We start from the raw sequence: 227,391 nt of genomic DNA on the forward strand, positions 1-227,391 counted from the left end.
GACCTTCACCCGCGCCAATCTGGAAAAGGCCTTTGGCGGGGTGCTGCGGCATTTCACCCTGGGCGGCGATGCGCTGCATGACGATGACGATCCGCGTCGTATCACCATCCTGACCGATGATGAACGCCCGCTGGTGCAATATGGCGACCGCACCCATCTGGCGGATCGCAGCCCGGAAAGGCGCGAGGAATGAGCCTGCTGCTGGAACCCTTCACCTATGGCTATATGACCAATGCCATGTGGGTCTCGGCCTTGGTCGGCGGGGTCTGCGCCTTTCTGTCGGCCTATCTGATGCTGCGGGGCTGGTCGCTGATCGGGGATGCGCTGTCCCATTCGGTCGTGCCGGGCGTCGCCGGGGCCTATATGCTGGGGCTGCCCTTCGCGCTTGGCGCCTTCCTGTCGGGCGGGCTGGCGGCGGCGGCGATGCTGTTTCTGTCAGATCGTTCGGGGTTGAAGGTCGATGTGGTGATCGGGCTGATCTTCAGCGCCTTTTTCGGGCTTGGGCTGTTCATGATCTCGATCAATCCGGTCTCTGTCTCGATCCAGACCATCGTGATGGGCAATATCCTGGCGATCACCCCGGAAGATACGCTGCAACTGGTCATTATCAGCTTCGTGTCCCTGACGATCCTGCTGCTGAAATGGAAGGATCTGATGGTGGTCTTCTTCGATGAAAGCCACGCCCGCACCATCGGGTTAAGGCCGCAATGGCTGAAGGCGGTGTTCTTCGTGCTGCTGTCGGCCTGCGTCGTCGCCGCGATGCAGACGGTTGGCGCGTTTCTGGTCATCGCCATGGTCGTGACGCCGGGTGCGACGGCCTATCTGCTGTGCGATCGCTTTCCGCGCCTGATCATGCTGTCGGTGCTGATCGGGACGGTGACCAGCTTCGTGGGCGCCTATCTGAGCTATTTCCTGAACGGCGCGACCGGCGGCATCATCGTCTGCCTGCAAACGCTGCTGTTCCTGATCGTCTTTGTCTTTGCCCCGAAATACGGGCTGCTGGCCGCGCGCGCCCGTGCCGCCGCCGCCCTGCGTGAAGGAGCCACGGAATGATCGAGACCCTGCTGATGCCGTTCCAGTTCCCCTTCATGCAGAACGCCTTTCTGATCTCGGTGCTGGTGGCGGTGCCCACGGCGCTGCTGTCCTGCTTTCTGGTGCTGAAAGGATGGGCGCTGATGGGCGATGCGGTCAGCCATGCGGTGCTGCCGGGGGTCGTGCTGGCCTATATCCTGAATTTCCCGCTGGTTTTCGGCGCATTTCTGGCGGGCATGTTCACCGCCGTGGCAACCGGGTTTCTGTCCGAAAACAGTCGGCTGAAACAGGACACGGTGATGGGTGTCGTCTTTTCGGGCATGTTCGGACTGGGCATCGTGATATATACGGCGATCACGACCGATGTGGATCTGGATCACATCCTCTTTGGCAATATGCTGGGCGTGGGGACCGAGGATCTGCTGACGGCAGGCTCGATCTCGGTCGTCGTCTCGGCGCTGCTGCTGATCTCTTGGAAGGATCTGATGCTGTTCGCCTTTGATCCGATTCAGGCGCGGGCATCGGGGCTGCGGATCGGGTTGCTGCATTACGGCATGCTGACAGTCTTGTCGCTGACCATCGTCGCCACGCTTAGCGCAACGGGGCTGATCCTGGCCGTGGGCCTGCTGATCGCGCCCGGCGCCATCGCCTTTCTGGTGGTGCGCAGCTTTGGCTGGATGCTGGCCGTGTCGGTGGCGGTCTGCCTGCTGTCGATGCTGGGCGGAACCTATCTCAGCTTCTTTCTGGACAGCGCGCCGGCCTCGACCATCATTCTGGTGCTGACGGTGATTTTCATCGTCGTCTTCGTGCTGCGTCTGGCGCGCAACCGTCGCGCGACGCAAAGCTGAACCGCCCCCTCTGGTCGTCCGGCCCGTTTCGTCTTAGGTACGGGTCCAAGCACAGGCCGAAAGCGGCCAAGGAAAGGCGACGCGATGCTGAAAACCCGCATCATCCCCTGTCTGGACGTGGCCGATGGCCGGGTCGTGAAGGGCGTGAACTTTGTCGATCTGGTCGATGCCGGTGACCCGGTCGAGGCCGCGCGTGCCTATGACGCGGCGGGCGCGGATGAGATCTGTTTTCTGGACATTCACGCCACCCATGAAAATCGCGGCACCATGTTCGATCTGGTCACCCGCACGGCCGAGCAATGTTTCGTGCCGCTGACGGTGGGCGGGGGCGTGCGCAGCCATGTGGATGTGCGCAACCTGCTGCTGGCCGGCGCGGACAAGGTCAGCTTCAATTCCGCCGCCGTGGCCGATCCCGATGTGGTGGCCCATGCCGCCGACCGCTTTGGCAGCCAATGCATCGTGGTGGCGATCGACGCCAAGTCGGTCGGTCCCGACGAATGGCAGATATTCACCCATGGCGGGCGCAAGGCCACGGGCATCGATGCCGTCGAATTCGCCCGCACGGTCGAGGCCAAAGGCGCCGGAGAGATCCTGCTGACCTCGATGGATCGCGACGGTACGCGGTCGGGCTTCAATCTGCCGCTGACGCGCGCGATTGCCGATGCGGTCAATATCCCGGTCATCGCCTCGGGCGGGGTCGGCACGCTGGATCACCTGGTCGAGGGGGTGACCGAAGGCCATGCCTCGGCCGTTCTGGCGGCCTCGATCTTCCATTTCGGCACCTTCACCATTGCCGAGGCCAAGGCGCATATGGCGCAGGCCGGCATCCCCATGAGGTTGACATGAGCGATATGCTGCACCGATTGGCCGCCACCATCCAATCCCGCAAGGGGGCCGATCCCGAAACAAGCTGGACCGCCAAGCTGCTGTCCAAAGGCCCCGAAAAATGCGCCGAAAAATTCGGCGAGGAATCGGTCGAGGCCATCATCGAGGCCGTCAAGGGCGACCGCGCCCGCCTGACCTCGGAGGCGGCGGATGTGATGTTTCATCTGCTGGTCATGCTGGCGGCGCGCGATGTGACGCTGGCCGATGTCGAGGCAGAACTGGCGCGCCGGGACGGTCAGTCCGGTCTGGCCGAAAAGGCCAACAGACCCGCATGACGGGCAGAAAGGCCCGCTCGCGCGTCCATTTGCGCGAATCCCTTCCCCTTGGGCAGCATCCAAGGCTATAAGCAGGCAAACGCTGCTGTCAGAAACAAGGCGGCGGTAACAGAGCATGGCAGAGGACGGCATGAGCAACGACCCCAAGAACGACAAACACCATGACGGCGATGTGGCCTTTATTCAGTCGCTGGCAGAGCTGCTGAATGCCAGCAATCTTGCCGAACTTTCGGTCAAGCGCGAATATGGCGAACATAACCGGCTGACGGTCAGCCTGTCGAAAGAGGGAAAGCAAGTCACCTATGCCGCGGCACCCGCTGCCGCAGCCCCGGCACCTGCTGCCGCCGCCGCTCCCGCCCCGGCCCCGGCTGCCGCCCCCGCCGCCGCGTCGGACGATCCGGCCAGCCTGCCCGGCGCCGTGACCTCGCCCATGGTCGGCACCGCCTATCTGTCGGCCGAGCCGGGCGCCGCGCCCTTCGTCCAGATCGGTCAGGCCGTCTCTGAAGGCGACACGCTGATGATTGTCGAGGCGATGAAGACCATGAACCACATCCCTGCCCCGCGCGCAGGCACCGTGAAGCGCATCCTGATCGATGACGGCGCGCCGGTCGAATTCGGATCGCCCCTGATGATCGTCGAGTGAGGCGGTCATGTTTGATAAAATCCTGATCGCCAACCGGGGCGAGATCGCGCTGCGCGTGATCCGTGCCTGCCGTGAAATGGGCATCCAGACGGTCGCGGTGCATTCCGTCGCTGATGCCGATGCCATGCATGTGCGCATGGCCGATGAATCCGTCTGCATCGGGCCGAACCCGTCTTCCGACAGCTATCTGAACCCCGCCGCCGTGATCGCCGCCTGTGAAATCACCGGTGCGCAGGCCGTGCATCCGGGCTATGGCTTCCTGTCCGAAAACGCCAATTTCGTGCAGATGCTGGAGGATCACGACATCACCTTCATCGGCCCGCGCGCCGAGCATATCCGCATCATGGGCGACAAGATCACCGCCAAGGACACGATGAAGGCGCTTGGCGTGCCCTGCGTGCCGGGCAGCGAAGGCGGCGTCGATGATGTCGAAGAGGCCAAGCGCGTCGCGGCCGAGATCGGCTATCCGGTCATCATCAAGGCCACCGCTGGCGGTGGCGGGCGCGGCATGAAGGTGGCGCAGAATGAAAAAGGTCTGGAGGTCGCCTTCCGCACCGCGCGCTCCGAGGCCAAGGCCGCCTTTGGCAATCCCGATGTCTATATCGAGAAATATCTGCAAAAGCCGCGCCATATCGAAATTCAGGTCTTTGGCGATGGCAAGGGCCGCGCCGTCCATCTGGGCGAGCGTGACTGTTCGCTGCAGCGCCGCCATCAGAAGGTTCTGGAAGAGGCGCCCGGCCCCGCGATCTCACCAGAGGAGCGCGCCCGGATCGGGGCGATCTGCGCCGATGCCGTGGCCAAGATCCAATATGCCGGCGCCGGGACGATCGAATTCCTCTATGAGGATGGCGAGTTCTATTTCATCGAAATGAACACCCGCCTTCAGGTCGAGCATCCGGTGACCGAGGCCATTTTCGGCGTCGATCTGGTGCGGCAGCAGATCCTGGTCGCATCGGGTCAGGAAATGGAGTTCCAGCAGGAAGACCTGTCAATCCGTGGCCATGCCATCGAGGTGCGGATCAATGCCGAAAAGCTGCCCGGCTTCACCCCCTGCCCGGGCCGGATCAATCAGTATCACGCGCCCGGCGGTCTGGGCGTGCGGATGGATTCCGCGCTTTATGACGGCTATTCGATCCCGCCCTATTACGACAGTCTGATCGGCAAGCTGATCGTGCATGGCCGCGACCGGGACGAGGCGCTGGCCCGTCTGAACCGCGCCTTGGGAGAGCTGATCATCGACGGCGTGGACACCACGATTCCGCTGTTCCGCGCATTGCTGCAAGAGCCTGACATCCAGCAGGGCAACTACTCGATCCATTGGCTGGAACGCTGGCTGGAACAGCACGCAAACTGAGGTGCGCGGGCTGACCCCCGGTCAGCTGCTGACCGCCTATGCGCATGGCGTTTTCCCGATGGCGGAAAGCGCCGACAGCCCTGAATTGCACTGGTTCGACCCGCATCGGCGCGGCGTTTTTCCCGTGGGCGCGGTGCGGGCCTCGCGCTCATTGCGGCGCGATCTGCGGCGGGGCGGATGGTCCGCCTATCTGAACCGCGATTTTGACGCCGTGGTGGCCGCCTGCGCGGATCGCGACGTGACCTGGATCAACGCGCCGCTGTCGGCGCTGTATCACACGCTGCACAAGGCGGGCCATGCCCATGCGATCGAGGTGCATCGCGACGGCCAGTTCGCAGGCGGCATCTTTGGCGTCACGCTGGGCGGTGCATTCTTCGGGGAATCCATGGTCTCGGCGCAGACCAACGGATCCAAGATGGCGCTGCTCTGGACGTCAAGCCATCTGGCGCGCAGAGGTTTCGTGCTGTTCGACACGCAATTTCTGACGCCGCATCTTCGCAGCATGGGCGGGGTCGAGATTACCCGCCAAGCCTATCACCAGCAGCTGAGAAAGGCTGTCCGTTTGAGGGCCGATTTCGGCGTGGGGACGTTGCCAGGCGCCGATCAGCTTTGGCAGGAAATCACCCAGACATCGTAACGGGCATCGTCCAGCGCCGATAATGCGGGCGATGAGGCGATCATCCAGCCCGCGAAAACGGTCGTGTTCTGCGTGACATCACGGATCGTCAGCTGCGCATAGGCATCCGAACTGGGGTTGCCCGCCGGATAGCGGCATTCGCCCAGGCTGACCTCAAGCCGGCCATAGGTCTTGGTCTCGCCCACGGCCATGTTGATATCGATCGTGCGGCCCGAGACCTTATCCAGCCCGCGCAGCATCGCGCCATTGGCCCGCGCCACCTGCTGCGCCGTGACGGGCAAAGCAAGCCCGATCAGCAGCATGATCGCCAGAAGACGCGTCATCGCGACAGCTGAAAAACCGAAAAGACCGGATCGGCGCGCCATCATTTATTCCGGCTGCCAGGCGTCGTAATCGCGGCGTTCTGCCGGTTCGGCCCGATGCAACGAACCCGGCGGGTGATAGGCCGCCGCCGTCCCCGTCAGGTTCGGCAAATGCGGCTTTTCCCAGGGGCGGTGCTGCAGGGGTGCCTTGGTCGGCGGCTCGGCCCAGGTATGGTGCAGCCAGCCATGCCATTCCGGCGTGATGCGGCTGGCCTCGGATTCGCCGTTATAGATCACCCACCGGCGCTTGCCGTCCTTGGTCTGGTAAAAGATGTTGCCCTGCTCATCCTCGCCGACCTTCTGGCCATGCCGCCAAGTCCAGAACTGGGTGTTCCAGGTCTCGCTGTTCCACCAGGTGAAAAAGCGCAGGACAAGGGATTTGACGGACATGGGTAAGACCTCCTGAGGACGTGCTGTCCTTGGATATGCCGCAATCTGCGCCCAAGGTCCAGACTGACGGCGATCGCGGGCGATGAATTTGGCGCATCCTGTCGGCATAGAAAAAGCCGCCAGTCGCGAAACCGGCGGCCGGATGTCCTGCAGCGCGGCTTAGCCGACCGAGGCGCTTTCCTTTTTCTGATCCGAATAGATCAGCAGAGGCTTCACGGCGGCATTATCCACCGCCTCATCATTCACGACGACCTCCTTGACACTTTCCATGCCGGGCAGATCGAACATGGTATCCAGCAGGATATCCTCCATGATCGAGCGCAGCCCGCGCGCGCCGGTCTTGCGCTGGATGGCCCGCTTGGCGATGGCGTTCAGGGCATCGTCGGTAAAGGTCAGTTCGACCCCTTCCAGATCGAACAGGCGCTGATATTGCTTGACCAGCGCGTTCTTGGGCTTGGTCAGAATGATGATCAGCGCTTCCTCATCCAGATCCGTCAGCGTCGCGATCACCGGCAGACGGCCGACGAATTCCGGGATCAGGCCGAATTTCAGCAGATCTTCGGGCTCAAGCTCCTTGAAGGTTTCGCCCACGCCGCGATCATCGTTTTCCTTGACGCTGGCGCCAAAGCCCATCGCGGTGCCCTTGTTGCGCTGAGAGATGATCCGGTCCAGACCGGCGAAGGCGCCGCCGCAGATAAAGAGGATATTCGTGGTATCCACCTGCAGGAATTCCTGCTGCGGATGCTTGCGCCCGCCCTGCGGGGGGACGCTGGCCACGGTGCCTTCCATGATCTTCAGCAATGCCTGCTGCACGCCTTCGCCCGAGACATCGCGCGTGATCGACGGGTTGTCGGACTTGCGGGTGATCTTGTCGACCTCGTCGATATAGACGATGCCGCGCTGCGCACGCTCGACATTATATTCCGACGCCTGCAGCAGCTTCAGAATGATATTCTCGACATCCTCACCGACATAGCCGGCCTCGGTCAGGGTCGTCGCGTCGGCCATGGTGAAGGGCACATCCAGAATCCGCGCCAGCGTCTGCGCCAGCAGGGTCTTGCCGCAGCCGGTCGGGCCGATCAGCAGGATGTTCGATTTCGCCAGTTCGATATCCGATTTCGCGCCGTGGTTCAGGCGCTTGTAATGGTTATGGACCGCGACCGAGAGCACGCGCTTGGCATGTTCCTGTCCGATCACATAATCATCCAGAACGCCGCAGATTTCCTTGGGCGTCGGAACACCCTCGCCCGACTTGAGGCCGGTCGATTTGGTTTCCTCGCGGATGATGTCCATGCACAGTTCGACACATTCATCGCAGATGAAGACGGTCGGGCCTGCAATCAGTTTGCGCACCTCATGCTGGCTCTTGCCGCAAAAGCTGCAATAGAGCGTGTTCTTGCTGTCGCCGCCGGACTGGTTCGCCATACGTCCAATTCCTTCGTTGCTGTCCGCCTTATGTAAGGTCGGACAGGCGGTCTGGCCAGACCAGCACCGCTTTGTCCATGTGCCGCAATGATATCGTCACGGCGACCGTTTTCTCTATTTTAAGGATGACGGCCCTCCGTCACAATCCCTAATGAACCTATTTGTTCTCGGGCTCTGCCTTGCCACGAGGCGCCAGCACCTCATCGATCAGACCCCAATCCTTAGCCTCTTCGGGCGACATATAGCTGTCGCGGTCCAGTGCGGCCTCTACCTCTTCCAGGGTGCGACCGGTATGGTGCACATAGATCTCGTTCAGCCGACGCTTGAGGCTTTCCGTCTCACGCGCCTGAATCAGCAGATCGCTGGCCGTCCCGCGGAACCCGCCCGAGGGCTGATGCACCATGATCCGGCTGTTGGGCAGCGAATAGCGGAGCCCCTTTTCGCCCGCCGCCAACAGCAGCGACCCCATGGACGAGGCCTGCCCCACCACCAGCGTCGAGACGCGCGGCCGAATATATTGCATCGTGTCATAGATCGACAGGCCAGAGGTCACGATACCGCCGGGGCTGTTGATATACATGCTGATATCCTTGGACGGGTTCTCCGCCTCAAGAAACAGCAATTGCGCCGAGATCAGCGTCGACATGCCGTCATGGACCGGCCCCGACACGAAGATGATCCGTTCCTTCAGCAGCCGCGAAAAGATATCATAGGCCCGTTCCCCGCGAGAGGTCTGCTCAACCACCATGGGAACGAGGGTGTTCATGTAAATTTCTGCCGGATCGCTCATCTTCAGTCCTTGCCTGTTAGCCCTGTCCCCGCGATTCGACCGGGAGCTTGTCCCGTTTGATATCCGCGAAAGGTTGACAGAGTCTTAGTAACCGGCAAGGTCCACCGCAAGGGATGGCGCGAAAATCACCTGTCGCAGAACGGAAATTCGGAAAGGGGTGCAGATGAAACTGATTGTCGGGCTGGGAAATCCGGGCAGCAAATACGCGGATAACCGCCACAATATCGGCTTCATGGCGCTGGACCGCATCGCCGCCGATCATGGGTTCGGGCCGTGGAAAACGCGCTTTCAGGGCCTTGTCGCCGAGGGTCGGCTGGGCGATCTGCGTGTCACGCTTCTCAAGCCCGGGACGTTCATGAACCTGTCGGGGCAATCGGTCGGCGAGGCGATGCGCTATCTGAAGCTGACCCCTGCCGATGTGATCGTGCTGCATGACGAGCTTGATCTTGCGCCCGGAAAATGCCGCGTGAAGACCGGCGGCGGGCATGCCGGGCATAACGGCCTGCGCTCGATTCACCAGCATATCGGCGCGGATTACGAACGTGTTCGCCTGGGCATCGGGCATCCCGGTCACAAGGATCGCGTGGCGGGATATGTGCTGTCGGATTTCGCCAAGGCGGATCAGGAATGGCTGGACGATCTGCTGCGCGGCATTTCGGATGGCGCGCCCCATCTGGCCGCGGGCGATGGCGGGCGGTTTCAGAATGCGGTGGCCGCGCGGACGGCGCCGCCGCGGAACGGAAGCCCCCAGCCATCGGCCAAGCGCCTGCCGCCGGAACCCCGGCAGGCACCGCCAGCCGAACCCGCTTCCGAAGGGCCGCAAAGCCTTGCCGATAAGCTGAAAGGCCTTGCTGACAGGTTCAGATAGTCTGGCCAGTTTCAGATATCTTGTGAGGTCTTTTATTTAAGGTTTTGATAAAAATCTTATTATTTAGACGCCGTGGGGTGCGGATAGCTTTCGCATCAGCCCGTCAGAACATGTCCGGGCGGTGGTCGTTGGCGATCGCAGGCGACCTGATGGCAGACAGGAGACTTGGCCAATCACGAATGCCGCTGTAGCCTTGGGGAAGATGCAGGAGAGTGGAATGGATCCATCGCTGAACGTTCTGGGGACCGAGTTGCAGGCCTGCTCGACCGATCCGATGACCGGGTTCTACCGCAATGGCTGTTGCGACACGAGCAGCGAAGACAGGGGCAGCCATACCGTCTGCGTGATCGTCACGGCAGAGTTTCTGGCCATGTCGAAATATCTGGGCAATGATCTGTCGACGCCCCGCCCCGAATTTCGCTTTGAGGGGCTGAAGCCGGGGGACCGCTGGTGTCTCTGCGCCGCGCGCTTTCTGCAGGCCGCGCATGAATTCGCCGCGCCGCGCGTCGTGCTGGAATCGACCCATGCGCGTGCGCTGGATATCGTGCCGATGGAACTTCTGCGCGCCCATGCGCTGGACGCGCCAGAGACGTAAGGCCCCGCGCTGGCGACAGGCGGGGCCGCATGGGTCGGTCAGGTCCGGATATCGACGCCCAGATGCTTGGCCACGGTAAAGATGTCCTTGTCGCCCCGACCGCACATATTCATCACGATCAGATGGTCTTTCGGCAGATCCGGGGCGATCTTGATGACATGGGCCAGCGCGTGGCTGGGCTCCAGCGCGGGAATGATGCCTTCCGTCTCGCAGCACAGCTGGAAGGCGGCCAGCGCCTCTTTATCCGTGATGCTGACATATTCGGCGCGGCCGATATCGTTCAGCCAGGCATGTTCCGGCCCGATGCCGGGATAGTCCAGGCCGGCGCTGATCGAATGGCCTTCCAGGATCTGGCCGTCATCATCCTGCAGCAGATAGGTGCGGTTGCCGTGCAGCACGCCCGGACGCCCGCCCGAGAGGCTGGCGCAATGTTCCATCCTGTCGTCAACGCCGTGACCGCCGGCCTCTACCCCGATGATGCGGACGCTCTTGTCGTCGAGGAAGGGATAGAACAGGCCCATCGCATTCGATCCACCGCCAATGGCCGCGATGATCGTATCGGGCAGACGCCCTTCGCGCGGCAGGATCTGTTCCTTGACCTCTTTGCCGATGATCGACTGGAAATCGCGGACCATGGCCGGATAGGGATGCGGGCCCGCCACGGTGCCGATGCAATAGAAGGTGTCGCGGACATTGGTGACCCAGTCCCGAAGCGCATCGTTCATCGCATCCTTCAACGTGCCGCGACCGCTGGTGACGGGCACGACCTCGGCCCCCAACAGACGCATGCGGAAGACGTTCGGCGCCTGACGTTCGACATCGGTGGCGCCCATATAAACGACGCATTTCAGGCCGAAACGGGCGCAGACGGTGGCCGTGGCCACGCCATGCTGCCCGGCCCCGGTCTCGGCGATGATCCGGGTCTTGCCCATGCGCATGGCCAGCAGGATCTGACCCAGCACATTGTTGATCTTATGCGCGCCGGTATGGTTCAGCTCATCGCGCTTCATATAGATCTTGGCCCCGCCCAGCCGTTCGGTCAGCCGCTCGGCGAAGTAAAGCGGGCTGGGCCTGCCGACATAATGGGTCCACAGATCGTCCATCTGCGCCCAGAATTCGGGATCGTCTTTCGCGCGCTCATATTCGGCTTCCAGATCCAGGATCAGCGGCATCAGCGTTTCGCTGACAAAGCGACCGCCATAGATGCCGAAACGGCCCTGCTCATCCGGTCCGGTCATGAAGCTGTTTACCAGATCGTCGGCCATGGAACTTGCCCTTTGCAGAATAAGAGATGTGGGTCACGGACCCTAGAGCGTCTTCTTATAACCGATATGGCTTGGGGTGAAGCCCAGCCGGTCATAGAAGCGATGTGCGTCTTTGCGTTCCTTGCCGGTGGTGAATTGCAGCAGGCTGCATCCGGCGTCCCGCGCGCGGGTTTCGGCATCGGCGATCAGCGCGGCGCCCAGGTTTTGCCCGCGCAGATCGGTGGCGACGCGCACGCCCTCGATCTGGGCGCGGCGCGCGGCGCGGCGCGACAAGCCGCTGATATAGGTGATCTGATAGCAGCCGACCACACGGCCCGCCGCTTCTGCGACGACCAGATGGCTGTTGCCCTCGGCCTGCATCTGGTCGAAGGCGTGCAGATAGGTCTGCAAGTCGTCGCCCTCGCGGTTCCGGCCCAGCATGTCATCGGCCAGAAGCGCGATGACCGCGGCGACATCATCGCGCCGACCGTCGCGGATCAGAACGCTGTCGCTCATGCCGTTACCCCGCGGCCTTGATGAAACTGCGGATCAGTGCCGGATCCTTGACCCCGGGCTGGCTTTCCACGCCGGACGAGACATCGACCGCCCGCGCGCCGGTCAGCCGGATCGCCTCGGCCACATTATACGGGGTCAGCCCGCCGGCCAGCAGCCAGGGGCGCAGCCATTTGCGCCCCACCAGCAACCGCCAGTCAAAGGCGATGCCATTGCCCCCGGGCAGATCCGCATCCTTGGGGGCCTTGGCATCGACCAGCAGCATATCGGCAACCAGCCCGTAATCGATCAGCGCACCCAGATCCTGCGGGCCAGAGACGCCGATGGCCTTCATCACCGGCAGGCCTGTCAGATCCTTGACCTGCGCGACACGCTCGGGGCTTTCCTGACCGTGAAGCTGGATGATGTCCAGCGGTGCATGGGCCAATGTGCCGGTCAGCTGCGCATCGTCGGGATTGACGAACAGCCCGACACGCGCGGTTCCGGCCGGGATATCCTGCACCAGCGCGCCCGCCTGTTCGGGCGTCACTGCGCGCGGCGATTTCGGAAAGAACACAAAGCCCAGATATTGCGCGCCCGCCCTGATCGCGGCATCGACATTATCGGCATCGCGAAGCCCGCAGATCTTGACCTGGGCCATGTCTCAGCGGGTCGAGGGCAGGGTCGTGCCCGGTGCCGGTTCAGGCGATGCAATGGCGCGGGGCGCGGGTGTGCGCGGGCCTTTCTTGGGATTGTCGACAATGGCCAGAACCTCATCGCGCGGGGCGGAATGTTCCTGACGCAGATTGCCGACCTCGTTTTGCAGCCGCGCGGCCTTTTCGGCCTGTTCCCGGGCATTGCGGCGGATATGCGCCTCGCGCAGCCATTCGCCGACAAGGCCAAAGACCATGCCCAGACCGAAAGACACGAAGATCACCAGGAACAGCGGAACCGCGATGTTCCAGTCCCCATCCAGATATTGCCCGAAATTCGCCGGAAAGGCCGAGATCGTGACCATCTGACGGTTGGCCAAAGCCAGCCCGACCAGGATCAGGGCGACCAGAGTGATGAAAATCAGACGAATAAGGCGCATCGGCATTCCCCAGCAATTCCAAGATGGCGGTCACGGCTGAACCGCCATATCCCTGATCTTTTAGGCCAGTCAGGCTTCGCCGTTCAACCGATCACGAAGCAATTTTCCGGTTTTGAAGAAGGGGACGTGTTTTTCCTCGACCTCGACGGATTCGCCGGTGCGCGGGTTGCGCCCCGTGCGCGAGTCGCGCTTCTTGACCGAAAAGGCGCCGAAACCGCGCAATTCGACCCGGTCGCCCCGCGCCATGGCGTCGATCACCTCTTCGAATACGGTATTCACGATGCGCTCTACATCGCGGCGGAACAGATGCGGATTTTCATCCGAGATTTTCTGGATCAATTCAGAGCGGATCATGGCATCTCCAAAACTTCCAAAAGAGGTCAACGCAGACAAAGCCTCGGCACTGTCCATTCCCTGAGCCAACGCCAAGACACTTTATTAGTTGCACAGCGTTGCAGTTTTACCGTGACCGCGCAAGGTCAGAGTTCGGGCCAACTATCGCAATCGGCACAAAAAAAACCACCCGGCACATCCGTCCGGGTGGGTTTCGTTTTCAGTCAGCGGGTGGCGATCAGCCGTTGCGGTTCAGCGCCGCGCCAAGGATATCGCCCAGCGACGCGCCCGAATCCGAGCTGCCATACTGGTCGATCGCCTCTTTCTCTTCGGCGATCTCGCGGGCCTTGATCGACAGACCCAGACGGCGGGTCTTGGTGTCGACATTGGTCACGCGCGCATCGACTTTGTCACCGACCTGGAAGCGCTCGGGGCGCTGGTCCTGACGGTCACGGGCCAGATCGCTGCGGCGGATGAACGACTTGACGCCGTTATATTCCACCTCGACGCCACCATCTTCGATGGCGGTGACTTCGACGGTCACGATCGAGCCACGCTTCACGCCGTCAACGGCTTCGGCCATATGCTCGTTTTCCAGCGCCTTGATCGACAGCGAGATACGCTCTTTCTCGACATCCACATCCTGGACGACGGCCTTGACCATGTCGCCCTTGCGGAAGTCCTGAATGGCGTCTTCGCCACGGGCATCCCAGCTGATATCCGACAGGTGAACCATGCCGTCGATATCGCCTTCCAGGCCGACGAACAGACCGAATTCGGTGATGTTCTTGACTTCGCCCTCGATGACGGTGCCCGACGGGTGGGTTTCTGCAAAGACTTCCCACGGGTTACGCTGCGTCTGCTTGAGGCCCAGCGACACGCGGCGCTTGGCTTCGTCGATCTCCAGCACCATGACTTCGACTTCCTGCGAGGTCGAGACGATCTTGCCGGGATGGACGTTCTTCTTGGTCCAGCTCATTTCCGAGACGTGGACCAGACCTTCGACACCGGCTTCCAGCTCAACGAATGCGCCGTAATCGGTGATGTTGGTCACGCGGCCCTGATGGACCGAACCGATCGGGAACTTGTCGCCGACGGTATCCCACGGATCGGCCTGCAGCTGCTTCATGCCCAGGCTGATGCGGTGGCTGTCCTTGTTGATCTTGATGACCTGAACCTTGACGGTTTCGCCGATCGACAGGATCTCGGACGGGTGGTTGACGCGGCGCCATGCCATGTCGGTGACGTGCAGCAGGCCGTCAACACCGCCCAGATCGACAAAGGCGCCGTATTCGGTGATGTTCTTGACGACACCATCGACGGTCTGGCCTTCGGTCAGGTTGGCGATCACTTCGGCACGCTGTTCGGCGCGGCTTTCTTCCAGGATGGCGCGGCGCGAGACAACGATATTGCCACGGCGACGGTCCATTTTCAGGATCTGGAACGGCTGCTTCAGACCCATCAGCGGGCCTGCGTCGCGCACGGGGCGCACATCGACCTGGCTGCCCGGCAGGAAGGCCACGGCACCGCCCAGATCGACGGTAAAGCCGCCCTTGACGCGACCAAAGATGGCGCCTTCGACGCGCTCTTCATCGGCATAGGCTTTTTCCAGACGATCCCAGGCTTCCTCGCGGCGGGCCTTTTCACGGCTGATCGAGGCTTCGCCACGGGCGTTCTCGACGCGGTCCAGATAGACCTCGACTTCGTCGCCGACAGCCAGCTGAGCTTCTTCACCGGGATTTGCGAATTCTTTCAGATCGACGCGGCCTTCCATCTTGTAGCCGACATCGATGATGGCCTGGCCTGCCTCGATGGCGATGACCTTGCCTTTGACAACCGAACCCTCGTCCGGGGTGTCCATATCGAAGCTTTCGTTCAGGAGGGCTTCGAATTCCTCCATGGTTGCTTTAGCGCACATACAGTAACGGTTTCCTTTACAACGGTTTTATCTGGCCTGACGGTTGGCTCCGCCGGTCTTATTATGGCCTTTTCTGGAACGACAAAGGGTCGCGGCTATTCGCCCGACCCGGATCTGCAGCGGCCTGTTATGACCATTTCGCCCAAAAGACTGCCGCCCATATACGCCCCGATAGCGGGAAACTCAACGGCAAAACCGCCAATATGCGCGGGTCTTCGCCACTAAACCGCACGGAAATGGGGCTTGTTCTGCGGATCGCCTTTGTGGTTATGTTCCGCTGGATATATCGCACCTCTCCGCAAGAAGGATGACCCGATGCGCCTGCCCCCTGCCCTTGTGATCGCGGCCCTTGCCCTGACCGCCCTGCCCGCCCGGGCCGAAGATGGGGCCGTCACCGTCTTTGCCGCCGCCTCGCTGAAAACCGCGCTGGATCAGATCGCGGCAGAGTTCGGCGCAAAGACCGGTGGTCAGGTGACGATTTCCTATGCGGGCTCAAACCAGCTGGCGCGTCAGATCATCCAGGGCGCGCCCGCCGATATCTACCTGTCCGCGAATGCGCGATGGATGGATGAGGTCGAAAACGCCGGGCTGGTCGCGGATGGCACGCGCCAGGATCTGCTGGGCAACCGGCTGGTCCTGATCGCGCATGGCAAGGCCAATGTACTGAACGACGATCAGATGCGCGATCTGGATCTGCCCGCGATGCTGGGCGATGAAAAGCTGGCCATGGCGCTGGTCGATGCCGTGCCCGCCGGTCAATATGGCAAGGCGGCGCTGGAAAGCCTTGGCCTCTGGGACGATGTCGCCCCCCATGTCGCGCAGGCCGATAATGTGCGCGCGGCGCTGGCGCTGGTCGCCACGGGCGAGGCGCCCCTTGGCATCGTCTATGCCACGGATGCCGCTGCCGAGGATGATGTCAGCGTCATCGGCGAATTCCCCGCCGACAGCCATCCGCCCATCACCTATCCGGTCGCGCTGACCCGCATGGCGCAGGATCCGGCGGATCGCGCATTCTATGATCTGTTGTCATCGCCGCAGGCCGCGACGATCTTCGAGGCGGCGGGATTTACCGTGCTGACGCCACCCCGTGACTGACTGGCTGACGACACAGGAATGGCAGGCGGTGGCGCTGTCGCTGAAGGTCTCGGTCGTGGCGGTGCTGGCCAGCCTGCCGCTGGGCGTGGTCGTGGCCTATGCGCTGGCGCGGGGGCGTTTCTGGGGGCATGGCATCCTGAACGGGCTGGTGCATCTGCCGCTGGTGCTGCCGCCGGTGGTGACGGGCTATCTGCTGCTGCTGACCTTTGGACGGCGGGGCAGCATCGGGCAATTTCTGGACCAGTGGTTCGGCATCGTCTTTGCCTTTCGCTGGACGGGTGCGGCGCTGGCAGCGGCGGTGATGGCCTTCCCGCTGCTGGTGCGCGCCATCCGGCTGGCGATCGAGGCCGTGGACCCAAGGCTGGAAGCCGCCGCATCGACGCTGGGCGCGCCACGGATCTGGGTCTTTCTGACGGTCACGCTGCCGCTGATCCTGCCGGGCATCCTTGCGGGGATGGTGCTGGCCTTCGCCAAGGCGATGGGCGAATTCGGCGCCACCATCACCTTCGTGTCGAACATTCCGGGCCAGACGCAGACCCTGCCCTCGGCCATCTACAGCTTTCTGCAGGTTCCCGGTGGTGAAAGCGCGGCGGCGCGGCTGGTGCTGATCGCCATTGCCATCGCCATCACCGCGCTGATCCTGTCGGAATGGGTGTCCCGCGCCGTCGCGCGCCGGATCCGGGCAAGCTGATGCTGTCGGTCGATCTGCAGCATCATATGCCGGGCTTCGATCTGGACCTGACCTTCACCGCCCCGGCCGGTGTGACCGCGCTTTTCGGGCCTTCGGGGTCGGGCAAGACCACGATCATCAATGCAATCGCCGGTCTGACATCGCCTCAATCGGGTCGGATCGAGGCCGATGGGCAGGTCTTTTTCGACAGCGCGCGCGGTGTGAACCTGCCGCCGCATCGGCGTCAATTGGGCTATCTGTTTCAGGATGCGCGGCTGTTTCCGCATCTGACCGTGCGGCAAAATCTGCTTTACGGCAGCTGGTTCGCCCGCAAACGCCCGGCCCGCGCCGAATTTGGCCAGATCGTCGAGATGTTGGGCATCGGCCATTTGCTGACCCGCCGCCCCGCAGGCCTGTCGGGCGGCGAACGCCAGCGCGTCGCCTTCGGACGCGCGATCCTGTCGCGTCCGCGCATGCTGCTGATGGATGAGCCCTTGGCCGCGCTGGATGAGGCCCGCAAGGCCGAAATCCTGCCCTATCTGGAACGGCTGCGCGACGAAACCGGCCTGCCCATTCTCTACGTGACCCATTCGGTCAGCGAACTGGCGCGCATGGCGACCACCGTCGTCATGCTGGACCAGGGCCGCATCGCGGCATCGGGGCCTGCGGATCAGATATTTGCCGATCCTGCCACCGCCCCCCTGCTTGGGATCCGTGAGGCGGGATCGATCCTGAATGCGCGGGTTGTCAGCACCGACGGCGACGGGCTGTCGCGGTTGCAGTCGGGCGCGGGGCCGCTGTGGCTGTCGCAGCCGGGGCTGGTTCCGGGGCGCGATCTGCGGGTGCGGATCATGGCGCGCGATGTGATGTTGTCGCTGCAGGCGCCAGAGGGGATCTCGGCCCTGAACATCATTCCGGCCAGGGTGGAGTCGCTGACGCAGACGGGACGGGACATTCTGGTGCGGCTGGAGGCAGGGCCCGAAACCATCCTGTCGCAGATCACCCGCAGATCCGCGCAGCTTCTGGATCTGCGTCCGGGCATGCCGGTTCATGCGGTGCTGAAAACGCTGTCCGTCGCGCCGGGCAGCGTCGCTCAGTCGCTGTCAAGCGCGGCCCAGACGCCCGAAGCACGCGAATAGCGCTGGCGGACCGGCGGCAGAAAGCCCGGCTGGTCCATCGGCGCGATGTGACGCTCGACCGTCAGATGGGGGCCGTCGATCTGCAGCATTGCGACCTCATTCTGCAGATCCCCGGTCCGCGCGCACAGTGCCGTGCCGGTCTGGATCTGCAAGACGCCGGGATGCGCGGTCAGGGCCATCAGCTGATCGGTGTCCCACCGATGCAGATGCCCGCTCAGCACGATCTGCACGCCAGCCTCTGCCAGCGTCGCAAGGCCGCGCCGCGCATGCCGGGCCAATTCCTTATCCACCACCGGCAGCTGTTCCAGCGGGTGATGAACGGCAACGATATTCATTGACAGCGGATCGATCCCGGCTGTGACGGCGGCAAGATCCCGGTCCCGCAACAGGCCGCGCTGGATCGCGAAGCGATCGACGCTGTTCAGGCCAAAGACCCTTATCCGATCCGATTGCCGGACCGGCGTCAGATCCCGGCTGATGGCGCGCCGATATCCGCGATAGGGCCACAGAAGCCGCGCCGGAAGGTTGAACAGCGGAATGTCGTGATTGCCCGGAATGGCCATGACGGGCGCGACGATCCGGGCCAGAAAATCCGCCGCGGGCCGATATTGCCCCGCCCGCCCGCGATGCGTCAGATCGCCGCTGACCACCACCAGATCGGCGGATGAGCGGTTGATCAGATCCAGCAGCGGCTCGACCAGATCGTGCCGCTCGAACCCGAAATGCAGGTCGGACAGGTGCAGGATCCGGGTCACGGGCCTAGTCACCGTCACCGCGCGCAGCGCCAGAAGGAACAAGGACCGTCAGCGCATCGGGCCAGACCTTCAGGTGAAACGGGCTGGCCAGCCGGGTCTTTTCGCCGTCATGGGCGACAAGCTGCTGCGATTTCCGGGTTTCGATGCTGAGTTCATCGGTGACGATCAGATCGAAATCGCTGTCCTGCGCGCTGAGCCCGATGGCCAGCCGAAAGGCCGAGCGCAGCAGCGGAACCGGCTTGCGCGCCCGCGCGATCAGCACCGCGAAATGCCCGGCGCGGACCTGATCTGCCCCCTCCAGACCGAAGCTTTCCAGTTGAAAGGCGTTCCGCGCCACGAAGGCCAGCGCGGTCGAGAATGTCTGGCTTTGCCCATCGACCCGCGCGGTCAGCCGCATCGGATGGCGCAGGCGGCGCAGGGCAATCAGCACCGACCAATAGGCCGCAAGCCGTGACCGGCCCCAGCGGCGATAGACGCTTTCCCGCGTCTTCAGGATATGGGGATAAATTCCCAGACTGACATTATTCAGGAAGACCAGATTTTCGATCTTGGCCACATCCGCCCGCCGCGGGACACCGCTGCGCAGCGTCTCGATGGCCTCTTCCATGGTTTCCCCGACACCAAGATCGCGGGCGAAATAGTTGAAGGTGCCGCCGGGCAGGACACCCATGATCGCGTCACTGCCCGCCAGCACGCCGGCAACGGCGGATTGCGTGCCATCCCCGCCCGCCGCAACGATGATGTCGAAGCCGTCATCCACCGCCTGTCGCGCCAGTTCCGGCAGGCTGCTGCCATCATCGGTCTGCCACAGGGTGAATTCCCTGACGAAAGGCTTCAGCCCATCGGTGATCTGGCCGATGATCCGGTCATCCTCTTTCCCAGAGCCGCGATTGCGGATCACGCAGAGCCGCGCCTGCGAAAGATCTGGGGGTTCAAGAGGTTTCTGCATGATGACCGGTTCCGTCTCTGGCTGGCAGCAAATCAACCCGTCACATGCGCTGCGGTTTCACAGTCTTTGCGCAGCTTTCGTCACCAATTCGTCAAGTCCCTGGCCACCTTGCGCGATATAGGCCTGCAATTGCGCCCGCATCCGGGGTTCCCAGAAATCGCGCAGATGATCGGCGATCTTTTCGGGCGCATCGCCCGGCTGGCTTCTGAAAAAGGTGGCGATCTGATTGGCCATCCGGATCATCTTGTCAGGCGACATCGGAAATCCTGCTGGAAAGTCGTTGCGGGTGGGTGAACAGCTCGAATCCGTCGCTGCGGGCGAAGGCGGCAAGGGTGATGCCCGCAGCCTCGGCCAGTCGCAAGGCATGCAATGTGGGGGCCGAGACCGCGACCAGCGCGGCACAGCCCGCCATCGCGCATTTCTGCACCATCTCGACCGAGACGCGGCTGGTCAGTACCAGAATGCCCTGCGCCGGATCGATCCCTGCCCGGGCCAGCGCGCCGATCAGCTTGTCCAGCGCATTGTGACGGCCGACATCCTCGCGCGCCATGACGATCCCCTGCCCCGGCCGCAGGAACCCGGCGGCATGGACGGCGCGGCTGCGATCATGCAGGGGCTGCCAGTCGCGCAGCGCCTCGGTCGCACCGGCAAGATCATCGGCGGACAGGGCGACGCGGGTGCCGCGCAGGTCGGGCAGGTCGCGCACCGCCTGATCCAGACTGTCGATGCCGCACAGGCCGCAGCCCACCGGCCCCGTCATCGCGCGCCTGCGCGCAGCGATGGCATCGGCCCGATCCTCGGTCAGCCACATCTGCACCTCCATCCCCTTGGGATGGGACAGCACCTCGCAGGCCGAGATCTGGTCGGGGTGATCCACGATGCCTTCGGTCAGCGAAAAGCCATAGGCGAAATCTTCCAGATCGCCCGGCGTCGCCATCATCACCGCCTGCGTGGTGCCGTGATAGACCATCGCCACGGCCGTTTCCTCGGGCAGGTCGCGGCGGACCGTGCTGACACGGCCCTGCCGGTGATGATCGGCCCTGACGCTGGCTGTCGGATCGGGACGCGCCATCTATCCCGCCGCAGGCAGGATCCGGCGCGCCTGCTCGGCCTGCGCGTGATAGCGTTCCTGCCAGTCCGATGGGCCGTTCGAGGGGCTGACCTGCACTGCCGTCACCTTGTATTCCGGGCAGTTCGTCGCCCAATCCGAGAAATCCGTGGTGACGACGTTAGCCTGAGTGGTCGGGTGATGGAAGGTCGTATAGACCACCCCGGCAGCCACGCGGTCGGTCAAAGTCGCCCGCAGCGTCGTTTCCCCTGCGCGAGAGGCCAGCCGCACCCAATCCCCTTCCTTGATGCCGCGCTGTTCGGCGTCATGGGGATGGATCTCCAGCAGATCCTCGGGGTGCCAGACGGTGTTTTCGGTCCGTCTTGTCTGGGCGCCGACATTGTAATGCGACAGGATCCGGCCCGTGGTCAGCAGCAGCGGAAAGCGCGGGCCGCTGCGTTCATCCGTGGCCACATATTCGGTGACCATGAAATGCCCCTTGCCCGCCACGAAACCGTCGACATGCATCAGCGGCGTGCCCTCGGGCGCGGCGCCGTTGCAGGGCCACTGGACCGAGCCCTTCTCTTCCAGCAGTTCATAGCTGACATTGGCAAAGCTGGGCGTCGTCGCGGCGATTTCATCCATGATCTGCGACGGATGGGTATAGGACCAGTTGCCGCCCATCGCATTGGCCAGCATCTGGGTGATTTCCCAATCCTCGTAACCGTTGCGCGGCGCCATGACGCGGCGCACGCGATTGATGCGGCGTTCGGCATTGGTGAAGGTCCCGTCCTTTTCCAGAAAGCTGGAGCCGGGCAGAAAGACATGGGCGTAATTCGCCGTCTCGTTCAGGAACAGGTCATGGACGATGACGCAATCCATCGCCCGCAGACCGGCGGCGACGTGATGGGTGTCGGGATCCGATTGCAGGATATCCTCGCCCTGACAATACAGCCCGCGGAACGTGCCCTCGACCGCCGCATCCAGCATATTGGGGATACGCAATCCGGGCTCGGGGTCGATCTGGACGCCCCAGGCCTGTTCATAGATCGCCCGCACCTCGGGCAGTTTCACATGGCGATAGCCGGGAAGCTCATGCGGGAAGCTGCCCATATCGCAGGAGCCCTGCACGTTGTTCTGCCCCCGCAACGGGTTCACGCCCACGCCGGGACGCCCGATATTTCCGGTCAGCATCGCCAGATTCGCAATGCCGATCACGGTGGTAGAGCCCTGGCTGTGTTCGGTCACGCCAAGCCCGTAATAGATCGCGCCGTTGCCACCCGTGGCGTAAAGACGGGCCGCCGCGCGCAGATCCTCGGCCGGCACGCCGGTCATGGCCTGCGTGGCTTCCGGGGCGTGGCGCGGGTCGCTGACGAATTCGACATAGTGCTGAAATTCGTCCCAGTCACAGCGGGCGCGGATAAAGGCTTCGTCATAAAGCCCCTCGGTGACGATCACATGCGCCATGGCGGTGACGACCGCGACATTGGTGCCCGGCGTCAGCGGCAGGTGCCAGGCGGCCTCGACATGGGCCGAGCGCACGATATCCGTGCGGCGCGGGTCGATCACGATCAGTTTCGCGCCCTGACGCAGACGGTGTTTCAGGCGCGAGGCAAAGACCGGGTGGCCGTCGGTCGGGTTGGCACCGATGATCACCACCACATCGGTCTGGGCCACGCTGTCGAAATCCTGCGTCCCGGCCGAGGTGCCATAGGTCTTGCCCAACCCGTATCCCGTGGGCGAATGACAGACCCGTGCGCAGGTATCGGTATTGTTATTGCCAAAGACCGCGCGGGTCAGTTTCTGCACCAGATAGGTTTCCTCATTGGTGCAGCGGCTTGAGGTGATGACCCCGATCGACTGGCGACCATGATCCTGCTGGATCCGGCGCAGGCGGCTGGCGGCAAAGGCCAGCGCCTCGTCCCAATCCACCTCGCGCCAGGGTTCGTCGATGCTGTCGCGGATCATCGGATTCAGGATGCGGTCCTGATGCTGGGCATAGCCATAGGCAAAGCGGCCCTTGACGCAGCTATGGCCGCGATTGGCCTTGCCATGCTTATAGGGCACCATGCGCACCAGCTGATCGCCGTTCAGTTCCGCCTTGAAGGAACAGCCCACCCCGCAATAGGCGCAGGTCGTGATCACGGATCGCTGCGGCGTGCCCAGTTCGATCACCGATTTTTCCTGCAAGGTGGCCGTCGGGCAGGCCTGCACGCAGGCGCCGCAGCTGACGCAATCCGAGGACAGGAAATCGTCGCCCACCGCACCCGCAGCGACGCGGCTGTCAAAGCCACGCCCCTCGATGGTCAGGGCGAAGGTACCCTGCACCTCTTCACAGGCGCGCACGCAGCGGGAACAGACGATGCATTTCGCCGGGTCATAGGTGAAATAGGGATTGCTGTCATCCTTGGGGATGTACAGCGGATTGGCCTCGCCACCCTCTCGCCGGGCGAAATGGTTGTCCAGACGGCCACCCTCGGGCGCCTCATAGCGGACATCGCGCAGGCCCACGGCCCCGGCCATGTCCTGCAATTCGCAATCGCCATTGGCCGAACAGGTCAGGCAATCCAGCGGGTGATCGCTGATATAAAGCTCCATCACGCCGCGACGCAGCTTGCGCAGCTTTTCGGATTGCGTGTGGACCACCATGCCCTGGGCCACCGGCGTGGTGCAGGATGCGGGCGTGCCGCGCCGCCCGTCGATCTGGACCACGCAGAGACGGCAGGACCCGAAAGCCTCAAGACTGTCGCTGGCGCACAGCTTTGGCACCTCGACCCCGGCTTCGGCGGCGGCGCGCATCACAGATGTGCCTTCGGGCACCGTCACACCGATGCCGTCGATGATCAGCGAGACCGGCGCGCCCTGGCCGATCTTGGTCCCCATGTCGCGATCATCGCCGGGCGGAAATTCGGGGATGATGAAATCCTTCATTCGGCTGCCTCTTTCTGGGTCGCGAAGTCATCGGGAAAATGGCGCAGGGCGGACATGACCGGATAGGGCGTGAACCCGCCAAGCGCGCAAAGCGATCCGTCCCGCATTGTATCACATAAATCGGTCAACAGCTCGATCGCGCCAGGATCGCCCTGGGCGATGCGGTCGATGGTTTCCACGCCGCGCACCGCGCCGATCCGGCAGGGCGTGCATTTGCCGCAGCTTTCGACGGCGCAGAATTCCATCGCGAAACGGGCCATGCGCAGCATATCGGCGCTGTCGTCAAAGACCACCAGCCCGGCATGGCCGATCAGCCCGCCCTTCTGGTCCAGTTCCTCATAGCCCAGCGGCGTATCAAACTGCTCGACGGGGATATAGGCGCCCAGCGGACCGCCCACCTGCACCGCCTTCACCGGCCGGCCCGAGGCCGTGCCGCCGCCGATCTGGTTCACGACCTGATCCAGCGTGGCCCCGAAGGCCGTCTCGAACAGCCCGCCATGCCGCACATTGCCCGCGATCTGCAGCGTCACCGTGCCGCGCGAACGGCCAAGACCGAAATCGGCGTAATGTGCCGCGCCTTTTTCAAAGATCACCGGCACGGTCGCCAGTGAAATGACGTTATTGACGACGGTGGGCCTGCCCAGAAACCCTTCCAGCGCGGGCAAGGGCGGCTTGGCGCGGACCACGCCGCGCTTGCCCTCCAGCGAATTCAGAAGCGAGGTTTCTTCGCCGCAGACATAGGCGCCCGCGCCCACCCGCACCTCGATATCGAAGGCATGGCCCGAGCCCAGAACCTGCGGCCCCAGAAGCCCGTTTTCACGCGCGATCTGAACGGCGCGGTTCAGGATGTCGATGGCCACCGGATATTCCGAGCGCAGATAGACATAGCCGCGCGTCGCGCCGACGCCGATCCCGGCAATCGCCATGCCCTCGATCAGGCTGAAAGGATCGCCTTCGATGATCATGCGGTCGGCAAAGGTGCCGCTGTCGCCCTCATCCGCGTTGCAGACGATATATTTCTGCGCCGCCTGCGCCTCGGCCACGGTTTTCCACTTGATGCCGGTCGGAAAGCCCGCGCCGCCGCGCCCGCGCAACCCGCTATCGGCGACCTCTTGCACGATCTGTGCGCTGCCCATGCCGATGGCGCGGTGCAAGCCCGCCAGCCCGCCATGCGCCTGATAGGCGGTCAGATCCAGCGGGTCGATCACGCCGCAACGGGCAAAGGTCAGACGGGTCTGGCGGGCGAAGAAGGGGATTTCCTCGACCGGGCCAAGGCTGGACAGCTTGCCATCCAGCAGCGCAGGCACATCGGCAGGACTGACCGGGCCATAGGCCTGACGCCCCTGCCCAAGATCAACCTCGACCAGCGGTTCCAGCCAGATCATCCCGCGCGATCCGTTGCGGATGATCTGCACCGTCAGCCCACGGTTCCGCGCCTCGGCGGCGATGACCTGGGCGACCTGATCGGCGCCGAGCGCCCTGGCGGCGCTGTCCAGCGGGACATAGATCTTCATGCGCCGACCTCATCCAGCAATTGCCCCATGCGGTCCCGATCGACGCGCCCGATCACCTGCCCGTCCAGCATCGCCGCCGGACCGCAGGCGCAAAGACCCAGGCAATAGACCGGCTCGACCGTCACGGCGCCGTCGCGGGTGGTGCCGTGCCAATCGACGCCAAGCCGCTGCAAGGCGGTCTCGGCAACGGCATCGCAGCCCATCGCCTGACAGGCCTCGGCCCGGCAGATCTTCAGCACATGCCGCCCGGCAGGCGCATCGCGGAAATCGTGGTAGAAGCTGATGACGCCATGCACCTCGGCCCGGCCCAGATTCAGCAGATCGGCCAGAACCGGCACTGCATCCTGCGGCACGAAGCCATATTCGCGCTGCAGCGCGTGCAGCATCGGAAGCAATGGCCCTTCAAGCGCGGTCAGCGGCGCGACAAGGGCGCGGATCTCATCGGGTGCCGGGGCTGGCGCATTTGCATGCATGGCTGGCCTTTCCTTCATCTTTCGACGCAGAAAACACCCGGAACGATACGAAATCAATATCGCTATTTCGTGGATTGATAGAAATTATCTATCGGACACCATCCGCCGCGCCTCGGTCAGCAGGGCCTCCAGCACCGGGGTATGCGGCTCGCGCCAAGGCGCGACAAGGCCGACGCTGTGCCCGCTGCCGCCGCCTTGCAGCGGGATCAGGCGCAGATCCTTGCCCTCGGTCAGAAAGCGGGCGATGTCTTCGGGCAGGATGGTCAGCCAACCACCCTCCAGCACATGCGCGACCAGCACCACGGTCGAGGCCGATTCCACCGTGACCAGCGGCGTCACCCCGGCATCGGTCAGGTTGCGGTTGATGATCCGGCGGTTCTGCATATTGCCCGACAGCAGGCACAGCCGCTGCCCGCTCAGTTCCGCCCAGCCGACACTGTCGCGCGCCGCAAAGCCCGATTCCGGATCGCAGACCAGCATGTAACGCTCTTCATACAGCGAGACGGTGCTGACCTTGCCCAAAGGTTCGTTATCCAGATAGGACAGCCCGGCATCGACCTCCAGATCGTCCAGCATCTGCAGGATCTCGACCGAGGTCTTGGACAGGATGGTAAAGCCGACATTCGGATGGCGCTGGCCAAACCGGGCCGACAACCGGGCCGCCCAGGTCAGCGCGGTAGGGATCACCGCAATGCGCAACTGCCCGGTCAGCCCGTGCCGCGTCGCGCGCATCTCTTCGCGCAATTGCCGGCTGTCGCCGACGATCCGGCGCGCCCATGTCAGGGCGGTCTTGCCCTCGGGCGTCAGGCCGCCAAAGCGCGAGCCGCGAAAGATCAGCAGCACGCCCAGCTGATCCTCCAATTGCTTGATCCCCGCAGACAGCGTGGGCTGGGTGATGCCCAGACTGGCCGCCGCCCGGCCGAAATGCTGTTCCTTGGCCACGGCCAGAAACATTTCCAGCTTGTCGATCATCGCCCGGCCCTTGTCACACGGGCGGGCGATGGATCAGGTCGAGGCTGCGGCTTCCGGTTCATCGTCGAATTTGTCCTTGCGTCCCAGCAACCGCCGCATCAGCACATAGAACAGCGGCGCGAAGAGGATGCCGAAGGCCGTCGCCGCCAGCGTCCCGCCCAGCACGGTCGCGCCAATCGCATTGCGGCCATTCGCGCCCGCACCGGTGGACAGCACCAGCGGCAGCACGCCCAGCGAGAAAGCGATCGAGGTCATGATGATCGGGCGGAAACGCTGCCGTGCGGCCTCGACCACGGCGCGGTACAAGGGCACCCCGGCTTCGGATTGTTCGCGCGCGAATTCGACGATCAGGATGGCGTTCTTGCCGGTCAGGCCAATCACGGTCAGCAGGCCGACCTGGAAAAAGACGCCATTGTCGAACTTGCCCAGAAACGCTCCGATCAGCGCGCCCAGAATACCGATGGGCATGACCAGAATCACCGCCAGCGGGATCGACCAGCTTTCGTAAAGCGCGGCAAGGCACAGGAACACCGCCGCCAGCGACAGCGTGTAAAGCAGCGTCGTCTGATCGCCCGAGGACTGTTCCTCCAGCGACAGGCCGGTCCAGGCGATATCGAAGCCCGGCGGCAATTGCGCGGCCAGGTTTTCCATCTCGGCCATGCCCTCGCCCGAGCTGACACCCGGCACCGGGCTGCCCTGAATCTGCATCGCGGGAATGCCGTTATAGCGGTTCAGACCCTGCGGCCCATAGGTCCAGTCGCCCTCGGCGAAATTCGAGAAGGGGACCAGCTCGCCCCGCGCGTTCCGCACGCGCCATTTGTCGAAATCGCTGGGCCCGGCGCGGGAATCGGCCTGACCCTGGACATAGACCTTCTTGATCCGGCCGCGGTCGATGAAATCGTTGATATAGGCGCCGGTCCAGGCGATCTGCAGCAGGTTGGCGACATCGGTGGCGGTCACATCCATCGCCCCTGCCTTGCGCCAGTCGATATCCAGCCGATATTGCGCCGCATCCTCCAGCCCCGAGGGACGGACCTGCGCGATCTTCGGATTTTGTGAGGCCATGCCCAGCAACTGGCTGCGCGCCTCCAGCAATTGCGCATGGGACTGTCCGCCCCGCGCCTGCAGATAGAAGTCGAAGCCCGACACGTTGCCCAGTTCGATGACCGAGGGCGGCACGATGGGAAAGACCAGCGCGTCGCGGATACCGCTGAGCGCGGGGAAGGCGCGTCCCGCGATGGCCTGCACCGATTGCGCGGCATCGGGGCGTTCCTTCCAGTCCTTCAGCCGGATGAAGGCCATGCCGACATTCTGCCCGGCGCCGGAAAAGCTGAAACCCGCGACGCCAAAGACGGATTCGACGTTATCGGCCTCTTGCGTCAGGAAGTAATCCTCGATCTGGTCCATGACGGCTGTGGTCCGCTCGGTCGTGGCGCCGGTCGGCCCCTGGACCAGCACGAACATGATGCCCTGATCCTCATCCGGCAGAAAGCCTTCCGGCGTGCGCAGGAACAGCAGCACCATCACAAGGCCCATCGCGCCATAGACCATCAGCGAGCGCAGCGGACGCCGCACCAGCCAGCCGACCAGCCCGGTATAGCCATTCGAGAGATGATCGAAATTGCGGTTGAACAGCCCGAAGAAGCCGCGCTTTTCGCCATGCTGCTTGGGTTTCAGCATCGAGGCGCAAAGCGCCGGTGTCAGCGTCAGCGCCACCACCACCGACAGCGCCATGGCCGAGACGATGGTGATCGCGAATTGCTGATAGATCACCCCGGTCGAGCCGGGGAAGAAGGCCATCGGCACGAAAACCGCCGACAGCACCAAAGCGATCCCGACCAGCGCGCCGGTGATCTGGCCCATGGATTTGCGCGTCGCCTCGCGCGGCTCCAGCCCCTCATCCTCCATGATCCGCTCGACGTTTTCGACCACCACGATGGCGTCATCGACCAGCAGACCGATGGCCAGCACCATGGCCAGCATGGTCAGCGTATTGATGGTAAATCCGAACAGCGCCATGATCCCGAAGGTGCCCAGCAGAACGATCGGCACGGCCAGCGTCGGGATCAGCGTCGCGCGCCAGTTCTGCAGGAACAGATACATCACCAGAAAGACCAGAACGATGGCCTCCAGCAGCGTCTTGACCACCTCTTCAATCGAGATTTCCACGAAGGGAGAGGTGTCGAAGGGGATCACGTAATCGATGCCTTCGGGGAAGAATTCGGCGAATTCCTCCATCCGCTCCTTGACGATTTCTGCCGTGTCCAGCGCATTGGCACCCGGTGCCAGGCTCAGCGCCATGCCGGTGGCCGGGCGGCCATTATAGGTGGCATCGGTGGCATAGCTTTCGGCACCGATTTCGACGCGCGCCACGTCCTGAAGCAGCACCAGCCCGCCATCCTCTTCGGCGCGCAGCACGATCTGGCGGAAGTCGTCCGGCGTGGACAGCAGCGATTGCGCCGTCACGGTGGCGTTCAGCTGCTGGCCCTCAAGCGCCGGCCGCGTGCCGAACGCGCCTGCCGAAATCTGCGTATTCTGGGCCGACACCGCGCCCACCACATCCGAGGGCGCGATCTCATAGGCGGCCAGCTTCGAGGGATCCAGCCAGATGCGCATGGCATATTGCGCGCCAAAGACCTCGACGCTGCCGATGCCTTCGACGCGGCTGATATCATCGACCAGATTCGAGACCATGTAATCGGCCAGATCCGTCTGATCGTAGTTTTCATCGCCGATCAGGCCGATCACCATCAGGAAGCTGGACGATGATTTTTCGACCGTTATCCCCTGCCGCTGAACCTCTTCCGGCAGCAAGGCTGTGGCCTGGGACAGCTTGTTCTGCACCTGCACCTGCGCGATATCGGGATCCGTGCCGGTCTCGAAAGTCAGCGAGGTCGAGGAGGTCCCCGCCGAGGTAGAGCTTGACGACATGTAGCGCAAGCCATCCAGCCCGGTCATTTCCTGCTCGATGATCTGCGTCACCGTATTCGAGACGGTTTCGGCGGAAGCCCCCGGATACACCGCACTGACCGAGACCGCCGGCGGCGCGATCTGCGGATATTGCGCAATCGGCAGCGTCAGGATCGACAGGACGCCGACCCCCATGATCAGGATCGAGATCACCCAGGCGAAAACGGGTCGGTCAATAAAGAAACGTGCCATGGTGGCTCTCTTGCTGCTCGCGCGTCAGATCGTGTCGGATCGCGTCGGTGAAATCGGCTTGGGCGGTGGCCGCGGAATATGCTGCGGATTATTCGGCGGGCGCGGTTTCTGTCTCGGCTGTCTCTGCTGCGTCGGCCGTCTCGGCGGTGTCGGCATCGGCGGCTTCCGGTGCGGCGTCGCTATGGGCCGTCTCTGCCGAAACATCCTCTGCCGGGCGCTCTTCCGGGGTCACGGGCATGCCCGGGCCGATCCGCTGGACGCCCTCGACGATCAGCCGGTCGCCATCCGACAGACCATCGGTCACGACCCAGTCGTCGCCGCGATCCTGAACGATCTCCAGCTCGCGCTGCTCGACGATATTGTCGGCATTGACCACCAGCGCGACCGGACGCCCGCGACGATCACGCGAGACCCCCTCTTGCGGGGCAAGGATCACGTCTTTCAGCTGTGCCTGCGGGATCTCGGCCTGCACATACATGCCGGGCAGCAACAGACCTTCGGGATTGTCGAACTGCATCCGCAGCGTCACCACGCCCGTGGTTTCATTCACATGCGGCTCTGCCCCGGTCAGCGATCCGGTATGTTCATAGGTGCTGCCATCGGCAAGGCGCAGGCTGACCGTGCGATCCAGATCGGGCGGCAGGGCCGCATCCGGGCCGCGCCGTTGCCAGCGGATGATATCCGCCGCCGACTGGGTCACATCGACGCGCACCGGATCGATGCTGCGGATGACGGCCAGAGGCTCGGCCTGACCGGCGGTGACAAGCGCGCCCGCGCTGACCTGCGCCAGACCGATTTCCCCGTCAATCGGCGCGGTGATCGTGGCGCGGTCCAGATCGATATTGGCCGCCAGCAATTGCGCCTTGGCGGATTGCACGGCGGCATCGGCCGCATCGCGCGCGGCAATCGCGGTGTCCTCGGTCTGCTCGCTGGCCACGCGGCGGTCGCGCAAGGTGGCAACGCGGTCTGCCTCGCGCCGGGCGGCGGCGGCGGCGGCCTCGGCCTGCGCAAGGGCGGCTTCGGCCTGCGCCACGCCGGCCTCATAGGTGCGCGGGTCGATGCGGTAAAGCGCGTCGCCCTTGGACACTTTCTTGCCCTCATCGAACAGCCTTTCGATGATCAGCCCGCCGACCTGAGGGCGCAGCTCGGCCTCGGATTGTGCGACGACGCGGCCCGGCAGGCTGGTCGTCAGGGTGACATCCTGCGCCGTCAGCGTCACCACCGTCACCGGCGGCGGCGGCGCGTCCTGACCCTGTTGCTGCGCCAAAACCTGCCCGGCGGGCAAGACTGCCGAGATCAAACCGGCAAAAACAAAAATCCGAGTCAGCGAGGTCATGCTGTCCGCCCGTATGGATGAAAGGTCATGCGCCGCAGACCGTCCCGGTTGCGGCAAGAATTGTCCGGCCAAGTTATCGCCAACAAATGCCAAGGACAACCGCATAAACCCAAGATAAACCAATGGGTTCACTCTGCGGTCTACCCGATTCTAAAGCGCGGTTTCATCCGCAGCCCCGCCCGGCGTGACCAGCCCCAGGACATCCAGCGTGCGGCGTACCGCCTGTACGAAAATCTGCGAGGCGACCGAGTCGGCGGCATCCGACCGCCGCATCAGGCCGATCGGACCCTGCGTCAGTTCTGTGGCGATGGGCAGGCGGACCAGCACCCCCTCGGCCACTTCGCGCGCGACCACCCCGGCCGAGATGAACCAGATCGCATCGCTGCGCCGCGTATGCACCCTGCCAAAAGCGCCCGAGACCGTCTCGATCCGCCGCGGCGGCAATGTCACCCCATGCATGATCAGCAACCGTTCGACGAAAGGCCGGATGGCGGCCGAGGGCGCGGGATAGATCACCGGCCAGTCCGCGATCCGGCGCAGGTCGGGATCGTCCAGAATCGGATGGCCGGGGCGGACGACGACGACGACCTCTTCCAGATACAGCTGGGTAAAGCTGAGATCGCGCATCGTCTCTGGCTCTCCCATACGGCCGATCACCAGATCAAGCTGACCTGCGCGCAGCATCCCCGTCAGATGGCCATGCGGGCCATCGGCGATGGTCAGCCGCAATTCGGGCGCGATCCGCGCAACCTCCGACACCACCTCGGGCATCAGCCGCGCCGCGACCGAGGGCAGCGCACCGACGCGCATCTGCATCGCGCCTTCGCGTCCTGCCTGTTCGATCCCGTCCAGCCCCTGCTCCAGCGCCGACAGGCTGGTCTGGGCATAGGTCAGAAAGAACTCTCCCTGCGGCGTCAGCGCGATCCCGCCCCGGTCGCGCGTCAGCAGCACCGCGCCCAGGATCTCTTCCAGCTCGGACAGGGTGCGCGAAATGGCAGGCTGTGTCAGGAACAGGCGCTTGGCGGCCTCCTTCATGCTGTTCTGGCGGACGATCTCGGTAAAGGCCTGCAGATGTCGGATTTTGATACGCCGGTGCATAGTTACCACTTTTGCTAACTATCTTCGCTTATATCTCATTTTACTGTTTCATTTCCATATGCAAGATTGCCCGGGAGGGAGGATCAAGCATATGCGTCATCAAGTGGTTATCATCGGCGGCGGTCCGTCGGGACTTTTGCTGGGACAGTTGCTGCACCGTCAGGGCATCGATGCCGTGGTGCTGGAGCGCAAGACCCGCGATTATGTGCTGGGGCGCATCCGGGCGGGCGTATTGGAAACCGGTCTGGTCTCGCTGATGGAAGAGGCGGGCGTCGCCGACCGCCTGCATCGCGAAGGCTATGTCCATGACGGCACCCAGATCGCCTTTGGCGGAGAGATGTTCCACCTGGACCTGAAGGCGCTGACCGGCAAGCCGGTGATCGTCTATGGCCAGACCGAGGTGACGCGCGATCTTTACGATGCCCGCGAGGCCGCAGGCGCCCGCACGGAATTCGAGGTCGATCACGTCGTGATCCATGACGCCGACAGCGACAAGCCCTATGTCACCTATGACCAGAATGGCGAAAGCCACCGGATCGATTGCGATTTCATCGCGGGCTGCGACGGCTTTCACGGCGTCAGCCGCCAGGCCATCCCGCTGAGCGTCCGTCGCGAATATGAAAAGACCTATCCTTTCGGCTGGCTGGGGATCCTGTCGCATACGCCTCCGGTCAGCGATGAACTGATCTATGCCAATTCGGATCGCGGCTTTGCGCTATGTTCGATGCGCAATGAGAACCTGTCGCGCTATTACATCCAATGCGCCCTGTCCGATCACCCCGAGGATTGGACCGATACCGCCTTCTGGTCCGAATTGAAGCGCCGCCTGCCCGACGAGGTCGCCGATGATCTGGTCACCGGGCCGACCATCGAAAAATCCATTGCCCCCTTGCGCAGCTTCGTGACCGAGCCGATGCGGTGGGGTCGGCTGTTCCTCTGCGGCGACGCGGCCCATATCGTGCCGCCCACCGGGGCCAAGGGCCTGAACACGGCGGCCAGTGACGTCCATTACCTGTATCACGCGCTGGTCCAGCATTATCACGACAGCGATGACGAGGGCATCGACCGCTATTCCGAACGCGCCCTGCTGCGTGTCTGGAAGGCCGAGCGGTTCAGCTGGTGGTTCAGCAGCCTGCTGCACCGCTATCCCGATCAAAGCCCCTTCGACCTGAAGATGCAGCGCGCCGAAATCGCCTTCCTGCGCGACAATCACGCCCAGCAGCAGGCCTTTGCGGAAAACTATATCGGATTGCCCTACTGATGCAGCATGTCACCATCAACGATACCGGTCTGCATTACGCGGATCAGGGCCCCCGCGATGGCGCGGCGCTGGTCTTTGCCAATTCGCTGGGCACCGATCTGCGGGTCTGGGACGCGGTTCTGCCGCATCTGCCGGACGGATTGCGCATCATCCGATATGACAAGCGCGGCCACGGTCTGTCGCAGGAAACGCCGGGCCCCTATTCGATCGGGCAACTGGCCGATGATGCGGCCGGGCTGATCCGGTATCTGGGGCTGCGCGACGTGGTTTTCGTCGGGCTGTCTATCGGCGGGCTGATCGGGCAATCGCTGGCATCGCGTCATGGCGATCTGCTGCGCGGGCTGGTGATTTCCAACAGCGCCGCAAAGATCGGCGAGGCCGACATGTGGCGCGACCGGATCGCCGCGATCCGCGCCGATGGCCTGCCCAGCATCGGCGCCGCGACGATGGAGCGCTGGTTTTCACCCGAGTTCCGCGCCTCGGGCAACGCTGCACCGTGGCAGCGGATGCTGGAGCGTCAGCCGCTGGGTGGCTATGCCGCCTGCTGCGAGGCGATTGCCAGCGCCGATCTGCGCGCCGAGACCGCCCGCCTGGAACTGCCCGTGCAACTGATCGCGGGCGAATTGGACGGCGCCACCCCGCCGCAGATCGTGCAGGACACCGCCGATCTGATCGCGGGCTCGCGCATGGAGGTCATCAAGGGCGCGGGCCATATCCCCTGCGTCGAGACCCCGCAGACCTATACCGCCATCCTGTCCCGCTTTTTAAAGGAGATTGGCCATGTCTGATCGTTACCAGCGTGGAATGACCGTCCGCCGAGAGGTGCTTGGCGATACCCATGTGGATCGCGCCGAATTTCTGAAGACCGAATTTGACGAACCCTTTCAGGACCTGATTACCAACGCCGCCTGGGGCACGGTCTGGGCCAGCGACGGGATCAGCCGCCGCGAACGCTCCATGCTGACGCTTGCACTTCTGGCGGCGACCGGGAATTTCGAGGAAATTCCCATGCATATCCGTGCCACATCGCGCACCGGCGCGTCGAAACAGGACGTGCAAGAAGCGTTTCAGCACGTCGCAATCTATGCCGGCGTGCCCAAGGCCAATCACGCATTGAAACTGGCACGGCAGACCTATGCCGAGATGGAAGCCGAGGAAAAACCTTATGAAACAAGCTGAATTCTATCAACGTGACCGCCGATTGCAGCCCCCGGCCCTGACGCCGGATTACAAGACCTCGGTCGCGCGCAGCCCGCGCTATTCGATGATCTCGCTGCAGAACTCGGTCAGCGAAATCACCGGGCCGGTCTTTGGCCATAACGATATCGATCCGATCGATAACGATCTGATCCTGAACTATGCCAAATCCGGCGATCCGATCGGTGAACGCATCATCGTGCATGGCCGGGTGCTGGACGAAAATGCCCGCCCCGTGCCCAATACGCTGGTCGAGATCTGGCAGGCCAATGCAGGCGGGCGCTATCGCCACAAGAAGGACAGCTATCTGGCGCCCATCGACCCGAATTTCGGCGGTTGCGGACGCACGATCACCGATGAGAACGGGCATTACTTCTTTCGCACGGTGAAGCCCGGCGCCTATCCGTGGCGCAACTGGGTCAATAACTGGCGGCCCGCGCATATCCATGTCTCGGTCTTCGGTTCGGGCTTTGCGCAACGCCTGATCACACAGCTTTATTTCGAGGGCGACCCGCTGATTCCGCATTGTCCCATCGTCAAGACCATCCCCGATCCCGATGCCATCGAACAATTGATCGCGAAGCTGGATCTGAATGCGACGATACCGCTGGATTCCATCGCCTATAAATTCGACATTGTCCTGCGGGGACGCCGCTCGACCATGTTCGAGAACCGTCTGGAGGGGAACTGAGATGCCGCAGAAACTGGATTACCTTCGCGAAAGCGCCTCGCAGACGGCGGGCCCCTATGTGCATATCGGTCTCGCCCCCGGTGCCGCGGGCTTTGACATCTACCGTCAGGAACTGGGCCATGACATCGCCGGGCCGAATGCCGCAGGAGAGCGGATCCGGGTCGAGGGTCTTGTCATCGACGGCATGGGCAGCCCGGTCAAGGATGTGCTGCTGGAGGTCTGGCAGGCCAATGCGGCGGGCATCTATGCCCATCCCGAAGGCGGCGGCGAGGTCGAAGAGGGCTTTCGTGGCTGGGGCCGCGTCATCACCGATTTCGAGACCGGCGAATGGGGGTTCGACACCGTCAAGCCGGGCGCGGCCATGGGTCGTAATGGCCGCCTGATGGCGCCGCATCTGAACCTGTGGATCGTCGCGCGCGGCATCAATATCGGGCTGAACACGCGGGTCTATTTCGACGATGAGGCCGAGGCCAATGCCGCCGATCCGGTGATCAACATGATCGAATGGGAAAAGCGTCGCGCAAGCCTGATCGCCACCCGTTCCATGCGGGATGGAAAACCCGTATATCGCTTTGATATTCGCCTGCAAGGCGATGACGAAACAGTGTTTTTTGATATTTGAGGGCGCGATGACGACACCTTGCATCATCTGTGTGGCAATCACCGGTTCCCTGCCCACGAAGGAAAATAACCCCGCCGTTCCGATCACCGTCACCGAACAGATCGAATCGACCCATGAGGCGTTCGAGGCCGGGGCCAGCATCGCCCATTGCCATGTCCGCGACGATGCGGGCAAGCCGACCAGCGATCCCGAGCGTTTTGCCGCGCTGAAAGAGGGGCTGGAAAAGCACTGTCCGGGCCTGATCGTGCAGCTTTCGACCGGCGGACGGTCCGGCGCGGGCTCAGAGCGCGGCGGCATGCTGTCGCTGCGCCCGGATATGGCCTCGCTCTCGGTCGGGTCGAACAACTTCCCGACCCGCGTTTACGAAAATCCGCCCGATCTGGTCGATTGGCTGGCCAGCGAAATGATCACGCATGACGTGAAGCCTGAAATCGAAGCCTTTGATCTGTCGCATATTTTGCAGGCCGCCAAGATGCATCAGGATGGCCGCATCAAGGACCGGCCCTATGTGCAATTCGTGATGGGCGTCAAGAATGCCATGCCTGCGGATCGCGAGGTCTTCGACTATTACATCACCACGGTGAAGCGCCTGTTTGGCGAGGACACGCCCTGGTGTGCCGCAGGGATCGGCCCGAACCAGATCCTTCTGAACGAATGGGCTGTCTCTTCGGGCGGTCATGCGCGCACTGGGCTGGAAGATAACGTCCGCATCGATCGCGACACGCTGGCCCCGTCCAATGCGGCGCTGGTCCGGCGCGTTGTCGATCTGTGCGAGACATATCAGCGCCCGGTCGCCACCTGGCAGCAGGCGCGCGAGATGCTGGGATTGCGCGCCGCATGAATCTGACGGACGGATTGTTCAGCGACAGCGAATTGGCGGATGTGATGGGCCCACGGGCGCAGCTCTCTGCCATGCTGACGGTCGAGGCGGCGCTGGCACGGGTGCAGGCGCGGATAGGGATCATTCCCGATGCCGCAGCGACCCGCATTGCCGATACCGCCCGCAGTCTGGCCCCGGAGCCCTTCGATCTTCTGGCCGCCACGGCCAAGGCCGGCATTGCCGCACAGGCGCTGGTCGGTGCGCTGAAGAAAGCCTGTGGCGATAGCGGCCAATGGGCGCATTTCGGCGCGACCTCGCAGGATATTCAGGATACCGGGCTGGTGCTGCAACTGCGGGACGCGCTGCTGATCCTTGAGGCGCGGTTAGAGCGGTTGCAGGCGACGCTGGGCAGCAAGGCCCGCGACTTCGCCGAAACCGCGATTCCCGCGCGGACGCGCTTTCAGATGGCGGCGCCGACGACGCTTGGCGCGAAAATCGCTGTCTGGCGCGCGCCCCTGCAGCGCGATCAGGAACGGCTGCAGCAGTTGCGCCCGCGCCTTTTCAACGTCTCGCTTTACGGTGCGGCGGGTACGGGCGCGGCGCTGAACCCGGACATGGCGGGGATTCGCGCCGCGCTTGCCGCCGATCTGGGTCTGGGCGCCCCGGTGGTGCCCTGGCACGCCGCCCGCGATGCGATTGCCGAACTGGGCGGCTGGTTGTCCCTGCTGACCGGCACGCTGGGCAAGATCGGCGTCGATCTGATCCTGCTGTCGCAATCCGAAATTTCCGAGGTTTCAGCGGGCTCTGGCGGCGGTTCCTCGACCATGCCGCAGAAATCCAACCCGGTGATGGCCGAGGCGCTGGTGACACTGGCGCGGCTGAATGCGGGCGCGGTTGGCACGTTGCATCAGGCGATGGTTCATGCGCAGGAACGTGACGGCAGCGCGCTGGCGCTGGAATGGCAGGTGCTGCCCGATATGATCATCCGCACCGGCGCGGCGCTGCGTCTGGCGCAGGATCTGGCCGACAGCCTGACCGCCCGGACAGACCGCATCGGTGCCAGCTTCACCGCCGACAAGGGCGCCATGCTGGCCGAAGCGGCGGGCTTTTACCTCAGCCGCCAGATGCCCCGGGAAGATGCTTTGGCTATTGTCTCCAAGGCGCTGAAAATGCTGAATGAAGGCACGTATGCGACCTTGGCCGACGCGCTGACAGAACTGGAACCGGGACATAACTGGCCGCAGATCCTGGCGCCGCAGAACAATCTTGGCGATGCCCCCGGGCAGGCCAAATACTGACATTTCAAGGGAGGAGTAAAGATGAAGAAAATCCTGATCGCCACGGTCGCCAGCATGGTGCTGACCGGTGCCGCCGCCGCGCAAGAGGTGACCTTGCGCGTGCATCATTTCCTGTCGGCCGATGCACCGATCCAGGTCGGCGTGCTTGAGCCCTGGGAAAAGATGGTCGAGGAGCAATCCGGCGGTCGCATCGATGTGCAGCTGTTCCCCTCGATGCAGCTTGGCGGCAAGCCGCCGCAGCTTTTCGATCAGGCGCGTGACGGCATCGTCGATATCAGCTGGACGATTCTGGGCTACACGCCGGGCCGTTTCCCGATTTCCGAAGTGTTCGAACTGCCCTTCATGTCGGGAACCGCCACCGAGACCACGGCCGCGCTGCAGGAATTTCAGGCGAAATACCTGACCGAGGAGTTGCGAGAGGTCAAACCGCTGCTGCTGCACGCCCCGGCCAGCTACAAGGTGCATGTCAAGGGTGGCCCCGTGGCCAAGATGGCGGATCTGAGCGGGCTGAAAATCCGCACCCCGTCGCGCACCATGACCGATGGGCTTTCCGCCCTTGGCGCGACCCCCGTCGGCATGCCGGTCCCCGAAGTGACCCAGGCAATCAGCACCGGCGTCATCGACGGCACCGTGATCCCGTGGGAGGTGTTCGGATCGCTGCGCCTGGAAGAGGTGACCAAGCAGCATACCGAATTCGGCACGGAAAACGGCGGCATGTCCACCTCGATCATGGCGCTGGTGATGAACAAGGCGAAATATGACGCCCTGCCCGATGATCTGAAAAAGGTGATCGACGACAATTCCGGTCAGGCGCTGGCCGCGCTGGCGGGACAGGCTATGGATGACGAGGAAACCGCGCAGCGCCAGAAGGCGATTGATGCCGGCGCCACCATCACCGTGATCCCCGAGGATCAGCTGACCGAGTGGAAAGACGCCTCGCAGCCGGTTATCGACAACTGGGTCGCGACGATGACCGATGCGGGTCATGACGGTCAGGCGATTGTCGATGATGCAAAGGCCATGCTGGCCAAGGCGCAAGGCCAGTAATCATGGCCGATGCCGATATGATGACTGAACATGGTAAAGCTGTCCCGGTTCCGGGATGGCTTTACAAGCTTTGCGGCCTGTTCGCGGGGATCGGCGGCGTCACCTTGCTGGCGCTGATGCTGATGACGGTGGCCAGCGTGACCTTGCGCGCGGTGATCGGAAAACCGATTCCGGGCGATTACGAGATGGTCGAATTGTGCAGCGCGATTGCCATTTTCTGCTTTCTGCCCTGGTGTCAGGTGAATGCGGGCAATGTGCTGGTCGATTTCTTCACCCAGAAGACCTCGGCGCGCACCAACCACCTGCTGGAGGCTGTCGGAGATCTGCTTTACCTGCTGATCGCGGCGCTGCTGCTGTGGCGCATGATCCACGGCGCCAGCGAGATGCGCAGCTATGCCGAACAGACGATGGTGCTGCGACTGCCCGTCTGGACCAGCTTTATCGTCATCCTGCCCGCCACGGCGCTGCTGGTTGCCACCTGCACGGCCACGATGATGGGACATTTGCGGATGGCACGCACATGACCGGGATTGCCGCCGGGCTGACGGGTTTTGGCGTCTTGCTGGTGATGATGTTCCTGCGCATTCCGATTGGCGTGGCCATGCTGGCCGTGGGGATCGGAGGATACGGGCTTTACACAGGCGTGACGCCGCTTCTGGCCTTTCTGAAAACATCGGCCTTCTATCAATTCTCGACCTATTCGCTGTCGGTCATTCCGCTTTTCGTGCTGATGGGTGAATTCGCCACCCATGCCGGGATGAGCCGCGCGCTGTATCGGACCGCAGCGGCCTTTCTGGGCCATCGCCGGGGCGGGCTTGCCATGGCCTCGATCGGGGGCTGCGCGGCTTTTGGCGCGATCTGCGGCAGTTCGCTGGCCACAGCCGCCACCATGGGTCAGGTCGCCCTGCCCGAGATGCGCCGCTATAACTACAGCGGCGCGCTGGCCACGGGGTCGCTTGCGGCGGGGGGCACGCTGGGCATCCTGATCCCGCCTTCGGTCATTCTGGTGCTTTATGCGCTGATGGCGGAACAGAGCATTCCGAAAATGTTCGTCGCCGCGATGGTGCCGGGCATCCTTGCCGCGCTTGGCTATATGATCGCCATCTCGATCTTCGTGCGCCGCAACCCTGATGAAGGCCCCGCCGGCCCGCGCGTCGACTGGGCCGGGCGACTGGCCGCCCTGCGCGAGACCTGGAGCATCCTTCTGATCTTCGCGCTGGTCATCATCGGCATGTATCGCGGCTGGTTCACCCCCACCGAGGCCGCCGCCGTCGGCGCCTTCGGCGCGGGACTGCTGGCCATGATCCACGGCGGGATGCGGCTGAAAGGCCTGATGGCCTGTCTGCGCGGCACGGCCACGACCTCGGCCATGATCTTCCTGATCATGCTGGGGGCCGAGACCTTCAACGCCTTTCTGGCCCAGACACAGACGCCCATGCTGGCGGCCCGTGCCATCCAGAATTCGGGCATGGCGCCGATGCTGATCCTGATCGCGATCCTGCTGCTGTATATGGCGCTTGGCTGTGTCATGGATTCCATGTCCATGCTGCTGCTGACCATTCCGATCTTCTACCCGATCATCGGCGGGCTGGATTTCGGGATGCCGCGCGAAGATACGCTGATCTGGTTCGGCATTCTGGCCGTGGTCGTGGTCGAGGTCGGTCTGATCACGCCGCCTGTCGGGATGAATGTCTTTGTCATCAACGGCATGGCGCGGGATGTGCCGATGTGGGAAAGCTTCCGGGGCGTGCTGCCCTTCCTGATCAGCGACCTGATCCGGATTGCGCTGCTGATCCTGCTGCCCGTGCTGTCGCTTGGGCTGGTCAGGCTCTTCGGCTAGGCATTTTACCGCATCGAAGGAAAGGCCTGCCTGTTGCCCGGGCAGGCCTTTCTGTTACAGAGTTCCCGGCCGGTATGATCGGCCATAGTGCATTTGCAGAATGGGGCGCGGCGCGACATGAATTTCAGCTTTGACGGCAAATCCATCACCGTGAACATGCCCGACCAGCCCGGTCTGATGGCCGAGATCCGCCGCCGGTTCCGCGAAGGCGAAGGCTTTGCGCTGGCGACGATCAATCTGGACCATCTGGTCAAGCTGCGCAGCGACGCGGCCTTTCTGGATGCCTATGCCCGTCAGGATCTGGTCGTGGCCGATGGCAATCCCATCGTCTGGCTGTCGAAGCTGGCGGGCAAGCCGGTGGATCTGCTGCCCGGCTCGGACCTGGTGCTACCGCTGACGCGGCTTGCCGCGGATGAAACCGTGCCCGTCGCGCTGCTGGGCACGACCGATGCCGCGCTGGAGGCTGCGGCGGCCAGCCTTGCGGCGCAGGTTCCCAATCTGCAGATCACCTGCAAGATCGCGCCGCCCATGGGCTTTGACCCCGATAGCGAAGAAGCGCGCCGGATCCTGCATCAGGTCAGGGACAGCGGCGCGCGGCTGTGCTTTCTGGCCCTTGGCGCGCCCAAACAGGAACGGCTGGCGGCACGCGGCCGGGCCGAGGCACCCTCGGTCGGTTTCGCGTCGATCGGGGCGGGTCTGGACTTTCTGGCGGGCAATCAGAACCGCGCGCCGGAATGGGTGCGCAGGATCGCGATGGAATGGGCATGGCGGATGCTGTCCGCGCCGGGACGTCTGGTGCCGCGCTATGCAAAATGCTTTGCCATCCTGCCCGCCGAAACCATCTCGGCAATAAAACAGCGGCGCTGAACGCGCCGCTGAAAGCAGTCTGGCAAGGGAGATGTGATCAGCAGCCGGTGCGCGCGATCACGACCTTGATCGTCTGGGTCAGAATTCCGACGTCGCGGAAGAAGCTCAGCTCGCGCTCGTAATGATCGTCATACCAGGCGCGGGCCGCGAAAGAGGTGCTGTTGCGGCCAGCGATCTGCCAATAGCCGGTAATGCCCGGGCGCAGCTTGTAATAACCGTCGCCGCCATACATGCCTTCCTGCTCGGGCAGCATCGGGCGCGGTCCGATCAGGCTCATATCGCCCTTCATCACGTTCCACAGCTGCGGCAGCTCGTCCAGCGAACAGGCGCGCAGGATGCGACCGACAACGGTCACGCGCGGGTCCTGACGCAGCTTCTGGGTCCGTTCCCACTCGTCGCGGGCCTCGGGATTGGTTTCAAGATATTCCTGCAGATGCGCATCCGCATTCACCACCATCGTGCGCAGCTTCCACATCCGGTAGCTGCTGCCGCCACGTCCGATGCGCAATTGCGAATAGAACGGGTTGCGACGGTCACGAACCCAGACCATCAGCGCCAGGATCATGACAACGGGAACCACGACCGGCGAAGCAAGCAACACGAGTGCCATCTCCAGCGGGCGCTTGAACAGTCGGCGGTAAAGCCGGGGGTGGGTTACATTCTGGGAATTTCCATCCGCCGCACGAACCAGCGCACCGGTATGAGTCTCAAAAGCCATAATCGCCTACTTCATCACTACTAAACACACACACCGCAGCATGACAGGGGCCGGTTCTAGCCCGCGGTCCAGACGTCAACAGGAAGACGTTTCAAGGGCCGCTCTCCAAGCCAAACTGCGAAGTTCATCCACGCCAGTCACACTACCACCGACCGGCTGGCACGAGATAGCTAAAATTTTATGAATGGGAATATTAAACCTGTATTTTTGGATAATTTCGGTCCGATGAACGACATTTTGGGAACTAGGTTGCGGCACTAACAACTTTTAGTTGTGAGCAAGCTGGATTGGACAAATCCGTGCTTATTGACGATCCGAATCACGCCCGCGCCGAGGCCCTTCGACATCAGTTACGGGTTTTTCCGTGGCAACGGCTTGAACATGTCCGCAAACTCGGGGGTGCCGGGTCGAATTGCCGGATGTTTACTTCGACAGCCAGATAATATGCGTTTTTATTTTCGCAAGCTCAGGCGGCGCAAAGGATCCATGCGCTGGAAAAGAAAAAACCCGCCGACATCTGCGGCGGGTTTTCGGGTTGGACTTAAATCAGCGATCAGCCCAGACGATAATTCGGGCTTTCGCGCGTAATTTGCACATCATGCACATGGCTTTCCTTCAGACCCGCGCCGGTAATGCGGACGAATTGGCAATTGCGACGCATTTCATCGACGGTGGCGCATCCGGTATAGCCCATGGCGGCGCGCAGACCGCCGACCAGTTGGTGGACCACCGTTCCCGCCGGCCCCTTATAGGGGACCTGCCCCTCGATCCCTTCCGGCACCAGCTTGTCGGTCGCCGCATCCTTCTGGAAATAACGGTCGGCCGAGCCGCGCGCCATGGCCCCAAGGCTGCCCATGCCGCGATAGGATTTGAAGCTGCGGCCCTGATACAGGATGACCTCGCCCGGGCTTTCATCCGTGCCCGCAATGGCACTGCCCACCATGGCGCAGCTTGCGCCCGCCGCGATGGCCTTGGCGAAATCGCCCGAGAATTTGATCCCGCCATCGGCGATCACCGGCGTGTCGCCCGCCGCGCTGGCGGCATCCATGATCGCGGTCAGCTGCGGCACGCCGACGCCGGCCACGATCCGCGTGGTGCAGATGCTGCCCGGGCCGATGCCGACCTTGACCGCATCCGCCCCCGCATCGATCAGCGCACGGGCGCCTGACGCCGTGGCGACATTGCCGGCCACGACCTGCACCTCGTTCGAGAAGGCCTTGACCCGCTCCACCGCCTTGGCGACGCCGGCCGAATGCCCATGCGCCGTGTCGATCACCACCATATCGACGCCGGCCTCGATCAGCGCCTGACTGCGTTCATAGCCTTCATCGCCAACGGTCGAGGCCGCCGCCACGCGCAGCCGCCCCAGATCGTCCTTGCAGGCCAGCGGGTTCAGCACCGCCTTTTCCGTATCCTTCAGCGTCAGCAGACCCGTCAGCTTGCCCTGCCCGTCCGTCACCAGCAGCTTTTCGATCCGCCGCTCTTTCATCAGGCTGATCGCTTGCTGACGGTCCGCGGGTTCGACCAGCATGGCCAGATTGTCGCTGCTCATCATCATGCTGACCGGGGTCTTGTCATCGCTGGCAAAACGCATGTCGCGATTGGTCACGATCCCGACCACGCGGCCCGAGGCATCGACGACCGGAAAGCCGGTCACATTATATCTGTCCTGCAGCGCCTTTGCATCGGCCAGGGTCTGTTCGGGGCGCAAGGTGATCGGGTCATAGACGATCCCCGATTCGAAACGCTTCACGCGGCGGACCTCATCGGCCTGCTGATCGGTTGTCAGGTTGCGATGGATCACGCCGATGCCACCCGCCTGCGCCATGGCAATCGCCATCCGGCTTTCGGTGACCGTATCCATGGCTGACGACAGAAGCGGGATGTTCATCCGGATGGATCTGGTGACATGCGTGGTCACATCTGCGGTGGACGGCATGACCGTCGAGGCAGCGGGGACCAGAAGCACATCGTCGAATGTGAGGGCCTCACGAATCTGCATGGGGGGTTTCCTTGCGGCAATTTCGTTTGGCAGTTTCCCCTTTCACGGGCAGCGAATTTTGTCCAGAGCCGCGCGCCGCTTTCGGCATAAATCTTGCAGGCTGAAAACGCGGCGACAGATCGTTGCGCAGAAACCACGATGACCCGGCGTAAAGTTTCTTGCGACGTTAGGTCATATTAGAGTTTCATTTGATTTGACCTGCGATCACGATATTCTGAATATCAGGTCATCTGGCCTCATGAGGGAGGAATTCATGAAAATCACGATCACAGGTGCCGCCGCACTGCTTCTTGGCGCATCTCCGCTGCTGGCTGGCGGGATCGAACGCGCACCGCAATCTCTCGATGTTCTGTTCGAGAATGGCAACTATGCGGAGCTGACCTTCGGGGGTGTCGATCCCGAAATCGAAGGCAGGGACTTTGCCACCTTTGGCGGGTCGAAGACGGGCGATGTCGCCAAGGGCTATGGCTTCGTGGGTCTGGCCTACAAGCATCAGTTCAATGACAATGTCTCGGCTGCCATCATCATGGAACAGCCGTTTGGCAGCGACGTCCGCTATCCGACCATCGCGATGCCCGGCGACGAAGGCTCTGTCATGCTGGGCGGCACCGAAGCCGTGGTCGATTCGACCACCTTCACGGCGATCGGGCGCTACAAGTTCGACAATAACTTCTCGCTTCATGGCGGTCTGCGTGCATCCAAGGCCGAAGGTGACGTGACGCTGAACGGCGCGGCCTATGCGAACCGGGCGGTTCCGGCGGGCGATCCGCGCGCCATCGGACTGCAGGGCTATAACGCCAAGCTGGATTCGTCCTGGGGCTTTGGCTATGTCATCGGTGCAGCCTACGAAATTCCCGACCTCGCGGCTCGCGTCTCGCTGACCTATAACTCGTCGATCGAGCATGATTTCGACACCACCGAAAGCAGCCCCCTGTTCCCCACGGGCGAGGACAGCGAAACCAAGGTCAAGACCCCGCAATCGCTGACGCTGGAAGGCCGGACCGGCATTGCCGCCGACACGCTGCTGTTCGGTTCGATCCGCTGGGTGAAGTGGTCGGAGTTCAAGGTGAAGCCGGATGTTCTGGTCCGCGCACCGACGGCCGCGAATCCGCTGGGCTTCGGCGTCAGCCGCGGTCTGGTCGATCTTGAGGATACGACCACCTACACCATCGGCATAGGCCGCAGGTTCACGGAAAACTGGTCCGGCTCTGCCGCATTCATCTATGAGCCCACCACCGACGACAATGTGTCGCCGCTGGCGCCCTATGATGGCCGCAAGGGCATCCAGCTTGCCGCGATCTACACCAGGGACAATATGAAGATCACCACCGGCATCAGCTATTCCAAGCTGGGCGAAGCGAAAGCCTCGCCGGGTGGCACCCCGGTCGCGGATATGGGCGACGGCGATGCCCTGGGCATCGGCATCCGGGTCGGCTACAGCTTCTGATCCGATCTGAAATCCGGCGAAACCCCGCTTCTGCAAGCGGGGTTTTTCTTTTGGCTGTCGTGATTTGCCCCGAAGACTTCCCTAAATCGGCGCTGCGTTCTACCTATGCACCGACGGCAAGGGGATTCTGATGATTTACAGCAGCGGCAGCGAATGGCTTCGGGCAGCGAACAAGCGGATCGTGCTGTTCGGCATGTCGGGCCTGGGCAAGACCCATCTTTCGAACATGCTGCGCGAGGCCGGCGACTGGTTCCACTATTCGGTCGATTACCGCATCGGCACCCGATATATGGGCGAATTCATCGCCGATAACTTCAAGCGCGAGGCGATGAAGGTGCCCTTTCTGCGCGATCTGCTGCTGTCCGACAGCGTCTATATCGCCAGCAATATCACCTTTGACAATCTGGCGCCGCTTTCGACCTATCTGGGCAAGCCGGGCAGTCCCAGCCGGGGCGGGCTGCCCTTTGACGACTATTGCCTGCGCCAGAACCAGCATCGGCAGGCCGAGATCGCGGCGCTTCTGGACACCCGGCATTTCATCGGCCGCGGGCGCGACATCTATAATATCCCGAATTTCGTCTGTGACAGTGGCGGCTCGATCTGCGAAGTGGTCGATCCCGAAGATCCCAAGGATCCCGTGCTGACGGCGCTGGAACAGGATCTGCTGATGATCTGGATCAAGGGGTCAGAGGCGCATACGGCGGAACTGGTCCGCCGCTTCGACCGTGCGCCGAAGCCGATGTATTACCAGCCCGAGTTTCTGGAAAAGGCCTGGATCGCCTACCGGGTTGAAAAAGGCCTGCAAGAGGACGAAGTAAATCCCGACGACTTCATCCGCTGGACCTATGCCCGCGCGCTGGCCCATCGTCAGCCGCGCTATCAGGCGATGGCCCGGCGCGGAGTCACCGTCACCGCCGAAGAAGTGTCCGAGATCAATACCGTCACCGATTTCAATACGCTGATCGCCCACGCGATCGATCGCAAGGATAGCTGAAATGCCCATCACCCTGAACGAAAGCCTTCCCGCCTATCGCATCCTGTCGGATGAGGGCGTGATGGTCATGTCGCCGGGGCGCGCGGCCACGCAGGACATCAGACCCTTGCGGATCGGGTTGCTGAACCTGATGCCCAAGAAGATCCAGACCGAAAACCAGTTTGCCCGGCTGATCGGCGCGACACCGCTGCAGATCGATTTTCAGCTGATCCGCATGTCCGACCATGAAAGCCGGAACACCGCCGCCGATCACATGGCCAGCTTCTATCGTCCCTTCCGCGAGGTGCAGCAGACGGGCGAAAAATTCGACGGTCTGGTCATTACCGGCGCCCCGATCGAGCATCTGCCCTTCGAGGATGTCACCTATTGGCAGGAACTGACCCAGGTCTTCGACTGGACGCGCACCCATGTGCATTCGACCTTCGGGGTCTGCTGGGGCGGCATGGCCATGGCCTGGTATTTTCACGGCCTCGGCAAATATATGCTGGACCACAAGGCCTTTGGCTGTTTCCGGCATCATAATTTCGCCCCGGCCTCGCCTTTCCTGCGGGGCTTTTCGGATGATGTGCTGGTGCCTGTCAGCCGCTGGACCGAGGTCCGCCAGGAAGAGGTCGATGCCCGACCCGGATTGAAAACTCTGCTGGCAAGTCAGGAGGTTGGCCCCTGCCTGCTGGAAGATGCATCCAATCGCGCGCTGTATATCTTTAACCATCTGGAATATGACAGCACCACGCTGAAGGAAGAATATGACCGCGATATCAGCGCCGGAAAACCCGTCGATGTGCCGCGCAACTATTATCCCGACGACGATCCCGGCAAGCCGCCCTCGAACCGCTGGCGCAGCCATGCCCATCTGCTTTACGGTAACTGGATCAACGAGATCTATCAGACCACCTGGTACGACATGGACCGCATTGGAGGATAGGACGTCATGAGCGCGCTGCCGGAACTGCCATATGTGGGTGAAATCACCAAAGCCCTGAAAGACGCGCCCAAAGAGATCCAGCAAGCGATCAGGGATGCGGATAAGGACGACATCCTCGACGCCAGCTATCCCTATCGCGAAGAGATGCCCAAGAAAGAGTACGAGCGTCATATGGAGCGGTTGCAGCTGCAACTGGTGCGCATGATGCATGACGTCGTTCACAGCGAAAAGCGTCTGGTCGTGCTGTTCGAGGGGCGCGATGCCGCAGGCAAGGGCGGCACCATCGAACGCATGCGCGAGAATCTGAACCCGCGATCCGCCTATATCGTGGCTCTGCCCAAACCGAACGAGCGTGAGGCCGGGCAATGGTATTTTCAGCGTTACGTGGACTGGCTGCCGGGCGCGGGGGAAATCGCGCTGTTCGACCGCAGCTGGTACAATCGCGGCGTGGTCGAGCGGGTCTTTGGCTTTTCGACCGAAAAGCAGCGCGATGCGTTTTTCCGGCAATTGCCCGAATTCGAACAGATGCTGGTCGATGACGGGATCATTCTGGTCAAGCTGTGGCTGAATGTCGGCCGCGAGGAACAGTTCCGCCGCTTTCTGGCGCGGGAAGAGGATCCGCTGAAACAGTGGAAGCTGTCGCGGATCGATGTCGAGGGTCTGGGCAAATGGGACGATTACACCACGGCCATTCGCGACACGCTCAGCCTGTCGCATTCCCCGATTGCGCCCTGGACCGTGATCCTGTCCGATGACAAGCGCCGCGCGCGGATCGCCGCGATCCAGACCGTCCTGAACGCGGTAGATTACGCCGGCAAGGACGACAAGGCAATCGGCCAGATCGACCACCAGATCTGCGGCGGCCCGGAATTGCTGCGCGGATGATCCGCGCGGCGCTGATCTGGCTTCTGCTGGCGCTGCCGCTTGCGGCGCAGGATCTGCCCGCCTGGCAGCATACCAGCATCAATGACTTTGCCCGCGTTTTGCAGGGCGACGATATCCGGGTGCTGGATCAGGCCCTGATCCGGCTGTTCGATGAGACGGATATCGAAGGCACCGTGGTCACGCTGGACAATCGCGCGGCATTCGGCGGTCAGGACGGGCTGGAACCCTTTGCCACGCGGCTTTTCAACCATTGGGGCGTGGGCGATGCGCAGCGCAATGACGGCTTCATGGTGCTGGTTCTGGTGGGCGACCGCGAAGTCAGGATCGAACTGGGCGCGGGCTACCGGCGCGAGGCCGATCTGATCGCGCAGGATATCGTGAACAACCTGATGCTGCCGGAATTCCGCTCGGACCGCCTGTCTGCGGGGATCCGCAAGGGCACGCTGGCCGTGATCGACGAAATCGCCCGACCCACGGCCGCTGGCGATGAATTGCGCAAGGTGCCCGGAAAATCGCGCCTGCCAGAGGTGATCGGGCTTGGCATGTTCGGTTTCATCATCTTTCAGATCATCCGCAACCGGGTCAAGAAGGCAAAGCGGCGCAGATGCCCGGACTGCGGCGGCCATGGCGTGATCGAGGAACGCGGCCCGGAACCCGTCGGGCTTGACGCGCAGGGCAACCAGATCCGGCAAAGCTATTGGCGGGCCTGCCCAAGCTGCGGCTGGCGCGGGCCGGTTTATTTCGGCAGCAATCGCGACAGCAGGCGCGGCAATCGCCGTTCAAGCGGCGGGTTCGGCGGCGGAAGATCCTCGGGCGGCGGGGCCTCGGGGCGCTGGTGACGCGCGGGTCAAAATCCCGCTATTGACATTTGCGTCACGAATGGGCGGCGGGCGCCAAGTCTCTTGCGTGGTTTGCGGGTGGCGGCTAGCGTTGTGGGGAAACCGCTCAACGGAAGGCCAATTTATGCGCTTACTGACCACCACATCCCTTGTCGCCATGATCGCCCTGCCCGCCTTTGCGGCCGATGGCGAATTGACCGTCTTTGACTGGGCCGGCTTTGAAGAGCCAGAGATCTTTCAGGGCTATGTCGATCAGCATGGCGAAAATCCGACCTTCGCCTTTTTCGGCGACGATGATGAGGCCTTCCAGAAAATGGCCTCGGGCTTCAAGGCCGATGTCGTCCATCCCTGCAGCCAGATGGTCAGCAAATACCGCGATGCCGGGCTGATCGAACCCTGGGACACCACGAAGATCCCGAATTTCGACAAGATCGACGCCAAATTCCTGGATTCCGAGGTGTTCAAGGATGATCAGGGCGTCTGGTATATCCCCACCGATTGGGGCGCGACGGCCATCGCCTATAATTCGGAAACCGTCCCGGCCGAGGATGTCTCGACCCTGCAGGTTTTCGTCGATCCGAAATATCAGGGCCGTGTCTCTTTGCCCGATAGTTCGGACGATGTCTGGGCGCTGGCCTATCTGGCGACCGGCACGACGGACTGGACCGATGTCAGCGACGAACAATTCGCCGCCGCCGCCGACTGGCTGCGCAAGGCGCATCAGAATGTCACCGCCTATTGGGCCGATCCCTCGGAACAGGCGCAGCTGATGGCCTCGGGCGCGGTGGATATCGCCTGGTCCTGGAACGATGGGGTCGTCTATCTGCAAGAGGATGATTATCCCGTGGGCTTCCAGCGTTCGCCGGTCGAGGGGTCCTCGACCTTTTTCTGCGGCTTCGTGAATGTGAAGGACGGACCCGGCGTCGAGCAGAAAGCCTATGATTTCATCAATGCTTGGCTGGAGCCCTCGGCCGGGAAGGGCCTGCTGGACGCGATCGGCTATGGCCATACCTCGACCGAGGCGATGGCGACGATTGCCGATGAGCCTGCTGTCAAGGCGGGGCTGAGCGAGCTGGACGTGCCGGTGCTGGCGCAGACGCCGAATGATCCGGCGCAGCGTGAACGGCAGCTGGCCGAGTTCGAGAAGATCAAGGCCGGCTTCTGATCCGGCACAGGCGGGGGCTGTCTGCCCCCGCACCCCCGAGGATATTTGCACAAAGAAGAACGTCATTCCGCGGGATTATGGGTGCGGCTCATAATCTTCTGGAAAACTATGAATTTGCCGATGGCGGCCGGAACGCTTATGTAGCGGTCTTGCTGTATTGAGGCTGAACATGACCGGACTTGCCAGATCCCCCGTATTCGAGGCGCTGAACCGCGCTGCCGCAGAGCGTATCCTGATCCTTGACGGGGCGATGGGCACGCAGATCCAGCAGCTTGGGCTGGGCGAGGATGATTATACCGGGCATGGGTCGGGTCATGTTTGTCGCCATCATTCGGACCATCCGCAGCAGGGCAATAACGATCTGCTGATCCTGACCCAGCCTGAGGCGATCGAAGAGATCCATTATCGCTATGCCATGGCCGGTGCCGATATTGTCGAGACGAATACGTTTTCGGCAACCACCATTGCCCAGGCCGATTACGGCATGCAGGACGCGGTGCATGATCTGAATGTCGAGGGCGCGCGGGTGGTGCGCCGGGCGCTGGACCGGGCGACCGCAGAGGATGGCAGGCCGCGTTTCGTAGCAGGCGCGATCGGGCCGACGAACCGGACCGCCTCGATCAGTCCGGATGTGAACAATCCCGGCTACCGTGCGGTCAGTTTTGACGATCTGCGGCTGGCCTATCTGCAGCAGGCCCGGGGGCTGATTGCGGGCGGCGCCGATATTCTGCTGATCGAGACCATTTTCGACACGCTGAACGCCAAGGCCGCGATCTTTGCCTGTATCGAGGCGATGGAAGCGCATGGGCAGGCCTTGCCGCTGATGATTTCGGGCACGATCACCGATGCCTCGGGGCGGACATTGTCGGGGCAGACGCCCACGGCCTTCTGGTATTCGGTGCGCCATGCCCGCCCGTGGAGCGTCGGGCTGAACTGTGCGCTTGGGGCTGCGGCGATGCGGCCGCATCTGGCCGAACTGTCGGGCGTGGCCGAAACGCAGATCTGCGCCTATCCCAATGCCGGGCTGCCCAATGCGTTTGGCCAATATGACGAGGGTCCGCAGGATACCGCGCCTCAGGTCGCGGAATTCGCCCGCGAAGGTCTGGTCAATATCGTTGGCGGCTGCTGTGGCACGACGCCGGATCATATCCGCGCCATTGCCGAGGCCGTGGCCTCTTACGCGCCAAGAAAGGTGCCTGAATATGCATGAACGCCTGCTGCGCCTTTCGGGGCTGGAACCCTTTACGCTGACCGCTGACATTCCCTTCGTGAATGTCGGAGAGCGTACCAACGTCACAGGCAGCGCCCGGTTTCGCAAGCTGATCACCAATCGCGATTACGCCACCGCGCTGGAGGTGGCCCGCGATCAGGTGGAAAACGGCGCCCAGATCATCGATGTGAACATGGATGAGGGGCTGATCGACAGCCGCGCCGCGATGGTCGAATTTCTGAACCTGCTGGCGGCAGAGCCCGATATTGCCCGCGTGCCGATCATGATCGACAGTTCCAAATGGGAGGTGATCGAGGCCGGGTTGCAATGCGTGCAGGGCAAGCCGGTGGTGAACTCGATCAGTCTCAAGGAGGGGGAAGAGCAGTTCATTCATCACGCCCGGCTGTGTCTGGCCTATGGTGCGGCGGTCGTGGTCATGGCCTTTGACGAGGATGGGCAGGCCGACAGCTTCCAGCGCAAGACCCAGATCTGCGCCCGCGCCTATAAGGTGCTCACCGAGGACGTGGGCTTTCCGCCTGAGGATATCATCTTCGATCCCAATATCTTTGCCGTCGCCACCGGCATCGAGGAGCATAACAATTACGGCGTCGATTTCATCGAGGCCACCCGCTGGATCCGCCAGAACCTGCCGCATGCCCATGTCTCGGGCGGGGTGTCGAACCTGTCCTTCAGCTTTCGCGGCAATGAGCCCGTGCGCGAGGCGATGCATGCCGTCTTTCTGTATCACGCCATTCAGGCGGGCATGGATATGGGCATCGTCAATGCCGGTCAGTTGGCCGTTTACGATCAGATCGACCCGGACCTGCGCGAGGCCTGCGAGGATGTGGTTCTGAACCGCCGCGACGATGCGACCGAGCGGCTGTTGGAGATTGCCGAGCGTTTCCGTGGCGAAGGCGGCGGCAAGAAGCGCGAGAAAGACCTGTCCTGGCGCGAATGGTCGGTGGAAAAGCGGCTGGAACATGCGCTGGTCAATGGCATCACCGATTATATCGAGGCGGACACGGAAGAGGCGCGGCAGCAGGCCGAACGCCCGCTGCATGTGATCGAAGGCCCGCTGATGGCCGGGATGAACGTGGTCGGCGATCTGTTCGGCGCGGGCAAGATGTTCCTGCCACAGGTGGTGAAATCGGCCCGGGTGATGAAGCAGGCCGTGGCCGTGCTGCTGCCCTATATGGAGGCCGAAAAGGCCGCGAATGGCGGTGGCGGGCGGGAAAGCGCCGGCAAGATCCTGATGGCCACGGTCAAGGGCGACGTCCACGACATCGGCAAGAATATCGTCGGTGTCGTGCTGGCCTGCAACAATTACGAGGTGATCGATTTGGGGGTGATGGTGCCCGCGCAGAAGATCCTCGAAGTGGCGCGCGACGAAAATGTCGATGTGATCGGCCTGTCGGGTCTGATCACCCCGTCGCTGGATGAAATGGTCCATGTCGCGGCCGAGATGGAGCGCGAGGATTTCCATGTGCCGCTGCTGATCGGCGGGGCGACGACCTCGAAGATCCACACGGCGGTGAAGATCGCGCCCCGCTATCACAAGGGCGCAGCGGTCTATGTCACCGATGCCAGCCGGGCCGTGGGCGTCGTCTCATCCCTGCTGAGCCCGTCGCAGCAGCAAAGCTATATCGAGGGCATCCGCGCCGAATATACCGATGTGGCCGAACGGCATGAGCGGTCGGAAGCGGCCAAGCAGCGCCTGCCGCTGCAGGCCGCGCGCGACAATGCCTATCGGATCGACTGGACGGATTACCGCGCCACCGCGCCCTCTTTCATCGGAACGCGGGTCATTGACGACTGGGATCTGGCCGAGATCGCGCGCTATATCGACTGGACCCCCTTCTTCCAGACATGGGAGCTGAAGGGCGTCTATCCGCGTATTCTGGAGGATGAGAAACAGGGCGAAGCCGCGCGTACCCTTTTCGCCGAGGCGCAGGAGATGCTGGCCCGGATCATCGAGGGCAAGTGGTTCCGGCCGCGCGCCGTGGTCGGTTTCTGGCCCGCCAATACGGTGGGCGACGATATCCGCCTGTTCACCGATGAGAACCGCTCGGACGAGTTGGCCACGCTGCACACCCTGCGTCAGCAGGTGACGAAGCGTGGCGGGCGGCCGAATGTGGCGCTGTCCGATTTCGTCGCGCCCGAAGGCACCGCGCCCGATTATGTCGGCGGTTTCGTCGTCACCGCAGGCCCCGAGGAAAGCGAAATCGCCGCCCGCTATGAACGCGCGAATGACGATTACGGCGCCATCATGGTCAAGGCGCTGGCCGACCGCTTTGCCGAGGCCATGGCCGAGATGCTGCATGAACGTGTGCGCAAGGAGTATTGGGGCTATGCGGCGGATGAGGATCTTTCGAATGCCGAGCTGATCGCGGAAGCCTATCACGGCATTCGCCCGGCGCCGGGCTATCCGGCACAGCCCGATCACACCGAAAAGCTGACCTTGTTCCGGCTGCTGGATGCCGAGGCGACGACGGGTGTCGAACTGACCGAAAGCATGGCGATGTGGCCGGGATCCTCGGTCTCGGGCCTCTATATCGGCCATCCCGAGGCTTATTATTTCGGTGTCGCCAAGATCGAGCAGGATCAGGCCCGCGATTATGCCGCCCGCAAGGGCATGTCGCTGGAAGAGGCCGAACGCTGGCTGGCCCCGGTGCTGAACTACACGCCGCGCAAGACGGCATCCGACGCGGCTTGAACCGGAACCTTTCACTGTGGCGGGTACAGCGGCCCGACAAAAAAGCCCCGCAGAGATTGCGGGGCTTTTTGCGTTCAGTCCGAACTGTCGCGGGAATAGACATCCTCGTACCGGATAATGTCATCTTCGCCCAGATAGCTGCCGGTCTGCACCTCGATCAGGACCATCGGCACCTTGCCGGGATTCTCCATCCGGTGGACCGCGCCCAGCGGCACATAGATCGACTGGTTTTCCGTCACCAGCGTCACCGTTTCATCCACCGTCACGCGGGCCGTGCCCGACACCACGATCCAATGTTCCGAGCGGTGGACATGGCTTTGCAGCGACAGCGCGGCGCCCGGCTTGACCACGATCCGCTTGACCTGAAAGCGGTCGGCCAGGGCCAGCGTCTCGAACCAGCCCCAGGGGCGGTGATCGCGGGGAAAGGCCTCTGCCTGTTTGCGGCCCCTGGATTTCAGCACCTGAACCGCCTGCCGCACATCCTGCGCGCGGGATTTATCGGCCACCAGCACCGCATCCGAGGTCGCAACGACCATCGTGTCCTTCAGCCCGATCCCGACCACCTCGATATCGTCGCTATCCGATCGTAGCAGCACATCTTCGCAATCGATGGCGGTGGAGTGATCATCGGTGACCACGCCCGCATCGGAAGGGGTCGAGATCAGTTCCTCGCGCCACAGCGCATCCCATCCGCCCAGATCGGACCAGCGGTCCGAAAAGCGCACGACGGTCAGGTTGTCGGCCTTTTCCATCACCGCATAGTCGATGGACAGATCGGGCAGCCCTTCCCACGGGTCGCGGGCCAGACGCAGAAAGCCGATATCGTCGCGCGCCTGATCGATGGCGGCCTGCACCGGCTCCAGATATTCGGGGGCATGGGCGCGGAACGCGTCGATCATGGTCTGGGCGCTGAACAGGAAAATCCCCGCATTCCACAGGAAATTACCGGCGGCCAGCATCTGGGCCGCGCGGTCGGCATCGGGTTTTTCGACAAAGCGCGCCAGCGGCTGCGGGCCGTCGCCCTGCCCGGCCAGTTCCAGATAGCCATAGCCGGTTTCGGGCCGGTCGGGGGTGATGCCGAAGGTGACGATGCGCCCCGTGGTCGCGGGGGCGATGCCCTGCTGAACCGCGGCGGCAAAGGCATCGGCATCCGGGATCACGTGATCCGACGGCGCCACCAGCAGCAATTGCGCCGGATCCTGCCGCGCCACCATCAGCGCCGCCGCAAGCACCGCCGGCGCGGTGTTGCGCCCCGCCGGTTCGATGGCGATGGCGCCGGGCGCGATCTGGATCTGGTCCAACTGCTCGGCCACGATGAAGCGGAAATCGGCATTGGTCATCACGATGGGATCGGCATAGCCCGGACCCGACAGGCGCCGGGCCGAGGCCTGAAACAGCGTCTCTTTCCCGGTCAGCGGCGCGAATTGCTTGGGAAAGCTTTTGCGCGATACCGGCCACAGCCGCGTTCCCGATCCCCCTGCCATCAAAACAGGCGTGATTTTAACCATGACCAACTTCCTTACAGACGCAAATTTTCCGGCACATTACCCAGAAGCGATCCCGACGGGAAGTGACCGGATCAAAATGGTGCTATTCCGCCTTCATCGGCTGCCCCGCGACATAGGTTTGCGCAATCGCGCGGTCGTCGCCCATGATCTGCAGGATGAACAATTCCTCGGCCAGGGTCTGTGCGCGTTGCATCCGCAGCGCCATGGCCGGGGTCGCCTGCGCGTCCAGAACGACCAGATCGGCATCCGATCCGGGTGCCAGCGTGCCGATCCGGTCCTGCATCCCAAGCGCCAGCGCATTGCCGCGCGTGGCCCAGTGAAAGGCTGACAGCGGGTGCAGCTTCTGCCCGCGCAATTGCAGGATCTTGTAGCCTTCGTTCAGCGTCTGCAGCATGGAATAGCTGGTGCCGCCGCCGACATCGGTGGCCACGCCGCTGACCACGCCCGCGGCGCGCAGCCCGGCCTCATCGAACAGACCCGATCCCAGAAACAGGTTCGAGGTCGGGCAGAACACCGCCCGGCTGCCGGTTTCGGCCATGCGCCGGATTTCGCGGTCGCGCAGGTGGATCGAATGGCCCAGAAGCAGCCTGTCCGAAAGCAGGCCGTATGTTTCGTAGATGTCCAGATAATCGCGCGCCTTTGGATAAAGGCTGAGGGTGTAGTCGATTTCCTCAAGATTTTCGGACAGGTGGGTCTGGATATGGCAATCGGGATATTCCCGCGCCAGTTGGCCCGTCATCTCCAGCTGTTCGGGGGTCGATGTGATGGCGAAGCGCGGCGTGATGGCATAGCGCTGACGCCCGCGCCCGTGCCATTTTTCCAGCAGAGCCTTGCTGTCGTCATAGCCCGATTGCGGCGTGTCCAGCACGGCTTCGGGGGCATTGCGGTCCATCATCACCTTGCCCGCGATCATCGCCATATTCCGGGCCTCGGCGGCAGAGAACAACGCCTCGGCGCTTTCGGGATGGACAGAGCAGAAGGCGACTGCCGTGGTCGTGCCATGTGCCGTCAGCAGGTCCAGAAAAGCCCCGGCCATCGCGCCCGCGTGACCCTGCTGGCCAAAGCGCGCCTCTTCGGGGAAGGTATAGGTGTTCAGCCAGTCCAGAAGCTGCGCGCCCCAGGATCCGATCACCTGAACCTGCGGGAAATGGATATGGGTATCGATGAAGCCCGGCAGGATCAGGTTCGGGTGATGGTCGATTTCGGGCAGGTCGGGCCGGGCCAGATCGGCGTGATCGCCCACGGCGCGGATGCGTCCATCCTCGATCAGGATCGCACCGTCTTCGAGGTAGCGGTGATTTTCGTCCGTTTCGGCCGGATCGGCATGAAAGTCGAGGACACGGCCCCGGATCAGCTGTTGCATGGATATTTTTTCACAAAAGATGTGGCAGTCAGCCGCGCGGTCAATTCGGCGGCGGTGAAGGCGGCGATGACGGCGGGGCGCTTGTCGGGGCTGAAACCTGCGCCGATGGGGCAGATCAGCTGTGACGGATCAAGCTGGCGCTGGCGGGCAAAGCGGGTGAATTGCGCGCGTTTCGTGGCGCTGCCGATCATGCCGATATAGCTGAGATGGGGATGTTGCAGCGCCTCGGCCGCCAGCAGGAAATCCAGCGCGTGGTCATGGGTCAGGATGATCACCGCACTGCCCGGGCGGGCGCTGCGGATCAGCGATTCCGGCAGCGGGGTCAGATGGGCGGGAATGGCGGGATCGGCCAAGGCCAGTTCGTCCGCGCGGCTGTCGATCAGCAGCGGTTTTACCGGCAGCGGCAGCAGGGCGCGGGCCAGAGCGCGGCCGACATGGCCCGCGCCGAAGATCAGCGCATCGGGCAGGTCCTCGGCCTTGGGCGTGCCGCGATCCAGTTCCAGCAGCACCCGCCCGCCGCAGCATTGGCCGATTTCGGGGCCAAGCGGGATGTCCATCTGCACCCGATCCTCGGCCCGCCGCAGCATCTGGCGGGCGCGGTCGATGGCCATATATTCCATCTGCCCGCCGCCGATCGTGCCGCTGACGCGATCGGCGGTCACGATCATCTCGGCCCCCGCCTCACGCGGGGTCGAGCCGCGCGCGCTGATGACCCGGACACGGATCATGGGCGCAGCTTTTCGATGGCCATCAGCACGCGTTCGGGCGTGGCAGGCGCATCGAGCCGGGCAGGTTCGCGGTAATCGGTGAAGGAGGCCACAGCCATGTTCAGCGCCTCGAAGACCGAGATGCCCAGCATGAAGGGCGGCTCGCCCACGGCCTTGCTGCGCTTGATGGTGCGTTCGCTGTTTTCCGACCAGTCGGCCAGCCGGACATTGAAGATACGCGGCTTGTCCGAGGCCAGCGGGATCTTGTAGGTCGAGGGGGCATGGGTGCGCAGCTGCCCCTTGTCGTCCCACCACAGTTCCTCGCAGGTCAGCCAGCCGGTGCCCTGCACGAAGGCGCCTTCGACCTGGCCACGGTCAATCGCCGGGTTCAGGCTGCGGCCGACATCGTGGATGACATCGCTGCGGTCGATCACATATTCACCGGTCAGCGTATCGACTGACACTTCGGAGACCGCGGCGCCATAGGCGTAGTAATAGAAGGGTCGCCCCTTGCCCGTGGCGCGGTCCCAATGGATCTGCGGCGTCTTGTAAAAGCCCGCAGCCGACAGGTGGATCCGCGCCATATAGGCGGCCTTGATCGCCTCATCGAAGGGCACGCGATGATCGCCCGCGACGATGTGACCCGGCACGAATGTCACCAGATCGGGCGCGACCTGCCAGCGTTCGGCGACGAATTCGACCAACCGCGCCTTGATCTGATTGGCCGCATCCAGCGCCGCCATGCCGTTGAGGTCCGTGCCGGAAGAGGCGGCCGTGGCCGAGGTATTGGGCACCTTTTCGGTCGTGGTGCGGGTGATCTTGATGCGGCTGATATCGCATTGGAAGGCCTCGGCCACGACCTGCGCGACCTTGGTGTTCAGGCCCTGCCCCATCTCGGTCCCGCCATGGTTCAGCGCGATGGAGCCGTCATTATAGATATGGATCAGGGCGCCTGCCTGATTGAACCAGGTGGCGGTAAAGCTGATGCCGAATTTCACCGGTGTCAGCGCGATCCCCTTGCGGATGGTGCCGCCCTTTGCGTTCCAGTCCAGCACCGCCTGCCGCCGGGCCTGATAATCGCTGCTGGCTTCCAGTTCCTGAAAGATGCGCGGCAGGATCTGATCGGTGACCTCTTGATGGTAGGGGGTCAGCTGGCCGTTCTGATAGAGGTTCAGCTTGCGGATCTCCAACGGATCGCGGCCAAGCGCATAGGCGATTTCCTCGATCATCCGTTCGGCCACGATCACCCCTTGCGGGCCGCCAAAGCCGCGAAAGGCGGTGTTGCTGACGGTGTTGGTGCGCATCGGATGGCTGCTGACCCGGACATCGGGATAGTAATAGGCATTATCGGCGTGAAACAGCGCGCGATCCGTCACCGGGCCGGACAGATCGGCCGAAAAGCCGCAGCGCGCGTACCAGTCGCCCTGCACCGCCAGGATCCTGCCCTGATCGTCAAAGCCGACCTCGTAATCGACGACGAAATCGTGGCGTTTGCCGGTGGCGGTCATGTCGTCATCGCGGTCGGGCCGGATTTTCACCGCCCGCTTCCATTTCTTCGCGGCAATCGCGGCAATGCAGGCGAACAGGTTCATCTGCGTTTCCTTGCCACCGAAACCGCCCCCCATGCGGCGCACATTCACCACCACGGAATGCGAGGGCACCTGCAGCGCATGGGCGACCATATGCTGCACTTCGGAGGGGTGCTGGGTCGAGACATTGATCGTGACCTCGTCATCCTCGCCGGGGACGGCCATCGCGATCTGGCCTTCCAGATAGAAGTGATCCTGCCCGCCAATGGCAAAGCGCCCCTTGATGCGGCGCGGTGCGGCGGCCATGCCCCGATCGGCATCGCCGCGCCGCAGGGTCAGCGGTTCGGTGACATAGCCCATATCCGCCTCAAGCGCGGCCATCGGATCCAGCGCATGGGGCAGTTCCTCATATTCGATCTTTGCCTTGGCGGCGGCGCGGCGGGCCTGATCGCGGGTTTCGGCGATCACCGCAAAGACCGGCTGGCCCCAGAACAGCACCTTGCCATCCGCCAGGATCGGATCGTCATGCTTGCCATTGGGCGAGACGTCATTTTCGCCCGGAATATCGGCGGCGGTCATCACGTCGATCACGCCGGGGCTGCGGCGCACCGCGTCCAGATCCAGCGAGGCGATCCGGCCATGTGCGCAGCTGGACAGGCCCAGATAGGCGTGCAGCAGGCCCGCAGGCTCGTTCAGGTCATCGGTGTAATCGGCCAGACCCTGCACCTGCTTGATGGCGGAATCGTGGATCGTGTCGCTATGGGCCAGACCGCGAATGGTGGTGTCGTCTTTCATGCTCACTCTCCCACGGCATATTGCAGGCGGACCGGCAGATCCGGTTCGCTATGTTCCAGCCAGAAGCGGCGGAACAGGTTGGCGGCGACGCTGCTGCGATATTCGGCACTGGCGCGCCAGTCGCTGAGCGGCTGGAAATCCTGCGCCACGGCGCTTGCGGCGGCGTTGAAGCTGTCAGCGGCAAAGGGCTGGCCGGTCAGGGCAGCCTCGGCTGCGGTGGCGCGTTTGGGGATCCCGGCCATGCCGCCAAAGGCGACCCGGGCCTCGGTGATGACATCACCTTCGACGCGCAGGCAGAAGGCCGCGGCGACGGCGGTGATATCGCTGTCGCGGCGTTTCGAGATCTTGTAGGCGGCGATCAGGGCGCCCGGCTGTCGCGGAATGATCACCTCTTCGACGAATTCGCCGGGGGCGCGGTCCTGTTTGCCATAGTCGATGAAGTAATCCTCCAGCGCGAGTTCGCGCCGGTCATCGCCCTTGCGCAGCACGATCCGCGCGCCAAGCGCGATCAGCAGCGGCGGGCTGTCCCCGATGGGAGAGCCATTGGCGATATTGCCGCCGATGGTGCCCATGTTGCGCACCTGCCAGCCGCCGATGCGCAGCAGGTAATCATGGGCCTGCAGCAGATAATCGCGAAAGACCGGGACGGCCTCGCTATAGGTCACGCCCGCGCCCAGCCGGATCTGGTCATCGCTGACCGTGATCCCCTTCATCAGATGGCCAATGAAAATCGCGGGAGAGATATCGCGCAGGAATTTCGTCACCCACAGGCCCACATCGGTGGCGCCCGACACCAGCGTCGCCCCGGGCTCGGCCAGCAGCAGCCCGGCCAGATCGTCGTCATTGGCGGGGATGATGGCGCGTTCGCCGTCGCGCGTCAGCTCGATCCGCTGGCCCTGCATCGCCTGCAGGCGCGCCCGCACGCTGTCGCGTTCGGCGCTCAGTGCGTCCTGCGCCTGACCGCCCGCGCGACCTGCCTGCAAGGCGGCCTTGATGATCGGCTCATATCCGGTGCAGCGGCACAGATTGCCCTGCAGGGCGGTCTCGATCTCGGTCACGCCGGCGTCGGGATTGCTCATCCACAGCCCGTAAAGCGACATCACGATGCCCGGCGTGCAGAAACCGCATTGGCTGCCGTGATTTTCAACCATCGCCGCCTGAACCGGGTGCAGCCCGCCTTCGGGCGATTTCAAATGCTCGATCGTGACGACATGGGTGCCGTGGCACGAGGCCAGAAAGCGGATGCAGGCATTGATCGGTTCATAGACCAGCCCGGTCCCGGTCAGCCGTCCCAGAAGCACGGTGCAGGCGCCGCAATCGCCCTCGGCGCAGCCTTCCTTGGTTCCGGTCAGGCGGCGGGCAATGCGCAAATGATCCAGCAACGTATCGGAGGGCCCGACATCGGTCAGGACAATCTCTTGATCATTCAGCAGAAAACGCATCTGGGGCGTCATGGCATTCCTCTTGGCTGTGAACCCGGCAGTCAGCTTAGGACGGAAAAAACCATTGCGAAATCTGTCGCAACACGGAAGACTTTACACGAATCCTTGAAAGCGACCCATCAAAATGTCCTATTTAGAAAGCCTCCGCGTTTTTGTTCGCGTTGTCGAGCTTGGCTCGATCACCTCTGGCGGGCGCGATCTGCGCCTGTCGCCGGCCGTGGCCTCGAACCGAATCAAGGATCTTGAAAATCGCTTTGGTGTCCGGCTGCTGAACCGTACCACGCGCAAGCTGACCCCGACCGAGATCGGGCGCGCCTTCTATGACCATGCCCGCCGCGTCATCGACACGCTGGAAGAGGCAGAGGCGATGGTCTCGACCTTTTCCAGCCGCCCGCAGGGGGTGATCCGGCTGACCGCGCCGCTGGGCCTTGGACGGCGGCTGATCGCGCCGCTGATCCCCGGTTTCTGCGCGGAAAATCCGGGTGTCGAGTTCCGCCTGCGGCTGTCGGATCGCAATGTGAATATCGTCGAGGATGCGATCGATCTGGCGTTTTTTCTGGGCGAGCCTGCCGATTCCGCGCTGAAATGGCGCAAGATCGCCGAGGCGCCGCGCGTGCTGGTCGCCTCGCCCGATTATCTGCGCGCACATGGCACCCCGCGCACCCCCGAGGATCTGACCGGGCATAACTGCCTGTTGCTGCGCTATCCGCGCAGCCCAGAATTCTACTGGTCGCTGCAGACCGAGGACGGGCCGCGCAAGATGATGGTGACGGGCAAGTTCGACACGGATGACGGCGATGTGCTGACCGGCTGGGCGCTGAGCGGAGAGGGTATTGCCAATCGCCCCCGCTACGAGGTCGCCCCGGATCTGAAATCGGGCAGGCTGGTCGAGATCCTGCCCGACACCCCGCCCGTTCCGGCCCAGTTCGGCTGTCTGACACCGCATCGGCGCCTGCAGGATCCCAAGGTCCGCATGTTCGCCGATTACGCCGTGCGAGAGCTGAAGAAAGTCTTTTGACCCGGCGATCCCGCCCGGAGAAAGGGCGGGATCACCGGGCCGGACCGGATCGGAGGGTGACCGGGCATTCCGGTCGATCCGGGTTCAGTTGGCGGCAACCTGCGTGCCGCCGACACCGCGAAACCAGCGGATGACCTTGCTGCGTTCCTCGGGCTCCATGAAGCTGACATTGGCGGGCGGCATGGCATCGGTCAGGCCCGCCTGCACATAGATCTCTTTGGCATAGCGGGCGACATCCTTGGGCGTCTCAAGAAAGACACCCTTGGGGGCATGGTAGATGCCTTCATAGACCGGTTCGCGCGCGTGGCACATCGAACAGCGGCCCATGACGATATCGGCGACATCCTCGAAACCCGCCGCCTGGGCAAAGCGGGTTTCGGTTGCGGTCATCGGCCGGGCCTGCGCCTCGTCATAGCTGTCCTGGTTCAGCCCCAGAGAGCTGATCCACATGATCGCGACAAACAGGATCGCGGTGACGGCCCAGGTCCACCACAGGTCTCCCTTGCGGGCATGCATGGTGTTGAAGAAATGCCGGATGGTCACGCCCATCAGAAAGATCAGCGCCGCGATCAACCAGTTATAGTCGCTGGCGAAGGCAAGCGGGTAATGGTTCGACAGCATCAGGAAGATGACCGGCAGCGTCAGGTAGTTGTTATGGGTCGACCGCAGCTTGGCGATCTTGCCATATTTCGGGTCCGGCGCGCGCCCGGCCTTCAGATCGGCCACCACGATACGCTGGTTCGGCATGATCACCAGAAACACATTCGCGGTCATGATCGTCGCCGTGAAGGCGCCCAGATGCAGCAGCGCGGCGCGCCCTGTAAAGACCTGGTCATAGCCCCATCCCATGATGACCAGCGCCACGAACAGCAGCAGCATCAGCACCGTGGGACGCTCCCCCAGCGGGGATTTGCACAGCGTGTCATAGATCAGCCAGCCGACCGCCAGCGAGCCGCCGGAAATCAGGATCGCCTGCCAGATCGCCAGATCCATCTTGGCCGGATCGACCAGATACAGGTTCGCCCCCGCCCAATAGGTGACCATCAGCAGCGCCGCGCCGCTGATCCAGGTCATGTAGCTTTCCCATTTGAACCAGGTCAGATGCTCGGGCATGCGTTCGGGCGCGACCAGATATTTCTGGATGTGATAGAAGCCGCCGCCATGGACCTGCCATTCCTCGCCATGGGCGCCCTTGGGCAGGCCGGGCACCTTCAGCAGACCCAGATCCAGCGCCACGAAATAGAACGAGGATCCGATCCAGGCGATGGCGGTGATCACATGGGTCCAGCGGATGGCAAAGGACAGCCATTCCCAGATGACGATATAATCGGGGATCATCGCTCAGCTCCCCCGATAGGTTGAAAATCCGAAGGGGGAAATCAGCAGCGGCACATGGTAATGGTCCTGCTGCGACATGCCAAAGCGGATCGGGATCACGTCCAGAAAACGCGGCTCCTCGGCCGCGACGCCGGTGGCGTCCATCCAGGCGCCGGCGTGGAATTCCAATTCGTAAATGCCGGTTTTGAAATCCGCTTCCGGCAGGATCTGGCTGTCCGTGCGGCCATCGTTATTGGTGCGCATCCGTGCAAGCTCGGTCCGCTGATCGCCCTGCAGGCGGAACAGCACGATCTCCATTCCCTGTGCCGGACGTCCGCGGGCCGTGTCCAGAACATGGGTTGTCAGATAACCTGGCATCAAGGCCTCCCCTTCTATCTCTCTCACTTCTTGATAGCCAAGTTTTCGGGCTATGCGAGAGGGGGTGTCGGCAAGGCAGTCTAAAGATTTCGTTTATAATCGATGCGCGATTGGCGGGGAATCAGCCCGCCAGCCGCGCCACCGCCTGCCCGGCCCTGATACGCAGATCGCGCGGATCGGCGGTCGTCAGGCGGTGATCGCGGACCACCGCCCTGCCCCCGACATAGACCGCACGCGGACGCAGAGGCGCGCAGAAGATCAGCGCGGCAACCGGATCCCACTGCCCGGCAGTCGGCAGTTCGCTGACGTCCCACAACACCAGATCCGCCTGCATGCCGGGTTTCAGCGCGCCGATATCGCGCCGACCCAGAACCCGCGCCCCGCCCAGCGTCGCGATCTCCAGCGCCTCGCGCGCGCCAAGCGCCGCCGGACCATCGCGCAGCCGCGCAACCAGCATGGCCTGTCGCGCCTCCAGCCCCAGATGGCTGCTGTCATTCGAGGCCGAGCCATCCACCCCAAGCCCCACCGGCACGCCCGCATCGCGCATCTGCCGCACCGGGGCGATGCCGCTGGCCAGACGGGCATTGGAACAGGGGCAATGGGCGACACCCGTTCCGGTTCGCGCGAAAAGGTCGATCTCATCGCCCGACAGCTTGACGCAATGGGCATGCCAGACATCATCCCCCGTCCAGCCAAGGCTTTCCGCATAATCGCCGGGCAACATGCCGAAATTTTCCAGCGAATAGCGGATATCCTCGTCATTTTCGGCAAGATGGGTGTGCAGCCGGACGCCCTTGTCACGCGCCAGGATCGCGGCATCGCGCATCAGCTCTCGGCTGACGGAAAAGGGCGAACAGGGCGCCAGCGCGACCTGCACCATCGCCCCCTCGCGCGGATCGTGGAAGGCCTCGACGACGCGGGCGCTGTCTTTCAGGATCGCGGCCTCATCCTCGACCAGCGCATCGGGCGGCAGGCCGCCCTTGCTTTCGCCAATCGACATCGCCCCGCGCGTCGCTGTGAAGCGGATGCCGATCCTCTGCGCGGCCTCGATGCTGTCATCAAGCCGCGCGCCGTTCGGAAACATATACAAATGGTCCGAGGAACAGGTGCAGCCTGACATTGCCAGCTCTGCCAGCCCGATTTCGGCAGAGAGGCGGATATCCTCGGGCCGCATCCGCGCCCAGATTGGATAGAGCGTTTTCAGCCAGCCGAAGAGCGCCGCATCCTGCGCCGCCGGAACGGCGCGGGTCAGGGTCTGGAACAGGTGGTGATGGGTGTTGACCAGACCGGGCGTGACGACGCAGCCGGTGGCATCCACCACCTCAACAGCATCGCGCGGCAGGCCCTGGCCCACCGCGACGATTTTTCCGTTCTCGATCAGGATATCCCCGTTCGGCAGCTCTTGCCGGTCGTCATCCATGGTGACGACCACCTCCGCATTGCGGATCAGCAGCCGGTCAGTGGGTATCGGCGACATGGCCTGCCTCGCGCACCTCGGCTTCGTCGATATCGGGCGCGCCGTTATAGTAGTAGTTCAGCAGCACCGCCGACACCGCCGCCAGAAGGATGCCCGAATGGATCAGCGGGTGGATGGCATGGGGCATCCACTGGTTGAAATTCGGCGCCACCATCGGGATCATGCCGATGCCCACCGAAATCGCGACGATGAACATATTGTGCCGGTTGGACGCGAAATCGACGCGCGACAGGATCCGGATGCCCGTCGCCGCCACCATCCCGAACATCACCAGACCCGCACCGCCCAGAACCGTGGTGGGCAGGCTTTCGACCAGCGCACCCATCTTCGGGATCAGGCCCAGCACGATCATGATCACCCCACCCGCCACGCAGACAAAGCGAGAGCGGATGCCGGTGACGCCGACCAGCCCGACATTCTGGCTGAACGAGGTATAGGGAAAGGTGTTGAAAAGCCCCCCGATCATGGTGCCCAGACCATCCGCGCGCAGCCCCGCCGCCAAGGATTTCTGATCCAGCGGACGTTTGCAGATATCGCTGAGCGCCAGGAACATGCCCGTCGATTCGATCAGGGTCACGATCATCACCAGAACCATGGTCAGGATCATGATCGGGTCAAAGGTGGGCATGCCGAAATGCAGCGGCTTGATGACGGCGAACCAGCTTGCCTCGCTGATCTTGTCGAAATGCATCATGCCCAGAACCGCAGCGGTGACGCCCCCCACGGCGATGCCGACAAGCACCGCGATATTGGCCAGAAAGCCCGTCGCGAAACGGGACACCAGCAGGATCGTCCCCAAGACCAGAATGGCGATGACGATATTGTTCCACGAGGCATAGGCCGGGTTATTCACCGTCGCGGCAAGCTGCACACTGTCGGGCACCTCGCCGGCCAGACGCGCGGCATCCAGCCATGCCGCCGCTTCCGGGGCGACGATCTGCGGCGCGGTCGGGCCGACGGGCAGACCGAAGATCCAGTTGATGCCGATGGGCATCAGGCTGATCCCGATGGTCAGGATCAGCGTTCCCGTCACCACCGGCGGGAAAAAGCGCAGCATCTTGCTGATCAGCGGTGCGATCAGAATGCCGATCAGGCCCGCGGCAATGATGGATCCGAACAGCGCGCGCGCCCCCTCATGCCCCGGGCTGGCCTGGGCAATGGCGACCATCGGCCCCACCGAGGCAAAGGTCACCCCCATCATCACCGGCAGCTTGATGCCGAAATATTGCGTGGCGCCAAAGCTTTGGATGATCGACACGATGCCGCAGACAAAGAGGTCGGCCGAGATCAGAAAGGCCACCTCCTCGGGCGACAGTTGCAGCGCGCGCCCGACGATCAGCGGAACCGCAACGGCCCCCGCATACATCACCAGAACATGCTGAAAACCCAATGTGAATAATTTGCCGGTGGGCAAAATCTCGTCCACCGGATGAACGGTTTGTGAAATGCTCGCATGGTTGCTTGCATCAGACATTGCGGACCTCCCTTTCCACGGATGTCAGATCTTGATCAAATCTCGACTTCGATTGCCTTGCCTTGTTGTTTCGCCAGTTCGACCACGGCCGCCGCGACCGCAAGATCCTGCAGACCGACCCCGGTGCCATCGAAAATCGTGACCTCGGCATCGCCACGCCCGGGGTGATCCCCGTTGATGACTTTGCCCAATGCGGTCACGTCCTCCTCGGAAATGGCCTTCTGCGCGGCGGCGTGCTGAAACTCTCCGATGCTCAGCGATTGGGCGATTTCGTCGGTGAACAACGCCGCCCGCGCGACCAGCGCCGGATCAAGTTCCTGCTTGCCCTTGGTGTCAGTGCCCATCGCCGCAATATGGGTCGGGCCGCTGACATGGGCATCCATCAGGATCGGATCGAAAGAGGACGTGATCGAGATGATCACATCCGCCTGCTGACCCAGTTGATCCAGTTCCACGGCCTCGAAGGGCACGCCCATTTCCGATGCGACATCGGCAAGACGCGACAGCATCTCGGGATGGATGTTCCAGCCGATCACCCTGTCGAAGCTGCCAAAGCGCAGCGCCGTGCGCATCTGGAAGGCGGCCTGATGGCCCGCCCCGATCATGCCCAGTACGCTGGCCCCTTCCGGGGCCAGGTATTTGATCGACACCGCACTGGCCGCCGCCGTGCGCAGCGCGGTCAGCAGATTGCCACCCACGGCTGCGCTGACGCGCCCGGTATCGGGATCGAACAGGAACACGGTGGACTGGTGATTGATCAGCCCCTGTTCGTGGTTATGCGGCCAATAGCCCCCGGCTTTCAGGCCCAACGACAGGCCGCTGGCATCAAAACCGCCCTTGAAGCCGTAAAGCGCGTCCTTGTGGCCAATCGCCTCGCGCACGACGGGGAAGTTATAGGCATCCCCGCGTGCCATGGCTGCAAAGACCGATTCCACCGCGTCGAAAGCCGCCTCGGGCGTCATCAGCCCCGCGATTTCCTTCTCAGGAACGATCCACATCAATAGGCCTTTCCGCGTGCGCTGACCGGCCAGACGGTTTCCACCTTGCCGTTGCGGACGCCGACATACCAGTCATGGACGTTGCAGGTCGGATCGCAATGGCCCGGAACAAGGCGCAGCTTGTCATTGACCTTCAGCACGCCGTCCTTGTCCTCGATCACGCCATGTTCGTCGCTGCATTTGATGTATTTCACATCGTCGCGGCCATAGATGAAGGGCAAGCCGCTATCCACGGATTGCGCTTTCAGGCCGGCATCGCAAACCGCCAGATCGGGCTTTGCATGGCTCATGACCGAGGTCAGGATGAACAGCGAGTTTTCCCATTCGCCCTGATCGATCCGGTTGCCGTCCTTGTCGTGGATCCGGCCATAATCGGCATCCATGAAGGCGTAAGAACCGCATTGCAATTCGTTGTAAACGCCCGAATTGCTTTCGAAATAATAAGAGCCCGTGCCACCGCCCGAGACGAATTCAGGCTCCAGCCCCTCGGCCTTCAGCGCATCGACGGCCTCTTGCACCTGGGCAACGGCGGCATCCAGCTTGGCCTTGCGGTCGGCGTAGCTGTCCAGATGCTGCATCGCGCCCTGATAGGCCTGAATGCCCTTGAAGGTCAGGTTCGGCGCGGCTTCGGCCGCCTTGGCGATCTCGACCACGGCATCGGCGGTCTTGACCCCACAGCGCCCGGCGCCGCAGTCGATTTCCACGAAGATGCCCAGCTCGGTCCCATGCTTTTCAGCCGCAGCCGACAGGTCGGCGATATTGCTGACATCATCGACGCAGACGGTCACGGTCGATCCCAGCTTGGGCAGACGCGCCAGACGGTCGATCTTCAGCGGATCGCGGACCTCATTGGTAACCAGCACATCCTTGATCCCGCCACGGGCAAAGACCTCGGCCTCGCTGACCTTCTGGCAGCAGACGCCGACCGACCCGCCCAGGCTTTCCTGCAGCTTCTGCACATCGACGGATTTGTGCATCTTGCCGTGACTGCGATGGCGCATGCCATGCGCCTTGGCGTAATCGCCCATCTTGCGGATATTGTTTTCCAGCGCGTCCAGATCGAGGATCAGGCAGGGTGTCTGGATCTCGGATTCGTCCATGCCCGGCAGCGCGGGAACGTCATAACCAACTTCCAGATCTTTGAAATTCGCAGGTGCGTTCATCGACTTTCTCCTCAGTTCCAGGGCAGCTTGTCCAGGTCGACATTGCCGCCGGTGATGATGACGCCGACACGTTTGCCGGCAAAAACGTCAGGGTTCTTCAGGATGGTCGCCAGCGGCACGGCGCTGGACGGCTCCATCACGATCTTCATGCGCTTCCAGATCAGCTTCATCGCATCGACGATCTCTTCCTCCGAGGCCGTCAGGATATCGGTGACGTGATTACTGACGAAATGCCAGGTCAGATCCTTCAGCGGCACTTTCAGACCATCCGCGATGGTCTGGGGCGCGTCATCGGCGATGATATGGCCCGCCTTGAAGCTGCGATAGGCATCATCTGCCTGTTCCGGCTCGGCCGCGTATATCTTGATGCCGGGGGCAAGGTTCGACAGCGTCAGGCAGGTGCCCGAGACCATGCCACCGCCACCGATGGGGGCAATCACCGCGTCCAGATCCGTAACCTGTTCGATCAGTTCGGCAGAGCAGGTGCCCTGCCCCGCGATCACGCGCGGATCGTTATAGGGATGGACGAATTCGGCGCCGGTTTCGGCCACGACCTCGGCAAAGACGGCCTCGCGGCTGCTGGTCGAGGGTTCGCTTTCCACCACCCGCGCGCCATAGCCGCGCACCGCGTCCTTTTTGGCCTGCGGCGCGGTATGGGGCATGACGACGGTACAGGGCACGCCGCGACGTCCGGCGGCATAGGCCAGGCAGGTGCCGTGATTGCCACTGGAATGGGTGGCGACGCCCTTGGCCGCCTGCTCATCCGACAGGCCGAAGACCGCATTGCTGGCGCCGCGCGCCTTGAAGGCGCCGGCCTTTTGCAGGTTTTCGCATTTGAAGAACAGTTCCGCGCCGCTGAGTTCGTTCAGCATACGCGAGGTCAGCACCGGGGTGCGGTGCACATGGGGCTCGATCCGCTGGCGCGCGGCCAGCATGTCGTCCAGCGTCGGAATATACATGGGCTGATCCTTCATCACGCCGCTGCCTTCTGTGCGGCTTGCGTGCTGTTGCGGTAATGCTCTTGCGCGGCGGCGACGCCGCTGCCCAGCGTGATCGGCAAGCCCAGATCGGCCATGACCATCTCGGCGGTGGCGATCCCAGACAGGGCCATCACATCGGTCAGGCTGCCCAGATGGCCGATGCGGAACACCTTGCCCGCGACATCGCCCAGACCGGTGCCGAACGCGACATCATAGGTGTTCAGCGCATGGCTGACGATGCGGTTGGCGTCAAAGCCCTCGGGCGTTCTGATCGCGGTGATGCTGTCGGAATAAAGTTCGGGACGAACAGCGCACAGTTCCAGCCCCCAGGCCCGGACCGCCTGACGCACGCCCTCGGCAATGCGGTGATGGCGGGCAAAGACATTCTCCAACCCCTCATCCAGCAGCATCTCGGTCGAGAGTTTCAGCCCGTTCAGCAGGCCGACAGGCGGCGTATAGGGGAAGCCGTTATTGGCATAGGTCTTGGCCATATCGCGAATGTCAAAGAAGGTCCGGGGCAGCTTCGCGCCCTTCACCGCATCCATCGCCTTGGGCGAAAAGCCGATGATGGCCAGGCCCGGTGGCAGCATGAAGCCCTTTTGAGAGCCGGTGATGGCGACATCGACGCCCCATTCATCCATGCGGAAATCCATCGACCCGATCGAACTGACCCCGTCGACAAACAGCATCGCGGGGTGGTTCGCTGCATCCAGCGCACGGCGCACCGCCGCGATATCGGATTTCACGCCCGTGGCGGTCTCGTTATGCGTCGCCAGAACCACCTTGATTTCGTGATTCTTGTCGGCGGTCAGGATTTCCTCGAACCGGTCGGCGGGAACGCCCTCGCCCCATTCCTGCATGACGACCTGAACGTCCAGCCCGTGCCGCTGGCACATGTCGATCCAGCGATGGCTGAACATGCCGTTGCGGGTGGCCAGCACCTTGTCGCCCGGCGACAGCGTATTGGTAATGGCGGTTTCCCAGCCACCTGTGCCGGTCGAGGGAAAGACGAAAACCTGCCCCTCGGTGGTTTTCAGGACCTGCTTTACCCCGTCAAGGGCGGGATGCAGGATCTTGCCGAAGACCGGGCTGCGATGGTCGATGGTGGGCATGTCCACCGCCTTGCGCAGCACTTCGGGAATATTGGTCGGGCCGGGAATAAAGATAGGGTTCTGGCTAGTCATGGCGCATCCTCCTTTGCTATCTCAACGATAGCGGGTGCAAGCCTTCGGCACAATTTTTCTGGAAAAGTTTTCCATTTTGGGTAAAAGGCGAAAATACCGTCCCTGAACAGGGGCTTGGCTTTTTCCAAGGCAAATGGCGATTTTCGTCGTTTCTGCTATTCTTTCTATACCGGAGGTATAAAATGGCTGAACCGTCCCGAAAAAGAGGCCGCCCGCGCAGCGCCAAGGACAATGTCGGCACCGTGCAGGTGTTGGACCGGGCGCTGGACATGCTGGACCTGCTGGCCGCCAACAAGGGGCTGACGCTGAGCGAGGTGGCAGAGCAGATGGAGCAGTCGCCCTCGACGGTGCATCGTCTGCTGCATTCGCTGGCGGCACGCGGCATGGTCGAAAGCGACCCGGCCACGCAGGCCTGGACCATCGGGCCTGCCACCTTCCGGCTGGGATCGGCCTTCATGCGGCGGTCCGGCATCGTCGAACGCGCCCGCCCGATCCTGCGCGGGCTGATGGAGCATACCGGCGAAACCGCCAATCTGGGCATCCTCAACGGCGATTCGGTCATGTTCCTCAGCCAGGTCGAGACGCAGGAAACCATTCGTGCCTTCTTTCCGCCGGGAACGCGCTCGCCCTTGCATGCCTCGGGGATCGGCAAGGCGCTGCTGGCCTTTGGCGCGCCCGAGATGCGCGCGACGCTGCTGCAGGGGCAAGGGCTGACGAAATTCACCGACAAGACCCTGACCACGGCCGAGATGCTGGATGCCGATATCGCCCGCACCCGCGCCCGCGGTTTCTCCTTTGACGATGAGGAGCGCACCCGTGGTATGCGCTGCATCGCGGCACCGGTCTTTGATCTGTCGGGGGCGGCGGTTGCCGGGATCTCGGTCAGCGGGCCGTCGCATCGGATCGGATCCGAGCATATCAAGACATTGGGCGCGGCGGTCTCGGCGGCGGCGCAGGAACTGTCGCAGACGCTGGGCGCCGCATAAGGTGCATTCGCGCCCCGGCAGCACCGGGGCGCGATTTCATCAGTGGCCACCGAAGAAGGCGAATTTGATCACGAACAGCCCGGCGATGATCCAGGTCGCGGCATGGACCTGCGAGGCCCGGCCCGTCAGCAGCTTGATCAGCGCATAGCTGATAAAGCCGAAGGCCAGACCCGTCGCGATGGAATAGGTCAGCGGCATGGCCAGCGCGGTCAGCGCGGCCGGCGCGGCCTCGGTCACGTCATCCCAGTTCACCTCGACCAGTTCGCGCATCATCAGCGTCGCCACGAAAAGCAGCGCCGGCGCGGTGGCATAGGGCGGCACCGACCCGGCCAGCGGCGCAAAGAAGGTCGCCAGCAGGAACAGCGCGGCCACGACCAGCGCGGTCAGCCCGGTGCGTCCGCCCGCCTGCACGCCCGAGGCGCTTTCGACATAGGCGGTGGTCGATGAGGTGCCCAGGATCGAGCCCACCGTGATCGCGGTCGAATCCGCCATCAGCGCGCGGCCCAGATTGGGGTTCTGATGGGTCGGCCCCTCGGCCAGCAGCCCGGCCCGCTTGGCCACCCCGATCAGGGTGCCGGTGGCATCGAAGATCTCGACCAGCACCATCACCAGCACGACGTTGAAAATGCCATAGGACAGCGCCCCCATCACATCCAGCTGCATGAAGGTCGGCGCAATCGAGGGCGGCGCCGAGATAATGCCGCCGAACTCGCTGACGCCCAGCAGGATCGAGGCGATGGTGATGACCAGAATCCCGATCAGGATCGCGCCCTTCACCTGCAGCGCGTCCAGCGCGACGATGATGAAAAAGCCCGCAATGGTCAGCAAGGTGCCGGGTGCGGTCAGATCGCCCAGGCCCACCAGCGTGGCCGGGTTGTCCACCACCAGCCCCGAGGATTGCATCGCGATGATGGCCAGGAACATCCCGATCCCCGCTGCCACGCCGCTGCGCATCGAGGTGGGAATCCCCGCGATCAGCCAGCGGCGGATGCCCGTCACCGACAGAAACAGGAAGATCACCCCCGAGATGAAGACCGCGCCAAGCGCCTGTTGCCAGGTAAAGCCCATCGCGCCCACGACGGTAAAGGCAAAGAAGGCGTTCAGCCCCATGCCCGGCGCCATGCCGATCGGCCAGTTCGCCCAAAGCCCCATCACTGCGGACCCGATGGCCGCCGCCAGACAGGTGGCGATAAAGACCGCATCGCGATCCATGCCGGTGCTGGACAGGATGTCCGGGTTCACGAAGATGATATAGGCCATGGTCAGGAAGGTGGTGATGCCTGCGATCACCTCGGTCCTGACATTGCTGCCATGCTGGGACAGCTTGAAGTAATTTTCCATATTCCTCCCTCCGCGCGGTATGTGCCGCTGATAGGGAAGCTTATGGTCCGGCTTTTGGCGATCACAATGACCCCAGGCCCGCAAGTCTTTCAACGATCCCTTGAAACCGGCGCGATCTTATTTGATTCGTAGATACAGCATTTCGATCTGGCGACTTGTGCGCGGGAACGGTTGCGGGCTTTCTTTAAGATGAAGCTGGAATAAGGGACATGATGATGCGCTACAGCCGCGATATGCGAGGATATGGCGAAAAGACTCCAGATCCGCAATGGCCCGGCGGCGCGAAGATCGCGGTCCAGATCGTGATGAATTACGAGGAAGGCGGCGAGAACAGCATCGAACATGGTGATGCGGCCTCGGAAGCCTTCCTGTCCGAGATCATCGGCGCCCAGCCCTGGCCCGGCCAGCGGCACTGGAACATGGAATCCATCTATGACTATGGCGCGCGGGCCGGATTCTGGCGCCTGCACCGGATGCTGAAGGATCTGCCCATCACCGTCTACGGCGTCGCCACCGCGCTGGAGCGCGCGCCCGAGCAGGTCGCCGCCATGCAGGAAGCAGGTTGGGAAATCGCCACCCACGGGCTGAAATGGATCGATTACCGCGACGTCCCGCGCGAGGTCGAGGCCCGGCATATCGCCGAGGCCATCCGGTTGCATGAGGCGGTGACCGGCGAGCGGCCCCATGGCTTCTATCAGGGCCGCACCTCGATGAACACGGTGGCGCTTGGCTGCGAGGAAGGCGGCTTTGCCTATCTGGCCGATACGATTGCCGATGACCTGCCCTATTGGCATGTGCATGAGGGCAAGCCGCAGCTGATGGTGCCCTATACGATGGATGCCAATGACATGCGCTTTTCCAGCGGTCAGGGCTTTGGCACCGGGGTCGAGTTCTTCGACTATCTGCGCGACAGTTTCGACCTGCTTTATGCCGAGGGTCAGGCCGGGGCGCCGAAGATGATGTCGATCGGGCTGCATTGCCGCCTTGCGGGTCGCCCGGGCCGGGCCATGGCGATCCAGCGTTTCCTTGACCACGCCCGCGCGCATGAGGGGGTCTGGTTCGCGAGCCGTCTGGATATTGCCCGGCATTGGGCAAAGGTCCATCCGTTCAGGCCGCAAGAACTGCAGCCTTCACGAATGGAGCGGGATGACTTCGTCACCCGCTTTGGCGGCATCTACGAACATTCGCCCTGGATTGCGGAACGGGTCTGGGACGGGGAAATGGGCGCGGTGCATGACAGCGCCGCCGGGCTGGCCGCGCGGATGGCGCAGGTGTTTCGCAGCGCCTCGGATCAGGAGCGGCTGGATGTGCTGATTGCCCATCCCGATCTGGCCGGAAAGCTGGCACAGGCCAAGCGGCTGACCGCGGACAGCACCGCCGAACAGGCCAGCGCCGGGCTGGACAGCCTGACCGATCAGGAACGCGCCGATTTCACCCGGTTGAATGACGACTATACCGCCAAGCACGGTTTCCCCTTCATCATCGCCGTGCGCGACCATGACAAGGCGGGCATCCACGATGCCATGCGCCGCCGCGTCGCCAATGATACCCGAACCGAGCGCAGCGAGGCCGAGAAGCAGGTCATGCGCATTGCCGAATTGCGTCTGAAGGAGGCCATGAAATGAATGATCAACCACCCAAGGGGGCACCCACCGGCGATGTCGCCACGATCCCCGAAGAACAGGCCGGGCGCGTGCCCTATGCCGGTCCCGTCGCGGGCCTGCCGCCGCAGACCGGGCTGACCACGGATACGGCGGTCTTTACCGACGCCTATGCGGTGATCCCGCGCACGGTGATGCGCGATATCGTGACCTCTTTCCTGCCCGGCTGGGACGGCATGCGGATGTGGATGCTGGCGCGACCGCTGAGCGGTTTTGCCGAAACCTTCAGCCAGTATATCGTGGAACTGGCCGAGGGTGGCGGCAGCGACCGGCCCGATGACGACCCCGAGGTGCAGCATGCCATTTTCGTCACCGGCGGCGATATGCAGGTCACCATCGATGGCACCGATCATCTGCTGAAACCGGGCGGCTTTGCCTATATCCCGCCCGGCATGCCCTGGACCGTGCGCAATGTGACGGCGGGCCCGGCCGGTTTCCACTGGTGGCGCAAGCGCTGGCAGCCCTGCAACGGGGTCGATAAACCCGATCCCATCGTCCTGCAGGAACAGGATATCCCGCCCTCGCCCATGCCCGATACGGATGGCGCCTGGGCCACGACGCGCTTCATGGACCCCGCCGATCTGCGTCACGACATGCATATCACCGTGGTGACCTTCAAACCCGGCGGCTCGATCCCCTTTGCCGAAACCCATGTGATGGAGCATGGGCTTTTCGTGATCGAGGGCAAGGCCGTCTATCGCCTGAACCGCGACTGGGTCGAGGTCGGCCCGGGCGATTACATGTGGCTGCGCGCCTTCTGCCCGCAGGCCTGTTATGCCGGCGGTCCGGGGCCGTTCCGCTATCTGCTTTACAAGGATGTGAACCGGCACGCGCCGCTGTGGCCGAACCGCTGATCGCCGGGGGCTGAGTATTTCTGCCGCATGAGCGTGTCAGGGCTGACTTGACGCGCTCATGCGTGACGCCCGCCTTGCGTGCAACGCAGGCGGGCGCCGGTCGTTCTTCGGGCGCGCAGACCACCGCGCCATAATCATGGGATCGCCCGTCAGGCAAAAGTAATCTCCGGCGCCGTCACCGCGCTGATCTCTCTGCCCGCGTTCACAGCGCAGTAAACCGATCTGGGAGGGCGCGCGCGTTCGTCAATACTGCGATGAACCCAGCTTCGCGCCTCCATCGATTTCAAGGATTGCGACAAGGCACGATCCGTGATCGTGCCCAGCCCGCGCTTGATATCATTGAAATGGCTTGGCCTGTGAACCGCCGTCAACACCGGCAGGGTCCACGAGCGGCGCAGCAGATCCCAGGCATCGTTACCCGAGACGTCCCGGATCCGCGCCGCGACCGCCGCTGCGGCGATGCCCTGCTGTGTCAGGCGAAACTCTGGGCGCAGCGGATGGCCGTGGCCGGGATTACGCTCCATCAGGCCGATTGCGATCAGATGGTCCATGCTTTGCGCAAAAGCCGTCCTGCTTGCGCCGGTCGCCGCCAAAAGCACGGCCTGACGCCCGGCAGCCCCGCTGTGGAGGCTTGCGAGGATGGGGATAGCCCATGCCCTTGATGTGATGTTGACAAGCAGCTTTATGTCCATAAAGTATAGTTACTATCATTTAAATTAAAAGGAAACAGCATGTCCCTGATTTCTCTGGATACCAACATCACATTTTCGATGTCGGTCACGGATCGGCATGCCAGCGCCGATTGGTATGCGGCCATGCTTGGCTTTGACCTGATCTACCACGCGGATGATGTGGGATGGTCCGAACTCGGGACCAACACGGCGGGCGTGACCATCGGACTTGGTGAACATACGGAACCCGCGCCGGGAAATTGCGTGCCCGTCTTTGGCATCGCGGATCTGGATTCGGCACGGCAGAAGCTGGAACAGGCACATGTCAGATTTGATGGCGAGACAATCGTCGTTGACGGCATGGTGAAAACCGCGACGTTTTATGACCCGGACGGAAATGCGCTGATGCTGGCCGAGGATCTGACGACAAAGGCTGACTGACACGCAGGATGGGTGTGGTGCGTCACCGCGTCGGGCCGGGCCAATGCTCCGGCGGACGCAGCAGACCCGTTTTCCTGCGCACTCCCGCGCCCAGTGCCGGTTTTTGCCAGAAGCCGCGACCTCTGGACCGGCCGGAAAACTCCGGGCGGCTTATTCCTTCGTCGCCGCCACGGGCGGCGTCTTGGTCCGCGCCCGGATCCGCGCCTCGCGCCAGGTGATATAGCTGATCGCCCCGATCATCAGCCCGCCGCCCAGGATCACCCAGCCATCCAGAGGCTCGTGAAACAGCACCACGCCGATCAGGCTGGCCCAGATCAGTTGCAGAAAGGTAACCGGCTGCGTCACCGTCAGCGGCGCGGCCGCAAAGGCGCGGGTCATGGTGTAATGCCCAAGCGTCGCAAAGACCGCGACCAGCCCCAGCCAGATCACCTGCTCGACCGTCGGCGGCACCCAGACCGCATAGGCGATCGGCGCCAGCCCGATGGTCACCGTCAGCGACATCATCGCCACCACGAGGGCTGCGGGCACCTCGGCCGAGATACGCTTGGCCAACAGATAGGACAGCCCGAAGCAGATCGAGGCCAGCACCTGCGACAGATGCCCCGGATCCAGCGGCCGGATCCCAGGGCGCAGCACGATCAGCGCGCCCAGAACCGCGACGCAGACCGCGATGATCCGGCGCGAGGCCAGCCGCTCTCCCATGAAGATCGCGGCGCCGACCGTGACGACGATGGGGTTGAGAAATCCGATGGCCGTCACCTCGGCAATGGTGATGCGCGACATGGCATAGAACCAGCCGATCACCGCCACCACATGCAACGCCCCGCGCCCGGCAAACAGCCGCCAGATCCGCGGGCTGAACCCCTGCCGCAGCGCGGGCAGCAGCACGGGGCCCAGAAAGATGATGCCATAGCAAAAGCGGATAAAGGCCGATTGCGGCGCGGGCAATGCGCCGTCAAGGCCGCGCACGATGGCGTTCACGGTGACGAAACAGAACCCCGTCACCAGCATCCAGCCAATGCCAATCAGATCCTGCCGCGTCTCGCGATCCATGGTTAACTACCTGTCCGGGGGTTGCCTGCCCTTGGCCTAGCCGATGATCAGCTTCAGCGCAATCGACCACATGACAATCCCCACGCAGATCTCCAGCACGGTCCAGGCGCGCGGCCGGGCAAAGACCGGCGCCAGCAATCGCGCGCCATAGCCAAGGGCAAAGAAGAACAGCACGGACCCGCTCATGGCGCCAAGGGCGAAATCCAGCTTGTTCGGCCATTGCGAGGCAACCGCCCCCAGCAGCACCACCGTATCCAGCCAGACATGCGGGTTCAGCCAGGTGATCGCGGCGACCGTCAGCATGGTGGTGGCCAGCCCCGCGCGCCGCCCCTCGGGCCGCAGCGCATCACCGCCACTCAGCGCCGCGCGAAAGGATTTGGCCCCGTACCACAGCAGGAAGGCCACCCCGCCCCATTTCAACGCCTGCGCAAACCAGGGCATGCTCTCGGCCAAAATTGACATGCCCGCGACGCCGAAGGCGACCAGAATGGCGTCCGACAGCGCACAGAACAGGCAGACCCAGAACACATGCTGCCGCAGGATCCCCTGTTTCAGCACAAAGGCATTCTGCGCCCCGATGGCGACGATCAGCGAAAGCCCGGTCCCCAGACCGGCAAAGAAAGATATCATGGCTACACCTCTTGTTGCCTTGCTGATGCCATGATCTGTAGTTTAATGAAAATGAATTGATCTTAATCTGATGTAGTACAACTAATGCTCGACTATCCCGCCCTGACAGCCCTGGCCGAGGTGATCCGCCGCGGCTCCTTCGATGCCGCGGCAGCGGCGCTGCATGTGACACCCTCTGCCATCTCGCAACGCATCCGCGCGCTGGAAGACCGGATGGGCGCGGTGCTGGTCGATCGCGGCCCGCCGGTCACCGGCACGGAAACCGGGCACAGGCTTGCCGCGCATCTGGATCAGGTGGGGCTGCTGGAAAGCGCGCTGGATCACCACGTCGCGGTCACCCCGGTCCTGCGCATCGCGGTCAATGCCGACAGCCTGGCCAGCTGGGTCATGCCCGCGATGACGGCGGCGGCGGGCATGATCGACCTGACCATCGACGATCAGGACCACGCGCTTGACCTGTTGCGCAGCGGCCTGGTCATCGGCGCCATCACCAGCGACAGCCGCGCGGTCGCCGGCTGCGACAGCATCGCGCTCGGCACCATGCGCTACCGCGCCACGGCCAGCCCGGCTTTCGCCCGGCAGCATTTCGCAGACGGGCTCGGCCCCGAAAACCTGCAATCCGCCCCCATGCTCAGCTTCAACAGCAAGGATATGCTGCAAACCCGCTGGGCCGAGGCGGTAACCGGCCAGCGCATCACCGCCCCGATCCACCGCGTCCCCTCCACCCAGGCCTTTGCCCAGGCGACGCGTCTTGGCCTTGGCTGGGGGATGAACCCCGAATGCCTGATCCGGGACGACCTGCAACAGGGCAGGCTGATCGACCTCGCCCCCGAAAGCCCCATGGATATCCCGCTTTACTGGCAAAGCAGCCGCATCATGGCCCCGGCCCTGACCGCCCTCACCCGGGCAATCAGAAAAACCGCCAGCGACGCCCTGCGCCCCTGACGGCTTTCTTCTTTGTCCAAACATCCCGGGGGTCCGGGGGCAGCGCCCCCGGCCTTGCCGATCAGGCGCTACAACTGCGCCGCAACCTCGTCCGACAGATCGAAATTGCCGGTGACATTCTGAACGTCATCGTCATCTTCCAGCGTCTCGATCAGCCGCATCAGCTTCTGCGCCGTCTCCAGATCCGTCACCTCGGTCGGGGCCTGCGGCTTCCAGATCAGCTTCGCCGTCTCGGATTCGCCCAGGCTGCCCTCCAAAGCGGTGGAAACCTCGTTCAGCGCGGTATCGGCGCAATAGATCCAATGCCCCTCATCGTCGCTGTCCACATCATCGGCGCCGGCCTCGATGGCGGCCATCATCACCGTATCCGCATCGCCCGCTTCAGGCCCGTATTTGATCTCTCCCACGCGGTCGAACATGAAAGACACCGAGCCGGTCTGGCCCAGATCGCCACCCGATTTGGTGAAATAGCTGCGCACATTCGACGCGGTGCGGTTGCGGTTATCGGTCATTGCCTCGACCACCAGCGCGATCCCGTTGGGGCCATAGCCCTCATAGCGGATCTCGTCGTAATTCTCGGCATCCCCGCCGATCGCCTTCTTGATGGCGCGGTCGATCACGTCCTTGGGGACAGAGTTCGACTTGGCCTCTTTCACCGCCAGGCGCAGGCGCGGGTTCTTTTCAGGGTCCGGGTCGCCCATCTTGGCGGCCACGGTGATTTCCTTGGCGAGTTTCGAAAACAGCTTCGAGCGGATCGCATCCTGGCGACCCTTGCGATGCTGAATGTTGGCCCATTTGGAATGGCCTGCCATGCTCGTTCCTTCGCATATCATACAGTCTGGATTCGGCTGCTTTTAGTCCAGCCACCCCCGCCGTCGCAAGACGAAGGGGGCAAGAATATCCGCCGCTCTGCCCGGTTTTCAGGGATAGAGCGGCCAGAAGACCGGGATCACCAGCGACGCAACCACCGCCATCAGGACATTCAGCGGCAGGCCGACCCGGATGAAATCCGAAAAGCGATAGCCGCCGGGCCCGTATACCAGCGTATTGGTCTGATAGCCGATGGGCGTCGCGAAACTGGCCGAGGCGCCCATCATCACCGCCACCACCAGCGGGCGGGGATCGACACCCAGTTGCAGCCCCATCGAGATCGCCACCGGCGTCACGATCACCGCGACGGCGTTATTCGTGACCGTCTCGGTCAGGGCCGTGGCCAGCAGATAGACGGCCAGGATCAGCCCCCAGGACGGCGCATCCGCCAGATGCGGCGCGATCTTGTTGACCAGCAGTTCCACAGCGCCGGAATTTTCCAGCCCCGCCCCGACAGCCAGCATCGCAAAGATCAGCGCCATCAGCTGCCCGTCGACAAAGCTCAGCGCCTCATCCGCATCGATACAGCGCGTGCCCAGCACCACCGCGACACCCACGAAGGCCAGAAGCAGGATCGGCGCGACATTGAAGGCCGACAGGATCACCACCGCGGCCAGCGTCGCCACCACGATCGGCGCATGGCTGCGCCGATAGGCGCGGTCCGAGGGCGTGTTCACCTCGACCATCTGCATGTCGGTGGCCAGGCGCTGGACATCCTCGGGCGTGCCCTCCAGCAGCAGCGTATCGCCGACCCGCACGACCAGATCGTCCAGCTGCCGCCCGATATTCTGGTTCTTGCGATGCGCCGCCAGCACATAGACGCCATAGCGGCGGCGCAGACGCATCGATCCCAGACGACGCCCGACCATATGGCAGCCGGGTGTGATCAGCACCTCGACCGTCGAGGTCTGGACCGAACTCAGCTTGTCGACCAGCCGCACCGCCTTGTTGCTTTGCAGGCCCAGAACCTCGGACATGGCGGTGCGCATCACGACGCGGTCCCCGGCCTCAAGCCGCACCGCCGCCAGATCGCGCCGCAGCGAGGCATCGCCGCGCAGCACGTCGATCACCCGCGATCCGTCGCGAGAGAAGATATCCACCTGATCCAGCGCCTTGCCGATCAGTTCCGACCCTTCCGGCACGGCGACTTCGGTAAAGAATTTCATGCTGCTGCGCTGCGACACAAGCTGCGAGACGGAATCGCGATCGGGCAGCAGCTTTGGCGCGAAAATCAGCAGATAGATGATCCCCACCACCGCCATGGGCAGCCCCACCGGCGTCACCTCGAAGATCGAGAAAGGCTCCATCCCCGAGCGCCGGGCGACACCATCGACCAGCAGGTTGGTCGAGGTGCCGATCATCGACATGGTGCCGCCAAGGATCGACAGATAGGACAGCGGGATCAGCAGTTTCGAGGGCGATTTTCCCAGCTCTTTCGCCAATTGCATGAAGATCGGCATCATCACCACGACCAGCGGCGTGTTGTTCACAAAGGCCGACAGCCCGCAGACCAGCAGCGCCATGCTGCCCAGGGTCAGGGTGGGATGGGTCGCGGCATGTTTCGCCGCCTTCTGGCCGATCCAGTCCAGCGCGCCGGTCCGCACCAGCCCGCCGACGATGATGAACATGAAGGCAATGGTCCAGGGGGCCGGGTTGGCCAGCACATCGACGACCATATCGGGCGTCAGGATACCAAGCACCAGCAAGGCCACGGCGCCAAGGATCGCGGTGACCTCTGGCGGGTAGGTTTCGCGGATAAACAGGGTCAGCATTCCCGCGATGATGAAAATCGTCGTGATTGCCGAGGCCGTGCCAGTCAGTTCAAATCCGAGCATTCAGAACCCATCAAAATATCACGCATGGTCGGCAAGAGGACCTGCGTGATTCTCATTACCCGCTGTCATGGGTGCCCCACAACTGGTCTGATCAAGTTAGCTCATCGGGCGTGGCGGCCAGACGTCCGCCCTGACGGACCGGAATTGCCGATCTGGCCAGCCCGGTCCGGTCGTCGGTTTCGACGAAAATGCCGGATAATGTCGCCTCTCCCTCGGCCGGGGTAAAGCGGTCGCGGGTCATGCCGGTGATGAAGCGGCGCAGGGGCTCGGTCTTGTCCATGCCGATGATGCTGTCATAATCGCCACACATGCCCGCATCCGATTGAAAGGCCGTGCCGCGCGGCAGGATCTGGATATCGGCGGTGGGCACATGGGTATGGGTGCCCACGACGATGCTGGCCCGCCCGTCGCAGAAATGGCCCGAGGCCATCTTTTCGCTGGTCGCCTCGGCATGGAAATCGACCAGCGCGGCCTGAACCAGCCCGCCGGGCGGATGCGCGCGCAAGACGCCATCCAGCGCCGAGAACGGATCGTCATAGGGCCGCGACATGAACACCTGCCCAAGCGCCTGCGTCACCAGCAGCTTGCGCCCGCGCGCATCGCTGATCACCGTATGCCCCCGGCCCGGCGCGTCCTTGGCAAAGTTCAGCGGCCGCACGATCCGGCTTTCCTTGTCGATAAAAGCCAGCATGTCCTTTTGATCGAAGGCATGATCGCCCAGCGTCAGGCAATCGGCGCCCGACTCCAGCAACAGCTGGGCATGTCCCGCCGTGCAGCCCCGCCCGCCGCTGGTGTTTTCGGCATTCACCACCACAAGATCGGCCTTCAGCCTTTCGCGCAGCGGCTGTAGCCGTTCCACTATCGCGCGGCGGCCCGCGCGGCCCATGACATCACCAAGAAATAATATCTTCATGATTGCTGGTTATGCGAAAGATTTGGGCGGCTCAAGCGGCAAGCGCGGCTGGACAGGCCGGGGGCGGTTGGACATATGCTGCGCGAGGGAAGGCAAAGACAAGGCGGCAGAATGTCCGATGCGATGAGAACCGATTGGCTGGGTGCGGAATTCGATGGGGTGAAGCTGCGGCTATGGGTCGATGGCGCGCTGTCGCAGCGGATCGTCGCCGGATCGCCCGAGCAGGTCTTGCAGACCATGCTGGCCGATCTGCCCGTGACGGACCGGCCCCTGCTGCGCAGCGGATGGCCGGATGCGGCGCTGACGCCCGTGCCCTCGGCCGTTGCTGTCGCGGCGGATCAGGGGCGCATGCCCGGCCTGTCGCAGGCCGCGCCCGCCGATCTGATGCGCCATCAGCCGGGCCGGATTCGCGGCTTTCTGACCACGCGGCCCGATTTCGATGGCGTCTTGTGCCTGATCGGGCACAGCACGGTCTGGGCGCATCTCAGCGCCGGAGAGGTCGTCAGCTTTCGCAGCTTCATCAGCGCGGAACTGTTCAGCATGATCCGGTCCTTCGACGCCCTGCCCGCACCAGCCGACCCGGCGGATGACGGGTTTGCGCAGGCCCTGAACCACGCCATGTCGCGCCCTGCGGGTCTGGCCGCCGATCTGGCCGGGCTGCGGGCGCAGGTGACGCTGGGCCAGTCGGACAAGGCGCAGGCGGCGTCGCGACTGGCGGGGTTGCTGATCGGTGCGGAACTGGCCGCCGCCCGCCCCTATTGGCTGGGACAAGAGGTCGTGGTGATCGGCGACGGGCAATGGGATGCGCATTACCTTGCCGCGCTGGCATCGCAGGGGCTGTCTGCGGCGCAGGCTGACGGGGTAGAGATGGCACGGGCCGGGTTGCAGGATCTGTGGCAGATGATGCAGGCCAAAGGTTAGAAGCGGATCAGCTGCCGGATGGCGGATCCGTCTGCCAGCCGCTCGAACCCCTCATTGATCTGATCCAGCGTCAGTTCATGCGTGACCAGCTTTTCGATGGGCAGCTTGCCGGCCATCATCATCTCGGCAAAGCGAGGAATGTCGCGCATCGGCACGCAGGATCCCATATAGCTGCCTTTCAGGCTTTTTTCGCCCGCCGTCAGCGTGACCGGGGCAAGGCTCATCCGCGCATCGGGATTGGGCAGGCCCGCGGTGACGACAGTGCCGCCGCGCCGCGCGGCCTCATAGGCGAATTCCAGCGCCGGAACGACGCCCGCCAGTTCAACCGCCAGATCGACCCCGCCGCCCGAGATCTGCCGCAATTGCGCCAGCGCATCGGGATCGCGCGAATTGACCGTATGGGTCGCGCCCAGATCGCGGGCGACCTGCAGCTTCTGGTCCGAGATATCGACCGCAATCACCTGCCGCGCCCCCGCCGCCACCGCACCCAGAAGCGCCGCCAGCCCGACCCCGCCAAGCCCCACGATCGCACAGCTTTGACCGGCCTTCAGCGCGCCGGTATTGATCACCGCACCGACGCCGGTCAACACCGCGCAGCCCAGCAGGGCCGCCCGGTCCAGCGGGATCGAAGGGTCGATCCTGACGCAGGAAGCCTCGGCCACGACGGCATGTTCGGCAAATGCCGAGACGCCGATATGGTGGTCGATCACCTGCCCGCCTTCGCGGATGCGCTTGGCCCCGGTGATCAGGCTGCCCTGCCCCGCCGCCACCGCCGCCGGTTCGCACAGCGCCGGGCGCCCCTCGGCACAGGGCAGGCAATGCCCGCAGGAGGGCGCGAAGACCAGCACCACGTGATCGCCGGGCGCAAAGCGGCTGACATGCGGGCCGACCGCCTGCACCACGCCGGACGCTTCGTGCCCCAGCAACAGCGGCATCGCGCGCGGGCGGTCGCCATTGATGCTGGACAGGTCGGAATGGCACAGACCCGCGGCCACCATCCGCACCAGCAATTCGCCGGGGCCGGGATCGTCCAGTTCGACCTCGGCAATCCGCAAGGGTCTGCTGTCGCCATAGGGACGGGGCAGCCCCATCCGTTCCAGCACCGCACCGCGTGTCCGCATCTTCTCTCCTCTCCCCATAACGGGCCGAGATTTCCGCCGGGGCTTTCCCCTGTCAAGCCTTCACCCTAGGCTGAACCCGTCAGATGAGGGGACAGGATGACCACGCGGGAACCACCAAGAGAGCGCAGCGCCTATGCCGAGTTTCAAACATTGCAGACCCGATGGAGCGATAACGACCAGTTCGGCCATATCTATAACGCGACCTATTTCGAACTGTTCGACGAGGCGATGAACCTGTCGCTGATCCGGCGCGGCTTTTTGGATCTGGCGAAGGACGGGCCGATTCAGGTCGTGGTCGAAAACGGCTGCAAGTATTTTTCCGAGGTGTCTTATCCCGACCGGATCGAGATCGGGGTGGTGCTGTCGCAGATGGGCACATCCTCGTTCCGGCTGGACATGGGGATGTTCCGCAATGGCGAGCCACGCGAATCCGCGCGCAGCCATTTCATCATGGTGACGGTGGACAATGCCACCCGCCGCCCCATGCCCACGCCAGAGGCGCAGCGGCAGGCGCTGGCGACGCTGATGCTGCCGCCAGCCTGAGGCGTCAACCGGCCAGATCGGGCAGAACGTGATCCTTGAACCGCTGGCGCAGGGACAGCTTGCTGACCTTGCCCGTGGCGGTCAAAGGCAGCTCGTCGACCAGCACCAGATCGTCGGGCAACTGCCAGCGGGCCAGCGCCTTTGACAGCATCTCGTTCACCTCGTTCAGCGTCGGCGGATCGGCCGGATCGGCGGGCTTGACCACCAGCAGCGGACGTTCGTCCCATTTCGGATGCGGCAGCGCGATAATGGCGCATTGCGCGATCTTGGGATGCATCAGGGCCATGTTCTCGACATCGATCGAACTGATCCACTCGCCACCGGACTTGATCAGATCCTTGGCCCGGTCGCGCAGCACCAGCCGCCCGCTGGCCGAGATCGAGGCCACATCGCCGGTGCCGAACCAGCCATCGGCATCGATGGCCTGACGGGTCGCGGCCTCGTTCTTGTAATAGCTGCCCATGATCGTGTTGCCGCGCACGTAAAGTTCGCCCATGGCCTCGCCATCCTGCGGCATTTCCTTGCCGTCCTCGTCCACGATCTTCATATCGACGCCAAAGACGCGCTTGCCCTGCGTGGATTTCAGCGCCATCCGTTCCTCGAAGGGCGCATCCAGCTTGTTCACGGGCAGCGCCCCCTGAGAGCCAAGCGGAGAGGTTTCGGTCATGCCCCAGGCGTGGTTCACATCGACGCCGATCTTTTCGTAATTCTCGATCAGGCTGCGCGGCATGGCACTGCCGCCGACGACCATATGGCGCAGCGCGTCGGGCTTGTGCCCGCGCTTGCCGATCTCGGCATACAGACCCTGCCAGATGGTCGGCACGCCCCAGGCGGTTTCCACGCGCTCGGCCTGGCACAGATCCCACAGGCTGGCCCCGTCCAGAAACGGCCCCGGCATGATCAGGCTGCCGCCGATCAGCGGCGCGGTAAAGGGAAGCCCCCAGGCGTTGACATGGAACAGCGGCACGACCGGCAGGATGCGCGGCTCGTAGTGCAGGTCCGGACCCAGCACCGTGGCCACCGACAGCGCATGCAGCATGTTCGAGCGGTGCGAATACAGCACGCCCTTGGGATCGCCCGTCGTGCCCGACGTATAGCACAGCCCCGAGGCCGTGGTTTCCGCGAATTCCGGCCAGTCGCGGCGCGTCGGATGCCCCTGCAACAGATCCTCATAGCACAGCGCATCCAGCGAGGTTTGCGGCATATGGGCGCGGTCGGTCATGATCACGTAATGCAGCGGCGGCAGATGCTCTTGCAGCTTTTCCAGCATCGGCACGAAGGTCAGATCGGTGAAGATGACCTTATCTTCCGCATGTCGGATGATATAGATCATCTGTTCGGGCGACAGGCGCGGATTGATGGTGTGACAGACCGCACCGATCCCCGGTATCGCGTAATAAAGCTCGAAATGGCGATAACCGTTCCAGGCCAGGGTGGCGACGCGGTCGCCCATTTCGACGCCCAGATGTTCCAGCGCGAAGGACAGCTGCGTCACCCGCTCGCGCGCCTCGGCATAGCTTTCGCGATGCGTATCCCCCTCGACACGGCGAGAGACGATTTCCGCATCGGGAAAGCTGTCCGCCGCGAAATCCAGAAGCCCGCCTTGCAGCAGCGGGCGATGCATCATCAAACCTTCCATCTTCTCCTCCCGATTATCCCCGGGGTAGAGGTTTCAGGAAAGCGGATCGGCAATCAAGCGTGACGTTGGGGCCGCCTCAGCCGCTGGCACCAGCCTGCCCAAAAACCGGGTCCCGGTCCCAGACCAGCAACGGGCAGGCCACCCCCTGCCCGCGCTGCATGTCCGGGCTGGCGCCACCCGGATAGGCGCCGACCACCGCGAAATCCGCCGAGGCCTCCAGCCGCTTATGCGCGCAACCAGCCGGGATGATGACCACATCGCCCGCCGTGATCCGCTGCGGCTGCCCCGTCTCTCCGCCAAGCTGGATCACGGCCCAGCCTGCGTAGCAGCCCAGAACCTCATGCGTGGTCATGTGAAAGTGGTGCCAGTCGAAAACGCCGTTGCGCCAGGACCCGGTCCAGCCATTTTCGGCAAAGCGCGTCTCGAACCATTCGGGACGCGGCGCGGGGCAGACGGCGCGGTGCAGGACCGGGTTCACCTGTCCAGCCGCGCGATCAGGGAAGAGGTATCCCACCGGCTGCCGCCCATTTTCTGCACATCCTTGTAGAACTGATCGACCAGCGCCGTGACCGGCAGCGAGGCCCCGATCTCATCCGCGGCGGCCAGGCAGATGCCCAGATCCTTGCGCATCCAGTCCACCGCGAAGCCGTGCTCGAATTCGCGCGCGGCCATGGTCTTGTGACGATTGACCATCTGCCAGCTGCCCGCGGCGCCCTGGCTGATCACCTCGACCACCTTTTCGACATCCAGCCCGGCCTTTTCTGCGAATGCCAGCGATTCGGACAGGCCCTGAACCAGCCCGGCAATGGCGATCTGGTTGCACATCTTGGTCATCTGCCCCGACCCGACCGGCCCCATCAGGCGACAGATCTTGGCATAGCTGTCGATCACCGGCTGCGCCTTGTCGAAATCTGATTGTTCCCCACCACACATCACCGAAAGCTGGCCATTCTCGGCCCCCGCCTGCCCGCCCGAGATCGGCGCATCAATATAGCCGATGCCTGCCTCGGCCGCGATCTGGGCCAGATCGCGTGTCACGGCGGCGGATACCGTGGTGTGATCGACAAAGATCGCGCCTTGGCCCATGCCTGCGAAGGCGCCGTCCTGCCCGGTGCAGACCTGCCGCAGATCGTCGTCATTGCCGACGCAGGCCATCACAAACTCCGCACCCTCTGCCGCCTCACGCGGCGTCTCGGCCATCTGGCCTCCGTGGCGCGACACCCAGTCCTTCGCGCGCGCAGCGGTGCGGTTATAGACCGTGACCTCATGCCCGGCGGCCTGCAGATGCCCCGCCATCGGCCCGCCCATCACGCCCAGCCCCAGAAATGCCAGTTTCGCCATCGCCACTTTCCTTCATGCTGTTCTGCCGCCGAAATTTTCTGGTCGGCAATTTCCCCCGGGCCAGCAGCCGCGTTGTCAAGCGGCGGCGCCTGCCTTATGCATCACCCCATCACCCTGTCACGCCGTGGTCAAGCACCGGCGGGATGCTTTTGAAAGAACCGACCGGCGAATGGATCCTGTCCTGATATGCTGACACTTTTCCGCTGGCTTCTGAGGGCGACGGTCGCGCTGATCGTTCTGCTGGTTCTGGCAATGGTGCTGACCTGGTATTTCGCCACGCGCTCGATCCCCGATTACAATGCCACCTACCGGGTGCAGGGCATCGCCGGCCCGGTCGAGATCGTGCGCTCGACCGAAAACGTTCCGCATATCTTCGGGTCCAGCGATGCGGATGTCTATTTCGCGCTTGGGTTGGCCCATGCGCAGGACCGGCTGTTCCAGATGACACTGCTGCGCCGCGCCGCACAGGGCCGCCTGTCAGAGATTTATGGTCGCAAGGCCTTCCCCTCGGACGATCTGGCACGGCGGCTTGAATTGTACCGCAATGCCGTGGCCTCGGTCGAGGATCAGGATCAGGCGACGCTGGCCGCGTTGCGCGCCTATGCCGCCGGCGTGAATGAATGGATCGGGCAGGTGAATGCGCAGGCGCTTGGCCGTGGCGCGCCCGAATTCTTCCTGCGGCCGCAGGATATTTCCTATTGGCAGCCCGCCGACTCGCTGGCGATCCTGAAACTGCTGGCCGCCGCCAGCAGCCATTCCGCCGCCAAGGAAGTGCTGCGCGCCCGCCTGTCGCTGGCCTGGCCCGATCGCGGGACCGAGCTGCTGCGCGGCGAGGGCGGACCGGCTGCGCTGCCTGATTACGCAGAACTGTTCCCGAATGCCCGCTTTCCAGCGCCCGAAAGCAGGGCGCGCAATGACGGCCACCGCTCGGTCGAGGATTTCCTGCGTCCCGGCGACGGTCTGGGCGCGAACGGATTTGCCGCCATGCCCGACCGCACGGCGGCGCATGGCACCTTGCTGGCCAATGATCCGCAAGCGCCACTGGTGGCGCCCTCGCTGTATTATCTGGCGCGGATGCAATTATCCTCGGGCGGGGTGATCGGGGCGACGATTCCCGGCATGCCGGTGATCCTGTCGGGCCGCAATCCGCAACTGGCCTGGGGACTGACCCCGGCCCCGCTGGACGATGCCGATATCGCGATGGAGGAGATCCAGCCCGGCAGCCCCGACCGCTATCGCGCGCCCACCGGCTGGGCCGACCTGCAATCCCGCCGCGAGGTGATCCGCGTGCTGGATGAACCCGATCGCAACATCACCCTGCGGTTCAGCCGCAATGGACCGCTGGTGCCGGGTCTGGATCCGGGGCTGGCCGATATCACGCCTGCGGGTTTTGTGCCCGCGCTGCGCTGGACAGGTTCCTCGGGCGATGACACCACCATGTCGGCGCTGGTCGGGCTGATGGGCGCGACGGATGCCAACAGCGCGGCTCGTATCGTCGAAGGCGTCGTCGCCCCGGCTTTTGCCGTCACGCTGGCCGATAACAGGAACATCCGGCAATTAACGGTCGGGGCCGCGCCGGAACGCGCGGCCAATCACCCGACCGGCGGCGCCCTGCCCGTGCCCGGCTGGCAGACCGAGGCCGACTGGACCGACATCGTCGCGCTGGACGGCAGTTCGCAAGCCACCGATAACGGCATCGTTCTGGCCACGGAAGAGATGGGACCGGTCGCGCTGCGGCGCGGTCGCCTTGGCTGGCTGCTGCAGGATCGAGAGATCCATTCCCGCGACAGCTTCATCGCCGCGCAGCTTGATATCGTCAGCCCGGCCGCGCGCACGCTGCTGCCCATTGTCGGGGCGGAACTGTGGTTTACCGGCGAACCCGCCGCCTCGGGCACGCCCGAACGCCAGCGTCAGGACGCGCTGAACCTGCTGGCCGAATGGGATGGCGCGATGAGCGAGCATCTGCCCGAGCCGCTGATCTATTCCGCCTGGATGTCGGCCCTGCAGGACCGGCTGATCCGGGACGAGCTTGGCCCCGTGGCCGATGATATCCACGACCTGCATCCGGGCTTTATCGACGCCGTGTTCCGCAATCGCGACGGCGCGGCCGCCTGGTGCGATATCGTCCAGAGCGCGCCGACCGAGGATTGCACCACCATCGCCCGTCAGGCGCTGGACCGCGCGATCCTGACCCTGTCGGAAAAATATGGCCCCGATGTCACCAGTTGGAGATGGGGCGACGCGCATCAGGTGCGGCAGGCCCATCCGGTTCTGGGTCAGATCGCGGGGCTTCGTTGGGTCGTGAACCTGACGCAATCGCTGTCGGGCGGGCCATTCTCGGTCGCGCGCACGCCGCTGATGGGACATGGCACCGCGCCCTTCGAGGCGACGACCGGGCCGGGCTATCGCGGCGTCTATGATCTGGCCGATCCCGACAGTTCGGTCTTCATCATCTCGACCGGGCAATCCGGCCACCCCTTGTCACGTCATTACGACGACCTTGCCGATCTGTGGCGCCGCGGCGAATATATCGGCATGTCCCTGGACCCCGGGCTGGCGCGCGCCGCCGCGACCGGGATCACCCGGCTGGAACCCGCGACGAACTGAACCGTCGCGGCCTGTTCTGCCAAACCTGTACCCTGCGTAAATGAGGACTTCATGAATTTACAGACAATCCAACACAGCTTCGATCCCGGCACTCCGATTGGCGCAGCGGCGCTGGCGGCGTTTCTTTTCCTTGCCGGTCTGCTGCTGTCCTGGATCGTCCGACGTCTGCTGAAAGAGGCGCTTCTGCACGATCAATCGGAACAGATCGACCAGATCACGCTGTCCTTTCTCAGCCAGCTTTCGATCCTGATGATCTGGCTGCTGATGTTCACGCTCTATGCGCATATGGTGCCGGTGCTGCATCGTCTGGGCACGGCCTTGCTGGCGGGTGTCAGCCTGATGTCGGTGGTCATCGGCTTTGCCGCACAGACCACGCTGGGCAATCTTGTCGCCGGGATCAGCCTTGTGCTGTACAAGCCCTTCCGGCGCGGCGACCGCCTGCAGATCGCGGCACCGACGGCGAATTTTTTTGAAACCGGCACCGTGGACAAGATGTCCCTGGGCTTTACCGTCCTGCGCACCGACGATGGCCGGGACGTGATCGTCGCCAATGGCTCGATGGCGCAGCAGACCATGATCAAGCTGCCGCCGCTGGACGAAAAAACCGCGCCGGAAAGCTGAGCAACCGACGGGTGGTCGCCCCGGCAATCTGCAGCGACCACCGCCCTGTCGGGCATCAGGCCATCAATGCGAAATCATCCAGGGCCGCTTGGCCGGAAATGATTTCGCGCCGCCGGGATGATGCAGCGTGCCAGATTGGCGCGCCTTGCCTCCGCCCCCGCAACAGCCGCATCCCGGGCCATGGCTGCTGCGCCTTGGGCTGTCGGCGCTGCGTTCATTCGTCGTGATGGCGTGCCGACGCGCGCCATCCATCTGCGCAATGACCGGCGCAGACAGCAGCGCCCGCGCGCTGGTGCCGCCGCAATCCGGGCACTCTTTCGGCTTGTCGAAATCGGCCATTGCGGCGCGGGCCTGAAACGGGCCACAGCTTTGACAAAGATAATCATAGGTCGGCATGGCAAAGCCTCATCAGATGCTGTTCCCGGGCCGGGCGGCACCCGGCCCGCGCGCGTTACAGATCGGGCGCAAGCGGCACATCGACCGACCCGTCCAGCGCCTTCACAGGACCGCCCGGATTCGGTTTCAGATCGAAGTCGAAGATATCCGTGGGCAGCCACAGCGTCGCGCAGGCATTCGGGATATCGACCACGCCCGAGATATGCCCCTGCACCGGCGCCGTCCCCAGAATGGCATAGGCCTGCGCGCCGGAATAGCCGAATTTCTTCAGATATTCGATGGCGTTCAGACAGGCCTGACGATAGGCGATATGCACATCCAGATAGTGCTGCTTGCCCGCCTCATCGACCGAGATCCCCTCGAAGATCAGGTAATCGTCGTATTTCGGCGCAATGGGCGAGGGTTTGAAGATCGGATTCCTGATCCCGTATTTCGCGCAGCCCTCCTTGATCAGCCCGACGCGCAGATGCAGCCAGCCGGCCATTTCGATGGCGCCGCAAAAGGTGATCTCGCCATCGCCCTGGCTGAAATGCAGATCCCCCATCGAAAGGCCGCCGCCCTCGACATAGACCGGGAAATAGATGGTCGAGCCGCGCGACAGGTCCTTGATGTCGCAATTGCCGCCATGCTCGCGCGGAGGCACGGTGCGCGCGCCCTCGGCCGCGGCCTTGTCACGCTCTTCTCCGCGCATCGCGCCCATATGCGCGGATTGCGTATTGGGCAGCGCCGCCAGCGCGGGCACCCGGTCGGGATCGGTGTCGAACAGCGCCTTTTCGCGCGCGTTCCACATGTCCAGCATCTTGCGATCCGGCAGGCAGCCGATCAGGCCCGGATGGATCAGCCCGGCATAGCGCACGCCCGGCACATGGCGCGAGGTCGTGAACATGCCGTGGAAATCCCAGATCGACTTCTGCGCCTGCGGGAAATGATCGGTCAGAAAGCCACCGCCATTCTGTTTCGAAAAGAAGCCGTTGAAGCCCCAGTTCATCTCTTCCTTTGCCCCGATATCCAGAATCTCGACAATCAGCAGATCGCCCGGCTCGGCGCCTTTGACGCCGATGGGCCCCGAGAGATAATGCACCTGTTCCAGTTCGACATCGCGCACATCTGCGGCGTCATCGTCATTCTTGATCTGACCGCCGGTCCAGTCATAGGTCTCGATCTTGAACTCGTCCCCCGGTTCGACCCAGACCGCGATCGGAATGTCAGGATGCCAACGGTTATGCACCTTGTCATTGCCATGCGGGCTTTCTGAAAGATCAACGGAAATCAGCGTATCGGCCACGATCGTCTCCTTTTTCAGTTGTCGAGCAGTAAAAATGGGTCGGTGAGGTCTTCCTTCATCTGGCCCGGCGCGCTTCGGGACGGGCGATTTGCGGGCAGCATAGCATGATGGCGCTGAAGTCTATCAGAAATTGCAATTTCACCGATCCGTCGCCCGCTGTGGCAGAGATGCGCCGACAGAAGCGGCGATCAAGACGCGGCGATCAAGACGGGGCCGTGACAATGAAAAAAGCCGACCCGCGAGGGGTCGGCTTTCGAAGCGTCACAGCGTCTGCCGATCAGAAATGAAGCGCGCGGCCATAGGCGTCCAGAACGGATTCGTGCATCATTTCGGACAGGGTCGGGTGCGGGAAAACGGTTTCCATCAGCTCGGCCTCGGTCGTCTCCAGCGTGCGGCCGACGATATAGCCCTGAATCAGTTCCGTCACCTCGGCGCCGACCATATGCGCGCCCAGAAGCTCGCCCGTCTTGGCATCGAAGATGGTCTTGATCATGCCTTCGGGTTCGCCAAGCGCGATGGCCTTGCCATTGCCGATAAAGGGGAAGCGGCCGACCTTGATCTCATAACCCTCTTCCTTGGCCTTGGCTTCGGTCAGACCGACGCTGGCAACCTGCGGGTTGCAATAGGTGCAGCCCGCGATGCTGTTCGGCTTGATCGGATGCGGTTTTTCGCCCGCGATCAGTTCCGCCACCATGACGCCTTCATGGCTGGCCTTATGCGCCAGCCAGGGTGCGCCCGCGACGTCGCCGATGGCAAAGATGCCGTCCACGCCGGTGCGGCAATATTCGTCGGTCACGACATGGGTGCGGTCGACCTTGATGCCCAGCTCCTCAAGCCCGATGCCCTCGACATTGCCGACAATGCCGACCGCCGAAATCACCGTGTCGAATTCCACCTTCTCGGTCTTGCCGCCAGCTTCGATGGTGGCGATGACCTTGTCGGCCTTGCGGTCCAGCGATTTGACCGCCGCCTTTTCCATGATCTTCATGCCCTGCTTGGTGAATTGCTTCTTGGCAAAGGCGCTGATCTCGGCATCTTCGACCGGCAGGACGCGATCCATCACCTCGACCACCGTGGTATCGGCGCCCAAGGTGTTGAAGAAGCTGGCGAATTCGATGCCGATGGCGCCCGAGCCGATGACCAACAGCTTTTTCGGCATATGCGGCGGCACCAGCGCATGCCGGTAGTTCCAGACGCGCTTGCCATCGGGCTCCAACCCCGGAAGCTCGCGGGCGCGGGCGCCGGTGGCGATGATGATGTTCTTGGCCGTGACCTCTTCCGTGCCCTTGTCGGTCTTCACGGTGATCTTGCCCGGCGCGGTGATTTTCGCCTCGCCCATGATCGGGGTGATCTTGTTCTTCTTGAACAGATGGCCGATGCCGCCCGACAGCTGTTTCGCCACGCCGCGCGACCGCTGCACGACCTTTTCAAGGTCATAGCCGATCTTGTCCGCAGTCAGGCCGAAATCCTTGGCCCGCTCCATCAGGTGAAACACCTCGGCCGAGCGCAGCAGTGCCTTGGTCGGGATACAGCCCCAGTTCAGGCAGATGCCGCCCAGGTTCTCGCGCTCGATACAGGCCACTTTCAGGCCAAGCTGCGACGCCCGGATCGCGGCAACATAACCGCCAGGCCCCGCGCCAATAACTACCACATCAAAATTCTGGGCCATATGCTCCCCCGATCGCTGAAGATAGTTCAGCGTTAAACCATTCGGGACAGGTCAGCAAGCAGATGGCCGGGGATGCGCAAGAACCGCCTATCCCGCGCTGCGGCCATCCGGATTTTCGACCGCCTGGGGAATGTCGTCATGGGGATCCGCGTCCAGATCCTCATCCGCCGGATCGCTTGCCACGCTGTCGCTTTGGGCTTCGTCCAGCGCCTCGGACACGGCCAAAGTCGTCGCACTGGGCGTGATGACGGCATAGCTGCCCTGATCCTCGACCGAGATCGAAGCGCGGCGCGTCATCCGCCAGCCGGCATAGATCGCCAGCGCGGCCAGCAGGATCCCCATATAGACCCAGAACCCGTCCGGGCCGATCAGACCCATCAGCCAGCCGGTGATCAGCGGACCCGTCATCGAGCCAAGGCCGTTGATGAACAGAAGGCCGGCCGAGGCTGCCGCCATATCGGACTGATCCAGGTAGTCGTTCGTATAGGCCAGCAGAAGCGCATAGACCGGATTGGCGACGCCGCCGATCAGCGCCCCGACGATCATCAGCCACCAGATATTCGGCTGCAGCGCGATTGTCGCCGCGATCACCACCGACCCGAAGACCGACAGCCCCAGGATCAGCTTGCGCCGGTCCATTCGGTCCGACAGCCAGCCGATAGGAAATTGCAGCATCAGCCCGCCGATATAGATCGCCGCCACAAAGACCGAGATATCGCGCACCGTCATGCCCGTCGACGCGCCCCAGACCGAGGACATGCCAAACAGCGCCGAGAATACGCCCCCCATCAGGAACACGCCGATACAGCCCAGCGGAGAGGCCCGGTAGAGGCGGCCAAAGGACATGCGCTTGATGGTCGAAAATGCCGGGGCGGGCTGCGCCGACAGCAGAATCGGCGTGAAGGACAGCGACACCAGCACCGAGGGGATGATGAACAGCAGGAACCCCGCCGGATCGCCCGTGTTCAGCAGGAATTGCGCGATGATGATCCCCGCCATCTGCACGATCATGTATGCCGACAGCGCTTGGCCCCGCGTCTCATTCGTGGCGCCGGCATTCAGCCAGCTTTCGGCGGTGATATAGACGCCGCAGAAGGAGAAGCCGATGATGAAGCGCAGCACGGACCAGACGATCCAGTCGGGCGCCGTGGCATAAAGCACCAGCACCGCCGAAATCAACGAGCCCAGGGCCGCAAAGACGCGCACATGGCCGACGGTCTGGATCATCCGTGGCGCGGCCAGACTGCCCAGCAGGAAGCCACCGAAATAGGCCGACATGACGACCGACATCTGGAAGGTCGGGATCCCCTCGATCCCGCCGCGAATACCCAGCAATGTGCCCTGCATGCCGTTGCCGACCATCAGCAACAGGATGCCCAACAAAAGGGGCCAGGTTGAACGCACTACCGATGCCATGGCGCGTCTCTTCTTTCTAGATGTCGTCGTGTGATTCACGGGGTCGAGGCCCCTGACGCGCCCGTAAAGCGGAATGGCGTGCGACGCCAGACAAAAAACGCCTTAGGGAATCAGCAGGGACGAGTCACCATAGCTGAAGAACCTATACGAATTTTTAACTGCGTGATCATATATTTGCCGGATGCGCTGCGGCCCCATCAGGGCGGAAACCAACATCAGCAATGTCGATTTTGGCAGATGAAAGTTCGTCATCAGACCATCGGTCACCCGGAAGTGATAACCGGGATAGATGAAAATATCCGTCGTGCCCCGAAACGGCTGCATCAGGCCCTGCTCTGTCGCGGCGGATTCGATCAGCCGCAGCGCCGTGGTGCCGACGGGAATCACCCGGCGACCCTCGGCCCTGGCGCGGTTGATCCGCTGGGCAGCCTCGGCCGTGACCTCGCCCCATTCGGCATGCATCCTGTGGGTGGTGACATCCTCGACCTTGACCGGCAGGAACGTCCCTGCCCCGACATGCAAGGTGACATGCACGAATTCGACGCCGCGCTGACGCAGCGCCTCTAGCAGCGGTTCATCGAAATGCAGGCTGGCCGTGGGGGCGGCCACGGCGCCCTGATGCTGCGCCCAGACGGTCTGGTAATCCTGATGATCCTGCCGGTCGGGCGCCCGCAGCGCGGCGATATAGGGCGGCAGCGGCATCGCCCCCACCTGCGCCAGCGCTGCATCAAAGGCGTCGCCCTGCGCATCGAAGACCAGCCGCAGCCCGTCGGGCCCGATCTCGGCCACGGTGGCCGACAGCTGATCGCCGAAGCGGATCACCTCACCCCGCTTCAGCTTGCGCATCGGCTTGGCCAGCGCGGTCCAGCCCTCGGCCGCGGGCTCCAGCAGGGTCACTTCGATCCGGGCCACGGCCTCGCCCTGCGGGGTGGCGCGGCTGCGGGTGCCCGACAGCCGCGCGGGAATGACCTTGGTATCGTTCAGCACCAGCACATCGCCGGGCTGCAAAATCTGCGGCAGATCGTGGACATGGCGGTCGGCAATGTCACCCCCTTGCGCCAGCAACAGCCGTGCGGAGCTGCGTGGCTTGGCGGGGCGGGTCGCGATCAGCTCTCGCGGCAGGTCGAAATCGAAATCATCCAGTTTCATGGCGCGCTTCTGCGTCCGGGCGCGGGCCTCGTCAAGCGCCGCTGACCAGGACGTGATCGCCAAGTAAAAAACTTGGTCTTTACTTGTCCGACATTTTTGCTAAGTCTTGCCCAACAGGAGCCCGCCATGATTGTCTGTCACTGCACCCAGATCACCGATACAGAGATCCACTCTGCCATCGAATGGATGCGTGCCGCCGATCCGCAGACGATCATCACGCCGGGAAAGATCTATCATGCCCTTGGAAAGCGTGCAGATTGCGGTGGTTGCATGCCGCTCTTTCTGGACACCATGCGTCATTCAGCTAGTCTGGGCGTAGCCCCGCCGATTTTGCGGGACAAGACAGACAGTATGAAGGGGTATGAACATGAAGGGCGACGCAAAGGTCATAGAGTACCTAAACGCAGCTCTGCGGTCTGAACTGACGGCAGTTAGCCAATATTGGCTGCATTATCGGCTGCAGGAAGATTGGGGATACGGGCGCATTGCCGACAAGTCCCGCGCCGAATCAATCGAGGAAATGAACCACGCGGATCGTTTGATCCAGCGAATCATTTTCCTGGAAGGCCACCCGAATCTGCAAAAGCTGGATCCGCTGCGCATTGGCCAGAACCTGAAAGAAACGCTTGAGGCCGATCTGGCCGGTGAGCATGACGCGCGCTCGCTGTATATCGAGGCACGCGATCATTGCGAAAGCGTCGGCGATTATGTCAGCAAGCAATTGTTCGAGGATCTGATCGCGGATGAGGAAGGTCATATCGACTTCCTGGAAACGCAGATCGAGCTTTACGATACGATCGGCGTCCAGAATTACGGCCTGCTGAACGCAAAGCCCGCGAACGAAGCCGAATAAGCATCAAGCCCCGCCCTTCCGGTGGGGCTTTTTTCTGTCTGCCCCGATGGGACGGATCAGCGCGCGGCGCCGCGTTTCTGTCCGCGCCACAGGATCACCAGCCCCGAGGCGACGATCAGCCCCGAGCCGATCAGCATGGGCATGGTCAGGCTTTCACCGAACAGCGCGATCCCCAATCCGATCCCGAACAGCAGGCGCGTATAGCGGAACGGCGTCACGGCCGAGACCTCGCCCGTGCGCATGGCCTTCATCAGGAAGCTGTAGGCGGTCACCCCTGCCCCGACGGCCGCCGCCATGAACAGGGTCGCGCGCGCATCGGGGATGACGAAAGTTTCGCCCCGCCACAGCGCATAAAGCACGCCCGCAACGATCACCGCAACAAAGCCATAGAAGCCCAGAATCAAGGTGTTAAGCGATTTCGGGGCGGCCCGGCTGGCCAGATCGCGACCGGCAAAGCCGATCATGCCGATCACCGCCAGCAGCGACAGCGCGGAAAAGCTGTCAGTGCCCGGCTGCACGATGATGATCACACCGATCAGGCCGATGACAATCGCGCTCCACCTGCGCCAGCCGACCTTTTCGCCAAAGACCAGCGTGGCGCCCGCCACCACCACAAGCGGCGTCGCCTGCAGGATCACGGTCGCGGCAGAAAGCGGGATCACGGCGATGGCCAGCACATAGAACAGTCGCCCGATGATTTCGAAGACCATGCGAATCCGCATCGCGGGCGACAGCACATCGCGCACGAAAAGCGGCGTCCGTCGCATCGCCGCCAGAAGCGCGAAAACGACCGCGCCGCCAAGCCCGAACATGATCAGGATCTGCCCCACCGGCAGGCTGGTCGAGGCCGCCTTCACAAAGGCATCCTCGACCGCGAACAGCCCCATCGAGGCAATCATCCACATGCTGCCCAGCAGGTTGGCGCGGGCGTCGGTTATCGGGGCTGCGGTCACGTCAGGTCAGCTTTGCAATTGTCGAAGCGGGGACAGGCTGCGGGAAACCGGCGCTGCCTTTCGACCTTCGATGGCGCAGTTTCCACCGCCCGTCAATTGCGCGAAAGCTGAAACAGCTTATCGCAATGACGCAGTTAAATCATGCAAAACGGCGCCTTGCCGCCGATTAACAATGATCTGTTCAATGCCCCTCGCAAAGGCTTTTCCGCTGCGTTATACAGAGACTGCATTCTATGTTTCGGACCTGTTCCTTTCGGCTCAGCTTTCGATCTTCAGCTTTGCCAGGCCGCTGCGTACTGTGGGCGGCACCTATTTTGTAAGGAATGACACGATGGCTAACGGCACCGTGAAATGGTTTAACGCAACCAAAGGCTACGGCTTCATCGCACCGGAAGGCGGCTCGAAAGACGTCTTCGTGCATATCTCGGCGGTCGAGCGCGCTGGCCTGCGCGGTCTGAACGACGGTCAGGCCGTCAGCTTCGACATCGAGACCGACCGCAACGGTCGTGAATCGGCAAGCAATCTGACGCTGGCCTAAGCCTTAACCGGGCTGACAAGACAGGAACGGGGTCGACTTCATGTCGGCCCCGTTTTTTCATGCCGTTTTTCCTGCCGGTGTCGCGCCCGTCAGCCCAGCCAGCGGCGCGCCAGTTCGGGCAGATCGGCAAAGCGGTCCAGCATCGCATCGGGATCCAGCCGCGATATCCCCTGCCCTTCGGGTCCGAAACTGACCAGCGCGATGCGCACGCCGGCCGCGCGGGCCGTCTTGCGGTCGGTATCGGTATCGCCCAGCAGAAAAGACTGCGCGACCTCGCCGCCCGCGGCCTCGACCGCGGCGCGATAGGGGCGCGGATCGGGTTTGCGCACCGGCAGCGTATCGGCGCCGATCAGACCGCCGAACATCCCCCGGATGCCCAGTTCCCGCAGCAGCATCTCGGCCAGGCCCTCGGGCTTGTTGGTGCAGACGGTCAGCAGAAAGCCATCGTCCTGCAATTGCTGCAAGGCCTCGGTCACGCCGGGATACAGCCGGGTGTGAACCGCGATGTGATCGGCATAGTGATCCAGCAGGCGCTGGTAATCCTTATCCTCGGCACCGGGCGGCAAAAGCACATCCGGCCCGATCCGGCCATAGCCAAGCCGCAGCATCGCCCGCCCGCCATGAAAGGCCGTCAGCGCATCGGCCACCGGATCCAGCAGATCGCCCAAACCGCGCGCGCGAAAACAGCCATTGGCCGCCGCGATCAAATCGCCCGAGGTATCGGCCAGCGTGCCGTCCAGATCGAATACAACCGTGCCTGCCATTTGCCACTCCGCAATGATGTGTAAATAAAGGTGAACGCCGACCCCTTTCATGCCCGCGCAAGCCCGATTAGAACGCCGGGCAACAAGAGTGAACAGGCAATGAGGCGGGCATGTCGGATAAATCCATCGCAGTGGTCATTCTGGCCGCAGGGCAAGGCAGCAGGATGCAATCCGATCTGCCCAAGGTGCTGCACCGTCTGGGCGGGGTGCCGCTGGTCGGACATGCGCTGAACGCGGCCCACAGCCTGCAGCCGGAACAGGTCATTGTCGTCGCGGGTCACGGGGCGCAGATGGTCAGCAAGGCCGTGACCAAGCTGGACCCAGAAGCACGGATCGTGCTGCAGCGCGAACAGCTGGGCACCGGCCATGCCGTGCAGCAAACGCTGAACGATCTGGAAGGTTTCGAGGGCAAGGTGATCGTGCTTTATGGCGATACGCCCTTCATCGGTCAGGACACGCTGGCGGCGCTGGCCTCGCATCCCGCCGATGTGGTGGTGCTGGGTTTCGAGGCCGAGGATCCGGGCCGCTATGGCCGCCTTGTCGTGACCGATCGCGGGCTGGAAAAAATCGTCGAATACAAGGACGCGGATGAGGCTACGCGCCAGATCGCCCTGTGCAATTCCGGCGTCATGGCGCTGGATGCCGGGTTGCTGCGGCAACTGATTTCGCGGCTGTCGAATAACAATGCCTCGGGCGAATATTACCTGACCGATCTGGTGGCGCTGGCCCGGGCCGAGGGGCGCCGCGCCGATGTCGTGACCTGCGACGAAGAGGAAACGCTGGGCATCAACACCCGCGCCGAACTGGCCGGGGCCGAGGCCGCCTTTCAGACCCGCGCCCGTCAGAATGCGCTGGAAAACGGGGTGACGCTGTCCGATCCCTCGACGGTCTGGTTTTCGCTGGACACCGCCATCGGGCGCGATGCGGTGATCGGGCAGAATGTCGTTTTCGGACCCGGTGTCACGGTAGAATCGGGGGCAGAGATCCTGCCCTTCTGCCATCTGGAAGGCTGTCATATCTCGGCCGGGGCAACGGTCGGCCCCTTCGCGCGGCTGCGTCCGGGCGCGGAACTGGGCGGCGACGTTCATGTGGGCAATTTCGTCGAGATCAAGAATTCGGTGCTGGATGAGGGCGTCAAGGTCGGCCACCTGACCTATCTGGGCGACGCCCATATCGGCGAGGCCACGAATATCGGCGCGGGCACGATCACCTGCAATTACGATGGCGTTTCCAAGCACAAGACCCGGATCGGGGCGCGCGCCTTTATCGGCAGCGATACGATGCTGGTCGCGCCGGTGCAGGTCGGTGCGGATGCGGTGACGGGTTCCGGCTCGGTCATCACGGAAGATATCCCCGATGGCGCGCTGGCCATCGGACGGTCGCGACAGGCGACCAAACCCGGACTTGGCCTGCGCCTGATGCAGGCCCTGCGCGCAAAGAAAACGGAGAAACGCTGATGTGCGGCATTATTGGCATTCTGGGCAAGCACGAGGTCTCGCCCCAACTGGTCGATGCGCTGCGCAGGCTGGAATATCGCGGCTATGACAGCGCGGGCGTGGCGACGGTCGATGCGGAAGGTCAGTTGGATCGCCGCCGCGCGGTCGGCAAGCTGGTCAACCTGTCGGACCTGCTGGTGCATCAGCCCCTGCCCGGCCATTCCGGCATCGGCCACACCCGCTGGGCCACCCATGGCGCCGCGACCGAGGTGAATGCCCATCCGCATCGCTCTGGTCCCGTGGCCGTGGTCCATAACGGCATTATCGAGAATTTCCGCGAATTGCGTCAGGAACTGACCGGCTATGGCATTCAGGCGGAATCGCAGACCGATACCGAAACGGTTGCCCTGCTGACCGCCTATTACATGTCGCAGGGCATGGACGAAATCGCCGCGGCCCGCGCCACGCTGGCGCGCCTGCAGGGCGCCTTTGCGCTGGCTTTTCTGTTTCACGGCAAGACCGATCTGATGGTCGCCGCGCGCAAGGGCAGCCCGCTGGCCATCGGCCATGGCGATGGCGAGAATTTCATTGGCTCGGACGCGGTGGCACTGTCGCCCTTCACCGACCGCATCACCTATCTTGAGGATGGCGACCACGCCGTTCTGACCCGCGATTCCATCGAGATCTTCGATGCCGAAGGCCATCAGACCAACCGCGCGCAAAGCCGCATCGACGTTGGCGCCACGGCCATCGACAAGGGTGGCTATCGTCACTTCATGGCCAAGGAAATCGCCCAGCAGCCCGTGGTGATCGGCGATGTGCTGAACCACTATATCAAGGGCGACCGGATCGTGCTGCCCGAGGGTCTGGATTTTGCCACGGCGGACCGGCTGTCGCTGGTCGGCTGCGGCACGGCGCATTATGCGGGACATGTGGCGAAATACTGGTTCGAGCAACTGGCCGGCCTGCCCTGCGATATCGATGTCGCCTCCGAATTCCGCTATCGCGAGCCTCCGCTGTCATCCAGAAGCTGGTTCATCGCCATCAGCCAGTCGGGCGAAACCGCCGATACGCTGGCGGCGCTGCATTACGCGCAGGAACATGTCGATCGCACCATCGGTCTGGTCAATGTCGGCACCTCGGCCATTGCGCGCGATGCCGATATCGCCCTGCCCACCATGGCGGGGATCGAGGTCAGCGTGGCCTCGTCCAAGGCCTTTACCTGCCAGTTGACGGCGCTTGCGATCCTGGCGCTGAAGGCCGCGCATGATCGGGGACGGCTGGACGATGCGGGTCTTGCCGCGCATCTTCGCGATCTGCGCGCGGTCCCGGCCCTGCTGCAACAGACGTTGAACCTGTCGGATGCCTGCAGCAACCTGTCCGAATGGCTGTCCGAGGCCCGCGACGTGCTGTATCTGGGCCGTGGTGCGCTGTTCCCCGTTGCCCTTGAAGGCGCGCTGAAGCTGAAAGAGCTGAGCTATATCCATGCCGAGGGCTATGCCTCGGGCGAATTGAAGCACGGCCCCATCGCCCTGATCGACCGCGAGGTGCCGGTGGTGGTTCTGGCCCCGCATGACGCGCTGTTCGACAAGACCATCTCGAACATGCAAGAGGTCATGGCCCGCCACGGGCAGATCCTGCTGATTTCCGACAGCGACGGGATTGCCGAGGGTGGCGAGGGCGTGCGCGCGACCCTGACCATGCCCAAGGGCGGCGGGGTGTTTCAGCCGATCCTCTACGCGGTGCCGATGCAATATCTGGCCTATCACACGGCGGTGGCCAAGGGCACCGATGTTGATCAGCCGCGCAACCTGGCGAAATCGGTGACGGTGGAATAACCGGCCTGCCGGGCGTCAATCCGGCAGGCTTTGACCGACGGTGGCCGAGGATTCTTCGGCCTCGCGCGGCTCTGGTGCGATCACATCGTCGCCGGTGATCACCGACACCGCATCGGCGGCGATCCGGTCCAGCAGGTCCAGTTCCTCATCCTCCAACTTGCGCGGGTTGCGATCCAGCAGGCACAGCGCGCCCAGTACCAGCCCATCGCCGGTGGTCAGCGGCACACCCGCATAAAATCGCGTCTGCCAGTTGCGGATGGCCGGATGATCGGCAAAGCGGGGATCGCGGTCAGTATCCTCGACCACCAGCGTCTTTCCGGTCGCCACGACGTGGTCGCAAATCGCCTCGGCCCGCGGCATGGTGATCATGTCGCTGCCATCCTGACTGCGCGTGCCGGGCAGATCCTTGCTTTGACCGATGATGAATTCGCGATTTTCATCAATGGCCGAGACAATCGAAATCTCGGCATCGAACACATCGGCGGCGCGTTTCGCCAGCGCATCCAGATCCTCGCGTGCATGCCCGTCCAGCACGCGCGTGGCGCGCAGGGCGGCGATCCGCTGCTGTTCGTTTTCGGGCAGCGCGGCCTTTGATCGGTCGCGGGACGCCTCTGGCTGCAGCAGCCCCTCGATGCGCAGCACCCCCTCTTCGATCGAGGTGATGGCCGCATCGGCGCCAAGCGCCTGATAGCGGTCGGGTTCCAGCAGATCCTCGGGCGCGTTCCACAGCGCCAGCACGATCTGTTTCTCTGGCCAGCGATGGCGCAGCCTGCGGATAAACGCCCGGATCGCGCGTTCCGGCTTACGGCTGAAATAGCCCAGACAGATGATCTGCACCTCGTCCAGATCCAGCTTGTCGACATAGCGCGCCGTCACCACCCCCGCCGGGCGCTGCACCGCCGCCACGCCTTTCAGCGTCAGGGCATGGGTCAGCATTTCGCAGGCAAAGCTGTCCACCTCCCATTTGCCGCCGATACAGGCGACGCGAGGCGGCGCAGCCGCATCCACGGTCGAGGGATATTCCTGCTGCAGATCGTCCAGAACCTCGTCCAGACCCTTTGCCACGCGCAGGCGATGTTCGGCGCGGGCCGCGCCGGTATAATCCTGGCTGATCAGCCGCAACAGCGCCAGACCGTGTTCGTTATAGAACTCGGTGACCGAACCCTCTTTCTCGATCACATCATCGACGATCTCGATCGCCTCATCGGGTTGATTGGCCAGCAGGCGCTGATAAATCCGCGTCGGCACGTCCAGCACCGGGGTCGAGCCCAGCAGCGTGTCCAGAAACTGCAACTGCGGCAGGTTCCGCCCGATCACCAGCAGGCAGACCGTCAGCGGCGTGGACAGGATCAGCCCCACCGGCCCCCAAAGGGCCGTCCAGAAGGTCGCCGCCGCGATCAGCGACAGCGCCGACAACCCGGTGCTGGTACCATAGAGGAAAGGCTCGACAATATTGCCGCTGATGGCCTCCAGCGTGACGATCAGGGCAATGGTCATCAGCACCATGTTCCAGCCGGGATCGACGGCAAAGGCCAGCGCGACCGGAAAGATCGCCGACAGCATCGGCCCGACATAGGGGATGAAGCGCAGGACCGAGGCCAGCACCGCCCAAAGCAGCCATCCCGGCACGCCGATCAGGAACAGGCCCAACCCCAGCGGCACCGCATAGGCCACATTCACCAGCACCTGCATCAGCAGATATTTCGAAATCCGCTTGCCCGCCTCTTCCAGCGTATCGGTGGATCGGTGCAGATTGCCGCCCAGCAGATGGATCAGCCGATCCCGCAGATCGCCCCGGTCCAACAGCGCCAGAAAGACGAAAACCAGCACGATCCCCGCCGTGGCCAGCGGCGCCACCGCCGGAACCAGCCATTCCAGCGCGGTCTGCAAGGGCGGGCGCGGCGGCGCGACCACCTGAACCCGCTGCGCGGGTTCGGCCTCATCGGCATTTTCCTGCACCGCGTCGGACAGTTCTTTCTGCACGGTATCGACCGTCTGGATCGCGCCGTCAAAGATCCCCGGCCCGCGAAACTGATCGGTCAGATTGTCGATCTTCTGCCGCATCGTCCATTGATAGGTGGTCAGCTCGGCGCTGATCATCCGCAGCTGCGATCCGACCAGCAGGCCCAACCCCGCCACCAGCATGAACAGCGTCGCCATGACGATGCAGATCGACAGCACCCGCGGCACGCCCCAGCGGCACAGCCGAGAGACCAGCGGGCTTAGCGCGAAGCTGATCAGGAAGGCGATGGCCAGCGGGATCAGCACGCCCTGCCCGATGTAAAGCCCGCCAATGATGATCGCGACCACGATCAGCCATGCCGCCAGCCGGACGATATCGCCTTGTTGTCCCGGTGCCGGCCGGGCCGGTTCCTGGGGAAAGAGATCATTCGCCATATTCACGCTCTGCCATCCAAGTGGTTCGCCCGGCCGCAGCGTGCTGACCCCCGAGTTGCCAATCCGCAGGGCCGCGCGTACCGGAAGCGGGATGGTGCCCCATCTTCTCGGGCCTGTCGACGGGGTCGGCGACAAACAAATGACGGCTTGCCGGGCGCGGATCTGCCGGGTTTCGCCGGATGCGCGCCAAGTCCTTTCGGGGCGGGATAAATTTGACGCCCTCTGGCAACCCGATTTCCAGCAACCATTTATTAATCTGCTTGATTTACATCAGCAGCTGGCATTTGCCGACCTGTCTGCGCATCTGAAATAACCTTTGAACGACAAATCCCCGCCCCGAGGTCCGGTTTCCCGCTGACAGAAGCTGGAAGGCCCTGTCAGCCCTTGCGCTTGCGGGCGCATTGGGCAGGTATGGGGCGGATTACATGGGCACGAAAAGGTATTTTAGCCATGGCATATCGGGTCGTCGTCATCGGGGCGGGATTTGCAGGTCTGACGGCGGTGAAGGACCTGAAGGGCGCGGGATGCGAGATCACCCTGATCGACCAGCGCAACCATCACCTGTTCCAGCCGCTGTTGTATCAGGTCGCGACGACCCTGCTTTCGACCTCGGAAATCGCCTGGCCGATCCGGGCGATCCTGCAAAAGCGCAAGGATGTGACGACGCTTCTGGCCCGCGTGATCGACATCGACCGCCGCACGAAAGAGGTGATCCTGCGCAATGGCATGCGCATTCCCTATGACACGCTGATCGTGGCGACCGGCGCGCGGCATGCCTATTTCGGCCATGACGAGTGGGAGGCCGACGCCCCCGGCCTGAAAACGCTGGAGGATGCCACGACCATCCGCCGCCGCATGCTGCTGGCCTTCGAGCGGGCGGAACTGACGCCGTCGAAACACGAACGCGACGCGCTGCTGACCTTTGCCATCATCGGCGCGGGGCCGACAGGGGTGGAACTGGCGGGCATCATCGCGGAGCTGGCGCATCGCATCCTGCCGGGCGAGTTCCGCCATATCGACACAAGACGCGCCAGGATCCTGCTGGTCGAGGCCGGCCCGAATATCCTGCCCGCCTTCAGCAAGGATCTTTCCGATTACGCCCTGGCTGCCCTGTCGCGGCGCGGGGTCGAGGTGCGCACCGGAAAGCCCGTCACCAAGATCACGGCCGAAGGCATCATGCTGGATGACAGGTTCATTCCCGCCCGCACCGTCATCTGGGCCGCTGGGGTGCAGGCCTCGCGCGCAAAGGACTGGCTGGATGCCGAGGCCGACCGGGCCGGACGCGTGATCGTCAGCCCGGGGCTGACGCTGCCCGATGATCCCTCGATCTTCGTGCTGGGCGATACCGCGCATGTGCAAAGCGACGGCAAGCCCGTGCCCGGCGTCGCCCCCGCCGCCAAGCAGCAGGGCAGCTATGCCGCGCGCCTGATCCGGCGGCGGCTGAAACATGGCGATCAGGCCGAAACCACGCCTTTCCGCTATCGCGATATGGGCAATCTGGCGACGATCGGGCGCAATGCCGCCGTTATCGAATATGGCCGTTTCCGACTGAAAGGCTGGCTGGCCTGGTGGGTCTGGGGCATCGCGCATATCTATTTCCTGATCGGCACCCGCTCGCGCCTGTTCGTTGCGCTCAGCTGGCTGTGGATCTTTCTGTCGCGTCAGAACTCGGCCCGGCTGATCACCCAGAAAGAGACGCTGAAGGATCCCGATGTCACGCCGGGGAAAGCTGTCGCGGATGATACCGGGACAGGGGGCGGCTGACGGTGATTCCTGCACTGATACCGGCGGTCCCGGCCCGTCAGGCGCAGGCATTTCAACGGTCTAAGATTGTTCTTCGACTGTGGTCAAATTGTCACAGTGCTGATCTGCAGAAAAATGATTAGAATACTAACCAATTGATTCACAGCGAAATTGACGCAAGGTTAAGATACATGCCATGCAAGTCGCGAAATTGGGCCGTTCTTATAAACAAATCATAACCCCTTGATCCGTCTAATATTCTTGAAAAGGCCGGACCCGACCCTCACTATATCCACCGATGTGAAGGAACCTCAGGACGCGTCTTGCCGAAGCTGCCCTACTCGAAGACGGATACGGATCTACTGCCAGAAAAGCGTCGGATTACCGCGTGGCGCGAAGCCGCGGCCTCTATATGGGACGTATCCGCGGTGATGAACGGGCGTTTCTATGCGAGGGTCGAGGCCTATCAGGGCCATGAATTCGTGTTTGGCAGCATCGAAAGCAGTGGTCAGAAAACCACGCGCAGCGCCGCCCGCATCGCCAATGATGGCTCGGACTATTACATGCTGCAATTCTACCGCGAAGGGCATCGTGAGGTCACCGGCAGCGGACGCGAGCATGTCATCAACCCCGGCGATGTGTTGGTCGTGGACATGACCCAACCGATCACCACGATCGGCCGGGAATACAAATCGACCGATATCGCGATACCGCGCCGCCTGTTGGCCAACCATCTGCACGACCCTGACAGCCACGGCGCGCGCAGGCTGGAGGGAAACCGGCCCCTGACCGCATTGCTATGCAGCCACCTGATCGCGCTGAACCGGTCGGCACCGGGACTGAGCCATGAAGACATGCTCATGCTGCAAAGCCCCACCCTTGCCATGATCGCCGCAGCCCTGAACGGAGAGATATCGCCCGAAAGCGCCGCGGGCATGACCAGCGGCATTCGTCTGGCGGTGCAGCGCTATATCGAACAGAATCTGCACGATCTGGGCCTGAGCGTTCAGGATGTCGCGAAGCAATTCGGCATCTCGCGCGCGACGCTGTACCGGATCATGGATAAGAACGGGGGCTTTGTCTCTTATCTGCGGCTCAGGCGGCTGCATCGCTGCCGTGGAGAGATCTCGGACCCGCGGCTCAGCCACAAGACGATTGCGCAAGTGGCTGAGAGATGGGGCTTTACCAATTCCTCGACCTTCTCTGTCTCGTTCCAGCGCGCCTTCGGGATGAGCCCGCGCGACTGTCGTCAGGTGGCCTTTGGACTGGCCGCGACAAAGACGGCTTTCGGCGATACGGCGGATTGGAGCAAATGGCTGCTCGACATCAGATAGGCCGCTGAGGCCGCCCGCAATGAGACGCGCGGAATGAGACGCGCGGAAAACTGAATGAGACAGACGGCAAAAACGACGAATGGATCGGCAAATGCGACCGGATTTTATTGACCAAGCGACCAATTATCCGGCACACCCCCCCTTGTCGCCGGATGCCTAAATGAGCGTTCGCGTGGTTTTGCAAAGTAACTTTTCTCATCGTACATTCGAACAAGCTCGCCTGAATTGGCGACAGCTCGGTTTACCGGACTGGTCGGCGATGTGTCATTTCAATGGGCCACATCGTCGATCAGACCGGCCGAGCGTTCGGCGAAAAGTGAACGCTTCTCTACAAGACGTTCCGGGCCTCTTATGGTAACAGACGCGAATTCGTCCTGTGACATATCCAACTGGTCTGCCCCATGAAACTTTACCCCCGTTACGCGATCTTTATCATCTGCTGTCTCACCACGATTTTCGCGACGGTGTTCGCGATCGCCTTTTCCAATGTCTGGTGGGCCGCGCTTGCGGTCGTGACCGCCGCGCTGACCGTGCTGGGCATTCTGGATCTGCGTCAGAAAAAGCACTCGATCCTGCGGAATTATCCGGTGATCGGGCATATGCGTTTCCTGCTGGAAAGCATCCGCCCCGAGATCCGGCAGTACATGATCGAGGGCGACCGGGACGAAGAACCGTTCAGCCGCGAGGCCCGCGCGCTGGTTTATCAGCGCGCCAAGGGGGTCGAGGATAAGCGTCCCTTCGGCACCACCCAGAATGTCTACAGCTCCGGCTATGCCTGGATCACCCATTCCGCCGCGCCCGTGGTGATCAAGGACACCGATTTCCGCATCAGCATTGGCGGTCCGGATTGCACGCAGCCCTATGCCTCCAGCATCTACAACATTTCGGCGATGAGCTTTGGCTCGCTTTCGGCCAATGCGGTTCTGGCGATGAATACCGGCGCGAAGCTGGGCGGTTTTGCCCAGGATACCGGCGAGGGCGGGATCAGCCGCTACCACCGTCAGGGCGGCGGCGATCTGATCTATCAGGTGGCCTCGGGCTATTTCGGCTGCCGCAATCAGGATGGCAGCTTCTCGGCCGAGAAATTTGCAGAACAGGCCCGCGATCCGCAGATCAAGATGATCGAACTGAAGCTAAGCCAGGGCGCCAAGCCCGGCCATGGAGGCATGCTGCCCGCCTCGAAAATCTCGCCCGAGATTGCCGAGGCGCGGGGCATTCCGATGAATATCGACTGTATCTCTCCGCCCGCGCATAGCGCCTTTTCCACGCCGACCGAGATGATGGAATTCATTGGCAAGCTGCGGGATCTGTCGGGGGGCAAGCCGGTCGGCTTCAAGCTGTGCATCGGCCACCGCCGGGAATTCATGTGCATGGTCAAGGCGATGCTGGCCACCGGCATCAAGCCCGATTTCATCGTCGTGGACGGCAAGGAAGGCGGCACCGGCGCCGCGCCGCTGGAATTCGCCAACCGGGTCGGCATGCCGATGCTGGAAGGGCTGACCTTCGTGCATAACACATTGCGCGGCGCGGGACTGCGCGGCGATATCCGCATCGGCGCTGCGGGCAAGATCACCTCGGCCTTCGATATCGCCCGGGTGCTGGCGCTTGGCGCGGATTGGTGCAACTCGGCCCGTGCCTATATGTTCGCGGTGGGCTGCATTCAGGCGCAGGCCTGCCACACCAATAAATGCCCCGTCGGCATCGCCACGCAGGATCGCAAGCGCCAAAGGGCACTGGTGGTCGAGGATAAAAGCCAGCGCGTCGCCCGGTTCCACAAGAACACCATGCATGCGCTTGGCGAACTGGCGGGGGCCGCGGGGCTGACCCATCCGGGCGATTTCATGCCCTATCACTTCATGTTCCGCACCAAGGACAGCGAATTCCGCGACGGGAACGAGGTTTATGCCTATCTGCCCGACGGCTTCCTGCTGGCCTCCGAGGAAATCCCAGAATTGTCGGAATGGCATAACCGCTGGGACCGCGCCTCGGCCGAGACCTTTGCGCCCTCGGAAATTCCCTTCGGGCCCTTCCGCCGGAAATCTCAGGCGGCCTGACCAGCCGGTGCGCTGCGCGGATCAAGGTCAAAACTGATCCGCGCCGCCAGACCCTGCCCGCCCGCGACATCATGCAGGCTTAGCCTGCCGCAGAAAAGGCGGGCGATTTCATCGACCACGGGCAGGCCAAGCCCCAGACCCTCGGCCGGGCTTTCGCCACGGGCGAAACGCCGGATGACGGCCGCGCGGGCCGCATCGGGAATGCCGGGGCCGTTATCCTCGACCTCCAGCACCGCATGGTCGCCGTCCCGACGTACCCGGACCGTGACCACCGTTCCCCCGGGCGTGTGCAGCAGCGCGTTCGAGATCAGGTTCTGCAGCGCCTCTGCCAGCAGCAGGGGTTCCGCGCGGATCCACAGCGACCCTTCGCCTTCAAAGCCAAGATCCGTTCCGGCATCAGCCGCCACGGGGATCTGTTCGGCCGTCTGCCGCCGGGCGAAATCGGTCAGGTCCATGGGCTGCGGGGCCGTGCCGCTCCGTGATCCGACCTTGGCCAGCAACAGAAGTTGCGCCAGAATCCGTTCGGCATGGGCCACGGCGGCATCGCCCTTGGCCGCGGCCTCTTGGGCGTGGGCCAGATCGGGCGCGCGGGCGGCCAGCGCCAGTTGCGTACGCACCACGGCCAGCGGTGTGCGCAGCTGATGCGCGGCATTGCCGGTGAAATTCCGCAACCCCTCCAACGCCGCATCCAGACGCGACATGAACAGGTTGATCGTCGCGACCAGCCCGCGCACCTCGGCCGGGACCGGGGTTTCGACCGGGCTCAGATCGTCGGGGCTGCGTTCGGAAATCGCCTCACCCAGACGGCGCAGCGGTCGCAGCGACAGCGTGACCGCAATGGCGACAATGGCCGCCGCCCCCAGCATCATCAGCGCCAGCCGCAGGGCCGAGCGCATCATGATGGCACGGGTCAGTTGCTGACGCGAGCTTGTGGTTTCGGCCACGGTCACCAGAAAGGGCACCTCATCGATCCCGGTCGAGGCCGCCCGCGCCAGCGATGCCAGCCGCACCTGCGCGCCCTTGTAAAGCGCATCGGCAAAGACCGCATCGCCGCCACGCGGCGCCTGTGCCGCGACCGGCAGGTCGGCATAGCCCGTCACCACCTGACCGGGCGGGCCATCGACGCGGTAAAACACCCGGTCCTGCGCTGTCGAGCTGAGCATTTCCAGCGCGCCATAGGGGATGTCGATGGTAATCCGCCCCTGATCGTCCAGCGATGCCCGTTCAGCAATCACCAGCGCCGATCCGGCCAGCACCCGGTCGGACAGAAGGTTGGCCATGCGCACCGCCTCGCGCCAGGTGTCGATCAGCGCCAGCGTGCCGAACACCGCCGTCGCAACCAGCAGCGACAGCAAAAGGCGGCGGCGGATGGACAGGGGGCGGCGCGGGCTCACATCGCGGCCCGGTCAAGGTAATAGCCGATGCCGCGCGCCGTCCGGACGGTCAGCCCCGCACCCGCCAGACGCTTGCGCAGGCGGCTGACATATTGCTCGATCGCATTTGCGGACAGATCGTCATCCAGCGAGGTCAGCGATTGCACGATCGCCTCGCGCGGGACGACCTTGCCCGCACGCGTGATCAGCAATTCCAGCAGCCCCCGTTCGCGTGATGGCAGGTCCAGCATCTGCGCGCCCAGCGAAAAGCTGCGGCTGTTCTGATCAAAGACCAGATCGCCAAAGCTGACCGTCGCCATCCGCAGCCCGGCCTGACGCCGCAGCAGCGACCTGATGCGGGCTTCGAATTCGCCGATATCGAAGGGCTTGATCAGATAGTCGTCGGCGCCCAGATCCAGCCCCTTCACGCGCTCTTCCGGGGTGCCGCGCGCGGTCAGGATCATCACCGCCGCCGGGTTCTGGCGCGCCCGCATGGCGCGCAGCACCTCCAGCCCGTCCATCTGCGGCAGGTTCAGATCCAGAATGACCAGATCGAAATTCTCGGCCAAGGCCAGCGCCTCGGCCGAGGCGCCGTCATGGACCACATCCACCACATAGCCCGCCTGCCGCAGCAGCGTGGACAGACCATCGGCCAGCGACAGGTTATCTTCGACCAGCAAGATCCGCATGCATCCCCCCAAGGGCGCCAGATTAGCCCCGCCCGCCACGCTTGTGAACGGGGCACAAGCCATGCATTCTGCGACATCATGCGACTGTCCCTGCTTTTGCCAGCCATTGCCAGCATCGCGCTGTTGCTGCCCGGTTTTTCCGGGGCCGAAACGACGCGCTTTCCCGCGCCCTCGGGCCGGACGGGCGATGTGCTGACCGTCTATTCCTCTCTGGACAATGATCTGGCCGCGCCGCTGGTTCGGGCCTTTCAACAGGCCAATCCGGATATCGCGGTGCAATACGAGAACCTGCTGACCGGAGAGATCCACGACCGCGTTGTCAGCGAAAGCGATATCGGCCCGACGGCGGATTTCGTCTTTTCCTCGGCCATGGATCTGCAGGTGAAGCTGACCAATGACGGCTATGCGCGCCCGATCCGCACGCCCGATACCGACACATGGCCGGGCTGGGCGAATTGGCGCGACACGGCCTATGCGCTGACCTATGAACCTGCGGTCTTTGCCTATCACAAGCCCAGCTTCGCGGGGTCCGAACCACCAGCGACGCGCGCCGATCTGATGCGCTGGATCGCTGAACATCCCGGCCTGGCGCGGGACCGCGTCGGCAGCTATGACGTGACCCGCTCTGGCGTGGGCTATCTGTTTCTGGCCCGCGACCAGCAGCTTTATCCCGGTATCTGGGCCGTGATCGAGGCGATGGGCCGCGCCGGGATGCAGCAATATCCGACCACCAGCGACCTTCTGGAACGGATCAATGACGGGCGGCTGGTGCTGGGCTATAACCTGCTGGGATCTTACGCCGCCGAATGGGCGCGCACGCATCCCGATGTCGGGATGATCCTGCCGCGCGATTTCACTGTCGTCGTCTCTCGGGTTGCGCTGGTGCCACGGGCGGCGGCGCGGCCCGATCTGGGGGGCGATTTCCTTGCCTTCCTGATGTCGCCGCAGGGTCAGAACCTGCTGTCGCAGACGCTGCGCCTTTCCGCCGTCAGTCTGGAGGTCGCGGGCCGTCAATCCCCCGCAGGCGGGATGGAAGAACTGACCGGCCTGCGGCTTCGCCCGGTTCCGGTGACGCCGGGTCTTTTGGCCTATCTGGATCAGGCGACGCGGGCCAAGCTGCTGGCGCGCTGGCATGCGGCGCTGTCGGCACGCTGAATTTTCCCCCGGACATGTCAGGTCGATGACAGGTTGGCGTGCTGTAGTCGCGTCAGGCCCGCGACGGCGCGGGTTCAGGAGGATGATCGCAGCCTTGGGAGAGGCGCGGTCCAAGTCATCAAGAAACAAGGATCACCCGCTGGCGCAGACCGGCGCGGTGAATGTGGAGGAAACAGATGAAACATATTGTTCTGTCAGGACTTATCTCGGCCCTGCTGGCGGTTCCGGCGCTGGCCGATTACACCATCATCGCGCCCGCGAATCCCGGCGGTGGCTGGGATCAGACCGCGCGCACGATGCAGACCGTGATGCAGGAGGAAGGCATCGCCGATTCGGTTCAGGTCCAGAACGTGCCCGGCGCGGGCGGCACCATCGGGCTTGCGCAATTTGCCAGCCAGAACGCGGGCAATGCCGATGCACTGATCGTCGGCGGCTATGTCATGGTCGGCGCGATCCTGACCAACCAGTCGCCGGTATCGCTGGCCGATGTCACCCCGATCGCGCGTCTGACCGGCGAATATCAGGCCATCGTCGTGCCCGCCGCCTCGGACATTCAGGACATGCAGGGGCTGGTCGAGGCGCTGAAGACCGATCCGGGCGCGGTCAGCTGGGCCGGCGGCTCGGCCGGGGGGACCGACCACATTGCCGTGGGGATGATCGCCAATGCCGCTGGCGTCGATCCGACGACCATCAATTACATCGCCTATTCCGGCGGTGGCGAGGCGCTGGCCGCCATTCTGGGCAATCAGGTCACGGCGGGTGTGTCGTCGCTGGGCGAATTCCAGCCCCAGATCGAGGCCGGCACGCTGCGCCTTCTGGCCGTCTCTTCGCCGGAACGGCTTGAGGGTGTCGACGCCCCCACCCTGAAAGAGGTCGGTCTGGACATCGATCTGCAGAACTGGCGCATGGTCGCGGCAGGCCCCGATCTGAGCGATGAGCAGAAGGCCCAGATTGAAGCCGATATCGAAGCCATGGTCCAATCCGAAAACTGGCAGACCCAATTGGCCGACAAGGGCTGGCTGAACACCTATCTGTCGGGCCCGGAATTCGACGCGCAGCTGCAGAAAGACATCGCCGCGACGCAGGCGATCCTGAAAGATATCGGCCTGGTGAAATGAGCCATCCCGACGCAAAACCTGCGCGCCGCCGTCCTACGGCGGCGCTTGTGGTGGCCGCCGGTCTGGTTGGGCTGGCGGCGGTGATGCTGTGGGACAGCAGCAGACTGGCCGATCTGGGCGGCTATTCCGGCGTCGGCCCGGCCAGCGTGCCGCGCGTCGTGGCCTTCTGCCTGATCGGGCTGGCCATCTGGACCGTGGCCGAGGGCTATCGCGGCGAATTCCGCCATCCCGAACATCAGCGCATTGCCCCGATCATCTGGGTGATCGCGGGGCTGTCGGCGCAGCTTCTGTTGCTGCATGTGGCGGGGTTTTCCATTGCCACCGGCATGCTTTTCGCGCTGGTCGCCCGCGCCTTTGGCAAGCGCAATCTGGCGCTGACGCTGCCCGTCGGGATTGCGCTGTCCTTTCTGGTCTGGCTGGTCTTTTCGCAACTTCTGATGCTGCATCTGCCCGCCGGGCCGCTTGAGCATCTGTTCTTCCCCGGAGGCTGATCCCGTGGGTGCATTCGATTTTCTTCTGCAAGGTCTAGCAACGGCAGCCGAGCCGATGATGCTGCTTTACGCGCTGATCGGGGTGACATTGGGCACCGCCGTCGGCGTCCTGCCGGGCATCGGCCCGGCGCTGACCGTGGCCCTTCTGCTGCCGGTCACCTACCGGCTGGATGCGGCCGGATCGCTGATCATGTTCGCGGGCATCTATTACGGCGGCATGTATGGCGGCTCGACGACCTCGATCCTTCTGAACACGCCGGGCGAAAGCGCCTCAATCATCACCGCGCTGGAAGGCAACAAGATGGCCCGCAAGGGGCGCGGCGGCCCGGCCCTTGCCACCGCCGCCATCGGATCCTTCGTGGCCGGCCTGATCGCAACGCTGGCGCTGGCCTTTCTGGCGCCCTGGATCGTCGAGGTGGCGCTGGTCTTTGGCCCGCGCGAATATTTCGCGCTGATGGTGCTGGCCTTTGTCACCGTCTCGGCCGCGTTCGGCGATTCCGCGCTGCGCGGTCTGACCTCGCTGTTCATCGGTCTGGCGCTGGCCTGCATCGGCATCGACCAGCTGACCGGACAGGCGCGGCTTGCCTTTGGCGTGCCCGAGCTTCTGGACGGGATCGAGGTCACCACCATGGCCGTCGCCATGTTCGCGGTGGGCGAGGTGCTGTATGTCGCGGGTCAAAGCGGGCGCGGCGATGAAAAGGTCGAGGCGGTCAAGGGCTCGGTCTGGATGAGCAGGCAGGATTGGGCGCGGTCGTGGAAACCCTGGCTGCGCGGCACGGTGATCGGCTTTCCCATCGGCGCCATGCCCGCAGGCGGTGCCGAAATCGGGACATTCCTGTCCTATGCGACGGAAAAGAAGCTGTCGAAACACCCCGAAGAGTTCGGCGAAGGCGCGATCGAGGGCGTGGCAGGCCCCGAAGCAGCCAATAACGCCTCGGCCGCGGGCACGCTGGTGCCGCTGCTGACGCTGGGCCTGCCGACCACGGCCACGGCGGCGATCATGCTGGCGGGCTTCCAGCAATTCGGCCTGCAACCCGGCCCGCTGCTTTTCGCGATGAACCCGACGCTTGTCTGGGGGCTGATCGCGTCGCTGCTGATCGCCAATGCCATGCTGCTGGTGCTGAACCTGCCGCTGATCGGGCTGTGGGTGAAGCTGCTGACCATTCCGCGCCCCTGGCTTTACGCGGGGATCCTGCTATTCGCGACGCTGGGCACCATCGGCGCCAATCCCTCGACCTTCGAGCTGGGCCTGCTGCTGGCCTTTGGCGTCCTGGGCTATGTGATGCGGCTGTATGGCTATCCGATTGCGCCGCTGGTCGTGGGCCTGATCCTTGGGCCGATGGCCGAACAGCAATTGCGCCGCGCATTGTCGATCAGTCAGGGGGACTGGATGACCCTGGTGCAATCGCCCGTGGCGGCGGCGCTGCTGCTGATCGCGACGCTGGCGCTGGTGGTTCCGCTGATCATGCGCGCGCGCGGACAGGGTCAGGTTCTGTCGCAACTGGCCGCGGATGAGGACTGACAGCAGGTCGCCTGCCCGCCCCCGGACAGGCGACCTGCGTATATTGTGAAGATTGCTTCGCATTTCGATAAGCAATTTTTCGCAACCGATTTACTCTCTGCTACAGAACAATCGGCGGCGCCATGTGGCCCGCCGGACCAACATGAAGGGGGAAGATCATGAAGCATCTCATCGCCGCCGGGATTTTCGCATCGCTTGCCGCCACGCAGGTCGCCGCGCAAGAGGATCCGGCAACCTGCCAAGAGCCAAGCTTCTCGGATGTGGGCTGGACCGATATCACCGCCACCACCGCCACGGCCTCGTTGCTGCTGGAAGCACTGGGCTATGATCCCGACGTCGCGGTGCTGTCGGTCGCGGTGACCTTTGAATCGCTGAAATCGGGCGATACCGATATCTTCCTGGGCAACTGGATGCCGCTGCAGGAAGCGAACCAGAAACCGCTGGTCGAGGCCGGTCAGATCGAGGTCGTCCAGACCAATCTGGAAGGCGCGAAGATCGGCTTTGCCGTTCCCAAATCGACCTTCGATGCGGGTCTGAAGACCTATTCCGACATCGCCGGTTTCAAGGATCAGCTGGACGGCAAGATCTATGGCATCGAATCCGGCAGCGGCGCGAATGCGACGATCCTGAAGATGATCGAGGAAAACAGCTCCGATCTGGACGGTTTCGCATTGGTCGAATCCAGCGAACAGGGCATGTTGGCGCAGGTCCAGCGAGAGATCCAGTCGGGCGGCGACATCCTGTTCTTCGGCTGGCGCCCGCATCCGATGAATGTGCGCTACGAGATCGAATATCTGACCGATGGCGATGATCTGTTCGGCCCGAATGATGGCGGCGCGACGGTGCTGACCAACACCCGCGCGGGCTTTTCGGATGATTGCCCGAATGTCGGCAAGTTCCTGAAAAACCTCGTCTTCACGGTCGATGCGGAAGACGTGATGATGGCCTATATCCTTGATGACGGGATGGAGCCGCGCGCCGCGGCAGAGCGTTGGCTGACGGAAAATCCCGACGCGCTGGAAAACTGGCTGGACGGCGTGAACACCTTTGACGGTCAGCCCGGCCTGCCCGCCGCGAAAGAAGCGCTAGGTCTTTGAGATCTGTCGGGCGGCAGAGGGGGGATGCCCGAACTGCCGCCTGAACGCCCGCGACAGTGAGGCGATCGAGGAAAAGCCGGTGCGGACCGCCGTTTCCGCCATGGACAGGTCGGTATCCACGATCAGCCGACGCGCCGCCTGCAGGCGCAGCGACAGGTAATAGGCCCCGGGCGAGGTCTGGACGCTGTCGCGAAACAGGTTTTCCAGCGTGCGCACCGAACAGCCCGCCCGCGCCGCAATCGCGCTGATCGGCAAGGGCGCCTCCAGATGTTCCTCCATCACCCGGATGGCGCAGGCCACGCGGCGCTCCAGCCTGCCGATCCGGCCCATCGAGACCAGCGGCTGCGCATCGCTGGGCCTGCGTACCTCTTCATAGACATAAAGGCTGGCCACGTTCAGCGCCTCGCCAAAACCCTGCCGCGCGCGGATCAGCGCCAGCATGAAATCCAGCGCAGGCGCCGCCCCGCCCGTGGTGAAGATGTGATCGTCCACCACCCATCTGTCGGGAATGACCTGAACCTGCGGAAAGCGGGTGGCGAATTCCTCCAGATCCTCCCAATGGGTCGTGGCGCGGCGGTCATCCAGCAGCCCGGCCATCGCCAGAACCCAGCTTCCCGCCTCGACCCCGCCGATCATGCGGGCATGCTGCGCGCCCTGTCGCACGGCGGCCAGAACGGACTGGGTTGCATGGCGAAAAACCCCAAAGGCCGCCACCACGATCAGCAGGTCGCAGCGTTCGCGGGGCGAGAAGGGGCAATCCACCTGCACCGGTAATCCGCAACTGGTGGGCACCGCATAGCCATCCATCGACACCACCTTCCACAGATAGGGCCGCGCCCCCGAGATCCGGTTCGCCGCCCGCATCGGATCCAGCGTCGCCGCCAGGCTCATCAACGAGGCCTCGGGCAGGACAAGGATGGTTGCGGTCAGCGGTTCGTCAGTTTGGGCAAAAATCATCTCTGCGCAGTTCGTCAATTCCGTTGCGTGATATGTTAAATGCGGAATAGGCCGATCCGTCAAGCTGGTGTCGATTTCAGTGCAGCAAGGATGCCAGATATGGGACTGACGCCAAATCGAGAGGTCTTTATTACCTGTGCCGTGACCGGCGCGGGCGACACGACCGGACGGTCCGACAAGGTGCCCGTCACGCCGCAGCAGATCGCCGAATCCTCGGTCGCGGCGGCGCGGGCGGGCGCGGCCATCGCCCATATCCACGTCCGCGATCCTGACAGCGGCGCGCCCTCGCGCGATCCGGCGCTGTATCGCGAAGTGGTCGAACGGATCCGCGATTCCGGCGTCGATATGGTGCTGAACCTGACCGCCGGCATGGGCGGGGATCTGGTCCTTGGCTCGACCGAGGCGCCCCTGCCCGCCGATCCGCAGGGCACCGACATGATCGGCGCGACCGAACGGCTGGTCCATATCGCCGAGCTGCGCCCCGAAATCTGCACGCTGGATTGCGGCACGATGAATTTCGGCGAAGGCGATTACGTCATGACCAACACCCCCGCCATGCTGAAAGCCATGGCGCGGCAGATCCGCGATCTGGGCGTGCGGCCGGAAATCGAGGTCTTCGATACCGGCCATCTGCTGCTGGCCAAATGGCTGAAGGCGCAGGGCGTGATCGACGATCCGGTGATGATCCAGCTGTGCATGGGCATCCCCTGGGGCGCGCCCGACGATCTGGGCACTTTCAAGGCGGTCGTTGACAATGTCCCCGAGGACTGGACCTTCTCGGCCTTTTCCATCGGGCGGAACCAGTTGCCCTATGCGGCGCTGGCGATGCTTGCGGGCGGCAATATCCGCGTCGGGCTGGAGGATAATATCTGGCTGGACAAGGGCGTTCTGGCCAGCAACGAAGATCTTGTCGCGCGGGCGGCAACGGCCGTGCAATCGCTGGGTGGGCGGCTGCTGAGCCCGGCCGAGGTGCGCCAGAAGCTGAAGCTGGAGAAACGCTGGTGAGCGGCGTGGCCTTGAACCGGGCCGCCTGCATCGGCGGCGGCGTGATCGGCGCGGGCTGGATCGCGCGGCTGCTGCTGGCCGGTGTGGATGTCGATGTCTTTGACCCGGCCCCCGATGCGCAGCGTATCGTGGCCGAGGTTCTGGCCAATGCCCAACGCGCCGCCGGAAAACTGCTGGACGCCCCCCTGCCCGCCCCCGGCCAGTTGCGCTTTGCCGATACGCTGGAACAGGCCGTCGCGGGCGCAGAGCTGATCCAGGAAAGCGTACCGGAACGGCTGGACCTGAAACGCGCCGTGCTGCAGGCCATCGATGCCCATGCCGCGCCGGATGCGATCATCGGCTCGTCAACCTCGGGCCTGTTGCCCAGCGATCTGCAACAGGGGATGCGCCATCCCGAACGGCTGGTCGTGGCCCATCCCTATAACCCGGTCTACCTGCTGCCGCTGGTCGAAATCGTCGGCGGCCATCAGACAAGTACCCAGACGATCCGGCGCGCCAGCAGCCTTTACACCGCGCTTGGCATGAAGCCGGTGACGATCAATCGCGAGATCGAGGCCTTCGTGGGCGACCGCCTGCTGGAGGCGCTGTGGCGCGAAGCCCTGTGGCTGGTCAAGGATGACATTGCCAGCGTCACCGAAATCGACGATGTGATCCGCTATTCCTTTGGTCTTCGCTGGGCGCAGATGGGGTTGTTTCAGACCTATCGCATCGCCGGAGGAGAGGCCGGGATGCGCCATTTCCTGGGCCAGTTCGGCCCGGCGCTGAAATGGCCCTGGACCAAGCTGATGGACGTGCCCGAGATGGACGAGGCGTTGATCGACAAGATCGCGGCGCAATCCGATGAACAGGCCGGGGGACGCTCGATCCGGGATCTGGAGCGGATCCGCGACGACAATCTGGTGGCCATCATCCGCGCGCTGGCCCAGCAGCAGGGCGGTGCAGGCTGGGGTGCGGGCGCGGCGCTGCGCGATCAGGAACAGATGCTGCGCGACGCCGCGGCGGATGCGACCGCCGCGCCGCTGCAACTGACATCGGGCAGCGTCCCGGCGGAATGGATCGACTATAACGGCCATATGACCGAGCATCGCTATCTGCAGGTCTTTGGCGAGACCAGCGATGCCTTGCTGACCCATCTTGGCCTGGATGCCGATTACTTCGCCTCGGGTCGCAGCTTTTACACGGTCGAGACGCATATCATGCATCTGGGCGAGGCGCATGAGGGCGATGGTTATGAAACCCGGACCCGGATCCTGTCGGCGGATGACAAGCGGCTGCATGTCTTTCACCAGATCAGCAATCCGGCGACGGGATCGGTTCTGGCCTCGGCCGAACAGATGCTGCTGCATGTGGATACGACGGCCCAGAAGGCCACCCCGGTCGATGCCGATCTGGGCAACAGGATAGCTGCGCTGGCGCGGGAACATGCCGTATTGCCGGGCGCGGCTGCCGTCGGGCGTTATGTGGGACAACGCCCCTGAGGCAGGCGCGGCGGTCCGAAAGGCCGCCGCGCCGGATGTCACGCCGGGAAAAGACCGCCATATTCCTTGCGCAACGCCGCCTTTTGCACCTTGCCCATGGTGTTGCGCGGCAATTCGTCGACGATGACGATCTTCTTGGGCTGCTTGAACTTCGCCAGCTTGTCGGCCAGATCCGCCAGGATCGCCTGCGGGTCCGGGTCCTGATCGCGTGCCCGCGCGATCACCGCGACCACGCCTTCGCCGAAATCGGGATGCGGCACGCCGATCACGGCGCTTTCCAGAACGCCGGGCATCTCATCAATCAGCAATTCGACCTCTTTGGGATAGATGTTGAAACCGCCCGAGATGATCAGATCCTTGCCGCGCCCGACGATGGTGACGTAGCCGTCCGCGTCGATCAGGCCCAGATCGCCGGTGGTGAACCAGCCGTCATCGGCCAGTTCCTCGGCGGTTTTCTCGGGCATCTGCCAATAGCCCTGAAAGACATTGGCGCCGCGCACCTCGATCATGCCGATCTCGCCCTGTGCGACCTCGGCCCCCTCATGAGTCACGCGCAGCTCGACCCCCGGCAGGGGCGGGCCGACCGTCCCCGCACGGCGATCCCCCTCGTAAGGGTTCGAGGTGTTCATATTGGTTTCGGTCATGCCATAGCGTTCCAGGATCCGGTGACCGCTGCGCTCTTCGAAGGCGCGATGCGTCTCGGCCAGCAGCGGCGCGCTGCCCGAGGTGAAAAGCCGCATATTCGCCGCCAGTTCCGCAGTGAAATCGTCGCGATCCAGCAGCCGCGTGTAAAAGGTCGGCACGCCCATCATCGTCGTCGCCCTGGGCAGCAGGCCGATCACCTGCCCCGCATCGAATTTTGGCAGCCAGATCATCGCCCCGCCCGCCAGCATCATCACGTTCGAGGCCACGAACAGCCCATGGGTGTGAAAGATCGGCAAGGCGTGCAGAAGCACGTCATCCGCCGAAAAGCGCCAGGCATCGACCAGCGTGCGGGCATTGGACAGCAGGTTGTCATGGCTGAGCATCGCGCCTTTGGACCGCCCGGTCGTCCCCGAGGTATACAGGATCGCGGCCAGATCATCGCCACTGCGCGCCGTCGGGTGATGCATCGCAGATTGGCCCAAGGCACCCTGCAGGAAGCTGCCCTGCCCGTCCGCGCCCATGCTGCGCAGCGTCGCATCGGGTGACATGAACTGATCGCGCTGCGGCTCTTTCGCGGGGTCGCAGATGACCAGCGCGGGTCGGGCATCGCCGATGAAATAGGCCACCTCTGTCGCGGTATAGGCGGTGTTCAGCGGCAAGAACACCGCCCCCGCCCGCAGGGTCGCCAGATACAGCGCCAGCGCCTCGGGCGATTTTTCCACTTGAACAGCGACGCGGTCGCCCGGCATGACGCCAAGCGCTACCAGTTCATTCGCCATCTGGCCCGAGAGGTCATGGACCTGCTGATAGGACAGGCTGTCGCCATCCGGCAGGATCAGGAAATCGCGTTCGGATTCCCGGTGCATTTCCATCAGGGCGTCAAAAAGCGTGTTGGTCATGTCTCACCGTCTGTTGCTGTCGTCGTCGTTGCGGCATGGCGTGTTCCGCGATGCGCGATCGTGGTCATGCTTTCTGCCAAGTGAGGGCAAGACGGGGCCGCAGGCAATAGGGCAAAGCCGATTGCTGCGGCCCTATTCCGCCAGAGGGCATGTCATGTCCTTCCTCTGCAGCCTGTCGAGCGCGGCCCATATTGGATTTTCGGGGTCAGGCTCGATCTCTGCCGGAAAGGCGATTTTCCGCGCCGGAGTTTGGCGGGGCGGGAAAAGCATGGGACTCAGCCTGCGGGTGACGCGGTCATGCCGCGCGTTTTCCGGGCAGGACGACGCCGCCCTTGGTCCGATCCCGCTGCCCTGGCGCGGGTGTCGCGACGGGCGGCCCGTTCAGCTGACCTGATCGGTGACCAGACGCAGGTCCCGCATCTGCTCTGGGCTCAGCACGTTGATCTCTTCCGGCGGCGTGCGCAGGCCAAGGCTCATCAGGCGCAGATCGACGTCCATCTCGGTCAGGTAATCCATCACCCCGGCCTGTGCCCGTTGCAGATCGCGGATCGCCATGAAGGCGGGCAGAATCGTGCTTTGGCCGAAATAATGCTGATGCACGCCGATGACCGCGCCCTTGTCCGCGCGGCGTTGGACGCCGCCCGCCATCAGGTAGGGACATGCGGACAGGCAGACCGAGCCCGCATCGACCACCGTATCATATCCCGAGGACCGGATCGTCCGCCCAATCGCCAGCGCGTCGGATACAGAGCCGCCCGAACTGTCCAGCCAGACCCGCGTGACGGCGGGTCGGGTCTGGTCAAGCCATTGCAGAAAGCGATCCGCATCGCCGACCGCGATCTGCCCCGAGATCCGGATGGCGTCGCCCTCGGCCTCGAATGCCAGCGATTCGGGCATGGGACGCATGGCGGGGGCACCCGGATCGTCGGGATTGGCGGGACGCAGATCGGGGCGATAGGGCCGGATGCTGGGCCCCTCGGCGGGCGGCGCGAAAAGACCGGGCGCAGGCGCGCCACGGTTCTGCCGCAGATCCGAGAAGATGATGAAACCAGCCAGCAGGATCTGCGACAGCAGCACCGCCCGGATCGCCGATTGGGGCGTGGACAGCCAGCGCATCACGGCACCCCGGATCCGTTGGCCGGGGATGACGGCTGCACAGGCTGGGCGCCCGTTGCGGGCGTCGCCTCGGCCTGCGCCCTTGCGGGCTGATCGTCATATTCGCGCAGCAGATCGGCGGCGGCCAGCGCGGCGCGCATCTCTCCCACAGTCATGCGGTCGTCGGTCTGGCGGATGCCCCTGCCCTGACGGATCGCCGCCTGCACCACCATGATGATAAAGACCAGCACCGCAGGCAGCAGGTCGATGGAAATCGCCCCCGCCCAGGCCGGCACGAAATTTCCGGCATAGACGATCACCGCATCCGCCGCCGACAGCGGCGCATAGACAGCCTCGTCCGGGGGTGGCAGGGCCTCGATATCGGCGGCGGCGGCGGCCAGCGTATTCGCCCGCTGCTCGACCAGCGACAGGACCGAGGTGATGGTGCTGGACTGGCCCTGCTGGATTTCCGGCGTCGCGCCGTCCAGTTCGGGCAGCACCACCGCCTGCGACAGATCGCGCGCCGCGCGGCTGACCAGAGGTGCCGGGTTCAGCTGCCGCAATTGCGTGATCAGCCCGGCCAGTTCGACCGCATCTTCGGAAAATTCGACCGTGCGGTCCTGCAAGGCCCCCGGCCCGACCGAGACGCCGCGCATCCGCGACAGGATGGCATTGCCCTGTGCGAAGGTGGCCTCGATCGGTCCCGCCGCCTCGGTCAGCTGCTGTTCCAGACCGGCCAGTTCCGCGCCCTTCTGGCTCAGCACCCGAAAGACGGCGCCGCGCCCGGAAAAGCCCGACAGCGTGCCGCCTGCCTCAAGCTCGGACAGATCGTTGAAGCTTTGCCGCACCCGCGCCACGTCGCGCACCAGCGACTGACCGGCCACGGCATTGGAATGGGCGCGTTCCAGCGAGGCCTGATAATGCTGGACGGTGGTGGCCATATGCGTCTCGACCGCCGCGCCGCCCGCCAGCGCCGCCGCATTCAGCCACGAGGACATGGCGACAATCGCCACCGATCCAAGCGCCATCGCCAATAGCAGCCCAAGACGCGACACCGCCGTGCGCACCGCAGGCAAAAGCCGCAGCATATAGGACCAGAAGACGAAGATCCCGACCGACACGGCGATGGAATAGGACAGCGCCGCGAAGGTCGTCCATGTGCCGGTGTTTTCCAGCAGAGAGCGCACCCCAAGATAGGTATAGATCCCCGAGGCCGCCGCCAGCACGCCAAGCGCGGTCGAGGTAAAGCTGTCCAGCCAGTCCAGATGCCTCTCCAGCTCTCGGGCATAGCGATCACCGGCGCGTTCACGCGGCGCAGAAGTCTGGGTCATAAGGGGTCCGTTGCCGTTGGAATGGGACGAAAGCGTTTGCGCGATGCTGATGGAAATGGCCGTCCTTGTCGATGCTTTGCGCATCACGCTTGCATGATGCGCCACGCCCCAGAAAGCGGGTTTACAGTCGCGGCATGGCGGGCGAACGTGGGTCGGTATCAAGGCAGAACGCAATGGATGGGCAATGACGGACGCTCGTGAAAACTGGACCAGACGCGCCGAGCGATTGCTGGCGAAAACCGCGGCCGGTCGGATCCCGGTCGTGATTGCGGCGCCCTCGGGGGCGGTCTCTGGCACCGTGCTGCTGGTCCATGGCCGCAATGGCGCGCCCGCGCAGCCGCATATTGATGAGATCGCGCAGGTCTATCTGGAACGTGGCTGGCGGGTCGTTGCGCCCGAATTGCCCAATTCCTCGGCCCTGCCGGAATCGGGGCCCGCGTCCGAACTGACCTTCACGCGCCATACTGCGGCGGCCGGTCAGGTCTGGGACTGGGTCGCGCAGCAATGGCCCGATGACCGGCGCGGGCTGGCCGGGCACAGCATCGGCGGCTATGCGGTGGCGCATCTGGGCGCGCGGTTGCAGCCCGATCACCTGCTGGCCGTATCGCCGCCCATGTCGGGGATGGTGCTGCTTTCGGCGCGGCGCGCCATGGGACCGAATGCCGTGGCCGAGGTCGAACGCGAAGCTCCGCTTTACCGGGCCGAGATGGAAAGCGCCGATGCCAGCGGCGCAATCGGCCGCGTGACCGCCCCGCTGGCGGTCGTCACCGGGGCCGATGACGGGCTGGTGCCGCTGAAAGACGCCCGCGCCTATTTCGCCGCCGCGCCGAACGGACGCTTCTTTGGCAGTCTGCCGGGCCAGCATCATTGCCCGGTCGGCCCGGCCTGCCGGACGATGTTGGCAGCCGCGTTGGAGGCAATGGGCGCCTAAACCTCTGTCCGCAGATAGGGCGCCGAGAATCCAAGCGCGCGCAAACCGCGCTGCACCTCGGGCCGGGCGGAAACCAACCGCCACAACAGGCCCGAGCGGTGGTTTTCCAGACCGATCACGATGGGCGCCTGATCGATGGCCAGACGGCTTTCCGCCACCCAGTCCCGGCTTTCGTTGAAGGCATCGACAAAGCCCGCCTCGCCCCAGATCCGCGCGCCAAGCCCGTCATGCAGGTGGCGCAGCACCGGCATGGCCTGATCCGGGACCATGGCAAAGGATCCAAGCGCCGCTGTCGGGGTGATGGTGCCCGTATCCTCGGTCGGGGAATGGGCGACATAGCCCGACGGATCGTCGCTGGCCGTCAGCCCCCAGCAATCCGCGCCATAGCCCGCCCAGCCGCCGGGGTTTTGCAAGCAATGGGCGCGATTGACCAGCGCATGGGCGCGGGCATATTCGCCGTAATCGGCATAGGCGTCGCGCAGCCCGCGCGGGTCGATGCCCAGAAACGGATAATGCGACAGGAACAGCGGCCCGCCCCAATCCGGGCCCAGCGGCAGGGTGATCCCGGCGTAATCCCGCCCGTTCAGAAATGTCGGCGTCTTGACCCAGCTTTGGTGATAGCTGGCGGGCGGCAATGGATGGGTTTGCGATCCGGCGCCAAGGATAAAGACCGGCAGCGCCTCGTTCCAGCCGCGAATGGGCAGGGCATTTTCGGGCCAGGGACGGTCGGGATGGCGATGCCACATCACCGCGCCATCCTGCCGCAGATGGGCGCGCCAGTTGACGGCCTGAAACAAGGCCTCGACCCGTTCCGCAAGCGATGGTTCGTCGCGGAAATAGGATGCCGCGCCCAGAAGGCCGGTCATCAGAAAGGCGGTTTCGACCAGATCGCCACCATCATCGCCCGCGCTGAAAGGCAGAACCCGCCCGGTGCTGCCATTCAGGAAATGCGGAAAAACGCCGTCAAAGCTGTCCGCGCGTTCCAGAAAGCCGACGATCCGGAACACCCGGTCCAGAATATCGCGCGCGGGCCGCCAGCCGCGCTTGGCCGCGACGATCTGCGCCAGAATGCCAAAGCCGGTGCCCCCGGTGCAGACGGTTTCCTGCACGTCATAGCCAAAGGCGCCGCCGCTACGTTCGCGGGCCATACCGCTCTGCGGATGGCTCCAATCCAGAAAATAAAGTGCGGTGGCCTGTGCCACGCGGTCGCGCAGGGCGGCATCATCCAGCCCGGTGATCAGTCGAGCCATGTCAGCTCCACGCTTTCGGTATCGCGGCTGTTCGGGCCGACATGCAGTTGCACCAGACCCGGATCGCGCAGCCATTCCGCGCGGTCCAGACCGGGCGCGATCGGATAGGCGAAATCATCCGCCGCCACCGTGAACAGCACCGTCCGGCTTTCGCCCGGCGCAAGCTCGACCTGCTGGAAATCCAGCAGCCATCTGGCCGGGCGGGTGACGCGTGCCACCGGATCGCTGGCATAAAGCTGCACCGTTTCGGTGGCGACAAAGCGGCCCGTGTTGCGCAGCTTGACCCGCAATTCGACCCGTTGATCCGCGCGTGCCGCTGTGTGGGACAGTTCTGGCGCGCGATAGGTCACGGGGCTGTAGCCAAGCCCGAAGCCAAAGGGAAAGCGCGGCGCATCGTCAGGCAGATCCAGCCAGCCGGTCAGGAATTTGGCAAAGCGCCCCGGAAAGGGTCGCCCGGTGGTGTCGTCGGCATGGGACAATGGCACCTCGCCCGGATGGGCGGGCAGCGTCACCGCCAGCCTGCCGGACGGGTTGGCGATGCCGTAAAGCAGATCGGCCACGCCCTGCGGCCCCGCCACGCCGCCATGCCAGGCATAAAGCAACGCATCGGCCTGTTCGGCAATCTGGCCAAGGGCCAGCGGGCGGCCTGCAAAAACCACCACGACCAAGGGCTTTTGCACCGCCGCAAGCGCCGCGATCAGCCGCTGTTGAGGGGCGGGAATGTCGGGCGACAGGCGGGACGAGGATTCGCCTGCATGTTCCTTGGCCTCGCCAATGGCGGCCACGATCACATCGGCGCTTTCCGCGGTGGCCAGCGCCTCGGCCAACAATTCCGCCTCGGGTCGTGGATCCTGTGTCACCGTCACGCCATGAACATTCAGCCGCCGCAGCAGCCAATCCTCTTCGACGATATTGGCACCCCATGCCGCGCCCGGCGCCTGACCGGACACCTCGGTGATGGCCGCATCCAGCGGCACCACATCCTCGGCCCGGCCAGACACCGACCAGGTGCCCAGCATATTCGCCCGATCCGCGCCGAAAGGCCCGATCAGCGCGATCCGCCTGCCCCGGTCCAGCGGCAGCGTGCCGTCATTTTTCAGCAGGACCGCAGAGCGCGCCGCCGCCCGCCGCGCCAGATCGCGGCCCGCCTGCGTCGTGGGCGCACCGGTGCCCTGCATCCCCCGAAAGGGATCATCCAGCAGGCCAAGCCGCTGCTTCAGCGTCAGCACGCGGTGGCAGGCACGGTCGATCAGTGAGACGATCTGAGACGCGGCGATCTGCAATCCGGCCTCGGGCGCGTCCAGCCCATCGCGGGCAAGGGCAGGCAATTCGCGCAGATAATCCTCGCCCACCATATCCATATCGACGCCCGCATGCAGCGCGCGCGCCACCACGACCGCCGCCGGGCCAAGCCCATGCGCCACCAGTTCCTGCACGCCGGTGTAATCGGCAACCACCAGCCCCTCGAACCCGGTCTGACCGCGCAGCCAGCCTTCGATCAGGGGGGCATTGGTATGCATGGGCAGCCTGTTCACCGCGTTGAACGAGACCATGACGCTGGCCGCGCCCGCCCGAACCCCTGCGGCAAAGGGCGGCAGATAGACCGACAGCAAATCCTCATTCGCAAGGCTGACATTGTCATAATCGCGCCCGCTTTGCGGCGCGCCATAGGCGACAAAATGTTTCAGACAGGCGGCCAGATGACCATCTTTGCCCAGCCCGTCGCCCTGAAAACCGCGCACCGCCGCCGCCGCAATGCGCGAGGCCAACAGCGGATCCTCGCCCGGGCCTTCGGCGACGCGGCCCCAGCGGGGATCGCGGCTGACATCGATCATCGGCGCATAGGTCTGATGCAGCCCCTCGGCCGAGGCCTCGGCGGCTGCATGGGCCGAGGTCTGGCGGATCAGCTCCATGTCCCAGCTGCAGGCCAGCGCGAGGTTCAGCGGAAAGACGGTGCGATGGCCATGAATCACATCCTCGGCAAAGAACAGCGGGATGCCCAGCCGCGATCCGGCCAGCGCGCGTTCCTGCATGGCGCGGGCGCTGGACAGGGATTTCGTCCCGAAGATCGCGCCCACCTGTCCCTGATCCAGCCTGTCGGCCAGTGGCGTCGGATGGCTGGCCCCGGTGATCAGGCCCTGACCCGCAGGCAGCAGGTTCAACTGGCCGATCTTTTCCGCAAGCGTCATCCGCGCCATCAGCGCCGCCACCGCATCCTGACCTGTCATGCCGTCATCTCCGTCGAAAAGCCGTTATTCGGCAGCGTGCCGAAGGGAATCGTAATCCGGCATCTCGACCCGGTGCAAGTGGCCGACCCCGTCCTGAATATCCAGCAGCGCCGAATAAAAGGGCGCCCCATAGGGATCGGTCGGCGCGAATTCGCCATGCAGCACCGCCAGAACCGCCGTCTGCGGCAGGCAGTCCGACAGGATCAGGTGGAAATCCACCACCGCATCCACGTCCAGCGCGGCCGTCGCCTCATCCAGCAGCAGGATATCGGGCTTCGAGATCAGGATCCGCGCCAGCACCAGCCGCTGTTTCTGCCCACCCGAAAAGACATCGCGCCAGTTCTTGCCCTGATACAGAAGATCATCCATGCAATGAATGAACGCCCCCAGATCGACCCGCGACAGGGCAGCGGCGACAGCGATATCGGAATGCTCTTCCGGGTGATCGGGATAGGTGACCAGCGCCTTCAGCGACAGCCGGTCCGGGATGTCGGGCTCTTGCCCGGCAAAGAACATCGTCGCCCCATCCCGCAGCGCGATCCGGCCCTGACCATAGGGCCAGAGCCCCGCCACCGCCTTCAACAGGCTGCTTTTGCCACAGCCATTGCGCCCGCGCAGATAGACACGCTCTGCCGGAAAAAGGCTCAGCTTGGCAATGCTGAGGAACGCGTCGCTGTCATGGCCGCGATGATGCAGATGCAGATCGTCCAGATGCAGCAGCGGCCCGGTTTGCACCCGCGCGCGGTCGAAGCAGCTGATCCCGGTTTCGGCATAGAAATCCTGACGTGCGCGGACACGTTCGACCGCTTGGGCCACCTCGGTCAGGCGGCCCGCATTGGCCTTGAGCGTGGCAATGGCGGGCATGACATTGATGAACCAGGACACATCGCCGATCAGTTCCGCCGTCAATTCGCTGCTGGCAACGAAATCGCGAAAACTTTGCCCGCCCGCCATATAGGCAGGCAGCGCAGGCAGATAGGCCAGCAGCCGAGAGGACAGGAAGCTGTAGACCCGGTTGAAGATCATCACCCCCGCATTCAGCCAGTTCTGCTTGCCCCAGGTCTGGTCCACCGCATCGTAAAGCCGGTCATTGATCCGGCTTTGCGCGCGCTGCCCCCGGGCTGCGGCCAGATCGGCGACGCGGTTGAACATGATCCCCAATTCGCCACGCCACGCGCCGTCGCGCCGCTGACGTTCAAGGCTGAGGCGCTCGATGATCTTGCCCAGCCGCCAGGCGACAAAGGTGATGGTCGGCACATAGACCGCGACCAGCAGCAGCGCCAGCAGCGCCGCGCCGTAATCGCCGGGGACCAGATTGATGCGATCCGCGACGCCGGGACCAAAGCGGCCCTGCAGCGCGGCATTGGCCTGCGCCCCCCACCGGTCCAGAAAGGGCACGGGCTGGCTGCGTTCCAGCAGGGCGGCGGTCACGAAATAGATCGAGGTCACCGCCCCCCACAGACCCATGGTCAGGCCGATGATACCGCCATAGAGGCCGCCCGAACATTCGTCGATCCGCTGGTCGATCGCATCGGGCATGCGCGAAGTGCCATTCACCTCGGTCCGGTCGCTCATCAGGTCAAAGGCGATCCGCTCATCCGCGAGGATCGCGGTATTATACTGCGCGACAAGCCATCCCCGCGCGCGCCGGTGCAGCGTGGTCGAGATCAGATGCCGAAAGGCGATCCCCGCGGTCCGCGCCAGAAACAGGCCCAGATAGACCGCCGCGGCCATCAGCACCACCTGAACCGGATCGCCCTCGCCCTCCATCGTGTGAAAATTCGCCAGCGAGGCGACGAAATCCGCGCTGGACACGGCGACCCAGACGCTGGCCTTGCTGAGCACTGTGGTGATGGCGAAGATAATGACGGTCAGCAGCCAGGCTTCACGCCAGCGTTCCGAGATCCAGTAGGCAGACAGAAGTCCCCAAAATCCAGTTAACCGTTTCAACCGCCAAAGCCTCAGTGTCGCCGACACAAGCCCGCCCGTTCCCACAACGACAAAGGTCGCTTGCAGGCCAAAAATCGGCACAGTTTCTAGTTATTTTTGACCGCCTTGCTCGATTCTGTTTCGTCGCGGTCATGCTGCTGTTACCAGCATAGCAAAGGAATATATGAGCGGTAAACCGCCTATATGGTCAGGTTTTAGCGAAAAATGGTTAAAACTTTCACCCACTCGACGGGTCGGGAATGGCAGTGATCAACTTAGGCGGGAAAGACCATGACTGTCGCCGGGTCGTAATCCAGCGTCACCCGATCCCCCAGTTTGAAGTCACAAGAGCCTGCGATATTGCAGCGCAGCTTTTGCGAGGTCTCGGGCAGCGACAGCTCGATCAGGTTTTCGCGGCCAAGCTTCTGGATCCGCGACACCTTGGCGCAGGCGGCACCGTCGGTGCTGCGCGCAGGGCGCAGATGTTCGGGCCGGATGGCGCAGGTGACGGCTGTGCCCTCCGCCAGAGGCCCGGCGGAAATCGCGCCGATCCCCGTCGCCACCCCGCCATGCGAGACCTTGCCCGGCAACAGGTTCAGATCAGAAAAGAACTGCGCGACAGCCAGATTCGCCGGGCGATGATACAGATCCAGCGGCGCGCCCTGTTGCAGCACACGGCCCTGATCCATGATCGCGATCCGGTCGGCCATCATCATCGCCTCATCCGGGTCATGCGTGACCAGCACCACGGCGGCCCCGGCCTCGCGCAGCAGATCCAGCGCGAATTCCCGCATCTCGGACCGCAACCGCTGGTCGAGGCTGGAAAACGGCTCATCCAGCAGCATCACCTTGGGGCCCGTCGCCAGCGCCCGGGCCAACGCGATGCGCTGCTGCTCTCCGCCCGACAGTTGATGGGGATATTTCGCGCCATAGCCGCGCAGGCCCACGCGATCCAGCATCTGTTCGACATCGGCCGTCCGGCGCTGATCCCTGGCCATGCCGAAGGCGATATTGTCGAAGACCGTCATATGCGGAAAAAGGGCCAGATCCTGAAACACCATCCCGACCGAGCGTTTTTCCGGGCGCAGACTGCCATTACGATCCGCGACAAGCTGGCCGTCGATATGGATGCTGCCCGCGTCCAACTGTTCGATTCCCGCGATCATGCGCAGCGTCGTCGACTTGCCGCAGCCCGACGATCCCAGCAGGCAGGTCACCTGCCCCGGACAGACCGACAGCGACACATCCTGCACCGCCTGCCGACCGCCAAACTGGCGCGCGACATGGGACACACGCAGCATCGGCACGGCTTTGCCCGCGACCTTTTGCCCTGCAAACATCTCGAAATCAGTGTGTTCCACGCTGTCCTGTCCGGCTATTGTCGTCCAAAGATATAATTGTTTACTTATTTTATAGGAATACTGTAATGCCAGCATCACGACAAGGAGTACCGACATGAAACAGAATCTTTTGGCCACTGCCGCGGCGGCACTGATGCTGCAAGGCGTTGCAGGCGTCGCATTTGCTGACGAGTTGAACCTTTATACCACACGTGAGCCAAAACTGGTCGAACCTCTGCTGCAGGCCTTCACCGAGGGTTCCGGCATCGAGGTGAATACCATCTTCCTGAAAGACGGCATGCCCGAGCGCGTCGAGCAGGAAGGCGATGCCTCGCCCGCCGATGTGCTGATGACGGTCGATATCGGCAATCTGGTCGATCTGGTCGATCGCGGCCTGACCCAGCCGGTCGATTCCGAGGTGCTGGCCGAGGCGATCCCGGAAAACCTGCGCGACAAGGACGGCAACTGGTTTGCCCTGTCGCTGCGGGCGCGCGCGCTTTATGCCGCCAAGGATCTGGACCTGACCAGCTTCACCTATGAGGATCTGGCAAAGCCGGAATGGAAGGGCAAGGTCTGCATCCGGTCGGGTCAGCACCCCTATAACGTCGCGCTGACCGCCTCTTACATCACCCATCACGGTGCGGAAGACACCAAGGCATGGCTTCAGGGCGTCAAGGACAACCTGGCCCGCAAGGCCGGCGGCGGCGACCGCGACGTGGCCCGCGATATTCTGGGCGGCATCTGCGATATCGGCATTGCCAACACCTATTACATCGGCGTGATGCGCAGCGGCGCAGGCGGACCCGAGCAGGAAGAATGGGCCGATGCGGTCAAGGTGATCCTGCCGACCTTCGAAGGCGGCGGCACGCAGGTGAACGTCACCGGCGCGGCTGTGGCCAAGCATGCCCCGAACAAGGATAATGCCGTCAAGCTGCTGGAATATCTGGTCTCGGACGATGCCCAGAAAATCTATGCCGAGGCGAATTTCGAATATCCGGTGAAGCCCGGCATCGCGGTCGATCCGCTGGTCGGCGATTTCGGTGAACTGACGGTCGATTCCACCGACCTGACCGCCATCGCCCGCGAGCGCAAGACCGCGAGCGAACTGGCCGAAGAAGTCGGTTTCGACAACTGATCTGTTACGCCCCCGCCGCATATGGCAGTGGGGGCGTGACCCTGAGGAGGTACCCATGTCCCCAAGATCCGGCAGCGGATGGCAGCTTGTTGCCATCCTGATCGCATTTCTGGTCATGCTGCCGGTATTGGCATTGGTCAGCTTTGCCGCGCAGGGCAGCCCCGGGCTGTGGTCGCATCTGTTCCGCAATGTGCTGGCCAGCGCGCTCGGGCAGACGATCATCCTGCTGTCGGGCGTGGGCGTGATCGTGGCCAGCATCGGCACCGTGACCGCCTGGCTGATCGCGGGGTTCGATTTTCCGGGGCGGCGCATTCTGGGTTGGGCGCTGCTGCTGCCGCTGGCGGTGCCGACCTATATCATCGCCTATGCCTATCTGGATATCCTGCACCCGATCGGCCCGGTCCAGACCTTGCTGCGCGATCTGCTGGGCTACGACTCTCCGCGCGATTTCCGCCTGCCCGATATCCGCTCGATGACCGGCTGCATCCTGCTGCTGGGCTTCGTGCTGTACCCCTATGTCTATCTTCCCGTGCGCGCGCTTTTCGCCACGCAGGCCGCCAATCTGTTAGAGGCCTCGCGCACGCTGGGCGCGGGTCCGCTGCGCGTCTTCTGGAAAATCGTCCTGCCGCTGGCCCGTCCCGCCATCGCCGCGGGCATCGCCCTGGCGCTGATGGAGACGCTGAACGACATCGGCGCGGCCGAGTTTCTGGGCGTGCGCACGCTGACCGTCTCGGTCTATTCCACATGGCTGAACCGCACCGACCTGCCCGGCGCCTCGCAGATTGCGCTGGTCATGCTGGTGATCGTCGTCTCGCTGGTCCTGATCGAGCGGCGCGCCCGCAAGGGTCAGCGCTATGCGGGCACCGCGCGCAGGCATCTGCCGCTGGCCCGGGTCAGGCTGCGCGGCCCGGCCGCATGGGTGGCGACCATCCTCTGCGCGCTGCCGGTCCTGATCGGCTTTGTCGCCCCGGCCAGCTATCTGGTCCAGCACGCCTGGCGCCGATACGTCTTTTCGGGCATCCCCACGGGCCTCTGGTCCGAGGCGCTGCAAACCGCCTTGCTGGCGCTGATCGCCACCTTCATCGCCGTGGTTCTGGGCCTGCTGATCGCGGCGGCGACGCGGTTGCAGCCCGGACCCGTCACGCGGTTTTCGGTGCGTGTCGCCACGCTGGGCTATGCCGTGCCCGGCACCATTCTGGCCATCGGGCTGCTGCCGGTGATCATCTTCGCGGATCGCCAACTGACCGGCCTGCTGGGCATGTGGGGCGCCGCCGCCCCGCAACTGATCCTGCTGGGATCGGGCGCCGCGCTGATCTATGCCTATGTCGCGCGCTTTCTGGCCATCGCGGTCGGCGGGATCGAGGCCGGCATGACCCGCGTGCCTCAATCCATGGACCATGCCGCCCGCAGCCTTGGGCAAAGCCCGGCGGGGGTCTTTCGTCATATCCACATGCCGCTGTCGCGGGCCTCGATGATCGGGGCCGGGCTGCTGATCTTTGTCGATTGCGTCAAGGAACTGCCCGCCACCCTGCTGCTGCGCCCGCTGAACGTCGAGACGCTGGCGACGCGGCTTTATGGCGAGGCCGCGCGCGGCACCTATGAGGATGCCTCGATCGCCGCGCTGCTGATCGTGCTGATCGGCATGGTGCCGGTCTTCCTGCTGTCGAACAGGATCTGACGCGCGCGTCACACGAGTGTGACCGGTCACGCCCGCGCTCACGCAGTTGTTGGGAAACCCTTGGCGCGCGCCGCCGGTTCATTCTGCGATCGGTTCGCCGAATTGGTAGAATGAAGGAGCTGCTATGCGCCGAATTATCCATAACACCACCGCCATCGCCGCCTGCATGTCACTGCTGGCGCCGCATCTGGCCCTGGCCCAGACCGAAATGCCCGAGGCCGCCGCTGACGAACAGATGGCCGAACCCCTGCCCCTGCCGGAAGCCGAGGCAGAGGCCGCGCCGGTTGAAGATCCAGCCGCAGAGGTCACAGGCGAAGAGATGTCGACCGAAGCCCCCGCCGATAGCGTCGAGGCCGAAGCCGAACCGGATGTCGAGCCTGTGCCTGCCGAGGAGGCAGCAGAAGAACCTGCAGAGACCATGCCCGCAGAGGAAGTTGCGGAAGAACCCACAGAGGCCACGCCCGCCGAAGAAGTCGTGGAAGAACCCGCAGAGTCCATGCCAAGCGAGGAACCCGTCACCGAGCCCACCGCCGAGCCCGAGACGATGGAGGATGCCGTGACCGAGGAACCGGCCCAGCCTGAAATGGACGCGGCCGAAGATATGGCGGAACCCGCCGAAGACCCTGCGACGGATCCGCAGGCGCTGGAAGAGGCCCTGGCCGAGGAAACAGCAAAAGAAAACGCCGAGGACAGCGAGATGCCCGCCGAAGAAGCCGAAGCGACGGCGACCGAGGCGCAGTCCGACCCGGTGGAAGACCCCACCATGCCAGAAACGGCCCCCGAAGCGGAGGCCGAGGAAACCGAGGCCGCCAAGGAGGCCGCAGCAGCGACCGAACTGCCCGCCGCAGCGGCGCTGGATGACGACGCCACGGACGGCCAGATCACCGAAGAGAACGTGACCGAAGAAAACAGCCGTTCCTCGGATGAGGATTTCGCCACCAGCCTCAGCGATGCGCGGGAGACAGCGACTGGCACCGATACGGCAGCGGCAGCGCAGGCCGCCAGCAGCAAGGATGATGATGACAACGATCTGGGCAAGGCGCTTCTGCTGGGTCTGGGCGGTGTCGCCGTAGGCGCGATGCTGAGCAATAACCGGCAGGTGCAGCTTAGCACCCCGGACCGCGTCGTCGTGACCCGCGCCGATGGCAGCCAGCAGATCATCAAGGACGAGGTCGCGCTGCTGCGTCAGCCCGGATCGACGGTCACGACCGAGAATTTCGACGACGGCTCTTCGCGCAGCATCGTCACCCGCGCCGATGGCAGCAAGGTCATTACCATCCGCGACGCCGATCTGCGGGTGCTGCGCCGGACGCTGGTATCGCCCGATGGCAGCAGCACGCGGCTGATCGACGAAACCGTGGCGGAGCCGGTGGACCTTGCCGCCCTGCCCGCCCCGGTCAATCGCAACAGCGCCACCGCTGCCAGCATGAACGAAGATCAGCTTCGCGCCGCACTGCTGGCCGAATCGGCGGCGGATCGTCGTTTCACGCTGGCCCAGATCCGCGACATCCCACAGGTCCGGTCGCTGGTCGCGCCAGTCGATATCGACGCGATCACATTTGACACCGGATCTGCCGCGATCAAGCCCGATCAGGCGCAGGAACTGGCGCTGCTGGGCGATGTGATCCGCAAGACCATCGCGGACAACCCGCGCGAGGTGTTTCTGATCGAAGGCTATACCGACACGGTCGGATCGGACGCCGCCAATCTGGCGCTGTCGGACCGGCGGGCGGAATCCGTGGCCCTGGCGCTGAGCGAATATTTCGACGTGCCGCCGGAAAATCTGGTCGTGCAGGGCTATGGCGAGAGGTTCCTGAAGATCAATCGCGACGGTGACATTCGCGAAAACCGCCGCGCTTCCGTGCGCCGGATCACCGATCTGCTGCAATCGACCGCGAACTGATCCTTCTAGGACAGGCATCCACGACGGGCGGCGCTGGCCGCCCGTTTTCACATGCGCCCCACGCTAAGCCAGAATCTCGACGGCCCTGGTCAGATCGGCGCGAAGCTGGGCGCGGGCCTGCTGCGCCTCGACATCCGGCAGGCGCAGGATATAGCTGGGATGCCAGGTAATCAGCACCGGCCCGCCATCCTGCGCAGCCTCGACATTGCCGCGCCGGTCACGGATCGCCGCCGCGCTGCCCGTCACGGCAAAGGCCGCGGTCGCGCCAAGGGCCACGGTCAGCCGCGGCTGGACGAAGCGCCGCTCCAGATCCAGCCACCAGCGGCAATGCTGCACCTCGCCCTGATTGGGCCGTTGATGCAGACGCCGCTTGCCGCGCGGCTGGAACTTGAAATGCTTCACCGCATTCGTCAGCCATACCGGCCCGACCTGCGCCGCCGCCATCTGGGACCGCAAAACCTGACCGGCGGGACCGACGAAAGGGCGGCCCTGCAGATCTTCGTGATCGCCCGGCTGTTCACCGACGATCATCAGCGGCGCGGTGGCATCGCCCTCGCCCCAGACGGTCTGGGTGGCGGCCTCGCACAGCCCGCAGCGCGCGCAAGATCGGGCGACCAGCGCGGCCTCCTCAAGCGTTTGCGGCTGCGTGGGCATGGGGTCTGGCGCAAGCCGCTCAAGAATCCGCTGCGCACGTTCCGGGGCGACGCTGGGCATGGCCTGACGCATCGCCTCGACCCGGCGTTCGGCATCGGCCAGCATGCCGGGGATCAGCCGCGTTTCGGGCAGGTTCTTCCAGTATTTGCGCGGCATTTCAGAGGTCATCGCCGCGATCTTGACCCGCGCCGGATTGAAGATGTTCTGAAAATAGACCGCCCATAACGCCTCGCTGGCATCTTCGGGAAGATCGGGTCGGCTGGGTGGCGGTGGCGCGAAATAAAGCCTGCCACAGTCAAATGTGATGGTCGCTTCCGGCGTCAGGATCGTCCAGTCCATGTCGCCGAAACGCTTGGCAAAGAAGGTGGCCGCACGTTCGGTGATGAAATGCTGCGGCTGGAACCAGGCGGCAAAGCGGCGGCGCGCGCCTGAGCCGGGCAATTCCCGAAAGCGCAGAAAGGCATGCATCTTGTGAATATCGCGGCGCACGGATTTATCCATCGCGTGCAGTTGATGCGTCAGCCGGTCAGCCGGGTTCTGCGCCGCGCGCGGATCCTGCTGATGCCGCAGCAACATCTGATAGCACAGCGCCATCGCCTGTTCGTCGCTGTGGCAGATCACCGAATTCAGCAGCGCGATCAGATCCTTGCTGGCCCGGACCTCGTGCCCGCCCGTCCCGGCAGGCAGGGGCCTGTCGGCCAGCAAGCCCTGAGGCTGATCGAAACGAGCCCATTCCACCTGATCCGCCGGGATCCGGTGGCTGGCCAGACGCCGCGCAGCGTCACGCCACGCCTGCCCCGCGCCCAGTTGCGGCAGCCTGACAAGAAAGCTCATATCAGCGACAGTTGCTCAGGCGGGGGCGCAAATCTTGCGCGCAGATTGGCGCTGTCGGTCAGGCCCTTGGGCGACCAGTCGGGCAGGCTGATGAAGGGCTGCGCCTTCTTCATCAGCGCCCCGATGCGCAGCAGATCGTGATAGCGCAGCAGCCCCGACCGCCGCGCCGCCAGAATCCGCTGCACCGTGCGCGTGCCAAAGCCCGGCACGCGCAACAGCATCTCGCGGCTGGCGCGGTTCACATCAAGGGGAAAGCTGTGGCGGTGTGCCAGCGCCCAGGCCAGTTTCGGATCCACCGCCAGATCCAGATTGCCCGAGGGTGCGGCGCTGGTAATCTCTTCCGCGTCAAAGCCATAGAAGCGCATCAGCCAATCGGCCTGATACAGCCGGTGTTCCCGCATCATCGGCGGCTTGATCAGCGGCAGCGCGGCCGAGCTGTCGGGAATGGGGCTGAACGCGGAATAATAGACGCGGCTGAGCCGATAGCCGGTATAGAGCCGCGATGCCGTGGTCAGGATATGCCCGTCCGTCGCCTGATCCGCGCCCACGATCATCTGCGTCGATTGCCCGGCAGGTGAAAACCGCGCTGGACGCTTGCCGCGAAACGATCTGTCGCGGCTGGCCTCGCGCGCAAGACGGACATCGGCCATGGCGGCGCGAATCGTCTCGGGCTTTTTCTGCGGGGCGAGTTGCCGGATGCTGGCATCCTGCGGCAGTTCGATATTGATCGACAGGCGGTCGGCATAAAGCCCCGCTTCGTCGATCAGCTCCTTGCTGGCCTCGGGGATCGTTTTCAGGTGGATGTAACCCTTGAACCCGTGATCCTGCCGCAGCATCCGCGCGATCCGCACCATATCGGCCATCGTGTCGTCCGGGCTGCGGATGATGCCCGAGGACAGGAACAGCCCCTCGATATAGTTCCGGCGATAGAATTCCAGCGTCAGGGTGACGACCTCGTCGGGCAAAAACCTTGCCCGCTCGACCCGGCTGGAGACGCGATTGATGCAATAGGCGCAGTCGTAAATGCAGAAATTCGTCATCAGGATCTTCAACAGGCTGATGCAGCGCCCATCCGGCGTATAGGCGTGACAGATCCCCGTGCCGCCCGCGCTGCCGATGCCGCCCTTGCTGCTGTCGCGGCGCGTCGTGCCGGATGAGGCGCAAGAGGCGTCGTATTTCGCCGCATCCGCCAGAATGGCCAATTTTTCCTGCAACCCGCGTTTCATGGAACAAAAATAGAACACCCGGGCAGCATGGGCAAGTTGATGAAGGCTAAGCGCGCGATCCTTCCCGCGCCGCCATGTGTTTCGGGACAGTTTCACGACATCCGGCCTTTCCTCTGGCCCTCCGACACGGCAAAGCTGTCGGGCATTGGCCGTCAGGGCCATGACCACCGACCAGATCCCGGATCCTGCCATGCCACGCCCCAGCCTTCCGCACCCCCGCCAGATTGCCCCGCATCTTGTCGCGCTGTGGCCCGGCTTTCTGCTGGCCTGTCTGGTGGCGGCGGCGGCGCGCTTTCTGTCCGAACATTACGGCGCGCCCGCGATGCTGATGGCGCTGCTGATCGGCATGGCCTTCAACTTTCTGGCCGATCATCCGAAAACCGCTGCGGGGTTAGAGGCGACCTCGACCAGCCTGCTGCGCCTTGGGGTCGCGCTGCTGGGCTTTCGGCTGAGCCTGGCCGATCTGTCGGAACTGGGCTGGCGGTCCTTTGCGGTGGTGGTCGGGCTGATGGTGGCGACGATCCTGTTCGGGCTGGCCCTGTCGCCGCTGCTGAAACGGCGCTGGCGCTTCGGGTTGCTGACCGGGGGATCGGTGGCGATCTGCGGTGCCTCGGCCGCACTGGCAATCTCGGCGATCCTGCCCAAAAGCAAGCAGCTGGAACAGGACGCGCTGTTCACCGTGGTGGCCGTCACCGCGCTGTCAACGCTGGCAATGATCTTTTATCCGGCGCTGTTCACCATGCTGGGGATGAACGATGCCGAAGCGGGGTTCATGATCGGCGCCACCGTCCATGATGTCGCGCAGGTGGTTGGCGCGGGCTATTCGGTCAGCGATACGGCCGGCGATGTGGCCACGATGGTCAAGCTGCAGCGTGTCGTCATGCTACCGGTGGTGCTGCTGGCGGTACTGTTGCTGTCGGGGCGCGGCGGGGACGGAGCCGGATCGCTGCGCCTGCCGGGTTTCGTGCTGGGCTTCTTGGCCTGTTTCGCGCTGAACAGTCTGGGACTCGTCCCCGCTGCCCTTGCCGATCTGGCCTCGTCCCTGTCGCAATGGCTGCTGCTGATCGCGATTGCGGCCCTTGGGGTGCGGACATCGCTGGCCGCGCTTTTTGCGCTTGGCCCGCGCCATTTCGCGCTGATCCTGTCCGAGACCGTCTTTCTGCTGGTCATGGCACTGGCCGCCATGACGCTGCTTCTGCCCTAGCCCCGCCCGCGATAGGGCGGCACGCCCTGATCGGGGATCCAGACATCGGTGGGCATTGCGCCGCTTTGCCAGAAGACGTCAATCGGAATGCCGCCGCGCGGATACCAATAGCCTCCGATCCGCAGCCAGCGCGGCTGAAGAAAATCGACCAGACGCCGCGCGATCGAGATGGTGCAATCCTCGTGAAAGGCGCCGTGATTGCGGAAAGAGCCCAGAAACAGCTTCAGCGATTTCGATTCGACCAGCCAGTCTCCGGGCACGTAATCGATCACCAGATGCGCGAAATCGGGCTGACCCGTCATCGGACAAAGCGAGGTGAATTCGGGCGCGGTGAAGCGCACATTATAGCTGACATCGGCCTGCGGATTGCGCACCCGTTCCAGCACCGCCTCTTCGGGGTTTTGCGGCAATTCGGTCTGGCCGCCCAACTGGGTCAGGTTGCTGTAGATCGTCTCGGTCATAATCTCTCCTTTCGCGGATCACACACCGCGCCTGTTGCCCCAGATCAGCACATGCAGCTGCGGCAGGATCCGTGGCCGCAGCCAGCCTCGACCCACGGTCTGATCGACCAGCCACAGCATGCGGTCGGCCAGATCCTGCGGATCGACGGCTTGGGCGGGATCGGTCTCGGGATTGCCGGGCTGCAGGTAAAGCGGCAACCGTGGATAGCGGGCGGCGACATCCTGCGCCCAGTCCAGATCCCGCTGATCGAAAATCACGATCTTCAGGATGCGGTCGGCCCTGCCCGCCGCCTGCAGGCATCTGTCGAATGCCACCCAGTCCACCTGCTCACCGCTGGAGGGGGGCTTCGGCGACAGGACCAGCAGGTCCAGATCCGCAAACCAGTCGCGCGCGACCGACCCCTGAGTTTCGCAGGCAAAGCGATAGCCAAGCGCCCGCCCCTGCGCGATGACCGGCGCGAAATCCTGGATCGCCGGGTTCCCGCCCGAGATCGAGACCATCACCGGCTGACCCCCGGACAGCGCGACGACCCGATCCATGACCTCATCGGGCTGCATCACCTGCCAGTCATGGCGGTACCGGCTGTCCACCGCATGCAGGCTGTCGCACCAGCTGCAGCGATAATCGCAACCGCCCGCGCGGATGAACACCGTGGGCTGACCGATCAGCGCGCCCTCGCCCTGAATCGTCGGACCAAAGATTTCAGCGATGCGCAGGCTCATGGACGATACTCGGCCCAGGTCTTGGGCGTCTCGGACACCCTGACGGCAGCGGTTTCGGGCCAGCGTTCGCGGCACCAGTCAAAGAAATGCCGCGCCAGATGTTCGGCGGTGGATGGCCCGTCCAGCACATCATTCAGATGCCGGTGATCGAAATTCTGGTCGATATAAGACTTCAGCGCCGCCAGTTCGTGGTAATCGCGCACGAAGCCATCGGCATTCAGATCGGACGCCGCCAGTTCCACGAAGACCACGTAATTATGCCCGTGCAGCCGCGCGCATTGGTGATCCGCGGGCAGATGCGACAGTTGATGCGAGGCCGAGAAGTGGAATTCCTTTGCAATCCGGTACATCAGCCCTGCCCCCCGCCGCGCGTGGCGCTGCGCCAGAAATCTGGATCGGCATAATCGGTCGGATCCTCGACCCCGGCCAGATGAAAGGCCTCGCGCCGCTCGACGCAGGTGCCGCAGCGGCCGCAATGGACCTCGCCGCCCTTGTAGCAGGACCATGTCTCCGCGAAGGGCGTTCCGGCGCGGGCACCCGCAACGACGATATCGGATTTCTTTTGCTGCACGAAGGGTACATGCAGCGCGACATTGGCATAGCCCGACAGGGCCGCCCGCTGCATCTTGGCAAAGGCCAGAGTGAAATCGGGCCGGCAATCGGGATAGATGAAGTGATCGCCGCCATGCACCGCCGTGGCCACCGCATCATCGCCCTGCGCCGCTGCGATGCCGAAGGCGATGGTCAGCATGATCGCATTGCGATTCGGCACCACGGTGACGCGCATCGTATCTTCGGCGTAATGGCCATCCGGCACGTCGATATCATCGGTCAGTGCCGAACCGGTCAGTGCCGCACCGACCGAGCGCATGTCGATCAGATGAAAAGGCACCTGCAGCCTGTCGGCGGCGCGGCGGGCAAAGTCCAGTTCCTTGCGATGGCGCTGCCCGTAATCGAAAGACAGGATGCGTGACAGGTTCCCCTGCTGGGCCATCACATGGGCCAGAGAAACGGAATCGAGTCCGCCAGAGCAGACAACAGCAGTTTTCATCTATGTCACCCTTGTTTTGATAACCGGGTAGGCTGCGACCGGCGGGCGGCTGATAGGACACCTGTGGCGATGATGCAAGCCGCGCATCAAAAAGCCCGCCGAAATCGCTCGGCGGGCCAAAGAAAAGGTCAGGGAAAGCGGATCAGGCGTCCAGCTTTTCCACCTTGGGCGCGGATTTCGCGATCTCGATCCGGCGCGGTTTCAGCGCCTCGGGGATCTCGCGGATCAGGTCGATATGCAGCATGCCATCGACATGGCTGGCGCCATCGACGCGCACGTGATCGGCCAGCGTGAACTTGCGTTCAAAGGCGCGCGTGGCGATGCCGCGATGCAGATAGGTCCGGTCCTTTTCCTCCTCGGCCTTGCGGGCCGAGACGATCACGGAACCATCACGCATTTCGACATTCAGATCATCGGCGGCAAATCCTGCCACGGCGATCGAGATGCGATAGGTATTCTCGCCCGTCTTTTCGATATTATAGGGAGGATAGGCCGAGGCCGAGACTTCCGCCGACATGGCACGGTCAACGACATCTGCCAGACGGTCGAAACCGACCGAGGCACGGTAAAGCGGGGTCAGGTCAAAGTTACGCATAGGTTACACCCTTTCAAAGCGATGCATATCATGGTGCCCCCCAATCATCGGGCGGGCGATTGTGGCGCCATCATGGCCGCCACAGAAAAATTTAGGGCAGAAATTGGCGGCTTCAAGACCCGCGTGATTTTCCGATCACGGCCATTTCGCGCGCCCTTTCCTTCCGGCTGCGCGATATCCTAAGATCGCCGCATGCAGCAGCACGTTCTGGATCTGATCACCCAATATCCCGTGGATTTCGCTGCGGCGATCCTGCTTTTCATCACCTGGCTGGGAATCGGCGTCGCGACCGAAAGCCCGCCGGCGGGCAAGCCGTCCGTCTCGGTCCTGATGAAACGCTATCGCCGCGAATGGATGCGGCAGTTCATCGAGCGCGATCCGCGCATCTTTGACGGCAATATTCTGTCAAGCCTGCGCGAGGGCACGGCCTTCTTCGCCTCGGCCTGCATGATCGCGACGGGCGGGCTGCTGGCGCTGATCCGCAATGCCGATCCGCTGCGCGGCCTGACCCAGGGGCTGGAGATCGCGCAACCCGACGGGGTGCCGCTGGAGATGAAGCTGCTGGTGACGATGTTCTTTGTCGTCATTGCCTTCCTGAAATTCGTCTGGGCGCATCGGCTGTTCGGCTATTGCGCGATCCTGATGGCGGCGGTGCCCAATGATGCGCGCGACCCGATCGCGGCCGAGCGTGCGATGCAGGCCGCCGACCTGAACATCACCGCTGCCCGCAGCTTCAATGCCGGGCTGCGCAGCGTCTATTTCGCGCTTGGCTCTTTGGGGTGGCTGATGGGGCCCTGGACCTTGCTGGCCGGGGCCCTTGTCGTGCTTTACGTCACCTGGAGGCGGGAATTCTCCTCGACCTCGCGACAGGTCATCATGCGGTCCCTGCCAAGGCCAGAGATTGCCGCTCGTAACGCAGCGACAGGATCAGAACGACTGCCCCCGCCGCCGTAAGCGCGACACCGACCAGCCCGTTCGAGCCATAGCCATAGCCCGCCCCAAGCGCCAGGCCGGCGACAAAGGGGCCAAGCGCATTGGCCGCATTGAAGGCGGCGTGGTTCATCGCCGCCGCCATGTTCTGCGCAGGTCCGGCGACATCCATCAGCCGCAATTGCAACGGGATCACCAGACCGGCACCCAAAGCCAGCAGGAAGGATGACAGGATCATCAGCGGCCAGCTGCCAACAGCATAGGACGCGAAGGCCTGCGTCAGCGCCATGGAACCCAGGTAGAAGAACATCGCCCGCACCTGGCCAAGCCGCTCGGTCACGCGCCCGGCGGCCCATGTGCCCAGCGTCGCGCCCAGACCGAAGGCCATCAGCGCCACCGGAATCGCCCATGCCGGCGCCTCGGTCGTCTGCAGGATCGCCGATGTCAGATAGGCATAGACGGCGAAAACGCCACCGGTCGCCACCGATCCAAGCGCCAGCAGCCACAGAACGCGCGCATTGGTCAGCGCCTGCAGCTCATCCATCGGGCGCGCATCGGGATTGCCGCCGACACGCGGGGCCAGCTTCAGGATCAGCACCGCAGACAGCGCGGCAATCGCCCCCGGCAGCGCGAAGCCCCACCGCCAGTCCAGCACCTGCCCCAGCCAGCCCGCCAGCGGCACGCCGATGATATTGGCGACCGTCAGCCCCATCAGCACCTGCGCCGCGCCGCGTGCGCGATGTTCGCGCGGCAGGGCATCCGCCGCGTAAAGCATGCCGACGCCCAGAAAACCGCCATGCGGCAGACCGGCCAGAAAGCGCATCGAGGTCAGCACGAACAGCCCCGGCAGAACCGCCGCAAGCAGGTTCATCACCGCGTAAAAGGCCATCAAAGCCGCCAGATAGCGCCGCCGCGGCAGCCTGGCCCCCAGAACCGAGGTCAGCGGCGCGCCAACCACCACGCCAAGCGCATAGGCGCTGATGACATGGCCTGCCTGCGGCTCGGATATGCCAAGATCTGCGGCGAAATAGGGCAGAAGCCCCATTGCCGCGAATTCCGACGTTCCGATCGCAAATGATCCAAGCGCAAGCGCAAGGATCGCGTGACGAAAATCACGATTCTGGTCCATGGTCATGTCCTGAAGAAAAGTAAGGCGCTAACATCGGTCAGGCCCGACGCTTTGGCAAGCCATCGGAGGTGACTTGCAGCCTTGCATCATCTGCAAGGCTGCGGCCTAGATCCCGCCGCGCATCACCATCAGCCAGATCACCACTGCCGCCAGAATCAGCAGCCCGAACATCACCGATGCGGCGAAATTGATCAGCCCGCTTTGCCAGCGGCTGATCTCTCCCAAGGGCTGCAGATATTTGACAAGGGCGCGATGGCCCTGCGTCAGGCGGGGCATGTCCTGCTGACGGGCGATCTTGGGCTGCGCGGCCAGTTGATCGGCCTGTGCCAGCCTGTGGGCGTGTTTGCGCAACCGGCGCGGCAGGGCGCCGCCGCGACGCCGCAGCATGACCTGCAGTGACGGCTGCTCCCCGCGTCGTGCGCCGCCCAGACGCGACACCATCAGGCGCGCGACCTCATCCGCCATCGGGGAAATATCTTCGAATGTTTTTGTGTCGCTGCCCATGGCCACTGTTTAAACGGGATGGTGGCGCAACGCCAGACACCGTAGGATCGCGGCATGAAGCTGAATCACACCATCACCGGCCCCGAAACCGGCCTGCCCGTCCTGCTGGTTCACGGCCTGTTCGGCCAGGGCCGAAATCTAAACGCGCAGGCCCGCAGGCTGTCGCAGACCCGCCGCGTCGTCACTGTCGATCTGCGCAATCACGGCGACAGCCCGTGGGACGACGATAACAGCTATCCAGCGATGGCCGACGATCTGGCCGAACTGATCCGCGAGCTGGGCGGCAGGGCCGATCTGGTCGGACATTCCATGGGCGGCAAGGCGGCGATGGCGCTGGCGCTGACGCAGCCCGATCTGATCCGCAAGCTGGTGGTGATGGATATCGCCCCGGTCGCCTATCGCCACACGCAGACGGGATATATCGACGCGATGGAGGCGCTGGACCTGCCCACCATCGACCGCCGCAGCACGGCCGACAAGGCCATGGCCGCCGATGTGGATGAGCCGGGCGTGCGTGCCTTTCTGCTGCAATCGCTGGACCTGAAATCCGATCCGCCGCGCTGGCGGCTGAATCTGGCGGCCCTGCGCGATCAGATGCCGCAGATCATCGGTTGGCCCGAGGATCTGCCGCGCGGCAGTTTCGACGGCCCGGTGATCGAGGTGATGGGCGAAGAATCCCGCTATGTCACCGAGGAACGGCAGGACGCCCTGCGCGCCTATTTCCCGCAGGCCAAGGTCATTCGCGTCAAGGGTGCCGGGCATTGGCTGCATGCCGACGCGCCTGAGATCGTGGCCGATATCCTGTCGAATTTCCTGGGCGAGGGCTGAATTCAACAGGCCAGATCGACCCGCCCGACGCCGGTATCGCCCGGTAGCCGCGTTGTCAGGCTGCCGGGAATAGACGCGCAGCCCGATGCCTGTTCCGCCGCGCGATAGATCAGCGCGGGCACCCGGTCGCGCTGTCGCATGGTCATATAGCCGCCACGGCGCACGACCTCTGCCCGGTTGAGATCGTGGTAGACCGTGAAGCGGATACCCTCGACCGTCACATCGCCGCGCGAGCTTCCCATCATATCCGGCGACGGGCTTGCGCAGCCCGACAGGGCCAGCAGGGGAATCAGACAGCAAAGAAGCAGGCGAAGATGGATCATACGACGACCCTGCCCTCTTCCGCCTTAAAAAAACGTTAAGATCAGCCGCCTGATTGCTGTTCTTCCAGCCGTTCGGCCAGGGATTCGGCGCGGGCGGCCAGTTCGGCCATGGCCTCTTTCAGATCGGCGGGGATCACCGGCACCTCGACCCGTTCCGGGTTCGATTGCAGACGGTTCAGGTGGCGTTCCGCCTTGGTGGCGCGTTCTTCCATCGTGGCGAAACGATCGGCCAGCATCAGACCCGCCAACAGCAGCAGGCGCGGCTCGGGCGTGCGGCCCGCCTGTTGCAGGATCTGCTGCGCCTCGCCATCCAGTATAGCCGCCGCGCGCTGCAACAGGCGTTCTTCGCCATCCTGCGCGCCGATGCGATATTCCTTGTGCCCGATGGTAAATTCGACCTCGGCCATTAGCTGCCCCCGTCCTGATCTTCGCCGACCGCCTGTCCGGCGTCACCGCCTTCGGCCAGCAAACGCTCTAATTCGCCCATGATATCGCCAAGTTGCGCGATTTCAGCCGCGCGGGCCGCGCGCAGGGCTTCGATTTCCGCCTCCAGCGCGACACTGGCGGCCTCGATCATGTCGCCCTCGCCCGAGGCCGCCTCGATCAGCGCGCGATTGGCCGAGGCCAGATCGTCATTGGCCGCCGCCAGCCGCGCCGCCTGTTCCACCGCGCTGGCCATCCGTTCCTGCCCTGCATCGGCGGGCGTGGCATCGTTGTCCTGCGCGGCAATCCGCGCCTTCAGCCGCGCATTTTCCGCCAGAACCTCATCCAGACGCGACTGAAGCTGCGAATCGTCAGGGACCGCGCCCGGCGCACGGGACGGTCCCGCCTCCAGAAGCTGGTCAATGCGATCAAGCGCGGCACTCAGCCGCCGTTCGCTGACAGAAATCTCGCTCATCGCGTGGTCCTCTCATGGCGTCACAACATCTTGTGACACTGCCTGCGCCATAAAACAAGAACGGGCAGGTTTCCCTGCCCGTTCTGATGGATATCTGCCGTGTTTCAGGCAAGTTCTCGCCTTTCGCCCAGCAGGCCTTTGACCAGCGCCCAGCAGGCCAGAAGCAGGACGATGGTGAAGGGGAAGCCGGTCGAGACCGCCATCGCCTGCAAGGCCGCCAGACCGCCGGTCAGCAGCAGCACAATGGCCACCAGACCTTCAAAGACGCACCAGAAGATGCGCTGCGGCACCGGCGAATTCACCTTGCCGCCCGCCGCGATGGTGTCGATCACCAGCGAACCCGAATCCGAGGAGGTGACGAAGAAGACGATCACCAGGATGATGCCCACAAGGCTGGTCAGCCCCGTCATCGGCAGTTGCGACAGCATCTCGAAAAGCTGCAGTTCCAGCGCGGCGTTGCGGATGCCCTCGAACCCGTCCAGCGTCAGGCTGATGGCCGTGCCGCCAAGCGCCGTCATCCACAGCACCGAGATCAGCGAGGGCACGATCAGCACGGCGGTCAGGAATTCCCGTACCGTCCGGCCGCGCGACACGCGGGCGATGAACATGCCGACAAAGGGTGACCAGCTGATCCACCAGGCCCAGTAGAAGGCCGTCCAGCCCTGACGGAAGTTGTCATCCGTGCGCCCGAAGGGGTTGGACAGCGGGATGATATCTTCCGCATAGCTAAGCAGGTTGCCGAAGAAGCCGGTCAGGATGCTCATGGTCGGGCCGAAAATGATGATGAAGAACAGCAGCAGCACCGCCAGCACCATATTGATCTCGGACAGGCGCTTGACGCCTTTTTCAACACCCAGCACGACAGACATGGTGGCGATGCCGGTGATCACGATGATCAGGAAAACCATGGTCGTCACGGTGTTCGGGATATCGAAGAGGAAGTTGAAGCCCGCAGCCGCCTGACCCGCGCCAATCCCAAGCGAGGTGGCCAGACCGAACAGCGTGGCCAGCACCGCCAGAATGTCGATGATATGGCCGGGCCAGCCCCAGACACGTTCGCCAAACAGCGGATAGAAGACCGAGCGCAGCGTCAGCGGCAGCCCCTTGTTATAGGCAAAGAGCGCCAGCGACAGGGCCACCACGGCATAGATCGCCCAGGGGTGCAGACCCCAGTGGAAGATCGTGGCGGCCATGGCCAGACGCCTTGCCCCCATCTCATCCCCGGCCGCGCCATCAAGCGGTGCCCAGTCGGTGCGCACGCCGTTCTCGATGACAGGCCCACCAAGAGCCGCGTCGAAATGGCCCAGCGGTTCGCTGACACCATAGAACATCAGCCCGATGCCCATGCCGGCCGCGAACAGCATCGCGAACCAGCCCGTCAGGCTGAAATCCGGTGTCGCGTCGGGACCGCCCAGACGGACCTTGCCCAGCGGCGACAGCACCAGCACGATGCACAGCACCACGAACAGGTTCGCGGCCAGAATGAAGAACCAGTCCAGATTACTGGTCAGGGTATTGCGCAGCCCCTCGAACATCGGGCCAAGCAGTTCCGGAAAGAAATAGGTCACGGCGGTGAACAGCACCACCGCTAGCCCCGAGATCATGAAGACCGGGTTGTGGATGTCGAAGGGAACAGCGCCCGTCCCTTCGATATTGTCCTGACCGACCTGATAGTCGGTCTCGATGATTTCCGTCGGTCCCTCGGGCGCGGGAATATCCTCGACGGCGGGTTCGGGCTCTGGCGGCGCCTGGTGCTTGCCTTTCAGCGCCTCCTGCTCACGCAGCCGGTCACCTGGCTGGCCCTTGTGGCCCTTTTGGTTGGGGTTTTTGGGAGGTTGTGCCATCGGTCCCTTTCATCTTCGTTATCGATGTTCGGGGTAAGCTGCGCCATGGCATGCCAACGGACATGCAGCCTTCGCAAATCGCGAATAGCCCCGAACAAGTTTCTGATTCTGCAGTGACGTGTATTTCACATTTATATCAAAATCGCCACCAGCGCAGGAAAAGTGACGTGAAACACGACACTTGCGGGCATAAATCCGACAAATGTGGCACAGGGAACCGGGCTTTCCCGGTTTTTGCCGGGCAGCGCCGCGATCATGCGCGCCCATGGGACCTGCGCAAGATCAGTTGACCCGCCGCGCCGGTGGTGCTCAAACCAGCCCACCGAAGGAGCGATATGCCATGGGCAGGAAGAAACGGAATTTTGTGATTTTGGGTCTTGGCAGCTTCGGCAGCGTCGTCGCCGGGACATTGGCACAATTCGGAAACCACGTGCTAGGGATCGACAGCGACGAAAGACGCGTCGCGGATATGGCCGAAAAGCTTAGCAACGTCGCCATTCTGGACGCCTCTGACGACGCCGCGCTGCGCGAGGCCGGGGTCGAGAACTACAATGTCGCGCTGGTGTCGATGGGCAATGATCTGGAAAGCAGCATCCTGTCGGTGATGAACCTGAAGCTGATCGGGGTCGAGACGATCTGGGTCAAGGCCGATAACCGCACCCATCACCGCATCATGTCGAAAATGGGCGTCGATCGTGTCCTGCTGCCCGATATCGAGATGGGCCGCCACACCGCGCAGATGATGAACAATCCTGCGGTTCAGGATTATGTCTCGCTTGGCAATGGCTATAACGTCGTGAATGTCCGCGTCCCCGAGGAGCTGGACGGCAGGACCATCGCGGATCTGCGGCTTGGACAGGGTATCCGGGCCCTAGGGATGATGCGGGGCACGGAATATATCCAGACGGATCCGGACAAGCGCCTGAAGATCGGCGACCGCCTGCTGCTTCTGGGCCGCAAGCCGGAACTGTCACAGTTCAGCGAGACGTTGTGAGCCGCCGTCGCAGGACGATCTGGAAACGGGTCAGGCAGAGGTTGCACCATTCCTCGCCCCCGGCGGTGCTGGGCCTGGGCTATCTGGTGCTGGTCATTCTGGGGGCGCTGGCGCTGAAGCTGCCCGTCGCGACCACGGCGCCGATCTCGATGATGGATGCGCTGTTCACCTCGACCTCGGCCATCACGGTAACGGGGCTGTCGGTGATCGATGTCGAGACCGGCATGACCTTCTGGGGCCAGTTGATCCTGATCGTGCTGGTACAACTGGGCGGGCTGGGCCTGATGAGCTTTGCGGTGCTGGTCTTTTCGGCGCTTGGGATGCCCATCGGATTGCGGCAGCAGACCTATCTGCGCGAGGATCTGAACCAGACCTCGTTCAGCAGCCTGACCAAGATGGTGGCCGTCATCATCCGCGTGGTGATCCTGGCCGAGGTTCTGGGCGCGCTGGCGCTGGCCTTTGTCTTCGTGCCGGAATTCGGTGTCTGGCGCGGCCTGTGGCATGCGCTGTTCCATTCGGTCTCGGCCTTCAACAATGCCGGGTTTTCGACCTTTTCCAGCGGTCTGGTCGATTACGCCACCAATCCCATCGTCAATATCGTGGTGCCCGCGCTGTTCATCGCGGGCGGGCTTGGCTATGTCGTGCTGTCGGATATGCGCAGGCGCCGCTTCTGGCGGGGCTGGAGCCTGCATACGCGGCTGATGGTGGTGGGCAGCCTGGCGCTGATCGTCGTCGGGGTCGGGCTGACGGCGCTGCTGGAATGGAACAACCCGCGCACGCTGGGCCAATATGCCTCGCCGCTGGTGCGGCTGACGCTGGCCTGGTTTCAGGGCGTCACACCGCGCACCGCGGGTTTTGCGACGACCGATATTGCCGGGCTGCACGATTCCACCTCTTTGCTGTACATGGCGCTGATGGTGATCGGCGGCGGGCCGACCTCGACCGCGGGCGGGATCAAGGTCACCACGATGATGGTGATGCTGCTGGCGACGCTGGCCTTTTTCCGCCGCCGCACGCAGATCTGGGCCTTTGGCCGCTCTATCGGCATGGAGGACGTGCTGAAGGTCATGGCGCTGGTCGCCATCGCGGCGGTGCTGAATTTCGTCGGCGCCTTTGTCCTGATGGCCACCCATGACGGCCAGTTTCTGGATGTCACCTTTGAGGTGGCCAGCGCATTCGGCAATGTCGGGCTGACGCGGAACTACACGCCCGAGCTTGGGCCGCTGGGCAAGATCGTCATCATGGTGATGATGTTCCTGGGCCGGATCGGGCCGCTGACGCTGGGCTTCTTTCTGGCCACGCGGTCAAAGCCGCGGGTGCGCTATCCCGAAGGTCAGCTGTACCTTGGCTGATCCCGCCCGACCCCCTATAAGCGGGCGGCGATGAAAGGAAACCCAATGCGCGACGCAACCATCACCCGCAAGACCGCCGAAACCCAGATCGAGGTGACGCTGAACCTTGATGGCACCGGCACCTTCGACAACCAGACCGGGGTCGGCTTTTTCGATCACATGCTGGATCAGCTGTCGCGCCATTCGCTGATCGACATGACCATCCGCGCCACGGGCGACCTGCATATCGACGACCACCACACGGTCGAGGATACCGGCATCGCCATCGGTCAGGCGCTGGTCAAGGCCTTGGGCGACAAGAAGGGCATCCGCCGCTATGGCAGCTTTCTGCTGGCCATGGACGACACGCTGATCCGCGCCGCGCTGGATCTGTCGGGTCGGCCCTATCTGGTGTGGAATGTCGACTTTCCGTCGCAGAAGATCGGCAGCTTTGACACCGAACTGGTGCGCGAATTCTTTCAGGCTCTGTCCACCCATGGCGGGATCAGCCTGAACATCGCGCGGCTGGATGGCATCAACAGCCATCACATCGCCGAGGCCGCCTTCAAGGCCGTCGCCCGCGCGCTGCGCGAAGCGGTCGAGCCCGATCCGCGCATGGTCGGCGCGCTGCCCTCGACCAAGGGCGCGCTATGAAGGTCGCGCTGATAGATTACGACAGCGGCAACCTGCATTCGGCGCATAAGGCCTTTGAGCTGATGGGGCGCGAGGCCGGGGCCCAGATCGTCGTGACCGCCGATCCCGCCATTGCCGCCCGCGCCGACCGGATCGTGCTTCCGGGCGATGGCGCCTTTCCCGCCTGCCGCGCCGCGTTGGGCGAGGTTGACGGCATGGCCGAGGCCCTGCGCGATGCGGTGCTGACGCGTGGCGTGCCCTTCATGGGCATCTGCGTCGGGATGCAGATGCTGGCCACGACGGGGCATGAATATCGCGAAACCGCCGGTCTGGACTGGATCGGTGGCGATGTGGTGGCGATCGACGCGCCGGATCTGAAAGTGCCGCATATGGGCTGGAATGAGCTGGTGATCGACAATCCGCATCCGGTGCTGGCTGGGATCGCGCCCGGCGATCACGCCTATTTCGTCCATAGCTGGCAGTTCAGGGTGGCCGATCCGGCGCATCTTCTGGCGCATGCCGATTACGGCGGCGCGGTCACGGCGGTGGTCGGGCGCGACAATATCGTCGGCACCCAGTTCCACCCGGAAAAATCGCAGGCTGTCGGCCTGCGTCTGATCAGTAATTTCCTGAACTGGACTCCGTGACGGCGGGGCCGCGCGCCTGTTGCAGCGCCTGGCCCATCGCCTGCGCGAACAGACCGATATCGGTGGCCAGCGAGCCGAAATCGAAGCCCTGTTCCAGCACCTGCCTGACCCGTGCGGCGGATCCGCAATGGATCCCCGCCAGCAGACCCGCCTGTCGGGCCGTGTCCAGAATATCGGCAATCGCGGCCAGAACCGCCGGTTCGCCGGGCGTCAGGCTGGGCTCATAGCCCATCGACAGGCCCAGATCAGACGGCCCGATATAGACCCCCGACAAGCCCTGAACCGCCATGATCTCGGCGCGATTTTCCAGCGCCTCGGCGGTTTCGATCATCGCAAAGACCTGCACCAGATCATTCGACCGACCGACATAGCCGGAATGCAGCCGGGCGGCACGCACGGGACCATAGCTGCGCGCGCCAAGGGGCGCGTATCGCGTCGCCTCGACCAGTGCGCGGGCCTCATCGGCGGTATTGATCATCGGGCAGATGAGACCGGTCGCCCCAGCATCCAGCATCTTCATGGCGATGCCCGGCTCATTCCAGGGGATGCGCACGATCTTGGGCGCGGGGCTGGCCGACATGGCCTGCAACATCTGCACCGCGACCTGATAATCGATCAGCCCGTGCTGCATATCAATGGTCAGCATATCGAAGCCCGTCTGCGCCATCAGCTCTGCCGTGACGCCCGAGGGGATACTGCACCAGCCATTCACCGCCTTGCCTCCGGCTCGGAAATAGGCCCCCATATCCTCGGCTGTCAGTGTCATCGCGCCCTCCATCTGCTTGCGACGCCATCAGGCCATTTGCCTGCGCAAAGGGCAAGATGCCCCGCCCCGGATAGCGCAGACAACTTAGCGGTCGCGAATCACTGACGGCAGCGGCGATAAACAGGGTCAGCACCGTTGACTGAAGGAGAAGACATGTCCGAGCTTGAACGCCGGATCGCCCAGGCGAAGGGCGATGAACCCGCCGATCTGGTTCTGCGTGGCGGACAGGTCTTTGACCTGATGACGGGCACGATGATCGCGAGCGATGTTGCCATATGCGGCGACCGGATCGTCGGCATCGCGGCAGAGTATCAGGGACAGCGCGTCATCGACGTGACCGGGCTGATTCTGGTGCCCGGCTTTATCGACACCCATCTGCATGTCGAAAGCAGCCTTGTCACGCCCTTCGAATTCGACCGCTGCGTGACCCCGCGCGGCGTCACCACCGCGATCTGCGATCCGCATGAGATCGCCAATGTCATCGGGCTGGAGGGGATCCGCTATTTCCAGCGCGCCTCGGAACATCTGCTGATGGATCTGCGGGTGCAGCTGTCCTCTTGCGTGCCCGCGACGGATATGGAGACGTCGGGCGCGCGGATCGAGGCGGATGATCTGCAACAGGTGATGGCGCATCCCTCGGGGATCGGGCTGGCGGAATTCATGAATTATCCGGGCGTGATTCATCGCGACCCGGCGGCCATGGCCAAGCTGCGGCTGTTCGAAGGCGGCCATATCGACGGCCATTGTCCGCAACTGCGCGGCACCGATCTGAACGCCTATATCGCCGCAGGCATCCGTACCGAGCACGAGGCGACGACCGCCGAGGAGGCCACGGAAAAGCTGCGCAAGGGGATGCGGGTGCTGATCCGCGAAGGCTCGGTCAGCAAGGATCTTGAGGCGCTGCAGCCGGTGCTGACAGACATTACCGCGCCCTATATGTGCCTGTGCACCGATGACAGGAACCCGCTGGATATCGCCGATCAGGGGCATCTGGATTACATGATCCGGCGGCTGATCCAGAAGGGCACATCGCCACTGGCCGCCTATCGCGCCGCCTCGCTCTCGGCGGCCGAGGCCTTCGGGCTGAAGGATCGCGGGCTGATCGCGCCTGGCCTGCGCGCCGATATCGTCGCTGTGGACAGCCTGGAAGGCTGTCATGCGCAACTGGTCATCGTCGGCGGGCGGGTGGCCGATGCCGACGCCTTTGCCGCCCGGCAGGATATCGCGCCGGTCGGGCGCGCCTCGGTCAGGGCGCCGCAGGTGGCGGCGGATGATTTTCGCAGCAGCGGCAATCGTAGCGAAACAGATGTGATCGGCATTCTGGAAGGCAAGATCATCACCGAGCATCTGCGCGAAGAGATCCAGCCGCAGGATGGTGACAAACGCCCCGATCCCGAACGCGACCTGATGCGCATCGCGGTGATCGAACGCCACGGCAAGAACGGCAATATCGCCACCGGCTTTATCAAGGGCTTTGGTATCAGGCATGGGGCCATCGCCTCGACCGTCTGCCACGATCACCACAATATCGCCGTGGTGGGCGCGGATTACGATGACATGGCGCTGGCCGCGAACCGGCTGTCGCAGATCGAAGGCGGCTTCGTCGTCGCCCGTGACGGCAAGATCCTGGCCGAACTGGCCCTGCCCGTCGCCGGGTTGATGAGCCTCGAACCATTCGAGGATGTCCGCGACCGTCTGGCCCTGATGCGAGAGGCGGCATACAGCCTTGGCGTGACGCTGGAAGAGCCGTTCCTGCAACTGACCTTCACCGCCCTGCCCGTGATCCCGGCCCTGAAGATCACCGATCGCGGCATGGTCGATGTCGTGAAATTCGAGATCATTCCCGGCTGATCAGCCCTGCCGATAGCGCGCCAGCCGTTCCTGCAGGGTGCCGCTATGCAGTTCGAACAGGTGGTTGTCGTGGTCGTGGAAATAGATCGACCGCCCTTCGCCCACGACGCGCGGCCTGCCTTCGCGCAGGTCCAGCCCCTGATCGCGGATCCGGGTCAGATAGTCGTCGTAATCGGCATCCGCGATCCTGAAAGCGACGTGGTTATAGCTGCGCGTGGGCAAGGGATCGCCCTGCATCACCGCGATCCACAGCCCGGCCAGATCGTAGAACCGCTCGGGCGACAGGGAAAATTCCGCGCGGTCGCTGTCATAGATCCGGCGGGCGCCAAGGATGCCGGTCAGAATCGCCTCCATCCGGTCCAGATCGGCCGCGATGAAGGTCAGATGGCTCAGCCCCTCGACCATGCGCTAATCGTGCTTGATGACCATCGTCCGCGTGGCGGCGAATTCGTACAGCGCATCAAAGCCCTTTTCGCGGCCATGACCGGATTTCTTCATGCCGCCAAAGGGCAGTTCGATCCCGCCCCCCGCGCCATAGGCGTTGACAAAGACCTGCCCGACCTTGATCTGGCGGGCCACGCGGATCGCGCGGCTGCCATCGCGCGACTAGACGCCCGCGACCAGCCCGTAATCGGTCTGGTTGGCCAGGTCGATTGCGTCGGCCTCATCACGAAACACCATCAGCGCCAGCACCGGACCGAAGACCTCTTCCTGCGCCAGCAGGTGATCGCGCGGCACCGGACCATAGGCGCGCGGGGCGACGAAATTGCCGTTTGCAGCGGCATCTGCCGCAATCTGCCCCTGGGCGATCAGCGGGATGCCATCGGCGTCGGCCTGCTGGCAGAAGCCTTCGACGCGGCCTTTCTGCTTCGGGCTTATCAGCGGCCCCAGATCGTGATCGCCCTGCTGCATCCCGGCGATCAGCTTTGGAAAATCGGCGCGCAGCCGGTCGATGACCTGATCGGCGATACTCTCTTGCACCAGCAGGCGCGCACCTGCGGAACAGGTCTGACCGGCATTCTGGGTGATCGCCTTCAGGACGACCGGCATGACGACATCCAGATCGGCATCGTCGAACACAATCTGCGGCGACTTGCCGCCCAGTTCCAGCGTGCAGCCGATATGATTGCGCGCCGCCGATTCCTGCACAGCGATGCCGACCGGCGGGCTGCCCGTGAAGCTGAGGAAATCGACATCGCGATGTGCCGACAGCGCGGCCCCGGCCTCTTCCCCCCGCCCCGGCACGCAATTCAGCGCACCGGCGGGCAGGCCGGCCTCGCGCAGGATCTCGCACAGGCGCATCGGCGTCAGGCAGGCATCCTCGGCCGGTTTCAGCACGCAGGCATTGCCCATGGCCAGCGCGGCCGAGATGGTGCGCCCGAACATCTGCGCGGGATAGTTCCACGGGATGATATGGCCGGTGACGCCGTGGGGGACATGTTCGGTGGTCACGAAATAGCCCGGCATGAAGGGGATCATGTCTCCATGCACCTTGTCCGCCGCCCCGCCATAAAATTCCAGATAGCGCGCCGTCGCCGTGATATCCGCCCGCGCCTGCGAGATCGGCTTGCCACAATCGCGCGCCTCAAGCTCGGCCAACTCGTCAAAACCCGCCGTCACAAGCGCCGCGGCGCGGGTCAGGATGCGCCCGCGATCGGCTGCCGCCATCCGGCCCCAATCCGATGACAGGGCGCGGCGGGCGGCCTGCACGGCGGCGTCGATATCCTGCGCATTGCCGGCGGCGATCTGGGTGAACACCTCTCCGCTGGCGGGGTCGATTACATCCAGCACCGCCCCGCTGGCCGAGGGGCGCCATTCATTGTCGATGAACACGCCGTCCGACGCGGCTGTGATCGATGCATTGCGGGTCTGGACGTTCATGGGCTCTCCTCCTGGCCGCGCCAGATTTGCCGATTGGCGCGCCTAGGGCAAGCGGCGCTGCCAGACCTGATCCACAATCCCGATGGCCCGGGTGACGGCCTGATCGATGGCAAGCTCGCTGGTGTCCAGCACCACCGCATCATCGGCGGGTCGCAGGGGCGCTGTCGCACGTTCGCTGTCACGCCGGTCGCGTTCCTGCAATTCGCGCAGCATCTGTGCCGGATCGGCGCCCAGTTCGGCCGCGCGGCGGTGGGCGCGAACCTGATCCGAGGCGGTGACATACAGCTTTACCTCGGCATCGGGGCAGATCACGGTGCCGATATCGCGCCCGTCCAGCACGGCCCCCGGCTCTTGCGCGGCGAAACGGCGCTGAAAATCCAGCAGGGCGGCCCGCACCTCGGGGATGGCCGCGACACGGCTTGCCGCCTGCCCCGCCTGGGCCGAGCGCAGATCGCTGCGGGCCAGATCCTCGGCGGTCAGGGATTGCGCCGCCTGCACCGGATCCCCGCCTCTGGCGCCGGTTGCGCGGTACAGCAGGCCGGTATCCAGATGGTGAAAGCCGAAATGGACCGAGATCGCGCGCGCGATCGTGCCCTTTCCCGATGCCGCCGGCCCGTCGATTGCGATGGCAAAGCTCATGGATAAGCCCTTGTTCTGGTCCCGGGATTCTTTTCTGAAACGTCATTTCGCATGGGAAGTCACGTCAGGTCCAGACCTGCACATTTAACCATCACGGAAGTTGGGGCTTGGCAAAGGCACAACTGTGTAATTTTATTGCCTGAAATTTTGCAAATTTCAGGTTCGGTTCGTTTTGGCGCGATATATTTCCAGACTGATAGACGCGGTTACCGTCGAGGACATCCAATTATGTCTTTTTGAGGCCATGCAATCCTTTGGTTTCATGTACACACTTTACGCCGCCCGATATCTGACACAACTTCCGGCGACTGTCATCCATGAAGAATTGGAGGTCTGGAGCAATTTTCCAGATAACTTCCTCAACACGCTCACCTCGCAGCGAATTATCTACGGATCAAACTGGGACCAATGGGCGCTGGAGCATGATGGCTGCATCGCGACCGAGCAGATCACGAATCGCAGCGGGCCGGACCGCCTGTCCGAACTGGTCAAGCAGAACGGGTTTCAGGGCAGCATGCTGTTCAGCCTGAAAGGCAAGGTTCTGCGCAGCAACGGCGCAATTCTGCTGAATCCGGGCCGTGGTGCCAGCGCGGAGGAGGCGATAAATCTGTGGCAGGCAAATAGTCGCGAATTGACGCTGATCTGCTGGGTCGCACATTTGCGCATGGCCACCAGCCAGCGCCGCCGCAAGAATAATCTGCTGACACAACGTCAGCGCGAGGTCCTGGAATGGAGCTCAGCGGGAAAAACCATCGCAGAAATCGCGACAATTCTGGGGGTTACACCCGCAACCGTCGAAAAACACCTGCGCCTTGCGCGTGACAGTCTGGGGGCCGGAAACACCGCACAGGCGATCCTGAAGGCGCATCTGACGAACCAGATCTTCTCGGGCGATATCCCTGACGAAACGGAACGGTAAGGAATACCTGACTTTCATTCATCTGATCTAATCCGTTCTATGAACATGTTCCGTGAGTGGTGACACATCTGTGTCAGGAACGCAGCGTCAATCGGACCGAGTTGCCCGGTCCCCGACGCAGCCTGCTAGCCAGGCAGGGCTTGCCGATGATTTACCTCGTTATCGGCAAGCCCTTTTCCAATCCGGCCCCTGCATGAAAAAAACCGCCGATCCTGTGGACCGGCGGCTTCCGAATTGTCCGAAACTGGCGGTTAAATCAGTTGCCAGACAGGGTCTTCGCGACTTCTGCGGCGAAGTCTTCTTCTTTCTTCTCAATGCCTTCGCCGACAGCGACGCGGGCATAGCCGGTCACTTCAACGCCTGCATCCTTGGCCGCCTGAGCAACCGTGATGTCAGGGTTGATGACGAATTTCTGGTTCAGCAGCGTGACCTCTTCGAAGAACTTGCCCATGCGGCCTTCGATCATCTTTTCGATGACGGCCTCGGGCTTGCCCGATTCGCGGGCCTGCTCGGTCAGGACGGCCTTTTCACGCTCGACCAGCGAGGGGTCCAGATCGGCTTCCGACAGCGAGGCCGGATTCGTCGCCGCGATATGCATCGCGATCTGACGACCGATTTCCTGCGCCTTGTCCTCGGGACCGTTCAGCGCGACCAGAACACCGATCTTGCCCATGCCTTCCGCGGCCGCATTGTGGACGTAGGAGACGATGGTATCGCCTTCCAGCACATGCAACCGACGCAGGGTCATGTTTTCGCCGATGCGGGCGATGGCGTCGGTCAGAACGTCCTCGACCGGGCGGCCGTTCAGATGGGTCTGGCGCAGAACCTCGACATCTTCCTCGACGGTCAGGGCAACATCGGCAATGTCGCGGACCAGTTGCTGGAAGTCGGCGTTCTTGGCGACAAAATCGGTTTCCGAGTTCAGCTCGACCGCGACGCCCTTGCCGTTATTGACCGACACGCCGACCAGACCTTCTGCGGCAACGCGGCCGGATTTCTTGGCGGCTTTAGCCAGGCCCTTGGTGCGCAGCCAGTCGACGGCGGCCTGCATGTCGCCATCGTTTTCGGTCAGCGCCTTCTTGGCGTCCATCATACCTGCGCCGGTGCTTTCGCGCAGCTCTTTCACCATAGCGGCGGTGATAGCCATGACTCGTCTCCTTGTTTCAACGCGTCAGGCGGGGATATCCCCGCCTGACGACAATACGGTAAAATTCCGTGGCCGCGCGCCCGATCAGGCGTCGGCGGTCGACTGCTCTTCGGCTGCGACTTCGGCTTCGCCTTCGTCCAGCAGCTCTTCCGGCGATTCGGCCAGAGCGCCGACGTCGACACCGGCAGCGCCCATCTGGGCCGACATGCCGTCCAGCGCGGCGCGGCTGGCCAGATCGCAATACAGCGCGATGGCGCGGGCAGCGTCGTCATTGCCCGGAATGATGTAATCCACGCCTTCGGGCGAGGCGTTGCTGTCAACCACGGCCACGACCGGGATGCCCAGCTTCTTGGCTTCGGCGATTGCCAGATCTTCCTTGTTCACGTCGATGACGAACAGCAGGTCCGGCAGACCGCCCATTTCGCGGATCCCGCCCAGCGAGGCCTGCAGTTTCGCCTGCTCGCGCTCAAGACCCAGACGTTCTTTCTTGGTCATGCCTTCGGCGCCGCCAGCCATGGTTTCGTCAATCGCCTTCAGGCGGTTGATCGACTGCGACACGGTTTTCCAGTTGGTCAGCGTACCACCCAGCCAGCGGTGGTTCATGTAGAACTGAGCCGACTTCTCGGCGGCTTCCGCGACCGGCTTCTGCGCCTGACGCTTGGTGCCGACGAACAGAACGCGGCCACCCTTGGCAACGGTGTCACGAACGACCTGCAGCGCGGCGTCCAGCATCTGCACGGTCTGCGTCAGATCCATGATGTGGATGCCGTTGCGATCGCCATAGATGAACTCGGCCATGCGCGGGTTCCAGCGCTGAGTCTGGTGACCATAGTGAACGCCAGCTTCCAACAGCTGACGCAGAGTGAATTCGGGAAGCGCCATATCCATTTCCTTTCCGGTTTGCGCCTGAGCAGAAGTCTTGAAGGCAATGCCTCAACCGGTGGACCGTTCACGGATGTCTCCCGCGGCGGCCCTCTTCTGCCTGTGAAGTGAGCGGGCAAATAGGCCTGATCGCGCAGAAATGCAAGGGGCAGCGCGACGGTTATGGCGCGAAAATCACATTCCGCACACCAAAACCTGACGAAACCGCCAATTGTCAGGAATCGCAAGCGGCCCCATTCTTGAAGGATGAGTGCAGGCAGGCAGACATATCCCACCTCGGTCGCCGGAAAACATCCGTTTTCCTTTGGGCGCGATTATGACTTTCACGAACTTCTGGCCGATGGGATCGTCCATGGAATCGGCGTGGTGTTCGCCCTTGTCGGCGGCACCGCGCTGATCTTCTATGCAAGCGTTTACGCGGGCCGGCCAGAGCAACTCGCCGTCTGGATCTACAGCATCGGGCTGATCGCGTCGCTGGCGATTTCCTTCACCTATAACATGCTGCCCCATTCGCGGCTGAAATGGTATTTCCGGCGGCTGGATCACTCGGCCATCTTCATCCTGATCGCGGCCACCTATACACCTTTCCTGCTGCGCGGCACTGACGACAGCTGGCTTATGGGGCTGCTGGTGATGATCTGGGTCATGGCCGCATTTGGCATTGCCATCAAATGCCTGTTTCCGGGCCGCTACGACCGGCTGGCGATTCTGCTGTATCTGCTGATGGGGTGGAGCGGCGTGGTCACCTTCAAATCGCTGTCGACCGTATTGCCGCCGACAACGATGATGCTGATCGTGCTGGGCGGGCTGATCTATTCGACCGGGGTGATCTTCCACGTCTGGGAAAAACTGCGCTTTCAGAACGCGATCTGGCATACCTTCGTGGTCGTGGCCGCTGTCGTGCATTATTCTGCGGTGCTCAGCGCCTTCCGCCAGCTTTCGCCCTAGGGATCGGCCCAAACGGGTTTTGCGCCTTGGGTTTTATTTCCGATAGCGTTAACATGTCGCAGATCGACCGCTGCGCATCGCAGGACCTTGCATCGCGGCGGGCTTCGCCCCAGTCTGCAACCAGCAACCGTTAAAAGGTGCCACGATGACCCCTGAACTTCAGTCCCAGAAGACCCGCGAACTTTGCAATCTTGCCCCGGTCGTCCCGGTGATCGTGATCAAGGATGTCGCAAGGGCCGAAGGGCTTGCCACTGCGCTGGTCAGCGGCGGCTTGCCCGTGCTGGAGGTGACGCTGCGATCCGATGCGGCGCTGGATGCGATCCGCGCCATGTCCTCGGTTCAGGGCGGGCATGTCGGCGCGGGGACGGTGCTGACGCCGGATGATGCCAAGCGGGCCAAGGATGCAGGCGCGAAATTCGCCGTCTCTCCGGGCCTGACGGACCGCCTGATCCAGGCCTGTTCCGATCTGGAACTGCCGCTGCTGCCCGGCGCCGTCACCGCGTCCGAGGTGATGCGCGCCGCCGATGCCGGCTATGACATGCTGAAATTCTTTCCGGCCGAGGCCGTGGGCGGCGCGCCCGCGCTGAAATCGCTGGCCGGTCCCCTGCCCCGTATCAGCTTCTGCCCGACGGGCGGCGTCTCGCCGGACAACGCCCGCGACTACCTGTCGCTGCCGAATGTCGTCTGCGTTGGCGGCAGCTGGGTCGCGACCGATGCCGATGTGACCGCCGAAAACTGGTCCGCCATCGAGGCGCGCGCCCGGACTGCGGCGACCCTGCGACAGAGGTAACAGAACATGACCGCCCAGATAAGCCGCGCCCGCCGGAACGTGATCGTTCTTTTCGCAGCGCAGGCGATTCTGGGCGCCCAGATGCCGATGATCTTTGTCGTCGGCGCCCTTGCGGGCAAGATCCTGTCGCCCAATCCCTGCATGGTGACCCTGCCGCTGTCGATGATCATTCTGGGCACGGCGCTTAGCGCCCGCCCGCTGGCCCGTTTCATGCAAAATCACGGTCGCCGGGCCGGGTTTCTTCTGGCGGTCGCGGCGGGCAGTATCGGCGCGATGATCTCGGCAGGCGCGATCTGGATCGGGTCGTTCTGGCTGTTCATGGCCGGATCGCTGCTGACCGGGGTTTATATGTCGGCGCAGGGGTTCTATCGCTTTGCCGCGACCGACACCGCGCCGCAGGATTTCGCGCCAAAGGCGATCAGCTGGGTCATGGTCGGCGGGCTGTTTGCCGCGGTGATTGGCCCGGCCCTGGTGCGTTATACCGATGGCATGACCGCCGTGCCGTTTCTGGCAACCTATCTGGCGATCCTGGCGCTGAATCTGACCGGACCGTTCCTTTTTGCCTTTCTGGACATTCCAAAGCCAAAGCCCAGCGATGCCGATGCCGATACGGGCCGCAGCATCGGCCAGCTTCTGGCGGTGCCGCGCATCCGTGTGGCGATGATCTGCGGCACGGTGTCCTATGCGCTGATGAACCTGATGATGACCTCGACATCGCTGGCCGTCACGGGCTGCGGTTTCGACCAGAAGGACGCGGCGAATATCATCAGCCTGCATGCACTGTCGATGTTCGCGCCCAGCTTTTTCACCGGCACGCTGATCACCCGCTACGGGTCGCAGCGAATCGTGGCCATCGGCATGGCGATCCTGACGCTGTCGGGGCTGATCGCGCTGGCGGGGGTCGAGCTGGCGAATTTCTATATCGCGCTGATGCTTCTGGGTCTGGGCTGGAATTTTGGCTATATCGGGGCCACCGCTATGCTGACCGCCTCATTCACCCCGGCAGAGCGTGGCCGCGTTCAGGGGATCAATGATGCGGTCGTCTTTGGCGGTGTTTTCCTTGCCTCACTATCCTCGGGCGCGCTGATGAATTGCGCGGGAGGCACGGCGCAGCAGGGCTGGAACGCAGTCACGCTGACGATGCTGCCCTTCCTGCTGCTGGCGGCGGCCTCGCTGATCTGGCTGGTCCGGCAGGAACGCAGGCAACCGGCCCTTGGCTGACAGCTAGAACAGGTCTTTCTGCTCGGGCGCGGGCGGAGCGGATTTGCGCGCCGGTTTGGGCGGCGCCCCGTCAGGCCTGGCCGATACCGTGCCATCGGCGAATTGCAGTTCGATCTGCGGAACCTGCCGCGCCGCATTGGCCGTGGTCAGAACCCCATCCGGCCCGCGAACCACCGCAAATCCCCGTTCCAAGGTCTCGTGATAGCCCAGCGTCTGCCGCATCCGGTCCAGCCGCAGCAGCGCATCGCGGCGCTGGTGGATGGCCCGCTTTCCTGCGAGATCAAGCCGTTGCGAGGCCTGCTGCAGCCGGTCGCCCTGCGTGACGATCGCCCGCCGCGTGGTCGCCACCATCCGCGCCAGAGAGGATTCCAGCCGCTGCTGCAGGCTGTGCAGACGGTCTTGCCGACGCTCTGCCCGGCGCTGGATCGCCCCGCCCAGCCGCGTATCCAACCGCTCCAGCCCATGCCGCTTGCGATCCGTGAATTGCCGCAGGATCGCCACCGGCATCGGATGCGAGGCCAGTTCTTGCCGCCGGATGCGGACCAGACCGCGCAAGGCGGGCTCCAGCCGACCGGCCCACAGGTCGAATCGCTGCCGCGCGCCTTCGGTCAGCGCCGCAGGGCGCCCCATGGCACGGGACAGATCGCGCAAACGCTGGCGCGGACGCTCAATCCGCATGGCCGCCGCACGGCCGATCCGGGCCTGCGTTTCCGCCAGACGCGCAGCCAGTTCCGCCCGCACCGGCACCGCCATTTCGGCAGCTGCGGTGGGCGTCGGAGCCCGGCGATCCGCAGCATAGTCAATCAGCGTGGTGTCGGTTTCATGCCCCACGGCCGAGATCAGCGGGATCCGGCTGGCCGCCGCCGCCCGCACCACGGCCTCGTCATTGAAGCTCCACAGATCCTCAAGACTGCCACCGCCGCGCGCCACGATCAGCAAATCTGGGCGCGGGACCGGCCCATCCGGCGGCAGGGCATTGAACCCCTCGATCGCTGCCGCGACCTGCGGCGCGCTGGCCTCACCCTGCACGGCCACCGGCCAGATCAGCACGCGGGTCGGAAAACGGTCGCGCAGACGGTGCAGGATATCGCGGATCACCGCGCCCGAGGGCGAGGTCACCACCCCGATCATCCGCGGCAGGAAGGGCAAAGGCCGCTTGCGCTCCTGATCGAACAACCCTTCGGCCGCCAGCGCCTTGCGCCGCTTTTCCAGCATCGCCATCAGCGCGCCGGCGCCGGCAGGCTCGATCTGATCGACGATCAGCTGATAGCGGGACTGGCCGGGAAAGGTGGTCATACGACCCGTCGCGATCACCTCCATCCCCTCTTCCGGACGCTGGATCAGCCGCGCGGCCTGCCCCTTCCAGGTCACTGCCGCCAGAACCGAACGGTCGTCCTTCAGATCGAAATACAGATGCCCCGAGGATGGCCGCGACACCCGCCCGACCTCACCGCGCACCCGCACGCGCCCGAACTGATCCTCGATGCTGCGCTTCACCGCGCCCGACAGCTCGGATACCGTGAATTCATGGGCATTATTGCCCGGCGCGTCTTCCAACAGGTCCATGCGGCTTGTTCCCCTTTCGCGCGCAGACTAGAACGTGGCGACCGCAAGGAAAAGGGCGGCAAGCGAAAGGGCGATCATGAATATCCTCATCCTCGGCGGCGGCGGGCGTGAACATGCGCTGGCCTGGGCCATCCGGCAAAACCCGAAATGCGACCGCCTGTTCGTCGCCCCCGGCAATGCGGGCATCGCAGCGGTCGCCGAATGCGCCAGGCTGAACCCGAACTCCCGCGCCGAGGTTCTTGAATTCGCACAGGAAAACGCAGTCGACTTCGTCATCGTCGGACCCGAGGCGCCGCTGGCGGCAGGTGTCTCGGATGCGCTGCGCGATGCCGGTTTCCTGACCTTCGGCCCCTCGCAGGCCGCCGCGCAACTGGAAGCCTCCAAGGCCTTCACCAAGGAAATCTGCGATGCCTGCGGCGCCCCGACCGCCGCCTGGGCGCGCTTCACCGACGCCGCATCCGCCCGCGATTATGTCACCCGGCAAGGCGCGCCCATCGTCGTCAAGGCTGACGGTCTGGCGGCAGGCAAAGGCGTCACCGTCGCCGACACCGTCGAGCAGGCCCATCAGGCCATCGAACTGATCTTCGACGGTGAATTCGGCGATACCTCGGTCGTGATCGAGGAATTCATGGCGGGGGAAGAAGCCAGTTTCTTCGTCCTCAGCGACGGCACGGACTGCCTGCCCGTCGGCACGGCCCAGGACCACAAACGCGTCGGCGATGGCGATACCGGCCCCAATACCGGCGGCATGGGCGCCTATAGCCCGGCCCCGATCATGACGCAGGCGATGCAGGATCAGGTGATGACCCGGATCGTGCGCCCCACCATCGCCGAAATGGCACGCCGCGGCACGCCGTTTCAGGGCGTGCTCTATGTCGGTCTGATGATCAGGGACGGACAGGCCCGGCTGGTCGAATATAACGTCCGCTTCGGCGATCCCGAATGTCAGGTGCTGATGATCCGGCTGGGCGCACAGGCACTGGACCTGCTGCTGGCCTGCGCCGAATCCCGCTTGGGCGACGCACAGGTCACCTGGGCCGATGACCATGCGATGACCGTGGTTCTGGCCGCCGACGGCTATCCCGGAAGCTATGAAAAAGACACGCAGATCAAAGGGCTGAACGACATTCCTGAAGACAGCTTCAACACTGTTTTCCACGCCGGCACCGATCTGAAAGACGGCCTTACCGTCGCGACAGGCGGCCGTGTTCTGGCCTGCACCGGACGCGGTCAGACGCTGCAACAGGCCCGTGATCGTGCCTATGCGCTGGTCGAGGCCATCGACTGGCCACAGGGATTTTATCGCCGCGATATCGGCTGGCGCGCCCTCTGACGTAAAAGACCGGCGCCATCCCTGCGCCGGTCCCCTTTCTTCTTTGCCGAAATATCCCCGCCGGAGGCATCCGACAGGGCCACAGGCATCTCCACCTCAGGTGGAATACAACCCCTCGTAAATCGGCAGCAGATTATCGGTTTCAAACAGCGAACTGACCGAGGTGCCGTTCCAGATGTTCAGAATCGCCTGCGTGAACATCGGCGCGGTCGGCACGATGCGGATATTCGGGGCATTCTTCACCGCCTCGGTCGGCTGGATCGAATCCGTGATCACCAGCGATTTCATCACCGAATTGGTCACCCGCTCCACCGCCGGGCCCGACAGGACGCCATGGGTGATATAGGCGTGAACTTCGGTCGCGCCCTGATCGGTCAGCACCTGCGCCGCCTTGACCAGCGTGCCGGCCGTGTCGCAGATATCGTCAACGATGATACAGGCCTTGCCCGCGACATCGCCGATCACGGTCATCTCGGCCACCTCGCCCGCCTTCTCGCGGCGCTTGTCCACGATGGCCAGGGGCGCCCCGATCCGCTGCGCCAGCTCGCGCGCACGCGCCACGCCGCCGACATCTGGCGAAATCACCATCAGATCATCCATGCGACCCTTGAAGTGATGCTGCACATCCAGCGCAAAGATCGGCGCGGCATAAAGGTTATCCACCGGGATATCGAAAAATCCCTGAATCTGCGCCGCATGCAGATCCATGGTCAGCACCCGGTCGACACCGGCCTCGGTCAGCAGATTGGCGACCAGCTTGGCGCTGATCGGGGTGCGGGCCTTGGCGCGGCGATCCTGCCGGGCATAGCCGAAATAGGGGATCACGGCGGTGATGCGCGCGGCCGATGACCGTTTCAGCGCATCCGTCATGATCAGCAATTCCATCAGATTGTCATTTGCCGGGTTCGAGGTCGACTGGATGATATACATATCCTCGCCGCGCACATTCTCGAAAACCTCGACAAAGATTTCCTGATCGTTGAAACGTTCGACGCGGGTTTCGCACAGGCCGACATTCATGCCGCGATGCATCGACATGCGACGGGCAATGGCAGCGGCAAGAGGTTGGTTGGCGTTACCGGCGATCAGCTTGGGTTCGGTCATGACGGGCATGGATAACGGGCCTTTGGCAGGGATTCGTCAGATTGCAAAGCCATTAGCACCCGGCTAGCCTGCGGGCAAACCAAGAAGGACCGTCTTTATGGCCAGTATCGACTACTACCTGGGCACGATCAGCCCCTATGTCTATCTCGCAGGCACCCGCCTGGAAGAGATTGCGGAAAAACACGGCGCGACGGTGACGTATAAGCCCTTGGATCTGCTGCAGCTTTTCGACCGCACCGGCGGCATCCGCCCGGCCGAGCGTCACCCCAGCCGAAATGAATACCGCGCGCAGGAACTGCCGCGTTGGGCGGAATATCTGGACATGCCCTTCAACCAGAAACCGGCGCATTGGCCGGTGAATATGGCGCCCTCTTCCTATGCCATCATCGCCGCGCAGCAGGCGGGGGGCGGCGATCTGGGTGGGCTGGTCCACGGCTTTGCCAAGGCCGTCTGGGCGGATGAGCGCGATATCAGCGACGATGCCGTGATCCGCGATCTGCTGGGGGCGCATGGTTTCGACCCCGATCTGGCCGACAAGGGCCTGTTCGTCGGCGCCGAAACCTATGGCCGCAACCTGGAAGAGGCGGTCGAGGCCGGGGCCTTCGGCGCGCCCTTCTATGTGGTGCGCGACAGCGGGCAGAGGTTCTGGGGTCAGGACCGGCTGGACTTCCTCGACCGGCATCTGGCCACGTTGTGAGCGGCATCTATCAGCACCACTGGCAGGGCGATCCCGACCGCCCTGCCCTTGCGCTGCATTGCATGCTGGCCAGCGCGGGCTATTGGGGGCCGATCGCCAAGCGGCTGGATGGGCGGGTGGGTCTGAAGGCCTTCGACATGCCCGGCCACGGGCGTAGCGGCGACTGGACGCCGGACCCGGACGGGCCCGATTTCCACACCACGGTCACGCGCATCGCGGCCAGTTTCATCGACCGCCCGCTGGATCTGATCGGACACAGCATGGGCGCCACGGTGGCGCTGCGCATCGCGGTCGCCGCGCCCGATGCGATCCGCAGCCTGACCCTGATCGAGCCGGTTCTGTTCGCCGCGGCCCCCGACAGGCAGCAGGCGTCGCGCGACACGCAGGTCGCCTCGCTTTACGAACAGGGCCGCGAGACCGAGGCCACACGCGCCTTCATCGACGCCTGGGGCGCACAGCCTTTCGACGACCTGCCGCCTCAGGCGCAGCATCAGATGCAGCGACGCATCGGGCTGGTGGCCAATAATGTGCCGCCCCTGTCCCATGACAGCGCGAATATCCTGCGCGATGGCGGGCTGGAGGCCATCGACGCACCGGTGATGCTGATTTCCGGCGAAAACTCTCCGCCAGTCATCCATGCCATTGCCGATGCGCTGGCGGGACGTCTGCCGGATGTGGGCCGCGCAACCGTGCCGGGCGCCGGGCATATGCTGCCCCTGACGCATGCGGATGAGGTCGCAGGCCTGATCGGTGTCAATCTGGACCGCGCCTGAGGGCGCGATCCGATCCGCTTATTTCGACTGATCGAAAAGCCAGTCGCGCAGGGCCGGAATATCATAGGCCACGCGCCAGGTGTTCACATGGCCGGATGCGCCCTGCCGGTCGGTATCGCCGGGCGGAAAGACCGTGCCCCCCTGAAAGGCCGCGTAAAGGATATTGCTGTCTGACCCCGCACGGACCAGATCCGTGACCTGCTGATCAAGCTGCGCCTGCGATCCAAGCCCGTCCCATGTGGCGCGGGTGATCTGACCGCCATTTTCGGCCAGCACCTCCATGATCGCATTCATGCCCGGATAGGCCTTGGCGTCATCCTGAGACACCACGACGAACAGATTATCCTGCGCCAGCGGCGCGACCTGCGCCGGATCCCATTGCCCTGCGACCAGCAGCGAGGCCGCGAACAGATCCGGATATCTGATATTCAGCGCAACCGAGGCCATGCAGCCCCCCGACTGCCCGGTTGTGTACAGCCGATCCCGGTCCAGATTGAACCGCTGTGCCAGATCCTCGATCAGGCGCACGGTGATATCGGCATAATCCGACAACTGGCTGGCATCATTGGCAAGCGCCACCGGATATTGCGGTGCCAGCACGAAGGCCGGGTGCTTTGCCTGATCGCGCGGGCTGGCAAAGGCCACCGCGCCAAGCCCCTGCTGCAGGGTGCGCAAGGGGTTCGTGCCGGTCACACCGGCATCATGCATGAACAGCACCAGCGGATAGGCGCGCCCCGGATCGTAATCCTGCGGCGTGTAAAGATTATAGCTCAGCGACAATCCGGTCTGCGGATCGGTAAAGCGGAATTGCTGAAAATCATCGACGATCAGATTTTTCAGACGGGTGTTGATAAGCGGGGTCGTGCCGGGCGGGACAGGCTGCCCGGACAGGTCCGAAATGCTGGCCCGTTGCGATACAACGGTGGTGGCCGATTCCTCGACCTTCGGGGAAAAGACGATGGCGGCCTCATCCTCCGCGTCCAGTTCCAGAATGACATAGGCGCCGTCGCGACCGTCGGTTGCAAGATCGGGCCGGTCATTGGCGTAGATGCGGGTGATCCGGCGGTCCGTCACCTCGAAATCGGTCAGCGCCAGACCGGCATTTCGGATCGGCCGATCATATTCGACGATGGCCGCAATCACGCGCTGGCTGCGGCCAAAGACCTGCGTCACGGCGGTGACGGATTTCATCTGCTGGTCGCGAAATACGGTCGAATTGATCGCGGGCCCGTCGCCCCGCGGCTGCGCCTCTTGCGCATGGGTGACAGCGCCTTGGCCCAGCGAGATCAGAACGGCGCCGACCAGCGCGATCATCTTATGCATCCTCAAAGTCCTTCGGTAAAATCATGTCATCCGGGGCGGATAGCCGGTATCGCCCCAACGGAATGGAAACCGCAAGCCGGCGGCCACGCTATACGCGGAAATCATCCTCATGCGGCAGCGCCCCGATGGCGATCCAGTCCGCCCGGATCCGGGCGACGCGGGTGTCGCCCCATGTGCTGAACACCAGATCGAAACCGCTGGTGGTGATGTTTTCAGCGCGGATCTCGGCCCGCTGATTGCCGTTGCGGTCAATGTCCCACATGCCGATGGCGACCTGAACCACCGGCGTCCGCAGAAACCGGCGTGTGAAGGCGACATATTCGCGGACCTGCCGATCGCCACTGCCCGACCACATCGGGCCGCCATCCTCGAAGGCCGAGAACATGAGGCTGCTGCCCTGTGCCAGACCAACCGCGTGATGACTGAAAATCTGCATCCTACCTCCGCTACCTGGCATGAGTATAACGCGGCAGGGCAGTAAAAAAGCCCCGGAGTATCCTCCGGGGCCTGTCTTCTTCGTCAGCTTTTCGGACGGCTCAATCCGGCACGCTGGCCTGATTGGGGTCCAGACCGACATGGGTGCCCAGGGCCTCCATATCCGCCAGCAGCTTGACGGCAGCGGTCACGACATCTTCGCCGACCTGATCGCGGCGGTCTTCCGCCTGACGCCGCTGACGATGCGCATCGGTCATCATCTCGTTGAAGATCTCTTGCGAAATCTCCTCGCGCGGGTGGCCACGCTCGGCCAGCAGGCTGATCGAGTCGGGACCGATCTCGACGAAACCGCCGGTGACGGCGAATTCGGTTTCCGTGCCATTCTCGGCAACCACGGTCACCAGACCGGGGCGCAGCGTGACGATGGTCGGTGCGTGACCGGGCATGGCGGTCAGATCGCCGTCATTGCCCGGCAGGCGCACCTCGCGGACCGGGACAGAGACAAGGCTCCGTTCCGGCGACACGAGGTCGAACTGCATGGTATCGGCCATCTTGCCCCCTTACGCGGCTTCGCTTGCCAGACGCTCGGCCTTGGCTTTCACTTCGTCGATATCGCCGACCATGTAGAAGGCGGCTTCCGGCAGGTGGTCATATTCGCCGGCAACGACCGCCTTGAACGAGGCGATGGTCTTTTCCAGCGGAACCTGAACCCCGTCCGAACCGGTAAAGACCTTGGCAACGTCGAAGGGCTGCGACAGGAAGCGCTGGATTTTCCGGGCACGGGCCACGGTCAGCTTGTCCTCTTCCGACAGTTCGTCCATGCCCAGAATGGCGATGATGTCCTGCAGCGACTTGTATTTCTGCAGGATGCCCTGAACGTCGCGGGCGACCTGATAATGCTCTTCGCCGACCACGGCCGGGTCAAGGATCCGGCTGTTGCTGTCCAGCGGGTCCACGGCCGGGTAGATCCCCAGTTCCGAGATCGCACGCGACAGAACGGTCGTGGCGTCCAGGTGGGCAAAGGTCGTGGCAGGCGCCGGGTCGGTAAGGTCGTCGGCCGGCACGTAAACGGCCTGGATCGAGGTGATCGAGCCTGCCTTGGTCGAGGTAATGCGTTCCTGCATCGCGCCCATGTCGGTGGCCAGCGTCGGCTGATAGCCCACGGCCGAAGGGATGCGGCCCAGAAGCGCCGACACCTCGGAACCTGCCTGGGTAAAGCGGAAGATGTTGTCCACGAAGAACAGAACGTCGGTGCCGGTGGCATCGCGGAACTGTTCAGCCAGGGTCAGACCGGTCAGCGCGACGCGCATCCGGGCGCCCGGAGGCTCGTTCATCTGGCCATAGACCAGTGCCACCTGCGAATCCGCCAGATTGTCCGGCTTGATAACGCCCGATTCCACCATCTCGTGATAAAGGTCGTTGCCTTCACGGGTCCGTTCACCCACGCCCGCGAACACGGAATAGCCCGAGTGCACCTTGGCGATGTTGTTGATCAGTTCCATGATCAGAACGGTCTTGCCCACACCGGCGCCGCCGAAGAGGCCGATCTTGCCGCCCTTGGAGTAAGGCGCCAGCAGGTCGATCACCTTGATGCCCGTCACCAGAATTTCCGAGCTGGTCGCCTGGCTGGCGAAGTCCGGCGCGGGCTGGTGGATGGCGCGGGTTTCGGTCACTTCGATCGGCGCACCTTCGTCAACCGGCTGGCCGACGACGTTCAGGATGCGGCCCAGCGTCACGTCACCCACCGGAACCATGATCGGTCCACCGGTATCGGTCACGGCCTCGCCACGAACCAGACCTTCGGTCGAGTCCATCGCGATGGTGCGGACGGTGTTTTCGCCCAGATGCTGCGCGACTTCCAACACCAGCTCCTTGCCGTTGTTCGAGGTCGTCAGAGCGTTCAGAATCGCCGGCAGGTGGCCGTCGAACTGCACGTCCACAACAGCGCCGATCACCTGGGTAATCTTACCTTTGGTTTCTTGCATCCTTTTTTCCTTCACTCGAGCGCGCTTCCGTCCGTACGGCAACGCATCAATGACACATCTCGGGCGCCGACGCAGCGCCCTGTTTATTTCCTGTTACCCGGTCAAGAACTTCCCGCAGTGCTTTACCGGCAGCCTCATCCGAAAAATTCTCTTGCCAGCGACGATAGCCGGCCCGAGCCAGCTTGTCGCAAAGCTCCTGATCTTCCATCAGCGACAAAATCGCATTGCGCAGACCGGCCACGTCCTTCGGCGCAACCAGCAGAGCATCCTGTCCATCCGTCAGATAGTCGCGCGTTCCGGTACAATCGGTCGCCACGATCGCCTTGCCCATGGCCATGGCGGTCAGGAATGTAACCTGACCGGCCGCGTTCTGGGTCTCTGCGATGGGCACGACGTTTACCCGGGCAGCAGAGGACAAGGACAGGCATTCCGCCATGCTCAGCCCGTTTCTGACCTCGACATTCGCGGGGATGTCGATCCCCTGAATGACGTCGGGCTTGGCAATCAGCAATGTCTTCAGACCAGTCCCCTCTACCGCGGCGCAGAAGCTGCGATAATCGCGACCGGCCGATCCCATGGCGATCACGTCGAAACGCTCGGCCGAGGGCTCGACATTGATCGTGCCCCGCTGACAAGGCACGAAGGTCAGCCGGGACTCCGGCAGATCGAAAGCCTTCGCATAGACCGGGATCTCTCCGCGGGAATGCGTGATCAGCAGCGAGGCACGCTTGAACAGCTTGCCCGCGACACGCGCGGCGCGCCCCTTGCTTCCACCACCGAAATTGAAGCTCCAACCGATGACGCGGGTCGAGCTGAACATGGCTGCCTTCCAGAAGCAGCAGGCCAGGGTCAGTGGCGGGAAGTTGGCAATGACAACATCCGACCGCTGGTTCATGGCACGCCGCGCCTGGCGGAAATGGCGCCGCCATTCGGCAAGATTGGTGGTCTTGCCCCGGCGATGCCAGGACACGGCTTCCTCCGCCCCGACCTTCACAAACCGATAGGGCGCGGCGGGATCGACGAAATCGTCGATCCACCTGCCATCGGCTGGAATGCTGGGGTGAACGACCACCACACTTACCTCTTCTTTCATCAGAGCGCCTCGGCACCCGAGATGATTTCGATCAGTTCCTTCGTGATCGCAGCCTGCCGCGAACGGTTATATTCGGTCGTCAGCCTGTCGATCATGTCGCCTGCGTTGCGCGTGGCATTGTCCATGGCCGTCATCCGCGCGCCCTGTTCAGAGGCGGCATTTTCCAGCAGCGCGGCAAAGATCTGCGTCGCGACCGAGCGGGGCAGCAGATCGGCCAGAATGGCCTCTTCGCCCGGTTCGTAATCGTAAAGCGACGAAGCTCCTGCGGCGTCCTCGGCACCTTCCGGCACTTCCGCCGGAATGACCTGACGCGCCGTCGGTACCTGGCTGATCACCGATTCAAAGCGGTTGTAGAAGATCGTTGCGACGTCATAGTCGCCCGCTTCGAAACGGCTCAGAACCTCATCCGCGATGTCGCGCGCGTTGTCATAGCCGACACGCTTCACCTCGGACAGATCGACGTGATGGATCAGATGGCTGCCGTAATCGCGCTTCAACTGCTCGCGGCCCTTCTTGCCGACGGTCAGGATGGTGACATCCTTGCCTTCGCCGCGCAGACGCTCGGCATATTGCCGGGCCAGCTTGACGATCGAGCTGTTGAAACCACCGGCCAGACCACGTTCCGAGGTCATCACCACCAGCAGCTGCTTCTGATCCGAGCCCGTGCCCGACAGCAGGCGCGGTGCGGTTTCCGAACCGGCCGCATTCGCGGTCAGCCCGGCCATCACCGCCGACATGCGGTCGGCATAGGGGCGCGCGGCCTCTGCCGCATCCTGCGCACGGCGCAGTTTCGCGGCAGCGACCATCTGCATCGCCTTGGTGATCTTCCGCGTATTCTTGACGCTTCCGATCCGGTTTTTAAGGTCCTTGAGACTGGGCATCTATTCCCCCTCTCAGGCGCGGGTCTTGCTGTATTCGTCCAGCGCCGCCTTGATGGCATCTTCCAGATCACCGGCAACCTTGCGGTCGTTCTTGGTCATATCGTCCAGAAGATCGGCTTTCTGATTGCGCAGGAACTGCAGCAGACCGTGTTCCCATTCAACGACCTTGGCCACCGGCACATCGTCGATATAGCCTTTGGTCCCGGCATAGATCACGATGACGATTTCGGCATTGGTCAGCGGCTGGTATTGCGGCTGCTTCATCAACTCGGTCAGGCGGGCACCACGGTTCAGCAGGCGCTGCGTGGCGGCGTCCAGATCCGAACCGAACTGTGCAAAGGCCGCCATTTCGCGATACTGCGCCAGTTCCAGCTTGACCGGACCAGCGACCGATTTCATCGCCTTGGTCTGCGCAGCCGAACCGACGCGGCTGACCGACAGACCGGTGTTCACGGCCGGGCGGATGCCCTGGAAGAACAGTTCGGTTTCCAGGAAGATCTGGCCATCGGTGATCGAGATCACGTTGGTCGGGATATAGGCCGACACGTCGCCTGCCTGGGTTTCGATGATCGGCAGCGCGGTCAGCGAACCGGCACCGTTATCCTCGTTCAGCTTCGAGGCACGCTCCAGCAGGCGCGAATGCAGGTAGAACACGTCGCCCGGATAGGCTTCGCGTCCCGGCGGACGACGCAGCAGCAGCGACATCTGACGATAGGCAACGGCCTGCTTGGACAGGTCATCATAGACGATCAGCGCGTCCATGCCGTTATCGCGGAAATATTCACCGATGGCTGCACCCGAGAAGGGCGCCAGATACTGCATCGGGGCCGGATCGGATGCGGTCGCGGCGACGACGGTGGTATAGGCCATCGCGCCGGTCTCTTCCAGCTTCTTCACCAGCTGCGCCACGGTCGAGCGCTTCTGACCGACGGCGACATAGACACAGTGCAGCGTCTTCATGCCATCGTCTTCGCGGCCGTTATAGTTCAGCTGGTTCAGGATCGCGTCCAGAGCCACGGCGGTCTTGCCGGTCTGACGGTCGCCGATGATCAGTTCGCGCTGGCCACGGCCGATCGGGATCATGGCGTCCACCGCCTTGATGCCGGTCGCCATCGGCTCATGCACGGATTTGCGCGGCATGATGCCCGGCGCCTTGACGTCGGCCACGGCGCGGGTGTCGGTTTCGATCGGGCCCTTGCCGTCGATCGGGTTGCCCAGGGCGTCGACGACGCGGCCCAGCAGCGCCTTGCCAACCGGCACGTCCACGATGGAACGGGTGCGCTTGACGGTATCGCCTTCCTTGATGTCGCGGTCGTCACCGAAGATCACGACGCCGACATTGTCGGTTTCAAGGTTCAGCACCATCCCGCGGACGCCGCCGGGGAATTCGACCATTTCACCGGCCTGAACCTTGTCCAGACCATAGACGCGCGCAATCCCGTCACCGACGGACAGCACCTGGCCAACCTCGGCCACCTCGGCCTCCTGACCGAAATTCTTGATCTGATCCTTGAGGATGGCCGAAATCTCGGCAGCCTGGATTCCCATTATCCGACCTCTTTCATAGCATTCTGGAGGGAGGCGAGCTTCGAGCGGACCGAACTGTCGATCATCTGAGAGCCCATCTTAACAATCATGCCGCCGATGAGGGTTTCATCGACGCTGGTTTTGAGTTTGACCTTTTTGCCCGACTTCTCGGACAGCGTATCGGCCAGACGCTTTTGCTGTTCATCGCTCAGCGCGACGGCGCTGATGACATCGGCGGTCACTTCGCCACGTTCCTGCGCGATCAGGTCGCCCAGGCGGGTGACAAGCTGCGGCAGGACGAACAGGCGACGGTTCTTGCCCATCAGTTGCAGGGTGTTGGCCAGCGTGGCCGACAGACCCATCTTGGATGCCAGCGCGGCAATGGCGCTGGTCTGCTGTTCGCGTGTATAGATCGGGGAATTGATCAGATCCCGAAGATCGCTGCTGTCCGCCAAAGCGGCATCAAGATCCTGGACCTGCTGGGCCAGAGCATCCAGCCCCCCCTCTTCCTTGACGATGTCAAAGACGGCCTGGGCGTAACGCCCGGCGATGCTTTGGGACATGGAAACGGTGTTGGCCACGGTCATCCTTCGCGGTTAACGCACACCCCGCCGACGGGCCGACCAGCGATTGATCGGTCTGAAGCGGGGCATCGGTGAACAGATGGGCGGCGCCCGACGGGTGACGCCCTCAAATCTGCGGCGTCTCTAGCAGCAGATTTACCGCCCTGCAACCGCCTTGGACACGGAAATGAGAGCGGCTGGCGCAGCGATGTCGCATTCGTTATCGGAAAATCGCGCGGATCGGCGGCCAGAGGGCAGCGCAGGCGATCCACAGGCGTCCCAGCAATTTTTCGCGACGCTGCGGATCGCCCCCTTCCCCAAGGGCACCCTGCCCGCCTGCGCGGATCTGACGCGCCGAATCTGTGGCTGTTTTCAGGATCCCACTATCGCCTCTCAGACATTCCTGGCTTTCGGCCAGAGTCCTGACCCAACCGACCGCTTCAACCCGGGCAGATCAACGTCGGCTTTGAGCCCAAAGTTCCGGATGCCGCATTGTGTTTGAATGGCGACTTTCCGCTAAGCGCGACCGCTCGCTATACTGAACTTGCTTGGAACCCAGGACTGCGATCAGAAAGGCGTCCGATGAAAAATCTCACGACTGCACCCGTGCTGACAACGCAGCGGTTGATTTTGCGTGGACCCGAACGGAGTGATCTACCGGAGTTCACCCGCTTCATGACCAGTGCCCCGTCGATGGTGGCTCAGGGCGAGACGGTCACAGCGGAACAGGCTTGGTTCGGGTTTCTGACTGGAGTTGGCCACTGGCATTGGCACAGCTTCGGCTTCTTTATTGTCGTTGAACGGCAGACTGGGCACCCGGTCGGCAGAGTGGGCCTGATCAAGCATTCCAACTGGCCGGACGTAGAGCTGGCATGGCATCTGTTCGAAGGCACGGAGGGAAAAGGCTTTGCAACGGAAGCTGCGATTGCCGTCAAGGAATGGGCCCGTGAGGAATTGGGGTTAGATCGGCTATACAGCTACATTGACCGGGAGAATGCCCGTTCACAGGCTGTGGCGAAGAGGCTTGGTGCCGTCATTGAAGGAACGCAGGCCCCGCATGAGCCAGAGGCGGATGTATGGGTTCACTCAATGGAAAGCCATTGAGACAAGCCGGGGTGAAGGCGCTGACCCGATGCACCAAAAGTGCCAGCAACAACTTGGAAAACCTCGGGCCGTGGGATGATTTCGAATGGGGTATGTTGAATGGCAAGCTCTCCGCTCTGCGTTGGGTCTTGGGAGACTAATGGGACATGCTCGACACATGATTACACGGCGAAGTTCTGCGCCGTCCTGCCTGTTCAGGGCAGCGCGCTAAACGTCTGTTTCCTGCGCATCACTGCCGTTCGTCCTGGGCGCGGCGAACGGCAGAAGTGTCCGCGCTGCTTACCTTGGGATAGGTCGTGGTAAAGGGCCGGTCCATGTTAGAATCGTATGACGTTTGGGCCATTATTGCTTGACGCCGCCCCTTGATGAGATTCAGAAATTCCGGTGCTTCGCGTCGATGGTGCGCGACGTTCGAAAACCACGTGCGAAGCTGCAAGCACGGCAATCAGTCCGCAGATTCTTTTTTCATCCGCCGCAAAGCCTCTTGCCGACCGGGGCGCGGGCGGGCGATGCCGCCCAGCACCTCGATCGGGTTGGGCACATGAACCGGACTGCCCGCCGTGACCGCGCCCTGCACCTGTTTCGTCAGCTCGGTCAGCACCACGCCCGCGATCAGCACGCGGCTGATCCGCGTGCCCGTACGCTCCCACATATTGGCCGTGCGCAGCCAGAACCGGCGGTCAGAGGGCGGGATATAGACCGCCGCGCCGGTCCAGCCGCTGACAAAGCCCGCGCGACGGGTCTGGGCCTCAAGCTGTCCGGCGGTGTAGCTGCGGCCAAAGCCAAAGGGCGTGCTGTCAGATGCCGCCCACAGCCCCGCGCGATTGGGCACCATGATCAGGATCCGCCCGCCGGGACCAAGGACGCGCCATGCCTCGGCCAGAAGCGCGTCGGGGTGGTCGCTGGTTTCCAGCCCGTGCAGGATTACCAGCCGGTCCAGACTGCCGGTATCGATGGGCCAGGCGGTCTCGTCACAAAGCACGCTGTGATTGGCCATGCCCGCAGGCCAGGCCATCACCCCTTGCGGCCCGGGCATCAGCGCCGTCACCCGCCGCGCTTTGGACAGATAGGGCCGCAGCATCGGCGCCGCGAATCCATAGCCCGCCACGCTCATCCCCGTCGTCAGGCCGGGCGCCCAGCGTTCCGTCAGCCGGTCGCGCAGGATACGCTGCACCGCGCGCCCAAGGGCACGCTGATAATAAAACCGTCTCAGATCCTCGATATCGTGATGCATTGCACCCCGGCCCGGTGTTTGTCACTGTCAGCACATCATATGGACAAGGATTTGCCAATGGCACTGGAACTGGTCACGCTGCGATGCCTGAAAGACAATTACGCCTATCTGCTGCATGGCGATGAGGGCACGATCCTGATCGACGCGCCAGAGGCCGACCCGATCCTGAACGAACTGACCGCGCGCGGCTGGTCGCTGGATGCCATCCTGCTGACGCATCATCATGCCGACCATATCGATGGCGTGCCCCGGATCGTGGCCGAAACCGGGGCACGTGTGATCGGCAATGGGGCTGACGCCGCGCGCCTGCCGCCGCTGGATCAGCCCGTAGAGGCAGGCGAGCGGATCAGCATGCTGGGCGAGCCGGTCGAGGTGATTGACGTCTCTGGCCACACCATCGGCCACCTGGCCTTTCATTTCCCCCGCTCTGCATATGCCTTTACCGCCGACAGCCTGATGGCCATCGGCTGCGGACGCCTGTTCGAAGGCGATGCCGACATGATGTGGGACAGCCTGTCGCGGCTGGATGCGCTGCCGGGCGAGACGCTGATCTGTTCGGGCCATGATTACTGCGCCGCCAACGGTGCCTTCGCCCTGTCCGTGGATGCCGAAAATCAGGCCCTTCGCGCGCGTCTGGATGCGGTGCAGCGCGCCGAGCAGCCCTGCGCCCCCGCCACGCTGGACGAAGAGAGGGCGACAAACCCCTTTCTGCGCGTCGCCGCCTTGCGCGACAGCCTGGGAATGCCCAACTCACGGGATGCGGATGTTTTCAGGCGGCTGCGAGAGATGAAGGACAAGTTCTGATTGTCCCGCATTGCCCTTTTCACCGGTTCCGCAATCTTGAAAAACCGGCTTGCCGATATCACATCTGCCTCAACCACCGGAAAATCGCGGCATCAGGCGCAAAAAGCACTTGATACCTGTCGAAATCCACCAAATCTTAACTGTATCGTGACAGTCTGGGCAGGTGGGCCGCTAAATATGCCCATACCGCCAGTCGACTGACAGGAGACGACCCGTGCCAAGTTTCTCGACCTCACTGGAACAGGCCATTCACCAGGCGCTTGCGCTGGCGAACGAACATCGACACGAGCTTGCAACGCTGGAACACCTGTTGCTGGCGCTGACCGAGGAACCGGATGCGGTCAAGGTCATGCGCGCCTGCAACGTGGATCTGGAAGAGCTGCGCAAGCTGCTGATCGAGTTTATCGATGATGACCTGTCCACCCTGATCACCGATGTGGATGGCTCTGAAGCCGTCCCGACCGCTGCATTCCAGCGGGTCATTCAACGTGCCGCCATCCATGTTCAAAGCTCGGGCCGGGAAGAGGTCACCGGCGCGAATGTGCTGGTCGCGATCTTCGCCGAACGCGAATCCAACGCCGCCTTCTTCCTGCAGGAAATGGACATGACCCGCTATGACGCGGTCAATTTCATTGCTCATGGCGTGGCGAAAAATCCCTCCTTCAACGAAAACCGCAAGGTGGCCGGTGCCGAGGATCAGCCAGAGGCGAAGGCCACGGAAGCCGCGCAGGATGCCAAGGATGAAAGCGCGCTGGCGAAATATTGCGTCGATCTTAACGCGAAGTCGAAGAAAGGCGATGTCGATCCGCTGATCGGCCGCTCGGGCGAGGTCGAGCGTTGCATCCAGGTCCTGTGCCGCCGCCGCAAGAACAACCCGCTTCTGGTGGGCGATCCGGGCGTGGGCAAGACCGCCATTGCCGAAGGTCTGGCCAAGAAAATCGTCGAGGGCGAAACCCCCGAGGTTCTCTCCGGTGCCACGATCTTTTCGCTGGATATGGGCGCGCTTCTGGCGGGCACCCGCTATCGCGGCGATTTCGAGGAACGCCTGAAAGCCGTCGTCAAGGAGCTTGAAAACCACGACGATGCGATTCTGTTCATCGATGAAATCCATACGGTGATCGGCGCCGGTGCGACCTCGGGCGGGGCGATGGATGCCTCGAACCTGCTGAAACCGGCCTTGGCCGGGGGCAAGCTGCGCTGCATGGGCTCGACCACCTACAAGGAATATCGCCAGCATTTCGAAAAGGACCGCGCCCTGTCGCGCCGGTTCCAGAAGATCGATGTGAACGAACCTTCGGTCCCCGATGCGATCAAGATCCTGATGGGTCTGAAGCCGCATTTCGAAGAGCATCACGACCTGCGCTATACCAATGACGCGATCAAGACCGCTGTCGAACTGGCCAGCCGCTATATCAATGACCGCAAGCTGCCCGACAGCGCGATCGATGTCATTGATGAGGCCGGCGCGGCGCAGCATCTTGTGACCGAAAGCAAGCGGCGCAAGACGATCAGCCCCAAAGAGATCGAGGCCGTCGTGGCCAAGATCGCACGCATTCCGCCCAAGAATGTCAGCAAGGATGATGCGGAAGTGCTGCGTGATCTGGACAAGACGCTGAAGCGTGTCGTCTTTGGTCAGGACAATGCCATCGAAGCCCTGTCTTCGGCGATCAAGCTGGCGCGTGCGGGCCTGCGCGAACCCGAAAAGCCCATCGGCAACTATCTGTTCGCTGGGCCGACGGGCGTGGGCAAGACCGAGGTGGCCAAGCAACTGGCCTCGACCCTGGGCGTGGAACTGCTGCGTTTCGACATGTCGGAATATATGGAGAAACACGCGGTCAGCCGTCTGATCGGCGCGCCTCCGGGCTATGTCGGCTTTGACCAGGGCGGCCTGCTGACCGATGGCGTCGATCAGCACCCGCATTGCGTTCTGCTGCTGGATGAGATCGAGAAGGCGCATCCGGATGTCTTCAACATCCTGCTGCAGGTGATGGATCACGGCAAGCTGACCGACCATAACGGGCGTCAGGTGGATTTCCGCAATGTGATCCTGATCATGACCTCGAATGCCGGGGCGTCGGACATGCAGAAGGCCGCGATCGGTTTCGGCCGCGAGCGTCGCGAGGGCGAGGATACCGCCGCCATCGAACGCACCTTCACGCCCGAGTTCCGCAACCGTCTGGACGCGGTGATCAGCTTTGCGCCGCTGTCGCGCGAGGTGGTCATCCATGTGGTCGAGAAATTCGTGCTGCAGCTGGAAGTTCAGCTGATGGATCGCAACGTCCATATCGAACTGAACCCGGAAGCCGCCGACTGGCTGGCAGAAAAGGGCTATGACGACAAGATGGGTGCCCGTCCGCTGGGCCGCGTCATTCAGGAGAACATCAAGAAACCTCTGGCCGAGGAATTGCTGTTCGGTCGTCTGCAGAAAGGCGGCGTGGTCCGGGTGAAGATCGAGGATGGCAAGCCTGCCTTCGACATCACCGGGCCGGAGGCGCTGCGGATCGGCAAGAAGACGACGCCCTTGCTGACCGCGGACTAAGTCCTTGCTGACAGCGAGCTAAGATATCGCAACGAACCCCTGCCCCGCCGGGCGGGGGTTTTTCTTTGATCCGGCTCAATCCAGCCCGTGAAGCTCTGCGCCGATCATGCCGCGAAGCGCGTTGCCCATGATCAGCCTGCCGGTTTTCAGATCTTCGGGATACAGCACCGCCTCACGCGCGGCGCCCGATTCCAGCAATACCTGCCGCAGGATGCCCGGCAACAGCCCGGATGACAGCGGCGGGGTCAGCAGCCTGCCCTCGCGGCGCAGGAACAGGTTGGTGATCGTGCCTTCGCAGAGTTCACCGCGCTCATTCAGCAAAATCGCTTCATCCATGCCTGCGGGCATTGCCGCGCGGGCCGCGTCATAGACCGGTCGATGCGAGGTCTTGATCCGCAGCCAGGGATCCCCGCTGCCCAGCCGCTGATCGGACAGGACGACCTGCCAGACCTGCGGGTTGCGCGGCAGGGGATGGCAACTGGCCTCGACCCTGCCCGCCGCATCGACGGTCAGCCGGACCCGGCTGACATCGGTGAACCGCAGCGCCGCCAGCGCGCGGCCCACCGCATCCTCATCCAGCGCAAAGCCGACAGCCGCGCAGTTCCGGCCAAGCCGCGCCAGATGCAGCGGCCAATGCGCAATCGCGCCCGACGCGGTACCGCGCATGGTTTCAATGACGGTCAGATCTGCGGGGATCGGCCCAGGAACGCGGATTTGCATAGCGCCTCTTCCCATTCGGATCCGGCTTCGCTGTCATGGACAATGCCGCCGCCCACCTGCAGATGCAACTGCCCCGACGCTTCCAGCACGGGCGACCGGATCGCTACGTTGAAGCGCATCGGCCCGGCCGGATCCAGCCAGCCGATGGCGCCGCAATAGATGTCACGCGGACGCTGTTCCAACTCGGCGATGATCTCCATCGCGCGGATCTTGGGCGCGCCGGTGATCGAGCCGCAGGGAAACAGCGCGGTCAGGATCTGGGCCAGCCCGGCATCCTGGTGCAACTGCCCGGTCACGGTCGAGGTCATCTGAAAGACGGTGGCGTAGGGCTCGATCTGAAACAGCTGCGGAACGCGCACGCTGCCCGGCAGGCAAACCCGGCTGAGGTCATTGCGCAGCAGATCGACGATCATCAGATTTTCGGCGCGGTTTTTTTCCGATGCGGCCAGCGCCTCGGCCATCTGGAGGTCCTGTTCCGGCGTCGCGCCGCGCGGCATCGTGCCCTTCATCGGGCGGGTCGCGATCTGACGGTCGGCGTCGACGGCAAAGAACAGTTCGGGACTGCGCGACAGAATCGGCGCGCCGTCCAGATCGACAAAAGCCCCCTCGCCCACCGGCTGCCGCCGCGCCAGTTCCGCATAGATCGCCAGCGGATCGCCCGAGACCCGCGCGCGCATCGGAAAGGTCAGGTTGATCTGATAGCAATCGCCCGCCTCGATATAGCGCCGCACCGCCGCAATCGCCGCATCGTAATCCGCCCGCGACCAGAGCGGCTCGGCAGGTCCGATGCGGACCGGGGAGCGGGGCAGATCCGGTGGCGCCTCGGGGCCGTCGAACACCCCCATCAGGATCAGCGGCGCCGCGCGCCCCTCTGGCATCAGGTGATGCAGGCGCGGAATCAGCGCATAGCCCAGTTCGTAGGACAGATAGCCCGCCACCCAGAGGCCACTGGCGCGCGCATCCTCGACCCGCGCCAGGGCAGCGGAGACCTCGGCAATACTGTCAGCCCGGATCAGATCGCGCGGCTGCCGGAACAGCGTGCCCCCCGCCAGCGGACCCTGATCGAACAGGAGGCGTCCGCTCACTTCGCGGCCTTTGCCTTGACCGCCAGATCACGCGCGATGCCGAAGGCGCCCTTGATCCGTTCATTATCCGTCGACCAGTCGCGGCGGATGACGATCTTGTTGTCGGTAACCTTCGCCTGTCCGCGCTGATCGGTGATGAATTCGACCAGACCGGCGGGATTGGGGAATTTGTCGTTATGGAACTGCACCGTCGCGCCCTTGGGCCCGGCATCCAGTCGCGCGATATTGGCGCGCTTGGCCATGGCTTTGATACGGATGACCAGCAGCAGGGTGTTCACCTCACGCGGCAGCGTGCCGAAGCGGTCGATCAGCTCGGCGGCAAAGCCCTCCAGCTCGACCTTGGTGGTCAGCTCGGCCAGACGACGATAAAGGCCCAGACGCACATCCAGATCGGGGATATAGCTTTCAGGGATCGTCACCGGCACACCAAGGTTCAGTTGCGGCGCCCATTCGTCCTCGGGTGTGCCCTCGATCTCGCCGGATTTCAGCTTGGTAATCGTTTCTTCCAACATCTGCTGATAAAGTTCGAAGCCGACCTCCTTGATATGGCCCGACTGTTCTTCGCCCAGCAGATTGCCTGCCCCGCGCAGATCCAGATCCTGACTGGCCAGGTTGAAGCCCGCGCCGAGACCGTCAATAGAGCCCAGGAACTTCAGCCGTCGCATGGCCTGCGGGGTCAGCGGCGTGCCGGGTTTCGTGGTCAGATAGCAATAGGCGCGGGTCTTGGACCGGCCCACGCGGCCGCGGATCTGGTAAAGCTGGGCCAGACCGAACATATCGGACCGCCAGACGACCATGGTATTGGCCGTCGGAATATCCAGCCCCGATTCCACAATCGAGGTGGCCAGCAGAACGTCATGGCTGCCATCGTAAAAGGCGTTCATGCGCTGATCCAGATCGCCCGCCGCCAATTGCCCATGCGAGACGATATAGCTGACCTCGGGCACGTTCTCGCTCAGCCAATGTTCGACATCGGGCAGGTCCGACAGGCGCGGCACGACGAAAAAGCTTTGCCCGCCGCGATATTTTTCGCGCAGCAGCGCCTCGCGGATGGTCACACCGTCGAATTCGCTGACATAGGTGCGGATCGCCAGACGGTCCACCGGCGGGGTGCCGATGATCGACAGATCGCGCACCCCGGTCAGCGACAGCTGTAGGGTGCGCGGGATCGGGGTCGCGGTCAGGGTCAGCACATGGATATCGCTGCGCAATTCCTTCAGCCGTTCCTTGTGGCCGACGCCGAAATGCTGCTCTTCGTCGATGATCAAGAGGCCCAGATTCTTGAACCGCACCTGCTTGGCCAGCACGGCATGGGTGCCCACGACGATATCGACGCTGCCCTCGGCCAGACCGGCGCGGGTCTGGGCGGCATCCTTGGCGCTGACAAAGCGGGACAGCGGGCGGACATTGATCGCGGTGCCGCGAAAACGCTCGGCAAAGGTCTTGTAATGCTGGCGCGCCAGCAGCGTTGTGGGTGCGACCACCGCCACCTGCATCCCCTGCGAGGCGGCGATAAAGGCCGCGCGCATCGCCACCTCGGTCTTGCCGAAACCGACATCGCCGACGACCAGACGGTCCATCGGACGCCCGGCGGCCAGATCGGCGGCGACATCGTCAATGGCGGCGGCCTGATCGTCGGTTTCGCTATAGGGGAAGCGGGCCGAGAAGCTTTGCCAATCGTGGTCTTCCGGCTCCAGCACCGGCGCCGGACGCAACAGCCGTTCGGCCGCCACCCGCATCAGCTTATCCGCGATCAGCTTGATGCGTTCCTTCAACCGCGCCTTGCGGGCCTGCCATGCGCCGCCGCCCAGACGGTCCAGCAAACCCTCTTCATGGCCATAGCGGGTCAGCAATTCGATATTCTCGACCGGCAGGAACAGCCGGTCCCCGCCCGCATATTCCAGCGCCACACAATCATGCGGCACGCCCGCCGCCGTGATGGTTTCCAGCCCGGTATAGCGCCCGATGCCATGTTCGACATGGACCACCAGATCGCCGGGGCTGAGGCTGGTCGTATCCTTCAGGAAATTCTCGGCCCGGCGGCGTTTGCGGGCGCCCCGGATCAGACGGTCGCCCAGCACATCCTGTTCCGAGATCACCGCGACAGAACCAAGCGCCTGCCCTTCGGCCACGAACCCCTCTTCTAGCGGCCAGACAGTCAGACAGATGGTGCCGGGCTGCGCGGGCATGTCGCGCAGATCGGCGATGGTCTTGACGGCGCTCAGCCCCTCATCGGCCAGAAGCCCCTGCAAGCGTTCTCTTGCGCCGTCGGAAAAGCTAGCCAGGATCACCCGGTGATCGCGGTTCAGCACCCGGATATGATCGGCCAGCGCCTTGAAGAGGTTGATCGATTCTGCCTGACGTTCGGGCGCGAAATTGCGCCCCGGTCGCCCCCCTGCATCCAGCACCCCCGGCCCCGGCGGTTGCGGCAGCACCGACAGGCGCAGCACCCGATGGGGCGCCAGCCAGGCCGTCCATTCCTCGGGCATGGGAAACATCACGTCCGGTGGCACCGGCTTATAGACGGTATCGCTGCGCGATTTGGCGGCCAGCGCGGCCTTGCGGGCCTGAAACTGTTCGCGGATCATCTCGCGCCGGGCCTCGATCACCTGACCCAGATGATCGTCCAGCACGACCGAGGCATCGGGAAGATAGTCGAACAGGCTTTCCATCCGCTCATGGAACCAGGGCAGCCAATGCTCCATCCCCGCCATCTTGCGGCCTGCGCTGACCCCCTCATACAGCGGATCATTGGTGCCGCCGCCATATTCGGCCCGGTAATTCTGCCGGAAGCGGGTGATAGAGGGCTCATCCATGATGATCTCGGACATGGGTGCCAGTTCGATCTTCGACAGCTTTTCAGTGGTCCGCTGCGTGGCCGGGTCAAAGCGGCGGGCGCCGTCCAGCACATCGCCGAACAGGTCCAGACGCACCGGCCCGGACTGACCGGGCGAATAGATGTCGATGATGCCGCCGCGCACGGCGTAATCGCCCGGCTCGGTCACCGAGGGCGCCTGCACGAAGCCCATCCGGGTCAGGAAATCCCGCAGGCCGGCTTCGTCCACGCGGCTGCCCACTTGCGCGGCAAAGCTGGCGCCCGCGACCAGATCGCGCGCGGGCAGGCGCTGCAGCACCGCGTTCAGCGTCGTCAGCAGCACGAAGCCGCCCTTGATCCGGCCCTGCGCCAGCGCCGCCAGAGTCGCCATCCGCGTCGCCTGCAGATCGGGCGAGGGCGAGACGCGATCATAGGGCGTCGTTTCCCAGGCCGGGAAATCCAGCACCACCAGTTGCGGCGCCATGAAGGCCAGCGCGGCGCGCATCGCGGCCATGCGCCGGTCGTCACGGGCGATATGGATCACGGGCCTGCCCCGCGCGGCCTCGCGCGCGATCAGGGCGGCGTCATAGCCCTCGGGGGCACCGGAAAGGATCAGATGGTCGGACATGGCCTGTCAGGTAAAGCGCCAAGCGGTGAAGTCAAGCCAGCCCGGCACGGCACGTGCGTTAAATCCCGAAGGGATGCCTGATCATCCAGATCGTGCCCCAGAAGGCCGTCGCCGTCACCGAGACGATCGACAGCAGGCTGATGAAGCGATGATGCCAGGTCATCTGCTGAACCGCCTGCCGGGCCAGATGGCTGACCGGGATGGCGCCGGTCTCGGCCTGTTCCATCAGCGGCGTCAGGCGGCGGACCAGATAGATGCGCATCCAGAACAGCAGGAAAAAGGGCAACAGCAGCAAGGTCAGCGCCTGCGCCGCCTCCAGCAGGTAAAAGAACCCCAGAATCGCCAGCGACGACAGGCCAAAGCCGCTGATGGCAAGGAAGACGGCCCCTTCGGTCCGGCCAAGCTGCAAGCGCGGCAGGGTCAGCGACAGCCAGTCCAGCAGGCTCATCACCTCGGGCGATTCGGCGCGGCCGCTGCGCAAGGCGCCCCGCGCCCGCGTCAGGATCTCGACCGGCACTCCGATCACGCGGCGCCCCGCGACCGACCACAGGCCGAAAAGTAAAATCCAATACCAGACGGTGCTGAAAGAGCGGCTGTCCAGAAGGGCCAGAAGGCTGTTCAAAATGGCCACGCGGGCTTCCTTGTTCTTATCGTGGCGCGACCTTAAAACGAGCCGAAGCCGAAAGAAAGTCGCAGGCCCGATCTTTGCCCGCGCCGCCGACAGCCTGAAAGGACGACCTCATGGCAAATCCGATCATTGCCCCCTTCCCCGCCACGCGCCTGCGCCGCCTGCGCCGCACCGCCAGCATCCGCGCCATGATGTCCGAGGTGAACCTCAGCACCGCCAATCTGATCTGGCCGATCTTCGTGACCGAGGTTGCGGGCGCCGAGGGCGAGATCCCCTCGATGCCGGGGGTGCAGCGCCTGACGCTGGAGGGCGCGAAACGCGCGGCGGAACAGGCGGCAGAGCTGGACATCCCCGCCATCTGCGTGTTTCCCCATTCCGATCAGGATCTGAAAACCGAAGCCTGCGAGCGGGCCTGGGATCCGGACAATATCGGCAACCAGGCGATCCGCGCGATCAAAGAGGTCGCCCCGCAACTGACCGTGATGACCGATATCGCGCTGGATCCCTATAACGCCAATGGCCATGACGGCATCGTCGTGGATGGCGAGATCCTGAATGACGAAACCGTCGATGCGCTGGTCAGGATGGCGCTGGTTCAGGCCGATGCCGGGGCCGATCTGCTGGGGCCGTCCGACATGATGGACGGCCGCATCGCCGCCCTGCGCGCCGCGCTGGAGATGGAGGGGCACAAGAATGTCGCCATCCTGTCCTATGCGGCGAAATTCGCCAGTGCCTATTACGGGCCGTTCCGCGATGCGGTCGGCGCCTCGGGCCGTCTGGTCGGCGACAAGAAAACCTATCAGGTGAACCCCGCCAACCGGAACGAGGCGATCCGCTGCGTCGCCCGCGATCTGGCCGAGGGTGCGGATATGGTGATGGTCAAGCCGGGCATGCCCTATCTGGATATCTGCCGCGCGGTAAAGGATCAGTTCGGCGCACCGACATTCGCCTATCAGGTCAGCGGCGAATACGCGATGCTGGAGGGTGCGATCCGCAATGGCTGGCTGTCGCGCGATGCGATGATGGAAAGCCTGCTGTGTTTCCGCCGTGCGGGTTGCGACGGCGTGCTGACCTATTTCGCGCCGCTGGTGGCGCAGGCGCTGCGCGGCTGAAAGCAGCGGGTGACAGGTTCCGCGTTTTCCCGTAACCTCGGGCGCAAAACCGTCATCAGCGACGATAACAGGCGAAAATGGGGCATATAATGAGTATGACAGACATGAACAGACTGAACCGACGCACGCTTCTGAAGGGGGCTGCGGGGACTGCGCTTCTGGCCGCAGCCGGGTGCAGCAATGCGGTGGGCACGAATGCCACCGCCTCGCTGGATGCCCGCGTCGATGCGACCAATCAATTTCTGCTTCAGAACTACCCCTCGGCCCAGGGGCTGATCGACGGGGCCAAGGGTGTGCTTTACATGCCGCTGATGACCGAGGCGGCGCTTGGCGTGGGCGGTGCCTATGGTCAGGGTGCGCTGCGCATCAACGGGGCGACGGTCGATTACTATTCCGCGACTCAGGCCAGCTTCGGCTTTCAGGCAGGGGCGCAGCAATATGCCCATGTGCTGATCTTCCAGACCGATCAGGCCCTGGCCGCCTTCCGCGCGGCACCGGGATGGGTGGCAGGCGCAGATGCCTTCTATGCGATCCCCGCCGGCGGCATGTCGCTGGGGGCCGATACCGTCACCGCGCAATATCCGGTGGTGGCCATGATCTTCGGTCAGGCCGGCCTGATCGCCGGGGCCGCGATCGAGGGGACGAAATACAACCGCATCATCCCCTCGGCCATCCCGACACTGGGCGTACAGCGCCGCGGCTGATCGCGCTATGCAGCGGTCAGATGCCGCAAGCCGTGGGTGACATCGGCACGAACGGCAAGGCGAAGGGCAGGCTCATCCCCTGCCCTTAACGCTGCCATGATCATGCGGTGATGGCGCGGCGGCTCGTTGCGCTTGACCCGGCCATAAAGCGCCCGCATCGTCGGCCCAAGCTGCAGCCAGATGGTTTCCAGCATCGCCAGCATCGCCGGGGCCTGCGCCCGCAGATACAGCATCCGGTGGAATTCCAGATTGCAGCGGATATAGCCGACAGCGTCGTGATTTTCGACCGCATCGGCGATCCGGGCATTCATCTGCGCCAGCCTGTCGATCAGCGCCAGATGGGCGCGCGGCAGCGCCCGCGCCGCCAGTTCCGGCTCGATCAGCGCGCGCAGCGCGGCCAGCTCCTCGATCCGCTCGTCCGACAGCGCGGGCGTCGAGACGCGGCCCGAGGCCGTCAGCGTCAGCGCGCCTTCGGCGACAAGCCTGCGAACCGCCTCTCGGGCCGGGGTCATGGAAAGGTGATATTCCCGCGCAATCCCGCGCAGCGTCAGCGGCTTGCCCGGGGCCAGCTCGCCCAGCATGATGCGGCTGCGAAGGCTGCGGTAAAGCCGCTCATGCGCGGCGGGATCCGGGGGGCGGCTGATGGTCATGGCAGATATGTGATCACAGCCGCGCGCCGCGTCAATCCCCGATCACGCGTCGCGAAATTTCCACGCCATCAGCGACCCGCCCTGATCGCGCAGCCAGGCCCTGTGGCGCGCGAAATCGGGCATCAGCCCCTCCACAGCGGCCCAGAAGCGCGGGGAATGGTCCATATGCGCCAGATGCGCGACCTCATGCGCGGCGACATAGTCCAACACCTCGGGCGGCGCCATGGCCAACCGCCAGGAAAACATCAGCCGCCCGTCGGATGTGCAACTGCCCCATCGCGATTTCGTGTCCCGCAGCGCAATCGCGCGGAAGGACCGGCCCAGTGCCGTCGCATGGCGATCGCAGGCCAGGGTCAGCCGCTGATGCGCCAGATGCTTCAGGAAGGCCTGCACCACCGGCCCGACCGGCCGCGTGGCGGGCACCTGCAACTGGCCCTCCTGCAACTGCACCATACGCACCGGCGCGGGCGTGATCGTCAGCACCTGCCCCTCGACCGGCAAACGCGCCCCCGCGCCGACCAGCGAAGGCCCCGGCATCCGCGCCGCCGTCCTGCGCAGCCAGTCCGCCCGCGATTCCGCGAATGCTCGGCCCTCGGACAGGGCAAGGGATCCGGGCAGGGTCAGCACCGGCGGCCCGCCATGGCGCGGCACCCGCAGCGTCATCCGCCGCGCCCGGGCCGAGCGCCGGACAAGCAGCCGGATTCCATTGCCTATCGTGATCTCGTCGCTCATTGCCCTACCGCTTCGGCCCCGGCATCCCATATTGGAGCATGCTTTGACTTAGAAAGCCTTTGACACCCCCTGTTGCCTGTGGCAGGGGGTCCACCGATTTCCCTAAACGCGGCGGAAGGAGAATGCCATGCCCAAAGAGGAATGGGGTACGAAACGCCTGTGCCCGCATTGCGCCACGCGCTTCTATGATCTGAACAACGATCCGATGACCTGCCCGGCCTGCAGCAACCAGTTCACGGTTGAAAGCATGAATGAAGGTCGCGGCAAGGCCCTGGTCAGCGAAAAGACCTCGACCAATGACGACGATGAAGATCTGGTCGATGATGACGATCTGGACGATGACAGCGGCGATATCGACGACGATCTTCTGGAAGAGGACGACGACGATGGCGATGTCTCGCTGGATGAGATCGCCGACGTCGCCGATGACGACGAGGACTGAGGAAGGCTGAAGTCCCGCCAGACCGGCAATATCGCCTCTCCGGCGGTTTTTTCAGGCCCCTCCCCCAAAACTGCACGGCCCGGGATATGCGACCCCACGCGCATCCCGGGCTTTGTCATGCCCGCCCTCTGGCACGCAGTCGGGCGCCGAATTTTCCCGGCCGAATCCGCGCTGCACGGCCATACCCGACCTTCTGGAAAATTTCCGTCCGACGGGTGAATTTTCCGCTTGCACCCCGCTGCCACCCCCCCTATACGACGCTCCACAGCGACGCGCCAAAGCGCCTCGCAGACCTCCGGTGGGGCCATAGCTCAGTTGGTAGAGCGCTTGAATGGCATTCAAGAGGTCAGGGGTTCGACTCCCCTTGGCTCCACCACTCCGCACTTGAAAAGCACCAGATAGTTCTGCCTTTCTCGTCAAAGGTTTTGCCTCTGCCGCGCAGACCGGTGCTGTTTTCCCTGCGAAAATCCATGCTGCTTTGATCCGCGCCCATAGCGTGTCGATCACGTTGCAGCCCTTCCCCCTGCCAAACCCGAGGATGGCCCATGAGCGACCATTTCTTTGTCGTGACGGGCGGCCCAGGTGCGGGCAAGACCAGCCTCATCACCGAGCTCGCCCGACGCGGCTTCCACACGATCCCCGAAGCCGGCCGCGCGATCATTCGCGAGGAAATGCAGAGCGGCGGGGACGCCCTCCCCTGGGCGGATCGCATGGCCTATGCTGAACGGATGCTGGAGCGCGATCTCCGCGCCTACGAGGACGCTCAGGCCCTCTCAGCCCCCGTGATCTTCGACCGAGGCATTCCAGACATCATGTGCTACCTGACCCTCTGCGCCCTCCCCCTGCCGCCCCACGTCACCGCCAAGGCAGCCCGCTACAACCGTCGCGCCTTCCTGGCATCGTGCTGGGATGAGATCTTCACGCAAGACAGCGAACGCAAGCAGACTCGCGCCGAATCCGAAGCGACCTGAGAAGTGGCTCAGTTTGACTTAACAGTTTTCGTCCGTTTCCTTAAGTGGTTTTCCGCCTCGGTTACGCCGCCTCCAGATCGGGGAGCAGCGGGTTGAAGTAGGCTTGATTGGGCGTCCTGCTGTCAAGCGATGAATGGGCGCGGCGGCCGTTGTAGAAGCCGATGTAACGCCCGATTCCGGCACGCGCCTCGGACACACTGGCGTAGGCCCGAAGGTAGCTGTCGCCGTTCATCTCGAGGATGTTGACGTGGTGGGTCGGCCGATCAAGCAGTGCGCCGGTCAGGCGTTCGGTGCCGAATGTTTCGGTCCATTCATCGAACGGCAGGTTGCTGGTAACCATGGTGGACCCACGTTCGCAGCGCTGCGAGATCAGCTCGAACAGCAACTCGGCGCCGGTTTTTGATAAGGGCACGAAGCCCAGTTCGTCGATAATGAGCAGCTTGACGGTGGCTATCTGTTTCTGGATGCGCAGCAGGCGGCGTTCGTCGCGGGCCTCCATCAGCTCGTTGACCAGCGCGGCGGCGGTGGTGAAGCCGACCGTCATCCCCTTCTGGCAGGCCGCCAGCCCGAGTCCGAGGGCAACGTGGGTCTTGCCCGTGCCGCTCGGGCCGAGGGCGATGACATTCTCGCGCCGGTTAATCCAATCACAATGGGCAAGCTCCAGCACTTGCATCTTGTTGAGCTTGGAATCGCCCTGAAGTCGAAGCTGTCCATCCTCTTGGCCGCCGGGAACCTCGCCGCCTTGATGCGGAGCTCGATCATCCGCCGCTCGCGGTCGATTAGCTCCAGCTCGACCAAGCGGGCCAGGAACTGGACGTGATCCTCGCCTTCTGCGGCACATTGGCGGGCGAGCCTGTCGTATTCCCGCAGGAAGGTCGGCAACTTCAGCGTCTTCAGATGATCCGCAAGCAGGATCTTCGGGGCCACGGTCATGCCGCACCCCCCGAAAGCAGGGTCATGTAGCTGGCCGCCGAGGTGGTCTCGACATCGGCGCGCGGCAGATATGGGTAGATGTCGAGGTCCAGCCTGGGCGGCCGTTTCTCGACCTGACAGAGGATGAGGTGCTTGACGGCATCGAACCCGACCGGGCCCAGTTGCAGCGCCCTCTTTACCGCCGCGTGCAGGTCGTCGACGTCGAAGGTTTCCAGAAGGCGAAGGACTTGGACATACTCGCGGCGCCCGGTCTTGATCAACCTTTTGTTCCGGTGGTTCGTTGGCTTGGAGATCGACGATCCAGCCTAGGTGCCGACAGTCTTCACCAAGAACCGCGACCGGATGCTGACCACCGACATGTCGCGTAATGTGATGGCGGCAATACTCGCTCACCGAGAAGTCGCACGGCTGTTGTCGAACGACCGCGTCGGCATAGCCTCTGATCCAGACGTCGCGGTGGCCGTAGGCGACCGGCACCGAGTAATCGTTGGTCTTGTAGCGCACCAAGGCTTACCGCCCCTGATATAAAACCTCAGCCCTCCGAGCTTCTCCTTCACCTGCGCGACCTGAAATTCATTCAGGCCATCCTCCCGGATAATGGCGGACAGGTCAGCGCTGAGGCGTTCGATCAGCGGATACCAGCCCGGCCCGCAGAGGAAGCCGTATTCCAGCAGGCTGCCGGTCCAGGGGCCGGGTCCGTAAACGGCCGGCCAGGCGCGCATGATACGCAGGGCTTCCGGCGCGATGGGATCATCGTTGGTCATGTCTCATTCTTTCATCAATTCATATTGTCCGAAGCACCGTCTGCGGTGGGTCAATGCCGCATTGGTGCGGCTTCAAGATCAGCAGCCCGGTCCAGCAGGCGGAGCACCGTGCGCAGGCTGTGCCGCTTTGGTGGCGGGGCGGCGGTCAGCGCCTCATCAGGGCCGCGATCGCGCCTGCCGACAACCCGCGCCTTTCGCCCTGGCTTTGCGCAAAGCCGGTCAGGTCGGCCAGGGTCAGCGGGTCAAGCCGCACCGGCGGGCAGCGGCTCAGCAAAGGCGCGGGCAGATGCCGACAATGATTGCTGGTCAGCAACCAACCCACCCAGCTCATGTCGAAACTCAAGCCCGGCCAGCCCTCGCGGACCGAGCGGCGCATGGCCTGCCAGACGATCTCGGTCGCGGGCGCCATCCAAGGCATTTCGGCATGCAGTTCGGCCGCCAGTTCATCGGCGCGATGTTCGTTCGGGATCCGGATCAGGGTGACGCCGCCGCGCAGCGCCTGCAGGCGTTCGCGGTCCTCTGATTTCAGATGCCGCAGCCCGGAAGCGGCCTCGCGGCGCTCCAGGATGCGCCTGGTGCGACGGCCGATCTTGCGAATGTCTGCGGTGCTTATGGCGGGACGCGCGAGCATGGTTTCGGGGTTATCGTCGATGACCTCGGACAGATCATGCGCGTCAACCGGGTCTATATCCCGCAGCTTGCGCAGGTGCGTCGTGAACCGCACTTCCAGGGTCTGGCGGGTCTGGGCCGGATCGAAAAACCGCGCTTCGATGAACGGAATTCGGGACATGGGGAACCTCATCAAGGGGCCGTGGCCGCGGCGGATCGCGAGGCGATGGCGCCGCTGCTGGCTGGTTGAATTCAGGAACCCGGGTCGGGATGAGGGATGGACCGCGACCCAGATGAGGTCAATGGGAGGGCCCGCGGCCAGAGAAAACGCGCCGCCAGCTGGCGACGCATTTGCGGGATTTGACCAGCGCCTTGATATCAAAGAAAAAAGCCGGAATCCCCGCATCCAATGGCAGTTTTATAGTTGCCAAAAAGGAAGCAAAACCGCCCGAAAGGCAGTTTTATGCGTGTCTCCATACATAAATTGTGGAAACACAGGAAAAACTGCCATCGGGTCCAGCAATTGAATGGGTTCAGAGAGCCGTTCGGCGGCGAAAACTGCCATTTGGCAACCCAAAAACTGCCATCGAAAAATCCAGAAAAAAGCCGCCAGATGGCGGCCTTGTTTCTTTTGTCGAAGATTGCCCTCAGTTCAGTCGGGCAATCGACGCATTTCCTCGAGATCGATTCGCAATGCCTTGAACCCGGCACCGCCCGGGGCGCGCCCGATCCCCCTGATCCGACCCTGCAGGATCATCGCCAACAGCTGTCGCATGGGAATGCGCCCGCGCTTGGTGCATTGCGTCAGCGTCACCCAGTCGGACGGCAGGTTCGCAGTTTCCGGGGCCAGGTCATGGACGCGCTTGATGAGGCGATTCACCTCCTCGATATCGTAGCCGCATTTGTCGCGGGTGTTCTCGCCGACGCTCCGGTGCAGGGGCGTAAGCTGCCCGAGGTCGATCAGGCACGTGACGGTCGGCAGCGTCGCCTTCAGGAGCGGGCGCAATTGCGCCTGCGAGACGGAGCTTGTCAATGCGGCGGCGGTCGCGAGCCCGTCATCCGCATCGACCAGCAGGATCGCGTTGCCCTTCTCGGCATCCGCCGCCGCGATCAGACCTCGGGCCACCAGCACCTTGCAGAGCGTCTGGCGATGCAGCCCGGTCTCGAGGGCCAGAGACTGCACCGAGTATTTGCACCGCCGCTCGACCGGCTGACCGAGCAGATCGCGACCAACGCAGACGTCCATGTTCTGGATGATATAGTCGCGCAGCACCTGCTTGACCGGGCCGTGATCGCTGCGGTCGCCAGGCTCGAGCAACCAGTGATGGATCTGACCGAAGACCGTAAAATAGTTCTGCCCTCCCCTTCCCTGCGCGAAGGCAGCGTCCTGCAGCGCCCGGAACGCGGAGCGCAGGCCGGGCTCGCCTTGCGCGACCCAGTCCCACCCCATGCGACCTGCCAGGTCCCAGCCATCACGGTCGATCGAGCCCAGCCTGATGCCTGCGCCGAAGGCGAAAGTCATGCCCAGCATCTGGGTCGCCTTCACCGCCTGTTCGAGGCTCTGGCTGTCGAGCCAATCCGGGCCGATCCGGCCCTCAAGCCGGTTCAAGACATAAGTCTGCAGCGGGGAAGGGTCGCGGTGTGCCGCGTCACGCGCCAGCGCGACGAGTTCCTTACCACGTTCGGGCACATGCAGGTGCAGCTTGTGGAGCATGTTCTCGCGATGCTCACGCGCGCGCAGGATCAGCGCCAGCTTATGCCGGGGACAGGTGGTCACGACACGCAGGCTCCAGGCCAGTCGATCGCGCCGGGCAATTCCGGGATGGCCATGACCGGCGTCATCCTCATGCAGGCAGAGCGGACAGAACCGGGTTTCCTCGCGAACCAGCATCGAGGCCGGGATGATCTCGCCGCGCAGCATGTAGACTTCCTTCCCCTGCGACGACGCGGTGTTGCGCCAGACCGGCTCCGGATCCTGGCCGGTGACCTCGCAGAGACGCTCGACGACCTGGCGCGCACCGTGCAGCAGATCCGACGGTCTGATCCCCTGATCCGAGAGAAAGGACCGCAGGCTGGGGCAGCCATGCAGGGCCGAGAGGCGGGCGACCCAGGAGACCGGCGTCTCATCCTCGTGAAACGGCAGATGCGGGAAAAGCTGGGCCATGGTCATTTCCTCCGTCCGCGGCGGCGGAGGGGCCGCTGCCCGGGGTCGAGGTCCGGCGTGATATCGGCCCAGTCAGCGACCAGGAACACATTCTCTCCAGGCGCACATCCCTCCTGCATGGCCCAGACCTGAGCGAAATGATCGTCGCTCAGGCATTCGGCGCCGCAGCCAAGCGCGGTCTCGATGGCATTCAGCAGGGTCTCGATGCTGCGACCGAAGCGCTGGCGCGCGCCATGAAACAGCCGCGCGACAAGGTCAGCCGAGAGGTCCGCACGCAAGCCCGCCAGACCGGCATAGGCCATGATGAGGTCCAGGAAATCTTCGCCATCCGTCGCCGCAGAGACAGGACGCAGCTGCATCGTGGAAAACCGCCGCTGGACCTGCGGATCGGAACGGATCACTTCGGCCAGCCGCTCGGTGCCCGACAGGATGACGATCACAGCCTCGTCGCCCTGCATCAGGGATTTCAGGGCGCGCAGGATCAATCCGCTGTCCTTGCAGAACAGATCATGCGCCTCGTCGATCCAGAGGATGCAGACCCCGAGCATCTTCAGGCGGGACCGGATCTGGTCCCAGATGCTCCAGGTCTCGCGATAGCCGGAGACATGCGGATAGCCGCTGTCGCGCAGAATCTCGAAGCCGAGGCTCTTGAGCGTGGCGGGGCTGGGCACGCTGACACCGAGCCAAGCGGGACGCCCGCGATCGCCGGCCTGAAGGGCGGGATGCCGGGTCAGCGCATGCGCGACGGTGGTCGATTTACCGCCGCCGGGGCCGTCGATCACAAGGATGCCGCGGGTTTCGGGAGGGTTGGAAAACCTGACCGCCTCGGCGGTCAGCTTCCCGGCCCCGTCACGGCAGAGGAGCCGGTCGAGATGGGTGGCGAACTCTGCATCCCGAGGTGCGGCGACATGGCGGGCACGCAGGGTTTCCATGATGCGGGCGTTGCGGGCGGGATCGATCATCTTCAGTCCTCCAGACTGTATTTGCCGCTGCCTGCGGTCGGTTTGGCCGGCGCCTGCGCCGCAGCCTCGTCATGCTGGTCCACGCCGATCGCGCGCCCGATGCCGCCCTCACGCGGCCTCGGCGCCTTGGCGGGACCGACCTCGAAGCCGATCATCAGCTTCTGCTCTGCGTTTTTCAGCCGGTCGTCAGACCAGTCATCGACAAGCAGGCCCATCGCGGTCTGCGCGTCCTCCGAAAGCGCGCGGATGTCACGCAGGGCGGCCAGCACGACCTTCTCGTCATGGCGCTTCCGTTCGGGGTCAGTGGCGCGGAGATTGCGAACCGCATCCATCCACAGCGGCGCCCGGACCCCATGCATGTCTTCCATCACGGCGGGCACGGTCACCCAGTCATTGTCGATGCGGACCTCGATCTCGCCGAGATCGCTGGGCAACCAGCGGATTTCCAGCTCGCGCTCGCGCCGGCGCGTGAAATGCGCCGCCAGCACCGGGGAGTGATATTGCACGCCCAGAACCCGGAGCCCGCCCTTGTCCAGTTTTCGGGTGAATTTCGCGCCGAAGATGCGTCGGCAGGTGCGGGTATCGGGCGGCGGGGTCACTCCGAACTGCCTGGTCAGACGTTCCCAGCACTGCGCGGGCGTCTCGCCGTCGAGGCCATCATGCTCGGTGTTGTGATAGATGTCGACGACCCAGCGGACCAGGATCGTGGCCAGATCGTTCTGGTCGAGACAGGCACGATCGGCCGGATTGGCATCGCCCTTCTCCACGACATCCGAGAAGCTGCGCCCGGCGAGTTCCGGCATGAGGTTGATCGACATGGTCCTGAATACGCGCTCGATACGCGCGCGCATCTCGGGGACTCCGGCGATCGTGCGCAGTGCGGGCATGCCGAGATCAGCACAGACAGTCTGAAACGCCCGCGACTTGAAGGCCGGGCCGTTATCGCTGACGATTTCCTCGGGCAGGCCATGCATCGACCAGGCCCCATGCGCCTTGACCGACGTCGACAGCGCCCCCTTGTCCGAGATCACCATCCTGATTGCCTGGATCGCCGCAGTAGCCTTTGCCGAGGGCGTCATGACCATGGCGAGAATGCAGCGCGTCGTCGCGCAGATCGCCACAGTCAGCGTCCAGCGTCCGGCCTTTCCGTTCAGACCGAAAGCCTCGCGGTCTTCTTCCGACAGCCATTCGAGGACGCCGGAACCGGCCAGCAGCGCGAGAATGTCGACCGTCCATTCATCGATCTCGACCCGCTGCAGAGGACGGGTCAGCGACAGGCCTCTGCCGACGGGTTTGAACATCTTGCGCGCAGCATCCCGGCCCTTGCGACGCAACTCTACCTGATAAGGATCGAGGTTGCGGATTGCCCGGCGCACCGTCTCGCGGCTCGGCAGGCTGACAATGGGCAGGCCCTCGGCCTCGCGCTCGGCATTGCGGCTCTCGAAGGCGGCCTCGACCCGCTTGAAGATCGCCGCGATCGTGGGCCGGTCGGGATGCAGGTAACCGCAGACCTCCCGCATCATCCAGCCCAAACCGGTGTGGCAGAGTCCAGGCGTCGGGTTGCCGCGCTGGTGGGCGCGATCGGCCAGCCCTGCGAGACCGTCGGCCTCGAAGGCCTTCAGCCATTTGCGCAGCGAACGGGGGCTGGGCGGCCGTCCGAACGAAAAGCCCGCAGAGGCGTGCGATGCGTTCCTGCCCTTCAGGGCTTCGGCAAGTTTCAGGGCCTTCAGCGTAAGCGCACCCATACTGGCGCGGATTGCGTCATCGGTGCGCTGCACCTGTCTTTTGCCCTCCAGCTCCAGAAAGGCCTTGGTCCAGATCTGGCGCGCAAACAGCCTCTCCTGCTGTTTCTCGGTCAAGAGCGAGATCATCCTCTCGGTATCGACGCCGCGGCGTTGCGCTGCCTTCGCCGTGAAATAGTCGTGCTCGACCATGATGCGGCGGGATGCGCCCATGAGGCTCAGCTGGGCATGGGGGAACTGATGGCAGATCCCGGGTTCGTCCGGCCGGGTCATGACATAGCCGACCTCGTTGCTGCTGACCGGGCACCAGGCCTGGCCATCGATCACCACGCGATCGAACATCCCGAAGGCGTAGCGGTGGCCGCTGGTGTCGAAACGGATGTTCATGCGAGTGCTCCGGCGCTGAAGACCTGGGTGGCGTGGGTCAGATGCTCATGGCGCGTGGCGCGCAGCCGGCCAGCGCGGACGAGCCGGATCAGGGCGCGATACCCCCGGGCGCCGAGACCGAGCCGGTCCACCAGATCACCGAGCGTGACGACGCCCGGCAGCGCGGCGACAACCGCGGCCGCCGCATGGTCCGCCTCGGGGTCGGGGACGCGCATGCCATAGCCGAGCCGGGCGTTCGACAACTCGACCGGGTCAAGATCCGCATCGGTCAACAGCCGGACCTCATCGACGAGGCCGGTCTGCTTCGCCTGTCGGGCGACAGCGGTCATCTCGGCCATGAACCTGTCGTTCACCCGCGCCTCGGGCTTGACCGGATAGGCGATGCGGCGGCCATCGCTCTGCTCGACAAAGAGGTCGAAATAATGGGTTCGGCGTTTCCCGGCCCCGTCAGTCCAGTCGAAACCGACCTGCTCACGCAGCACTCTGGTCATCGGATGCGCATTGAGGCAATGCGCCCAGTTCATCTCCAGGTGGCTCTCGACATGGAGAACGCGGCCGGGCCAGGGCCCAACCATCAGATGTCCGGTGCAATGCCCCCTGGAGGCGTTGGCCGGGCGGCGGTCACAGCTGCTCGGCTCGTGCAGGATTGCGAAGCCGTTGTCGTCTTCAAGCATGGCTGTCTCTCGACATGAAGGTTCCTGCCCGCGCCCCGGAGATGGGGCGAGAGGATTGATTCAGCCACGGCGCTGGACATGCGGGATCAGCCCGGCAAACCGGCTGTCAGGCACGCCCGCGCGGGCGCCTGTGGGTTCAGGAGGTCAGACCAGCTGCTTGAATTTCCGGGGCGGAAATGCTAGGCGAAAGCCATTGCGACTGGCGGATTCAGGTCTGCCTCAGTGACGCTCGATCTGTTGGCGCAGGTCGGGCGTTCCTGTTTTCAGTTCTCCATGGCGTTGCATCCTGTGTCTTTTCGAGAGGCAATGGATAACCCATTGCGACCGAAGGTTAAATAATACCATTGAAATCAATGGATTGCTGCGAAAATCAGACCGGGCCGTCAATTCTGGCCAGCGACATGGGCAGGTTTGGTTCGTCCGGACGGACGACCCACCAATGATTGCGCAGCCGCATGCATCGCATCCATCCTCAGAGGGATGCGAAAACGACGGCCGGGCTGGTTATATCTGGGTAAGAGAAGCGGGATTCGCGCGGCGACCTGCCGCAACACCCGCGCTGCTGACCCGCTGCGACAGAATCTGCCCGGCAGCGATTCGCTGCTGGCGATGCGCCGCGCCAATGACATCACATGCCGCATGAAGCGGGTCACGGGTCATATTGATGAGCGAGATCAGGGCCATGCGTGAAGATTAAAGAAAACGACAAAGGTCTGGCAAGCTAAAAAGTTGCATCTTCTGTAAAAATTCTACTTGAAGAAGATTTACGTTCGTTGCATGCGCACGCGGGATCAACTGCGGCCACTCCCGGGATCGTCGTCAACCGTCGCGCCGCATCATCAATGGTCACGCGCTTGCGCAACTCGGTGTCGAGGCCCGCGATTTTCTCGGCGAGCCCGGCGATCTGATCCAGCAAAAGGCGTGCCAAATCGCGGACCGCTGCCGGCAACATGCCGTCATCGCCGTCGATGATAGCTGCAAGGCGCCCGACATGCGCCGGGCCGGTCGGGGCCACGATACCCTGCTCGGCCAAGTGCGCGCGCAGAGCATTGATCGTCTGCGTGCGCTGCCGAACCAGAAGATCGCGGGTCCGATAGGCCATCGCGGCTGCCTGCTGGGCCTCACTCTTCACTGCGACGAACCGCATCGTCGGCCGCGACGCCGCTTCTGCAATCGCCTCGACATCGGCCATGTCGTTCTTTTGCCGCTTCACGAATGGCTTCACATAGGCGGGCGGGATCAGCCGCACCTCATGGCCGAGGTCGCCGATTGCCCGACCCCAATGGTGCGAACTGGCGCCGGCCTCCATCGCCACCAAACAAGGTGGCTGATCCGGGATAGCTATGGCCGTCCTGGCAAAGGCAATGACAAGGGGAATGTTGAGGGCTTGGTGGGCTATTGCCGCCGCAACTTCATGGTGCCGCTCAACAAGCATGCCGAAACCGACTATGTCACGACCGGCACCACCGCCATTGCGGTTCCCGGATCGGACAGGAAGATCGTGGTCCCGAAGCGGCGCCGACTAGCACCAATCAAGCGCACGCCGGCGATGCGCGTCGGCATTCACACTATATCTGGGGGCGCTGCCCCAAAGGTTCCTGATCTGGCGCCTGTGCTCTACCTGCCCTGACTGTTCCATGGAGCGCCGCCCTGGGTCAAGCTTCAAGGCAGGAAAGTGACCCGTCAAGATCGGCGGAGCCAATAGGCTTCCAGGCCGATATCGACGAGCCAGGGTTCAGCACGGGCACATGACAACCTTACCCGCGGCACCTGATGAAACAAGGTCCAGCGCATGCTGCGCCTCGTCGAGCATACAGCGATGGGTGATCAGCTCTGCGAAGGGAAAAGTTGCATGATGCAGGGCCGCGATGCGCATGGCGTCGTGATAGTGATGCGCCTGCGCATATTGGGTTCCGACGATCCTGAGATTGTTCTGAACGACAAATGACGGGTCAAAAGGCTGCTCGCCCTGGCTCGCCCAGAGGCCGATCAGCAGATAGGTGCCATTGCGTGCACAAAGCCCAAGCCCCTCGCCGAACGCCGTGTGATGACCGGTCCCCTCGATGACCATGTCGGCACCACGGTTCGCAGTCAGTTCCCTGACCGCCTGCCTGCGTTCCTGCGGGGTCGTTTGGGAGATATCCAGCGTCGCCGTTGCGCCGAACCTGCGGGCGAAGTCCAGGCGCAGGCCGGACCCGTCGATGGCGATGATCGACTGAGCGCCGGACAGCCGCGCGATGAGGATCGCCGAAAGGCCGATCGGCCCGCATCCCTGAACGACAACAGATTGCAGTGGTTTCACCCCGCCCGCCCGCTCAAGCCCCTGGAGCACGGCAGGCAGGGCGCAGCCAAAGGCAATCACCGCCTCGCTTGGTGTGTCGTCGGGGATACGAAAGAAGGCGGCATCCGACGGCAGTGTGACATAGTCGGCATAGCTTCCCCAGGTCGGCTTCTCGATCGGGCCGAACCAGGTCGCGTTCGTGCAGGAGGAAAAGTCCTTTTCCACCGTGCAATACCAGCAATGATGGCAGGGCGCGATCGGGCACCAATAGATCCTGTCGCCCGGTGAGACCGGGACGCCGGCATAGTCCGCCACGACATTGCTGCCCAGTTCCTCGATGACACCCACGCCTTCGTGACCCAGCACGATGGCATGGGGCAAGGGGAACTCCCCCCTCGTCATATGGACGTCACTGCCGCAGACACCGCCGAATTCGACCCGGGCCAGAACCGCATCGGGTTCCGGGCGGGAAACGCTGAGATCATGAAGCTTGAGGGCGTTCGGGCCCTCAAGCACGACCGCGCGACCTTTGCGAACAATGCTCGTCATAGTTTCATCATCCCGCCATCGACCGAGATCGTCTGCCCGGTCATGAAGCCGGCATCGTCGCTGGTCAGGAACAGGACCGGCCCGACGATATCGGCGGGATCGGCAAAGCGCTTGATCGCCTGCTGGCCCCAAACGGCATCGGTGATCTCGCTTGGCATCACGCTTGTTCCGGGCGTCCGGGTGATCGCGGGCGCGATGGCGTTGACGGTGATCCCCCTGTCGGCCAGATCATTCGCGAGACCACGCGTCAGTCCGATCACGCCCATCTTACTGGCCATGTAATGGCTGAGCCCCGCCAGATTGGTGGCAATCGAGTTCGAAGCGAAGTTGACGATCCGCCCCCACCCGTTTTCCGCCATCACCGGCGCGAAGGTGCGGACGCCCAGATAGGCGCCTTCGAGATTGACGTTCAGGACGCGGCGGAACACCTCGGGCGTCAGATCGTCGATGTTCGCGAAGGGAAATATGCCGGCATTGTTGACGAGGATATCGGCGCGCCCGAACCTGCCCAGCACGGCCTCCCGGGCGCTGATCCAGTCCGCTTCGGACGAGACATCGCATTGGACGGCGATCGCTTCGCTGCCCGCCGCGGTTACGGCCGCGAGGGTCTCGGAACAATCGCCCATGTCGAGAAGCGCCAGCTTCGCGCCGCGTTCGGCGAGTTGCACCGCCAGTTCCTGCCCGATTCCCCGTGCAGCGCCGGTCACGATTGCGACGCGGTTGTCATGTGTCGACATCTTGCCTCCTGTTCAGATGTGAGATTTCCGGCAAACCCCGGGGGCGACTGCGAGAGACGCCCCCAGAGGCGGCATCAGTTGTTAGCTGCCACTGTGTCGGCCAGCGGGATGACATCGAGATCTGTCCCGAGGATGACCGGCCCGTCGAAATAATCGCCGATCCCGCGCGTATAGGGTTCCAGATCGACTTCGTGATCTTCACCGGGAACCAAATGGTTCAGAACGACCTTCTTGACGCCGGCAGCTTGCGCCAGTTTGCCGATCTCGGTCGGGACGATGTGCTGCATGGCCATATGCTCGGCAGTCTTCTTAAGCCGCTCTTCGTCAAAATCGAAGAAGCGGCTGGCAAAGGCGACCGCTGCGTCGAGATCGATCACCTCCGAGACCAGCACGTCCACGCCCTTGGCACAGTCGGCCAGGTTTTTGCTCGGCCCGGTATCGCCGGTGAAGAAGACCGAACCATCCTGCATGTCGATCCGGTAGCTGTAGGAGCGTGCGATGGGCCAGGACGGGGCGTCCTTGGGCATGAACTGGTAATGCGAGTTCACGCAGGCGGTGACCTTGATATTTGCATCCTCGAAGATGACGCCCTGCGCTACCGAGGGATCAATTTCCTTGGCGCGCAGAACCTGGCGCGGGTCCTCGGACTTGACCAGCCCCTGTTCGTTGAACAGCGTCCGGGGGGTGTCGACGCTTTCCATTGCGCCTTCGACCAGCGAATTGATGCCCACCGGGCCGACGATGTCGACGGGCCTGGACCGCTGGCCGACAATGCTGAAGCCCAGCACATCGGACAGTCCCGCGACGTGATCCATATGGTTATGGGTGACCAGGACCGCGTCGATATCCTGCGCCTTGTATCCGGCCTCGACGAGCCGTTGCAGCGTTCCCGACCCGACATCGATCAGATAGGTCGAGCCGTTGACCAGAAGCAGGCTTGCGGGCTGCGAGCGCTTGTTGCGGATGATCGGGCCGCCGGCCGTGCCCAGAAGCACGATCCGGGGCGCGCCCTCGGGATTGCTGGCTGTTTCGGCCGTGGCTGCAAAGCCGTTCAGACCCAGGATTGCCGCCAGAAGCGATGTTTTGACCTTGTCCATCATGTCGTGTTTCACCGTGTTGCTGAAAGTTCTGCTGTTTTCAGAAGGTCGAGCGCCACATCGACGATCATGTCTTCCTGACCGCCGACCATGCCGCGCCGGCCGACCTCGACCAGAATGGCGCGCGTATCCAGCCCATAGGTCTGGGCGGCTTTTTCGGCATGCCGAAGGAACGAGGAATAGACTCCGGCATATCCCAGAGACAGGGTTTCGCGGTCCACCCTGACCGGGCGGTCCTGCAGCGGCCGGATCAGATCTTCGGCGGCGTCCTGCAGTTTCGACAGGTCGCAGCCGTGGTCCCAGCCATAAAGATTGGCGACCGCGACGAAGGCCTCGATCGGGCAGTTGCCGGCGCCCGCGCCCATGCCAGCCAGTGAGGCATCGACACGGAACGCACCCTTTTCCACCGCCACGACCGAGTTTGCGACTGACAGCGACAGGTTTTCATGCATGTGCGCACCGCGCTGGGTCGTGGGCTTCAGCACCTTGTCGAATGCGTCGAACCGCGCCACCACATCCTTCGGCGTAAGGCGCCCGCCGCTATCGGTGCAATAGACGCAGTCGGCGCCATAGCTTTCCATCAGTGCCGCCTGCCGGGCCAGATTGTCGGGCGTGATCAAGTGCGACATCATCAGGAAGCCCGAGACATCCATCCCCATCTCTTTCGCCGCCGCGATATGCTGGGCCGCCACGTCGGCCTCGGTGCAATGGGTGGCGACGCGGACCGAGGCCACGCCCAGGTCGCGGGCGCGTTTCAGATCCTCGATGGTGCCGATCCCTGGCAGCAGCAGGGTGGTCAGCTTGGCCCGCCGGATGACGCGGGCAGCCTCGGCGATCCAGCTTTCATCGGTCTGCTTGCCAAAGCCATAGTTAAGCGTCGATCCTTTGAGGCCATCGCCATGCGCCACCTCGATGGCATCGACGCCGGCCTCGTCCAGCGCCTGCGCGATCTCGCGGACATGGCCAAGATCGTATTGATGGCGGACCGCGTGCATTCCGTCGCGCAGCGTCACGTCCTGAATATAGATCCGGGGCATCTCAGGCGGCCTCCCTCGCCCAGTTGCGTTTGACGGCGATGCGTTCTGCGGTCCGCATCGCGGCCGAGGTCATGATGTCCAGATTGCCGGCATAGGCGGGCAGGTAATGGGCGGCGCCCTCGACCTCGATGAAGACGGTCACCTTGAGGCCGGCGAAATCCCGATCCATTTCAGGGATGTGCAGCGGGTTGTTCGGGCCGATCCGCTCGAACTGGATATCCTGCTTCAGGCGATAGCCGGGGACATAGCCCTGCACCTCGGCCACCATGAGGTCGACCGACTTGCGGATCTCATCCGTGTCGGCCTCGGCGCAGAGGCAATAGACCGTGTCGCGCATCATGATCGGCGGTTCGGCGGGGTTGAGGACGATCACCGCCCGGCCATGCCTTGCGCCCCCGACCTTTTCGATGGCCGCGGCGGTCGTTTCGGTAAACTCATCGATATTGGCGCGGGTGCCCGGACCCGCCGATTTCGAGCTGATCGAGGCGACGATCTCGCCATAAAGGACCGGTGCGACGCGGTTGACGGCGGCGATGATCGGGATCGTCGCCTGACCGCCGCAGGTCACCATGTTCAGGTTCTGCGCGTCCAGATTGGCGTCGATATTGACGGGCGGAACGGTATAGGGGCCGATGGCGGCGGGGGTCAGGTCGATCACCTGCTTGCCATCCGCGATCAGCGCCTTGCTGTGGCGCTTGTGGGCGCCAGCCGAGGTGGCGTCAAAGACGATCCTGATATCCGCGTATCCGGGCAGGTTCATCAGCCCTTCAAGTCCCTCATGGGTGGTGGCGACGCCCAGTCGCGCGGCGCGGGCCAGTCCCTCGGATGCGGGGTCTATGCCGACCATCGCACCCATTTCCAGCACGTAGGAATTGCGCATGATCTTGATCATAAGGTCGGTGCCGATATTGCCCGACCCGATGATCGCGCATTTGATCTTTTCCATGTTCAGTCTCCAAAAAGGATGGCGGTTTCGCCGAAGCCTTCGATCCTTGCGGTGAATGTCGTGCCCGGCCGAGCGGTGACCATCGGGCCAAGCGCGCCAGACAGGACCACGTCGCCCTCTGCAAGCGGCCTGCCGGCGCGCGCCATCACCCGCGCCAGCCACAAGAGTGCGTTCAGGGGCGAGCCAAGGCAGGCGCGGCCTGAGCCCTGCGAGACGACCTCATCGCCGGCCCCCATTTCCATCCGGCAATCGAGCAGATCGATCCCGGCGAGCCGGCGGGCGAAGGGACCGAGGGTGAAGAAGGCGGATGAGGCGTTGTCGGCGACTGTATCGGCAAAGCTGATATCCCAGTTCGCGACGCGAGATCCGACGATCTCGATGGCCGGCGCCACGTATTCGACGGCGCGAAATACCTCGGCCATCGAGCTGTCGGCATGCGGCAGATCGCGCCCGATGATAAAGGCCAGTTCAGCCTCGGCCTTCCATTGCGCGCCCTCGGACCAGGTCAGTTCGCCCAGATGCGGCAGGTCCATATCGGCAAACAGCATGCCGTAATCGGGCTGATCGACGCCAAGCTGTTTCTGCACCGCCGGGTTCGTCAGGCCGATCTTGCGCCCGACAAGGCGCCCGCCCTCGGCCAGCCGGGCTTGGGTGTTGATCTCTTGCACGGCATAGGCGTCATCGGCGGCGATCAGGTCGCGCACCGGGGGCACGGGCTGGTCGCGTTTCCACGCATCCCACAGCCGTTCGGCCGCCTGCCGGATATTGGTCTCGGATGTCATTCTGTTTCCTCCGCCTTCAGGGCTTGCCGGGGTTCAGGCCGCGCCCAGGGCATGGGCAGCCGGCATCGCGGCGCGGGTTTTCCCCAGCAGCATCCGCGCGGTTTCCAGATCGCCGATCTTGAACAGGGCGCGGATGCGCGTGGATGAAATGCGCTCGCCCTGATCGCAAAGCACCGCCGATTTCTCAACCACGCGGAAGCGCGACCGGATCAGCTCTGGCGTGCCGGCGCGGCCCTTGCCAAAACGGAAATCGTCGCCGACATGCACCTCTGCGACGCGGATTGAGGCAAGATCGTCGAGAAAAGCCTCGGCCGGACGCGCGGCATAAGCGCGGTCGAAGCTGGCGACATGCACCTGCTCGACCCCAAGATCGTGCAAGCCGTCCAGCCGGTCCTGCAAGGACAGGATCGGCTCGGCGGCGCCGAAGAACACCTTGGGCAGGGGGTCAAAGGTAAAGACGGCGGCTTGCAGTCCCTGTGCCCTAGCCCGTGCCATCATGTCCGCGATCAGTGCCTTGTGGCCGCGATGCACGCCGTCAAAGGCGCCGATCGCGATGCAGGTGGCGCGTTGCGCTGCAGGGTCGCGGCCTTGGGCAACCTCATGGGTATAAGTTCTGAACCACATGTCACGCTCCTCCTCGTGCTGTGTTGCGGTCGTTTTCTGTCTGCGAGGGCGGCGGGTCGCGCCGGGCCCTGTGGTCCGCGCTTGCGAGAGCCGCCGGGTCTCAGTCCTTCAAAAAGTCGGCCAGCAGCATGTTGAAGCGCGCAGCATGTTCGATCTGGGTCCAGTGGCCGCATTTGCCGAACATGTGCAACTCGGCATTGGGCAGCAGCTCGAACAGGCGCCGGCTGGCCTCGGGCGGGATCACCTGATCCTCGCGTCCATGAACCAGCAGGGTCGGCTGGGTCAGGCGCGCGAGCTCGGCCTCGTCCGAGGCCAGTTCGTCGATGCCGGCCTGACGCGGCTCGGGGAACATGGCTCCGAAGCTTTCCTGAAAGCCCGGCTGGATGCTGGCCTTGTAGCGCAACTCGGCCAGTTCGTCATTGACCAGATTGCGATCATAGGCGAACACGTCCAGCACCCGCCGCATGTTCTCGATCGAGGGCTTATAGCCCCAGACGGTATCAAGGCCCCGGGTCAGAGGGAAGGATACGCCTACGCTGCCCATCAGCACCATGCGGCGAACCCGCTCGGGGTGGCGGATGGCAAAGGCCACCGCCAGGCCACCGCCAAAACTGTTGCCGACGATGTCGGTCTGTTCGATCTCCAGCGCGTCCAGCAGGTCGGCAAGATGCCTGAGCCACAGTTCCTTGCCATAGCGCACGCCGGCGGGGCGCTCGGTAAAGCCGAAGCCGACCATGTCGGGGGCGATGACGCGCTTGCTTCGGGACAGCGGGCCCATGTTGAGGCGCCAGTTGGCCCAGGCCGACACGCCCGGACCCGAGCCGTGGATCATCAGCACCGGCTTGCCGCTGCCCAGATCGTGCAGGTTGGTGACAATGCCACCGGCATCCAGCGTCCTGGCGATTTCATCGCTGCGCTGCCTGATCGCTACAGTCGTCATTGGCTTCCTCCTGAACTGGTCGGCCGGCGCCGTGGCGCTGCGGCGGGTCTGGCTGCGAGTCGGCTGTGGCGTGCTGCCCCTCTATCTGCGATAAGAAGGCCTGAAAAAATATCGTCTGTCAACGTTAATTTAGATATTTTTGAAAGTTGCCGTTTTTTTTCATCACGACTATCTTGGTGTTTGACAAGGACACCAGCAACTTAGAGGCAGAGATGAACAAGCCCAACACCATAGAGGCCGACAAGCCGGTCGAGGCCAGCTCGCCGGGCGGCGGGCAGGCGCGCACCCTGACCGAGGAAGCCTATGATGTGCTGCGCAAGGACATCATCGATGGCGTGCTTGAGCCGGGGCTGAAGCTGCAATCAGCAATGCTGAAAGAGCGCTACGGCTTTGGCGGCTCGACCCTGCGCGAGGCCCTGACCCGGCTCTCGGCGCAATCGCTGGTCACCTTCGAGGGTCAGCGTGGCTTCCGCGTGGCGCCCATGTCCACCAAGGATTTCGCGGATATCTGCGACGTCAGGAAAATTGTTGAAACAGAAGCTCTTAAGCGGTCAATTTTGGCCGGAGATGAGGAATGGGAGGCTCGCGTCGTCGCCGCCTACCACCGCTTGTCGCGGGTGGAATCGCAATTCCCCGACACCTATGGCAAGCTTTATGGCGAGTGGGAGCAGCGCAATCACGATTTCCATGCGGCGCTGCTGTCTGCCTGCGATTCGCCCTGGCTTCTGCGCATGCAGGAACTGCTGCTGCAGCAGGCCGAACGCTATCGGCGGATCACCTATGCCACCGGCAGCACGATTCCCCGCGACGTCAGCGAAGAGCACCGCCTGATCATGGATGCGGCCATCGCCCGCGACATTGACGCCGCCTGCGGCCTGACCGCCAGCCATATCCAGAAAACCTTGGGAATTCTGAAGCAGACAGGCGCTTTCCTCGGGAAGGGTGAAGACTAAAAAAATCGTCGATAAGTGAAAATTTCGAAATTTTGTTGACAGGCTTCCGAGTCGCTGCGATGATTATCGACAAGCCGGAAGGAAAGTGGACCTGCAGGAGGGCACTTGGCTGGCTATCAGGAGGAAAGCATGTCTCACGAACAAAAGGCGGCCGCCGAGCCGCTTCATGAAGTCGCCATGCTGGCTGCGACGGAGATCTATTCGCCGTGCCGACGGGACAGTGTCGATTTCTTCTCGAAGATCCTCGGCATGTATATCGTCAGGGAGGATGCGAATGCAACCTATCTTCGCAGCTATGAGGACCCTTTTGCCTATTCGCTGAAGATCACCGATGGCACCCAGGCCGGTCCGGGGCTGCAAAGCTTCCGCGCCCATTCCCAGGCCGCGTTGGAGCGCCGGGCCGAGGTGCTGGAGGCATCGGGTCTGGGCGATGGCTGGAAGGCCGGCGAGTTCGGCCATGGCAAGGCCTATCACTTCCGCACCCCCGACGGGCACCGGATGAAGCTGTTCTTCGATGTCGACTATGCCGTCGTCGCTGAGAAGGACAGGACCACCCTACGCAACCGCCCCTCGAAGCGGCCGGCGCAGGGGATTCCGGTGCGGCGCCTGGATCACATCAACCTGCTCTGCTCGAACGTCACGACGAACAAGAACATGATGATCGACACGCTGGGCTTCCGCCTTAGCGAGCATATCGTCATGGATGACGGCAACGAGATCGCGGCCTGGACCCGGGTGACCAATCTGGTTCACGACGTCGCCTTCATGCTGGACGCGGCCGGAGAAAAGGGCCGTCTGCATCATGTCGCCTTCTGGTATGGCATCCCGCAGCACCTGATGGACGTGGCCGAGCTTTGCGTTCAGGAAGGCATCAAGGTCGAGGCAGGGCCGGGCAAGCATGGCATCAGCCAAGCGCTGTTTCTCTATGTCATCGAACCGGGGGGCAACCGGGTCGAGCTGTTCGGCGATGCCGGCTATCTGATCTTCGACCCGACCTGGAAGCCGGTCACCTGGACGCAGGACGAAGTCCAGACTGGCATCATGTGGGTCGGCGCCGATCTGCCACAGGACTTCTTCGTCTACGGCACGCCCATCCTCGAGGCGGCGAGCGCGGCCGAGGAGACCCGGCAGTCGGAACCCGCCGAGGCCTGACCGGCCGAGGCATCCAGCCATGGAAAGCCGAGGACCACGGCCGCGCGGCCGAGCCCCCGGGCATGTCACAAGGGAGGAGTCAGCAACATGAAAGTCACCTATTTTCAGCAGGTGCCCTATCGGCATCTCGACGACGATTTCGAGCGTCGCCATGAATCCGTCGTCACCACGCCCTATTTCGAAACCACCAAGCCGGCCCATGTCGCCAGCGCCTTCCGGGACGCGCTCGACGAATGCATGATCGCGGCGCGGGCAGGCTTTGACGGGATCACCATCACCGAACATTCGCAAAGCGCCTATGACATGATCCCCAATCCGGATCTGCTGGAATCGGCGCTGGCCTATGTGACCGAGGTCGAGAACCTGCCGGTCGCGCTGTTTCCCGTCGGCCGCTCGCTTGGCAAGAGCCGCGAGCCGCTGCGCGTCGCTGAAGAGCAGGCGATGATCGACTGCATCAGCAACGGCCGGCTGGTTGCCGGGTTTCCGGTCGGTCTGGCCTATGACGCCAATGTCAACAATGGCGTGCCGCCGGCGGAAACCCGCGCCCGGTTCGACGAGAACCTAGAGCTGATCCTGCGCGCCTGGAACGAGGAAAAGCCGTTTCCCTTTAATGGCAAGTTCTCGCAGCACGGTTCGGTGAACCTGTGGCCGCGCCCGATCCAGCAGCCGCGCCCGCCGGTATGGATAACCGGGATTGGCAACCCCAAGACGATGGAATTCTGCCTCAGCCGCAATTTCGGCTTCAACTATTTCGGCTGGTTCGGGTCAAAGCTGACCGGGCGGCGGATCTTTGACCGCTTCGGCTCGGTCGCTGAACAGCTTGGCAAGCCGAGGAATCCGTTCCAGATCGGCTTCATGCAATCCGTCGCCGTGGCCGAGACCGATGCCGAGGCCGAACGCATCTATGGTCCGCATATCGAATATTTCTTCCGCAAGGGTCTCGGCTCGATCCCCACGAACCGGCTGATGATCCCCGGCGGCATCGACATCCGCGGGCTGGAGTTCATTTTCCGCGATCCCTCAGATTTCGGCATGTATGAAAAGATGCGCACGGCGAGCTTCCGCGAATTGCGCGATGCCGGCTGCGTCATCTGCGGCAGTCCTGAAACGGTCCGTGACCAGCTGGTCGAGATGTGCATCGATTTCGGCATCGGCAACCTGCATGCGATGCTGCAATACGGCTCGATGCCCAAGGCGCTGACGCAGCAGAACATCGATCTGTTCGCGTCCGAGGTGCTGCCGCATCTGAAGCCGATCTTTGCCGACAAGTATGACCATCACTGGTGGCCCGAGCGCCTTGGCGGCAAGCCGGCCGTTTCGGAGACCGCTCGGGAAGAGGAGGACGCGCTGTGAGCGATCAAACCGTCGAGAACCGCAAGGTGCCGGTCTGGAATGGCCGCGTGACCATGAATGTCCAGATCAAGGGCAGCGGCCCCGACCTGGTCTATTTTCACCCGGCTTCCGGCATGGCCTGGGATCCGTTTCTGGACGAGCTGGCCAAGTCCTACCGGATCCACGCGCCCGAATTTCCGGGCACCACGCCCGGCAATCCCTATGACATCCACAAGATCGACGATCTTGCCGATGCCGTGCTGATCTATGAGGAAACGCTGCGCGGGCTGGGGCTGAACCAACCTTTGGCCGTCGGCCAGAGCTTTGGCGGGATGATGGCGCTGGAACTGGCCTCCAGCTTCCCCGAGATCTTCTCGCGTCTCGTGGTGCTGGATCCGATCGGGCTCTGGACCGAGGCCCATCCGGTGACGAACTGGATCGAGGCGCCGGCCCCGGCGCTTCCGGCGATCCTGTTCAAGAACCCGGCCTCGGCCCCGGCGCAGGCGATGCTGGCGCTGCCCGAGGATCCCGAGGCGGCGATCTTGGCCACGGCGCAGCTGGTCTGGAACCTGGGCGCGACCGGCAAGATGGTCTGGCCGATCCCCGACAAGGGCCTGTCCAAGCGGCTGCATCGCTTGACCGCCCCTGCCCTGATCGTCTGGGGCGAGGAAGACGCGTTGATTTCCTCGGCCTATGCCGGATTGCTGGGCGAGCGAATCAAGGGAAGCCGGGTCGAGATCATCAGGGATTGCGGCCATATTCCACAGGTCGAGAAACATCCTGAAACGATGACGGTGGTGCAGCCCTTCCTGGCCGCCTGACCTCCTCTTTCACCGGGTCCGGGGGCGCAGAGCGCCCGGCCTCTCACAGACAAGGAGAAAGTCGATGCCCATGGTTTCCGCACAGGCCGCTCCCGAGGCCAAGACACACGATCCGCTGGAATTCCGCCGTGCCCTTGCCACCTTTCCGACCGGCGTCTGCGTGGTGACGACCCGCGCGCCCGATGGGTCGTCGATCGGGGTGACCTGCAGCAGCTTCAACTCGGTTTCGCTGGACCCGCCGCTGGTCCTCTGGAGCCTCGGAAAGAACGCCTACAGCCTGCCGATCTTCCGCGACGCCAATTATTGGACGGTCAATCTGCTCTCCTCTGATCAGGAGGATCTGTCGAACCGCTTCGCCCGGCCGGGCGAGGACAAGTTCAAGGACGTGCTCACCGAAACCGGGATTGGAGTGGTGCCGATGCTGACCAGCTGCTGCGCCCGGTTCCAGTGCCAGCGCGAGCATGTATATGAGGGCGGCGACCACCTTATCCTGGTCGGGCGCGTCCATGTCTTCGACCGCTGCGACCGCCTGCCGCTGGTGTTCCATTCCGGACAATACGCGCGCCATATCGGAAACGACATCGCCCGCGCCTGCGGGATGCGCACAAGGCACCTGATCGACTGGCTGTAGGAACGGGGTAGCCGCGTCTGCTCGCTGGACTGTGGGTGCCTGTCTATCACCAGCACCTGGCAGTAGCGCAGGGTCGAACCGAATGAGCACAGTGAGACAACTTCCAATGGGCTGGATAAGATCCCGGACCACGAGACCACCTGCCACCAATCTTCGCTCGCTTCGAAAGCACCTGCCGCACATCGAGGACGTGACAGAGCCGAGGACGCCCGACCAGCATTTGTGAAGATGGCCTGTATGGTAACGGTGACGACGGCTCGGAAGGGCTGGGCATCGCGCCCGCCAGTTTCACATAGCTGTCATCCGCAACCCAATGTCTGCCGGACCGTCCTATACGGAGAGTGTCATCATCCGTATTTTCAAGTGTTAACACGCCCCAAAAGCAAACGCCTGCCGAGAAAGATCTCGGCAGGCGTCGTTATCGTAAGCTGAGTTTCGGAATGCATGGTTGCAAGAGCCACGCGTCATTTGTGCGTTCATTCACCAAACCGGGGGCGTGTCCTACAACAGAGAATGCGTCAGCTTCGGTCATCCGGGTCGCGGATTTCGACGAGGCGCTGGCGGTGGCGAATGATACGCCTTTCGGCCTGTCGTCTGGGATCTGCACCTCGTCCTTGAAACATGCAACGGCGTTCCGGCGTGGCTCCAAGGCGGGCATGGTCATGGTTAACCTGCCGACCGCCGGCGTCGATTACCATGTGCCCTTCGACGGTTGCGGCGCCTCCAGCCTTGGCGGCCGCGAGCAGGGCCGTATCGCGATGGATTTCTACACATCGGTCACGACCGCCTATATCTTCGCGGGGTAGAGGATGAGCCTGCAGCAGGAACTGAGGACGAAATGAGCAAGCAAGCACTCGGGTCCAAATCCATTCAAGATGGCTTGAAGAAGGCCCTGATGGGACCGGGACGCCTTTACGAAGCATTGCAGGAAAGAGCCGCATGACCAGTGACCTTGTTGGTGGCGACTGGCGCGGCTTTCCCCTGCAAGCCATGCCGCGTCAGCTCGGCTGTCACTGGCAGCCAGGGCAGAGCGTCGTCAGCCAGGCATCGACGATATGGATGTGGCTGGCACGGCCGCATCCCTCGCAGGTGGTTTCGGCCTCCTGCGCGGCTTGCGCAATCCTGTCGAGGGCACGCTCATTGCCGCCCCTGATGTAGAACCGCAGCGATCCGAATTTCTCCTTCACCTGCACGGGGCGAAAGCGCCGCAGACCATCCTGCCGGATGATCTCTGCAAGATCGGCGCTGAGGCGGTCGATCAGCGGATACCAGCCTGGCCCGCAGAGGAAGCCGTATTCCAGCAGGGTGCCGGTCCAGGGGCCGGGCCCGTAGACGGCCGGAAAAGCGTGCATGATGCGCAGGGATGGGTCAGGACACGGAAAACGGGCCGCGCCTTGGTTGCGTATTTCTGGAAATCCGTCAGTGAATTGATATCAATGAATAAATCGAGATCAGCCAGTTTCAATGGCAGTTTTATGGTTGCCAGAAAGGAAGAAACCCCGCCGAAATGGCAGTTTTATGCGTGCCGGAACATAAATCACACCGTGTCCAGATACAGCTCGACCGTTTCCTCATCCGACAGTTCGGCCATGTAATGCAGTTCCTGCCTTTTGGTCATCACGTAATTGTCGACCAGATGGTCCGAGAAGATCCGGCGCATTTCGGGGCAGCTGTCGAAGGCGTCGATCGCCGCGCCCCAGTCGCCCGGTAGCTGGTCGAGATTCTGGTCATAGGCGTTGCCCTTGAAGGGTGCGGGCGGTTCCAGCTTGTCCTCGACCCCGTCCAGTGCCGCACCGAGGATGGCGGCGATGATCAGATAGGGGTTCACGTCGCCGCCCGCCACGCGATGCTCGATCCGGCGGGCCTTGGGGCCAGATGAGGGGATGCGGATGGCAGCGGTGCGATTTTCATAAGCCCAGCCGATGCCCGTGGGCGCATGGGCATTGGGGACAAGGCGGTCATAGGAGTTTTCATGCGGCGCGAAAATCAGGGTCGAGCCCGGCATGGCGCGCAGACATCCGGCGACGGCGTGGCGCAGGGCCGCTGTCCCCTCTTCGCCGCCATTGTCGAAGATATTCACCCCATCCTTGTCGAGGATCGAGAAATGCATATGCATGCCGTTGCCCGACAGCGTCTCGTAGGGCTTGGCCATGAAACTGGCGGCAAAGCCATATTGGCGCGCCACGCCCTTGACCAGCATCTTGAACAGCCAGGTATCATCCGCCGCCTTCAGCGGGTCCGCCTGATGCATCAGGTTGATCTCGAACTGTCCGGGGCCGGCCTCTGATATGGCGGTATCGGCGGGGATATCCATCGCCTCGCAGGCATCATAGAGGCTGGTGAAGAACTGGTCGAAGGCGTCCAGCGCGCGCAGGCTGAGAACCTCGCCCCCGGTGCGGCGCTTGCCGGAACGCGGGCTGGGCGGGACGCGCAGTTGCCGCCCGGAATCGTCGATCAGAAAGAACTCCAGCTCGGTCGCGACGACGGCATTCAGCCCCGCCGCCTTGTAGCGGTCCACGACGCGGGCCAGCGCCTGACGCGGATCGCCCTCATAGGGGGTGCCATCGGGATGGAACATCCACAGCGGCAGCAGCCCGGTCGGCGCATCCAGCCAGGGCATCGGCAGAAAGCCACGCTCGGTCGGCAGCAGCAATCCGTCGGGGTCGCCGGATTCAAAGACCAGGGGGCTGTCCTCGATATCCTCGCCCCAGATATCCAGGTTCATCACCGAATAGGGAAACTTGGTGCCGTCATCCATGATCTTATGGGCAAACCGCGCAGGCATCCGTTTGCCACGCGCCACGCCATTCAGATCAGAGGCGGCCACGCGGATCGTTCGCACCTCGGGGTGTTGTTCAAGCCATTCCATCTTCTCACCGGATCAGTTGCGGTCGGTATTTCACCTTCTTGGTCGCCCCCGGCAGATGCCGGTTCAGGCGCCGATTCACATTCCCGAAAATCGTGATCAGAACCAGCGTTCCGAGTATGAAATACATGGCCACAATAGGATATGCGACAAATGGGTTGAAGGTCTGTCCGGCAAAATAGCTGGCGTAATACAGGCTGTCGCCCTGCTGCCGGAATGCCGGAAAGGCCGAGAAATAGACCAGCGTGGTCGCGTGGAACAGAAAGATCGCCTCATTGGTATAAGACGGCCAGGCAAGCCGCATCATCGTCGGCCAGACGATGCGGCGAAACCGGGTCCAGCCCGTCAGCCCATAGGCATCGGCGGCTTCAAGGTCGCCTTTGGGCACCGACATCAGCGCGCCGTGAAAGATCTGCGCGGAATAGGCGGCGGTGTTCAGGATCAGCACGATCAGCGCCCCGGCCCAGGCCTTGGTCAGCCAGCTTGTCGCGATGGTGATGCCGAGGATCTCGATCCCCGAACGGGGCAGCAGCACGAAAAGCTGATAGGCCAGAAAGAACTGGATAAAGAGAGGGCTTCCGCGGAACAGGAAGATGAACCACTCGGCCGGTTTGCGCAGCCATGCCGAGGGGCTGGCCTTGGCCAGGGCCAGACCATTGGCCAGAAAAAAGCCAAAGAGCAGCGCGAAGAAGGCGAAATAGATATTCCAGATCAGGCCCGAACCGATCAGCGTGAATTGCTGGCACAGGTTCAGATCGGTGCGGGGCAGCAGCCGTTCGCCAATGCCGATGGATCGCAGGCCGTAATCGATGATCGTTTGCGAACAGCTCATGCCGCACCCGCCTTTCGCTGCGCTTCACCGGCCATGGTCGCCTGCCCCGATGACAGCCGGTCCGACAGGCGCGCCAGCACCTTTTCGGAAATCCAGGTCATCAGCAGGTAGAAAACCAGGATCGCAAGGAAGTAATACAGGCGCCAGTCGGGATGCGGATAGGCAAAGGCGCTGGTCTTGGTGCCGCCCAGTTCGCGCGCCCAATAGACGATATCCTCGATCCCCAGCAGGAACAGCAGCGGCGTCGCCTTGATCAGGATCATCCACAGATTCGACAGGCCCGGCAAAGCATAGGTCCACATCTGCGGGATCAGGATCCGGCGGTTCACCTGTCGCGCGCTCATGCCATAGGCCTCGGCCGTTTCCAACTGCGCGCGCGGCACGGCCTGCATCGCGCCGTAAAGCACATTCGCGGCGAAGGCGCCGAAGACGATGGAAAAGGCAATGACGGCCAGAAAGAAGGCATAGATATCGTGAACCCAGGGCGGGCTGGTCGACAGCGGCAGCTTGGCGGCCGCGCAGACGACGAAATCATTGCCCTGCCGAACCGGGGCATCGCTGTCACACAGCGCCTTGTTGCGCAGCCATTCGAAGCCCTGATCCAGCGCGATCGGCACGAAGAGGAAAAAGACGATGTCGGGAATGCCGCGCACCATCGCCGTATAGGTTTTGCCGAACCAGCGCAGCGGCGCGAAATGCGACCGGGACGCCATGGCCCCGCCAAATCCGAACAGCAAGGCCACGGGCGCAGTGACCGCCAGCAGCAGCAGCACCGTTCCGAAGCTGGAATAGAAAAGCAGATGTTTGCCCGATGTCAGATAACACATCAGCCAGGACAGGCCCTGAAGCGAGGAAGGATCGGCACAAGAGGCAAACATCGGGAAACCTTTTCAGCTGCCGCCGGTCGACCCGGCGGCAGTGTTACCTTGCATCACTCGAACTGCATGGCGTCTTCGCCGAACCACTTCTTCAGCAGTTCGTTCAGGCTGCCATCCTCTTTCATCGAGGTGATGGCGGCGTCGAATTTCTCTTTCAGTTCGTTATCCGACTGGCGCAGGCCCATGCCGATGCCCTCGCCCAGCTTGACGGTGTCGAAACCGTCGACCCAGACGATCTCGCCACCCGATTCCTCGACGAAGGGCGCCAGAAAGTCCTTGTCGGCAAAGACCGCGTCCGCTTCGCCATTGCGGATGGCAGCAACAGTTTCGTCCGGGGATGCGAATTCCAACAGCGTCGCACCGCTTTCGGCAACGTGACCGGCCTGGATGGTATTGGTCTGTGCGGCGACCACGACGTCACCTTCGACATCCACATCGGCCGACAGCGCGGCATAGGCCGAGGGCAGGCCCGGCGTATAGGGTTGGGTGAACTGGATCACCTTCTTGCGCTCTTCATTGATGTTCATCCCGGCCATGATCGTGTCGTAATTGGCCGAAACCAGGTTCGGGATGATCGAATCCCAGTCATTCTTGACCCAGGTGCAATCCAGTTCGGCACGCTTGCACAGCTCATCGCCCAATTCACGCTCGAACCCTGCCACTTCGCCGGAATCGTCGATGAAGTTATAGGGAGGATAGGCCCCTTCCGTGCCCATACGGACGGTTTCGGCCATGCCCATCCCGGCGGTCAGGGCGACAATCGCGGTCGCAAAGGTCAGTTTTTTCATCATGAATTCTCCTGTTGGTCGTCTTTTTTTGGTCAGCTTGCCATGGTGGCGCTGAGGAATTGCTGCAGCCGTTCGGTCTGCGGGTTCCCGAACAGTTGATCGGGGGCGCCCTCTTCGCAGATGACACCCTGATGCAGAAACACGACATGATCGCTGACATCGGCAGCCAGGCGCATGTCATGGGTCACGATGATCATGGTCCGGTGCTCTTGCGCCAGATCCTTGATCACCTTGACGACTTCCTGCTGAAGCTCCGGGTCCAGCGCGCTGGTCGGTTCATCAAACAGCAGGGCGGTGGGCTGCATGCACAAGGCCCGCGCAATGGCGGCGCGCTGTTGCTGCCCGCCCGAGAGCTGCGCAGGCCAGGCATCCGCCTTGTCACCGATGCCGACCTTTTCCAGCAGCATCCGCGCCCGCTTTTCCACCTCGGCCCGGTCTTCGCCCAGAACCGTCAGCGGAGCCTCCATCACGTTTTGCAGGATCGACATGTGGGACCACAGGTTGAACTGCTGAAACACCATGGACAGGTTGGTGCGAAAGCGCGTGACCTGATTGCGGTCGGCGGGCGCGCGCGATGCGCCATGCCCCTTCCAACGGACGCTTTCGCCGTTGAACAGGATCTCACCCCGCTGGCTGTTTTCCAGAAGGTTGCAGCAGCGCAGCAGCGTCGATTTCCCCGACCCGGACGAGCCGATCAGGCTGATGACGTGGCCGCGCGGCGCAGACATGGACACGCCCTTGATGACCTCAAGATTTCCGTAGGCCTTATGCAGGTCACGAATCTCGATGACGGGGGCGTTCTCATCACTCTTGGTCGTCGTGTTCATCATCTGCGCATTGGGCGACAATCGCAAAAGATTTGCAACGGTGTCTTTTCGTCATGCTGCGTTTTTCACCGCAACAGGACCTGAAAATCATGCGATTTCAATCGAATATTTCTCGATCACCGTATTGGCCAGCAGGCCTTCGCACATGCGGGCGACCTCGGCATGGGCCGCTTCGGCATCGGTGGCGGCCAGATCAAGCTCGATCAGCTTGCCCTGGCGCACCGAATTCACCCCGGCATGGCCCAACCCGCCAAGCGCATGGCGGATCGCCTCGCCCTGCGGGTCCAGAACGCCGTCTTTCAGCATGATGGTGACGCGGGCTTTCATGGGGCGATTCCTTCAGTTGATGGCGGTCGGTTTGAGGCTGGTCGTATTCGCGGGCATCAGGCCAAGACGGCGCGCGACCTCGGTATAGGCGTCGGTCAGATTGCCGAGATCGCGGCGGAACACATCCTTGTCCAGCTTCTGGCCGGTCTTGATGTCCCACAGCCGGCAGGAATCGGGGCTGATCTCATCGGCCACGATCAGGCGCATGAAATCATTGTCCCAGATGCGGCCGATCTCGATCTTGAAATCGATCAGCTTGATGCCCGCGCCAAAGAAGACGCCGGACAGGAAATCGTTCACCCGCAGCGCCAGGCTGACGATATCGTCCAGATCCTGTTGCGAGGCCCAGCCGAAGGCGATGATATATTCCTCGGTCACCAGCGGATCGCCAAGTTCATCATTCTTCAGGCTGTATTCGACGATCGGGCGCGGCAGCGGCGTGCCCTCTTCCAGACCAAGGCGCTTGGCGATGGATCCGGCGGCGAAATTGCGCACGATCACTTCCAGCGGGATGATCTCGACCTGCCGGATCAGCTGCTCTCGCATATTGATGCGGCGGATGAAGTGGTTCGGGACGCCGATATTGGTCAGGCCCTGCATGAAAAACTCGGACAGCCGGTTGTTCAGGACGCCCTTGCCTTCGATCGTCGCCTTTTTCTGGGCGTTGAAGGCGGTGGCGTCATCCTTGAAATACTGCACCAGCGTCCCCGGCTCGGTGCCTTCATACAGGATCTTTGCCTTGCCTTCATAGATTTTCTTGCGCCGCGGTGCCATTGCAGGGCCGTCCTTTCGCATATCCCTATCGGTGCGCCTTATCGCATTCAGGGCCACGGGGGCAATACGAGGCTTGCGACAAAGCCCCCGTGCAGGCTACCAAAAGACAACAGGACAAGAAAAGAGGTGTTCCATGACCACGTTCGACGACCGCGAACGCGCTTACGAATCGAAGTTCGTTCACGACGCCGAGCTGCGTTTCAAGGCCGAGGCCCGCCGCAGCCGTCTGTTGGGCGAATGGGCGGCTGAATTGCTGGGCAAGACCGGCGAGGATGCAAAGACCTTCGCGATGAGCATTGTCGCCTCTGACGTGCAAGAGCCGGGCGATGAGGATGTCTATCGCAAGCTGGCCTCGGAACTGGGCGACAAGGCGGATGAGGCGCAGATCCGCGCCAAGATGGCCGAGATGTGGGA

The 227,391-nt window shown here is 63.4% G+C and carries 213 protein-coding genes, 1 tRNA gene and 6 pseudogenes (2 of these 220 cut by a window edge); 94 read left to right on the forward strand and 126 right to left on the reverse strand.

Going from position 1 to position 227,391, the window contains the following annotated elements; all coding sequences use genetic code 11:
- The 8 genes from JHX87_RS03710 to aat all read left to right on the forward strand — a co-directional run.
- Positions 1-193, forward strand: the 3' portion of a protein-coding gene (locus JHX87_RS03710) for a manganese/iron ABC transporter ATP-binding protein (protein WP_271882450.1). 716 nt of this gene lie to the left of the window's left edge; only the last 193 of its 909 coding nucleotides appear in the window; its start codon lies beyond the left edge, outside the window; the stop codon is at positions 191-193.
- Positions 190-1,053, forward strand: a complete 864-nt coding sequence (locus tag JHX87_RS03715; protein ID WP_271882452.1) for a metal ABC transporter permease — start codon at positions 190-192, stop codon at positions 1,051-1,053. The genes JHX87_RS03710 and JHX87_RS03715 overlap by 4 nt, the downstream gene beginning before the upstream one ends.
- Positions 1,050-1,880: a metal ABC transporter permease gene (locus JHX87_RS03720; protein ID WP_271882453.1), complete on the forward strand. Its 831-nt coding sequence runs from the start codon at positions 1,050-1,052 to the stop codon at positions 1,878-1,880. Before JHX87_RS03715 ends, JHX87_RS03720 begins: the two co-directional genes overlap by 4 nt.
- 84 nt (positions 1,881-1,964) lie before the next feature.
- Complete coding sequence (gene hisF / locus JHX87_RS03725) at positions 1,965-2,726, forward strand: imidazole glycerol phosphate synthase subunit HisF (protein WP_271882454.1); 762 nt, start codon at positions 1,965-1,967, stop codon at positions 2,724-2,726.
- On the forward strand, positions 2,723-3,040 hold the full coding sequence (locus JHX87_RS03730) for a phosphoribosyl-ATP diphosphatase (protein ID WP_271882456.1): 318 nt from the start codon (positions 2,723-2,725) through the stop codon (positions 3,038-3,040). The genes hisF and JHX87_RS03730 overlap by 4 nt, the downstream gene beginning before the upstream one ends.
- A gap of 130 nt (positions 3,041-3,170) precedes the next feature.
- Positions 3,171-3,683, forward strand: a complete 513-nt coding sequence (gene accB, locus JHX87_RS03735; RefSeq protein WP_271882457.1) for an acetyl-CoA carboxylase biotin carboxyl carrier protein — start codon at positions 3,171-3,173, stop codon at positions 3,681-3,683.
- A gap of 7 nt (positions 3,684-3,690) precedes the next feature.
- Positions 3,691-5,037, forward strand: coding sequence for an acetyl-CoA carboxylase biotin carboxylase subunit (gene accC / locus JHX87_RS03740; protein ID WP_271882458.1), 1,347 nt, complete (start codon positions 3,691-3,693; stop codon positions 5,035-5,037).
- Between the two features lies 1 nt (position 5,038).
- Positions 5,039-5,674: a leucyl/phenylalanyl-tRNA--protein transferase gene (gene aat / locus JHX87_RS03745; RefSeq protein ID WP_271882460.1), complete on the forward strand. Its 636-nt coding sequence runs from the start codon at positions 5,039-5,041 to the stop codon at positions 5,672-5,674.
- On the opposite strand, the gene JHX87_RS03750 is transcribed toward aat, so the two are convergent.
- From JHX87_RS03750 to JHX87_RS03765, 4 genes are all read right to left on the reverse strand, one after another.
- Positions 5,641-5,997, reverse strand: coding sequence for a DUF2155 domain-containing protein (locus JHX87_RS03750; protein ID WP_271882462.1), 357 nt, complete (start codon positions 5,995-5,997; stop codon positions 5,641-5,643). The genes aat and JHX87_RS03750 overlap by 34 nt on opposite strands.
- A gap of 45 nt (positions 5,998-6,042) precedes the next feature.
- On the reverse strand, positions 6,043-6,426 hold the full coding sequence (locus JHX87_RS03755) for an NADH:ubiquinone oxidoreductase subunit NDUFA12 (RefSeq protein ID WP_271882464.1): 384 nt from the start codon (positions 6,424-6,426) through the stop codon (positions 6,043-6,045).
- A 159-nt stretch (positions 6,427-6,585) separates the two neighbouring features.
- Entirely contained in the window at positions 6,586-7,851 is a 1,266-nt protein-coding gene (clpX, locus tag JHX87_RS03760) for an ATP-dependent Clp protease ATP-binding subunit ClpX (RefSeq protein WP_271882465.1), read from the reverse strand.
- 157 nt (positions 7,852-8,008) lie between these two features.
- Positions 8,009-8,641 carry an ATP-dependent Clp protease proteolytic subunit gene (locus tag JHX87_RS03765; protein WP_271882467.1) on the reverse strand — a complete coding sequence of 211 codons (633 nt, stop codon included), beginning with the start codon at positions 8,639-8,641 and terminating at the stop codon, positions 8,009-8,011.
- A gap of 163 nt (positions 8,642-8,804) precedes the next feature.
- Between JHX87_RS03765 and pth the strand changes: the two genes are divergently transcribed.
- Positions 8,805-9,509 (forward strand): aminoacyl-tRNA hydrolase, encoded by a 705-nt coding sequence (pth, locus tag JHX87_RS03770; RefSeq protein WP_271882468.1) that lies wholly within the window; start codon positions 8,805-8,807, stop codon positions 9,507-9,509.
- 217 nt (positions 9,510-9,726) lie between these two features.
- Entirely contained in the window at positions 9,727-10,104 is a 378-nt protein-coding gene (locus tag JHX87_RS03775; RefSeq protein ID WP_271882470.1) for a DUF2237 family protein, read from the forward strand.
- A gap of 38 nt (positions 10,105-10,142) precedes the next feature.
- On the opposite strand, the gene trpB is transcribed toward JHX87_RS03775, so the two are convergent.
- The 6 genes from trpB to rpsA all read right to left on the reverse strand — a co-directional run bounded on the left by trpB (position 10,143) and on the right by rpsA (position 15,184).
- Positions 10,143-11,369: a tryptophan synthase subunit beta gene (gene trpB, locus JHX87_RS03780; protein WP_271882472.1), complete on the reverse strand. Its 1,227-nt coding sequence runs from the start codon at positions 11,367-11,369 to the stop codon at positions 10,143-10,145.
- 42 nt (positions 11,370-11,411) lie between these two features.
- Positions 11,412-11,864: a GNAT family N-acetyltransferase gene (locus JHX87_RS03785; RefSeq protein WP_271882474.1), complete on the reverse strand. Its 453-nt coding sequence runs from the start codon at positions 11,862-11,864 to the stop codon at positions 11,412-11,414.
- 4 nt (positions 11,865-11,868) lie between these two features.
- Complete coding sequence (locus JHX87_RS03790; RefSeq protein WP_271882476.1) at positions 11,869-12,501, reverse strand: phosphoribosylanthranilate isomerase; 633 nt, start codon at positions 12,499-12,501, stop codon at positions 11,869-11,871.
- Between the two features lie 3 nt (positions 12,502-12,504).
- Positions 12,505-12,933: a LapA family protein gene (locus JHX87_RS03795; RefSeq protein WP_271882478.1), complete on the reverse strand. Its 429-nt coding sequence runs from the start codon at positions 12,931-12,933 to the stop codon at positions 12,505-12,507.
- 69 nt (positions 12,934-13,002) lie between these two features.
- On the reverse strand, positions 13,003-13,287 hold the full coding sequence (ihfB, locus tag JHX87_RS03800; protein WP_271882480.1) for an integration host factor subunit beta: 285 nt from the start codon (positions 13,285-13,287) through the stop codon (positions 13,003-13,005).
- Between the two features lie 217 nt (positions 13,288-13,504).
- Entirely contained in the window at positions 13,505-15,184 is a 1,680-nt protein-coding gene (gene rpsA, locus JHX87_RS03805; RefSeq protein ID WP_271882482.1) for a 30S ribosomal protein S1, read from the reverse strand.
- Between the two features lie 315 nt (positions 15,185-15,499).
- Here rpsA and modA point away from each other — a divergent pair, with 315 nt between their 5' ends.
- From modA to modC, 3 genes are read left to right on the forward strand one after another with little or no spacing between them, the layout of a single operon-like run.
- Positions 15,500-16,279, forward strand: coding sequence for a molybdate ABC transporter substrate-binding protein (modA, locus tag JHX87_RS03810; RefSeq protein ID WP_271882484.1), 780 nt, complete (start codon positions 15,500-15,502; stop codon positions 16,277-16,279).
- Positions 16,272-16,970, forward strand: coding sequence for a molybdate ABC transporter permease subunit (modB, locus tag JHX87_RS03815; RefSeq protein WP_271882486.1), 699 nt, complete (start codon positions 16,272-16,274; stop codon positions 16,968-16,970). Before modA ends, modB begins: the two co-directional genes overlap by 8 nt.
- Positions 16,967-18,088, forward strand: a complete 1,122-nt coding sequence (gene modC / locus JHX87_RS03820) for a molybdenum ABC transporter ATP-binding protein (protein WP_271883455.1) — start codon at positions 16,967-16,969, stop codon at positions 18,086-18,088. Before modB ends, modC begins: the two co-directional genes overlap by 4 nt.
- Here the strand turns inward: modC and JHX87_RS03825 are convergent.
- The 11 genes from JHX87_RS03825 to pcaQ all read right to left on the reverse strand — a co-directional run bounded on the left by JHX87_RS03825 (position 18,043) and on the right by pcaQ (position 32,326).
- A complete protein-coding gene (locus JHX87_RS03825) occupies positions 18,043-18,843 on the reverse strand; it encodes a metallophosphoesterase family protein (protein ID WP_271882488.1) in 801 nt (266 codons plus the stop codon). The two genes, modC and JHX87_RS03825, sit on opposite strands and share 46 nt — an antisense overlap.
- A gap of 4 nt (positions 18,844-18,847) precedes the next feature.
- Positions 18,848-19,792, reverse strand: a complete 945-nt coding sequence (locus JHX87_RS03830) for a diacylglycerol/lipid kinase family protein (protein WP_271882490.1) — start codon at positions 19,790-19,792, stop codon at positions 18,848-18,850.
- Positions 19,793-19,849: 57 nt separating this feature from the next.
- Positions 19,850-20,050 carry a formate dehydrogenase subunit delta gene (locus JHX87_RS03835; RefSeq protein WP_271882491.1) on the reverse strand — a complete coding sequence of 67 codons (201 nt, stop codon included), beginning with the start codon at positions 20,048-20,050 and terminating at the stop codon, positions 19,850-19,852.
- Positions 20,040-20,864, reverse strand: a complete 825-nt coding sequence (gene fdhD, locus JHX87_RS03840; protein WP_271882493.1) for a formate dehydrogenase accessory sulfurtransferase FdhD — start codon at positions 20,862-20,864, stop codon at positions 20,040-20,042. The genes JHX87_RS03835 and fdhD overlap by 11 nt, the downstream gene beginning before the upstream one ends.
- Positions 20,865-23,771 (reverse strand): formate dehydrogenase subunit alpha, encoded by a 2,907-nt coding sequence (fdhF, locus tag JHX87_RS03845; RefSeq protein ID WP_271882494.1) that lies wholly within the window; start codon positions 23,769-23,771, stop codon positions 20,865-20,867.
- Positions 23,768-25,285: a formate dehydrogenase beta subunit gene (locus JHX87_RS03850; RefSeq protein WP_271882495.1), complete on the reverse strand. Its 1,518-nt coding sequence runs from the start codon at positions 25,283-25,285 to the stop codon at positions 23,768-23,770. The genes fdhF and JHX87_RS03850 overlap by 4 nt, the downstream gene beginning before the upstream one ends.
- Positions 25,282-25,758, reverse strand: coding sequence for a formate dehydrogenase subunit gamma (locus JHX87_RS03855; protein ID WP_271882496.1), 477 nt, complete (start codon positions 25,756-25,758; stop codon positions 25,282-25,284). Before JHX87_RS03855 ends, JHX87_RS03850 begins: the two co-directional genes overlap by 4 nt.
- A gap of 84 nt (positions 25,759-25,842) precedes the next feature.
- Entirely contained in the window at positions 25,843-26,730 is an 888-nt protein-coding gene (locus JHX87_RS03860; RefSeq protein WP_271882497.1) for a LysR family transcriptional regulator, read from the reverse strand.
- A 33-nt stretch (positions 26,731-26,763) separates the two neighbouring features.
- Positions 26,764-29,892 (reverse strand): efflux RND transporter permease subunit, encoded by a 3,129-nt coding sequence (locus tag JHX87_RS03865; protein WP_271882498.1) that lies wholly within the window; start codon positions 29,890-29,892, stop codon positions 26,764-26,766.
- A gap of 88 nt (positions 29,893-29,980) precedes the next feature.
- Positions 29,981-31,228 (reverse strand): efflux RND transporter periplasmic adaptor subunit, encoded by a 1,248-nt coding sequence (locus JHX87_RS03870; protein ID WP_271882499.1) that lies wholly within the window; start codon positions 31,226-31,228, stop codon positions 29,981-29,983.
- A 150-nt stretch (positions 31,229-31,378) separates the two neighbouring features.
- On the reverse strand, positions 31,379-32,326 hold the full coding sequence (pcaQ, locus tag JHX87_RS03875) for a pca operon transcription factor PcaQ (RefSeq protein WP_271882500.1): 948 nt from the start codon (positions 32,324-32,326) through the stop codon (positions 31,379-31,381).
- A gap of 91 nt (positions 32,327-32,417) precedes the next feature.
- Here pcaQ and pobA point away from each other — a divergent pair, with 91 nt between their 5' ends.
- The 11 genes from pobA (at position 32,418) to JHX87_RS03930 (ending at position 41,969) form a co-directional block, all read left to right on the forward strand.
- Positions 32,418-33,587, forward strand: coding sequence for a 4-hydroxybenzoate 3-monooxygenase (gene pobA / locus JHX87_RS03880; protein ID WP_271882501.1), 1,170 nt, complete (start codon positions 32,418-32,420; stop codon positions 33,585-33,587).
- Positions 33,587-34,375: a 3-oxoadipate enol-lactonase gene (gene pcaD / locus JHX87_RS03885; protein ID WP_271882502.1), complete on the forward strand. Its 789-nt coding sequence runs from the start codon at positions 33,587-33,589 to the stop codon at positions 34,373-34,375. Before pobA ends, pcaD begins: the two co-directional genes overlap by 1 nt.
- A complete protein-coding gene (gene pcaC, locus JHX87_RS03890) occupies positions 34,368-34,766 on the forward strand; it encodes a 4-carboxymuconolactone decarboxylase (RefSeq protein WP_271882504.1) in 399 nt (132 codons plus the stop codon). Before pcaD ends, pcaC begins: the two co-directional genes overlap by 8 nt.
- Positions 34,753-35,475 carry a protocatechuate 3,4-dioxygenase subunit beta gene (pcaH, locus tag JHX87_RS03895; RefSeq protein WP_271882505.1) on the forward strand — a complete coding sequence of 241 codons (723 nt, stop codon included), beginning with the start codon at positions 34,753-34,755 and terminating at the stop codon, positions 35,473-35,475. Before pcaC ends, pcaH begins: the two co-directional genes overlap by 14 nt.
- 1 nt (position 35,476) lies before the next feature.
- Positions 35,477-36,097, forward strand: a complete 621-nt coding sequence (gene pcaG, locus JHX87_RS03900) for a protocatechuate 3,4-dioxygenase subunit alpha (protein WP_271882506.1) — start codon at positions 35,477-35,479, stop codon at positions 36,095-36,097.
- 7 nt (positions 36,098-36,104) lie between these two features.
- Positions 36,105-36,938: a 3-oxoadipate:acetyl-CoA acetyltransferase gene (locus JHX87_RS03905; RefSeq protein WP_271882507.1), complete on the forward strand. Its 834-nt coding sequence runs from the start codon at positions 36,105-36,107 to the stop codon at positions 36,936-36,938.
- Positions 36,935-38,215 carry a lyase family protein gene (locus JHX87_RS03910; RefSeq protein ID WP_271882509.1) on the forward strand — a complete coding sequence of 427 codons (1,281 nt, stop codon included), beginning with the start codon at positions 36,935-36,937 and terminating at the stop codon, positions 38,213-38,215. The genes JHX87_RS03905 and JHX87_RS03910 overlap by 4 nt, the downstream gene beginning before the upstream one ends.
- A gap of 21 nt (positions 38,216-38,236) precedes the next feature.
- Positions 38,237-39,262, forward strand: a complete 1,026-nt coding sequence (locus JHX87_RS03915; protein WP_271882511.1) for a TRAP transporter substrate-binding protein — start codon at positions 38,237-38,239, stop codon at positions 39,260-39,262.
- A gap of 2 nt (positions 39,263-39,264) precedes the next feature.
- Positions 39,265-39,786, forward strand: coding sequence for a TRAP transporter small permease (locus JHX87_RS03920; RefSeq protein WP_271882512.1), 522 nt, complete (start codon positions 39,265-39,267; stop codon positions 39,784-39,786).
- On the forward strand, positions 39,783-41,102 hold the full coding sequence (locus JHX87_RS03925; RefSeq protein ID WP_271882513.1) for a TRAP transporter large permease: 1,320 nt from the start codon (positions 39,783-39,785) through the stop codon (positions 41,100-41,102). Before JHX87_RS03920 ends, JHX87_RS03925 begins: the two co-directional genes overlap by 4 nt.
- Positions 41,103-41,219: 117 nt before the next feature.
- A complete protein-coding gene (locus JHX87_RS03930) occupies positions 41,220-41,969 on the forward strand; it encodes a WecB/TagA/CpsF family glycosyltransferase (protein WP_271883456.1) in 750 nt (249 codons plus the stop codon).
- Between the two features lie 37 nt (positions 41,970-42,006).
- Here the strand turns inward: JHX87_RS03930 and JHX87_RS03935 are convergent, their stop codons facing one another.
- Positions 42,007-42,687: a sugar transferase gene (locus tag JHX87_RS03935; RefSeq protein ID WP_271882515.1), complete on the reverse strand. Its 681-nt coding sequence runs from the start codon at positions 42,685-42,687 to the stop codon at positions 42,007-42,009.
- A 553-nt stretch (positions 42,688-43,240) separates the two neighbouring features.
- The gene (gene guaB, locus JHX87_RS03940) at positions 43,241-44,689 is read right to left on the reverse strand and encodes an IMP dehydrogenase (RefSeq protein ID WP_271882517.1); all 1,449 of its coding nucleotides are present in this window, start codon (positions 44,687-44,689) and stop codon (positions 43,241-43,243) included.
- A gap of 253 nt (positions 44,690-44,942) precedes the next feature.
- On the opposite strand from guaB, the gene JHX87_RS03945 reads away from it, so the two are divergent.
- From JHX87_RS03945 to metH, 8 genes are all read left to right on the forward strand, one after another.
- Entirely contained in the window at positions 44,943-46,136 is a 1,194-nt protein-coding gene (locus JHX87_RS03945; RefSeq protein ID WP_271882519.1) for an OmpP1/FadL family transporter, read from the forward strand.
- Between the two features lie 130 nt (positions 46,137-46,266).
- Positions 46,267-47,130 (forward strand): ATPase, encoded by an 864-nt coding sequence (locus JHX87_RS03950; protein WP_271882520.1) that lies wholly within the window; start codon positions 46,267-46,269, stop codon positions 47,128-47,130.
- 1 nt (position 47,131) lies between these two features.
- Entirely contained in the window at positions 47,132-48,055 is a 924-nt protein-coding gene (locus tag JHX87_RS03955) for a homoserine O-succinyltransferase (protein ID WP_271882522.1), read from the forward strand.
- Positions 48,056-48,061: 6 nt separating this feature from the next.
- Entirely contained in the window at positions 48,062-48,940 is an 879-nt protein-coding gene (gene ppk2 / locus JHX87_RS03960; RefSeq protein ID WP_271882524.1) for a polyphosphate kinase 2, read from the forward strand.
- The gene (locus JHX87_RS03965; protein ID WP_271882526.1) at positions 48,937-49,779 is read left to right on the forward strand and encodes a TPM domain-containing protein; all 843 of its coding nucleotides are present in this window, start codon (positions 48,937-48,939) and stop codon (positions 49,777-49,779) included. The genes ppk2 and JHX87_RS03965 overlap by 4 nt, the downstream gene beginning before the upstream one ends.
- A 124-nt stretch (positions 49,780-49,903) precedes the next feature.
- A complete protein-coding gene (locus JHX87_RS03970; protein WP_271882528.1) occupies positions 49,904-50,944 on the forward strand; it encodes an ABC transporter substrate-binding protein in 1,041 nt (346 codons plus the stop codon).
- Between the two features lie 169 nt (positions 50,945-51,113).
- Positions 51,114-52,154, forward strand: coding sequence for a homocysteine S-methyltransferase family protein (locus JHX87_RS03975; protein WP_271882530.1), 1,041 nt, complete (start codon positions 51,114-51,116; stop codon positions 52,152-52,154).
- Complete coding sequence (metH, locus tag JHX87_RS03980; protein ID WP_271882532.1) at positions 52,147-54,867, forward strand: methionine synthase; 2,721 nt, start codon at positions 52,147-52,149, stop codon at positions 54,865-54,867. Before JHX87_RS03975 ends, metH begins: the two co-directional genes overlap by 8 nt.
- 74 nt (positions 54,868-54,941) lie before the next feature.
- Here metH and JHX87_RS03985 read toward each other — a convergent pair whose 3' ends face one another.
- From JHX87_RS03985 to xdhA, 5 genes are all read right to left on the reverse strand, one after another.
- Positions 54,942-56,375: a mannose-1-phosphate guanylyltransferase/mannose-6-phosphate isomerase gene (locus tag JHX87_RS03985; protein ID WP_271882534.1), complete on the reverse strand. Its 1,434-nt coding sequence runs from the start codon at positions 56,373-56,375 to the stop codon at positions 54,942-54,944.
- A gap of 82 nt (positions 56,376-56,457) precedes the next feature.
- A complete protein-coding gene (guaD, locus tag JHX87_RS03990; RefSeq protein WP_271882536.1) occupies positions 56,458-57,738 on the reverse strand; it encodes a guanine deaminase in 1,281 nt (426 codons plus the stop codon).
- Positions 57,726-58,466: a xanthine dehydrogenase accessory protein XdhC gene (gene xdhC, locus JHX87_RS03995; protein WP_271882538.1), complete on the reverse strand. Its 741-nt coding sequence runs from the start codon at positions 58,464-58,466 to the stop codon at positions 57,726-57,728. Before xdhC ends, guaD begins: the two co-directional genes overlap by 13 nt.
- A complete protein-coding gene (gene xdhB / locus JHX87_RS04000) occupies positions 58,463-60,769 on the reverse strand; it encodes a xanthine dehydrogenase molybdopterin binding subunit (RefSeq protein WP_271882540.1) in 2,307 nt (768 codons plus the stop codon). The genes xdhC and xdhB overlap by 4 nt, the downstream gene beginning before the upstream one ends.
- A 2-nt stretch (positions 60,770-60,771) precedes the next feature.
- Positions 60,772-62,223: a xanthine dehydrogenase small subunit gene (gene xdhA / locus JHX87_RS04005; RefSeq protein WP_271882542.1), complete on the reverse strand. Its 1,452-nt coding sequence runs from the start codon at positions 62,221-62,223 to the stop codon at positions 60,772-60,774.
- 112 nt (positions 62,224-62,335) lie between these two features.
- Here xdhA and JHX87_RS04010 point away from each other — a divergent pair, with 112 nt between their 5' ends.
- Positions 62,336-63,229 (forward strand): LysR family transcriptional regulator, encoded by an 894-nt coding sequence (locus JHX87_RS04010; protein ID WP_271882544.1) that lies wholly within the window; start codon positions 62,336-62,338, stop codon positions 63,227-63,229.
- An 84-nt stretch (positions 63,230-63,313) separates the two neighbouring features.
- On the opposite strand, the gene JHX87_RS04015 is transcribed toward JHX87_RS04010, so the two are convergent.
- The 8 genes from JHX87_RS04015 to bhcA form a co-directional block, all read right to left on the reverse strand.
- Positions 63,314-64,567 (reverse strand): urate hydroxylase PuuD, encoded by a 1,254-nt coding sequence (locus JHX87_RS04015; protein WP_377776002.1) that lies wholly within the window; start codon positions 64,565-64,567, stop codon positions 63,314-63,316.
- Between the two features lie 3 nt (positions 64,568-64,570).
- Positions 64,571-64,924, reverse strand: a complete 354-nt coding sequence (gene uraH / locus JHX87_RS04020) for a hydroxyisourate hydrolase (RefSeq protein ID WP_271882545.1) — start codon at positions 64,922-64,924, stop codon at positions 64,571-64,573.
- A 121-nt stretch (positions 64,925-65,045) separates the two neighbouring features.
- Positions 65,046-66,401, reverse strand: a complete 1,356-nt coding sequence (locus JHX87_RS04025) for an 8-oxoguanine deaminase (RefSeq protein ID WP_271882546.1) — start codon at positions 66,399-66,401, stop codon at positions 65,046-65,048.
- Positions 66,382-67,875, reverse strand: a complete 1,494-nt coding sequence (locus JHX87_RS04030; RefSeq protein ID WP_271882548.1) for a nucleobase:cation symporter-2 family protein — start codon at positions 67,873-67,875, stop codon at positions 66,382-66,384. Before JHX87_RS04030 ends, JHX87_RS04025 begins: the two co-directional genes overlap by 20 nt.
- A gap of 35 nt (positions 67,876-67,910) precedes the next feature.
- Positions 67,911-68,873: an iminosuccinate reductase BhcD gene (gene bhcD / locus JHX87_RS04035; RefSeq protein WP_271882549.1), complete on the reverse strand. Its 963-nt coding sequence runs from the start codon at positions 68,871-68,873 to the stop codon at positions 67,911-67,913.
- Positions 68,873-70,036, reverse strand: coding sequence for a 3-hydroxy-D-aspartate aldolase BhcC (bhcC, locus tag JHX87_RS04040; RefSeq protein WP_271882551.1), 1,164 nt, complete (start codon positions 70,034-70,036; stop codon positions 68,873-68,875). The genes bhcD and bhcC overlap by 1 nt, the downstream gene beginning before the upstream one ends.
- Positions 70,037-70,047: 11 nt before the next feature.
- The gene (gene bhcB, locus JHX87_RS04045) at positions 70,048-71,010 is read right to left on the reverse strand and encodes a beta-hydroxyaspartate dehydratase BhcB (RefSeq protein WP_271882553.1); all 963 of its coding nucleotides are present in this window, start codon (positions 71,008-71,010) and stop codon (positions 70,048-70,050) included.
- The gene (bhcA, locus tag JHX87_RS04050) at positions 71,010-72,200 is read right to left on the reverse strand and encodes an L-aspartate--glyoxylate aminotransferase BhcA (RefSeq protein ID WP_271882555.1); all 1,191 of its coding nucleotides are present in this window, start codon (positions 72,198-72,200) and stop codon (positions 71,010-71,012) included. Before bhcA ends, bhcB begins: the two co-directional genes overlap by 1 nt.
- Positions 72,201-72,382: 182 nt before the next feature.
- Between bhcA and bhcR the strand changes: the two genes are divergently transcribed.
- Positions 72,383-73,186, forward strand: a complete 804-nt coding sequence (bhcR, locus tag JHX87_RS04055) for an HTH-type transcriptional regulator BhcR (protein ID WP_271882557.1) — start codon at positions 72,383-72,385, stop codon at positions 73,184-73,186.
- A gap of 39 nt (positions 73,187-73,225) precedes the next feature.
- On the opposite strand, the gene JHX87_RS04060 is transcribed toward bhcR, so the two are convergent.
- Positions 73,226-74,527, reverse strand: coding sequence for an NCS2 family permease (locus tag JHX87_RS04060; protein ID WP_271882560.1), 1,302 nt, complete (start codon positions 74,525-74,527; stop codon positions 73,226-73,228).
- 212 nt (positions 74,528-74,739) lie between these two features.
- Between JHX87_RS04060 and puuE the strand changes: the two genes are divergently transcribed.
- Entirely contained in the window at positions 74,740-76,152 is a 1,413-nt protein-coding gene (puuE, locus tag JHX87_RS04065) for an allantoinase PuuE (RefSeq protein WP_377776018.1), read from the forward strand.
- Positions 76,149-77,042: a bifunctional allantoicase/(S)-ureidoglycine aminohydrolase gene (locus JHX87_RS04070; RefSeq protein WP_271882562.1), complete on the forward strand. Its 894-nt coding sequence runs from the start codon at positions 76,149-76,151 to the stop codon at positions 77,040-77,042. Before puuE ends, JHX87_RS04070 begins: the two co-directional genes overlap by 4 nt.
- A 149-nt stretch (positions 77,043-77,191) precedes the next feature.
- Here the strand turns inward: JHX87_RS04070 and JHX87_RS04075 are convergent, their stop codons facing one another.
- The gene (locus JHX87_RS04075; RefSeq protein WP_334220868.1) at positions 77,192-77,593 is read right to left on the reverse strand and encodes a winged helix-turn-helix transcriptional regulator; all 402 of its coding nucleotides are present in this window, start codon (positions 77,591-77,593) and stop codon (positions 77,192-77,194) included.
- A gap of 180 nt (positions 77,594-77,773) precedes the next feature.
- Between JHX87_RS04075 and JHX87_RS04080 the strand changes: the two genes are divergently transcribed.
- Positions 77,774-78,154, forward strand: coding sequence for a VOC family protein (locus tag JHX87_RS04080; protein WP_271882566.1), 381 nt, complete (start codon positions 77,774-77,776; stop codon positions 78,152-78,154).
- Positions 78,155-78,304: 150 nt separating this feature from the next.
- On the opposite strand, the gene JHX87_RS04085 is transcribed toward JHX87_RS04080, so the two are convergent.
- Complete coding sequence (locus tag JHX87_RS04085; protein ID WP_271882568.1) at positions 78,305-79,207, reverse strand: DMT family transporter; 903 nt, start codon at positions 79,205-79,207, stop codon at positions 78,305-78,307.
- A gap of 36 nt (positions 79,208-79,243) precedes the next feature.
- Positions 79,244-79,837: a LysE/ArgO family amino acid transporter gene (locus tag JHX87_RS04090; protein ID WP_271882570.1), complete on the reverse strand. Its 594-nt coding sequence runs from the start codon at positions 79,835-79,837 to the stop codon at positions 79,244-79,246.
- 84 nt (positions 79,838-79,921) lie between these two features.
- On the opposite strand from JHX87_RS04090, the gene JHX87_RS04095 reads away from it, so the two are divergent.
- Positions 79,922-80,782, forward strand: coding sequence for a LysR family transcriptional regulator ArgP (locus tag JHX87_RS04095; protein WP_271882572.1), 861 nt, complete (start codon positions 79,922-79,924; stop codon positions 80,780-80,782).
- A gap of 68 nt (positions 80,783-80,850) precedes the next feature.
- On the opposite strand, the gene JHX87_RS04100 is transcribed toward JHX87_RS04095, so the two are convergent.
- The 3 genes from JHX87_RS04100 to JHX87_RS04110 all read right to left on the reverse strand — a co-directional run bounded on the left by JHX87_RS04100 (position 80,851) and on the right by JHX87_RS04110 (position 84,400).
- Positions 80,851-81,594, reverse strand: coding sequence for a YebC/PmpR family DNA-binding transcriptional regulator (locus tag JHX87_RS04100; protein ID WP_271882574.1), 744 nt, complete (start codon positions 81,592-81,594; stop codon positions 80,851-80,853).
- A gap of 108 nt (positions 81,595-81,702) precedes the next feature.
- Positions 81,703-83,487, reverse strand: a complete 1,785-nt coding sequence (locus tag JHX87_RS04105) for an SLC13 family permease (RefSeq protein WP_271882576.1) — start codon at positions 83,485-83,487, stop codon at positions 81,703-81,705.
- A gap of 91 nt (positions 83,488-83,578) precedes the next feature.
- Positions 83,579-84,400 (reverse strand): TIGR00282 family metallophosphoesterase, encoded by an 822-nt coding sequence (locus JHX87_RS04110; protein WP_271882577.1) that lies wholly within the window; start codon positions 84,398-84,400, stop codon positions 83,579-83,581.
- 123 nt (positions 84,401-84,523) lie between these two features.
- On the opposite strand from JHX87_RS04110, the gene JHX87_RS04115 reads away from it, so the two are divergent.
- Positions 84,524-85,321, forward strand: coding sequence for a 2-dehydro-3-deoxygalactonokinase (locus tag JHX87_RS04115; protein ID WP_272833833.1), 798 nt, complete (start codon positions 84,524-84,526; stop codon positions 85,319-85,321).
- Here JHX87_RS04115 and JHX87_RS04120 read toward each other — a convergent pair.
- Positions 85,318-86,442, reverse strand: coding sequence for a zinc-dependent alcohol dehydrogenase family protein (locus tag JHX87_RS04120; RefSeq protein WP_271882580.1), 1,125 nt, complete (start codon positions 86,440-86,442; stop codon positions 85,318-85,320). The two genes, JHX87_RS04115 and JHX87_RS04120, sit on opposite strands and share 4 nt — an antisense overlap.
- 96 nt (positions 86,443-86,538) lie before the next feature.
- On the opposite strand from JHX87_RS04120, the gene JHX87_RS04125 reads away from it, so the two are divergent.
- Entirely contained in the window at positions 86,539-86,985 is a 447-nt protein-coding gene (locus JHX87_RS04125; protein ID WP_271882581.1) for an acyl-CoA thioesterase, read from the forward strand.
- A 4-nt stretch (positions 86,986-86,989) separates the two neighbouring features.
- Here JHX87_RS04125 and JHX87_RS04130 read toward each other — a convergent pair whose 3' ends face one another.
- From JHX87_RS04130 to JHX87_RS04140, 3 genes are all read right to left on the reverse strand, one after another.
- Entirely contained in the window at positions 86,990-88,624 is a 1,635-nt protein-coding gene (locus JHX87_RS04130) for a long-chain fatty acid--CoA ligase (protein ID WP_271882582.1), read from the reverse strand.
- Positions 88,625-88,700: 76 nt separating this feature from the next.
- On the reverse strand, positions 88,701-89,102 hold the full coding sequence (locus tag JHX87_RS04135) for a hypothetical protein (protein ID WP_271882584.1): 402 nt from the start codon (positions 89,100-89,102) through the stop codon (positions 88,701-88,703).
- Entirely contained in the window at positions 89,099-89,965 is an 867-nt protein-coding gene (locus JHX87_RS04140) for an NAD(P)-dependent oxidoreductase (RefSeq protein ID WP_271882585.1), read from the reverse strand. The genes JHX87_RS04135 and JHX87_RS04140 overlap by 4 nt, the downstream gene beginning before the upstream one ends.
- 186 nt (positions 89,966-90,151) lie before the next feature.
- Here JHX87_RS04140 and JHX87_RS04145 point away from each other — a divergent pair, with 186 nt between their 5' ends.
- Positions 90,152-92,572: a penicillin acylase family protein gene (locus JHX87_RS04145; RefSeq protein ID WP_271882587.1), complete on the forward strand. Its 2,421-nt coding sequence runs from the start codon at positions 90,152-90,154 to the stop codon at positions 92,570-92,572.
- 51 nt (positions 92,573-92,623) lie between these two features.
- Positions 92,624-93,193, forward strand: a complete 570-nt coding sequence (locus tag JHX87_RS04150) for a mechanosensitive ion channel family protein (RefSeq protein ID WP_271882589.1) — start codon at positions 92,624-92,626, stop codon at positions 93,191-93,193.
- Between the two features lie 63 nt (positions 93,194-93,256).
- Here JHX87_RS04150 and JHX87_RS04155 read toward each other — a convergent pair whose 3' ends face one another.
- The 5 genes from JHX87_RS04155 to queA form a co-directional block, all read right to left on the reverse strand.
- Positions 93,257-93,589, reverse strand: a complete 333-nt coding sequence (locus tag JHX87_RS04155) for an FmdB family zinc ribbon protein (protein ID WP_271882590.1) — start codon at positions 93,587-93,589, stop codon at positions 93,257-93,259.
- A gap of 55 nt (positions 93,590-93,644) precedes the next feature.
- Positions 93,645-94,874 (reverse strand): formamidase, encoded by a 1,230-nt coding sequence (gene fmdA / locus JHX87_RS04160; protein ID WP_271882591.1) that lies wholly within the window; start codon positions 94,872-94,874, stop codon positions 93,645-93,647.
- A gap of 277 nt (positions 94,875-95,151) precedes the next feature.
- Positions 95,152-96,543: a dihydrolipoyl dehydrogenase gene (lpdA, locus tag JHX87_RS04165; RefSeq protein WP_271882593.1), complete on the reverse strand. Its 1,392-nt coding sequence runs from the start codon at positions 96,541-96,543 to the stop codon at positions 95,152-95,154.
- Positions 96,544-96,630: 87 nt separating this feature from the next.
- Positions 96,631-97,959 (reverse strand): MFS transporter, encoded by a 1,329-nt coding sequence (locus JHX87_RS04170; RefSeq protein ID WP_271882595.1) that lies wholly within the window; start codon positions 97,957-97,959, stop codon positions 96,631-96,633.
- A gap of 102 nt (positions 97,960-98,061) precedes the next feature.
- Complete coding sequence (queA, locus tag JHX87_RS04175) at positions 98,062-99,108, reverse strand: tRNA preQ1(34) S-adenosylmethionine ribosyltransferase-isomerase QueA (protein WP_271883459.1); 1,047 nt, start codon at positions 99,106-99,108, stop codon at positions 98,062-98,064.
- Positions 99,109-99,234: 126 nt separating this feature from the next.
- On the opposite strand from queA, the gene JHX87_RS04180 reads away from it, so the two are divergent.
- The gene (locus tag JHX87_RS04180) at positions 99,235-99,528 is read left to right on the forward strand and encodes a (2Fe-2S)-binding protein (protein WP_271882596.1); all 294 of its coding nucleotides are present in this window, start codon (positions 99,235-99,237) and stop codon (positions 99,526-99,528) included.
- Complete coding sequence (bfr, locus tag JHX87_RS04185; protein ID WP_271882598.1) at positions 99,476-99,961, forward strand: bacterioferritin; 486 nt, start codon at positions 99,476-99,478, stop codon at positions 99,959-99,961. Before JHX87_RS04180 ends, bfr begins: the two co-directional genes overlap by 53 nt.
- 56 nt (positions 99,962-100,017) lie before the next feature.
- On the opposite strand, the gene JHX87_RS04190 is transcribed toward bfr, so the two are convergent.
- Positions 100,018-100,914: a DMT family transporter gene (locus tag JHX87_RS04190; protein ID WP_334220869.1), complete on the reverse strand. Its 897-nt coding sequence runs from the start codon at positions 100,912-100,914 to the stop codon at positions 100,018-100,020.
- Positions 100,915-101,245: 331 nt separating this feature from the next.
- Here JHX87_RS04190 and JHX87_RS04195 point away from each other — a divergent pair, with 331 nt between their 5' ends.
- Positions 101,246-101,452, forward strand: a complete 207-nt coding sequence (locus tag JHX87_RS04195; RefSeq protein WP_271883461.1) for a cold-shock protein — start codon at positions 101,246-101,248, stop codon at positions 101,450-101,452.
- Positions 101,453-101,541: 89 nt separating this feature from the next.
- Here the strand turns inward: JHX87_RS04195 and JHX87_RS04200 are convergent, their stop codons facing one another.
- Positions 101,542-102,216 (reverse strand): HAD hydrolase-like protein, encoded by a 675-nt coding sequence (locus JHX87_RS04200; RefSeq protein ID WP_271882600.1) that lies wholly within the window; start codon positions 102,214-102,216, stop codon positions 101,542-101,544.
- 110 nt (positions 102,217-102,326) lie between these two features.
- Here JHX87_RS04200 and glmU point away from each other — a divergent pair, with 110 nt between their 5' ends.
- Together glmU and glmS are read left to right on the forward strand one after the other, a co-directional pair.
- On the forward strand, positions 102,327-103,673 hold the full coding sequence (glmU, locus tag JHX87_RS04205) for a bifunctional UDP-N-acetylglucosamine diphosphorylase/glucosamine-1-phosphate N-acetyltransferase GlmU (RefSeq protein ID WP_271882602.1): 1,347 nt from the start codon (positions 102,327-102,329) through the stop codon (positions 103,671-103,673).
- A complete protein-coding gene (gene glmS / locus JHX87_RS04210) occupies positions 103,673-105,490 on the forward strand; it encodes a glutamine--fructose-6-phosphate transaminase (isomerizing) (protein WP_271882604.1) in 1,818 nt (605 codons plus the stop codon). Before glmU ends, glmS begins: the two co-directional genes overlap by 1 nt.
- Before the next feature lie 15 nt (positions 105,491-105,505).
- On the opposite strand, the gene JHX87_RS04215 is transcribed toward glmS, so the two are convergent.
- Positions 105,506-107,887 (reverse strand): AI-2E family transporter, encoded by a 2,382-nt coding sequence (locus tag JHX87_RS04215; RefSeq protein WP_271882606.1) that lies wholly within the window; start codon positions 107,885-107,887, stop codon positions 105,506-105,508.
- Positions 107,888-107,978: 91 nt separating this feature from the next.
- On the opposite strand from JHX87_RS04215, the gene JHX87_RS04220 reads away from it, so the two are divergent.
- The 4 genes from JHX87_RS04220 to JHX87_RS04235 all read left to right on the forward strand — a co-directional run bounded on the left by JHX87_RS04220 (position 107,979) and on the right by JHX87_RS04235 (position 113,018).
- Positions 107,979-108,200, forward strand: coding sequence for a hypothetical protein (locus JHX87_RS04220; protein ID WP_271882608.1), 222 nt, complete (start codon positions 107,979-107,981; stop codon positions 108,198-108,200).
- Between the two features lie 137 nt (positions 108,201-108,337).
- Positions 108,338-109,651 carry an NAD(P)/FAD-dependent oxidoreductase gene (locus JHX87_RS04225; protein WP_271882610.1) on the forward strand — a complete coding sequence of 438 codons (1,314 nt, stop codon included), beginning with the start codon at positions 108,338-108,340 and terminating at the stop codon, positions 109,649-109,651.
- A 410-nt stretch (positions 109,652-110,061) separates the two neighbouring features.
- Positions 110,062-110,964 (forward strand): helix-turn-helix domain-containing protein, encoded by a 903-nt coding sequence (locus tag JHX87_RS04230; RefSeq protein ID WP_272833835.1) that lies wholly within the window; start codon positions 110,062-110,064, stop codon positions 110,962-110,964.
- A 401-nt stretch (positions 110,965-111,365) separates the two neighbouring features.
- Positions 111,366-113,018 carry an FMN-binding glutamate synthase family protein gene (locus JHX87_RS04235; RefSeq protein ID WP_271882613.1) on the forward strand — a complete coding sequence of 551 codons (1,653 nt, stop codon included), beginning with the start codon at positions 111,366-111,368 and terminating at the stop codon, positions 113,016-113,018.
- Here the strand turns inward: JHX87_RS04235 and JHX87_RS04240 are convergent.
- Positions 113,006-114,412, reverse strand: a complete 1,407-nt coding sequence (locus JHX87_RS04240) for a sensor histidine kinase (RefSeq protein ID WP_271882615.1) — start codon at positions 114,410-114,412, stop codon at positions 113,006-113,008. The genes JHX87_RS04235 and JHX87_RS04240 overlap by 13 nt on opposite strands.
- Complete coding sequence (locus JHX87_RS04245) at positions 114,409-115,080, reverse strand: response regulator transcription factor (RefSeq protein ID WP_271882616.1); 672 nt, start codon at positions 115,078-115,080, stop codon at positions 114,409-114,411. The genes JHX87_RS04240 and JHX87_RS04245 overlap by 4 nt, the downstream gene beginning before the upstream one ends.
- A gap of 78 nt (positions 115,081-115,158) precedes the next feature.
- On the opposite strand from JHX87_RS04245, the gene JHX87_RS04250 reads away from it, so the two are divergent.
- The 5 genes from JHX87_RS04250 (at position 115,159) to choX (ending at position 120,463) form a co-directional block, all read left to right on the forward strand.
- Complete coding sequence (locus JHX87_RS04250; protein ID WP_271882617.1) at positions 115,159-116,235, forward strand: extracellular solute-binding protein; 1,077 nt, start codon at positions 115,159-115,161, stop codon at positions 116,233-116,235.
- A gap of 176 nt (positions 116,236-116,411) precedes the next feature.
- On the forward strand, positions 116,412-117,353 hold the full coding sequence (locus tag JHX87_RS04255) for a Bug family tripartite tricarboxylate transporter substrate binding protein (RefSeq protein ID WP_271882619.1): 942 nt from the start codon (positions 116,412-116,414) through the stop codon (positions 117,351-117,353).
- Positions 117,350-117,844 (forward strand): tripartite tricarboxylate transporter TctB family protein, encoded by a 495-nt coding sequence (locus tag JHX87_RS04260; protein WP_271882621.1) that lies wholly within the window; start codon positions 117,350-117,352, stop codon positions 117,842-117,844. Before JHX87_RS04255 ends, JHX87_RS04260 begins: the two co-directional genes overlap by 4 nt.
- A gap of 4 nt (positions 117,845-117,848) precedes the next feature.
- A complete protein-coding gene (locus JHX87_RS04265; protein WP_271882623.1) occupies positions 117,849-119,366 on the forward strand; it encodes a tripartite tricarboxylate transporter permease in 1,518 nt (505 codons plus the stop codon).
- A 158-nt stretch (positions 119,367-119,524) separates the two neighbouring features.
- On the forward strand, positions 119,525-120,463 hold the full coding sequence (gene choX, locus JHX87_RS04270; protein WP_271882625.1) for a choline ABC transporter substrate-binding protein: 939 nt from the start codon (positions 119,525-119,527) through the stop codon (positions 120,461-120,463).
- Here the strand turns inward: choX and JHX87_RS04275 are convergent.
- A complete protein-coding gene (locus JHX87_RS04275) occupies positions 120,452-121,420 on the reverse strand; it encodes a GlxA family transcriptional regulator (protein ID WP_271882627.1) in 969 nt (322 codons plus the stop codon). The two genes, choX and JHX87_RS04275, sit on opposite strands and share 12 nt — an antisense overlap.
- A 99-nt stretch (positions 121,421-121,519) precedes the next feature.
- Between JHX87_RS04275 and JHX87_RS04280 the strand changes: the two genes are divergently transcribed.
- Both JHX87_RS04280 and JHX87_RS04285 read left to right on the forward strand, forming a co-directional pair.
- Positions 121,520-122,425, forward strand: coding sequence for a beta-keto acid cleavage family enzyme (locus tag JHX87_RS04280; RefSeq protein ID WP_271882628.1), 906 nt, complete (start codon positions 121,520-121,522; stop codon positions 122,423-122,425).
- 5 nt (positions 122,426-122,430) lie between these two features.
- Complete coding sequence (locus tag JHX87_RS04285) at positions 122,431-123,903, forward strand: carnitine 3-dehydrogenase (protein WP_377776020.1); 1,473 nt, start codon at positions 122,431-122,433, stop codon at positions 123,901-123,903.
- A gap of 38 nt (positions 123,904-123,941) precedes the next feature.
- Here the strand turns inward: JHX87_RS04285 and JHX87_RS04290 are convergent, their stop codons facing one another.
- The 3 genes from JHX87_RS04290 to JHX87_RS04300 all read right to left on the reverse strand — a co-directional run bounded on the left by JHX87_RS04290 (position 123,942) and on the right by JHX87_RS04300 (position 127,873).
- Entirely contained in the window at positions 123,942-125,447 is a 1,506-nt protein-coding gene (locus JHX87_RS04290; protein WP_271882632.1) for a malonate--CoA ligase, read from the reverse strand.
- A gap of 381 nt (positions 125,448-125,828) precedes the next feature.
- On the reverse strand, positions 125,829-126,563 hold the full coding sequence (locus tag JHX87_RS04295) for a COG3904 family protein (protein WP_271882633.1): 735 nt from the start codon (positions 126,561-126,563) through the stop codon (positions 125,829-125,831).
- Positions 126,563-127,873 (reverse strand): hypothetical protein, encoded by a 1,311-nt coding sequence (locus tag JHX87_RS04300; protein WP_271882635.1) that lies wholly within the window; start codon positions 127,871-127,873, stop codon positions 126,563-126,565. The genes JHX87_RS04295 and JHX87_RS04300 overlap by 1 nt, the downstream gene beginning before the upstream one ends.
- 184 nt (positions 127,874-128,057) lie before the next feature.
- Between JHX87_RS04300 and JHX87_RS04305 the strand changes: the two genes are divergently transcribed.
- Positions 128,058-128,804, forward strand: a complete 747-nt coding sequence (locus tag JHX87_RS04305) for an alpha/beta hydrolase (RefSeq protein ID WP_271882637.1) — start codon at positions 128,058-128,060, stop codon at positions 128,802-128,804.
- On the opposite strand, the gene JHX87_RS04310 is transcribed toward JHX87_RS04305, so the two are convergent.
- From JHX87_RS04310 to JHX87_RS04325, 4 genes are all read right to left on the reverse strand, one after another.
- Positions 128,801-130,054: a glucoamylase family protein gene (locus tag JHX87_RS04310; RefSeq protein ID WP_271882638.1), complete on the reverse strand. Its 1,254-nt coding sequence runs from the start codon at positions 130,052-130,054 to the stop codon at positions 128,801-128,803. The two genes, JHX87_RS04305 and JHX87_RS04310, sit on opposite strands and share 4 nt — an antisense overlap.
- On the reverse strand, positions 130,042-132,282 hold the full coding sequence (locus tag JHX87_RS04315) for a glycoside hydrolase family 3 N-terminal domain-containing protein (protein WP_271882640.1): 2,241 nt from the start codon (positions 132,280-132,282) through the stop codon (positions 130,042-130,044). The genes JHX87_RS04310 and JHX87_RS04315 overlap by 13 nt, the downstream gene beginning before the upstream one ends.
- 24 nt (positions 132,283-132,306) lie before the next feature.
- Positions 132,307-134,232 carry an ATP-binding cassette domain-containing protein gene (locus JHX87_RS04320; RefSeq protein WP_271882641.1) on the reverse strand — a complete coding sequence of 642 codons (1,926 nt, stop codon included), beginning with the start codon at positions 134,230-134,232 and terminating at the stop codon, positions 132,307-132,309.
- A gap of 254 nt (positions 134,233-134,486) precedes the next feature.
- Complete coding sequence (locus JHX87_RS04325; RefSeq protein WP_271882642.1) at positions 134,487-135,572, reverse strand: ABC transporter ATP-binding protein; 1,086 nt, start codon at positions 135,570-135,572, stop codon at positions 134,487-134,489.
- 94 nt (positions 135,573-135,666) lie between these two features.
- Here JHX87_RS04325 and JHX87_RS04330 point away from each other — a divergent pair, with 94 nt between their 5' ends.
- The 3 genes from JHX87_RS04330 to JHX87_RS04340 all read left to right on the forward strand — a co-directional run bounded on the left by JHX87_RS04330 (position 135,667) and on the right by JHX87_RS04340 (position 140,267).
- Positions 135,667-136,686 (forward strand): Fe(3+) ABC transporter substrate-binding protein, encoded by a 1,020-nt coding sequence (locus JHX87_RS04330; protein WP_271882643.1) that lies wholly within the window; start codon positions 135,667-135,669, stop codon positions 136,684-136,686.
- 55 nt (positions 136,687-136,741) lie between these two features.
- Positions 136,742-138,364, forward strand: a complete 1,623-nt coding sequence (locus JHX87_RS04335; RefSeq protein ID WP_271882645.1) for an ABC transporter permease — start codon at positions 136,742-136,744, stop codon at positions 138,362-138,364.
- Between the two features lie 124 nt (positions 138,365-138,488).
- Positions 138,489-140,267 (forward strand): OmpA family protein, encoded by a 1,779-nt coding sequence (locus JHX87_RS04340; protein WP_271882647.1) that lies wholly within the window; start codon positions 138,489-138,491, stop codon positions 140,265-140,267.
- A 63-nt stretch (positions 140,268-140,330) separates the two neighbouring features.
- On the opposite strand, the gene JHX87_RS04345 is transcribed toward JHX87_RS04340, so the two are convergent.
- Positions 140,331-141,755 (reverse strand): UdgX family uracil-DNA binding protein, encoded by a 1,425-nt coding sequence (locus JHX87_RS04345; RefSeq protein WP_271882648.1) that lies wholly within the window; start codon positions 141,753-141,755, stop codon positions 140,331-140,333.
- Entirely contained in the window at positions 141,752-142,981 is a 1,230-nt protein-coding gene (locus JHX87_RS04350) for a putative DNA modification/repair radical SAM protein (protein WP_271883462.1), read from the reverse strand. Before JHX87_RS04350 ends, JHX87_RS04345 begins: the two co-directional genes overlap by 4 nt.
- 190 nt (positions 142,982-143,171) lie before the next feature.
- Between JHX87_RS04350 and JHX87_RS04355 the strand changes: the two genes are divergently transcribed.
- Entirely contained in the window at positions 143,172-144,185 is a 1,014-nt protein-coding gene (locus JHX87_RS04355) for a YeiH family protein (RefSeq protein ID WP_271882649.1), read from the forward strand.
- Here the strand turns inward: JHX87_RS04355 and queF are convergent.
- The 5 genes from queF to JHX87_RS04380 all read right to left on the reverse strand — a co-directional run bounded on the left by queF (position 144,182) and on the right by JHX87_RS04380 (position 147,015).
- Positions 144,182-144,646, reverse strand: coding sequence for a preQ(1) synthase (queF, locus tag JHX87_RS04360; RefSeq protein ID WP_271882650.1), 465 nt, complete (start codon positions 144,644-144,646; stop codon positions 144,182-144,184). The genes JHX87_RS04355 and queF overlap by 4 nt on opposite strands.
- An 18-nt stretch (positions 144,647-144,664) precedes the next feature.
- Positions 144,665-145,369 (reverse strand): 7-carboxy-7-deazaguanine synthase QueE, encoded by a 705-nt coding sequence (gene queE, locus JHX87_RS04365; RefSeq protein ID WP_271882651.1) that lies wholly within the window; start codon positions 145,367-145,369, stop codon positions 144,665-144,667.
- Positions 145,366-145,719: a 6-pyruvoyl trahydropterin synthase family protein gene (locus JHX87_RS04370; RefSeq protein WP_271882652.1), complete on the reverse strand. Its 354-nt coding sequence runs from the start codon at positions 145,717-145,719 to the stop codon at positions 145,366-145,368. The genes queE and JHX87_RS04370 overlap by 4 nt, the downstream gene beginning before the upstream one ends.
- Positions 145,719-146,420 (reverse strand): 7-cyano-7-deazaguanine synthase QueC, encoded by a 702-nt coding sequence (gene queC / locus JHX87_RS04375; protein ID WP_271882654.1) that lies wholly within the window; start codon positions 146,418-146,420, stop codon positions 145,719-145,721. The genes JHX87_RS04370 and queC overlap by 1 nt, the downstream gene beginning before the upstream one ends.
- A 142-nt stretch (positions 146,421-146,562) precedes the next feature.
- Positions 146,563-147,015 (reverse strand): Hsp20 family protein, encoded by a 453-nt coding sequence (locus JHX87_RS04380; RefSeq protein WP_271882656.1) that lies wholly within the window; start codon positions 147,013-147,015, stop codon positions 146,563-146,565.
- A 192-nt stretch (positions 147,016-147,207) separates the two neighbouring features.
- Here JHX87_RS04380 and JHX87_RS04385 point away from each other — a divergent pair, with 192 nt between their 5' ends.
- Positions 147,208-147,969, forward strand: a complete 762-nt coding sequence (locus JHX87_RS04385) for a DUF599 domain-containing protein (protein WP_271882658.1) — start codon at positions 147,208-147,210, stop codon at positions 147,967-147,969.
- Here JHX87_RS04385 and JHX87_RS04390 read toward each other — a convergent pair.
- Entirely contained in the window at positions 147,890-149,074 is a 1,185-nt protein-coding gene (locus JHX87_RS04390; protein ID WP_271882659.1) for an MFS transporter, read from the reverse strand. The genes JHX87_RS04385 and JHX87_RS04390 overlap by 80 nt on opposite strands.
- 105 nt (positions 149,075-149,179) lie before the next feature.
- Positions 149,180-149,539: a hypothetical protein gene (locus tag JHX87_RS04395; RefSeq protein WP_272833836.1), complete on the reverse strand. Its 360-nt coding sequence runs from the start codon at positions 149,537-149,539 to the stop codon at positions 149,180-149,182.
- 93 nt (positions 149,540-149,632) lie between these two features.
- Between JHX87_RS04395 and JHX87_RS04400 the strand changes: the two genes are divergently transcribed.
- Positions 149,633-150,406 carry an alpha/beta fold hydrolase gene (locus JHX87_RS04400; RefSeq protein WP_271882663.1) on the forward strand — a complete coding sequence of 258 codons (774 nt, stop codon included), beginning with the start codon at positions 149,633-149,635 and terminating at the stop codon, positions 150,404-150,406.
- A 2-nt stretch (positions 150,407-150,408) separates the two neighbouring features.
- Here the strand turns inward: JHX87_RS04400 and JHX87_RS04405 are convergent, their stop codons facing one another.
- The 4 genes from JHX87_RS04405 to JHX87_RS04420 form a co-directional block, all read right to left on the reverse strand.
- Positions 150,409-150,729: a hypothetical protein gene (locus JHX87_RS04405; protein WP_271882664.1), complete on the reverse strand. Its 321-nt coding sequence runs from the start codon at positions 150,727-150,729 to the stop codon at positions 150,409-150,411.
- Between the two features lie 41 nt (positions 150,730-150,770).
- Positions 150,771-151,136 carry a cell division protein ZapA gene (zapA, locus tag JHX87_RS04410; RefSeq protein WP_271882665.1) on the reverse strand — a complete coding sequence of 122 codons (366 nt, stop codon included), beginning with the start codon at positions 151,134-151,136 and terminating at the stop codon, positions 150,771-150,773.
- Positions 151,136-151,627 carry a hypothetical protein gene (locus JHX87_RS04415; RefSeq protein WP_271882667.1) on the reverse strand — a complete coding sequence of 164 codons (492 nt, stop codon included), beginning with the start codon at positions 151,625-151,627 and terminating at the stop codon, positions 151,136-151,138. Before JHX87_RS04415 ends, zapA begins: the two co-directional genes overlap by 1 nt.
- A gap of 104 nt (positions 151,628-151,731) precedes the next feature.
- Positions 151,732-153,471, reverse strand: a complete 1,740-nt coding sequence (locus JHX87_RS04420; protein WP_271882668.1) for a BCCT family transporter — start codon at positions 153,469-153,471, stop codon at positions 151,732-151,734.
- A 340-nt stretch (positions 153,472-153,811) separates the two neighbouring features.
- On the opposite strand from JHX87_RS04420, the gene JHX87_RS04425 reads away from it, so the two are divergent.
- Genes JHX87_RS04425 through hisH form a run of 4 tightly spaced genes read left to right on the forward strand, consistent with a single transcriptional unit; the run spans position 153,812 to position 157,076 of the window.
- Positions 153,812-154,465 carry a potassium channel family protein gene (locus JHX87_RS04425; protein WP_271882670.1) on the forward strand — a complete coding sequence of 218 codons (654 nt, stop codon included), beginning with the start codon at positions 153,812-153,814 and terminating at the stop codon, positions 154,463-154,465.
- Positions 154,462-155,817: a TrkH family potassium uptake protein gene (locus JHX87_RS04430; protein WP_271882671.1), complete on the forward strand. Its 1,356-nt coding sequence runs from the start codon at positions 154,462-154,464 to the stop codon at positions 155,815-155,817. The genes JHX87_RS04425 and JHX87_RS04430 overlap by 4 nt, the downstream gene beginning before the upstream one ends.
- Before the next feature lie 45 nt (positions 155,818-155,862).
- Entirely contained in the window at positions 155,863-156,450 is a 588-nt protein-coding gene (gene hisB, locus JHX87_RS04435; RefSeq protein ID WP_271882673.1) for an imidazoleglycerol-phosphate dehydratase HisB, read from the forward strand.
- The gene (gene hisH / locus JHX87_RS04440) at positions 156,447-157,076 is read left to right on the forward strand and encodes an imidazole glycerol phosphate synthase subunit HisH (RefSeq protein ID WP_271882675.1); all 630 of its coding nucleotides are present in this window, start codon (positions 156,447-156,449) and stop codon (positions 157,074-157,076) included. Before hisB ends, hisH begins: the two co-directional genes overlap by 4 nt.
- Here the strand turns inward: hisH and JHX87_RS04445 are convergent.
- Entirely contained in the window at positions 157,048-157,842 is a 795-nt protein-coding gene (locus tag JHX87_RS04445) for an HpcH/HpaI aldolase family protein (RefSeq protein ID WP_271882677.1), read from the reverse strand. The two genes, hisH and JHX87_RS04445, sit on opposite strands and share 29 nt — an antisense overlap.
- A gap of 153 nt (positions 157,843-157,995) precedes the next feature.
- Between JHX87_RS04445 and ade the strand changes: the two genes are divergently transcribed.
- Positions 157,996-159,693, forward strand: coding sequence for an adenine deaminase (ade, locus tag JHX87_RS04450; protein ID WP_271882678.1), 1,698 nt, complete (start codon positions 157,996-157,998; stop codon positions 159,691-159,693).
- Here the strand turns inward: ade and fosX are convergent, their stop codons facing one another.
- The 3 genes and pseudogenes from fosX to JHX87_RS04465 form a co-directional block, all read right to left on the reverse strand.
- Positions 159,694-160,098, reverse strand: coding sequence for a FosX/FosE/FosI family fosfomycin resistance hydrolase (fosX, locus tag JHX87_RS04455; RefSeq protein ID WP_271882679.1), 405 nt, complete (start codon positions 160,096-160,098; stop codon positions 159,694-159,696).
- 3 nt (positions 160,099-160,101) lie between these two features.
- A pseudogene (locus JHX87_RS04460) lies at positions 160,102-161,574 on the reverse strand (aldehyde dehydrogenase family protein).
- A 42-nt stretch (positions 161,575-161,616) separates the two neighbouring features.
- Positions 161,617-162,213 carry a (d)CMP kinase gene (locus JHX87_RS04465; protein ID WP_271882681.1) on the reverse strand — a complete coding sequence of 199 codons (597 nt, stop codon included), beginning with the start codon at positions 162,211-162,213 and terminating at the stop codon, positions 161,617-161,619.
- Positions 162,214-162,385: 172 nt separating this feature from the next.
- On the opposite strand from JHX87_RS04465, the gene JHX87_RS04470 reads away from it, so the two are divergent.
- Positions 162,386-163,132: a helix-turn-helix transcriptional regulator gene (locus JHX87_RS04470; protein WP_271882682.1), complete on the forward strand. Its 747-nt coding sequence runs from the start codon at positions 162,386-162,388 to the stop codon at positions 163,130-163,132.
- Between the two features lie 256 nt (positions 163,133-163,388).
- Here JHX87_RS04470 and tsf read toward each other — a convergent pair whose 3' ends face one another.
- Positions 163,389-164,279 (reverse strand): translation elongation factor Ts, encoded by an 891-nt coding sequence (gene tsf / locus JHX87_RS04475; RefSeq protein WP_271882684.1) that lies wholly within the window; start codon positions 164,277-164,279, stop codon positions 163,389-163,391.
- Between the two features lie 84 nt (positions 164,280-164,363).
- Positions 164,364-165,167: a 30S ribosomal protein S2 gene (rpsB, locus tag JHX87_RS04480; RefSeq protein ID WP_271882685.1), complete on the reverse strand. Its 804-nt coding sequence runs from the start codon at positions 165,165-165,167 to the stop codon at positions 164,364-164,366.
- A 240-nt stretch (positions 165,168-165,407) separates the two neighbouring features.
- Between rpsB and trhA the strand changes: the two genes are divergently transcribed.
- From trhA to JHX87_RS04495, 3 genes are all read left to right on the forward strand, one after another.
- Positions 165,408-166,109, forward strand: coding sequence for a PAQR family membrane homeostasis protein TrhA (trhA, locus tag JHX87_RS04485; RefSeq protein WP_271882686.1), 702 nt, complete (start codon positions 165,408-165,410; stop codon positions 166,107-166,109).
- A 145-nt stretch (positions 166,110-166,254) separates the two neighbouring features.
- Positions 166,255-166,899, forward strand: coding sequence for a bifunctional 4-hydroxy-2-oxoglutarate aldolase/2-dehydro-3-deoxy-phosphogluconate aldolase (gene eda, locus JHX87_RS04490; RefSeq protein ID WP_271882687.1), 645 nt, complete (start codon positions 166,255-166,257; stop codon positions 166,897-166,899).
- Positions 166,900-166,905: 6 nt separating this feature from the next.
- On the forward strand, positions 166,906-168,120 hold the full coding sequence (locus JHX87_RS04495) for an MFS transporter (protein ID WP_271882689.1): 1,215 nt from the start codon (positions 166,906-166,908) through the stop codon (positions 168,118-168,120).
- A 3-nt stretch (positions 168,121-168,123) separates the two neighbouring features.
- Here the strand turns inward: JHX87_RS04495 and xseA are convergent, their stop codons facing one another.
- A complete protein-coding gene (gene xseA, locus JHX87_RS04500) occupies positions 168,124-169,686 on the reverse strand; it encodes an exodeoxyribonuclease VII large subunit (RefSeq protein WP_271882691.1) in 1,563 nt (520 codons plus the stop codon).
- A 76-nt stretch (positions 169,687-169,762) separates the two neighbouring features.
- Here xseA and purD point away from each other — a divergent pair, with 76 nt between their 5' ends.
- Positions 169,763-171,019, forward strand: a complete 1,257-nt coding sequence (purD, locus tag JHX87_RS04505) for a phosphoribosylamine--glycine ligase (protein ID WP_271882694.1) — start codon at positions 169,763-169,765, stop codon at positions 171,017-171,019.
- Positions 171,020-171,115: 96 nt separating this feature from the next.
- Here the strand turns inward: purD and JHX87_RS04510 are convergent, their stop codons facing one another.
- The gene (locus JHX87_RS04510) at positions 171,116-172,132 is read right to left on the reverse strand and encodes a ribose-phosphate pyrophosphokinase (protein WP_271882696.1); all 1,017 of its coding nucleotides are present in this window, start codon (positions 172,130-172,132) and stop codon (positions 171,116-171,118) included.
- Between the two features lie 88 nt (positions 172,133-172,220).
- Between JHX87_RS04510 and JHX87_RS04515 the strand changes: the two genes are divergently transcribed.
- Together JHX87_RS04515 and JHX87_RS04520 are read left to right on the forward strand one after the other, a co-directional pair.
- Positions 172,221-172,820 carry a 2-hydroxychromene-2-carboxylate isomerase gene (locus JHX87_RS04515; protein WP_271882698.1) on the forward strand — a complete coding sequence of 200 codons (600 nt, stop codon included), beginning with the start codon at positions 172,221-172,223 and terminating at the stop codon, positions 172,818-172,820.
- On the forward strand, positions 172,817-173,593 hold the full coding sequence (locus JHX87_RS04520; protein ID WP_271882699.1) for an alpha/beta fold hydrolase: 777 nt from the start codon (positions 172,817-172,819) through the stop codon (positions 173,591-173,593). The genes JHX87_RS04515 and JHX87_RS04520 overlap by 4 nt, the downstream gene beginning before the upstream one ends.
- Positions 173,594-173,611: 18 nt before the next feature.
- On the opposite strand, the gene JHX87_RS04525 is transcribed toward JHX87_RS04520, so the two are convergent.
- The 8 genes from JHX87_RS04525 to JHX87_RS04560 form a co-directional block, all read right to left on the reverse strand.
- Positions 173,612-174,916, reverse strand: a complete 1,305-nt coding sequence (locus tag JHX87_RS04525) for an alpha/beta hydrolase-fold protein (protein WP_271882700.1) — start codon at positions 174,914-174,916, stop codon at positions 173,612-173,614.
- Positions 174,917-175,004: 88 nt separating this feature from the next.
- The gene (locus JHX87_RS04530) at positions 175,005-175,352 is read right to left on the reverse strand and encodes an H-type lectin domain-containing protein (RefSeq protein WP_271882702.1); all 348 of its coding nucleotides are present in this window, start codon (positions 175,350-175,352) and stop codon (positions 175,005-175,007) included.
- Between the two features lie 100 nt (positions 175,353-175,452).
- Complete coding sequence (locus JHX87_RS04535) at positions 175,453-175,902, reverse strand: F0F1 ATP synthase subunit epsilon (RefSeq protein WP_271882704.1); 450 nt, start codon at positions 175,900-175,902, stop codon at positions 175,453-175,455.
- A gap of 9 nt (positions 175,903-175,911) precedes the next feature.
- Positions 175,912-177,336 (reverse strand): F0F1 ATP synthase subunit beta, encoded by a 1,425-nt coding sequence (atpD, locus tag JHX87_RS04540; protein WP_271882705.1) that lies wholly within the window; start codon positions 177,334-177,336, stop codon positions 175,912-175,914.
- 46 nt (positions 177,337-177,382) lie between these two features.
- The gene (locus tag JHX87_RS04545; protein ID WP_271882707.1) at positions 177,383-178,429 is read right to left on the reverse strand and encodes a glycosyltransferase family 4 protein; all 1,047 of its coding nucleotides are present in this window, start codon (positions 178,427-178,429) and stop codon (positions 177,383-177,385) included.
- Positions 178,429-179,310 carry a F0F1 ATP synthase subunit gamma gene (locus JHX87_RS04550; protein ID WP_271882709.1) on the reverse strand — a complete coding sequence of 294 codons (882 nt, stop codon included), beginning with the start codon at positions 179,308-179,310 and terminating at the stop codon, positions 178,429-178,431. The genes JHX87_RS04545 and JHX87_RS04550 overlap by 1 nt, the downstream gene beginning before the upstream one ends.
- Positions 179,311-179,322: 12 nt before the next feature.
- Complete coding sequence (gene atpA / locus JHX87_RS04555) at positions 179,323-180,858, reverse strand: F0F1 ATP synthase subunit alpha (RefSeq protein ID WP_271882711.1); 1,536 nt, start codon at positions 180,856-180,858, stop codon at positions 179,323-179,325.
- Positions 180,858-181,418, reverse strand: coding sequence for a F0F1 ATP synthase subunit delta (locus JHX87_RS04560; protein ID WP_271882713.1), 561 nt, complete (start codon positions 181,416-181,418; stop codon positions 180,858-180,860). Before JHX87_RS04560 ends, atpA begins: the two co-directional genes overlap by 1 nt.
- Positions 181,419-181,982: 564 nt before the next feature.
- On the opposite strand from JHX87_RS04560, the gene JHX87_RS04565 reads away from it, so the two are divergent.
- Positions 181,983-182,504, forward strand: a complete 522-nt coding sequence (locus JHX87_RS04565; protein ID WP_271882715.1) for a GNAT family N-acetyltransferase — start codon at positions 181,983-181,985, stop codon at positions 182,502-182,504.
- A gap of 445 nt (positions 182,505-182,949) precedes the next feature.
- Here JHX87_RS04565 and JHX87_RS04570 read toward each other — a convergent pair whose 3' ends face one another.
- Entirely contained in the window at positions 182,950-183,738 is a 789-nt protein-coding gene (locus JHX87_RS04570) for a class I SAM-dependent methyltransferase (protein WP_271882716.1), read from the reverse strand.
- A gap of 57 nt (positions 183,739-183,795) precedes the next feature.
- On the opposite strand from JHX87_RS04570, the gene gloB reads away from it, so the two are divergent.
- Positions 183,796-184,542: a hydroxyacylglutathione hydrolase gene (gene gloB / locus JHX87_RS04575; protein ID WP_271882718.1), complete on the forward strand. Its 747-nt coding sequence runs from the start codon at positions 183,796-183,798 to the stop codon at positions 184,540-184,542.
- A 214-nt stretch (positions 184,543-184,756) separates the two neighbouring features.
- Positions 184,757-187,081 carry an ATP-dependent Clp protease ATP-binding subunit ClpA gene (gene clpA / locus JHX87_RS04580; RefSeq protein ID WP_271882719.1) on the forward strand — a complete coding sequence of 775 codons (2,325 nt, stop codon included), beginning with the start codon at positions 184,757-184,759 and terminating at the stop codon, positions 187,079-187,081.
- Positions 187,082-187,156: 75 nt separating this feature from the next.
- Here clpA and JHX87_RS04585 read toward each other — a convergent pair whose 3' ends face one another.
- The 4 genes from JHX87_RS04585 to JHX87_RS04600 are packed head-to-tail and all read right to left on the reverse strand — an operon-like array spanning position 187,157 to position 192,960.
- Complete coding sequence (locus JHX87_RS04585) at positions 187,157-187,801, reverse strand: aminotransferase class IV family protein (RefSeq protein WP_272833839.1); 645 nt, start codon at positions 187,799-187,801, stop codon at positions 187,157-187,159.
- Complete coding sequence (locus JHX87_RS04590) at positions 187,762-188,886, reverse strand: aminodeoxychorismate synthase component I (protein WP_271882722.1); 1,125 nt, start codon at positions 188,884-188,886, stop codon at positions 187,762-187,764. Before JHX87_RS04590 ends, JHX87_RS04585 begins: the two co-directional genes overlap by 40 nt.
- Positions 188,883-192,329, reverse strand: coding sequence for a transcription-repair coupling factor (gene mfd / locus JHX87_RS04595; RefSeq protein WP_271882724.1), 3,447 nt, complete (start codon positions 192,327-192,329; stop codon positions 188,883-188,885). Before mfd ends, JHX87_RS04590 begins: the two co-directional genes overlap by 4 nt.
- 58 nt (positions 192,330-192,387) lie before the next feature.
- Positions 192,388-192,960, reverse strand: a complete 573-nt coding sequence (locus tag JHX87_RS04600; RefSeq protein WP_271882726.1) for a hypothetical protein — start codon at positions 192,958-192,960, stop codon at positions 192,388-192,390.
- Positions 192,961-193,070: 110 nt separating this feature from the next.
- On the opposite strand from JHX87_RS04600, the gene hemB reads away from it, so the two are divergent.
- Together hemB and JHX87_RS04610 are read left to right on the forward strand one after the other, a co-directional pair.
- Positions 193,071-194,069, forward strand: a complete 999-nt coding sequence (hemB, locus tag JHX87_RS04605; protein ID WP_271882727.1) for a porphobilinogen synthase — start codon at positions 193,071-193,073, stop codon at positions 194,067-194,069.
- Positions 194,070-194,173: 104 nt separating this feature from the next.
- Positions 194,174-194,773, forward strand: coding sequence for a lipid-binding SYLF domain-containing protein (locus tag JHX87_RS04610; protein ID WP_271882729.1), 600 nt, complete (start codon positions 194,174-194,176; stop codon positions 194,771-194,773).
- Between the two features lie 5 nt (positions 194,774-194,778).
- Here JHX87_RS04610 and JHX87_RS04615 read toward each other — a convergent pair whose 3' ends face one another.
- Both JHX87_RS04615 and JHX87_RS04620 read right to left on the reverse strand, forming a co-directional pair.
- The gene (locus tag JHX87_RS04615; RefSeq protein WP_271882731.1) at positions 194,779-195,423 is read right to left on the reverse strand and encodes a GntR family transcriptional regulator; all 645 of its coding nucleotides are present in this window, start codon (positions 195,421-195,423) and stop codon (positions 194,779-194,781) included.
- A gap of 42 nt (positions 195,424-195,465) precedes the next feature.
- Complete coding sequence (locus tag JHX87_RS04620; protein ID WP_271882733.1) at positions 195,466-196,155, reverse strand: M48 family metallopeptidase; 690 nt, start codon at positions 196,153-196,155, stop codon at positions 195,466-195,468.
- A 127-nt stretch (positions 196,156-196,282) separates the two neighbouring features.
- Here JHX87_RS04620 and JHX87_RS04625 point away from each other — a divergent pair, with 127 nt between their 5' ends.
- The 3 genes from JHX87_RS04625 (at position 196,283) to JHX87_RS04635 (ending at position 197,568) form a co-directional block, all read left to right on the forward strand.
- Positions 196,283-196,597: an FYDLN acid domain-containing protein gene (locus tag JHX87_RS04625; RefSeq protein ID WP_271882734.1), complete on the forward strand. Its 315-nt coding sequence runs from the start codon at positions 196,283-196,285 to the stop codon at positions 196,595-196,597.
- A gap of 300 nt (positions 196,598-196,897) precedes the next feature.
- Positions 196,898-196,973 (forward strand) — tRNA-Ala (locus tag JHX87_RS04630).
- 169 nt (positions 196,974-197,142) lie between these two features.
- Positions 197,143-197,568 carry an AAA family ATPase gene (locus JHX87_RS04635; protein ID WP_271882736.1) on the forward strand — a complete coding sequence of 142 codons (426 nt, stop codon included), beginning with the start codon at positions 197,143-197,145 and terminating at the stop codon, positions 197,566-197,568.
- Between the two features lie 61 nt (positions 197,569-197,629).
- On the opposite strand, the pseudogene istB reads toward JHX87_RS04635, so the two are convergent.
- Positions 197,630-198,501: pseudogene (istB, locus tag JHX87_RS04640) on the reverse strand (IS21-like element helper ATPase IstB).
- A pseudogene (locus JHX87_RS04645) lies at positions 198,498-198,758 on the reverse strand (IS21 family transposase); the annotation flags it as partial. The pseudogenes JHX87_RS04645 and istB, both read right to left, overlap by 4 nt.
- A gap of 1 nt (position 198,759) precedes the next feature.
- Here JHX87_RS04645 and JHX87_RS04650 point away from each other — a divergent pair.
- Positions 198,760-198,936, forward strand: a pseudogene (locus tag JHX87_RS04650) (IS5/IS1182 family transposase); the annotation flags it as partial.
- Here JHX87_RS04650 and JHX87_RS18515 read toward each other — a convergent pair.
- The 7 genes and pseudogenes from JHX87_RS18515 to JHX87_RS04685 all read right to left on the reverse strand — a co-directional run.
- Positions 198,919-199,011: pseudogene (locus tag JHX87_RS18515) on the reverse strand (Mu transposase domain-containing protein); the annotation flags it as partial. The pseudogenes JHX87_RS04650 and JHX87_RS18515 sit on opposite strands and share 18 nt — an antisense overlap.
- A gap of 399 nt (positions 199,012-199,410) precedes the next feature.
- Positions 199,411-200,055 (reverse strand): hypothetical protein, encoded by a 645-nt coding sequence (locus JHX87_RS04660; RefSeq protein ID WP_272833841.1) that lies wholly within the window; start codon positions 200,053-200,055, stop codon positions 199,411-199,413.
- 471 nt (positions 200,056-200,526) lie between these two features.
- Positions 200,527-202,038, reverse strand: coding sequence for a TniQ family protein (locus JHX87_RS04665; RefSeq protein ID WP_271882739.1), 1,512 nt, complete (start codon positions 202,036-202,038; stop codon positions 200,527-200,529).
- Between the two features lie 2 nt (positions 202,039-202,040).
- Positions 202,041-203,000 (reverse strand): TniB family NTP-binding protein, encoded by a 960-nt coding sequence (locus tag JHX87_RS04670; protein ID WP_271882741.1) that lies wholly within the window; start codon positions 202,998-203,000, stop codon positions 202,041-202,043.
- A 2-nt stretch (positions 203,001-203,002) separates the two neighbouring features.
- Positions 203,003-205,129, reverse strand: coding sequence for a Mu transposase C-terminal domain-containing protein (locus tag JHX87_RS04675; protein WP_271882743.1), 2,127 nt, complete (start codon positions 205,127-205,129; stop codon positions 203,003-203,005).
- Positions 205,126-205,803, reverse strand: coding sequence for a hypothetical protein (locus JHX87_RS04680; RefSeq protein WP_271882744.1), 678 nt, complete (start codon positions 205,801-205,803; stop codon positions 205,126-205,128). Before JHX87_RS04680 ends, JHX87_RS04675 begins: the two co-directional genes overlap by 4 nt.
- Positions 205,804-206,524: 721 nt before the next feature.
- Positions 206,525-207,112, reverse strand: a complete 588-nt coding sequence (locus JHX87_RS04685; protein ID WP_377776005.1) for an IS110 family RNA-guided transposase — start codon at positions 207,110-207,112, stop codon at positions 206,525-206,527.
- Between JHX87_RS04685 and JHX87_RS04690 the strand changes: the two genes are divergently transcribed.
- Complete coding sequence (locus JHX87_RS04690) at positions 207,056-207,433, forward strand: hypothetical protein (RefSeq protein WP_272833945.1); 378 nt, start codon at positions 207,056-207,058, stop codon at positions 207,431-207,433. The two genes, JHX87_RS04685 and JHX87_RS04690, sit on opposite strands and share 57 nt — an antisense overlap.
- Positions 207,434-207,538: 105 nt before the next feature.
- On the opposite strand, the gene JHX87_RS04695 is transcribed toward JHX87_RS04690, so the two are convergent.
- The 8 genes from JHX87_RS04695 to JHX87_RS04730 form a co-directional block, all read right to left on the reverse strand.
- Positions 207,539-208,633: a zinc-binding dehydrogenase gene (locus JHX87_RS04695; RefSeq protein ID WP_271882745.1), complete on the reverse strand. Its 1,095-nt coding sequence runs from the start codon at positions 208,631-208,633 to the stop codon at positions 207,539-207,541.
- Positions 208,630-209,370, reverse strand: coding sequence for an SDR family NAD(P)-dependent oxidoreductase (locus JHX87_RS04700; RefSeq protein WP_271882746.1), 741 nt, complete (start codon positions 209,368-209,370; stop codon positions 208,630-208,632). The genes JHX87_RS04695 and JHX87_RS04700 overlap by 4 nt, the downstream gene beginning before the upstream one ends.
- A gap of 74 nt (positions 209,371-209,444) precedes the next feature.
- On the reverse strand, positions 209,445-210,470 hold the full coding sequence (locus JHX87_RS04705; RefSeq protein WP_271882748.1) for an MBL fold metallo-hydrolase: 1,026 nt from the start codon (positions 210,468-210,470) through the stop codon (positions 209,445-209,447).
- An 8-nt stretch (positions 210,471-210,478) separates the two neighbouring features.
- Positions 210,479-211,504, reverse strand: a complete 1,026-nt coding sequence (gene dmpG / locus JHX87_RS04710) for a 4-hydroxy-2-oxovalerate aldolase (protein WP_271882750.1) — start codon at positions 211,502-211,504, stop codon at positions 210,479-210,481.
- Position 211,505: 1 nt separating this feature from the next.
- On the reverse strand, positions 211,506-212,450 hold the full coding sequence (locus JHX87_RS04715) for an acetaldehyde dehydrogenase (acetylating) (RefSeq protein WP_271882752.1): 945 nt from the start codon (positions 212,448-212,450) through the stop codon (positions 211,506-211,508).
- Positions 212,451-212,452: 2 nt separating this feature from the next.
- Entirely contained in the window at positions 212,453-213,232 is a 780-nt protein-coding gene (locus JHX87_RS04720) for a 2-keto-4-pentenoate hydratase (protein ID WP_271882754.1), read from the reverse strand.
- Positions 213,233-213,265: 33 nt separating this feature from the next.
- Positions 213,266-213,856 (reverse strand): FAD synthetase family protein, encoded by a 591-nt coding sequence (locus tag JHX87_RS04725; RefSeq protein ID WP_271882756.1) that lies wholly within the window; start codon positions 213,854-213,856, stop codon positions 213,266-213,268.
- 100 nt (positions 213,857-213,956) lie between these two features.
- Positions 213,957-214,796 (reverse strand): alpha/beta fold hydrolase, encoded by an 840-nt coding sequence (locus JHX87_RS04730; RefSeq protein WP_271882758.1) that lies wholly within the window; start codon positions 214,794-214,796, stop codon positions 213,957-213,959.
- A gap of 176 nt (positions 214,797-214,972) precedes the next feature.
- On the opposite strand from JHX87_RS04730, the gene JHX87_RS04735 reads away from it, so the two are divergent.
- The 6 genes and pseudogenes from JHX87_RS04735 to JHX87_RS04760 form a co-directional block, all read left to right on the forward strand.
- Entirely contained in the window at positions 214,973-215,749 is a 777-nt protein-coding gene (locus JHX87_RS04735) for an FCD domain-containing protein (protein ID WP_272833842.1), read from the forward strand.
- 129 nt (positions 215,750-215,878) lie between these two features.
- Entirely contained in the window at positions 215,879-216,901 is a 1,023-nt protein-coding gene (locus tag JHX87_RS04740) for a VOC family protein (RefSeq protein WP_271882760.1), read from the forward strand.
- Between the two features lie 87 nt (positions 216,902-216,988).
- Entirely contained in the window at positions 216,989-218,254 is a 1,266-nt protein-coding gene (locus JHX87_RS04745; protein WP_271882762.1) for an LLM class flavin-dependent oxidoreductase, read from the forward strand.
- On the forward strand, positions 218,251-219,054 hold the full coding sequence (locus tag JHX87_RS04750; RefSeq protein ID WP_271882763.1) for an alpha/beta fold hydrolase: 804 nt from the start codon (positions 218,251-218,253) through the stop codon (positions 219,052-219,054). Before JHX87_RS04745 ends, JHX87_RS04750 begins: the two co-directional genes overlap by 4 nt.
- 64 nt (positions 219,055-219,118) lie before the next feature.
- Positions 219,119-219,685: a flavin reductase family protein gene (locus JHX87_RS04755; RefSeq protein WP_271882765.1), complete on the forward strand. Its 567-nt coding sequence runs from the start codon at positions 219,119-219,121 to the stop codon at positions 219,683-219,685.
- A gap of 521 nt (positions 219,686-220,206) precedes the next feature.
- A pseudogene (locus tag JHX87_RS04760) lies at positions 220,207-220,491 on the forward strand (aldehyde dehydrogenase family protein); the annotation flags it as partial.
- Positions 220,492-220,695: 204 nt separating this feature from the next.
- Here the strand turns inward: JHX87_RS04760 and JHX87_RS04765 are convergent.
- From JHX87_RS04765 to purC, 8 genes are all read right to left on the reverse strand, one after another.
- The gene (locus JHX87_RS04765) at positions 220,696-221,037 is read right to left on the reverse strand and encodes a hypothetical protein (RefSeq protein WP_271882767.1); all 342 of its coding nucleotides are present in this window, start codon (positions 221,035-221,037) and stop codon (positions 220,696-220,698) included.
- Positions 221,038-221,222: 185 nt separating this feature from the next.
- Positions 221,223-222,554, reverse strand: coding sequence for a glutamine synthetase family protein (locus JHX87_RS04770; RefSeq protein WP_271882769.1), 1,332 nt, complete (start codon positions 222,552-222,554; stop codon positions 221,223-221,225).
- 4 nt (positions 222,555-222,558) lie between these two features.
- Positions 222,559-223,383 carry an ABC transporter permease gene (locus JHX87_RS04775; RefSeq protein WP_271882771.1) on the reverse strand — a complete coding sequence of 275 codons (825 nt, stop codon included), beginning with the start codon at positions 223,381-223,383 and terminating at the stop codon, positions 222,559-222,561.
- Positions 223,380-224,261, reverse strand: a complete 882-nt coding sequence (locus tag JHX87_RS04780; RefSeq protein ID WP_271882773.1) for an ABC transporter permease — start codon at positions 224,259-224,261, stop codon at positions 223,380-223,382. Before JHX87_RS04780 ends, JHX87_RS04775 begins: the two co-directional genes overlap by 4 nt.
- Before the next feature lie 53 nt (positions 224,262-224,314).
- Positions 224,315-225,049 carry a transporter substrate-binding domain-containing protein gene (locus JHX87_RS04785; RefSeq protein ID WP_271883463.1) on the reverse strand — a complete coding sequence of 245 codons (735 nt, stop codon included), beginning with the start codon at positions 225,047-225,049 and terminating at the stop codon, positions 224,315-224,317.
- A gap of 32 nt (positions 225,050-225,081) precedes the next feature.
- The gene (locus JHX87_RS04790) at positions 225,082-225,876 is read right to left on the reverse strand and encodes an ABC transporter ATP-binding protein (protein ID WP_271882774.1); all 795 of its coding nucleotides are present in this window, start codon (positions 225,874-225,876) and stop codon (positions 225,082-225,084) included.
- 87 nt (positions 225,877-225,963) lie between these two features.
- Complete coding sequence (gene purS / locus JHX87_RS04795) at positions 225,964-226,203, reverse strand: phosphoribosylformylglycinamidine synthase subunit PurS (RefSeq protein ID WP_271882776.1); 240 nt, start codon at positions 226,201-226,203, stop codon at positions 225,964-225,966.
- A 12-nt stretch (positions 226,204-226,215) separates the two neighbouring features.
- Entirely contained in the window at positions 226,216-226,977 is a 762-nt protein-coding gene (purC, locus tag JHX87_RS04800) for a phosphoribosylaminoimidazolesuccinocarboxamide synthase (protein ID WP_271882778.1), read from the reverse strand.
- Positions 226,978-227,110: 133 nt separating this feature from the next.
- Here purC and JHX87_RS04805 point away from each other — a divergent pair, with 133 nt between their 5' ends.
- Positions 227,111-227,391, forward strand: partial view of a DUF1476 domain-containing protein gene (locus JHX87_RS04805; protein WP_271882780.1) — the 5' portion only. 40 nt of this gene lie beyond the right edge of the window; the window shows 281 of its 321 coding nt (coding positions 1-281); its start codon is at positions 227,111-227,113; the stop codon falls past the right edge of the window.

The organism is Paracoccus fistulariae (assembly GCF_028553785.1).
GTDB lineage: Bacteria > Pseudomonadota > Alphaproteobacteria > Rhodobacterales > Rhodobacteraceae > Paracoccus > Paracoccus fistulariae.

What these genes read in the sequence shown, in the direction of transcription:
- JHX87_RS04100 (WP_271882574.1), bottom strand. Translation starts at nt 81,594, where the DNA reads ATGGCAGGCCATTCCAAATGGGCCAACATTCAGCATCGCAAGGGTCGC.
- JHX87_RS04115 (WP_272833833.1), top strand. Translation starts at nt 84,524, where the DNA reads ATGAGAACCGATTGGCTGGGTGCGGAATTCGATGGGGTGAAGCTGCGG.
- JHX87_RS03950 (WP_271882520.1), top strand. Translation starts at nt 46,267, where the DNA reads ATGATTTACAGCAGCGGCAGCGAATGGCTTCGGGCAGCGAACAAGCGG.
- xdhC (WP_271882538.1), bottom strand. Translation starts at nt 58,466, where the DNA reads ATGATCCGTGTCCGGGTCATCAGCGCGCGCGGCTCGACCCCGCGTGAG.
- JHX87_RS03835 (WP_271882491.1), bottom strand. Translation starts at nt 20,050, where the DNA reads ATGTCGCCTGACAAGATGATCCGGATGGCCAATCAGATCGCCACCTTT.
- JHX87_RS04775 (WP_271882771.1), bottom strand. Translation starts at nt 223,383, where the DNA reads ATGAGCTGTTCGCAAACGATCATCGATTACGGCCTGCGATCCATCGGC.
- glmU (WP_271882602.1), top strand. Translation starts at nt 102,327, where the DNA reads ATGTCGGATAAATCCATCGCAGTGGTCATTCTGGCCGCAGGGCAAGGC.
- JHX87_RS04425 (WP_271882670.1), top strand. Translation starts at nt 153,812, where the DNA reads ATGGGCAGGAAGAAACGGAATTTTGTGATTTTGGGTCTTGGCAGCTTC.
- JHX87_RS04720 (WP_271882754.1), bottom strand. Translation starts at nt 213,232, where the DNA reads ATGACATCCGAGACCAATATCCGGCAGGCGGCCGAACGGCTGTGGGAT.
- guaB (WP_271882517.1), bottom strand. Translation starts at nt 44,689, where the DNA reads ATGCAGATTCGTGAGGCCCTCACATTCGACGATGTGCTTCTGGTCCCC.
- bhcB (WP_271882553.1), bottom strand. Translation starts at nt 71,010, where the DNA reads ATGAAGGATCAGCCCATGTATATTCCGACGCTGGACGACATGCTGGCC.
- JHX87_RS04110 (WP_271882577.1), bottom strand. Translation starts at nt 84,400, where the DNA reads ATGAAGATATTATTTCTTGGTGATGTCATGGGCCGCGCGGGCCGCCGC.
- JHX87_RS04700 (WP_271882746.1), bottom strand. Translation starts at nt 209,370, where the DNA reads ATGTCGACACATGACAACCGCGTCGCAATCGTGACCGGCGCTGCACGG.
- JHX87_RS04300 (WP_271882635.1), bottom strand. Translation starts at nt 127,873, where the DNA reads ATGACCCAGACTTCTGCGCCGCGTGAACGCGCCGGTGATCGCTATGCC.
- JHX87_RS03790 (WP_271882476.1), bottom strand. Translation starts at nt 12,501, where the DNA reads ATGGCCCAGGTCAAGATCTGCGGGCTTCGCGATGCCGATAATGTCGAT.
- rpsA (WP_271882482.1), bottom strand. Translation starts at nt 15,184, where the DNA reads ATGTGCGCTAAAGCAACCATGGAGGAATTCGAAGCCCTCCTGAACGAA.
- ade (WP_271882678.1), top strand. Translation starts at nt 157,996, where the DNA reads ATGTCCGAGCTTGAACGCCGGATCGCCCAGGCGAAGGGCGATGAACCC.
- JHX87_RS04260 (WP_271882621.1), top strand. Translation starts at nt 117,350, where the DNA reads ATGAGCCATCCCGACGCAAAACCTGCGCGCCGCCGTCCTACGGCGGCG.
- JHX87_RS03775 (WP_271882470.1), top strand. Translation starts at nt 9,727, where the DNA reads ATGGATCCATCGCTGAACGTTCTGGGGACCGAGTTGCAGGCCTGCTCG.
- JHX87_RS04675 (WP_271882743.1), bottom strand. Translation starts at nt 205,129, where the DNA reads ATGAACATCCGTTTCGACACCAGCGGCCACCGCTACGCCTTCGGGATG.
- JHX87_RS04250 (WP_271882617.1), top strand. Translation starts at nt 115,159, where the DNA reads ATGCGACTGTCCCTGCTTTTGCCAGCCATTGCCAGCATCGCGCTGTTG.
- hemB (WP_271882727.1), top strand. Translation starts at nt 193,071, where the DNA reads ATGGCAAATCCGATCATTGCCCCCTTCCCCGCCACGCGCCTGCGCCGC.
- accB (WP_271882457.1), top strand. Translation starts at nt 3,171, where the DNA reads ATGAGCAACGACCCCAAGAACGACAAACACCATGACGGCGATGTGGCC.
- JHX87_RS03985 (WP_271882534.1), bottom strand. Translation starts at nt 56,375, where the DNA reads ATGGTTAAAATCACGCCTGTTTTGATGGCAGGGGGATCGGGAACGCGG.
- JHX87_RS04355 (WP_271882649.1), top strand. Translation starts at nt 143,172, where the DNA reads ATGCCACGCCCCAGCCTTCCGCACCCCCGCCAGATTGCCCCGCATCTT.
- JHX87_RS04685 (WP_377776005.1), bottom strand. Translation starts at nt 207,112, where the DNA reads ATGGAGGCCGGCGCCAGTTCGCACCATTGGGGTCGGGCAATCGGCGAC.
- JHX87_RS04765 (WP_271882767.1), bottom strand. Translation starts at nt 221,037, where the DNA reads ATGCACGCTTTTCCGGCCGTCTACGGGCCCGGCCCCTGGACCGGCACC.
- pcaQ (WP_271882500.1), bottom strand. Translation starts at nt 32,326, where the DNA reads ATGCACCGGCGTATCAAAATCCGACATCTGCAGGCCTTTACCGAGATC.
- JHX87_RS04570 (WP_271882716.1), bottom strand. Translation starts at nt 183,738, where the DNA reads ATGCATCACGATATCGAGGATCTGAGACGGTTTTATTATCAGCGTGCC.
- JHX87_RS04330 (WP_271882643.1), top strand. Translation starts at nt 135,667, where the DNA reads ATGAAACAGAATCTTTTGGCCACTGCCGCGGCGGCACTGATGCTGCAA.
- bhcA (WP_271882555.1), bottom strand. Translation starts at nt 72,200, where the DNA reads ATGACTAGCCAGAACCCTATCTTTATTCCCGGCCCGACCAATATTCCC.
- pobA (WP_271882501.1), top strand. Translation starts at nt 32,418, where the DNA reads ATGCGTCATCAAGTGGTTATCATCGGCGGCGGTCCGTCGGGACTTTTG.
- JHX87_RS03930 (WP_271883456.1), top strand. Translation starts at nt 41,220, where the DNA reads ATGAATTTCAGCTTTGACGGCAAATCCATCACCGTGAACATGCCCGAC.
- JHX87_RS04380 (WP_271882656.1), bottom strand. Translation starts at nt 147,015, where the DNA reads ATGCGTAACTTTGACCTGACCCCGCTTTACCGTGCCTCGGTCGGTTTC.
- queC (WP_271882654.1), bottom strand. Translation starts at nt 146,420, where the DNA reads ATGAAAACTGCTGTTGTCTGCTCTGGCGGACTCGATTCCGTTTCTCTG.
- JHX87_RS04030 (WP_271882548.1), bottom strand. Translation starts at nt 67,875, where the DNA reads ATGTCTGATGCAAGCAACCATGCGAGCATTTCACAAACCGTTCATCCG.
- bhcC (WP_271882551.1), bottom strand. Translation starts at nt 70,036, where the DNA reads ATGAACGCACCTGCGAATTTCAAAGATCTGGAAGTTGGTTATGACGTT.
- JHX87_RS04740 (WP_271882760.1), top strand. Translation starts at nt 215,879, where the DNA reads ATGTCTCACGAACAAAAGGCGGCCGCCGAGCCGCTTCATGAAGTCGCC.
- JHX87_RS04660 (WP_272833841.1), bottom strand. Translation starts at nt 200,055, where the DNA reads ATGTCCCGAATTCCGTTCATCGAAGCGCGGTTTTTCGATCCGGCCCAG.
- JHX87_RS04015 (WP_377776002.1), bottom strand. Translation starts at nt 64,567, where the DNA reads ATGATCCCCGATTATATCGTCATCTGGGAATGGCTGTCCTTTGCCATC.
- JHX87_RS04785 (WP_271883463.1), bottom strand. Translation starts at nt 225,049, where the DNA reads ATGAAAAAACTGACCTTTGCGACCGCGATTGTCGCCCTGACCGCCGGG.
- JHX87_RS04275 (WP_271882627.1), bottom strand. Translation starts at nt 121,420, where the DNA reads ATGATTTTTGCCCAAACTGACGAACCGCTGACCGCAACCATCCTTGTC.
- JHX87_RS04625 (WP_271882734.1), top strand. Translation starts at nt 196,283, where the DNA reads ATGCCCAAAGAGGAATGGGGTACGAAACGCCTGTGCCCGCATTGCGCC.
- JHX87_RS03715 (WP_271882452.1), top strand. Translation starts at nt 190, where the DNA reads ATGAGCCTGCTGCTGGAACCCTTCACCTATGGCTATATGACCAATGCC.
- queA (WP_271883459.1), bottom strand. Translation starts at nt 99,108, where the DNA reads ATGAAACTGGATGATTTCGATTTCGACCTGCCGCGAGAGCTGATCGCG.
- JHX87_RS04155 (WP_271882590.1), bottom strand. Translation starts at nt 93,589, where the DNA reads ATGCCGACCTATGATTATCTTTGTCAAAGCTGTGGCCCGTTTCAGGCC.
- JHX87_RS03755 (WP_271882464.1), bottom strand. Translation starts at nt 6,426, where the DNA reads ATGTCCGTCAAATCCCTTGTCCTGCGCTTTTTCACCTGGTGGAACAGC.
- bfr (WP_271882598.1), top strand. Translation starts at nt 99,476, where the DNA reads ATGAAGGGCGACGCAAAGGTCATAGAGTACCTAAACGCAGCTCTGCGG.
- JHX87_RS04465 (WP_271882681.1), bottom strand. Translation starts at nt 162,213, where the DNA reads ATGAGCTTTGCCATCGCAATCGACGGGCCGGCGGCATCGGGAAAGGGC.
- JHX87_RS04400 (WP_271882663.1), top strand. Translation starts at nt 149,633, where the DNA reads ATGAAGCTGAATCACACCATCACCGGCCCCGAAACCGGCCTGCCCGTC.
- JHX87_RS04445 (WP_271882677.1), bottom strand. Translation starts at nt 157,842, where the DNA reads ATGACACTGACAGCCGAGGATATGGGGGCCTATTTCCGAGCCGGAGGC.
- rpsB (WP_271882685.1), bottom strand. Translation starts at nt 165,167, where the DNA reads ATGGATATGGCGCTTCCCGAATTCACTCTGCGTCAGCTGTTGGAAGCT.
- hisF (WP_271882454.1), top strand. Translation starts at nt 1,965, where the DNA reads ATGCTGAAAACCCGCATCATCCCCTGTCTGGACGTGGCCGATGGCCGG.
- JHX87_RS04715 (WP_271882752.1), bottom strand. Translation starts at nt 212,450, where the DNA reads ATGGAAAAGATCAAATGCGCGATCATCGGGTCGGGCAATATCGGCACC.
- JHX87_RS04195 (WP_271883461.1), top strand. Translation starts at nt 101,246, where the DNA reads ATGGCTAACGGCACCGTGAAATGGTTTAACGCAACCAAAGGCTACGGC.
- JHX87_RS04790 (WP_271882774.1), bottom strand. Translation starts at nt 225,876, where the DNA reads ATGAACACGACGACCAAGAGTGATGAGAACGCCCCCGTCATCGAGATT.
- JHX87_RS03910 (WP_271882509.1), top strand. Translation starts at nt 36,935, where the DNA reads ATGAATCTGACGGACGGATTGTTCAGCGACAGCGAATTGGCGGATGTG.
- JHX87_RS04085 (WP_271882568.1), bottom strand. Translation starts at nt 79,207, where the DNA reads ATGGATCGCGAGACGCGGCAGGATCTGATTGGCATTGGCTGGATGCTG.
- JHX87_RS04415 (WP_271882667.1), bottom strand. Translation starts at nt 151,627, where the DNA reads ATGAGCGAGATTTCTGTCAGCGAACGGCGGCTGAGTGCCGCGCTTGAT.
- dmpG (WP_271882750.1), bottom strand. Translation starts at nt 211,504, where the DNA reads ATGCCCCGGATCTATATTCAGGACGTGACGCTGCGCGACGGAATGCAC.
- JHX87_RS04010 (WP_271882544.1), top strand. Translation starts at nt 62,336, where the DNA reads ATGTCCTATTTAGAAAGCCTCCGCGTTTTTGTTCGCGTTGTCGAGCTT.
- JHX87_RS03905 (WP_271882507.1), top strand. Translation starts at nt 36,105, where the DNA reads ATGACGACACCTTGCATCATCTGTGTGGCAATCACCGGTTCCCTGCCC.
- purC (WP_271882778.1), bottom strand. Translation starts at nt 226,977, where the DNA reads ATGGCACCGCGGCGCAAGAAAATCTATGAAGGCAAGGCAAAGATCCTG.
- JHX87_RS04565 (WP_271882715.1), top strand. Translation starts at nt 181,983, where the DNA reads ATGAAAAATCTCACGACTGCACCCGTGCTGACAACGCAGCGGTTGATT.
- JHX87_RS04780 (WP_271882773.1), bottom strand. Translation starts at nt 224,261, where the DNA reads ATGTTTGCCTCTTGTGCCGATCCTTCCTCGCTTCAGGGCCTGTCCTGG.
- JHX87_RS04130 (WP_271882582.1), bottom strand. Translation starts at nt 88,624, where the DNA reads ATGGAAGGTTTGATGATGCATCGCCCGCTGCTGCAAGGCGGGCTTCTG.
- JHX87_RS04620 (WP_271882733.1), bottom strand. Translation starts at nt 196,155, where the DNA reads ATGAGCGACGAGATCACGATAGGCAATGGAATCCGGCTGCTTGTCCGG.
- JHX87_RS03975 (WP_271882530.1), top strand. Translation starts at nt 51,114, where the DNA reads ATGACCGGACTTGCCAGATCCCCCGTATTCGAGGCGCTGAACCGCGCT.
- JHX87_RS04255 (WP_271882619.1), top strand. Translation starts at nt 116,412, where the DNA reads ATGAAACATATTGTTCTGTCAGGACTTATCTCGGCCCTGCTGGCGGTT.
- JHX87_RS04310 (WP_271882638.1), bottom strand. Translation starts at nt 130,054, where the DNA reads ATGGCTCGACTGATCACCGGGCTGGATGATGCCGCCCTGCGCGACCGC.
- fdhF (WP_271882494.1), bottom strand. Translation starts at nt 23,771, where the DNA reads ATGAAGGATTTCATCATCCCCGAATTTCCGCCCGGCGATGATCGCGAC.
- xseA (WP_271882691.1), bottom strand. Translation starts at nt 169,686, where the DNA reads ATGGACCTGTTGGAAGACGCGCCGGGCAATAATGCCCATGAATTCACG.
- JHX87_RS04385 (WP_271882658.1), top strand. Translation starts at nt 147,208, where the DNA reads ATGCAGCAGCACGTTCTGGATCTGATCACCCAATATCCCGTGGATTTC.
- JHX87_RS04535 (WP_271882704.1), bottom strand. Translation starts at nt 175,902, where the DNA reads ATGGCCGATACCATGCAGTTCGACCTCGTGTCGCCGGAACGGAGCCTT.
- JHX87_RS04610 (WP_271882729.1), top strand. Translation starts at nt 194,174, where the DNA reads ATGAACAGACTGAACCGACGCACGCTTCTGAAGGGGGCTGCGGGGACT.
- ihfB (WP_271882480.1), bottom strand. Translation starts at nt 13,287, where the DNA reads ATGATCCGCTCTGAATTGATCCAGAAAATCTCGGATGAAAATCCGCAT.
- JHX87_RS04350 (WP_271883462.1), bottom strand. Translation starts at nt 142,981, where the DNA reads ATGAAACGCGGGTTGCAGGAAAAATTGGCCATTCTGGCGGATGCGGCG.
- JHX87_RS04615 (WP_271882731.1), bottom strand. Translation starts at nt 195,423, where the DNA reads ATGACCATCAGCCGCCCCCCGGATCCCGCCGCGCATGAGCGGCTTTAC.
- purS (WP_271882776.1), bottom strand. Translation starts at nt 226,203, where the DNA reads ATGAAAGCCCGCGTCACCATCATGCTGAAAGACGGCGTTCTGGACCCG.
- JHX87_RS03765 (WP_271882467.1), bottom strand. Translation starts at nt 8,641, where the DNA reads ATGAGCGATCCGGCAGAAATTTACATGAACACCCTCGTTCCCATGGTG.
- fdhD (WP_271882493.1), bottom strand. Translation starts at nt 20,864, where the DNA reads ATGGCGCGTCCCGATCCGACAGCCAGCGTCAGGGCCGATCATCACCGG.
- JHX87_RS04095 (WP_271882572.1), top strand. Translation starts at nt 79,922, where the DNA reads ATGCTCGACTATCCCGCCCTGACAGCCCTGGCCGAGGTGATCCGCCGC.
- JHX87_RS04235 (WP_271882613.1), top strand. Translation starts at nt 111,366, where the DNA reads ATGAAACTTTACCCCCGTTACGCGATCTTTATCATCTGCTGTCTCACC.
- JHX87_RS04755 (WP_271882765.1), top strand. Translation starts at nt 219,119, where the DNA reads ATGCCCATGGTTTCCGCACAGGCCGCTCCCGAGGCCAAGACACACGAT.
- JHX87_RS04680 (WP_271882744.1), bottom strand. Translation starts at nt 205,803, where the DNA reads ATGCTTGAAGACGACAACGGCTTCGCAATCCTGCACGAGCCGAGCAGC.
- JHX87_RS04315 (WP_271882640.1), bottom strand. Translation starts at nt 132,282, where the DNA reads ATGACAGGTCAGGATGCGGTGGCGGCGCTGATGGCGCGGATGACGCTT.
- JHX87_RS04635 (WP_271882736.1), top strand. Translation starts at nt 197,143, where the DNA reads ATGAGCGACCATTTCTTTGTCGTGACGGGCGGCCCAGGTGCGGGCAAG.
- choX (WP_271882625.1), top strand. Translation starts at nt 119,525, where the DNA reads ATGAAGCATCTCATCGCCGCCGGGATTTTCGCATCGCTTGCCGCCACG.
- JHX87_RS03945 (WP_271882519.1), top strand. Translation starts at nt 44,943, where the DNA reads ATGAAAATCACGATCACAGGTGCCGCCGCACTGCTTCTTGGCGCATCT.
- JHX87_RS03955 (WP_271882522.1), top strand. Translation starts at nt 47,132, where the DNA reads ATGCCCATCACCCTGAACGAAAGCCTTCCCGCCTATCGCATCCTGTCG.
- JHX87_RS04545 (WP_271882707.1), bottom strand. Translation starts at nt 178,429, where the DNA reads ATGAAAGAAGAGGTAAGTGTGGTGGTCGTTCACCCCAGCATTCCAGCC.
- hisH (WP_271882675.1), top strand. Translation starts at nt 156,447, where the DNA reads ATGAAGGTCGCGCTGATAGATTACGACAGCGGCAACCTGCATTCGGCG.
- JHX87_RS04025 (WP_271882546.1), bottom strand. Translation starts at nt 66,401, where the DNA reads ATGTCGCCGATACCCACTGACCGGCTGCTGATCCGCAATGCGGAGGTG.
- pcaG (WP_271882506.1), top strand. Translation starts at nt 35,477, where the DNA reads ATGCCGCAGAAACTGGATTACCTTCGCGAAAGCGCCTCGCAGACGGCG.
- JHX87_RS03920 (WP_271882512.1), top strand. Translation starts at nt 39,265, where the DNA reads ATGGCCGATGCCGATATGATGACTGAACATGGTAAAGCTGTCCCGGTT.
- JHX87_RS04395 (WP_272833836.1), bottom strand. Translation starts at nt 149,539, where the DNA reads ATGGCGGATGAGGTCGCGCGCCTGATGGTGTCGCGTCTGGGCGGCGCA.
- JHX87_RS04670 (WP_271882741.1), bottom strand. Translation starts at nt 203,000, where the DNA reads ATGATCGATCCCGCCCGCAACGCCCGCATCATGGAAACCCTGCGTGCC.
- JHX87_RS04295 (WP_271882633.1), bottom strand. Translation starts at nt 126,563, where the DNA reads ATGCGCTGGCTGTCCACGCCCCAATCGGCGATCCGGGCGGTGCTGCTG.
- atpD (WP_271882705.1), bottom strand. Translation starts at nt 177,336, where the DNA reads ATGCAAGAAACCAAAGGTAAGATTACCCAGGTGATCGGCGCTGTTGTG.
- trpB (WP_271882472.1), bottom strand. Translation starts at nt 11,369, where the DNA reads ATGGCCGACGATCTGGTAAACAGCTTCATGACCGGACCGGATGAGCAG.
- mfd (WP_271882724.1), bottom strand. Translation starts at nt 192,329, where the DNA reads ATGTCCGACCATCTGATCCTTTCCGGTGCCCCCGAGGGCTATGACGCC.
- JHX87_RS04090 (WP_271882570.1), bottom strand. Translation starts at nt 79,837, where the DNA reads ATGATATCTTTCTTTGCCGGTCTGGGGACCGGGCTTTCGCTGATCGTC.
- JHX87_RS04340 (WP_271882647.1), top strand. Translation starts at nt 138,489, where the DNA reads ATGCGCCGAATTATCCATAACACCACCGCCATCGCCGCCTGCATGTCA.
- guaD (WP_271882536.1), bottom strand. Translation starts at nt 57,738, where the DNA reads ATGCAACAGCTGATCCGGGGCCGTGTCCTCGACTTTCATGCCGATCCG.
- JHX87_RS04730 (WP_271882758.1), bottom strand. Translation starts at nt 214,796, where the DNA reads ATGACGACTGTAGCGATCAGGCAGCGCAGCGATGAAATCGCCAGGACG.
- JHX87_RS03865 (WP_271882498.1), bottom strand. Translation starts at nt 29,892, where the DNA reads ATGGCACGTTTCTTTATTGACCGACCCGTTTTCGCCTGGGTGATCTCG.
- modA (WP_271882484.1), top strand. Translation starts at nt 15,500, where the DNA reads ATGCGCCTGCCCCCTGCCCTTGTGATCGCGGCCCTTGCCCTGACCGCC.
- puuE (WP_377776018.1), top strand. Translation starts at nt 74,740, where the DNA reads ATGATGCGCTACAGCCGCGATATGCGAGGATATGGCGAAAAGACTCCA.
- zapA (WP_271882665.1), bottom strand. Translation starts at nt 151,136, where the DNA reads ATGGCCGAGGTCGAATTTACCATCGGGCACAAGGAATATCGCATCGGC.
- queE (WP_271882651.1), bottom strand. Translation starts at nt 145,369, where the DNA reads ATGAGCCTGCGCATCGCTGAAATCTTTGGTCCGACGATTCAGGGCGAG.
- xdhB (WP_271882540.1), bottom strand. Translation starts at nt 60,769, where the DNA reads ATGAAAGACGACACCACCATTCGCGGTCTGGCCCATAGCGACACGATC.
- JHX87_RS04230 (WP_272833835.1), top strand. Translation starts at nt 110,062, where the DNA reads ATGAACGGGCGTTTCTATGCGAGGGTCGAGGCCTATCAGGGCCATGAA.
- JHX87_RS04305 (WP_271882637.1), top strand. Translation starts at nt 128,058, where the DNA reads ATGACGGACGCTCGTGAAAACTGGACCAGACGCGCCGAGCGATTGCTG.
- gloB (WP_271882718.1), top strand. Translation starts at nt 183,796, where the DNA reads ATGGCACTGGAACTGGTCACGCTGCGATGCCTGAAAGACAATTACGCC.
- JHX87_RS04665 (WP_271882739.1), bottom strand. Translation starts at nt 202,038, where the DNA reads ATGGCCCAGCTTTTCCCGCATCTGCCGTTTCACGAGGATGAGACGCCG.
- JHX87_RS04220 (WP_271882608.1), top strand. Translation starts at nt 107,979, where the DNA reads ATGGTGCCCCATCTTCTCGGGCCTGTCGACGGGGTCGGCGACAAACAA.
- xdhA (WP_271882542.1), bottom strand. Translation starts at nt 62,223, where the DNA reads ATGACGCCCCAGATGCGTTTTCTGCTGAATGATCAAGAGATTGTCCTG.
- JHX87_RS03830 (WP_271882490.1), bottom strand. Translation starts at nt 19,792, where the DNA reads ATGCAGAAACCTCTTGAACCCCCAGATCTTTCGCAGGCGCGGCTCTGC.
- JHX87_RS04515 (WP_271882698.1), top strand. Translation starts at nt 172,221, where the DNA reads ATGGCCAGTATCGACTACTACCTGGGCACGATCAGCCCCTATGTCTAT.
- JHX87_RS04370 (WP_271882652.1), bottom strand. Translation starts at nt 145,719, where the DNA reads ATGTACCGGATTGCAAAGGAATTCCACTTCTCGGCCTCGCATCAACTG.
- JHX87_RS04420 (WP_271882668.1), bottom strand. Translation starts at nt 153,471, where the DNA reads ATGGCACAACCTCCCAAAAACCCCAACCAAAAGGGCCACAAGGGCCAG.
- JHX87_RS04245 (WP_271882616.1), bottom strand. Translation starts at nt 115,080, where the DNA reads ATGCGGATCTTGCTGGTCGAAGATAACCTGTCGCTGGCCGATGGTCTG.
- glmS (WP_271882604.1), top strand. Translation starts at nt 103,673, where the DNA reads ATGTGCGGCATTATTGGCATTCTGGGCAAGCACGAGGTCTCGCCCCAA.
- JHX87_RS04180 (WP_271882596.1), top strand. Translation starts at nt 99,235, where the DNA reads ATGATTGTCTGTCACTGCACCCAGATCACCGATACAGAGATCCACTCT.
- bhcD (WP_271882549.1), bottom strand. Translation starts at nt 68,873, where the DNA reads ATGTGGATCGTTCCTGAGAAGGAAATCGCGGGGCTGATGACGCCCGAG.
- JHX87_RS04695 (WP_271882745.1), bottom strand. Translation starts at nt 208,633, where the DNA reads ATGACGAGCATTGTTCGCAAAGGTCGCGCGGTCGTGCTTGAGGGCCCG.
- JHX87_RS03850 (WP_271882495.1), bottom strand. Translation starts at nt 25,285, where the DNA reads ATGAAGATCTATGTCCCGCTGGACAGCGCCGCCAGGGCGCTCGGCGCC.
- JHX87_RS03720 (WP_271882453.1), top strand. Translation starts at nt 1,050, where the DNA reads ATGATCGAGACCCTGCTGATGCCGTTCCAGTTCCCCTTCATGCAGAAC.
- JHX87_RS04105 (WP_271882576.1), bottom strand. Translation starts at nt 83,487, where the DNA reads ATGCTCGGATTTGAACTGACTGGCACGGCCTCGGCAATCACGACGATT.
- uraH (WP_271882545.1), bottom strand. Translation starts at nt 64,924, where the DNA reads ATGCCAGGTTATCTGACAACCCATGTTCTGGACACGGCCCGCGGACGT.
- JHX87_RS04770 (WP_271882769.1), bottom strand. Translation starts at nt 222,554, where the DNA reads ATGGAATGGCTTGAACAACACCCCGAGGTGCGAACGATCCGCGTGGCC.
- JHX87_RS04705 (WP_271882748.1), bottom strand. Translation starts at nt 210,470, where the DNA reads ATGATGGACAAGGTCAAAACATCGCTTCTGGCGGCAATCCTGGGTCTG.
- pth (WP_271882468.1), top strand. Translation starts at nt 8,805, where the DNA reads ATGAAACTGATTGTCGGGCTGGGAAATCCGGGCAGCAAATACGCGGAT.
- JHX87_RS04200 (WP_271882600.1), bottom strand. Translation starts at nt 102,216, where the DNA reads ATGGCAGGCACGGTTGTATTCGATCTGGACGGCACGCTGGCCGATACC.
- JHX87_RS04390 (WP_271882659.1), bottom strand. Translation starts at nt 149,074, where the DNA reads ATGGACCAGAATCGTGATTTTCGTCACGCGATCCTTGCGCTTGCGCTT.
- JHX87_RS04290 (WP_271882632.1), bottom strand. Translation starts at nt 125,447, where the DNA reads ATGACCAACACGCTTTTTGACGCCCTGATGGAAATGCACCGGGAATCC.
- JHX87_RS03785 (WP_271882474.1), bottom strand. Translation starts at nt 11,864, where the DNA reads ATGAGCGACAGCGTTCTGATCCGCGACGGTCGGCGCGATGATGTCGCC.
- JHX87_RS03750 (WP_271882462.1), bottom strand. Translation starts at nt 5,997, where the DNA reads ATGACGCGTCTTCTGGCGATCATGCTGCTGATCGGGCTTGCTTTGCCC.
- JHX87_RS04335 (WP_271882645.1), top strand. Translation starts at nt 136,742, where the DNA reads ATGTCCCCAAGATCCGGCAGCGGATGGCAGCTTGTTGCCATCCTGATC.
- queF (WP_271882650.1), bottom strand. Translation starts at nt 144,646, where the DNA reads ATGACCGAGACGATCTACAGCAACCTGACCCAGTTGGGCGGCCAGACC.
- JHX87_RS04530 (WP_271882702.1), bottom strand. Translation starts at nt 175,352, where the DNA reads ATGCAGATTTTCAGTCATCACGCGGTTGGTCTGGCACAGGGCAGCAGC.
- JHX87_RS04060 (WP_271882560.1), bottom strand. Translation starts at nt 74,527, where the DNA reads ATGGAAAATTACTTCAAGCTGTCCCAGCATGGCAGCAATGTCAGGACC.
- JHX87_RS03965 (WP_271882526.1), top strand. Translation starts at nt 48,937, where the DNA reads ATGATCCGCGCGGCGCTGATCTGGCTTCTGCTGGCGCTGCCGCTTGCG.
- JHX87_RS03970 (WP_271882528.1), top strand. Translation starts at nt 49,904, where the DNA reads ATGCGCTTACTGACCACCACATCCCTTGTCGCCATGATCGCCCTGCCC.
- atpA (WP_271882711.1), bottom strand. Translation starts at nt 180,858, where the DNA reads ATGGGAATCCAGGCTGCCGAGATTTCGGCCATCCTCAAGGATCAGATC.
- JHX87_RS04140 (WP_271882585.1), bottom strand. Translation starts at nt 89,965, where the DNA reads ATGGCGAAACTGGCATTTCTGGGGCTGGGCGTGATGGGCGGGCCGATG.
- JHX87_RS04405 (WP_271882664.1), bottom strand. Translation starts at nt 150,729, where the DNA reads ATGATCCATCTTCGCCTGCTTCTTTGCTGTCTGATTCCCCTGCTGGCC.
- hisB (WP_271882673.1), top strand. Translation starts at nt 155,863, where the DNA reads ATGCGCGACGCAACCATCACCCGCAAGACCGCCGAAACCCAGATCGAG.
- tsf (WP_271882684.1), bottom strand. Translation starts at nt 164,279, where the DNA reads ATGGCTATCACCGCCGCTATGGTGAAAGAGCTGCGCGAAAGCACCGGC.
- JHX87_RS04215 (WP_271882606.1), bottom strand. Translation starts at nt 107,887, where the DNA reads ATGGCGAATGATCTCTTTCCCCAGGAACCGGCCCGGCCGGCACCGGGA.
- JHX87_RS03860 (WP_271882497.1), bottom strand. Translation starts at nt 26,730, where the DNA reads ATGATCGACAAGCTGGAAATGTTTCTGGCCGTGGCCAAGGAACAGCAT.
- JHX87_RS04150 (WP_271882589.1), top strand. Translation starts at nt 92,624, where the DNA reads ATGAATTTACAGACAATCCAACACAGCTTCGATCCCGGCACTCCGATT.
- bhcR (WP_271882557.1), top strand. Translation starts at nt 72,383, where the DNA reads ATGGCTGAACCGTCCCGAAAAAGAGGCCGCCCGCGCAGCGCCAAGGAC.
- JHX87_RS04120 (WP_271882580.1), bottom strand. Translation starts at nt 86,442, where the DNA reads ATGCGGACACGCGGTGCGGTGCTGGAACGGATGGGGCTGCCCCGTCCC.
- JHX87_RS03870 (WP_271882499.1), bottom strand. Translation starts at nt 31,228, where the DNA reads ATGACCTCGCTGACTCGGATTTTTGTTTTTGCCGGTTTGATCTCGGCA.
- pcaC (WP_271882504.1), top strand. Translation starts at nt 34,368, where the DNA reads ATGTCTGATCGTTACCAGCGTGGAATGACCGTCCGCCGAGAGGTGCTT.
- JHX87_RS04550 (WP_271882709.1), bottom strand. Translation starts at nt 179,310, where the DNA reads ATGCCCAGTCTCAAGGACCTTAAAAACCGGATCGGAAGCGTCAAGAAT.
- JHX87_RS04280 (WP_271882628.1), top strand. Translation starts at nt 121,520, where the DNA reads ATGGGACTGACGCCAAATCGAGAGGTCTTTATTACCTGTGCCGTGACC.
- JHX87_RS04525 (WP_271882700.1), bottom strand. Translation starts at nt 174,916, where the DNA reads ATGCATAAGATGATCGCGCTGGTCGGCGCCGTTCTGATCTCGCTGGGC.
- ppk2 (WP_271882524.1), top strand. Translation starts at nt 48,062, where the DNA reads ATGAGCGCGCTGCCGGAACTGCCATATGTGGGTGAAATCACCAAAGCC.
- JHX87_RS04495 (WP_271882689.1), top strand. Translation starts at nt 166,906, where the DNA reads ATGACCGCCCAGATAAGCCGCGCCCGCCGGAACGTGATCGTTCTTTTC.
- JHX87_RS04080 (WP_271882566.1), top strand. Translation starts at nt 77,774, where the DNA reads ATGTCCCTGATTTCTCTGGATACCAACATCACATTTTCGATGTCGGTC.
- metH (WP_271882532.1), top strand. Translation starts at nt 52,147, where the DNA reads ATGCATGAACGCCTGCTGCGCCTTTCGGGGCTGGAACCCTTTACGCTG.
- JHX87_RS03795 (WP_271882478.1), bottom strand. Translation starts at nt 12,933, where the DNA reads ATGCGCCTTATTCGTCTGATTTTCATCACTCTGGTCGCCCTGATCCTG.
- JHX87_RS04070 (WP_271882562.1), top strand. Translation starts at nt 76,149, where the DNA reads ATGAATGATCAACCACCCAAGGGGGCACCCACCGGCGATGTCGCCACG.
- JHX87_RS04510 (WP_271882696.1), bottom strand. Translation starts at nt 172,132, where the DNA reads ATGCCCGTCATGACCGAACCCAAGCTGATCGCCGGTAACGCCAACCAA.
- JHX87_RS03925 (WP_271882513.1), top strand. Translation starts at nt 39,783, where the DNA reads ATGACCGGGATTGCCGCCGGGCTGACGGGTTTTGGCGTCTTGCTGGTG.
- clpX (WP_271882465.1), bottom strand. Translation starts at nt 7,851, where the DNA reads ATGGCGAACCAGTCCGGCGGCGACAGCAAGAACACGCTCTATTGCAGC.
- accC (WP_271882458.1), top strand. Translation starts at nt 3,691, where the DNA reads ATGTTTGATAAAATCCTGATCGCCAACCGGGGCGAGATCGCGCTGCGC.
- JHX87_RS04125 (WP_271882581.1), top strand. Translation starts at nt 86,539, where the DNA reads ATGACCACGCGGGAACCACCAAGAGAGCGCAGCGCCTATGCCGAGTTT.
- JHX87_RS03935 (WP_271882515.1), bottom strand. Translation starts at nt 42,687, where the DNA reads ATGGCTTTTGAGACTCATACCGGTGCGCTGGTTCGTGCGGCGGATGGA.
- JHX87_RS04225 (WP_271882610.1), top strand. Translation starts at nt 108,338, where the DNA reads ATGGCATATCGGGTCGTCGTCATCGGGGCGGGATTTGCAGGTCTGACG.
- JHX87_RS04585 (WP_272833839.1), bottom strand. Translation starts at nt 187,801, where the DNA reads ATGCAAATCCGCGTTCCTGGGCCGATCCCCGCAGATCTGACCGTCATT.
- eda (WP_271882687.1), top strand. Translation starts at nt 166,255, where the DNA reads ATGACCCCTGAACTTCAGTCCCAGAAGACCCGCGAACTTTGCAATCTT.
- JHX87_RS04145 (WP_271882587.1), top strand. Translation starts at nt 90,152, where the DNA reads ATGCTGACACTTTTCCGCTGGCTTCTGAGGGCGACGGTCGCGCTGATC.
- lpdA (WP_271882593.1), bottom strand. Translation starts at nt 96,543, where the DNA reads ATGGCCCAGAATTTTGATGTGGTAGTTATTGGCGCGGGGCCTGGCGGT.
- JHX87_RS04170 (WP_271882595.1), bottom strand. Translation starts at nt 97,959, where the DNA reads ATGGCATCGGTAGTGCGTTCAACCTGGCCCCTTTTGTTGGGCATCCTG.
- fosX (WP_271882679.1), bottom strand. Translation starts at nt 160,098, where the DNA reads ATGGTCGAGGGGCTGAGCCATCTGACCTTCATCGCGGCCGATCTGGAC.
- pcaD (WP_271882502.1), top strand. Translation starts at nt 33,587, where the DNA reads ATGCAGCATGTCACCATCAACGATACCGGTCTGCATTACGCGGATCAG.
- JHX87_RS04075 (WP_334220868.1), bottom strand. Translation starts at nt 77,593, where the DNA reads ATGGACCATCTGATCGCAATCGGCCTGATGGAGCGTAATCCCGGCCAC.
- purD (WP_271882694.1), top strand. Translation starts at nt 169,763, where the DNA reads ATGAATATCCTCATCCTCGGCGGCGGCGGGCGTGAACATGCGCTGGCC.
- trhA (WP_271882686.1), top strand. Translation starts at nt 165,408, where the DNA reads ATGAGTGCAGGCAGGCAGACATATCCCACCTCGGTCGCCGGAAAACAT.
- JHX87_RS03730 (WP_271882456.1), top strand. Translation starts at nt 2,723, where the DNA reads ATGAGCGATATGCTGCACCGATTGGCCGCCACCATCCAATCCCGCAAG.
- JHX87_RS04725 (WP_271882756.1), bottom strand. Translation starts at nt 213,856, where the DNA reads ATGTGGTTCAGAACTTATACCCATGAGGTTGCCCAAGGCCGCGACCCT.
- JHX87_RS03855 (WP_271882496.1), bottom strand. Translation starts at nt 25,758, where the DNA reads ATGCATGCAAATGCGCCAGCCCCGGCACCCGATGAGATCCGCGCCCTT.
- pcaH (WP_271882505.1), top strand. Translation starts at nt 34,753, where the DNA reads ATGAAACAAGCTGAATTCTATCAACGTGACCGCCGATTGCAGCCCCCG.
- JHX87_RS04745 (WP_271882762.1), top strand. Translation starts at nt 216,989, where the DNA reads ATGAAAGTCACCTATTTTCAGCAGGTGCCCTATCGGCATCTCGACGAC.
- JHX87_RS04690 (WP_272833945.1), top strand. Translation starts at nt 207,056, where the DNA reads ATGGCCGAGGTCGCCGATTGCCCGACCCCAATGGTGCGAACTGGCGCC.
- JHX87_RS03915 (WP_271882511.1), top strand. Translation starts at nt 38,237, where the DNA reads ATGAAGAAAATCCTGATCGCCACGGTCGCCAGCATGGTGCTGACCGGT.
- JHX87_RS04345 (WP_271882648.1), bottom strand. Translation starts at nt 141,755, where the DNA reads ATGAGCTTTCTTGTCAGGCTGCCGCAACTGGGCGCGGGGCAGGCGTGG.